The organism is Sulfitobacter sp. HGT1 (assembly GCF_013282155.1).
In the GTDB taxonomy this organism is placed as follows: domain Bacteria; phylum Pseudomonadota; class Alphaproteobacteria; order Rhodobacterales; family Rhodobacteraceae; genus Sulfitobacter.
This window is the reverse complement of the sequence record NZ_BLWI01000008.1, coordinates 168637-399322: the sequence shown is the minus strand read 5'-3', so window position 1 is coordinate 399322 and position 230686 is coordinate 168637. Positions and strand designations below refer to the sequence as shown.

220 protein-coding genes and 1 tRNA gene (2 of these 221 running past the window's edge) are annotated in these 230686 nt (G+C 58.7%); 129 read left to right on the top strand and 92 right to left on the bottom strand.

Translation table 11 applies throughout. From position 1 onward, the window contains the following. Positions 1 to 811: the 3' end of a chloride channel protein gene (locus HGT1_RS08170; protein WP_176249430.1), read on the top strand. Its footprint begins 875 nt before the window's first position; only the last 811 of its 1686 coding nucleotides appear in the window; the start codon falls outside the window, past its left edge; it ends in the stop codon at positions 809 to 811. A 150-nt stretch (positions 812 to 961) separates the two neighbouring features. Continuing rightward, on the top strand, positions 962 to 2719 hold the full coding sequence (locus tag HGT1_RS08165) for a calcium-binding protein (protein WP_176249429.1): 1758 nt from the start codon (positions 962 to 964) through the stop codon (positions 2717 to 2719). 4 nt (positions 2720 to 2723) lie between these two features. On the opposite strand, the gene HGT1_RS08160 is transcribed toward HGT1_RS08165, so the two are convergent. The 6 genes from HGT1_RS08160 to HGT1_RS08135 all read right to left on the bottom strand — a co-directional run bounded on the left by HGT1_RS08160 (position 2724) and on the right by HGT1_RS08135 (position 9037). Beyond that, positions 2724 to 3068 (bottom strand): DUF427 domain-containing protein, encoded by a 345-nt coding sequence (locus HGT1_RS08160; protein WP_176249428.1) that lies wholly within the window; start codon positions 3066 to 3068, stop codon positions 2724 to 2726. Between the two features lie 40 nt (positions 3069 to 3108). After that, complete coding sequence (locus HGT1_RS08155; protein WP_176249427.1) at positions 3109 to 4899, bottom strand: aminopeptidase P family protein; 1791 nt, start codon at positions 4897 to 4899, stop codon at positions 3109 to 3111. A 55-nt stretch (positions 4900 to 4954) separates the two neighbouring features. Beyond that, positions 4955 to 6832, bottom strand: coding sequence for a cobaltochelatase subunit CobT (gene cobT / locus HGT1_RS08150; protein WP_176249426.1), 1878 nt, complete (start codon positions 6830 to 6832; stop codon positions 4955 to 4957). After that, the gene (locus HGT1_RS08145) at positions 6829 to 7221 is read right to left on the bottom strand and encodes a hypothetical protein (protein WP_176249425.1); all 393 of its coding nucleotides are present in this window, start codon (positions 7219 to 7221) and stop codon (positions 6829 to 6831) included. The genes cobT and HGT1_RS08145 overlap by 4 nt, the downstream gene beginning before the upstream one ends. After that, positions 7214 to 8200, bottom strand: coding sequence for a cobaltochelatase subunit CobS (gene cobS, locus HGT1_RS08140; RefSeq protein WP_176249424.1), 987 nt, complete (start codon positions 8198 to 8200; stop codon positions 7214 to 7216). Before cobS ends, HGT1_RS08145 begins: the two co-directional genes overlap by 8 nt. A 207-nt stretch (positions 8201 to 8407) precedes the next feature. Further along, positions 8408 to 9037 carry a J domain-containing protein gene (locus HGT1_RS08135; protein ID WP_176249423.1) on the bottom strand — a complete coding sequence of 210 codons (630 nt, stop codon included), beginning with the start codon at positions 9035 to 9037 and terminating at the stop codon, positions 8408 to 8410. Positions 9038 to 9111: 74 nt separating this feature from the next. On the opposite strand from HGT1_RS08135, the gene HGT1_RS08130 reads away from it, so the two are divergent. Continuing rightward, the gene (locus tag HGT1_RS08130) at positions 9112 to 9369 is read left to right on the top strand and encodes a BolA family transcriptional regulator (protein WP_176249422.1); all 258 of its coding nucleotides are present in this window, start codon (positions 9112 to 9114) and stop codon (positions 9367 to 9369) included. On the opposite strand, the gene HGT1_RS18300 is transcribed toward HGT1_RS08130, so the two are convergent. From HGT1_RS18300 to HGT1_RS08110, 4 genes are all read right to left on the bottom strand, one after another. Then, entirely contained in the window at positions 9366 to 9887 is a 522-nt protein-coding gene (locus HGT1_RS18300; RefSeq protein WP_255200138.1) for a hypothetical protein, read from the bottom strand. The two genes, HGT1_RS08130 and HGT1_RS18300, sit on opposite strands and share 4 nt — an antisense overlap. A gap of 94 nt (positions 9888 to 9981) precedes the next feature. Then, a complete protein-coding gene (locus tag HGT1_RS08120; RefSeq protein ID WP_176249421.1) occupies positions 9982 to 10449 on the bottom strand; it encodes a thioesterase family protein in 468 nt (155 codons plus the stop codon). 93 nt (positions 10450 to 10542) lie between these two features. Then, positions 10543 to 12054: an Asp-tRNA(Asn)/Glu-tRNA(Gln) amidotransferase subunit GatB gene (gene gatB, locus HGT1_RS08115; protein ID WP_176249420.1), complete on the bottom strand. Its 1512-nt coding sequence runs from the start codon at positions 12052 to 12054 to the stop codon at positions 10543 to 10545. A gap of 186 nt (positions 12055 to 12240) precedes the next feature. Beyond that, positions 12241 to 13554: a hypothetical protein gene (locus HGT1_RS08110; RefSeq protein WP_255200137.1), complete on the bottom strand. Its 1314-nt coding sequence runs from the start codon at positions 13552 to 13554 to the stop codon at positions 12241 to 12243. Positions 13555 to 13979: 425 nt separating this feature from the next. Here HGT1_RS08110 and HGT1_RS08105 point away from each other — a divergent pair, with 425 nt between their 5' ends. Further along, entirely contained in the window at positions 13980 to 14579 is a 600-nt protein-coding gene (locus HGT1_RS08105; protein ID WP_373030198.1) for a transglycosylase SLT domain-containing protein, read from the top strand. Between the two features lie 83 nt (positions 14580 to 14662). On the opposite strand, the gene HGT1_RS08100 is transcribed toward HGT1_RS08105, so the two are convergent. The 3 genes from HGT1_RS08100 to pepN are packed head-to-tail and all read right to left on the bottom strand — an operon-like array spanning position 14663 to position 18387. Further along, complete coding sequence (locus tag HGT1_RS08100) at positions 14663 to 15097, bottom strand: hypothetical protein (protein ID WP_176249419.1); 435 nt, start codon at positions 15095 to 15097, stop codon at positions 14663 to 14665. Then, on the bottom strand, positions 15097 to 15831 hold the full coding sequence (locus tag HGT1_RS08095; protein WP_176249418.1) for an SDR family oxidoreductase: 735 nt from the start codon (positions 15829 to 15831) through the stop codon (positions 15097 to 15099). The genes HGT1_RS08100 and HGT1_RS08095 overlap by 1 nt, the downstream gene beginning before the upstream one ends. Before the next feature lie 3 nt (positions 15832 to 15834). Next, a complete protein-coding gene (gene pepN / locus HGT1_RS08090; RefSeq protein ID WP_176249417.1) occupies positions 15835 to 18387 on the bottom strand; it encodes an aminopeptidase N in 2553 nt (850 codons plus the stop codon). Between the two features lie 102 nt (positions 18388 to 18489). On the opposite strand from pepN, the gene HGT1_RS08085 reads away from it, so the two are divergent. From HGT1_RS08085 to HGT1_RS08065, 5 genes are all read left to right on the top strand, one after another. Next, entirely contained in the window at positions 18490 to 18729 is a 240-nt protein-coding gene (locus HGT1_RS08085; RefSeq protein WP_176249416.1) for a hypothetical protein, read from the top strand. Positions 18730 to 18794: 65 nt separating this feature from the next. Then, positions 18795 to 18968, top strand: a complete 174-nt coding sequence (locus tag HGT1_RS08080) for a DUF2256 domain-containing protein (RefSeq protein ID WP_375708107.1) — start codon at positions 18795 to 18797, stop codon at positions 18966 to 18968. Positions 18969 to 19071: 103 nt separating this feature from the next. Continuing rightward, entirely contained in the window at positions 19072 to 21225 is a 2154-nt protein-coding gene (locus tag HGT1_RS08075; RefSeq protein ID WP_176249414.1) for a malate synthase G, read from the top strand. Between the two features lie 70 nt (positions 21226 to 21295). Next, a complete protein-coding gene (locus HGT1_RS08070) occupies positions 21296 to 21721 on the top strand; it encodes a heme-binding protein (protein ID WP_176249413.1) in 426 nt (141 codons plus the stop codon). 78 nt (positions 21722 to 21799) lie between these two features. After that, the gene (locus HGT1_RS08065) at positions 21800 to 22576 is read left to right on the top strand and encodes a gamma-glutamyl-gamma-aminobutyrate hydrolase family protein (protein WP_176249412.1); all 777 of its coding nucleotides are present in this window, start codon (positions 21800 to 21802) and stop codon (positions 22574 to 22576) included. A gap of 327 nt (positions 22577 to 22903) precedes the next feature. Here the strand turns inward: HGT1_RS08065 and HGT1_RS08060 are convergent, their stop codons facing one another. Further along, entirely contained in the window at positions 22904 to 23656 is a 753-nt protein-coding gene (locus HGT1_RS08060) for an SDR family NAD(P)-dependent oxidoreductase (RefSeq protein WP_176249411.1), read from the bottom strand. A 235-nt stretch (positions 23657 to 23891) separates the two neighbouring features. On the opposite strand from HGT1_RS08060, the gene HGT1_RS08055 reads away from it, so the two are divergent. From HGT1_RS08055 to HGT1_RS08045, 3 genes are all read left to right on the top strand, one after another. Beyond that, on the top strand, positions 23892 to 25466 hold the full coding sequence (locus HGT1_RS08055) for a Re/Si-specific NAD(P)(+) transhydrogenase subunit alpha (protein ID WP_176249410.1): 1575 nt from the start codon (positions 23892 to 23894) through the stop codon (positions 25464 to 25466). Positions 25467 to 25479: 13 nt separating this feature from the next. Continuing rightward, the gene (locus HGT1_RS08050; protein ID WP_176249409.1) at positions 25480 to 26919 is read left to right on the top strand and encodes an NAD(P)(+) transhydrogenase (Re/Si-specific) subunit beta; all 1440 of its coding nucleotides are present in this window, start codon (positions 25480 to 25482) and stop codon (positions 26917 to 26919) included. 330 nt (positions 26920 to 27249) lie between these two features. Further along, a complete protein-coding gene (locus HGT1_RS08045) occupies positions 27250 to 28533 on the top strand; it encodes a DUF3422 family protein (RefSeq protein ID WP_176249408.1) in 1284 nt (427 codons plus the stop codon). Positions 28534 to 28537: 4 nt separating this feature from the next. On the opposite strand, the gene HGT1_RS08040 is transcribed toward HGT1_RS08045, so the two are convergent. The 4 genes from HGT1_RS08040 to HGT1_RS08025 all read right to left on the bottom strand — a co-directional run bounded on the left by HGT1_RS08040 (position 28538) and on the right by HGT1_RS08025 (position 33763). Next, entirely contained in the window at positions 28538 to 29584 is a 1047-nt protein-coding gene (locus tag HGT1_RS08040; RefSeq protein ID WP_176249407.1) for a YeeE/YedE family protein, read from the bottom strand. A 300-nt stretch (positions 29585 to 29884) separates the two neighbouring features. After that, positions 29885 to 30883 (bottom strand): ABC transporter permease, encoded by a 999-nt coding sequence (locus HGT1_RS08035; RefSeq protein WP_176249406.1) that lies wholly within the window; start codon positions 30881 to 30883, stop codon positions 29885 to 29887. After that, on the bottom strand, positions 30876 to 31943 hold the full coding sequence (locus HGT1_RS08030; protein ID WP_176249405.1) for an ABC transporter permease: 1068 nt from the start codon (positions 31941 to 31943) through the stop codon (positions 30876 to 30878). Before HGT1_RS08030 ends, HGT1_RS08035 begins: the two co-directional genes overlap by 8 nt. A gap of 98 nt (positions 31944 to 32041) precedes the next feature. Continuing rightward, positions 32042 to 33763 carry a peptide ABC transporter substrate-binding protein gene (locus HGT1_RS08025; protein WP_176249404.1) on the bottom strand — a complete coding sequence of 574 codons (1722 nt, stop codon included), beginning with the start codon at positions 33761 to 33763 and terminating at the stop codon, positions 32042 to 32044. Positions 33764 to 34086: 323 nt separating this feature from the next. On the opposite strand from HGT1_RS08025, the gene HGT1_RS08020 reads away from it, so the two are divergent. The 5 genes from HGT1_RS08020 (at position 34087) to HGT1_RS08000 (ending at position 40970) form a co-directional block, all read left to right on the top strand. Continuing rightward, positions 34087 to 35919, top strand: coding sequence for an ABC transporter ATP-binding protein (locus tag HGT1_RS08020; protein ID WP_176249403.1), 1833 nt, complete (start codon positions 34087 to 34089; stop codon positions 35917 to 35919). Between the two features lie 12 nt (positions 35920 to 35931). After that, positions 35932 to 37092, top strand: coding sequence for an acetylornithine deacetylase (argE, locus tag HGT1_RS08015; protein WP_176249402.1), 1161 nt, complete (start codon positions 35932 to 35934; stop codon positions 37090 to 37092). 135 nt (positions 37093 to 37227) lie between these two features. Continuing rightward, complete coding sequence (locus tag HGT1_RS08010; RefSeq protein WP_176249401.1) at positions 37228 to 38571, top strand: FAD-binding oxidoreductase; 1344 nt, start codon at positions 37228 to 37230, stop codon at positions 38569 to 38571. A gap of 20 nt (positions 38572 to 38591) precedes the next feature. Further along, positions 38592 to 39761, top strand: a complete 1170-nt coding sequence (locus HGT1_RS08005; RefSeq protein ID WP_176249400.1) for a M20 aminoacylase family protein — start codon at positions 38592 to 38594, stop codon at positions 39759 to 39761. Between the two features lie 45 nt (positions 39762 to 39806). Continuing rightward, a complete protein-coding gene (locus HGT1_RS08000; RefSeq protein WP_176249399.1) occupies positions 39807 to 40970 on the top strand; it encodes a M20 aminoacylase family protein in 1164 nt (387 codons plus the stop codon). Positions 40971 to 40991: 21 nt separating this feature from the next. Here HGT1_RS08000 and HGT1_RS07995 read toward each other — a convergent pair whose 3' ends face one another. The 3 genes from HGT1_RS07995 to moaA are packed head-to-tail and all read right to left on the bottom strand — an operon-like array spanning position 40992 to position 44306. Then, a complete protein-coding gene (locus HGT1_RS07995; protein ID WP_176249734.1) occupies positions 40992 to 42008 on the bottom strand; it encodes a glycosyltransferase family 4 protein in 1017 nt (338 codons plus the stop codon). Further along, on the bottom strand, positions 42008 to 43291 hold the full coding sequence (locus HGT1_RS07990; protein WP_176249398.1) for a 3-deoxy-D-manno-octulosonic acid transferase: 1284 nt from the start codon (positions 43289 to 43291) through the stop codon (positions 42008 to 42010). The genes HGT1_RS07995 and HGT1_RS07990 overlap by 1 nt, the downstream gene beginning before the upstream one ends. 7 nt (positions 43292 to 43298) lie before the next feature. Next, on the bottom strand, positions 43299 to 44306 hold the full coding sequence (gene moaA / locus HGT1_RS07985) for a GTP 3',8-cyclase MoaA (protein WP_176249397.1): 1008 nt from the start codon (positions 44304 to 44306) through the stop codon (positions 43299 to 43301). A gap of 125 nt (positions 44307 to 44431) precedes the next feature. Between moaA and HGT1_RS07980 the strand changes: the two genes are divergently transcribed. Further along, the gene (locus HGT1_RS07980) at positions 44432 to 44929 is read left to right on the top strand and encodes a hypothetical protein (RefSeq protein WP_255200136.1); all 498 of its coding nucleotides are present in this window, start codon (positions 44432 to 44434) and stop codon (positions 44927 to 44929) included. Positions 44930 to 45083: 154 nt separating this feature from the next. Here HGT1_RS07980 and HGT1_RS07975 read toward each other — a convergent pair whose 3' ends face one another. Genes HGT1_RS07975 through glmU form a run of 4 tightly spaced genes read right to left on the bottom strand, consistent with a single transcriptional unit; the run spans position 45084 to position 49522 of the window. Continuing rightward, positions 45084 to 45797, bottom strand: coding sequence for a DNA alkylation repair protein (locus HGT1_RS07975; RefSeq protein WP_176249395.1), 714 nt, complete (start codon positions 45795 to 45797; stop codon positions 45084 to 45086). Further along, a complete protein-coding gene (locus tag HGT1_RS07970; RefSeq protein ID WP_176249394.1) occupies positions 45790 to 46347 on the bottom strand; it encodes a pyridoxamine 5'-phosphate oxidase family protein in 558 nt (185 codons plus the stop codon). The genes HGT1_RS07975 and HGT1_RS07970 overlap by 8 nt, the downstream gene beginning before the upstream one ends. Next, positions 46347 to 48167, bottom strand: a complete 1821-nt coding sequence (gene glmS, locus HGT1_RS07965) for a glutamine--fructose-6-phosphate transaminase (isomerizing) (RefSeq protein WP_176249393.1) — start codon at positions 48165 to 48167, stop codon at positions 46347 to 46349. Before glmS ends, HGT1_RS07970 begins: the two co-directional genes overlap by 1 nt. 2 nt (positions 48168 to 48169) lie before the next feature. Further along, positions 48170 to 49522 (bottom strand): bifunctional UDP-N-acetylglucosamine diphosphorylase/glucosamine-1-phosphate N-acetyltransferase GlmU, encoded by a 1353-nt coding sequence (glmU, locus tag HGT1_RS07960; RefSeq protein ID WP_176249392.1) that lies wholly within the window; start codon positions 49520 to 49522, stop codon positions 48170 to 48172. 118 nt (positions 49523 to 49640) lie between these two features. Between glmU and HGT1_RS07955 the strand changes: the two genes are divergently transcribed. Both HGT1_RS07955 and HGT1_RS07950 read left to right on the top strand, forming a co-directional pair. Next, complete coding sequence (locus HGT1_RS07955) at positions 49641 to 50312, top strand: HAD-IA family hydrolase (protein ID WP_176249391.1); 672 nt, start codon at positions 49641 to 49643, stop codon at positions 50310 to 50312. Between the two features lie 4 nt (positions 50313 to 50316). Next, positions 50317 to 51507, top strand: coding sequence for a DegT/DnrJ/EryC1/StrS aminotransferase family protein (locus HGT1_RS07950; RefSeq protein ID WP_176249390.1), 1191 nt, complete (start codon positions 50317 to 50319; stop codon positions 51505 to 51507). 57 nt (positions 51508 to 51564) lie between these two features. Here HGT1_RS07950 and HGT1_RS07945 read toward each other — a convergent pair whose 3' ends face one another. Further along, positions 51565 to 52035: a pyridoxamine 5'-phosphate oxidase family protein gene (locus HGT1_RS07945; protein ID WP_176249389.1), complete on the bottom strand. Its 471-nt coding sequence runs from the start codon at positions 52033 to 52035 to the stop codon at positions 51565 to 51567. A gap of 142 nt (positions 52036 to 52177) precedes the next feature. Between HGT1_RS07945 and HGT1_RS07940 the strand changes: the two genes are divergently transcribed. From HGT1_RS07940 to HGT1_RS07760, 37 genes are all read left to right on the top strand, one after another. Then, a complete protein-coding gene (locus tag HGT1_RS07940) occupies positions 52178 to 53341 on the top strand; it encodes an isovaleryl-CoA dehydrogenase (RefSeq protein WP_176249388.1) in 1164 nt (387 codons plus the stop codon). Then, complete coding sequence (locus HGT1_RS07935) at positions 53338 to 53826, top strand: lysozyme inhibitor LprI family protein (RefSeq protein WP_176249387.1); 489 nt, start codon at positions 53338 to 53340, stop codon at positions 53824 to 53826. The genes HGT1_RS07940 and HGT1_RS07935 overlap by 4 nt, the downstream gene beginning before the upstream one ends. A 3-nt stretch (positions 53827 to 53829) precedes the next feature. Next, entirely contained in the window at positions 53830 to 55353 is a 1524-nt protein-coding gene (locus tag HGT1_RS07930; RefSeq protein WP_176249386.1) for an AMP-binding protein, read from the top strand. Between the two features lie 34 nt (positions 55354 to 55387). Beyond that, positions 55388 to 56992, top strand: a complete 1605-nt coding sequence (locus HGT1_RS07925; RefSeq protein ID WP_176249385.1) for a carboxyl transferase domain-containing protein — start codon at positions 55388 to 55390, stop codon at positions 56990 to 56992. 10 nt (positions 56993 to 57002) lie between these two features. Next, entirely contained in the window at positions 57003 to 57419 is a 417-nt protein-coding gene (locus tag HGT1_RS07920) for an ASCH domain-containing protein (RefSeq protein ID WP_176249384.1), read from the top strand. A gap of 131 nt (positions 57420 to 57550) precedes the next feature. Further along, a complete protein-coding gene (locus tag HGT1_RS07915) occupies positions 57551 to 59500 on the top strand; it encodes an acetyl/propionyl/methylcrotonyl-CoA carboxylase subunit alpha (protein WP_176249383.1) in 1950 nt (649 codons plus the stop codon). Continuing rightward, a complete protein-coding gene (locus tag HGT1_RS07910) occupies positions 59497 to 60150 on the top strand; it encodes a glutathione S-transferase family protein (RefSeq protein ID WP_176249382.1) in 654 nt (217 codons plus the stop codon). Before HGT1_RS07915 ends, HGT1_RS07910 begins: the two co-directional genes overlap by 4 nt. Before the next feature lie 53 nt (positions 60151 to 60203). Then, positions 60204 to 61061 carry a hydroxymethylglutaryl-CoA lyase gene (locus HGT1_RS07905; RefSeq protein WP_176249381.1) on the top strand — a complete coding sequence of 286 codons (858 nt, stop codon included), beginning with the start codon at positions 60204 to 60206 and terminating at the stop codon, positions 61059 to 61061. Then, positions 61061 to 61846, top strand: a complete 786-nt coding sequence (locus HGT1_RS07900; RefSeq protein WP_176249380.1) for a crotonase/enoyl-CoA hydratase family protein — start codon at positions 61061 to 61063, stop codon at positions 61844 to 61846. The genes HGT1_RS07905 and HGT1_RS07900 overlap by 1 nt, the downstream gene beginning before the upstream one ends. Positions 61847 to 61899: 53 nt before the next feature. Beyond that, on the top strand, positions 61900 to 62799 hold the full coding sequence (locus HGT1_RS07895; protein ID WP_176249379.1) for an NAD(P)-dependent oxidoreductase: 900 nt from the start codon (positions 61900 to 61902) through the stop codon (positions 62797 to 62799). 170 nt (positions 62800 to 62969) lie between these two features. Beyond that, on the top strand, positions 62970 to 63335 hold the full coding sequence (locus HGT1_RS07890; RefSeq protein WP_176249378.1) for an NADH-quinone oxidoreductase subunit A: 366 nt from the start codon (positions 62970 to 62972) through the stop codon (positions 63333 to 63335). Beyond that, positions 63326 to 63862 (top strand): NADH-quinone oxidoreductase subunit B family protein, encoded by a 537-nt coding sequence (locus HGT1_RS07885; RefSeq protein ID WP_176249377.1) that lies wholly within the window; start codon positions 63326 to 63328, stop codon positions 63860 to 63862. Before HGT1_RS07890 ends, HGT1_RS07885 begins: the two co-directional genes overlap by 10 nt. Positions 63863 to 63871: 9 nt before the next feature. Then, a complete protein-coding gene (locus HGT1_RS07880; RefSeq protein WP_176249376.1) occupies positions 63872 to 64477 on the top strand; it encodes an NADH-quinone oxidoreductase subunit C in 606 nt (201 codons plus the stop codon). Next, the gene (locus HGT1_RS07875) at positions 64474 to 64650 is read left to right on the top strand and encodes a hypothetical protein (RefSeq protein WP_176249072.1); all 177 of its coding nucleotides are present in this window, start codon (positions 64474 to 64476) and stop codon (positions 64648 to 64650) included. The genes HGT1_RS07880 and HGT1_RS07875 overlap by 4 nt, the downstream gene beginning before the upstream one ends. Beyond that, positions 64650 to 65873, top strand: a complete 1224-nt coding sequence (locus tag HGT1_RS07870; protein ID WP_176249733.1) for an NADH-quinone oxidoreductase subunit D — start codon at positions 64650 to 64652, stop codon at positions 65871 to 65873. The genes HGT1_RS07875 and HGT1_RS07870 overlap by 1 nt, the downstream gene beginning before the upstream one ends. An 81-nt stretch (positions 65874 to 65954) precedes the next feature. Continuing rightward, a complete protein-coding gene (locus HGT1_RS07865; protein WP_176249375.1) occupies positions 65955 to 67220 on the top strand; it encodes an NADH-quinone oxidoreductase subunit E in 1266 nt (421 codons plus the stop codon). 33 nt (positions 67221 to 67253) lie between these two features. After that, positions 67254 to 68225, top strand: coding sequence for an endonuclease (locus HGT1_RS07860; RefSeq protein WP_176249374.1), 972 nt, complete (start codon positions 67254 to 67256; stop codon positions 68223 to 68225). A gap of 22 nt (positions 68226 to 68247) precedes the next feature. Then, positions 68248 to 68475 carry a DUF5337 domain-containing protein gene (locus HGT1_RS07855; RefSeq protein WP_176249373.1) on the top strand — a complete coding sequence of 76 codons (228 nt, stop codon included), beginning with the start codon at positions 68248 to 68250 and terminating at the stop codon, positions 68473 to 68475. A gap of 73 nt (positions 68476 to 68548) precedes the next feature. Next, positions 68549 to 69844, top strand: coding sequence for an NADH-quinone oxidoreductase subunit NuoF (nuoF, locus tag HGT1_RS07850; RefSeq protein ID WP_176249372.1), 1296 nt, complete (start codon positions 68549 to 68551; stop codon positions 69842 to 69844). Between the two features lie 2 nt (positions 69845 to 69846). Continuing rightward, positions 69847 to 70254 carry an MAPEG family protein gene (locus HGT1_RS07845; protein WP_176249371.1) on the top strand — a complete coding sequence of 136 codons (408 nt, stop codon included), beginning with the start codon at positions 69847 to 69849 and terminating at the stop codon, positions 70252 to 70254. A gap of 40 nt (positions 70255 to 70294) precedes the next feature. Continuing rightward, complete coding sequence (locus HGT1_RS07840; protein WP_176249370.1) at positions 70295 to 70531, top strand: hypothetical protein; 237 nt, start codon at positions 70295 to 70297, stop codon at positions 70529 to 70531. Further along, a complete protein-coding gene (locus HGT1_RS07835; protein ID WP_176249369.1) occupies positions 70531 to 71025 on the top strand; it encodes a DUF3291 domain-containing protein in 495 nt (164 codons plus the stop codon). Before HGT1_RS07840 ends, HGT1_RS07835 begins: the two co-directional genes overlap by 1 nt. A 4-nt stretch (positions 71026 to 71029) precedes the next feature. Further along, positions 71030 to 71356 (top strand): hypothetical protein, encoded by a 327-nt coding sequence (locus HGT1_RS07830; protein ID WP_255200135.1) that lies wholly within the window; start codon positions 71030 to 71032, stop codon positions 71354 to 71356. A 115-nt stretch (positions 71357 to 71471) separates the two neighbouring features. Then, positions 71472 to 71873, top strand: a complete 402-nt coding sequence (locus tag HGT1_RS07825) for a DUF5333 domain-containing protein (RefSeq protein ID WP_176249368.1) — start codon at positions 71472 to 71474, stop codon at positions 71871 to 71873. 4 nt (positions 71874 to 71877) lie between these two features. Then, a complete protein-coding gene (gene nuoG, locus HGT1_RS07820) occupies positions 71878 to 73893 on the top strand; it encodes an NADH-quinone oxidoreductase subunit NuoG (RefSeq protein WP_176249367.1) in 2016 nt (671 codons plus the stop codon). Between the two features lie 14 nt (positions 73894 to 73907). Further along, the gene (locus HGT1_RS07815; RefSeq protein ID WP_176249731.1) at positions 73908 to 74276 is read left to right on the top strand and encodes a hypothetical protein; all 369 of its coding nucleotides are present in this window, start codon (positions 73908 to 73910) and stop codon (positions 74274 to 74276) included. Positions 74277 to 74282: 6 nt separating this feature from the next. Further along, entirely contained in the window at positions 74283 to 75323 is a 1041-nt protein-coding gene (nuoH, locus tag HGT1_RS07810) for an NADH-quinone oxidoreductase subunit NuoH (RefSeq protein ID WP_176249366.1), read from the top strand. Between the two features lie 4 nt (positions 75324 to 75327). Then, a complete protein-coding gene (nuoI, locus tag HGT1_RS07805; protein WP_176249365.1) occupies positions 75328 to 75816 on the top strand; it encodes an NADH-quinone oxidoreductase subunit NuoI in 489 nt (162 codons plus the stop codon). Continuing rightward, complete coding sequence (locus tag HGT1_RS07800; protein WP_176249364.1) at positions 75813 to 76214, top strand: carboxymuconolactone decarboxylase family protein; 402 nt, start codon at positions 75813 to 75815, stop codon at positions 76212 to 76214. Before nuoI ends, HGT1_RS07800 begins: the two co-directional genes overlap by 4 nt. Beyond that, positions 76211 to 76813, top strand: a complete 603-nt coding sequence (locus HGT1_RS07795) for an NADH-quinone oxidoreductase subunit J (RefSeq protein ID WP_176249363.1) — start codon at positions 76211 to 76213, stop codon at positions 76811 to 76813. Before HGT1_RS07800 ends, HGT1_RS07795 begins: the two co-directional genes overlap by 4 nt. Positions 76814 to 76991: 178 nt before the next feature. Continuing rightward, entirely contained in the window at positions 76992 to 77297 is a 306-nt protein-coding gene (gene nuoK, locus HGT1_RS07790; RefSeq protein ID WP_176249362.1) for an NADH-quinone oxidoreductase subunit NuoK, read from the top strand. Between the two features lie 4 nt (positions 77298 to 77301). Next, positions 77302 to 79404, top strand: coding sequence for an NADH-quinone oxidoreductase subunit L (gene nuoL, locus HGT1_RS07785; RefSeq protein ID WP_176249361.1), 2103 nt, complete (start codon positions 77302 to 77304; stop codon positions 79402 to 79404). After that, complete coding sequence (locus tag HGT1_RS07780; RefSeq protein WP_176249360.1) at positions 79404 to 80960, top strand: NADH-quinone oxidoreductase subunit M; 1557 nt, start codon at positions 79404 to 79406, stop codon at positions 80958 to 80960. The genes nuoL and HGT1_RS07780 overlap by 1 nt, the downstream gene beginning before the upstream one ends. Before the next feature lie 11 nt (positions 80961 to 80971). Next, positions 80972 to 82417, top strand: a complete 1446-nt coding sequence (gene nuoN / locus HGT1_RS07775) for an NADH-quinone oxidoreductase subunit NuoN (RefSeq protein ID WP_176249359.1) — start codon at positions 80972 to 80974, stop codon at positions 82415 to 82417. A 16-nt stretch (positions 82418 to 82433) separates the two neighbouring features. Further along, on the top strand, positions 82434 to 83216 hold the full coding sequence (locus HGT1_RS07770) for a biotin--[acetyl-CoA-carboxylase] ligase (protein WP_255200134.1): 783 nt from the start codon (positions 82434 to 82436) through the stop codon (positions 83214 to 83216). Between the two features lie 21 nt (positions 83217 to 83237). Further along, positions 83238 to 84011, top strand: coding sequence for a type III pantothenate kinase (locus tag HGT1_RS07765; protein ID WP_176249358.1), 774 nt, complete (start codon positions 83238 to 83240; stop codon positions 84009 to 84011). A gap of 4 nt (positions 84012 to 84015) precedes the next feature. Further along, positions 84016 to 85683 (top strand): ribonuclease J, encoded by a 1668-nt coding sequence (locus HGT1_RS07760; protein WP_176249357.1) that lies wholly within the window; start codon positions 84016 to 84018, stop codon positions 85681 to 85683. A gap of 170 nt (positions 85684 to 85853) precedes the next feature. On the opposite strand, the gene HGT1_RS07755 is transcribed toward HGT1_RS07760, so the two are convergent. The 3 genes from HGT1_RS07755 to HGT1_RS07745 all read right to left on the bottom strand — a co-directional run bounded on the left by HGT1_RS07755 (position 85854) and on the right by HGT1_RS07745 (position 90194). Beyond that, complete coding sequence (locus tag HGT1_RS07755; RefSeq protein WP_176249356.1) at positions 85854 to 87449, bottom strand: DEAD/DEAH box helicase; 1596 nt, start codon at positions 87447 to 87449, stop codon at positions 85854 to 85856. Between the two features lie 138 nt (positions 87450 to 87587). Further along, positions 87588 to 88532 carry a glycosyltransferase family 2 protein gene (locus HGT1_RS07750; RefSeq protein WP_176249355.1) on the bottom strand — a complete coding sequence of 315 codons (945 nt, stop codon included), beginning with the start codon at positions 88530 to 88532 and terminating at the stop codon, positions 87588 to 87590. A 42-nt stretch (positions 88533 to 88574) separates the two neighbouring features. Further along, positions 88575 to 90194 carry a peptide chain release factor 3 gene (locus HGT1_RS07745; RefSeq protein WP_176249354.1) on the bottom strand — a complete coding sequence of 540 codons (1620 nt, stop codon included), beginning with the start codon at positions 90192 to 90194 and terminating at the stop codon, positions 88575 to 88577. A gap of 128 nt (positions 90195 to 90322) precedes the next feature. Here HGT1_RS07745 and HGT1_RS07740 point away from each other — a divergent pair, with 128 nt between their 5' ends. After that, a complete protein-coding gene (locus HGT1_RS07740) occupies positions 90323 to 90682 on the top strand; it encodes a nuclear transport factor 2 family protein (RefSeq protein WP_176249353.1) in 360 nt (119 codons plus the stop codon). A gap of 14 nt (positions 90683 to 90696) precedes the next feature. Here HGT1_RS07740 and HGT1_RS07735 read toward each other — a convergent pair whose 3' ends face one another. Beyond that, positions 90697 to 91710, bottom strand: a complete 1014-nt coding sequence (locus tag HGT1_RS07735) for a Hint domain-containing protein (protein ID WP_176249352.1) — start codon at positions 91708 to 91710, stop codon at positions 90697 to 90699. A gap of 148 nt (positions 91711 to 91858) precedes the next feature. Between HGT1_RS07735 and HGT1_RS07730 the strand changes: the two genes are divergently transcribed. From HGT1_RS07730 to HGT1_RS07710, 5 genes are all read left to right on the top strand, one after another. Further along, entirely contained in the window at positions 91859 to 92638 is a 780-nt protein-coding gene (locus HGT1_RS07730) for an SDR family oxidoreductase (RefSeq protein WP_176249351.1), read from the top strand. Positions 92639 to 92802: 164 nt separating this feature from the next. Next, complete coding sequence (locus HGT1_RS07725; RefSeq protein ID WP_176249350.1) at positions 92803 to 94161, top strand: sodium:proline symporter; 1359 nt, start codon at positions 92803 to 92805, stop codon at positions 94159 to 94161. A 44-nt stretch (positions 94162 to 94205) separates the two neighbouring features. Beyond that, entirely contained in the window at positions 94206 to 95291 is a 1086-nt protein-coding gene (locus HGT1_RS07720) for an ABC transporter ATP-binding protein (RefSeq protein WP_176249349.1), read from the top strand. A gap of 11 nt (positions 95292 to 95302) precedes the next feature. Next, positions 95303 to 95653 (top strand): Lin0512 family protein, encoded by a 351-nt coding sequence (locus tag HGT1_RS07715; protein ID WP_176249348.1) that lies wholly within the window; start codon positions 95303 to 95305, stop codon positions 95651 to 95653. Beyond that, positions 95646 to 96008 carry a Lin0512 family protein gene (locus HGT1_RS07710; protein WP_176249347.1) on the top strand — a complete coding sequence of 121 codons (363 nt, stop codon included), beginning with the start codon at positions 95646 to 95648 and terminating at the stop codon, positions 96006 to 96008. Before HGT1_RS07715 ends, HGT1_RS07710 begins: the two co-directional genes overlap by 8 nt. Before the next feature lie 43 nt (positions 96009 to 96051). Here HGT1_RS07710 and HGT1_RS07705 read toward each other — a convergent pair whose 3' ends face one another. Continuing rightward, positions 96052 to 96690 carry a YafY family protein gene (locus HGT1_RS07705; protein ID WP_176249346.1) on the bottom strand — a complete coding sequence of 213 codons (639 nt, stop codon included), beginning with the start codon at positions 96688 to 96690 and terminating at the stop codon, positions 96052 to 96054. Between the two features lie 210 nt (positions 96691 to 96900). Between HGT1_RS07705 and tatA the strand changes: the two genes are divergently transcribed. From tatA to HGT1_RS07685, 4 genes are read left to right on the top strand one after another with little or no spacing between them, the layout of a single operon-like run. Next, entirely contained in the window at positions 96901 to 97137 is a 237-nt protein-coding gene (gene tatA / locus HGT1_RS07700; RefSeq protein WP_176249345.1) for a twin-arginine translocase TatA/TatE family subunit, read from the top strand. Positions 97138 to 97143: 6 nt separating this feature from the next. Then, complete coding sequence (tatB, locus tag HGT1_RS07695) at positions 97144 to 97737, top strand: Sec-independent protein translocase protein TatB (RefSeq protein ID WP_176249344.1); 594 nt, start codon at positions 97144 to 97146, stop codon at positions 97735 to 97737. Continuing rightward, the gene (gene tatC / locus HGT1_RS07690) at positions 97734 to 98612 is read left to right on the top strand and encodes a twin-arginine translocase subunit TatC (protein WP_176249343.1); all 879 of its coding nucleotides are present in this window, start codon (positions 97734 to 97736) and stop codon (positions 98610 to 98612) included. Before tatB ends, tatC begins: the two co-directional genes overlap by 4 nt. Continuing rightward, complete coding sequence (locus HGT1_RS07685; RefSeq protein WP_176249342.1) at positions 98609 to 99448, top strand: ATP-binding protein; 840 nt, start codon at positions 98609 to 98611, stop codon at positions 99446 to 99448. Before tatC ends, HGT1_RS07685 begins: the two co-directional genes overlap by 4 nt. A 98-nt stretch (positions 99449 to 99546) precedes the next feature. Here HGT1_RS07685 and HGT1_RS07680 read toward each other — a convergent pair whose 3' ends face one another. The 10 genes from HGT1_RS07680 to alr form a co-directional block, all read right to left on the bottom strand. Beyond that, positions 99547 to 100773 (bottom strand): LysM peptidoglycan-binding domain-containing protein, encoded by a 1227-nt coding sequence (locus HGT1_RS07680; RefSeq protein ID WP_255200133.1) that lies wholly within the window; start codon positions 100771 to 100773, stop codon positions 99547 to 99549. A gap of 89 nt (positions 100774 to 100862) precedes the next feature. Beyond that, positions 100863 to 101522, bottom strand: coding sequence for a protein-L-isoaspartate(D-aspartate) O-methyltransferase (locus HGT1_RS07675; protein WP_176249340.1), 660 nt, complete (start codon positions 101520 to 101522; stop codon positions 100863 to 100865). After that, entirely contained in the window at positions 101519 to 102304 is a 786-nt protein-coding gene (gene surE, locus HGT1_RS07670; RefSeq protein WP_176249339.1) for a 5'/3'-nucleotidase SurE, read from the bottom strand. The genes HGT1_RS07675 and surE overlap by 4 nt, the downstream gene beginning before the upstream one ends. 72 nt (positions 102305 to 102376) lie before the next feature. Further along, a complete protein-coding gene (locus tag HGT1_RS07665) occupies positions 102377 to 103030 on the bottom strand; it encodes an SDR family oxidoreductase (RefSeq protein ID WP_176249338.1) in 654 nt (217 codons plus the stop codon). A gap of 102 nt (positions 103031 to 103132) precedes the next feature. Next, positions 103133 to 103399, bottom strand: a complete 267-nt coding sequence (locus HGT1_RS07660) for a pilus assembly protein PilZ (RefSeq protein WP_176249337.1) — start codon at positions 103397 to 103399, stop codon at positions 103133 to 103135. 204 nt (positions 103400 to 103603) lie between these two features. Further along, a complete protein-coding gene (purF, locus tag HGT1_RS07655; RefSeq protein ID WP_176249729.1) occupies positions 103604 to 105088 on the bottom strand; it encodes an amidophosphoribosyltransferase in 1485 nt (494 codons plus the stop codon). Between the two features lie 182 nt (positions 105089 to 105270). Then, the gene (locus HGT1_RS07650; RefSeq protein ID WP_176249336.1) at positions 105271 to 105825 is read right to left on the bottom strand and encodes a CvpA family protein; all 555 of its coding nucleotides are present in this window, start codon (positions 105823 to 105825) and stop codon (positions 105271 to 105273) included. A gap of 28 nt (positions 105826 to 105853) precedes the next feature. After that, the gene (gene radA / locus HGT1_RS07645) at positions 105854 to 107221 is read right to left on the bottom strand and encodes a DNA repair protein RadA (RefSeq protein ID WP_176249335.1); all 1368 of its coding nucleotides are present in this window, start codon (positions 107219 to 107221) and stop codon (positions 105854 to 105856) included. Positions 107222 to 107346: 125 nt separating this feature from the next. Next, the gene (locus tag HGT1_RS07640) at positions 107347 to 107787 is read right to left on the bottom strand and encodes a paraquat-inducible protein A (RefSeq protein ID WP_176249334.1); all 441 of its coding nucleotides are present in this window, start codon (positions 107785 to 107787) and stop codon (positions 107347 to 107349) included. Between the two features lie 190 nt (positions 107788 to 107977). Next, positions 107978 to 109012 (bottom strand): alanine racemase, encoded by a 1035-nt coding sequence (gene alr / locus HGT1_RS07635; RefSeq protein WP_176249333.1) that lies wholly within the window; start codon positions 109010 to 109012, stop codon positions 107978 to 107980. A gap of 236 nt (positions 109013 to 109248) precedes the next feature. On the opposite strand from alr, the gene HGT1_RS07630 reads away from it, so the two are divergent. Then, positions 109249 to 110577: a dienelactone hydrolase gene (locus tag HGT1_RS07630; protein ID WP_176249332.1), complete on the top strand. Its 1329-nt coding sequence runs from the start codon at positions 109249 to 109251 to the stop codon at positions 110575 to 110577. A gap of 21 nt (positions 110578 to 110598) precedes the next feature. Beyond that, positions 110599 to 111324: a sterol desaturase family protein gene (locus HGT1_RS07625; protein ID WP_176249331.1), complete on the top strand. Its 726-nt coding sequence runs from the start codon at positions 110599 to 110601 to the stop codon at positions 111322 to 111324. 14 nt (positions 111325 to 111338) lie between these two features. On the opposite strand, the gene HGT1_RS07620 is transcribed toward HGT1_RS07625, so the two are convergent. From HGT1_RS07620 to HGT1_RS07605, 4 genes are all read right to left on the bottom strand, one after another. Further along, positions 111339 to 112838 carry a replicative DNA helicase gene (locus HGT1_RS07620; RefSeq protein WP_176249330.1) on the bottom strand — a complete coding sequence of 500 codons (1500 nt, stop codon included), beginning with the start codon at positions 112836 to 112838 and terminating at the stop codon, positions 111339 to 111341. Positions 112839 to 112997: 159 nt separating this feature from the next. Beyond that, on the bottom strand, positions 112998 to 113678 hold the full coding sequence (locus HGT1_RS07615) for an orotate phosphoribosyltransferase (RefSeq protein WP_176249329.1): 681 nt from the start codon (positions 113676 to 113678) through the stop codon (positions 112998 to 113000). An 87-nt stretch (positions 113679 to 113765) separates the two neighbouring features. Continuing rightward, a complete protein-coding gene (gene pyrC, locus HGT1_RS07610) occupies positions 113766 to 114806 on the bottom strand; it encodes a dihydroorotase (protein ID WP_176249328.1) in 1041 nt (346 codons plus the stop codon). A 72-nt stretch (positions 114807 to 114878) separates the two neighbouring features. Continuing rightward, on the bottom strand, positions 114879 to 115949 hold the full coding sequence (locus tag HGT1_RS07605; RefSeq protein ID WP_255200132.1) for a phosphoadenosine phosphosulfate reductase: 1071 nt from the start codon (positions 115947 to 115949) through the stop codon (positions 114879 to 114881). Positions 115950 to 116189: 240 nt separating this feature from the next. Here HGT1_RS07605 and HGT1_RS07600 point away from each other — a divergent pair, with 240 nt between their 5' ends. Further along, positions 116190 to 117101: a MoxR family ATPase gene (locus tag HGT1_RS07600; RefSeq protein WP_176249327.1), complete on the top strand. Its 912-nt coding sequence runs from the start codon at positions 116190 to 116192 to the stop codon at positions 117099 to 117101. A 74-nt stretch (positions 117102 to 117175) separates the two neighbouring features. Beyond that, positions 117176 to 118444, top strand: coding sequence for a VWA domain-containing protein (locus HGT1_RS07595; RefSeq protein ID WP_176249326.1), 1269 nt, complete (start codon positions 117176 to 117178; stop codon positions 118442 to 118444). A 92-nt stretch (positions 118445 to 118536) separates the two neighbouring features. On the opposite strand, the gene purL is transcribed toward HGT1_RS07595, so the two are convergent. Further along, positions 118537 to 120696 (bottom strand): phosphoribosylformylglycinamidine synthase subunit PurL, encoded by a 2160-nt coding sequence (gene purL, locus HGT1_RS07590; RefSeq protein ID WP_176249325.1) that lies wholly within the window; start codon positions 120694 to 120696, stop codon positions 118537 to 118539. Between the two features lie 265 nt (positions 120697 to 120961). Beyond that, positions 120962 to 121867: a LysR family transcriptional regulator gene (locus HGT1_RS07585; RefSeq protein ID WP_176249324.1), complete on the bottom strand. Its 906-nt coding sequence runs from the start codon at positions 121865 to 121867 to the stop codon at positions 120962 to 120964. Between the two features lie 246 nt (positions 121868 to 122113). On the opposite strand from HGT1_RS07585, the gene HGT1_RS07580 reads away from it, so the two are divergent. From HGT1_RS07580 to HGT1_RS07535, 10 genes are all read left to right on the top strand, one after another. Further along, positions 122114 to 125530, top strand: a complete 3417-nt coding sequence (locus HGT1_RS07580; RefSeq protein ID WP_176249323.1) for an indolepyruvate ferredoxin oxidoreductase family protein — start codon at positions 122114 to 122116, stop codon at positions 125528 to 125530. 69 nt (positions 125531 to 125599) lie between these two features. Then, on the top strand, positions 125600 to 126487 hold the full coding sequence (locus HGT1_RS07575) for a lysophospholipid acyltransferase family protein (protein ID WP_176249322.1): 888 nt from the start codon (positions 125600 to 125602) through the stop codon (positions 126485 to 126487). Positions 126488 to 126499: 12 nt separating this feature from the next. Continuing rightward, entirely contained in the window at positions 126500 to 127309 is an 810-nt protein-coding gene (locus HGT1_RS07570) for a glutamate racemase (RefSeq protein ID WP_176249321.1), read from the top strand. A gap of 37 nt (positions 127310 to 127346) precedes the next feature. Then, entirely contained in the window at positions 127347 to 128372 is a 1026-nt protein-coding gene (gene argC / locus HGT1_RS07565; protein ID WP_176249320.1) for an N-acetyl-gamma-glutamyl-phosphate reductase, read from the top strand. Between the two features lie 6 nt (positions 128373 to 128378). Further along, positions 128379 to 128822, top strand: a complete 444-nt coding sequence (gene ccmE, locus HGT1_RS07560) for a cytochrome c maturation protein CcmE (protein WP_176249319.1) — start codon at positions 128379 to 128381, stop codon at positions 128820 to 128822. A 79-nt stretch (positions 128823 to 128901) separates the two neighbouring features. Continuing rightward, positions 128902 to 129513 carry a holin-associated N-acetylmuramidase gene (locus HGT1_RS07555; RefSeq protein ID WP_176249318.1) on the top strand — a complete coding sequence of 204 codons (612 nt, stop codon included), beginning with the start codon at positions 128902 to 128904 and terminating at the stop codon, positions 129511 to 129513. Next, positions 129504 to 130079: a holin family protein gene (locus tag HGT1_RS07550; RefSeq protein WP_176249317.1), complete on the top strand. Its 576-nt coding sequence runs from the start codon at positions 129504 to 129506 to the stop codon at positions 130077 to 130079. Before HGT1_RS07555 ends, HGT1_RS07550 begins: the two co-directional genes overlap by 10 nt. Positions 130080 to 130151: 72 nt before the next feature. Further along, entirely contained in the window at positions 130152 to 132116 is a 1965-nt protein-coding gene (locus HGT1_RS07545; RefSeq protein ID WP_176249316.1) for a heme lyase CcmF/NrfE family subunit, read from the top strand. Further along, entirely contained in the window at positions 132113 to 132568 is a 456-nt protein-coding gene (locus tag HGT1_RS07540) for a cytochrome c-type biogenesis protein (RefSeq protein WP_176249315.1), read from the top strand. Before HGT1_RS07545 ends, HGT1_RS07540 begins: the two co-directional genes overlap by 4 nt. A gap of 71 nt (positions 132569 to 132639) precedes the next feature. After that, on the top strand, positions 132640 to 133416 hold the full coding sequence (locus tag HGT1_RS07535; protein WP_176249314.1) for an enoyl-CoA hydratase-related protein: 777 nt from the start codon (positions 132640 to 132642) through the stop codon (positions 133414 to 133416). A gap of 9 nt (positions 133417 to 133425) precedes the next feature. On the opposite strand, the gene HGT1_RS07530 is transcribed toward HGT1_RS07535, so the two are convergent. The 3 genes from HGT1_RS07530 to gltX all read right to left on the bottom strand — a co-directional run bounded on the left by HGT1_RS07530 (position 133426) and on the right by gltX (position 136934). Further along, on the bottom strand, positions 133426 to 133725 hold the full coding sequence (locus HGT1_RS07530) for a hypothetical protein (RefSeq protein WP_176249313.1): 300 nt from the start codon (positions 133723 to 133725) through the stop codon (positions 133426 to 133428). 399 nt (positions 133726 to 134124) lie between these two features. Beyond that, entirely contained in the window at positions 134125 to 135420 is a 1296-nt protein-coding gene (gene gltA / locus HGT1_RS07525) for a citrate synthase (protein ID WP_176249312.1), read from the bottom strand. Positions 135421 to 135533: 113 nt separating this feature from the next. Continuing rightward, on the bottom strand, positions 135534 to 136934 hold the full coding sequence (gltX, locus tag HGT1_RS07520) for a glutamate--tRNA ligase (RefSeq protein ID WP_176249311.1): 1401 nt from the start codon (positions 136932 to 136934) through the stop codon (positions 135534 to 135536). A gap of 125 nt (positions 136935 to 137059) precedes the next feature. On the opposite strand from gltX, the gene HGT1_RS07515 reads away from it, so the two are divergent. Next, the gene (locus HGT1_RS07515; RefSeq protein ID WP_176249310.1) at positions 137060 to 139093 is read left to right on the top strand and encodes a ComEC/Rec2 family competence protein; all 2034 of its coding nucleotides are present in this window, start codon (positions 137060 to 137062) and stop codon (positions 139091 to 139093) included. 17 nt (positions 139094 to 139110) lie between these two features. Here the strand turns inward: HGT1_RS07515 and lexA are convergent, their stop codons facing one another. From lexA to HGT1_RS07480, 7 genes are all read right to left on the bottom strand, one after another. Continuing rightward, complete coding sequence (gene lexA, locus HGT1_RS07510; RefSeq protein WP_176249309.1) at positions 139111 to 139809, bottom strand: transcriptional repressor LexA; 699 nt, start codon at positions 139807 to 139809, stop codon at positions 139111 to 139113. A 64-nt stretch (positions 139810 to 139873) separates the two neighbouring features. After that, positions 139874 to 141046, bottom strand: a complete 1173-nt coding sequence (gene glp, locus HGT1_RS07505; RefSeq protein ID WP_176249308.1) for a gephyrin-like molybdotransferase Glp — start codon at positions 141044 to 141046, stop codon at positions 139874 to 139876. Further along, the gene (gene moaC, locus HGT1_RS07500; protein WP_176249307.1) at positions 141043 to 141516 is read right to left on the bottom strand and encodes a cyclic pyranopterin monophosphate synthase MoaC; all 474 of its coding nucleotides are present in this window, start codon (positions 141514 to 141516) and stop codon (positions 141043 to 141045) included. The genes glp and moaC overlap by 4 nt, the downstream gene beginning before the upstream one ends. Then, entirely contained in the window at positions 141517 to 142329 is an 813-nt protein-coding gene (trpC, locus tag HGT1_RS07495) for an indole-3-glycerol phosphate synthase TrpC (protein ID WP_176249306.1), read from the bottom strand. After that, on the bottom strand, positions 142326 to 142988 hold the full coding sequence (locus HGT1_RS07490; RefSeq protein ID WP_176249305.1) for a uracil-DNA glycosylase: 663 nt from the start codon (positions 142986 to 142988) through the stop codon (positions 142326 to 142328). Before HGT1_RS07490 ends, trpC begins: the two co-directional genes overlap by 4 nt. Then, positions 142988 to 144007, bottom strand: a complete 1020-nt coding sequence (gene trpD / locus HGT1_RS07485; protein WP_176249304.1) for an anthranilate phosphoribosyltransferase — start codon at positions 144005 to 144007, stop codon at positions 142988 to 142990. The genes HGT1_RS07490 and trpD overlap by 1 nt, the downstream gene beginning before the upstream one ends. After that, positions 144004 to 144585 carry an aminodeoxychorismate/anthranilate synthase component II gene (locus HGT1_RS07480; protein ID WP_176249303.1) on the bottom strand — a complete coding sequence of 194 codons (582 nt, stop codon included), beginning with the start codon at positions 144583 to 144585 and terminating at the stop codon, positions 144004 to 144006. Before HGT1_RS07480 ends, trpD begins: the two co-directional genes overlap by 4 nt. Positions 144586 to 144747: 162 nt before the next feature. Here HGT1_RS07480 and HGT1_RS07475 point away from each other — a divergent pair, with 162 nt between their 5' ends. Then, positions 144748 to 146193, top strand: a complete 1446-nt coding sequence (locus HGT1_RS07475) for a divergent polysaccharide deacetylase family protein (RefSeq protein WP_176249302.1) — start codon at positions 144748 to 144750, stop codon at positions 146191 to 146193. A 2-nt stretch (positions 146194 to 146195) separates the two neighbouring features. Here the strand turns inward: HGT1_RS07475 and HGT1_RS07470 are convergent, their stop codons facing one another. The 6 genes from HGT1_RS07470 to fabI form a co-directional block, all read right to left on the bottom strand. Beyond that, complete coding sequence (locus HGT1_RS07470) at positions 146196 to 147236, bottom strand: succinylglutamate desuccinylase/aspartoacylase family protein (RefSeq protein WP_176249301.1); 1041 nt, start codon at positions 147234 to 147236, stop codon at positions 146196 to 146198. Positions 147237 to 147238: 2 nt separating this feature from the next. Next, a complete protein-coding gene (trpE, locus tag HGT1_RS07465) occupies positions 147239 to 148750 on the bottom strand; it encodes an anthranilate synthase component I (protein WP_176249300.1) in 1512 nt (503 codons plus the stop codon). Positions 148751 to 148762: 12 nt separating this feature from the next. Beyond that, positions 148763 to 150607 carry a peptidyl-prolyl cis-trans isomerase gene (locus HGT1_RS07460; RefSeq protein WP_176249299.1) on the bottom strand — a complete coding sequence of 615 codons (1845 nt, stop codon included), beginning with the start codon at positions 150605 to 150607 and terminating at the stop codon, positions 148763 to 148765. Between the two features lie 65 nt (positions 150608 to 150672). Next, positions 150673 to 151800, bottom strand: a complete 1128-nt coding sequence (locus tag HGT1_RS07455; RefSeq protein WP_373030022.1) for an aminotransferase — start codon at positions 151798 to 151800, stop codon at positions 150673 to 150675. A 172-nt stretch (positions 151801 to 151972) separates the two neighbouring features. Then, a complete protein-coding gene (gene gpt / locus HGT1_RS07450; RefSeq protein WP_176249297.1) occupies positions 151973 to 152485 on the bottom strand; it encodes a xanthine phosphoribosyltransferase in 513 nt (170 codons plus the stop codon). Positions 152486 to 152489: 4 nt separating this feature from the next. Then, positions 152490 to 153296: an enoyl-ACP reductase FabI gene (gene fabI, locus HGT1_RS07445; RefSeq protein WP_176249296.1), complete on the bottom strand. Its 807-nt coding sequence runs from the start codon at positions 153294 to 153296 to the stop codon at positions 152490 to 152492. A gap of 200 nt (positions 153297 to 153496) precedes the next feature. Here fabI and pdxH point away from each other — a divergent pair, with 200 nt between their 5' ends. The 10 genes from pdxH (at position 153497) to HGT1_RS07395 (ending at position 165678) form a co-directional block, all read left to right on the top strand. Beyond that, positions 153497 to 154111: a pyridoxamine 5'-phosphate oxidase gene (gene pdxH, locus HGT1_RS07440; protein WP_255200131.1), complete on the top strand. Its 615-nt coding sequence runs from the start codon at positions 153497 to 153499 to the stop codon at positions 154109 to 154111. 67 nt (positions 154112 to 154178) lie between these two features. Further along, positions 154179 to 154721: a cold-shock protein gene (locus HGT1_RS07435; protein WP_176249294.1), complete on the top strand. Its 543-nt coding sequence runs from the start codon at positions 154179 to 154181 to the stop codon at positions 154719 to 154721. Beyond that, positions 154682 to 155188 (top strand): DUF192 domain-containing protein, encoded by a 507-nt coding sequence (locus HGT1_RS07430; RefSeq protein ID WP_176249293.1) that lies wholly within the window; start codon positions 154682 to 154684, stop codon positions 155186 to 155188. Before HGT1_RS07435 ends, HGT1_RS07430 begins: the two co-directional genes overlap by 40 nt. A 65-nt stretch (positions 155189 to 155253) precedes the next feature. Then, a tRNA-Pro gene (locus HGT1_RS07425) sits at positions 155254 to 155330 on the top strand. A gap of 633 nt (positions 155331 to 155963) precedes the next feature. After that, positions 155964 to 159614 (top strand): vitamin B12-dependent ribonucleotide reductase, encoded by a 3651-nt coding sequence (locus tag HGT1_RS07420; RefSeq protein ID WP_176249292.1) that lies wholly within the window; start codon positions 155964 to 155966, stop codon positions 159612 to 159614. Positions 159615 to 160398: 784 nt separating this feature from the next. Then, positions 160399 to 162780: a TonB-dependent siderophore receptor gene (locus HGT1_RS07415; RefSeq protein ID WP_255200130.1), complete on the top strand. Its 2382-nt coding sequence runs from the start codon at positions 160399 to 160401 to the stop codon at positions 162778 to 162780. 59 nt (positions 162781 to 162839) lie between these two features. Next, a complete protein-coding gene (locus HGT1_RS07410) occupies positions 162840 to 163523 on the top strand; it encodes a Fe2+-dependent dioxygenase (protein ID WP_176249290.1) in 684 nt (227 codons plus the stop codon). A 3-nt stretch (positions 163524 to 163526) separates the two neighbouring features. Next, entirely contained in the window at positions 163527 to 164363 is an 837-nt protein-coding gene (exbB, locus tag HGT1_RS07405; RefSeq protein ID WP_176249289.1) for a tonB-system energizer ExbB, read from the top strand. Positions 164364 to 164368: 5 nt separating this feature from the next. Further along, on the top strand, positions 164369 to 164836 hold the full coding sequence (locus HGT1_RS07400) for a biopolymer transporter ExbD (protein ID WP_176249288.1): 468 nt from the start codon (positions 164369 to 164371) through the stop codon (positions 164834 to 164836). Further along, positions 164833 to 165678, top strand: coding sequence for an energy transducer TonB (locus HGT1_RS07395; protein ID WP_176249287.1), 846 nt, complete (start codon positions 164833 to 164835; stop codon positions 165676 to 165678). The genes HGT1_RS07400 and HGT1_RS07395 overlap by 4 nt, the downstream gene beginning before the upstream one ends. Here HGT1_RS07395 and HGT1_RS07390 read toward each other — a convergent pair. The 5 genes from HGT1_RS07390 to HGT1_RS07370 all read right to left on the bottom strand — a co-directional run bounded on the left by HGT1_RS07390 (position 165663) and on the right by HGT1_RS07370 (position 173518). Next, positions 165663 to 166751: an alpha-hydroxy acid oxidase gene (locus HGT1_RS07390; RefSeq protein WP_255200129.1), complete on the bottom strand. Its 1089-nt coding sequence runs from the start codon at positions 166749 to 166751 to the stop codon at positions 165663 to 165665. The genes HGT1_RS07395 and HGT1_RS07390 overlap by 16 nt on opposite strands. Positions 166752 to 167152: 401 nt before the next feature. Beyond that, positions 167153 to 168493 carry an HlyD family type I secretion periplasmic adaptor subunit gene (locus tag HGT1_RS07385; protein ID WP_176249286.1) on the bottom strand — a complete coding sequence of 447 codons (1341 nt, stop codon included), beginning with the start codon at positions 168491 to 168493 and terminating at the stop codon, positions 167153 to 167155. After that, on the bottom strand, positions 168490 to 170349 hold the full coding sequence (locus HGT1_RS07380) for a type I secretion system permease/ATPase (RefSeq protein WP_255200128.1): 1860 nt from the start codon (positions 170347 to 170349) through the stop codon (positions 168490 to 168492). Before HGT1_RS07380 ends, HGT1_RS07385 begins: the two co-directional genes overlap by 4 nt. A gap of 119 nt (positions 170350 to 170468) precedes the next feature. After that, a complete protein-coding gene (locus HGT1_RS07375) occupies positions 170469 to 172454 on the bottom strand; it encodes a hypothetical protein (protein WP_176249285.1) in 1986 nt (661 codons plus the stop codon). Positions 172455 to 172579: 125 nt separating this feature from the next. Continuing rightward, entirely contained in the window at positions 172580 to 173518 is a 939-nt protein-coding gene (locus HGT1_RS07370) for a hypothetical protein (RefSeq protein ID WP_176249284.1), read from the bottom strand. A gap of 509 nt (positions 173519 to 174027) precedes the next feature. Here HGT1_RS07370 and HGT1_RS07365 point away from each other — a divergent pair. Then, a complete protein-coding gene (locus tag HGT1_RS07365; protein ID WP_255200127.1) occupies positions 174028 to 174747 on the top strand; it encodes a response regulator transcription factor in 720 nt (239 codons plus the stop codon). 8 nt (positions 174748 to 174755) lie between these two features. Next, the gene (locus HGT1_RS07360) at positions 174756 to 175271 is read left to right on the top strand and encodes a hypothetical protein (RefSeq protein WP_176249283.1); all 516 of its coding nucleotides are present in this window, start codon (positions 174756 to 174758) and stop codon (positions 175269 to 175271) included. Positions 175272 to 175411: 140 nt separating this feature from the next. On the opposite strand, the gene HGT1_RS07355 is transcribed toward HGT1_RS07360, so the two are convergent. Then, positions 175412 to 175750 carry a hypothetical protein gene (locus HGT1_RS07355; protein ID WP_176249282.1) on the bottom strand — a complete coding sequence of 113 codons (339 nt, stop codon included), beginning with the start codon at positions 175748 to 175750 and terminating at the stop codon, positions 175412 to 175414. A 183-nt stretch (positions 175751 to 175933) separates the two neighbouring features. On the opposite strand from HGT1_RS07355, the gene HGT1_RS07350 reads away from it, so the two are divergent. From HGT1_RS07350 to HGT1_RS07340, 3 genes are all read left to right on the top strand, one after another. Further along, a complete protein-coding gene (locus tag HGT1_RS07350) occupies positions 175934 to 176920 on the top strand; it encodes an efflux RND transporter periplasmic adaptor subunit (RefSeq protein WP_176249281.1) in 987 nt (328 codons plus the stop codon). Continuing rightward, positions 176913 to 180140 carry an efflux RND transporter permease subunit gene (locus HGT1_RS07345; protein WP_176249280.1) on the top strand — a complete coding sequence of 1076 codons (3228 nt, stop codon included), beginning with the start codon at positions 176913 to 176915 and terminating at the stop codon, positions 180138 to 180140. The genes HGT1_RS07350 and HGT1_RS07345 overlap by 8 nt, the downstream gene beginning before the upstream one ends. A 108-nt stretch (positions 180141 to 180248) precedes the next feature. After that, positions 180249 to 180977, top strand: a complete 729-nt coding sequence (locus tag HGT1_RS07340) for an MgtC/SapB family protein (RefSeq protein WP_255200126.1) — start codon at positions 180249 to 180251, stop codon at positions 180975 to 180977. A gap of 43 nt (positions 180978 to 181020) precedes the next feature. On the opposite strand, the gene HGT1_RS07335 is transcribed toward HGT1_RS07340, so the two are convergent. The 9 genes from HGT1_RS07335 to HGT1_RS07295 all read right to left on the bottom strand — a co-directional run bounded on the left by HGT1_RS07335 (position 181021) and on the right by HGT1_RS07295 (position 188250). Next, on the bottom strand, positions 181021 to 181650 hold the full coding sequence (locus HGT1_RS07335) for a class I SAM-dependent methyltransferase (RefSeq protein WP_176249279.1): 630 nt from the start codon (positions 181648 to 181650) through the stop codon (positions 181021 to 181023). A gap of 142 nt (positions 181651 to 181792) precedes the next feature. Further along, positions 181793 to 182950 carry a trans-acting enoyl reductase family protein gene (locus HGT1_RS07330; protein WP_176249278.1) on the bottom strand — a complete coding sequence of 386 codons (1158 nt, stop codon included), beginning with the start codon at positions 182948 to 182950 and terminating at the stop codon, positions 181793 to 181795. Between the two features lie 122 nt (positions 182951 to 183072). After that, a complete protein-coding gene (locus HGT1_RS07325) occupies positions 183073 to 183330 on the bottom strand; it encodes a DUF6522 family protein (protein WP_176249277.1) in 258 nt (85 codons plus the stop codon). Continuing rightward, on the bottom strand, positions 183327 to 183488 hold the full coding sequence (locus tag HGT1_RS07320; RefSeq protein ID WP_176249724.1) for an NnrT protein: 162 nt from the start codon (positions 183486 to 183488) through the stop codon (positions 183327 to 183329). The genes HGT1_RS07325 and HGT1_RS07320 overlap by 4 nt, the downstream gene beginning before the upstream one ends. A 62-nt stretch (positions 183489 to 183550) precedes the next feature. Beyond that, positions 183551 to 183727, bottom strand: coding sequence for a hypothetical protein (locus tag HGT1_RS07315; protein ID WP_176249276.1), 177 nt, complete (start codon positions 183725 to 183727; stop codon positions 183551 to 183553). 1 nt (position 183728) lies between these two features. Next, on the bottom strand, positions 183729 to 185627 hold the full coding sequence (locus HGT1_RS07310; RefSeq protein ID WP_176249275.1) for a nitric oxide reductase activation protein NorD: 1899 nt from the start codon (positions 185625 to 185627) through the stop codon (positions 183729 to 183731). A 5-nt stretch (positions 185628 to 185632) separates the two neighbouring features. Further along, the gene (locus tag HGT1_RS07305) at positions 185633 to 186430 is read right to left on the bottom strand and encodes a CbbQ/NirQ/NorQ/GpvN family protein (protein WP_176249274.1); all 798 of its coding nucleotides are present in this window, start codon (positions 186428 to 186430) and stop codon (positions 185633 to 185635) included. 3 nt (positions 186431 to 186433) lie between these two features. Further along, positions 186434 to 187783, bottom strand: a complete 1350-nt coding sequence (locus HGT1_RS07300) for a cbb3-type cytochrome c oxidase subunit I (RefSeq protein ID WP_176249273.1) — start codon at positions 187781 to 187783, stop codon at positions 186434 to 186436. A 14-nt stretch (positions 187784 to 187797) separates the two neighbouring features. Then, a complete protein-coding gene (locus HGT1_RS07295; RefSeq protein ID WP_176249272.1) occupies positions 187798 to 188250 on the bottom strand; it encodes a cytochrome c in 453 nt (150 codons plus the stop codon). 128 nt (positions 188251 to 188378) lie between these two features. Between HGT1_RS07295 and HGT1_RS07290 the strand changes: the two genes are divergently transcribed. Then, on the top strand, positions 188379 to 188588 hold the full coding sequence (locus HGT1_RS07290) for a DUF1858 domain-containing protein (RefSeq protein ID WP_176249271.1): 210 nt from the start codon (positions 188379 to 188381) through the stop codon (positions 188586 to 188588). Here the strand turns inward: HGT1_RS07290 and HGT1_RS07285 are convergent, their stop codons facing one another. Further along, positions 188589 to 189278, bottom strand: a complete 690-nt coding sequence (locus HGT1_RS07285; RefSeq protein ID WP_176249270.1) for a Crp/Fnr family transcriptional regulator — start codon at positions 189276 to 189278, stop codon at positions 188589 to 188591. A 167-nt stretch (positions 189279 to 189445) separates the two neighbouring features. Between HGT1_RS07285 and HGT1_RS07280 the strand changes: the two genes are divergently transcribed. Genes HGT1_RS07280 through HGT1_RS07270 form a run of 3 tightly spaced genes read left to right on the top strand, consistent with a single transcriptional unit; the run spans position 189446 to position 191909 of the window. Then, a complete protein-coding gene (locus HGT1_RS07280) occupies positions 189446 to 189877 on the top strand; it encodes a pseudoazurin (protein WP_176249269.1) in 432 nt (143 codons plus the stop codon). Between the two features lie 56 nt (positions 189878 to 189933). Then, a complete protein-coding gene (nirK, locus tag HGT1_RS07275; RefSeq protein ID WP_176249268.1) occupies positions 189934 to 191151 on the top strand; it encodes a copper-containing nitrite reductase in 1218 nt (405 codons plus the stop codon). Between the two features lie 20 nt (positions 191152 to 191171). Then, positions 191172 to 191909, top strand: a complete 738-nt coding sequence (locus HGT1_RS07270; RefSeq protein WP_176249267.1) for an SUMF1/EgtB/PvdO family nonheme iron enzyme — start codon at positions 191172 to 191174, stop codon at positions 191907 to 191909. 22 nt (positions 191910 to 191931) lie between these two features. On the opposite strand, the gene HGT1_RS07265 is transcribed toward HGT1_RS07270, so the two are convergent. Together HGT1_RS07265 and HGT1_RS07260 are read right to left on the bottom strand one after the other, a co-directional pair. After that, positions 191932 to 192339 (bottom strand): group III truncated hemoglobin, encoded by a 408-nt coding sequence (locus tag HGT1_RS07265; RefSeq protein ID WP_176249266.1) that lies wholly within the window; start codon positions 192337 to 192339, stop codon positions 191932 to 191934. After that, on the bottom strand, positions 192336 to 192491 hold the full coding sequence (locus HGT1_RS07260; RefSeq protein ID WP_176249265.1) for a hypothetical protein: 156 nt from the start codon (positions 192489 to 192491) through the stop codon (positions 192336 to 192338). Before HGT1_RS07260 ends, HGT1_RS07265 begins: the two co-directional genes overlap by 4 nt. A gap of 81 nt (positions 192492 to 192572) precedes the next feature. Between HGT1_RS07260 and HGT1_RS07255 the strand changes: the two genes are divergently transcribed. Next, positions 192573 to 193001: an Rrf2 family transcriptional regulator gene (locus HGT1_RS07255; protein ID WP_176249264.1), complete on the top strand. Its 429-nt coding sequence runs from the start codon at positions 192573 to 192575 to the stop codon at positions 192999 to 193001. Positions 193002 to 193062: 61 nt separating this feature from the next. Here the strand turns inward: HGT1_RS07255 and HGT1_RS07250 are convergent, their stop codons facing one another. The 4 genes from HGT1_RS07250 to HGT1_RS07235 all read right to left on the bottom strand — a co-directional run bounded on the left by HGT1_RS07250 (position 193063) and on the right by HGT1_RS07235 (position 197525). Continuing rightward, the gene (locus HGT1_RS07250) at positions 193063 to 194136 is read right to left on the bottom strand and encodes an SMP-30/gluconolactonase/LRE family protein (RefSeq protein WP_255200125.1); all 1074 of its coding nucleotides are present in this window, start codon (positions 194134 to 194136) and stop codon (positions 193063 to 193065) included. Positions 194137 to 194308: 172 nt separating this feature from the next. Then, positions 194309 to 195814 (bottom strand): tripartite tricarboxylate transporter permease, encoded by a 1506-nt coding sequence (locus tag HGT1_RS07245; protein ID WP_176249262.1) that lies wholly within the window; start codon positions 195812 to 195814, stop codon positions 194309 to 194311. Continuing rightward, positions 195814 to 196389, bottom strand: coding sequence for a tripartite tricarboxylate transporter TctB family protein (locus HGT1_RS07240; protein ID WP_176249261.1), 576 nt, complete (start codon positions 196387 to 196389; stop codon positions 195814 to 195816). The genes HGT1_RS07245 and HGT1_RS07240 overlap by 1 nt, the downstream gene beginning before the upstream one ends. A gap of 137 nt (positions 196390 to 196526) precedes the next feature. Further along, positions 196527 to 197525, bottom strand: coding sequence for a tripartite tricarboxylate transporter substrate binding protein (locus HGT1_RS07235; RefSeq protein ID WP_176249260.1), 999 nt, complete (start codon positions 197523 to 197525; stop codon positions 196527 to 196529). 162 nt (positions 197526 to 197687) lie between these two features. Here HGT1_RS07235 and HGT1_RS07230 point away from each other — a divergent pair, with 162 nt between their 5' ends. After that, positions 197688 to 198377, top strand: a complete 690-nt coding sequence (locus tag HGT1_RS07230; protein ID WP_176249259.1) for a TetR family transcriptional regulator — start codon at positions 197688 to 197690, stop codon at positions 198375 to 198377. A 46-nt stretch (positions 198378 to 198423) separates the two neighbouring features. Here HGT1_RS07230 and HGT1_RS07225 read toward each other — a convergent pair whose 3' ends face one another. Next, positions 198424 to 198774 carry a hypothetical protein gene (locus HGT1_RS07225; RefSeq protein WP_176249258.1) on the bottom strand — a complete coding sequence of 117 codons (351 nt, stop codon included), beginning with the start codon at positions 198772 to 198774 and terminating at the stop codon, positions 198424 to 198426. A gap of 255 nt (positions 198775 to 199029) precedes the next feature. On the opposite strand from HGT1_RS07225, the gene panB reads away from it, so the two are divergent. After that, positions 199030 to 199857, top strand: coding sequence for a 3-methyl-2-oxobutanoate hydroxymethyltransferase (gene panB / locus HGT1_RS07220; protein ID WP_176249257.1), 828 nt, complete (start codon positions 199030 to 199032; stop codon positions 199855 to 199857). Then, complete coding sequence (panC, locus tag HGT1_RS07215; protein ID WP_176249256.1) at positions 199854 to 200699, top strand: pantoate--beta-alanine ligase; 846 nt, start codon at positions 199854 to 199856, stop codon at positions 200697 to 200699. The genes panB and panC overlap by 4 nt, the downstream gene beginning before the upstream one ends. A 35-nt stretch (positions 200700 to 200734) precedes the next feature. On the opposite strand, the gene HGT1_RS07210 is transcribed toward panC, so the two are convergent. Beyond that, complete coding sequence (locus HGT1_RS07210) at positions 200735 to 200971, bottom strand: hypothetical protein (RefSeq protein ID WP_176249255.1); 237 nt, start codon at positions 200969 to 200971, stop codon at positions 200735 to 200737. 350 nt (positions 200972 to 201321) lie between these two features. Here HGT1_RS07210 and HGT1_RS07205 point away from each other — a divergent pair, with 350 nt between their 5' ends. The 3 genes from HGT1_RS07205 to HGT1_RS07195 are packed head-to-tail and all read left to right on the top strand — an operon-like array spanning position 201322 to position 204272. Next, positions 201322 to 202308: a formate dehydrogenase subunit gamma gene (locus tag HGT1_RS07205; protein ID WP_176249254.1), complete on the top strand. Its 987-nt coding sequence runs from the start codon at positions 201322 to 201324 to the stop codon at positions 202306 to 202308. Continuing rightward, positions 202295 to 202945 carry a hypothetical protein gene (locus tag HGT1_RS07200; RefSeq protein WP_176249253.1) on the top strand — a complete coding sequence of 217 codons (651 nt, stop codon included), beginning with the start codon at positions 202295 to 202297 and terminating at the stop codon, positions 202943 to 202945. The genes HGT1_RS07205 and HGT1_RS07200 overlap by 14 nt, the downstream gene beginning before the upstream one ends. A 10-nt stretch (positions 202946 to 202955) precedes the next feature. Further along, the gene (locus HGT1_RS07195; protein WP_176249252.1) at positions 202956 to 204272 is read left to right on the top strand and encodes a (Fe-S)-binding protein; all 1317 of its coding nucleotides are present in this window, start codon (positions 202956 to 202958) and stop codon (positions 204270 to 204272) included. A 69-nt stretch (positions 204273 to 204341) separates the two neighbouring features. Here the strand turns inward: HGT1_RS07195 and HGT1_RS07190 are convergent, their stop codons facing one another. From HGT1_RS07190 to HGT1_RS07180, 3 genes are all read right to left on the bottom strand, one after another. Further along, the gene (locus tag HGT1_RS07190; protein WP_176249251.1) at positions 204342 to 204587 is read right to left on the bottom strand and encodes a thioredoxin family protein; all 246 of its coding nucleotides are present in this window, start codon (positions 204585 to 204587) and stop codon (positions 204342 to 204344) included. 13 nt (positions 204588 to 204600) lie between these two features. After that, on the bottom strand, positions 204601 to 205599 hold the full coding sequence (locus HGT1_RS07185) for a permease (protein ID WP_176249250.1): 999 nt from the start codon (positions 205597 to 205599) through the stop codon (positions 204601 to 204603). Positions 205600 to 205685: 86 nt separating this feature from the next. Beyond that, positions 205686 to 207569 (bottom strand): heavy metal translocating P-type ATPase, encoded by a 1884-nt coding sequence (locus HGT1_RS07180; protein ID WP_176249249.1) that lies wholly within the window; start codon positions 207567 to 207569, stop codon positions 205686 to 205688. 273 nt (positions 207570 to 207842) lie between these two features. Between HGT1_RS07180 and HGT1_RS07175 the strand changes: the two genes are divergently transcribed. From HGT1_RS07175 to HGT1_RS07090, 18 genes are all read left to right on the top strand, one after another. Further along, positions 207843 to 208421 (top strand): hypothetical protein, encoded by a 579-nt coding sequence (locus HGT1_RS07175; RefSeq protein ID WP_176249248.1) that lies wholly within the window; start codon positions 207843 to 207845, stop codon positions 208419 to 208421. A gap of 22 nt (positions 208422 to 208443) precedes the next feature. Then, on the top strand, positions 208444 to 210972 hold the full coding sequence (locus HGT1_RS07170; protein WP_176249247.1) for a methyl-accepting chemotaxis protein: 2529 nt from the start codon (positions 208444 to 208446) through the stop codon (positions 210970 to 210972). Positions 210973 to 211017: 45 nt separating this feature from the next. Next, positions 211018 to 211575, top strand: coding sequence for a chemotaxis protein CheD (locus HGT1_RS07165; RefSeq protein WP_176249246.1), 558 nt, complete (start codon positions 211018 to 211020; stop codon positions 211573 to 211575). 1 nt (position 211576) lies between these two features. Continuing rightward, on the top strand, positions 211577 to 211855 hold the full coding sequence (locus HGT1_RS07160) for a hypothetical protein (protein WP_176249245.1): 279 nt from the start codon (positions 211577 to 211579) through the stop codon (positions 211853 to 211855). Beyond that, entirely contained in the window at positions 211852 to 212220 is a 369-nt protein-coding gene (locus tag HGT1_RS07155) for a response regulator (RefSeq protein WP_176249244.1), read from the top strand. The genes HGT1_RS07160 and HGT1_RS07155 overlap by 4 nt, the downstream gene beginning before the upstream one ends. Before the next feature lie 3 nt (positions 212221 to 212223). Beyond that, positions 212224 to 214344 carry a chemotaxis protein CheA gene (locus tag HGT1_RS07150; RefSeq protein ID WP_176249243.1) on the top strand — a complete coding sequence of 707 codons (2121 nt, stop codon included), beginning with the start codon at positions 212224 to 212226 and terminating at the stop codon, positions 214342 to 214344. Continuing rightward, positions 214341 to 214814, top strand: a complete 474-nt coding sequence (locus HGT1_RS07145) for a chemotaxis protein CheW (protein ID WP_176249242.1) — start codon at positions 214341 to 214343, stop codon at positions 214812 to 214814. Before HGT1_RS07150 ends, HGT1_RS07145 begins: the two co-directional genes overlap by 4 nt. Then, positions 214811 to 215722, top strand: a complete 912-nt coding sequence (locus HGT1_RS07140) for a protein-glutamate O-methyltransferase CheR (RefSeq protein WP_176249241.1) — start codon at positions 214811 to 214813, stop codon at positions 215720 to 215722. Before HGT1_RS07145 ends, HGT1_RS07140 begins: the two co-directional genes overlap by 4 nt. Further along, positions 215709 to 216095 carry a response regulator gene (locus HGT1_RS07135; RefSeq protein ID WP_176249240.1) on the top strand — a complete coding sequence of 129 codons (387 nt, stop codon included), beginning with the start codon at positions 215709 to 215711 and terminating at the stop codon, positions 216093 to 216095. The genes HGT1_RS07140 and HGT1_RS07135 overlap by 14 nt, the downstream gene beginning before the upstream one ends. A 68-nt stretch (positions 216096 to 216163) precedes the next feature. Further along, positions 216164 to 216460: a hypothetical protein gene (locus tag HGT1_RS07130; protein WP_176249239.1), complete on the top strand. Its 297-nt coding sequence runs from the start codon at positions 216164 to 216166 to the stop codon at positions 216458 to 216460. 518 nt (positions 216461 to 216978) lie between these two features. After that, the gene (locus HGT1_RS07125; protein WP_176249238.1) at positions 216979 to 218667 is read left to right on the top strand and encodes a methyl-accepting chemotaxis protein; all 1689 of its coding nucleotides are present in this window, start codon (positions 216979 to 216981) and stop codon (positions 218665 to 218667) included. A gap of 998 nt (positions 218668 to 219665) precedes the next feature. Further along, positions 219666 to 220703 carry a LacI family DNA-binding transcriptional regulator gene (locus HGT1_RS07120; protein WP_255200124.1) on the top strand — a complete coding sequence of 346 codons (1038 nt, stop codon included), beginning with the start codon at positions 219666 to 219668 and terminating at the stop codon, positions 220701 to 220703. Positions 220704 to 220812: 109 nt separating this feature from the next. Continuing rightward, positions 220813 to 222126: a sugar ABC transporter substrate-binding protein gene (locus HGT1_RS07115; RefSeq protein WP_176249237.1), complete on the top strand. Its 1314-nt coding sequence runs from the start codon at positions 220813 to 220815 to the stop codon at positions 222124 to 222126. 144 nt (positions 222127 to 222270) lie between these two features. Then, positions 222271 to 223137 (top strand): carbohydrate ABC transporter permease, encoded by an 867-nt coding sequence (locus tag HGT1_RS07110; protein WP_176249236.1) that lies wholly within the window; start codon positions 222271 to 222273, stop codon positions 223135 to 223137. Positions 223138 to 223149: 12 nt separating this feature from the next. Then, positions 223150 to 223980: a carbohydrate ABC transporter permease gene (locus tag HGT1_RS07105; protein ID WP_176249235.1), complete on the top strand. Its 831-nt coding sequence runs from the start codon at positions 223150 to 223152 to the stop codon at positions 223978 to 223980. 13 nt (positions 223981 to 223993) lie between these two features. Continuing rightward, complete coding sequence (locus tag HGT1_RS07100; RefSeq protein ID WP_176249234.1) at positions 223994 to 224998, top strand: ABC transporter ATP-binding protein; 1005 nt, start codon at positions 223994 to 223996, stop codon at positions 224996 to 224998. Beyond that, entirely contained in the window at positions 224995 to 225768 is a 774-nt protein-coding gene (locus tag HGT1_RS07095) for an L-iditol 2-dehydrogenase (protein WP_176249233.1), read from the top strand. Before HGT1_RS07100 ends, HGT1_RS07095 begins: the two co-directional genes overlap by 4 nt. Positions 225769 to 225807: 39 nt before the next feature. Next, entirely contained in the window at positions 225808 to 227277 is a 1470-nt protein-coding gene (locus HGT1_RS07090; RefSeq protein ID WP_176249232.1) for a mannitol dehydrogenase family protein, read from the top strand. Between the two features lie 42 nt (positions 227278 to 227319). Here the strand turns inward: HGT1_RS07090 and HGT1_RS07085 are convergent, their stop codons facing one another. Together HGT1_RS07085 and hpaR are read right to left on the bottom strand one after the other, a co-directional pair. After that, complete coding sequence (locus tag HGT1_RS07085; RefSeq protein WP_176249231.1) at positions 227320 to 228939, bottom strand: thiamine pyrophosphate-dependent enzyme; 1620 nt, start codon at positions 228937 to 228939, stop codon at positions 227320 to 227322. Next, positions 228936 to 229418 carry a homoprotocatechuate degradation operon regulator HpaR gene (gene hpaR, locus HGT1_RS07080; protein ID WP_255200123.1) on the bottom strand — a complete coding sequence of 161 codons (483 nt, stop codon included), beginning with the start codon at positions 229416 to 229418 and terminating at the stop codon, positions 228936 to 228938. The genes HGT1_RS07085 and hpaR overlap by 4 nt, the downstream gene beginning before the upstream one ends. Positions 229419 to 229509: 91 nt before the next feature. On the opposite strand from hpaR, the gene HGT1_RS07075 reads away from it, so the two are divergent. After that, positions 229510 to 229902 (top strand): 5-carboxymethyl-2-hydroxymuconate Delta-isomerase, encoded by a 393-nt coding sequence (locus HGT1_RS07075; RefSeq protein WP_176249230.1) that lies wholly within the window; start codon positions 229510 to 229512, stop codon positions 229900 to 229902. Further along, positions 229899 to 230686 carry the 5' portion of a 5-carboxymethyl-2-hydroxymuconate semialdehyde dehydrogenase gene (gene hpaE / locus HGT1_RS07070; RefSeq protein ID WP_176249229.1) on the top strand. Its footprint extends 718 nt past the window's final position, so the window shows 788 of its 1506 coding nt (coding positions 1-788); the start codon lies at positions 229899 to 229901; its stop codon lies beyond the right edge, outside the window. The genes HGT1_RS07075 and hpaE overlap by 4 nt, the downstream gene beginning before the upstream one ends.

Below are 230686 nucleotides of genomic sequence, written 5' to 3'. Positions count from 1 at the left end.
GCCCCGCTATTTGCGCCCTGCGGTTGCGGGGGCCTTGCTGGGGTGTATCGCCTTGTGGTTCCCGCACATTATCGGTGTCGGATACGAGACAACGACCCGTGCGTTGGCCGGAAATATGGTGCTGAACGAAGCGATTGTTTTTGCCGCTCTCAAGATCGTTGCGGTGTCGATCACGCTGGGGGGCCGGATGGGCGGCGGGGTGTTTTCACCGTCCTTGATGCTGGGCGCGCTGACCGGGCTGGCCTTTGGGCTGATCGCCACCAGCGTGTTTCCCAATGTGTCCGGGGTCACGTCGCTTTATGCGCTGGCGGGGATGGGGGCCGTGGCCGCCGCCGTGCTGGGCGCGCCGATTTCGACGACCCTGATCGTGTTTGAACTGACAGGCGACTGGCAGACCGGCCTTGCGGTCATGGTGGCGGTCAGCATTTCCACCGCCGTTGCATCGCGGCTTGTCGATCGCAGTTTTTTCCTGACCCAGATGGAACGGCGCGGTGTACATCTGGCGGCGGGGCCGCAGGCTTATTTGCTGGCGATGTTCTTGGTGGGCCGGATCATGCGCCCCCGCGATGACCCGCGCGCCGCGAACGAGGAAACCTGCTGGGACCTGATCGCCGAGGGCACCTATATCGACGGGGCAGCCACGCTGGAGGCCGCGATGCCGATATTTGAACAGTCCGGTGCGGCCTTTATTCCGGTTGTGACCCTCAAGCCTGATTCTCCGCCCGAACTGCTTGGCGCGCTGTTCCATGTGGACGCCCTCAAGGCCTATAACCGCGCCCTGGCCGAGACTGCGGCAGAAGAACATTCCTGATTGTGTCACATTAAGACACAATGCGAATGCGCCCTTTTTATTGTCCGCCAATAGGCGTCAACCATTTGAAATGTGGCAAGATTAAGATTTAACAGCGGCAAAATTTCGAGTAAGATTTTATTAACTCATTTTCAAATAAGGATATTTTCAATGCTTGGTCTGGTTTTGCTGCCTGCGATTGCTCTTTTCGGATTGGCGGGGCTTCTTGACGGTGGCGACGACGACACCGATGCCCAAGACACCAATCCCGATGTGATCGATCCTGTTGTCGATCCCCAGATCATCGCCGCATCTGGCACCTCCGAGGGCGATCTGTTGAACGGCACTGGTGCCAAGGACGATCTGGACGGGCTTGAGGGCGACGACACACTCAACGGGTTTGGCAATGATGATACATTGCAGGGCGGCCCCGGTGCCGACAGCATTTCGGGCGGCGGTGGAGACAACATTTTGCTGGGCGACGACGGCAATGACACCTTGAACGGTGGGCCGCAGTCTGACGGCATGTCCGGCGGTGCCGGTGACGACGTTCTGACCGGTTTCGGTGACGATGATCTGCTGCTTGGCGGTGATGGTGCCGATCTGCTGCGCGGCGGCACGGGCAATGACATTCTGGCGGGCGAAAACGGCAATGATACGCTGGATGGCGGTGCAGGGGATGACTATCTCGAGGGTAACTTTGGCGATGACAGCATCGCGGGCTTTGGCGGTCAGGACACATTGGTTGGCGGCAACGGTGCCGATAATCTGGATGGCGGCGACGGCGCTGACACATTGTTTGGCAACGGCTTGGCCGACACGCTGTTTGGCGGCAAGGGCAATGACGTGCTGCGCGGCGGCACCAACAACGACCTGCTGAATGGCGGTTCGGGCAATGACGACATGCAAGGCAACTTTGGGGCCGATACCCTGTTTGGCGGTCGCGGGTTCGATACGCTGTCGGGCGGCGAAGGCTTTGACTATCTTGCGGGCAATGATGGCAATGACCTGCTGTCGGGCAACGAAGGCAACGATGGTCTGAACGGCGGCGCGGGCAATGACACCCTGTTGGGCGGCGTTGGCAATGACACGCTTAGCGGTCTGTCGGGTGATGACATGCTGGACGGCGAAGGCGGCAGTGACCTGATCAACGGCAATTCCGGCAACGATACCTTGCTGGGCGGCGGGTCGGATGACACGTTGAACGGCGGCGCAGGCGATGATGTGCTTGATGGCGGCACCCAAAGCGATTTGCTGAATGGCGGTGGCGGCAACGACAATATGTCGGGGGGCAGCGGCGCTGATACGCTCAACGCCGGTCCGGGCAATGACACGCTTGACGGTGGCGATGGCCCCGACCAACTGGCTGGCAACAAGGGCGACGACGTCATCTCGGGCGGGTTGGGCAATGACGCCATCTTTGGCGGGCCGGGCAATGACACGATGCTGGGCAACGAAGGCAATGATTTCCTGCTGGCAGGCACCGGGGTGGACAGCATTGATGGTGGCGCTGGAAACGACGTTATTCGCGCCTATGATTTCGACTTTGGCACGGATGTCACAGGCGCATCCGATACGCTGGCTGATACGGTTGTCGGGGGCGATGGCGATGACACCATCAGCGCCAATAACGGCGACAGCGTGACTGGCGGTGCCGGATCGGACATCATCAACGCCATCGGCTATGATCAGGTCGGCACGGCACCGGTGATCGTGACAGATTTCAATCTGGCCGAAGACGGTCTGTATTTGCAGGAAACCCAGACATCACCCGCGAAATTCGCACCCGGCGATGGTAATTTCGAGATCCGCACTGCTGCAAACGGCACGGATAGTGAAATCGTTGTCGGGGGGAATGTGGTTGTGATCTTGCAAAACACCGATGCCGCCGCCCTAAGCGCCGACACCAGCTGGTTGCTTAACGTCTAAACGTTCAAATCTGCTCGACGGTGACTTCGGGCAGATTGTAAAAGGCCAGATAGCCCTTGATCCCAGCGACAGCCTCGGTGGGATTTTCATAGGACCAGGCAACATTCTGCAACGTCCGGCTTTTGGTGACGACCGAGTAATAGGTCGCATCGCCCTTGTAGGGGCAATGGGTGGTCTTGTTGGTCTTGTCCAGAAATGCCATCGCGATGTCTTCGCGCGGGATATAGATCACCGCATCCATGTCACCTTCGCGCAGCTCAAGCGCATTTCTGGTCTCGGCCAGAACGGCCCCCCCTGCGCGGACTGTCCATGTGCCATCGGCATTCAAAATCTTTATATGGTCTGACATCTCGGACCGCCCTCCCTGAAACTCTTATGATAACCGACGCTCAAATAGGTGCCGTTGCGGCATCCAACCACAATTTTGCATCAGGCGATAGCCGGGGTCCAATTTTTTCCGCAACGTTATGGTGGTAGGCATTCAGCCAGTCGCGGGCATCCTCCCCCAGCATCTCCACAAGGACCAACCGCCGGTCGATGGGCGCAAAGCTCAGGGTTTCCCAATCCAGCATCTTGCGATGCGCGTCGCCCCCCGGCAGATCAGGGGCAGGGCGCACCACCAGCAGGTTCTCGATCCGGATGCCAAAGGCCCCCTCGCGGTAATATCCCGGCTCGTTGCTCAGGATCATCCCGGCCATCAAGGGCACCGTGCTGATCTTGCTCAGCCGTTGCGGGCCTTCATGCACGCTGAGATAGGCACCAACGCCGTGGCCCAGCCCGTGGTCGAAATCCTGTCCCGCCAGCCACAGCGGCACGCGGCCGATTGCCTCGATATCGCGGCCCGCAAGGCCCTGCGGCCAGCGCAGGCGGCTCATCGCGATCATGCCCATCAGGACACGGGTAAAGGCCTGCCTTGCCTCCAGCGGCGGGGTGCCAATGGCGATGGTGCGGGTGATGTCGGTTGTGCCATCCAGATATTGCCCGCCTGAATCCAGCACCAACAGGTGACCATCTTCAAGGGTGCTATCGGTTTCCTCGGTCACGCGGTAATGCATGATCGCGCCGTTGGGCCCCGTGCCTGCGATGGTCTCAAAGCTGATGTCCTGCAAGGCATTGTCGCGGCGGCGGCAAGTCTCAAGCTGGCGCACGACCTGAGCTTCGGTCACCGTGCCGGGGGGTTGGGCATCCAGCCAGGCCAGCAATTCGACCAGCGCCGCCCCGTCGCGCAAATGCGCCGCAGCCGATCCCGCAAGCTCGGCCTCGTTCTTGCAGGCCTTGGGCAGCGCACAGGGATCATCGCCCCAGGACACGCGGTCGCCCACAGCATCGGCCACAGCCACCGGAACCGTAGTTTTATCCAGCCGGATCGGGCCGGCAAGGGTGGCAAGATAGCCCAGCAGCGCATCAGGCGCATGGACGGTCACGCCGTCGGCCAGATGATCTGCCAGACCGGCAACCTTCTGGGGGGCGACAAACAGATCAACCGCCGCGGACCCGTGCAACACGACAAAGCCGTGCACGACCGGATTGCGCGCAATATCCGCACCGCGGATGTTCAGCAGCCAACACAGACTGTCGGGCAGGGTAATGACAGCCGCCGCTTCGCCTTTCTTGCGCAACTCCTCGCCCAGGCGGGCGCATTTGTCGGCATGGGGTTCTCCTGCGAACTCAAGCGGATGCACCTTGGCAGGAAACATCGGTGGCGCAGGCTGGTCCTGCCAGATCCGGTCCACCAGATTATCGCAGCGCCGCATCTTGATGCCGCTGCCCTTCAAGGCCTCTTCAAGCTGTTCGATCTGCCCCACGGCATGCAGCCACGGATCAAAGCCGACAATCCCGCCATTGGGCAATTGCTCTCGCAGCCAGTCGGCCAAAGACACCTCGGGCCAGGGCACTGGGCTATACACATCCGCCACCTGCGCCTTGACCTGCGTACGATACCGGCCGTCGATGAACACACCTGCAACGCCCGTCAGCGCCGCGCAAAAACCGGCGGACCCGGTAAAGCCTGTCAGCCAGCTCAACCGCTCGTCATGGGGGGAAACATATTCGCCCTGATGCGCATCCGCGCGCGGCACCAGAAAACCGTCCAGCCCTTCGGCTGCTAATTCGACCCGCAACGCCGCCAAACGCGGTGGCCCCTGTTCGGGCCTCGAAGTCACCTCAAACGATTGAAACATGACGCAAGTCCCTCTTCATTTTGCCAAATAAACTCCCCGCGGAGCGTCCGCCGTCTCAGCTCGCGCGGCGGATGCCCATGACCCGCGCCCGGGCGCGGGGATCGGTGTCAAACAATGCGGCCAGTTGTTCGGTCATCGCACCGGCCAGTTGATCGACATCGGTGATCGTGACCGCGCGGTCGTAATACCGCGTCACGTCATGGCCGATCCCGATTGCCAGCAATTCAACGGCTTTGCGTTTTTCGACCATGGCGATCACATCGCGCAGGTGCTTTTCCAGATAATTGGCGGGGTTCACCGACAGGGTGCTGTCATCGACCGGTGCCCCATCGCTGATCACCATCAAAATCTTGCGCGACTCGTGGCGGGCCATCATGCGGCGGTGCGCCCATTCCAGCGCCTCGCCGTCGATGTTTTCCTTCAGCAGGCCTTCCTTCATCATCAGCCCCAGATTGGGCCGCGTGCGGCGCCAGGGCGCGTCGGCGGATTTATAGATGATGTGGCGCAGGTCGTTCAGACGGCCGGGCTGCACGGGGCGGCCTTCGTTCAGCCACGCCTCGCGGGCCTGGCCACCTTTCCAGGCGCGGGTGGTAAAGCCGAGGATTTCGACTTTGACGTTGCAGCGTTCCAGCGTGCGCGCCAGAACATCCGCACAAATCGCCGCGATCGAGATCGGCCGTCCGCGCATGGAGCCGGAGTTATCCAGCAGCAGCGTTACGCAGGTGTCGCGGAATTCGGTGTCTTTTTCCATCTTGAACGACAGCGGTGTGGTCGGGTTCGCCACGATCCGCGCCAGACGGCCCGCGTCCAGCGTGCCTTCTTCCAGATCAAATTCCCACGACCGGTTTTGCTGGGCCTGCAAGCGGCGTTGCAGCTTGTTGGCAAGGCGACTTACGGCCCCCTTTAGTGGCTCCAACTGCTGGTCCAGATAGGCGCGCAGGCGTTCCAATTCGGCGGGTTCGGCCAGATCTTCTGCACCGATCACCTCGTCATTGTCGGTGCGGTAGACCAGATAATTGGGGTCCGCGTCTGAGGCTTGCGGCGGGGCAGGTGGCTCCATCGGGGCGTCGCCATCGGGCATCTCGGCTTCGTCGCCAAGTTCCTGATCGGCCATGTCGTCCATCGACACCTGCGCCTGGGATTCGTCCTGCTGCTGGTCCTGCGACTGCTCGGGCGAGGCTTCTGCCTGCTCGTCGTCGTCTTCGTCCTGACCGGTGCTATCTGGGTCTTGCTCTTCTTCGGTGCCTTCTTCTTCGGCGCTGTCCTGGTCGTCATCCGACTGGTCGGGGTCGTCGCCCAGCTGATCGCCATAGCCAAGATCGACGATCATCTTGCGGGCAAACCGCGCGAACGCGGCCTGATCGTCCAATGTGTCGTTCAAGGTTTCGAGCGTGCCACCGGCCTGATTTTCGATATAGCCGCGCCACAGTTCCAGCGCCTCGGATGCACCGGGGGGCAGATCGCGGCCCGTGGCCAGATGGCGCACAAGGTATCCGGCAGCGGTGGACAGGGGCACATCGCTGGGCTGTTTGGCCTGATCGTAGCCCTTGCGCAGCGCGTCGTGTTTGATTTTGGCGTCGATGTTGCCGGCGGTGCCGGGCATGTCGCGGGCCCCTACGGCCTCGCAACGGGCGGTTTCCATCGCCTCGTACAGCTCGCGGGCCATGTCGCCGTTGGGCAGGTATTTCGAATGGGTCTGGCCGTTGTGATAACGCCGGTTCAGCGCCAGCGCATCTGCCGTGCCACGGGCCAGCAACACCTCGTCGCGGGTCATGCGGCGGCTGACTTGCGGCAGGCGCATCGCGTCACCCGACAGGCCCGACGGATCGACCGAATAGCTGACCGTCAGATCGGGGTCATGCGACATCACCTTGGTCGCTTCGGCCAGCGCCTTTTTGAACGCGTCTGCGGGATTGTCTGATGGTTTGCTCATTTCAAATCTCGCGTCTCAGGATGGTTGCTGGCAAAACTCTCGCAGGTTTGTGTCAGTGTTTCAAACACCTTGCGAGACGGCTTGTCGTTGGCGTAAATCACGGCTTCGGCCAAAAGGGCCATTGCGCTGCGTTGGTCTTGGATCGTCCGGTCAATTTCGGTGACGCGGTCAGGGGCCAGTCTGACAGCAACAGCGCGAAATGCATCTGATCGTTTCACATGGTCGGGCGAACTGTCCAAGAAAGGCGACCGTTTGGCATAGTCATCGAACCCCAGCCAAAAGGCAGCGCATTGCGCGGCTGGATAAAGTGCAACATCATCATAGGCCTGCGCGCCGCTGCCTGTCAGCAGGGCGGCACAGATGCCGATGGTGGATGCGCCTTTACCCAAGGCTCACGCTGGCCGCTGATTCAGGCAGCTCTTCGTCGAACAGGCGCTGATAGAACTCGGCAACCGTCTGGCGCTCAAGCTCGTCACATTTGTTGAGGAAGGACAGGCGGAAGGCATAGCCGACGTTGCGGAAAATCTCGGCGTTTTGGGCCCATGCGATCACGGTGCGCGGCGACATCACGGTCGACAGATCACCGTTCATAAAGGCGGTGCGGGTCAGATCGGCAACGGTGACCATTTGTTTGATCGTCTTACGGCCCTTGTCGGTGTTGTAATGTGGGTTCTTGGACAGAACGATCTGGGTCTCGGCCTCGATGCCCAGATAGTTCAGCGTGGCCACCAGCGACCAACGGTCCATCTGACCTTGGTTGATCTGCTGGGTGCCGTGATACAAGCCCGTGGTATCGCCCAGACCAACGGTGTTGGCGGTCGCGAAAATGCGGAAATAGGGGTGCGGTTCGATCACCTTGTTCTGGTCCAGCAGCGTCAGCTTGCCGTCGACTTCCAGCACGCGCTGGATCACGAACATCACGTCGGCGCGGCCAGCATCGTATTCATCGAACACGATCGCAGTCGGGTTGCGCAGGGCCCAGGGCAAAATGCCTTCCTGGAAGGTGGTGACCTGTTTGCCATCCACCAGCTTGATCGCGTCCTTACCGATCAGGTCGATCCGGCTGATGTGGCTGTCAAGGTTGACGCGCACGCAAGGCCAGTTCAGCAGGCTTGCCACCTGTTCGATGTGGGTGGATTTACCCGTGCCGTGATAACCCTGAACCATCACGCGGCGGTTGTGGTTAAAGCCGGCAAGAATGGCCATCGTGGTGTCGGGATCGAACTTATAGGTGCTGTCTTGGTCCGGGACGCGGCTTGTGCGTTCCTCAAAACCATGCACGATCATGTCTGTGTCGATGCCAAAGACTTCGCGAACGGAGATCTCTTTGGTGGGTTTTGCGTTAAGATCCAATGAGGTCTCGGCCATTCTGTGCGTCCTTCATAATCATGCGCGCCTGCAAGTCAGGGCGGTTTCGTTAGGCAACATATCTTTCTTAAGCCTGAGGGAAAGGGCCAATTCGCATCTGCGGCAATGTCGCCCCGCGGTCTGTGCAAAAACGGTGCAACCGGCTGCACCCCCTGATATCGTCCGCGCGCTGCTGCTCATGCCAAGCGGGCGCGCGCGGAGCTTTGTTTATTTGTCTTTGAAGTTGCGGCTGGCCTTGATCTGGTCCCAGGCCCAGACGACTTCCTGCAGCTGTTCTTCCTGGCTGCGGTCGCCGCCGTTCATGTCGGGGTGCAGGACTTTGATCAGCGCCTTATACGCCTTGCGCACTTCGGGCTTGGTCCAGTTGTCCTTGGCCTCCAGAATCTCGATCGCGCGGCGTTCGGTGGGTGGCAAACGGCGCCCCGCTGCGGGGCCTTTGCCGGGGTTTTGGGTCGCGTTCTTGCCCAGCACCTGATGGGGGTCTTCGATGCCCAGACGGGCCCAGGCGCGTGCTTCTGGATCACCCAGCGGCTTGGTCGTGCGCTCCCAGACCTTGTCCTTGGACATTTGGGCATTCAATTCGGCCTCGGTGGTGCCGTCAAAGAAGTTCCACTTGAGATTATATTCGCGCACGTGCTGCTGGCAGAACCAAAAGTAGTCATCCAGCACGTCAGGAGCCTTGGGTGCGCGGTATTTACCGGGCTCCTGGCATCCCTCGTGGGAACACAGCCGTTGTGATGTCTCGGATGCACCGGACATACCCCTTCGGCCACGGGGGTTTTTCTTTTTGGAAGACGACACGGACATGTCGAATCCAAAGGGATCAGGCTTGGGCATGATATGGACCTTTCCGACTCAGGACGATCACTCTAAAGATTGCAGCGCCAGATTGAAGGGGGCTTTGCGAAAAAATGTCAGTAACTCAAGAAATTGCCGACCGTTTGGAAGCCGATTTTGCGCCAACCGAACTGAGCGTTGTGGATGATAGCGAAAGCCACCGAGGGCATTCGGGCTTTCAAGAGGGAGGCGAAAGCCACTTTAACGTAAAAATCAGGTCCGAAAAATTCAAGGGCATGAACCGGATTGCACGGCACCGCGCGGTGCACGGGGCCTTGGGACCCGAGTTGATTGGCCGCATCCACGCGCTGGCGCTGGACATCGACGTTTAGTCTTTGGCGGCGGGGGGCGTGTCGGCTGGGGCGGCCTCAGCAGCGTCACCTGCGGCCTCGTCACCCGCAGCGGGTTTTTTGCGCCGCTTGGCAAGCGAATTGAGCAAGGCAGGGGCCGCGTTCAAATCGTCGTGATCCTCGACGCCGTTTTCGCCTTGAAAGAACCCCTGATATCCTTGCGGGTTGCTGGAAATTTCGTTCTTTTTGGCTTCGATCGGGTCTGGATCGGGCGCAAAGGCCTGCGGGGCAGGCAGCAATTCGGGGTTAAACGCTTCCGCATCGCCCTCGCGGGGGCGGCGAAACACCAGCACATTGCGCCATTCGGTGGTGGACCCGGTAAGGCCTGCACGTTCAATCGAAGGCAGGGTTTCGGCGCGTTGATATTCCCAGCCATAGCCGGAAAGACCATTCATAAGCTCTTGTAATGCGTGGGAAAACCGGGCCTCGGCCCCTTTGACGTTCTTGCCTTTCAGGCCCTTGTTCGGGGCGGGTACGACTTTGTATTCGTAACGGGGCATGTGCGTCCTTCGGGGTTGCTTGCCCTGTCATACCCCATTGGAAAATGTCCTTCAACGGGATCGCGCCGCAGTTTCTACAACTTATCAGGCATTGCTACTTTTTTAGGCCGATCTTGCGCCCCGCCCGGTCGGGGAAAGGCAGGCTGCTGTGGGCCTGCTTCATCGCGTCAAGCTTGGACAGGATCGTGTCTGGCATGGGGGCAACACGGGGGCCGGATTGATCGACATGGAGGGTCAGCGCCTCTCCGGTGGCGGCAAGCCAGCCATCTGCGTGCCAAAGCTCCACAAAACTGTGAAAGCGCTTTTCGTCGTAATCCAGCAACTGGAAGGTGCAGTAGGTCTGCGCGCCCTCGTGCAATTCGCGCACATAGCAGATGTGGAATTCGGCGACATAGGTGGTGCAGCCCTGCTTTTGATACTCGGGGCCAAAGCCAAGCACATCGTAGGCATCATCGACCGCGTTATCCATCAGCACCGAATAATAGGCCATGTTCAGATGGCCGTTAAAGTCGATCCATTCGGGTCTGACAGCACGTAGCGATGATTTAAAGGGCGTTTCCAAGGGGCAACCTCTCGTTAGGGCGATAGACTTTGGGCGGGGGGCGTTTTCTTGAAAGAAAACGGGCCGGAATTTTTGAAAAATTCCGCGCCGCCCTCAGCCGTTCAGCTTTTTCGCCACGATTTCATTGACCGCCTTGGGGTTTGCCTTGCCGCCTGTGGCTTTCATGGTCTGACCCACGAACCAACCGGCCAGCTTGGGGTTCTCGCGGGCTTTGGCAACCTGATCGGGGTTGGCGGCGATGATCTCGTCCACGGCGGCCTCGATGGCTGCGGTGTCGGTGACCTGCTTCATGCCACGTTCTTCAACGATCACGGCAGGATCGCCGCCTTCGGTATAGACGATCTCGAAGAGGTCTTTGCCGATCTTGCCGGAAATGGCATCGGACGCGATCAGATCAACCACGCCGCCCAGCTGGGCGGGGGTGACGGGGCTTTCATTGATCGTTTTCTCGTCCTTCTTGAGACGACCGAAGAGTTCGTTGATCACCCAGTTTGCAGCCATCTTGCCGTCACGCCCTTGGGCGGTTTGCTCAAAATAGCTGGAGCTGTCGAGGTCTGCCGTCAGCACCGATGCATCATAGTCGCTGAGGCCGAAATCGTTGATAAAGCGTGCTTTCTTGGCGTCGGGAAGTTCGGGCAGGGTTGCGTTGATCTGGTCGACCCACGCCTGTTCAATCACCAGTGGCAGCAGATCGGGGTCGGGGAAATAGCGGTAATCATGGGCTTCTTCCTTGGACCGCATAGAACGGGTTTCCATTTTGTCCGGGTCAAACAGCCGCGTTTCTTGCACAACTTCGCCGCCACCTTCGACAATGGCGATCTGGCGTTTGGCTTCGACGTCGATGGCCTGCTGGATAAAGCGCATGGAGTTCATGTTCTTGATCTCGCAGCGGGTGCCGAGATGGCTGAAATCTTGCGTCGCCTGGTATTTTTCATACTGGCCGGGCAGGCAGATCGACACGTTCACGTCGGCGCGCATGGCACCGGACTGCATGTCGCCGTTGCAGGTGCCCAGGTACCGCAGGATCTGGCGCAGTTTGGTCAGATAGGCGGCGGCTTCTTCGGGGCCGCGGATGTCGGGTTTGCTGACGATCTCCATCAGGGCAACACCGGTGCGGTTCAAATCCACAAACGACATGTTCGGGTCCATATCGTGAATGGATTTGCCCGCGTCCTGTTCAAGGTGGATGCGTTCGACGCGCACCAGACGCGCGGTGTTGTCGCCCATTTCAACCAGCACTTCGCCTTCGCCCACGATGGGGTGGTACAGCTGGGAAATCTGATAGCCTTGCGGCAGATCGGGGTAAAAGTAGTTCTTGCGGTCGAACGCGCTTTCCAGATTGATCTGCGCCTTGAGGCCCAAACCGGTGCGCACCGCCTGTTCAACGCAGAATTCGTTCAGCGTGGGCAGCATCCCGGGCATTGCGGCATCGACGAATGACACGTTGCTGTTGGGTTCTGCGCCGAATTTGGTGGATGCCGCCGAGAAGAGTTTGGCGTTTGACAGCACCTGCGCGTGGACCTCCATCCCGATGACCAGTTCCCAGTCATGTTTGGCACCGGCAATTGTGCGGACTTTTGGGGTGTCATAGGTCAGGTCAAGCATTCGGGCACCTTTGGCATCTTAGGGATCTGTGTCGGTCATAAGACAGGGGGCGGGGTGCTGCAAGAGGGGGCTTGGCCCCTGTCGCCCAAAGCCATCGCGCCGGACCGGCGCAAGGGCCAGTCCGGCGCGATGGCGCGACGGTCATCGGACGGCATCCCGAACGGAGCGACCTGGAAACGGAATGCCCTAAAAGGCGTGGGCCTGCGGGCCGTTTTCCGTGAATACGATGCGTTTACCGGCTTCGATCTCTGCTTTGAACAGGCCTGCCATGATCCGCATGGCATCATCCTGACCCGCAGCCGCAAATTTATGCGGTGAACGGATGCGCAGGTTGTTGTCAAACCCGTGTGCCGCATGGGCCCAGATCATCGGGTGCAATTCGGTCAGATGTTCACGCACAATCCATTCCGTGCAAGCGGCAATCTGGGCGCGAACCTGGTCGGCTTCGTCATTGCCGGTAAAGCCCTGACCGATGGTGTTGGCACAATAGGCCGCAAGAAGGTTCACCGTATAGGCATCCGGGCTGCGCTCCAGAATGTCGCGCAGACCGTCGATAAAGAATTGCAGGTCCAGATGCGCGCAGGCTTCGTCATCGCAGGAAATCGCGTCGAACTGCACCCAGGTATAGCCGCCAGCCCCCCAGATATCTGCCGTGCGCGCCGCTGTGCGCCGGGCCTCGAGCTCAAGCTGGGCATAGCTGCCAAACCAGCGCGGCAGAAGATGGTTGCCCATCGCCCGCATTGGCCCGGGATTGCGGGGGTTGAGGTCAATCAGGTGTTCGTATCTGTCAGCCACGTGGCTTTTTGCCCCGACGGGTCCGCAGACCTGGGCGCAATGGGTTGCAGCCAGCAGGGGGCTGTCGGGGTGTTGGTCCAAAAACGGTTCGATGATCTCTTGGGCGCGGGCGAAATGCGCCTCAAAGGCATCGCGGTTGCGCTGCGGGATTTCCGCATCCCACCCGTTGCCACGCCACGCCCAGCCGACGTCGATATGGGCATGGGCCACGATGCAGGCCACGATATAGTCGTTGGGATATTCTTCGAGCACATGTTCAAAGTCTTCGATGCCGGTAAGGACTTCCTTGGCGACGCAGGTGTCGCTTTCGCGGATCGCGTGTTCGGCAGCCATGACCACATCGCCACGGGCACCAAAGGCGATCAAATCCGCCACCGGCATTGCGCCTTGGGTCAAGGTACTGGCGTCATCATGCTGGCGGATCACCTGGCTTAGGGCTGTCCAGTTTTCCTGACGCACCAGACGTTGACCTGTCTGTTGATAGCCATCGCGCGCGCGTTCTTCGGCAGTGGGGTCGGGACAGTTGATCTTCAGCATATCCCGATCGGGTTTTGCCAGCGGCTCGCGGGATTGCCGCTGGCACAGCTTGGCGTTCGTTAATTTTTCGGACAGATCAGCAAGGGACGGGATCGAAGACATGTTGACAGCGCCATGTGTAATAGATGACGTTTTCTTGCGTTTGAAAAAGTTCTTAATCTGCATCATGTTTTGTCCAGTCTTTCGTGTGAACGTCTTTTATCAGATTAAGATGGCCGCAGATTTGGGCGCGAACATGGCTGCGGCAAGGTTCATGTGCGATTTATCTACAGCCAAAGCGTGTGTTTCGGGCTAAATTCTGACGAATTGTATGAGGGTTGGAAACGGTAGCCGAAATGCGACAGCTTTGTTGAAACAGCTTGCGGGAATGGTGATTTGCCTGAATTTCAAGGGAGAACAGGGGGGATGAGGACGTGAGACGACTTTCAGTTCTGAGTTTGACCCTGATCGGGTGCGCAACCTATGCGGTTGCGCAGGCCGATGATTTGCTGCGCCCGATTGCGCGGGCGGATGGCTCTATCGGGTCAGATGCGGTGGTGCCGTTGCCATCGGTTGCCGTCGGGCAGACTGCGGATGCACCCGCCGCTGCGGGGCTGACGGATCTGACACCGCGCGCCCGGTTGAGCCGGGAAAACCTGTCGCCCCCGGCACGGCCCGCAAACCTGCCCCGCACGCGGTTCCAGCATCAGCCGGGGCATGCGCTTTGGACACGGGTGGCGCTGTCGGCGCTCAAGAGCCACGGCAAACCTCTGGTTGATATGGTGCCGGCAGATATCGGCGACTGGTGCCCCGCATACCCCACAGCAGATGAAAGGGGACGTCGCGCGTTTTGGGTCGGTTTCCTGTCAGCGCTGTCAAAACATGAAAGCACCTACAAGCCTTATGCTGTCGGCGGTGGGGGGCTGTGGTACGGGTTGTTGCAGATTTTGCCCGCCACTGCACGGGGGTACAAATGCAATGCGGGCAGCGGTGAGGCGCTGAAAAGCGGCGGCGCGAACCTGAGCTGTGGCATTCGGATCATGGCGGTGACGGTCCCGCGGGACGGGGTGATCTATGGCCCCAAGGGGCGCGGTGTCGCGGCGGATTGGGGGCCCATGCGCAGCGAGGCCAAGCGGGGAGATATGGCGCGGTGGCTGCGAGGGCAGAGCTATTGTACCCCTGTGGACCGGGTCCGGCCCAAGGCGCGGCCATAGCGCGCGTTTTTTCGATCTTGGGAATGGGCGCTGGGGGCGGGATGCCTTCGGCGAGGATATTTAAGAGCCAGAGAAGCGGGGGGTCATTGCCTGAGGCTGAAATGATGGCGTTCGGTTTTGATGTTTCGGGCGTTTAGCGCCTGTTCAAAGCTGTGATGGGGGGGTGTCGCCTCGAACGGAATCCGGATTTTGCGGCCGTTTTTCAGCATGACCGTTGCGCGGACTGAAAAGTCGAGCCGGGTGTCGAGGCGGAGGCGGTCGATTTCCGTGACCGGTATTTCGGCGGTACGGGGGCCGCTGTGCCAGTGGAGTTGCTCTTGGGTGAGGCTGAGGCCGGCTGCGGGGTTTTTGACCACATCATAGAGGGCGGGCAGGGTGCAGGCGGCGATGATCCCGAGGATCAGCGGAGCGGCGTCGATCAGAACCCAGGCGCAGGCCAGCGCCGTCCAGATCGCTGCCAGCAGCACCATCGCCCCGATGCTGCGCCCCTGTCGCTGGTAGGTGAACGGGGCGGGCATCAGCGCCCGCCGCTGACGTCCAATGTCGTGCCGGTGATGTAGCTGGCCGCATCCGACAGCAAGAACAACGTGGCGCTGGCGACTTCGTCGGCGGTGCCTGTGCGTTGCATGGGGATGTTTTTGGCAAGGTCTTGGGCGCGGGTTGGTGCGCCTGCTTTGGCGTGGATTTCGGTTTCGATCAGGCCGGGGCGGATCGCATTGACGCGGATGCCTTGGGGCGCAAGTTCATTGGCGAGGCCTTTGGTGAAGGCGTCAATGGCGGCTTTGGAGGCGGCATAGTCCACGAATTCATTTGCCGACCCGAGCCGCGCCGCGATCGACCCCATGTTGACGATCGCGCCGTTGCCTTGGGCTTGCATTCGGGCGGCGGCGGCCTGGGCCACCATCATCGCCCCGATCACATTCACATCGAACATGCGTTTCAGGCGGGCGTGGTCCATGTCGGCGACCGTGGCGATCTGGTCGACGATGCCCGCGTTGTTGATCAGCGCATCGAGGCGGCCAAAGTGTTGGTCGATCTGGTCAAAGATGCGCGCCACATCGGCAGGGTCGGCGACATCGCCCTGACACAGCAAAACGCGTGCGCCTTGGGCTTCGGCCTGTGCGGCGACCGCTTTGGCCGCTGTAGTATCGGAGCGGTAGTTCAGGGCCAGATCATAGCTGGGCGCGGCCAGACGGGCGCAGGCGGCACCAATGCCGGCAGAGGCACCGGTGATGAGAAGGATCGGACGCATGGCTTAGGCCCCCCTAATACGGGTTAGCATTTCGGTTGTATCGCGCGACAGGTCGGGCTGGGCGAGAATGCGGTCGAGTTCGGTTTTGATCAAGGCCTGCCGGTCCGCGTCATAGCGTTTCCATGTCTGGAAGGCGGAACACATCCGTGCCGTGGTTTGCGGGTTCAGCGGATCAAGCTTGATCAGCCAGTCGGCCAGCAGGCGATAGCCCGCGCCCGACGCGTGGTGGAACCCGGCATGATGGGCGGCAAAGGCCCCCAGAACCGAGCGGAAGCGGTTGGGGTTCTTCCAGTTGAAATCGGCGTGTTCGGTCAGGGTTTCGACGACCTCGTGGGCCTCTTCGGGGTCGGCTTCCATGACTTGCAGGCCGAACCATTTATCCATCACCAGACGGTCGTCTTTCCACTGTGCCTCGAACGCCTTTAACGCGCCGCTGCCTTTGCCCGCGCGGATCAGGTTCGCCAGGGCACCAAGCTGTTGGGTCATGTTATCGGCGGCACCGTATTGCTTTTGCGCCATGGCACCGTCGTCTGTGCGGGTAAGCAGCGACAAGGCCGCATTGGCAAGCGACCGTTTGCCCGATTGCGCGGCATTGGGTTCATAGGCATCCGTCACCGTGTGGCGCATATAGAGCGTCGGGACCAGATTGGCATAGGATTTCGCCATCGCATCGCGGGTGGCCTCGACCGCGGCATAGATGATGTCGGGGTCTGGGGTGTGGCCGTCTTCGGCCAAGGCGCGGGCCAGATCCGATTGCGAGGGCAAGCTGAGCATCAGCGCGCGGTAGGCCGGATCAAGATGTTCGTCGCTGATCACGGCGCGGATGCCTTTCAGCCAGTCCTTGTTCGGTTTCTTGCCCTCGAGGATCATTGCCAGCAGCGATTTGCGCGCAAGAATGCGGCCCTGTTCCCAACGGTTGAACGGGTCGGTATCATAGGCCAGCAAATGCGCGCGGTCGGCATCGCTTAAGTCTTGGGTCAGCACCACGGGGGCGGAAAAGCCGCGCAGGATCGACACAATGGGGCGGGTGCCGAGGTTGTCGAAGACAAAGCTTTGTTCGGCTTTAGTCATTTCGAGTATATTGGTTTCCTCGACCTCGTCGCCGTCCTGGTCGATCAGACCCACGGCGATGGGCAGCACCTGCGGTTGCGGATCAGGCGTGGCAGTGCTGGGCGGGGTGTGCTGTTTAAAGGTCAGTGTCAGTTTGCCGTGGTCCCAGTCTTCGGTCACTGACAGACGCGGGGTGCCGGCTTGTGAATACCAGCGTTTGAACTGGGTCAGGTCGCGGCCGGTGGTGTCCTCGAACACGCGCAGCCAGTCTTCGATCGTGCAGGCCTGACCGTCATGGCGGTCGAAATAGAGGTCGAGCGCATCCGCATAGGCCTTGTCGCCGACCAGCAGTTTTAACATCCCGATGACTTCGGCCCCTTTTTCATAGACCGTGGCGGTGTAGAAGTTGTTGATTTCCTGAAAGCTGTCGGGGCGCACGGGGTGGGCCAGCGGGCCTTGGTCTTCGGGGAACTGGCGGGCGCGCAGGTCGATCACATCGCTGATGCGTTTGACTGGGGCCGAGCGCATGTCGGAGGTGAACTGGCTGTCGCGGAACACGGTCAGCCCTTCCTTGAGGCACAGTTGGAACCAGTCGCGGCAGGTGATGCGGTTGCCGGTCCAATTGTGGAAATACTCGTGGGCGATGATCGCCTCGATCCGTTCAAAGTTCATATCGGTCGAGGTTTCGGGCGAGGCCAGAACGGCAGAGGAGTTGAAGACGTTCAGGCCCTTGTTCTCCATCGCGCCCATGTTGAAATCATCGACGGCGACGATGTTGAACAGATCAAGGTCGTATTCGCGGCCGTAAACGTCTTCGTCCCATTTCATCGAATCCTTCAGCGCCTGCATGCCAAAGGCGCATTTGCCCTCGTCGCCGGGGCGCACATAGAGGTTCAGGGTGACATCGCGGCCCGATTTGGTCGTGAAACTGCCGGGATGGGCGACCAGATCGCCTGCGACCAGCGCGAAGAGATAGGCGGGCTTGGGCCAGGGGTCGTGCCATTCGGCGCTGTGGGTGTCGTTGGACACAGGGTTGCCGTTGGACAGCAGCACCGGATGCGGGCCGTTGATGGTCACGGTGAACACGGCCATCACATCGGGGCGGTCGGGGTAATAGGTGATCTTGCGAAAGCCTTCGGCCTCGCATTGGGTGCAATACATGCCGTTCGACATATATAGCCCCTCAAGCGCGGTGTTGCCGGTCGGGTCAATCTCGACCTCGGATTCCCAAACAAAGGGGGCGTTTGGCACGTCGCAGGTCAGGCCCTCGGCGGTGACATCGGGCGTTACGGGTTTGCCGTCGATCTTGGCGCTGATCAGGTTCAGCTTTTCACCGTGCAAAAAGAACGTGGGGTCTGTGGCATCGGGGTTTGGCCGGAACGCGATGGTGCTTTTGACGCGGGTCTTGTGCGGGTCCAGATCAAAGTGAAGGGCAACGCTGTCGATAATAAAGCCGAAAGGCGTGTAATCGGCGAGGTATATCGTCTGTGGGGCAGCGTCGCGCATGGTATTTCCTTTATTTCGGAACTGAATGTCCTGTTCCAAAGTTAATCCCCCGAAGAAGCACCCGCAAGGCGGGAGCGAGAAACTATTGAACGGAGAATGATCATGTCAGCACCCGACACAAACATCGACACCCAGGAAAAGCAACATAAACCCGCCCTTTTGGGGATCATGGCCGCCATGGTCTTTGGCGTGATGATGGTGATGCTATTGCTGTTTTTCATCATCGATAACGGCCGCGATGACATTACGACAGATGGCGTGTTGATCGAACAGGACGCAGGTGCCGCATCGACGGCTGCGCCCGTTGATCCGGTGGCCACAGGCACCATGGACAGTAATTAAGTTTCCGATTTAACGAGTATTTCAGGGCAGGTTCTGGCGTTCAGGACCTGCCTGTTTTTTGTTTGATGATCCCTGCGAGGCCCCCGATGCCCAAAATGCGCAAGAAAGCCGATCTGCCCACGAAAATCTGCGCCGCATGCGGGTTGCCTTTCATGTGGCGCAAGAAATGGGCCAGAGACTGGGATGCGGTTCGCACCTGTTCTGACAGGTGCTGCGGGGCGCTGAAAAAGCGGGTTTGAGCCATATTGGTAATATAATTTTACCAATATGACTTGCTCAAGTGGATGTTACCTTTTAAGCATTTGCGAAAGCGATCGCAGACGTAACCCCTAGGAGCATTCAATGACCCAACGCACAGATAAGAACGGCTTGCAGGTCGCGGACGAATTGGTCCGCTTCATCGAAACCCAAGCGCTGCCCGGAACCGGTGTGAAACCCGATGTTTTCTGGAGTGGATTTTCTGATCTCGTGCATGATCTGGGGCAAAAGAACCGCGACCTGTTGCAGGTGCGCGAAGACCTGCAGTCGCAGATCGACGCATGGCACAAGGAACGTGCCGGTCAGGATCACGATGCGGCTGCCTATACCGCGTTTTTGCGCGAAATCGGCTATCTGGTGCCTGAAGGGCCGGCGTTTTCCATTGATACCGCTGGCGTTGACCCTGAAATCGCGTCGGTGCCCGGCCCGCAGCTGGTTGTGCCAATCACCAATGCCCGCTTTGCCCTGAACGCGGCCAATGCCCGCTGGGGCAGCCTGTATGATGCGTTTTATGGCACCGATGCGCTGGGCGACCTGCCGCAGGGCAAGGGCTATGACGCGGCGCGCGGCGCACGGGTTGTGGCCAAGGCCAAGGCGTTTCTGGACGAGGCGGCACCACTGGCGTCCGGCTCTTGGGCGGATGTGTCGGGGATCAAACTGTCTGACGGCGCTCTGTCCTTGGCCAGTGCGGGCGGCCTTGCCGATCCTGCGCAATTTGCGGGCTACCGCGGGGATGCAGACGCGCCGACGGCGATTTTGCTGAAACACAACGGGCTGCATATAGAAGTGCAAATCGACGCGGATCACCCGATTGGCAAAACCGACCCGGCGCATGTGTCGGATATGTTGATGGAATCCGCGCTGTCCACGATCATGGATTGCGAAGATAGCGTTGCCGCCGTTGATGCCGAAGATAAGGTTGTCGCCTATGGCAACTGGCTGGGCCTGATGAAGGGCGATCTGTCGGAGACATTCGAAAAAGGCGGCCAGCAGGTCACCCGCGCGATGAACCCCGACCGCGACTATACCGCGCCGGATGGTAGTGCGCTGACCGTCAAAGGCCGGTCACTGATGCTGATCCGCAATGTGGGCCACCTGATGACCAACCCCGCCGTGCTGGACCGTGACGGTCTGGAAGTGGGCGAGGGGCTGATGGATGCGATGATCACCACGCTGATTGCCATGCACGACCTGCAAAAGACCGGCGGGATGCGCAATTCGGTCGCGGGATCGGTCTATGTGGTCAAACCCAAGATGCACGGCCCTGCCGAAGTCGCCTTTGCCGATGAGATTTTCACCCATGTGGAAAACGTGCTGGCTCTGCCTGCCAACACGGTCAAGCTGGGCATCATGGACGAAGAGCGCCGCACCTCGGCCAATCTGGCCGAATGTATCCGCGCGGCAAAATCGCGGGTGGCCTTTATCAACACCGGTTTCCTTGACCGCACGGGTGATGAAATCCACACCTCGATGGAGGCGGGACCCATGGTGCCCAAAGGCGAGATGAAGAATTCAGCGTGGATCGCCGCCTATGAGGATCGCAACGTCGATATCGGTCTGGCCTGCGGTTTGCAGGGCAAGGCCCAGATCGGCAAGGGCATGTGGGCGATGCCCGACATGATGGCCGCCATGATGGAGGCCAAGATCGGCCACCCCAAAGCCGGTGCGAACTGCGCCTGGGTGCCATCGCCAACGGCGGCGACGCTGCACGCGATGCATTACCATCAGGTTGACGTGCTGGCGCGGCAGGAAGAGATCAAGGCCGGCGGTGCCCGTGGCACGCTGGACGCACTGTTGCACATTCCGGTTCTGACGGGTCGCAACCTGTCGGACGCGGAAATCGCGCAAGAGATCGAGAATAACGCCCAGGGTATCCTTGGCTATGTGGTGCGGTGGATCGATCAGGGCGTGGGCTGTTCCAAGGTGCCTGACATTCACAATGTGGGCCTGATGGAAGACCGCGCCACCTGCCGGATTTCTGCGCAGGCGCTGGCGAACTGGCTGCATCACGGGGTGATTTCCGAGGATCAGGTGATGGCCGGTTTGAAGAAAATGGCAGCCGTGGTTGACGGGCAGAACGCGGGTGATCCGCTGTACCGCCCCATGGCACCGGGTTTTGACGGGATCGCGTTCAAGGCGGCCTGTGATCTGGTGATGAAGGGGCGGGTGCAGCCTTCGGGCTATACCGAGCCTGTGTTGCACGCGCGGCGGCTGGAGTTGAAGGCCGCACAAGGGTGATGGTTCGGGAGCGAGGGGCCAGCCCCTCGCGCACCCCGGAGTTTTTTTGGCAAAATGAAAAAGGTTTAGAATGATGGTATCGTTAGAGCAGGCGCGGGTGATTATTGCAGAGACGCTGAAAAAAGGCCGCGAGATGGGGTTCAAGCCTTTGTCGGTCGTGGTTTTGGACGCGGGCGGACATCTGCAGGCGTTCGAGCGCGAAGACGGTGCTGCACCGGGGCGTTTCGGTATTGCGCATGGCAAGGCCTACGGGTCGGTGATGCTTGGGATGGCCGGTAAGGCGCAGATGGCGCGGGCCGAGGCGCAGGCCTATTTCATGGCGGCTGTGAACGGGGTTTACGGCGGGGCGGTTGTGCCTGTGCCCGGTGGTATCTTGTTGCGCGATGACAAGGGCGTTGTCATCGGTGCCGTGGGGGTCACGGGTGACACGTCTGACAATGATGTGGAGGCCGGAATGGCCGGCATCGCCGCTGCGGGGATCGCTGCCGAAGCGTGAAACCGTCGCTTTAAGAGGTGTTGAGGTCGCGCATGGGACGCGATAAGCTTTGATCTATTCGCAAGTTTGAGGCTGCATATGTCACGTCCTGTCGTCGGTATTATTGGCAACGCCGGCCTTTTGAATGACCAATACCCTATCCACGCTGCCGGTACGATGAACACGGTGGCGGTGGCGCAGGTTTCGGGCTGTATGCCCTTGATCATCCCCAGTGACCCGTCGCTTGTCTCCGTTCCGGAACTGTTGGACGCCTGCGACGGGTTTTTGTTCACGGGCGGCCGTCCGAATGTGCACCCCGAAGAATACGGCGAGGCCGAGACCGAAGCCCATGGTACCTTTGACCGGGCGCGGGATGCGGTTGCATTGGGTCTGATCCGCGCCTGTGTCGAGCGCGGGCAGCCGTTTTTCGGGGTCTGCCGTGGCTTTCAAGAGGTCAATGTCGCGATGGGCGGGTCGCTGTACCCCGAGATCCGCGATTTGCCGGGGCGGATGAACCACCGGATGCCCCCCGACGGCACGATCGAGGAAAAATTCGAGCTGCGCCATGATGTGACCTTTACGCAGGGCGGCGTTTTCCATCAAATTCTGGGATCGGCAAAGGTGCGGACCAATACCTTGCACGGGCAGGGCATCAAGGAACCCGGCCCGCGCGTGGTGATTGACGGCTTTGCCGATGATGGCACGCCAGAGGCGATTTATATCAGAGGCGCACCCGGTTTCACCCTTGCAGTGCAGTGGCATCCCGAATGGGACGCCGCCAATGATCCGGTGTCGCGCCCCTTGTTCGAACGGTTCGGCGAAGCCGCAAAAGCCTGGGTTGTGGGCAAGCGTCAGGGATTGTTGCAAACCGCCTAGGCTGGGTGTTTTTCCGCTTTGAAGTCAAAGGTATGGCGGGGCGGGGATGCAATTGCTTTGCGCCGTGACCGCCAGACATAGCCGGGCGGATTTCGCTGTATCTGCACCGGCAAGGGTGGTTCGGAACCGACCGGTGGCGGCGTGCCGGGCTTGCGACGGCTTTTAAAGGACAGCTTTATCATGCGGGCCCGCCATCATAGGGGCGGGCAGCGCGCAGTGCGTAATCGAGGATGACAAAGACATTAACCATGCACAGAGACTAGCGGCGCATGGTTAATGAATGTTGAAGCCAATTCTACTTTTGACCGATTGGACCTGACGCCCGGCCTACATGTGGCCGCCGGTGACCTGAATGCACTGGCCATTGATGCTTTGGGAACCGGGGCCGATCAACCAGCCGGCTGCCGCAGAGACTTCGGAGACGTCGATCAGACGTTTGTGGGGATTGGAATTTACCATGATCGCGCGGGCTTTTTCCTCGGAGATACCAGCGCGTTGCGAGATGGACGCGGTGTTGCGGGTGACAATCGGCGTGTCCACATAGCCGGGGCAAATGGCGTTGAACGTATAGGGCTGGCCCATGTAATCTTCGGCGAGGGAACGGACCAGCCCGATCATCCCGTGTTTGGAGGCGGAATATGCCGCGGCACCGGGCAGCCCGCGCAGACCCGCCATCGAGGAAATCGCGATCACGCGGCCCCAGTCGGTTTCGCGCATGGATTTCAACGATTCGCGGATCGTCAGAAACGCGCCGTCCAGATTGGTCGCCATCATGTTGCGCCAGAATTCCATATCGGTTTTATGCACGGCTTTGCCTTCGGCGATGCCTGCGTTGGGAATGCAAATCTGGATCGGACCATGGGCGGCAACGGCAGCGGCGATCTTGGCGACCACGTCATCCTCGTTGCGCACATCCATTGCCACGCCGGTCATGTTCGGGCCTGCGACCTCGTCCAGCACGTCTTGGCGGCGGCCGGTGATGGTGACATGCGCACCTTTGGCGGCCAGATCCTGCGCGATTGCCAGACCGATGCCGGTGCCGCCACCGGTGATGAATGCGTGTTTTCCGTTCAATTCCATGATCTTCTCCCTTTGAATTTAGACCATGCTGGCGACCGGGGCCGATGGGCGCAAGCCATGCGGCACTGTCACGCAACGTCGCATGCCCGGAAATCGAACTTTTAGCGCTAGCAGGGGGCAGAATTGGCCTTCAATCCCTGGCCACGACTTGTACTATAGGAACCCAAGCGGTACTGCTCAGAGCAATAATGTTGCGCCACGGTGGTCGCGACACGGCAACACGGGGGATTCTGGATTGAAGATCGGGACGCCAAAGGAAGTATTTGAGGGGGAACGCCGCGTTGCGATGACCCCCGAGTCAGCACTTGCGCTGCAAAAACTGGGTCATGAGTGCATGATCGAAACAGGCGCAGGGATTGCGTCGGGTTTTGACGATGCAGCCTATACCGCTGCTGGTGTTGAGGTCGTCAAGACGGCGGCGGCGCTTTGGAAAGCCGCTGATGTGGTTGCCAAGGTGCGCGCACCGGACGACGCCGAGATGAAAAGACTGCGCAGCGGTCAGACGTTGATCTCGTTCTTCAGCCCTGTCGCGGACGAGGCCAAGATGAAGGCCGCCGCTGACAAAGGGGCCACCGTTGTCGCGATGGAAATGATCCCCCGGATCAGCCGCGCGCAGAAAATGGATGCCTTGTCGTCGATGGCGAACATCGCAGGCTACCGTGCGGTGATCGAGGCGGGCAATAACTTTGGTCGTTTCTTTACCGGTCAGATCACGGCGGCGGGCAAGGTGCCCCCGGCCAAGGTTCTGGTTGTCGGTGCCGGTGTTGCCGGTCTTGCCGCGATTGGGACTGCGACCAGCCTGGGTGCGATTACTTACGCGTTTGACGTGCGTCCCGAAGTGGCCGAGCAGGTCGAATCGATGGGTGCCGAATTCGTCTACCTCGATTTCGAGGAAGAACAGAAAGACGGCTCCACCTCGGGTGGATATGCGTCGGTGTCTTCGCCGGAATTCCGCGAAGCGCAGCTGGCCAAGTTCCGCGAACTGGCCCCCGAAGTCGATATCGTCATCACCACGGCGTTGATCCCCAACCGCGAAGCGCCTGAGCTGTGGACCGAAGACATGGTCGCGGCGATGAAACCCGGTTCGGTGATCATCGATCTGGCGGCGGAAAAGGGCGGCAACTGCAAGCTGACCAAGATGGACGAAAAGATCGTCACCGATAATGGCGTGACCATTATTGGCTATACCGATTTCCCAAGCCGGATGGCGACGCAGGCGTCGACGCTTTATTCGACCAACATCCGTCACCTGTTGACCGATCTGACGCCGGAAAAAGACGGCGTGATCAACCACAACATGGAAGACGACGTGATCCGTGGCGCGACCATCGCCCACGCAAGCGCAGTGACCTTCCCGCCGCCGCCCCCCAAAGTGGCAGCGATTGCGGCTGCCCCGAAAAAGGCACCGGTCAAGGAACTGACACCGGAAGAAAAGCGCGCCGCTGAAACGGCCGCGTTCAAGGCGCAGACCAAGTCGCAGGTCACATTGCTGGCTGTTGGCGGCGCGTTGCTGCTGGCGGTTGGTTTGGTGGCTCCGGCCAGCTTCATGCAGCACTTTATCGTGTTTGTTCTGTCGGTGTTTATCGGTTTCCAAGTCATCTGGGGCGTGGCGCACAGCTTGCACACACCGTTGATGGCGGTGACCAATGCGATCTCGTCGATCATCATTCTGGGCGCGCTGATGCAAATCGGTTCCAGTTCCTTCTTGGTGATTGTTTTGGCGGCTTTGTCGGTCTTCATGTGTGGGATCAACATATTCGGCGGCTTCCTCGTGACACGGCGCATGCTCGCCATGTTCCAGAAATCTTAAGGGGGCGGGAATCATGGATTTTGGTTTCACAACAGCGGCTTATGTGGTCGCAGCAATCCTGTTTATCCTGTCGCTTGGCGGGTTGAGCGGGCAGGAAAGCGCGAAACGCGCGGTATGGTACGGTATTGTGGGTATGGCTTTGGCCGTGGCTGCAACGCTGATCGGGCCGGGTTCCGGCTATTGGCTTTTGTCGATCATCCTGATCGCCGGTGGCGGTGCCATCGGTTATCAGCTGGCGACCAAGGTGCAGATGACGCAGATGCCCGAACTGGTTGCCGCGATGCACAGCCTTGTCGGTCTGGCAGCGGTGTTCGTCGGTCTGATCGCACATTTCGAGATCGGCCGCGTGGGTGGTTTCATCGCTGACGGCGGTGACCCCTATGAACTGGGCACTTTCGCGGCGTTGATCGCCAAGAAATCCGGTGTCGAGCTGAGCATTCTGCGGGTCGAACTGTTCTTGGGCGTGTTCATCGGTGCGGTGACATTCACCGGCTCGGTGATTGCCTATGGCAAGCTGGCGGGTCGCGTGTCCTCCAAGGCGGAAAAACTGCCCGGCGGTCACATGCTGAACATCGCGGCGGCGGCTGTCGCTGTGCTGACGCTGATCTGGTACTTCAACACCGGTGGCTTCCTGCCGCTGTTGCTGATGACGCTGGCGGCCTTGTTCATTGGCTACCATCTGATCATGGGCATCGGTGGTGCCGACATGCCGGTGGTTGTGTCGATGCTCAACAGCTACTCCGGCTGGGCCGCGGCGGCGATCGGCTTTAGCCTTGGCAATGATCTGTTGATCGTTGTTGGCGCGCTGGTCGGTTCTTCGGGGGCGATCCTGTCTTACATCATGTGCAAGGCGATGAACCGGTCCTTTGTCAGCGTGATTCTGGGCGGCTTTGGTGGCCCTGCAGGCGAACAGATGGCGGTCGAAGGCGAACAGGTCGCAATCGAAGTCGACGGCGTTGCGACGATGCTGAACGAAGCGGATAGCGTCATCATCATTCCAGGTTACGGGATGGCGGTTGCCCAAGCACAGCAAGCGGTCAGCGAGCTGGTCAAAAAGCTGCGCGCCCAAGGCAAGAACGTGCGTTTCGCCATTCACCCCGTTGCGGGGCGTTTGCCGGGTCACATGAACGTGCTGCTGGCCGAGGCCAAGGTGCCCTATGACATCGTGATGGAGATGGACGAAATCAACGACGACTTCCCCAGCACGGATGTTGCCATTGTGATCGGGTCCAACGACATCGTAAACCCCGCCGCACAGGACGATCCAAACAGCCCCATCGCCGGTATGCCGGTTCTGGAATGCTGGAAGGCCAAGAACGTGATCGTGTCCAAGCGCGGGCAGGGCACAGGCTACTCCGGCATCGAAAACCCGCTGTTCTTCAAGGACAACACGCGGATGCTCTATGGCGATGCCAAGGCCAGCTTGGACAAGCTGCTGCCGTTGATCGACTGATAAGTCTGGCGGGGAACCATCCCGCTGCTACCGAACTGGAACGCCCCGTCAGAAATGACGGGGCGTTTCGCGTTTTGTCGCCCCCGAGGTTTACGCCAACCCGGTCGTTGGGCATCCAGATTTGGTGTTCTGCCTGCTCTCCCCTTGAGACGGTGAGGCCCCGGAAACCTTTGGCGGCGCTGCAACCTGACGACACAGAACAGCGCAAAGCCCCGCGTGGTATCCAATGGTACACCGTAAGGCTCTGGAAATATTCGATATTTTATATATCCTTTGCCGCCGATTGTTGTATCTTGGCGCAAATAACCGTTTTCACCGACGAGGACCCGAATGGCTTCGATCAAGGACCACCCCCTGCGTTACGCGCTCAATAGCGAATTGCACGCGCGCCCCTTTCCGTCGCTTGGTGCCCCGCATGTCGCGGCCTATCTCGCCGTGCGCCCCCCCGGCGATGCCGCCACCCGCGACAGATCTGTTGATCTTGAACACCTGTCGGCACTGCTGAAACACTACGGCGCGCCGCTCCCCGCTGAAAATGCCACGCATTATTACGGCCCGATGGGGAAGTTCGCGCTGAAATGGGAACAGCACACCGAATTCGTGACCTATACGGTGTTTTCAGACCAGATCAGCGACCGCCCCTTTGACCCCGCAGAATTCGACGTGTTTCCCGCAGATTGGCGGGCTGGCCTGAACGCGGAACGGATCACCTCGATCCTGCTGCGGTTGGTCCAACGGCCGGAAAACAATGGGCAGATCTCCGATGTCCTGCGCGACTGGTTTGTCCCCGAAAGCCTTGCGGTGGCGAATGTGCTGGATGATGCGGCCACAGTGGCCTGCGATTTCCGCATCGATTCCGCCGGTCACATGCGCGTGGCGATCTTTGCCGCCCCCCAGACAGGTGAACGTCGCCTTGGACGTATCGTCCAGCGGATGTGCGAGATCGAGACCTATAAATCCATGTCGATGCTGGGCTTTGCCAAGGTGCGTGATTTTGGCGGACAGCTGAACGATCTGGACAGGGAACTGACCAACCTGATGGCCGCCATGCGCGCCTCTGATGCAATGGCCGAAGACACGTTGCACAAGCTGTTGGACATCTCAGTGCAGCTTGAAACCCTGTCGGCTCAAACCTCCTATCGCCTTGGCGCGACCGAGGCCTATCAGGCGATTGTCACCCAACGGATATCGGCCCTGCGCGAAACGCGGTTCATGTCGCGGCAAGGGTTTGATGAATTCATGATGCGCCGCTACGAGCCCGCCATGCGCACGGTCAAATCCTCCGAGATGCGGTTGCAGTCCATGTCGGCCCGCGCCATTCGCGCCTCGGAACTGCTGCGCACACGGGTGGATGTGGAACGCTCTGCCCAGAACCAGGAAATTCTGGCCAGCATGGACAGGCGGTCGGATTTACAGCTGCGTCTGCAACACACCGTCGAAGGGCTGTCCGTGGTCGCGATCAGCTATTACGCCGTGTCGCTTGCCAGCTATGCGCTCTATCCGCTGGCCGAACCCTTCGGCATCAGCAAGGGCATTCTGACTGCCGTCGCTGTGCCGGTTGTGGTCTTGGTGGTGTGGTGGATGCTGCGGCGGCTACGCAGCAAGATCCACTAGGGCCTCAGCCATGTGCCACGCGGCCCTCAGGGGCAGCGCGCAGCAGGGCGTTCATGGTCAACACACCAACGCCGATCATCACGATGGCCAGGATCGCCGCCAGCGACAGGGTCGGGACACCGGACAGACCGGCACCCAAGGTGCAGCCGCCCGCCAGCACACCACCAACGCCCATCAGCGCGGCACCTGCCAAATAGCGACCGGTCTGGGCGGGGCTCTCAAAGCTCTGCCAGGCAAAGCCGCCAAAGGTCAGGCTTGCCAGCAACGCCCCGACGATGACGCCGCCCACAAGGCCAACACCGAAACCGGCAGGCACAGCACTGCTTGCGATGGCCCAGAACAGCGTTTCGGCGGCGGGGGAGGTGAACGACAGGCTTTCCATCGCAATGGGGTCGAATTCGTCAAACAGGATGAAACCGGTGCCGACCCAGGCCAGCGGGGCCAACAGGCCGATGACCGCCGCCATACCCAAGGTGCCAACCCCGTTGCCCGAGCGCAGCGCATAGACCAACGCAGGCACGGCAATCACTGCCGTCCACAGCCACGCGCCACCGGGCAGGGCGGCAAGGCTGATGGCGTCGCCCATATCAACGGTGACACTCCCCAAAGCGACCCGCAGGGGGGCCAACACCCCCTTCAGCGTGGCATGGGCAACAATCGCAAACACAACGACAACAAGTGCTGCCCGCAGATTGCCGGAGCCCGCCAGAATGGTCAGACGCGACACACAGCCACGGGTCAACACCATACCGGCCCCGAACAGCAACCCGCCAACCACAATCGCGGCAACCGGCAGATCAGATACCATATAGCGATGCTCGGCAAAGCTGATCCAACCCATCGACACGGCGGCCTGGGTCCCGACAACGGCAAAGGCAAGCGCCGTCAGCCACACACCCGCAGCCGAAACCCGATCCGCGCCGATCAGGGACCTGCGGAAACAGAACTTGGTAATCTGTCCAAAGACGCCGAACAGCAGGCCAATGATAATGGCAAGCAGAACAGATGCCTGCTGCGGGGTGGTGTTTTCAAAACCGAATGACTCAAACATCGCCTGATCCTCTGCGAAATGGAATTATTTCCCAATTGGCGCGAAAAAACGCTGATATCAAGCAATTCATATGTGTATTATAGGGTGTGAACCGGAACATTTTCCCGCGTTCCGCGTGCCCTACAGGAACCATTCCCCCGATTTTGCGCCCCATGGCAGCTATCGTTCCACGTCACCCGCCGCGCACCGGTGTCGCTTCCTTATTCACCCATAAAAAAAGGGAGGACCAATATCCCCCCTTCACCCTTTCTTAAATACTCAAATCCGTCAGCAGCCCGACAGACCCAAGCCCGCGTCCGGTCACCGCCCCCGCAACCGCGGGTCCAGGGCATCGCGCAATCCGTCGCCCAGATAGTTCACGCTCAACACCGTCAGCGAAATCGCGATTCCCGGCAACAACACCCGCTCGGGGAATTCCTGCATCCGGCTGACCGCGTCCGACAACAACTTGCCCCAGGTGGGGAAGTCCGACGGAAAACCGACCCCCAGAAAGCTCAATGCGCTTTCGGTGATGATCGCTGTGGCGAGACCCAGGGTCGCCGACACCATGATGGGCGAGATGACGTTGGGCAGCAGGTGCCGCCGGATAATCTTGCCCGACCGCGTCCCGATCGACCGCGCGGCCAGAATGAACTCGCGTTCTTTCAGCGCCAGAATGTCGCCGCGCACGATCCGCGCGGTTTGCATCCAGGATGTCAGGCCGATGATGCCCACGATCAGGATGAACATCCCGCCTTCGGGCCCAAAACGTGAATTCAGCGGCTGGCGGAACAGCGTCACGGCCAGCAGTGTCAGGGGCAGGATCGGCAGGGACAGCACCAGATCGGTGAAGCGCATCAGCCAGAAATCGAGCTTTTTGAAATAGCCCGAGATCACGCCAATCGCGGAGCCGATCACCAGTGCCAGCGCCATGGCCAGCCAGCCCACGGCCATCGACACCTGACCGCCTGCAATCATCTGCGCCATGATATCGCGGCCCAGCTGGTCTGTGCCGAACGGATGTGCCCAACCGGCCTTGGCCTCGCTGTCGAACAGCAACTGGTACACGGGGCGCCAGTTCTTGTTGCGGATGTCCAGCGCCTTGGGGTCAACGTCCCACAGGAAGGGGCCGAAAACCACCGCCAGCGTGATGAACAGCAAAAAGCCACCGCCGAACACGGCACCTTTGTGTTTGCGGAACTGCTGCCAGACGTCGATCCATTGGCTGCGCGGCGGCTTGGATGGTTCCTTGTCGACCAACGCGCCAAAGGTTTCGATGTCGGCCTCGATGGGGCTTGCTGGAATGGCTTGCTCAGTCATAGCGGATCCTCGGGTCAAGCAGGCCGTACAAAACATCGGCAATCAGGTTAAACAGAACAATCAGGATGGCAAAGATAAAGGTCAGCGTCATCACCATCGGCAGGTCATTGGCGAACAGGGCAGTCAGCAGCAGCTGGCCGATGCCGTTCACCTTGAACACGTTTTCGGTAATGATTGCGCCGCCAAAGATCGCGGGCATCCCAAGCGCAATCACCGTCACAACGGGGATCATCGAATTGCGCAGCACATGCACCAACACAACCGAGGATTCCTTGAGGCCCTTGGCCCGCGCAGTGCGCACGTAATCCTGATTGAGGTTGTCCAGCATCGCACCGCGCATATAGCGGCTGATCTGGGCCGTTGTTTGCAGCGCCAGCACCATGACGGGCATGATCATCTGCATGAACTGGATCTTAAAGCTGGCCCAGTCGGTGACCACATGGGTGGTGTCATAGATCGACGGCAACCAGCCCAGCGTGACCGAAAACACCACAATCAGCAGCGGGCCCGTAAAGAAGGGCGGGATCGAAAAGCCGACCATGGTGATGAAAGTACCGGCCTGATCGAACAGCGAATAGTGGCGATAGGCCGAATAGATACCGATCGGAAGCGCGATCAGGATGCCAACGACATAGCTTAGCCCCACCACCCAAAGGGTCTGCGGCATCCGCTGGATCACGATATCCATGATCGGGCTGCGGGTCTGCCAGCTGATGGTGCGCTGCACGGGGCGCACGGCACCGGTATCGGGGTCGATGAAGGTCGAGAAATGCGTGTCCGGCAGCCAGCCCAAAAGGAAGGAGTCCCGTGTCGCCCAATCCAGGAACACCTGCGGTTCAACCCAGAAGAACTGGATCAGCCATTTGTAATATTGCACATAGATCGGCTGGCCAAGGCCAAGCGCTTCGCGCATCTTTTGTTTGACTTCTGGGGGCACGGTCAGCGGAACCTGCGCCATCGGATCGCCGGGGGCGAGCTGGAGCAGCAGGAAAATAACCATACTGATGAACAAAAGCGTCGGGATCGACAATAGCAGTCGTCGAATGGTGAAAGTCAGCATGCGCGGCGCCTTTGCAGGTCAGTCTGTGGTGATGGTGATTCAGGTGGTCGGTCCGGAGAGGGGGAGCGTAGAACACGCTCCCCCAAAGAAGGAAAGTATTATTCCTTGATGCGGTACCAATCAGCGGCATTCCAAAGCTCGGAATCCCATGTGTTCAGCACAACGCCACCCAAAGTGGTGGAGGCAGCCGATACACGACCACGGTCAACCAGTGGAACGATTGTCATGGTTTCTTTGGTGATGATGTCGTTCAGACGCTTGGCGATTTCGCCACGCTTGGACAATTCACCTGTGCGGGACAATTCGTCCAGCAGTTCATCATATTCCGCGTTACAGAAGCGGTTGATGTTTTCACCCTGCCACTGGCTGGATGGCTTTGGTTCGTTGCCACAACGGTAGGCCGACAGATAGGACTGTGGGTCTGTGCCGTCAAAGTTGTTTGCGTACATTTCAACGTCTGCATAGAACTTCTGGAACGTGTCAGGCGAACCTGGGTCACCACCAAAGAAGACAGACGCGTCAAGGTTGCGCAGTTCGACTTCGACACCGATCTGGTTCCACCAGTCTTTGATCAACGCCTGGAAGTCCTGACGGACAGCGTTGGTCGAGGTCTGGTACAGAACCGACAGCTTTACGCCGTCTTTTTCACGGATACCGTCGCCATCGCTATCGGTATAACCGGCTTCTTCCAGCAGTGCCTTGGCACCTTCCAGATCCTGCGTCAGACATTCGGTGTTGTCGGATGCATAGAGTGCAGGGGCAGGAACAAGGTTACAGGTTGGACGACCGGCCTGACCATAACCGACTTCAACCAGAAGCGGGCGGTCGATTGCCATGGAAAGCGCCTTGCGGACGTTGAAATCCGACAGGAACGGATGCGGGTGCATCACGGTGGACCGCTCGCCCTCGGGCAGGTCTGCCGATGGGTTGGTCATGTTCATCTCGATACGTTCGACCAATGTGCCGAATGCCGAGATAGGAAGACCTTTGCCGCCTTCGGCCATTTTGGCCAGTACGTCAGGCGCCAGCTGCATGTTCCATGCATAGTCGTATTCGCCGGTTTCCATAACCGCACGACCCGCTGCTGTCGCGTCGCCGCCACCTTTAAAGGTCAGCGATGCAAAGGCTGGTTTGTTCGGGTCACGGAAGTTCGGGTTGGCAACCATCTGGATCACGTCGTTCGGACGGAAATCCGTAACCATGAACGGGCCGGTGCCGATCGGGTTAAAGTTGGCTTCGGTACATTCAGGTGCCTTAGCACCCAGACATTCCGCGAACTGAGCCGCCTGAATGATCGGTGCCTGAGCACCCATGAATGGGCCGTAAGGGTTTGGTTTTGCGTCAGAAAAATTGACCGTAACAGTCAAGTCGTCGACGATATCGACAGATGTAACACCGTCATATTTGGAACCCTGTGCGCAACCGCCTTCAGGGTGCATACAATATTCGGCTGTGAACTTGATGTCAGCCGATGTCACAGGCGTGCCGTCAGACCACATCAGGCCTTCTTTCAGCTTCCATGTGATGGATTTCAGGTCTTCGGCAACGCCGCCGTTTTCAACGGTCGGGATTTCCTGGGCCAGGAAAGGCACCAATGCGCCGGTTTCGTCATAACGGCCCAAAGGTTCGATCACGAGGCTGGAGGCTTCGAGATCCTTGGTGCCGCCGGACAGATAGGGGTTCAGGATCGATGGCGCTTGCCAATAGATGATCTTGACCTCGCCGTCGCGTCCGCGCTCTCCCTCGTGGGAGGCTGCGAATGCAGCGGGGGCAAGAGCCGTCAAGGCAATTGCACCCATCAAAAGGGTTTTCAACGTCATAACTTACTCCTTGTTGGGCACCGGTGATTTCTTTGGTGGTGCCGCATTTTTATTGTTGGATGCCAAATCATCGACATGGCCCCAACTTTCTTATCATCGCGTCAGAAAGGTCAATAGGATGAAATACAACTGTTCAATTAATTTGCAGTTGCCCTTCGCCATATTGCTTCCCCAAGCGCACGTAGCGCCATCGAAACAGAATTCGCGCAAAATGCAAGCGTCGTGAGAGCGGTAACGCCACGACGTCCCGTGTTGTTTGACACTGGGTGACGAATGGTCTTAGCGTTTGCGCAATACTTCACCTACCAGCGTTGGATTATCTCATGCTTGACGACAGCACATCGACACCAATTGCACAAATTCAAGGGCTTAGGGTCGAATTTCAAACCCAGGACGGCCCCGTTGTAGGGGTCGAGAATGTCAGTTTCGACATTAAATCCGGCGAAACCGTTTGTGTGGTCGGCGAATCCGGTTCGGGAAAATCCGTTTCGTCGCTGTCTTTGATGCGGTTGGTGGAATTCGGCGGTGGGAAAATCACCGGCGGGCGCCTATTATTTGAGCGCCAGAATAATGCTGCGGTGGATCTGGCACAGACCGACCAGGATCTGATGCGGGAAATTCGCGGCAATGAAATCGGCATGATCTTTCAGGAACCGATGACCGCGCTGAACCCGGTGTTCACCGTGGGCCGCCAGTTGACCGAAGGCTTGCGGCTGCACAAAGGCATGACCAAGGCCGAGGCCGAAGCCCGCGCGCTGGAATTGCTGACACAGGTGCGAATCCCCCAACCCGACCAACGGCTCAAGCAATATCCCCATGAATTGTCCGGCGGTATGCGCCAGCGTGTGGTGATCGCGATGGCCTTGGCCTGTTCGCCACGCCTGTTGATTGCAGATGAACCCACAACGGCGCTGGATGTGACCATTCAGGCCGAAATCCTTGCGCTGATCGACCGGCTGAAACGTGAAACCGGCACCGCCGTGATGTTCATCACCCATGACATGGCTGTCGTTGCGCAAATGGCGGACCGCGTTGTCGTCATGTTCCGCGGCAACAAGGTCGAAGAGGGCACGGTCGAGGAAATCTTCGAGAACCCACAGCACCCCTATACCAAGGCCTTGCTGGCCGCCGTGCCAAAGCTGGGCGAGATGACCGGCAAGCCCTTTCCCGAGCCGATGAAACTGTTGGGCAACAAGGACAAGGAAATCGTCCCGATCAAGGGCACGACCGAAACCTTGCTGACAGTGAAAAACCTGACTACGCGCTTTCCGGTCAAGGGCGGGTTCTTCCGCCGCACCATCGCCAATGTCCACGCCGTCGAAGACCTGTCGTTCACCATAAACAAGGGCCAGACCCTTAGCCTTGTTGGCGAATCCGGGTGCGGTAAATCGACTGCGGGCCGGTCGATTTTGCGTCTGGTTGAACCGCTCTCGGGCGAGATCGACATCGCGGGCAAGGACATCATGGCGCTCAATTCCCATGACCTGCGCGAAGCGCGCCTTGATATGCAGATGATCTTTCAAGACCCGTTTGCCTCGTTGAACCCGCAAATGCAGCTGTCCGATCAGGTCGCCGAACCGATCCACAACTACGGCACCCTCAAAGGAGAGGCCCTGACCAAGCGCATCGAGATGCTGTTTGACCGTGTGGAACTGCCCCGCAGCTTTATGCGCCGCTTTCCCCACGAACTGTCTGGCGGCCAGCGCCAGCGTGTCGCGATTGCCCGTGCTCTGGCCCTGAACCCCAAGCTGATCATCGCCGACGAAGCGGTATCGGCACTGGATGTATCGGTGCAGGCGCAGGTGGTGAACCTGATGCTGGAACTGCAACAAGAGCTCGAGCTGTCCTTCCTGTTCATCAGCCATGACATGGCTGTGGTCGAACGGGTTAGCCATCAGGTCGGCGTCATGTATCTGGGCCGCATCGTTGAGCTGGGATCGCGCCAGCAGGTGTTCGAAAACCCGCAGCACCCCTATACGCAGGCCCTGATGAAGGCGGTGCCCATCGCCGATCCGCGCAAACGCAAAAAGGAAAGCGAGCTGAATTTCAAACCGATTCCCTCGCCGATCCATTCGGTCAGCTACACGCCCGAACCCTCCGTCTATAAAACCGTATCCCCCGGCCATCAGGTGCTTTTGACCGACAGCGGATACTAAAGGATCGCCCCCATGGCAGAACGCATGACCCCCTTTGAACTCATGGAAAAGCTCATCAGCTTTCCCACAGTCTCGCGGGATACGAACATACCCCTGATCGACTGGGTCGCCGATTATCTGGCAAGCCACGGCATCGACAGCCACCGCTACATCGACCCCGACCAGCCCAAACATGCGCTGTTTGCCCATGTCGGCCCGTGGGTCGAAGGGGCTGTTGTCCTGTCGGGCCATACCGATGTGGTGCCCGTTGACGGCCAGCCGTGGGACACCGACCCCTTCACCGTGGTCGAACGCGATGGCCGCTACTACGGGCGCGGCACCTGCGACATGAAAGGGTTCGACGCCATGGCGATCTGGGCCATGGTCGAGGCGAAATACAGCGATATCAAACGGCCCTTGCAAATCGCCCTCAGCTTTGACGAGGAAGTCGGCTGCACCGGTGCGCCCCCGATGATCAAAGCCATGCAACCGGTGCTGCCCAAGGGCAATCTGGTGATCGTGGGCGAACCCTCGACGATGCAGGCGGTCACGGGGCACAAGGGCGGCTGCGGTTTCAACACCCATGTGGTCGGCTTCGAAGTTCATTCCTCCCTGATGCACACCGGCGTGAACGCGATCATGGCAGGGGCCAAGCTGGTCGAATGGGCCAACGAAATGAACACCGAAAACTTCGCGCGCAAGCCCTCTGATCTGGCCGCGATGTTCGATCCGCCCTTTACCACCTGCCACGTTGGCCAGATTTCAGGCGGCACCGCCCATAACATCACCGCCAAAGACTGCTATTTCGCAATGGATTTCCGCGTCGTGCCGGGCGAAGACAAAAACGCTTGGGGCACCGCCTATCTGAAAAAGGTGCGCGAAGTCGAAAAGCAGATGCAAGAAGTCGTGCCGGAAACCTATATCGAAGTCACCCCGCGTTTCGACGTGCCCGCCTTGCAACCGGAAAAGGACGGTCTTGCCGAATCCTTTGTACGCCAGATCACCGGTGACAACGCCAGTCACAAGGTCAGCTACGGCACCGAAGCCGGCCAGTTCCAGGACGCAGGCTATAGCGCTGTGATCTGCGGGCCGGGTGATATCGCGCAGGCGCATCAGCCCAATGAATATATCGAAATCTCCCAGTTCGAGGCCGGACACCAGTTCATGCGCGACCTGATCGAACGGTTGAAATGACACGGGTGAAATGACACTGGCAACCCTCCCCATTTCCTTAATTCCAAATGGAGCAAAATCCCGGGGGAGGGGCCGCAGCGCGGCACCGGGGGCTGGCCCCCAACCCGGCCAAACCCCGGACTGAACCCGCAGATCATGCAGTTTCCCATCAACACCACGACCCCCGTCACCTATCCCGGTCCGCACGACAATCAGGCCGATATGGTGGTCATCGGCGGCGGCATCATCGGCGTCTGTACCGCCCTGTTTCTGGCCCGCGACGGCCACCGCGTCATCCTGCTGGAAAAGGGCCGCATCGCGGGCGAACAATCCAGCCGCAACTGGGGCTGGATCCGCCAGCAGGGCCGCGACCCCGATGAAATGCCGATCATGGCCGAGGCGCAGCGCCTTTGGCATGAACTGGCAGGCCAGACCAATATCGACATCGGCCTGCGCCAGGGCGGCATTGCCTATCTCGCAGGCAAAGCCAGCCAGCTTGCGGGGTACGAGGCATGGTTGCCCCATGCGCGTGCCAATGGTGTCGACAGCCAGATTCTGTCCGCGGCCCAAACCGCCGCGATGTTTCCGGGCATGGCGACACCGGCGCTCGGGGCCTTGGTCACGGCATCGGATATGCGGGCCGAACCCTGGGTCGCGGTACCCGCCTTGGCCGCGATTGCAGCGCGCGAAGGGGTGCAGATCGTGGAGAACTGTGCCGTGCGCGCGTTGGATATTGCGGCGGGCCGTGTGGCAGGCGTGATCACCGAAAACGGTCGCATCATGGCATCGCAGGTGGTCCTGGCGGGCGGAGCCTGGTCGTCCCTGTTCTTGCGCAATCACGGGGTCAGCATCCCCCAGCTTTCCGTGCGTGAAACCGTGGCGGCGACCGAACCTTTGCCTGAAATTTATGCAGGGGCGGCTGCAAATCCCAAAGTGGCGTTCAGACGCCGCGAGGATGGCGGCTATACGCTGGCCCCTCCGGGTGCGCCGGAATTGTTCATCGGGCCTGATGCCTTTCGCAATTTTCCGCAGTACCTCACCCAGCTCAGGGCCGATCCCTTTGGGCAGGTGTTGCGCCCCTTTGCGCCAAAAGGGTTCCCCGATGCATGGGGCACCAGACGCAAGTGGCGCGGGGATGAGACATCGCCTTTCGAAGTGATGCGCATTCTGGATCCGGCCCCGAATATGGGCAAGGTCAACCGGCTTTTGCGCAATTTTGCAGCACTTTTCCCTGATCTGCCGCCAATCCGTCTCAAGGCGGCATGGGCAGGCATGATTGATACCATGCCCGATATTGTGCCCGTGGTGGATCACGTGCCCAGTTTGCCGGGGCTTACCATCGGCACAGGCATGTCGGGCCACGGGTTTGGCATCGGGCCGGGGATGGGGCGCGTGTTGGCTGCACTGGCAACTGGCGGCGATGTAGGGCATGATCTGACCAGATTTCGCCTGTCGCGCTTTAGCGACGGCAGCCCAATCGTCTTGGGCCCCAGTGTCTGAATTTAGTACCGGAGCATCCTATGCCGATCAAGAATCGCTTTGCCGAGACCCATGCCGATATCACCGCATGGCGTCGCCACCTGCACACGATCCCAGAACTGCAGTTCGACCTGCCCAAAACCGCCGCGTTCGTGGCTGAAAAACTGCGCAGCTTTGGCATCACGGACATCACCACGGGCATCGCCGAAACGGGAATCGTCGCGGTGATCGAAGGCAAAACCAACAATTCGGGCCGCACCATCGGGTTGCGCGCCGACATGGACGCGCTCCCCATCACCGAGGCAACGGGGCTGGACTATGCCTCGACCCATCCGGGCAAGATGCATGCCTGCGGTCATGACGGGCACACGGCGATCTTGCTGGGGGCGGCGCAATATCTGGCCGAGACACGCAATTTCGATGGCCGCGCGGTGCTGATCTTTCAACCTGCCGAAGAAGGCGGCGGCGGGGGCAATGTCATGGTCGAAGAGGGCCTGATGGAGCGTTGGTCCATCGATGAGGTTTACGGGCTGCATAACATGCCCGGCCATCCGGTGGGTGAATTTGCCATTCGCGCCGGTGCCTTGCTGGCCGCTGCCGATGAATTCGACATCACGATCACCGGGCAGGGTGGCCATGCCGCCGCCCCCCACGAGGCGATTGATACCAACCTTGCCGCCGCCCATGTGGTGATTGCCCTACAATCCATCGCCAGCCGCAATGTGGACCCAATCAAACAGGTTGTTGTGTCGGTCTGCACCCTGCGGTCTGACACGGACAGCCACAATGTCCTGCCGCAAACCGTGCGTCTGCGCGGCACGGTGCGCACGCTGGACGCGGGGATTCGTGATCTGGCCCAAGAACGCCTTGAGGCGATTGTGACCCATACCTGTGCGGCCTATCAATGCAGTGCGGATATAACCTATGACCGCGGCTATCCGGTGACCATCAACGCCGAGGACAACACCCATTTCGCGGCGCAAGTTGCGGAAAACGTGACCCCCGGCGTGGACCGCGACACGCCCCCGATCATGGCCGGCGAGGATTTTTCCTATATGCTGAACAAACGTCCCGGTGCCTATATCATGCTGGGCAACGGCGACGGTGCCACCGTTCACCACCCGATGTACAACTTCAACGACGACGCCATCCCCGCCGGCTGTAGCTGGTTCGCCGAGATGGTCGAAACACGATTGCCAAGCGCGGGGTAATCCAGCCCCACGCCCGGCCCCAATTCTCCCAACCGAGGACCTATCATGCCTGTTAAGAACCGCTTTGCCGAACTTCACCCCGAGATCACCGCATGGCGCCGCGATCTGCACGAACACCCTGAAATCCTGTTTGAAACCCACCGCACCTCTGCCACGGTCGCCGAAAAACTGCGCGCCTTTGGCTGTGACGAAGTCGTCGAGGGCATTGGTCGCACCGGCGTTGTGGGGGTGATCAAGGGCAACGCCACCACATCGGGCAAGGTCATCGGCCTGCGCGCCGACATGGACGCGCTGCCGATCCATGAGCAAACCGGCGTCGAATATGCGTCAAAGACACCGAACGCGATGCATGCCTGCGGCCATGACGGCCACACGGCGATGTTGCTGGGGGCGGCGCAATATCTGGCCGAAACCCGCAATTTTGACGGCACTGTTGTGGTGATCTTTCAGCCCGCCGAAGAAGGCGGCGGTGGTGGCCGCGAGATGTGCAAAGACGGCATGATGGACCGCTGGGGCATCCAAGAAGTGTACGGCATGCACAACTGGCCCGGCATGCCAGCAGGCAGCTTCGGCATCCGTCCGGGCCCGTTCTTTGCTGCGACCGATTTGCTTGAGATCGAAGTCGAAGGTCTGGGCGGTCACGCCGCCAAGCCGAACGAAACGATTGATACCATGGTTGTCACCGCGCAAATGATCACCGCGCTGCAAACCATCGTCAGCCGCAATGCCGACCCGATTGGCAATATCGTGGTGTCCATCACCTCGATTGAATCGTCCTCCAAGGCGTTCAATGTGATCCCGCAGCGGGTCAATCTGCTGGGCACCGTGCGCACCTTGTCGAACGACCTGCGCGATCTGGCCGAAAAACGCGTGACCGAGATTTGCGAAGGTATCGCTGCGACATTCGGGGCCACGGCCAAGGTGAACTACATCCGCAACTATCCGGTGATGGTAAACCACGACGAACAGACCGAATTCGCCGCTGATGTGGCGCGCAGCATTTCAGGTCAATGCGACGAGGCCCCGCTGGTAATGGGTGGCGAAGACTTTGCCTTTATGCTCGAAGAGCGCCCCGGTGCCTATATTCTGGTGGGCAATGGCGACACGGCGATGGTGCATCACCCGATGTACAACTTCAACGATGACGTGATTCCGGCAGGGTGCAGCTGGTGGGCAGGGCTTGCCGAACAGCGGATGCCAATGGGCTAGGTCAAGCTTTGGGCGCGGGGGTTAACCCTGCGCCCAAATCATCTGATACACGGCGTCGATCCCGTCGGCCTCGGCCTTGGCGCTGAAATTTTGCGATACATGGGCGCGGGCGATATCGCCCATCGCGTCAACCTTGCCAGCAAGGATCTGCCCTGCGGCCATTGCGGCGGCCGATGGTGTGTCAACGATCACACCTGCGCGACCCTGCGCGCTAAAGGCACGGTAATATCCGGCCTCATAGCCCACAAACGGCACGGCCGATGCCATCGCTTCAAGCGGCACCATGCCATAGCCTTCGTATTGCGGAAGCTGCACGACCAGCGACAGGCCGCGCACCACGGCGGGCAGGTCCTGGGCAGGGATTTCGCCGGGAAACAGGATGCGGTCGGTCAGGCCGGCGGTTTTGATCCGGTCTTTCAGGCTGGCAAGAAATGCCCGATGATCGCGGGTCGCTTTGCCCAGAACCAAGGCGACCGTATCGGGGTGGTCCGGCAACAGATCAATCATCGCGTTTACAAAGTGATCCGTGCCCTTCTCGGGGCGAATGCGGCCGATGGTGGCGATGCCGATCTTGCCGCCGTATCCCAACGCGGCCCACGCCTTTGCGCGGTCGGGGGCAGGGTGAAACAGGGCAGTATCCACGCCATGAGGCACCACCGCGCGGACATGGGGCACAAAACTGGCGGCCTTGTCGGTCGTGGCAATCACGGCGTCCATGCGGCTGATCAGCCAGCGCGGATAGGCCGAATGCCGGCGTTGAGCCGCTGAGGTAAAGACGATTTTAATCGGCAGGCGCAGGATGTCGCGGGCCCAAAGGGCGGCGCGCATTTCCGTGTTGCGCCGCACATGCCAGATCGCCCCGCGGGCGGATGCTGCACGGGCCTGCCTGACGGTGACGGGATCGGGGCAACCGGGTAGGGGGCGGCCCACAAGCGTCAGATCATAACGGCCCATCTGGGCGCGGATCACATTGGCAGCCGTGGCCGATACGCCGGTGAAATTCTTGTTGAAATTGGTGACGAACAGCTTTGGTTTCATCACTCTTTCAGCCCCAAGGCAGACAGAATTCGTGTGGCGATCCCGTCCAGCTGGTCCTCTTGCCCCGCGACAAAGCGTTTTGCGGCATCGGTCATGGTGGCCCGCTCTTTGGGCTGCGACAGCAAGATGCCAACCTGCGCTGCCAGATCAGCGCCATCCGTCACAATCCGCGCCGCCCCTTCGGTTTCAAGCTGGGCATAGGTTTCGGCAAAGGCCGACACATGGCTGCCCGACAAGACGGCTGCACCGGATTGGGCCACCTCAAAAGGATTATGCCCGCCGATCGGCAAAAGCGATCCGCCCAGAAACACAATATCCGTTACCGCATACCACAGCCCCAGCTCGCCCAGCGTATCGGCCAGATAGACCTGAGCATCGGGTTTTTCGCCACGGCTGCGCCGGGTGCAGGTCAGGCCCGCGTCGGTGATCAACGCTTCGACACTGTCCCCGCGTTCAGGATGGCGCGGGGCAAGGATCAGACACAGGTCGGGGACTTGCTTTAACAGCGCCCGATGGGCGTGCAAGACTGCGTTTTCTTCGCCCTCGTGGGTCGAGGACGCGACCCAGACAGGGCGGTGCAAAAGTGCCGCGCGCGCCTCGAACAGCGCGTCCTCGTCAACGGGCAGGGGGCCTGCCATGGATTTGAGGTTAATCCCCCGCGCCACCCGATCCGACGGGGCGTGCATGCTGACCATATTATGGGCCATCGCATCGTTCTGGGTCAGGATCAGATCGAAGACCCCAAACAGATAGCGGGCCAACTTCGGATGTTTGCGCCATGTCGCGACGGATTTTTCGGACAAACGCGCATTGACCAAAGCCATTTTCGCGCCCGTGGCATGGGTCCGGCGCAGCATCTGCGGCCATAATTCGCTTTCGACAAAGATCGCGGCATCGGGACGCCAGTGTCGCAAGAACCGCTTGAGCGGGCCGGGGGCATCCAGCGGGGCGAATTGATGGACCGTGCGCGGCGGCATGCGTTGCGCCACCAGCTTGGCCGATGTGGCAGTGCCCGATGTGATCAAAAACTGCGCGCGCGGCAACAGCAGCCCCATGCGGGTGATCAGCGCCAGCACCGACAGGCTTTCCCCGACCGATGCGGCATGCAGCCAGATCAGCGGGCCCGAGGTCTGGCGGTCTTGGGTGGCATGGCCCAGCTTTTCATGGGCGCGCCTGACGGACACACCTTGTTCGCGCAGCTTGGCGGTTTGGGAACGCGCAAAGAACGGGACCAATCCCATGCTTGCGACGACCCACGCGCGATACAGAAAAGGGGCGGACATGACTGGGTCAGCCGCCTGTGTGGCTCATGTGGCGGGGCATCTGCCCGTCGAGCTTTTGGCGGGAGTAATCGAAATCATGGCCCTTGGGCTTGAGGTTGATCGCCGCGCGAATGGCGTCTTTCAACGGCGCGTCGTCATCGGGGTGGTTGCGCAGGGGCGCGCGCAGGTCCGCGACGTCTTCCTGACCCAGACACATAAAGATTTCACCGGTGCAGGTGATCCGCACACGGTTGCAGCTTTCGCAGAAATTATGGGACAGCGGCGTGATGAAACCGATCTTCTGGCCGGTTTCTTCCAGCCGCACATAGCGGGCAGGGCCACCGGAACTTTCCGCCAGATCGGTGACGGTGTAATGATCCTCGTAGGATTTGCGCACATCCTTGAGGGACCAATATTGGCCAAGGCGGTCCTCGTTGCCCAGATCGCCCATCGGCATGACTTCGATCCAGGTCAGGTCAATATCACGATCAGCACACCATGCGGTCATGCTGGGCAGTTCGGATTCGTTGAACCCCTTGAGGGCAACGGCATTGATCTTGACCCGCAACCCCGCAGCCTGCGCCGCATCAATGCCGCGCAACACCTGGGGCAGGCGACCCCAGCGGGTGATATCGGCGAATTTCTGGTCGTCCAGCGTATCAAGCGACACATTCACACGCCGCACGCCCGCGGCATAAAGGTCAGCGGCAAAGCGTTCCAGCTGGCTGCCGTTTGTCGTGAGCGTCAGTTCCTTGAGCGTGCCTGCATCCAGATGGCGGGTCATGCTGTCAAAGAAGGTCATGATGCCCTTGCGCACCAAAGGCTCGCCCCCGGTGATGCGCAATTTCTGCACCCCGAGGTCAACGAAATTGCTACACAGCCGGTCCAGTTCCTCGAGCGTGAGAAGTTCCTTTTTGGGTAGGAAATTCATGTTCTCGGACATGCAATAGACGCAGCGGAAATCGCAGCGGTCTGTGACAGAGACACGCAGATAGGTGATGGCGCGGGCGAAAGGGTCAATCAATGGTGCATTCATACCCTATAGGTAAACATCGGCCCATCGCGGGGCAAGGGAGAATAAGGTTATTGAAGCAGCAGGTGGGGAGGGGTATTCATTGGGTCATGAAACAATATGTACTTCTTTGCGCTATGGGGGTGGGAGTGTCCGCGTGCGGCACGGTGACCGAACGGTTGGGCCTTGCATGGCCCGGTGCGCGTGACGCGACAGCCACACCCGCCGAAACCGCAGTCGCCGCTGTGCCTGAGGCTGCCCAAGTCGCGCAGACCGTGCTGGACCCTGTGACATCGGCCCCCCCGCCGCCGCCCGCGGCCCGCACGGTCGAGGCATTGGATACCACCACCGCCGCGCAGCGCGCAGCGGCCGTGGCACCGGTGGCCGCAGGCGCGCGGCTGTTGGGCACGACGGTGGCATCGCTGGGCAGTGCGACAGAGCCCGGTCTTTGGATGAAAACGCCGCTGGTGAAAACTGAAATGCAGGGCCGTGTCACCAACCCCGCCACGGGCAAGTCATCCACGGTGATGTTGATCCCGATTGACGGGCCACCCACGGCGGGCAGCCGCATGTCCTTGTCAGCATTGCGCTTGATCGGGGCCTCGCTGACGGATCTGACCAGCGTTGAAGTGTCAACGACGGGGTAGTCTCGGGGTCTGTAGTATCGGGGGGCGCTGAGCCCGAGACCTTAGAGACATGACGGGGCTTTCGCCCCGATTTTTTTAGCCCGATCACTATTTGAAAGAGCGGGGGGCCAGCCCCCCGCGCCCCCCGGGATATTTTCGAGCCAGAGAAGACGGATCAGGCGCTTGGGGCGTCTGGGGTGGTTTGCTCGGCTGCGGGAAGGTGGCGTGAGGCTTCCTTGATGGCGTAGGGTTTCATGTGGTGGCTGTTTTCGTCGATGAAAGCTTGGGCGCGGGCCGGATCATGGCGGCTGAGGTCGCGGACCCACCAGGCGATGGCTTTTTGCATGATGCCGTTTTTGACCGGTAAATACCCTGCCGCCCAGCCGAGAATGCGTTCACGCGCGGCGAGTTCTTCGGGTTTGGGGTTGTTTTGTTTGGTCCAGGGCAAGGTTGCCACAAGGGCGGCGCGTTTTGTCCAGAGTTGATCCGAGGTTGTCCAGCTTTCGACGGTGTCGAGGCGGGAGGGATCGGCGATCAGGCGCTTCTGGATCGCCATACAGACGTGGTCGGCGATGGCCCAGCTGTCGAAGTCGGGCACCCAGCTTTGCAACATCTGCCAGGCGGCTTCGTCGTCGGGGCGCAGGCGGGCCTGGGTCAGCAGTTTGGCGGCGGCGACGCGGGCCTCGAAAATGTCGGTCTGCCATAGCGCATCGGCGACGGTGATGCGCTCTGCCAGATCCAGTTCGGCCCGCCAGATTTTGGTCAGGTCGTTTATTTCGGGGTTGGTCACCCCCAGATAGGGCCGGTCGATCTTGTGATAGGCCAGCATCTGGGCCGCGCGTTCCGGATCGGCAAGCGCTGTCAGTTGCGCCAAATAGGGCTCATGCATTGGGGGGATCCTGAGTGATAAAGGTGGGCAGGCCGTCGATCGTGGTGCTGTTGCGGTCGTCCCAATAGGTTTCAATCGCAGCTGCGCCTTTGTCCTCGGCCCATTTCTTGAGAACGTCGCGGTCGGCCTTGTGTTCGTAAAACGGGACTGCATAGCCGCAGCTTGTCTGGAGCATGTCGACGCTCATATCATAGATTTGCCGGACACCAAGGGCCTGCGGGAACATCGCTTGCAGGGGGGCGAAATCGGCATCGCGGGGGTGCACGGCCCGTGCGGTGCCATAGGCGCGCATGATCATCGGGCGCGCGCCAAAGCTGCACCACATCAGCGTCATCCGGTTGATCCGCGCCAGATGGCCGGCGGTTTCATTGCCGGACCCTGTCATGTTGCGCCAGATGATACGGTTCGGCCCCAGGACCCGCAGGCTGTCCATCCCTTTGGGAGAGATGTTGACCCGCCCTTCATCCGCCGCTGTCCCGCAAAAGAACATGTGCTGCGCCTGAATGAAGTCGCGGTGGTCGTCGCTGATCTGGTCGAACTGCTTGGCCATTATTCGACCGTGACAGACTTGGCCAGATTGCGGGGCTGGTCGACATCCGTGCCCTTTGCAATCGCGGTGTGATAGGCCAGCAACTGCGCAGGGATCGCATAGAGGATCGGGGCAAGCGCATCGGCCACGGGGGGCATTTCGATCTGGCCCCAGGTGCCTTCGGCGGCTTCGTCGAGGCCCGAGCGGTCAGAGATCAGGATGACCTTGCCCTTGCGTGCCATGACTTCCTGCATGTTGCTGACGGTTTTATCGAACAGGTTGTCCTTGGGGGCCATTACGACCACTGGAACGTTTTCATCTATGAGGGCGATAGGGCCATGTTTCAGCTCACCTGATGCATAAGCTTCGGCATGTATATAGCTGATTTCTTTTAGTTTTAGCGCACCTTCAAGGGCGAGGGGGAACATCGCGCCACGGCCCAGAAACAGCACGTCGCGGGCCGAGGACAGCTTGTAGGCGGCATCGCGGATGGCCGAGTTCTGTTCGAGCGCGGTGTTGATCAGCGAGGGCATGGCCCGCAGGCCTGACACGTGATCGGCCAGTTGTTCTTGGGTGATGGTGCCCCGTTCATAGGCGGCCTTGAGGACCAACAGGAACAGCACGGTCAACTGACAGGTGAACGCTTTGGTCGAGGCAACGCCGACTTCGACGCCTGCATGAATGGGCAGCGCCAGATCGCTTTCGCGGGCGATCGAGGATTCAGTGACGTTGACGACGGACGCGATTTTATCGGCCTTGCCCTCGCAATAGCGCAGGGCAGCAAGGGTATCGGCGGTTTCACCGGACTGGCTGACGAATAGCGCAAGGGTGCGGCCGGGGATCGGCGGTTCGCGATAGCGGAATTCGGAGGCGAAATCGACCTCGACCGGCAGCCGCGCGATTTGTTCGAACCAGTATTTTGCGGTCAGGCAGGCGTAATAGGCGGTGCCACAGGCAACCATGGTGATGCGGTCGAAGGCGTTGAAATCAAGCCCGGGGTCGGGCAGGGAAATCTCGCCCTTGGCGTTGATGTAATGGCCCAGGGCTTCGCCGATCACGCCGGGTTGTTCGGCGATTTCCTTGGCCATGAAATGTTTGTGGCCGGCTTTGTCGACGCGGGTGGTATCAAGGCTGATGGTTTTGATCGCACGATTGGCGCGCGCGCCATTGGCGTCAAAGATCTCGACCGAACCGCGCGTCAGGACCGCGCGGTCGCCTTCTTCGAGATAGGTAATGCGGTTGGTCATCGGCGACAGGGCGATCGCATCGCTGCCCAGATACATTTCGTTATCGCCATAGCCCACGGCCAGCGGCGCACCTTTGCGGGCACCGATCATCAGGTCTTCTTCGCCGTCGAACAGGAACGCCAAGGCAAAGGCACCGTGCAGGCGCGTGAGGGTCTTGGTGGCCGCATCGACCGGACCCATGCCTTGGGACATATAGTGCTGTGTCAGCAGGGCGACGGTTTCGGTATCGGTTTCCGTGACGAATTCGGCACCAAGCGCCGCCAGTTCGGCACGCAATTCGCGAAAGTTTTCGATGATGCCGTTATGCACGACAGCGACAGGGCCGGCCTGATGCGGATGCGCGTTGGTCACCGAAGGCGCGCCATGGGTGGCCCAGCGGGTGTGGCCGATACCGGACTTGCCAGCCAGCGGTTCATGAACCAGCAGATCCGACAGGTTCACCAGCTTGCCCACTGCGCGGCGGCGGTCAAGACGGCCATTGTTGATCGTGGCAATCCCGGCGCTGTCATAGCCGCGATATTCCAGACGTTTCAATGCTTCAACAAGGATGGGCGCTGCTTCGTGTTGCCCGAGGACCCCTACAATACCGCACATAATTAGCTGCCTCTCTGCTGTTTTGCCTTTTTGGCCTTTAACATTTCGAACAATTTGCGCGCCATCCCCGGTTTCTCAACCTGGGGCGCACGCGCCAGTGCCAAAGCGTCGGCTTCTACGTCGGATGTAATAACAGACCCCGACCCGGTCATTGCCCCGTTGCCAATATGGACGGGGGCCACAAGCATGGTGTTGGACCCGATAAAGGCATTCGCGCCGATATGGGTGTGGTGCTTCATCACGCCGTCATAATTACAGGTGATTGTCCCTGCGCCGATGTTGGCGCGCGCGCCGATCGTTGCATCGCCGATATAGCTCAGGTGGTTGACCTTTGCCCCTTCGTCGATCTGGGCATTCTTGATTTCGACAAAATTGCCGATCCGCACGTCTTCGGCCAGTTCGGCACCGGGGCGCAGGCGGGCATAGGGCCCGATGACGCCGCCACGCGACACATGGCAGCCCTCAAGATGGCTGAAGGCGCGGATCGTGGCACCGGATTCAATGGTGACACCGGGGCCAAAAACCACATTGGGTTCGATCACCGTGTCGCGGCCGATATAGGTGTCGCGTGCGAAATAGACGGTATCGGGGGCCATCAGGGTAATGCCGTCTTCCAGCATTGCAGCCCGGGCGCGCGCCTGAAACGCGGCATCGGCGGCGGCCAGATCCGCGCGGGAATTCACGCCCATCGTCTCGGCCTCGGGGCAGGTCACGGCCGTGGCTTTCAGGCCCCGTGCCCGTGCGATGCCGATGATGTCGGTCAGGTAGTATTCTTTGGACGCGTTGTCGTTGCCAACCGCATCGATCAGATCAAAAAGCAGGTCTGAATTGCAAGCAACAACGCCGCTATTACAAAGGGTTATGGTGCGCTCTTCATCTGTTGCATCCTTGAATTCGACGATGCGGTCCAGGCTGTCGCCCTGCATCACCAAACGGCCATAGCGCGCGGGATCGGCGGCGTTGAACCCCAGCACGACAACGTCATTCTCGCGCAAGGCATCGCACATCGCCTCGAGGGTTTCTGTCTGTACAAAAGGCGTGTCGCCATAAAGGACAATCGCCGTGCCCTCAAAGCCGGCCAGCGCTTCGCGGGCCTGACCGACGGCATGTGCGGTGCCCAGCTGTTCCTCTTGGACAACGACCTGAGCTTCATCATCAAAGGCTTCGGCGGCGGCGCGCACCAGATCGGCACCGTGGCCTGCAACGACGACTGTTCGGGCAGGTGACAGGGCCGCACCGGATGCCATCGCATGCTCCAGCAAAGGGGCATGCGCGACGGGGTGCAGAACCTTGGGCAAATCCGATTGCATTCGCGTGCCTTTGCCTGCGGCCAATAGGATCAGTGCGACTTCCATATAAAATCTCTTTAATAAATTGACTTGGGCTCTCTTTACCTTGTTGGCGTTTATGCGCAAGTCTGGCGGGCATCAAAGAAGATTTCGGCCTGCAACATCTCTAAGCAAAGGAACGCCGATGAAAACGGTTGTATTCGATCTGGACGGCACATTGGCAGACACCAGCGGTGATTTGATTGCAGCGGCCAACGCCTGTTTTCGCGATATGGGCGCGGGCGATCTGCTGGATGCGCGCCATGACGCGGGCACAGCCTTGAAAGGCGGGCGCGCGATGCTGCGACTGGGGATGGAACGGTTGGGCCGCGCCGAGGACGAGGCGACGATTGACCGGTATTACCCTGTCTTACTCAAGGCTTATGCTCAAGACATTGATACACATACAGTTTTGTATCCCGGTGCGATGGATGCGGTCGAGGCGTTGAAAATTGCAGGCTACCGCGTGGCGATCTGCACCAACAAGCCCGAAGGGCTGGCGCATAGCTTGCTGACGCGGCTTGGCATTCGTGATGCCTTCGGGGCGATGTTGGGGGCCGACAGTCTGGCCGTGCGCAAACCCGACCCTGAACATCTGTACGAAACCGCGCGGCGGGCGGGGGGCGACCCTGCGCAATGCTGTCTGGTGGGCGATACGAATACCGACCGCAAAACCGCCGCCGCCGCCGGTGTGCCGTGCATTCTCGTGACTTTCGGCCCCTCGGGCGAGGATATGGCCGCCCTCAACCCCGAGGCGTTGCTGCATGACTATGCGCATTTGCCCGCCTTGGTACCGACCTTGATCGGGGGCATCTAAGGGCATGGAGGTGTTCAAGGGCAGCTTTACCCAGCAAGAGCCCATACCCGACGATGCGATTGACGCCGCCGTTGCGGTGATGCGCCACGGGCGGTTGCACCGCTATAACACTGCGGGTGATGAAATCGCGGAAACTGCGTTGCTTGAACAGGAATTCGCGGCATTGGTCGGTGCGAAATATTGTCTGGCCGTGGCATCAGGTGGCTATGCGATGGCAACGGCATTGCGCGCCGTGGGGGTAAAGCCGGGCGACAAGGTCTTGTCGAACGCCTTTACGCTGGCCCCTGTGCCCGGCGCGATTGCGGCCGTCGGGGCCGAGCCGGTGTTTGTTGATGTGACCGACGGGCTGGTCATTGATCTGGACGATCTGGCGGGCAAGCTGGATCAGGCCAAAGTTTTGCTGCTGAGCCATATGCGGGGCCATATCTGCGACATGGATGCGCTGATGGCCATGTGCGATGCCGCCGGCGTCACCGTGATCGAGGATTGCGCCCACACCATGGGGGCCGCGTGGAATGGCGTGGCTTCGGGACGGCAGGGGGCGATCGGGTGTTATTCCTGCCAGACCTACAAACATGTCAATGCGGGCGAGGGCGGTCTGCTGGTCACCGATGACGCCGAAATGGCCGCGCGTGCGATCATGTTGTCGGGGTCTTACATGCTGTACGAAAAGCATCTGGCAGGTCCGCCGCCAGAAACCTTTGACCGGATCAAATACGAGACCCCCAACATATCAGGCCGCATGGACAATCTGCGCGCGGCGCTGTTGCGGCCCCAGTTGCGCAAGCTTGAGGCGCAGGTGGCACGCTGGAACGAGCGGTATTTCACTCTGGAGGCCGGAATGCGCCACACCCCCGGATTGACCGTGATCGAACGGGCGGCGGGGGAAAGCATCGTGGGATCGTCGATCCAGTTTCTCTTGCAAGGCTGGGCCGCTGACAAGGTGCGGGATGCCTTGCGCCGCTGTCTGGCCCGCGGAGTAGAGCTGAAATGGTTCGGCGCGGCAGAGCCGTTGGGCTTTACCAGCCGCTATGACAGTTGGCGTTATGCACCGTCTGACCCGCTGCCCAAAAGCGATGCGGTGCTGGCCGGGTTGATCGACATGCGGGTGCCGCTGACGTTCAGCATTGACGATTGCACCCTGATCGCCCGCATCATCCGCGAGGAAGTCAGCGCAGTTTACCAGCAGGCCTAGCGCATGAAAAAAGGGCGCATGAAAGCGCCCTGATTTCATTTGATTTGCATAAACGGATTAGAACCCGAGGGTGCCATGCTGGCCCATGTCGGGTTTTTCGTCTGTGATATGGGCCTTGGCGATTTCATAGAGGAAGGACAGGCTGCCACCGGTCGCCCAGACCTCGGCCTCTGTCAGGTCCATGCGCAGCAGTTGGACGTCTTCATCCTGACGGCCATCCTCGAACCACGCGCCTGCGATTGCCGACCACAGTTCGTCCAGCTTGGCAGGGTCTGTCACCGCCTGCACCTTGCCATCAATGCGCGCATACAGATGTTCGTCCTTGCTGATGACGACATATTCAGCCGCTACACCCGACTGTGCGGTTTTCGCCAGATCGGTGCCCTTGGCCGTGATAAACCACAGCGCGTTCGCATCCTCATCGACATAATGGCTCATCGGGACGGAACGTGCCGTGTTTGTGCCCAACATGCCTGTGCGGATATCTTCGATCCGGTCCCAGAATTCTTCCTTCAATGACGTACCCATATTCAACGCGTCCTTTCACACTTGTTCACTGTGACAACAGCGGCGCGGGGGATCGGGTTCCATACGACTTGGATTTGCTTGACCGAATCCTCTGAGGGTGTAAAGTAATGAACAACTGTTCAATAAACTCTGGGAGGGGTCCATGTTCAACGCCAGCATGAAATTCGATTTGGGCGACGATGTGAATGATCTGCGCGATATGGTTCACCGTTGGGCGCAAGAGCGGGTCAAACCGATGGCCGCCGGCATTGATCTGAAAAACGAATTCCCCGCCGAGCTTTGGGAAGAGATGGGCAGCCTTGGTTTGCTGGGCATGACCGTGAGCGAAGAATACGGCGGCACCGGCATGGGCTATCTGGCGCATACCGTCGCGGTCGAGGAAATCGCGCGGGCCTCTGCCTCGGTTTCGCTGTCTTACGGGGCGCATTCCAACCTGTGCGTCAACCAGATCAGCCTGAATGGCACACCTGAACAACGGGCGAAATTCTTGCCGGGCCTGTGTGCGGGCACCCATGTCGGCGCGCTGGCCATGTCTGAACCATCGGCGGGCAGCGACGTGGTGTCGATGAAACTGCGCGCCGAAAAGCGCAACGATCACTATCGTTTGTCCGGCAATAAATACTGGATCACCAACGGCCCCGATGCCGATACGCTGGTGGTTTACGCCAAGACAGACCCCGATGCGGGGTCCAAGGGGATCACCGCCTTTCTGATCGAGAAATCGATGAAGGGTTTCACCACCAGCCCGCATTTCGACAAGCTGGGCATGCGCGGGTCAAACACCGCCGAGCTGATATTTGACGATGTCGAAGTCCCGTTCGAAAACGTCTTGGGCGAAGAGGGGCGCGGCGTGCGTGTTCTGATGTCGGGGCTTGATTACGAACGTGTCGTTCTGGCGGGCATCGGTCTGGGGATCATGGCCGCCTGTCTGGACGAGATCATGCCCTACATGGCCGAGCGCAAACAATTCGGCCAGCCGATTGGCAGCTTCCAACTGATGCAGGGCAAGATGGCCGATATGTACACTGCGATGAATTCCGCCCGTGCCTATGTCTACGAGGTCGCAAAGGCCTGTGATCGCGGCGAGGTGACCCGCGCGGATGCGGCGGCTTGCTGCCTTTATGCCAGCGAAGAGGCGATGAAACAGGCGCACCAGGCGGTGCAGGCCATGGGCGGCGCGGGCTATCTGTCCGACAACCCTGTGGGGCGCATCTTCCGCGATGCTAAGCTGATGGAGATCGGGGCAGGCACGTCGGAAATCCGGCGCATGCTGGTGGGCCGCGAGATGATGGGAGCAATGGCATGATCCGGTTCGCTGCAGTGCTGACGCTGCTGGCCGCACCCGCGATGGCGCAGGATTTGCAATATACCGACAGGGTTACGCAAACCTGTCTGGAAGAGGCCGACAGCTATGGCGCAAAGATCAATTGCGTTGGCGCATCGGCGGGGCAATGCATGGAAGATACACCCGGCGGCAACAGCACCTATGGCATGGGCGGCTGTCTTAACCGGGAGTACACCTATTGGGATGGTTTGTTGAACAGCCATTACAAGGCGGCGATGGAACAGGCAAAACGGCTTGATGGCGAGCGCCCGGCGTCGATGAAAGACCTGCCGGGGGCGGCAACAGCCCTGCGCGACATGCAACGTGCGTGGATTCCGTTTCGGGACAAGGCCTGCGCCTATGAGGCGTCGCTTTGGGGCGGTGGTTCGGGGCAGGGACCCGCGACAGTCAGCTGTCTTATGCAGCAAACCGCCAAACAGGCCCTGATCCTCGAGCCTTGGGACTAGGCGATGGCTGGCCCCTTGCCCGGTCTGGATATGTCGGGGGCGTGGGACATTCCTGCGCGGCTGAACATGGCCGCGCAATGTCTGGCGCAGGATGCAGGCCGCACGGCGATTATTGATCTGACGGGCGATGTCCGCAGGGATGTCAGCTATGGCGATCTGTCCGGGATGGCCGATGGTCTGGCGCGCAGCTTGCTGGCCCGCGTGCGGGCGGGCGACCGCGTCGGGGTCTTGCTTAGCCAAAGCCCGTGGTGTGCGGCGGCCCATCTGGCGATCTGGAAAATTGGTGCGATTTCAGTGCCTTTGTTCAAGCTCTTCAAGTATGACGCGTTGAAATCCCGCGTGCAGGACGCCGGCATCACGCTGGTGCTGACCGACGCCGAAGGGCGCGATCTTCTGGATGATCTGGCCGAGGCATGGATGGCGCAAACCGTGGGCATCGCGGGCGATCCGGTACCCTTTGCCGATACCGGCCCGGACGATCCGGCGGTGCTGATTTACACATCGGGCACCACGGGCAGCCCCAAGGGCGCGCTGCACGGCCACCGCGTTCTGACCGGGCATTTGCCCGGCGTATCGCTGAGCCATGATGTGTTGGGCGCGCAAGGCGATTGCCTGTGGACCCCTGCGGATTGGGCATGGATCGGCGGGCTGTTTGACGTGTTGATGCCCGCGCTGGCCTTGGGTGTGCCCGTGGTCGCGGCGCGGTTGCCCAAATTTTCGCCCGAAGACTGCGCGCGCATCATCGCGGATGGCGGCGTGCGCAACGTGTTCTTTCCACCAACGGCGCTGCGGATGCTCAAGGCGGCGGGGGCCGAAATATCAGGTTTGCGCTCGGTCGCGTCGGGCGGTGAACCGCTGGGCGCGGAGATGCTGGCATGGGGCCAAAGCGCCTTCGGCCTGACGATCAACGAATTTTATGGTCAGACCGAATGCAACATGGTCGCGTCCAGTTGCGCCGCGCGGTTTGCGGCCCGTGCGGGCTGTATCGGCAAGGCCGTGCCGGGCCATGACGTGGCGGTGATCGACAGTGATGGCACCCCCACATTGGCCGAAGGCGATGTCGCGATCCGGCGTGGGTCTGCGGCGATGATGCTGGGCTATTGGCAGCGCCCCGAAGCCACGGCCGAAAAATTCCGCGGCGACTGGATGATCACCGGCGATCGCGGCATCTGGGAAGGCGAGTATCTGCGCTTTGTCGGCCGCGAGGATGACGTGATCACCTCGTCGGGCTACCGCATTGGCCCCGCCGAGATCGAGGACTGCCTGCTGACCCATCCGGATGTCGCGACCTGCGGTGTGGTGGGCAAACCGGACGCCCTGCGCACCGAAATCGTCAAGGCCTATGTGGTGCGCAAAACCGGCAGCAGCGTTGACGCGGCAACCCTGCAAGACTGGTGCAAAACCCGTCTGGCCAGCTATTCCTACCCGCGCGAAATCACCTTTCTGGATGCGCTGCCGATGACCGTGACGGGCAAGGTGATCCGCAAAGACCTCAAAGCGCTTGCCACAAGCGAGCAGACCCCGTGACCGCTGTCCAATTGATACACCCAAGGAGACCCACATGAAGCTGATCTCGCAGGCGCTGCCCTCATCCGAAGGCTTCAAAGCCAACGAAGCCGCCCATCTTGAAGCGTTGCAAACCGTGCGCGAAGCGTCCGAGGCGGCTGCATTCGGGGGCGGTGAAAAATCACGTGCCCGCCACGAGAGCCGGGGCAAGATGCTGCCGCGTGAACGGGTGGCGAACCTGCTGGACCCCGGATCGCCTTTCCTCGAGGTTGGCGGGCTGGCGGCGCACGGCCTTTATGGCGGGGCGGCCCCTTGTGCGGGCGTGATCGCGGGCGTGGGGCAGGTGCATGGCATCGACTGCATGATCGTGTGCAATGACGCGACGGTTAAGGGCGGCACCTATTTCCCGATGAGCGTCAAGAAACACCTGCGCGCCCAGGAAATCGCCGAGGAAAACCATCTGCCCTGCATCTATCTGGTCGACAGTGGTGGCGCGAACCTGCCCAATCAGGACGAGGTCTTTCCCGACCGCGACCACTTTGGCCGGATTTTCTATAATCAGGCTCGGATGAGCGGCAAGGGCATCCCGCAGATCGCGGTTGTGATGGGGTCGTGTACCGCCGGTGGGGCCTATGTGCCGGCGATGTCCGATGTGTCGATCATCGTCAAGGAACAGGGCACGATCTTTCTGGCCGGCCCGCCGCTGGTCAAGGCCGCGACAGGCGAAGTCGTGACCGCCGAAGACCTTGGCGGCGGCGACGTGCACACCCGTCTGTCCGGTGTTGCCGATTATCTGGCCGAGGATGACGCCCATGCGCTGGCGCTGGCGCGCCGTGCCGTGGCGGGGCTGAACCGTGCCAAACCCGCCACCGTGCAATGGCAGCCCAGCGAGGAACCCGCCTATGACCCCGCCGAGATGCTGGGCGTTGTCCCCGCCGATCTGCGCACGCCCTACGACATCCGCGAGGTGATCATGCGGCTGGTAGATGGCAGCCGCTTTGACGAATTCAAATCGCGCTATGGTGAAACGCTGGTCTGCGGCTTTGCCCATGTCAAAGGCTGCCCTGTGGGCATCATCGCCAATAACGGGGTCCTGTTTTCGGAATCTGCGCAAAAAGGCGCGCATTTCGTCGAGTTGTGTTCGCAGCGCAAGATCCCGCTGGTGTTCTTGCAAAACATCACCGGTTTCATGGTGGGGCGCAAATACGAGAACGAAGGCATCGCCCGGCACGGGGCCAAGATGGTGACTGCCGTAGCATCCACCAACGTGCCGAAAATCACCATGCTGGTGGGCGGGTCATTCGGTGCGGGCAACTATGGCATGGCCGGGCGGGCCTATTCCCCGCGCTTTATGTGGACATGGCCCAATTCGCGGATTTCCGTCATGGGGGGCGCGCAGGCGGCAGGGGTTCTGGCCACGGTCAAGCGCGATGCGATTGAACGGGCTGGCGAAAGCTGGAGCGCGGAAGACGAGGCCAAGTTCAAGCAGCCCACGATCGATATGTTCGAGGAACAGTCGCATCCGCTTTATGCCTCGGCGCGGCTGTGGGATGACGGCGTGATCGACCCGCGCAAAAGCCGTGATGTGCTGTCGCTGTCGCTGCGGGCCAGTTTGAATGCACCGATCGAGGACACACGCTTTGGCGTGTTCCGGATGTGAGGGGATCGCCATGACAAAGACATTACAACAGATCGTCGATGCCAATCCGGAGGCGGAAACATTCCGCTTTGGCGACAACCCGAAACTATGTGCCGAGATCATCGCCTTGGTGCGGGCCGGCAAAAAGACCGCCACCTGCGAGGCCGCATCGGCCTATGGCGCGGGCGGGGATGCATACCCCGAGATTGGCCGCCGCGACATCGCGCTGAACTGGGATGGCACGCCTGCCTTTATGATCGAAACGGTCGAGGTATCGACCCGTCGTTTCAACGAGATGGACGCCGAATTTGTCGCCGCGCAGGGCGAGTTTCGCGATCTGGCCGACTGGCGCGAAAAATACGAGGCGTATTTCCATCGTAGCGGCGGGTTCAAGCCAGACATGAAGCTGATGTGTGAACGGTTCAAGCTGATTGAGGATTTCGCCTGATGGGAGCTTTTTCGGTGATCGCGAGGGATTGCTGGGGGCCGGCCCCCAGACGCAGGGTTTGCTGGGGGCCAGCCCCCAGACCCCCGGAGTTTATCTGGCAAAATGAAGATAAGGTTTAAGGGGATTGGGTGATGTTTGATACAATTTTGATTGCGAACCGGGGCGAGATTGCCTGCCGTGTGATGGAAACGGCTCAAGCCATGGGCGTGCGCTGTGTCGCGGTTTATTCGGATGCGGATAGGTCGGCCAAGCATGTGGCGATGGCAGATACCGCGGTGCATATCGGCGGGTCTGCCCCGGCGCAGAGTTATCTGCGTGGTGAGGTGATCATTCAGGCGGCCCTGGACACGGGCGCGCAGGCGATCCATCCGGGCTATGGGTTTTTGTCAGAGAACCCCGATTTTGTGGATGCTGTCGAGGCGGCGGGGTTGGTGTTTATCGGACCATCGGCCAAGGCGATCCGTGCGATGGGATTAAAAGACGCCGCTAAGGCCTTGATGATAAAGGCAGGTGTACCGGTTGTGCCGGGCTATCACGGGGCCGATCAGGGCGATGCCCTGCTGGCGGCCGAGGCGGGCAAGATCGGCTATCCGGTGTTGATCAAGGCCGTTGCGGGTGGCGGTGGCAAAGGCATGCGGCTGGTCGAGGCGGCGGACGGGTTTCAGGCCGCGCTGGACAGTGCGCGCTCCGAGGCGAAAACCGCCTTTGGCAATGCCGATGTGCTGGTCGAGAAATTCGTGACCAAGCCGCGTCATATCGAGGTGCAGGTGTTCGGGGACGGCACCCGTGCGGTGCATCTGTTCGAGCGCGATTGTTCGCTGCAACGGCGCCACCAGAAGGTGATCGAGGAAGCGCCGGCCCCCGGCATGACCGCTGAAATGCGCGAGGCCATGGGGCAGGCGGCGGTGACGGCGGCCGAGGCGATCGGCTATGCCGGTGCGGGCACCATCGAATTTATTGTGGACGGGTCGGACGGGCTGCGCCCTGACGGGTTCTTTTTCATGGAGATGAACACGCGGTTGCAGGTGGAGCACCCCGTGACCGAGGCGATCACCGGCGTTGATCTGGTCGAATGGCAATTGCGCGTGGCGGCGGGGGAAAGCCTGCCGATGCGCCAGGATGCGTTGGGCATTCAGGGCCACGCGTTCGAGGCGCGGCTTTATGCCGAGGATGTGCCGAAAGGCTTCTTGCCTGCGACAGGCACGCTGACCCATCTGGCGTTCCAGAACGGAGCCCGTGCCGATAGCGGTGTGCGGGCGGGGGATACGATCAGCCCGTTTTACGACCCGATGATTGCCAAGATCATCGTGCATGGGCCGACGCGGGAAATTGCCCTGTCCAAGCTGCGCTCGGCTTTGAAGAATTGCGAAGTGGGCGGCACTGTTACCAACCTTGCGTTTCTGGGCGCGCTGGCCGGGCATGACGGCTTTGGTGCGGGGGATGTGGATACCGGGTTGATTGGCCGCGAGATCGACAGCCTGACTGTCGCGCCCGACGTGCAGCCGCGTCATGCGGCGCTGGCAGGCATGGCGGCTTTGGGTCTGCTGCACGCGGGCAGCGATACGGGGTTCACCTTGTGGCAGCCGTTGGTGCGTCAGGTCGGTCTGACCTGGGGCGGGGAGGATCACCTGTTGAAGGTGCAGGTGCTGTCGCCAAGCGAACAGCTTTGGCAGGTCGACGGGACCGAGGTTGTGGCCCGGCGTGCGGGCAGCGGCTGGCAGGTCGGCGGGCACAGTGCAGCGGCTGTTGCGGTGAAGGACGGTCAGGTCACGGTCTTTGACGGTTACGGATTGGTGTTCGAGGTGATCGACCCGCTGGCCCGTGCGGCCGGGGGCCACGGCGATGGCAATCTGGTCGAGGCACCGATGCCGGGGCTGGTGCGCAGTGTCGATGCTGTTGTGGGGCAAGCGGTTGCCAAGGGCGACCGTCTGGCGGTGCTGGAGGCGATGAAGATGGAACACAGCCTGCTGGCCGCGCGGGATGGGATTGTGGCCGAGGTCTTGGCCGTGGCCGGCGATCAGGTCGAAGCGGGGGCGGCGCTGGTGCGGCTGGAGCCCGAAGCCGAGGCGGACGCGGCATGATCACCCTGCACCACGTTCCGCAGAGCCGGTCGATGCGCAGCCTGTGGTTGCTCCATGAACTGGATGTGCCGTTTGAAGTCGTGGTGCATCCTTTTGACAAATCCCTGCGCGATCCGGCCTATCTGGCGATTTCGCCAGCGGGTCGTGTGCCGTCGCTTGAGATCGACGGCGAGGCGATGTTCGAGACCGGCGCGATTGGCGAATATTTGTGCGAGCGGTTCAGCCCCGAGGGGCTGGGCCGGATGCCCGGCACGCCGGAGCGCCAGCAGTGGCTGGTCTGGATGCATTTTGCGGAAACCGTCAGCCAGCATTGCGCAGCCCTGACCCAGCAACATGTGGCCTTGCGCGATGATGCCATGCGCAGCCCGATTGTGATGAAATTGGAAGCCGCACGGGTGAAGAAATGCTATGATGCCATTGAGGCGCGTCTGGAGGGGCGGGATTATCTGCTGTCCAGCGGGTTTACGGCTGCCGATATCGGGGTCGGGCAGGCCGTTTACATGGGGCAGTTTTTCGCCAGGACCGACGACCATCCAAGGGTGGCTGCGTGGTTTGGCCGGCTTTCGGAGCGGGCGGGGTTCGTTAAATCCCTGCCTACGGAAGGGGCCTTGTTTGAACAGGGGTTTTTCGAACCTTGGCCGGTCGTGTGAGGCCAATGGCGTTATTTTGAGTTTATTTGGCAAAATGAAGGGGAGGGACGGAAATGGACAAGGGCGTTTGTGAAATATTCGAGGTGGGGCCTCGGGACGGGCTTCAGAACGAGGCGCGCGAAATTCCGGTGGCCGAAAAGATTGCCTTGGTCGATTTGCTAAGCCGGGCCGGGTTTTCACGGATCGAGGTGGCGAGTTTTGTCAGCCCCAAATGGGTGCCGCAAATGGCGGGATCGGGTGAGGTTCTGGCCGGGATCAAACGTGCCGAGGGGGTGCGCTATGCAGCGTTGACGCCGAACATGCGCGGCTATGAGGATGCGGTGGCGGCCAAGGCCGATGAAATCGCGATCTTTGCCTCGGCCAGTGAGGGGTTCAGCCAGAAGAACATCAACGCCAGCATTGACGAGGCGTTCGAGCGTTTCGCCCCCATTCTGGAAGAGGCGCGGCATGTGGACATGCCTGTAAGAGGCTATGTGTCTTGCGTCATCAAATGCCCCTATGACGGGGTGGTATCGCCTGCGCAGGTTGCTGCGGTGGCCGACCGGCTGTTTGCCATGGGATGTTACGAGGTGTCTTTGGGCGATACCATCGGCGCAGGGACGCCTGACAGCATTGCCAAGATGCTGCTGGCGGTGCGTGATGTTGTCCCTGTGGGGCGGCTTGCGGGGCATTTTCACGATACCAACGGGCGGGCGATTGATAATATTGATGCGTCGCTGTCCATGGGGGTGCGGGTGTTTGATGCGGCTGTTGGCGGTCTTGGCGGGTGCCCCTATGCGCCCGGTGCGGCGGGCAATGTAGCGACCGAGGCGGTGAATGCGCATCTGACCGCGCTCGGGTATAAAACGGGGCTGGATCAAGCCTTGATCGAGGAAGCCGCCGCCATGGCGCGGCAGATGAGGACCGGCTGATGTACGAGACGATAAGGGTCGAGACAGACCCGCGCGGGGTCGCCACGCTGACGCTGGCGCGTGAAGACAAGCACAACGCCATGTCGGCGCAGATGATCGCGGAGCTGAGCCAGGCGGCGGCGCAGCTGGGTGCGGATGACAGCGTGCGGGTTGTCATTCTGACCGGTGCGGGCAAGTCGTTTTGCGCGGGCGGCGATCTGGGCTGGATGCAGGCGCAGCGCGATATGGATGCGGCCACACGGTCGGCCGAGGCTGGCAAGCTGGCCGCGATGCTGGGCGCGTTGAATGCGCTGCCCAAGCCGTTGATCGGGCGGGTGCAGGGCAACGCCTTTGGCGGCGGGGTCGGGATGGCGTCGGTCTGCGATGTGGCGGTCGGTGTAGATACCCTCAAGATGGGGTTCACCGAGACGCGGCTGGGCATCATCCCGGCGACCATCGGCCCCTATGTGCTGGCCCGCATGGGCGAGGGGCGCGCGCGGCGTGTGTTCATGTCGGCGCGGTTGTTCGGGGCGGATGAAGCCGTTGATCTGGGCCTGCTGGCGCGGATCGTTCCGGCTCAGGACCTTGATGCCGCAATCGAGGCCGAAGTCCTGCCCTATCTGTCTTGCGCACCCGGTGCGGTCGCCGCGGCAAAGCAATTGGCCCGCGATCTGGGGCCGCGGATTGACGCCGAGGTCGTGGGGCACACCATCGCGGCGCTGGCCGCAAGATGGGAGACCGACGAAGCCGCCGAGGGAATCGGTGCGTTTTTCGACAAGCGCAAACCGGCATGGATAAAGGCTTGACCGCGACCCGTGTTGCGTTACCTCGGACGTAGAAGACACACCGGGAGGGCATGATGCGGATTTTGTTTACAGGCGGCAGCGGCAAGGCGGGGCGGCATGTGGTGCCCTATCTGATGGATCAGGGGCATCAGGTGTTGAATGTCGACCTTGTGCCGCTGGACTATCCCGGTGTCGACAACCGCATTGCCGATATGACCGATGCCGGGCAGATGTTCGACGTCATGCAAAGCTATGCCAATCTGGGAGAGCTGGAACCGGGCCACGGTATGCCGCGCTTTGATGCGGTGGTGCATTTTGCAGCGATCCCGCGCATTCTGATCCGCTCTGACAACGAGGTGTTTCGGGTGAACACCCTTGGCACCTATAATGTCATCGATGCCGCGCTCAAGGCCGGGGTGCGCAAGGTGATCTTTGCGTCCTCCGAGACGGCATATGGCATCTGCTTTGCCGATGGAGAGGTCAAACCGCAGTATATCCCGATGGACGAGGACCACCCGACCGTCCCGCAAGACAGTTATGCCATGTCCAAGGTCTGTAACGAGGCGACGGCGCGCAGTTTTCAGGCGCGCACGGGGGCCGATATTTACGGGCTTCGAATCAACAACGTGATCGAGCCTGATGAATATGCGCGGATTTTTCCGAATTTCATCGACGACCCCGACCAGCGCCGCCGCAATATCTTTGCCTATATTGATGCGCGCGATCTGGGGCAGATGGTGGCCCGCTGCCTAAAGACGGACGGGCTGGGTTATGAGGTGTTCAATGTCGCCAATGACGACCATTCGGTGGACCGCACAACGTCGGAATTGATCGCACAGTATTATAAAGACGTCCCGCAAACCCGCGAGATGGGCGAAAACGAGACATTTTTTACCAACGCAAAGGCCCGCGCGCTGCTTGGCTTTGCGCCCGAACACAGCTGGCGGGATTATGTCGATGCGCGCAGGAAATAGGCACCCCCAGAGCCACTGATCTGCCCGCTCATCCATGGTGAAACGGAAACCCTCAAAAATGGCGGGTTCGGTTGACCCTGACGAGGCGGCGGAGTAAACCCCATTCAGTCAGGTTCGCAGCCTGACAGGTAAGGCGCATAGCCGCGCCAGATACGCAAAGGAGCTTCCCCTTGGACGAGATGATGCGGGAATACCTGCCGATCCTTATTTTCTTGGCTGTTGCCATTGGCCTTGGCCTTGTTTTGATATTGGCCGCCGTGGTCATTGCGGTGCGTAATCCGGACCCTGAAAAAGTGTCGGCCTACGAATGTGGCTTTAACGCATTTGACGATGCACGGATGAAATTCGACGTACGGTTCTATCTTGTGTCGATTCTTTTCATTATTTTTGACCTCGAAATTGCATTTCTCTTTCCCTGGGCCGTCGCCTTTCAGGATGTGAGCATGGCCGGTTTCTGGTCGATGATGGTTTTCTTGGCCGTGCTGACCGCCGGTTTTGCGTATGAATGGAAAAAGGGAGCTTTGGAATGGCAGTAGCAGCCGCCGGGGCCTATTCGGCCGGGATGGACCGCGATGTGGCCACCCAAAACCTGAACAAGGAACTGCAGGACAAAGGGTTCTTGCTGACCTCGACCGAAGACCTGATCAACTGGGCGCGCACCGGTTCGCTGCACTGGATGACCTTTGGTCTGGCCTGTTGCGCGGTCGAAATGATGCACACCTCGATGCCGCGCTATGACCTTGAACGGTTCGGCACAGCCCCGCGCGCATCCCCGCGCCAGTCCGATCTGATGATCGTGGCCGGTACGCTGACCAACAAGATGGCACCCGCCCTGCGCAAGGTCTATGACCAGATGCCCGAGCCACGCTATGTGATCTCGATGGGGTCTTGTGCCAATGGCGGCGGGTATTACCACTACAGCTATTCCGTGGTGCGCGGCTGTGACCGGATCGTGCCCGTTGACGTTTATGTACCCGGCTGCCCGCCCACGGCAGAGGCGCTGTTGTACGGTATCATGCAATTGCAGCGCAAAATGCGCCGCACCGGCACAATTGTTCGCTAAGGGGCTGATATGTCAGAACAACTGAACGAACTTGGCGCTTACATCGAAGCGAAACGCCCTGACTGCATCCTGGGTTGGGACATCTCCTTTGGCGAGCTGAACATGGACGTGACCCAGGCGAATTTGCCGGGTCTCGTGGAATTCATCAAAGGTGACGCAACCTGCCGCTTTACCTCGCTGGTTGATATCACGGCTGTGGATTACCCCGGGCGGGCCAAGCGGTTCGACGTGATCTACCACTTTTTGTCGATGTTCCAGAACCAGCGCATCCGCCTGCGGGTCGCCGCCCGCGAGGAAGACATGGTGCCGTCGATCGTCGACATCCACCCCTCCGCCAACTGGTTCGAGCGTGAAGTGTTCGACATGTTCGGCATCCTGTTCGCAGGCCACCCGGATTTGCGCCGCTTGCTGACCGACTATGGTTTCCGCGGCCACCCGCTGCGCAAGGATTTCCCGACCACCGGCTATACCGAAGTCCGCTATGACGAGGTCGAAAAGCGCGTTGTTTATGAACCCGTGTCGCTGGTTCAGGAATACCGCCAGTTCGATTTCATGTCGCCCTGGGAAGGTGCCGAATACATTCTTCCCGGCGACGAAAAGCCGGAGGCGAAGTGATGGGAGGCATCTGGTGGTTTGTTCTTTCAGCCCTCACAATCATCCCGATGGTGCGGCTTTTGCCGTTCTTCGGGATCAACAAATACTGGGCTGCGGCCTGCGTCGTCCCCTTTGGCGTGATCGCCTTGCTGTGGTGGATGGGCGTCAAACTGGCCGAGTTGGAGCGTAAATGATGGACGGTACCAAAGGTTTCGAAGACGCCCTGACAGGCGAACAGAAAATCCGCAATTTCAACATCAACTTTGGCCCGCAGCACCCTGCGGCCCACGGCGTTTTGCGTCTGGTGCTTGAACTGGACGGCGAGATCGTCGAACGGTGCGACCCGCATATCGGCCTGCTGCACCGTGGCACCGAAAAGCTGATGGAAAGCCGCACCTATCTGCAAAACCTCCCGTATTTCGACCGGCTCGATTACGTGGCCCCGATGAACCAGGAACATGCCTGGTGTCTGGCGATTGAAAAGCTGACCGGCGTTGTCGTGCCGCGCCGCGCTTCGCTGATCCGCGTGCTTTATTCCGAAATCGGCCGCATCCTGTCGCACCTGCTGAACGTCACGACGCAGGCGATGGACGTCGGTGCGTTGACCCCGCCGCTTTGGGGCTTTGAGGAACGCGAAGATCTGATGATCTTTTATGAACGCGCTTGCGGTGCCCGTCTGCACGCGGCCTATTTCCGCCCCGGCGGTGTGCATCAGGATCTGCCACCGGCCTTGCTGGACGATATCGAAACCTGGTCGCATAAATTCCTGTCCGGCTTCATGGTCGACATCGACGAATTGCTGACTGAAAACCGCATTTTCAAACAGCGCAATGTCGATATCGGTGTTGTCAGCACCCAAGACATCCAGGATTGGGGTTTTTCGGGCGTGATGGTGCGCGGGTCTGGCATGGCCTGGGATTTGCGCCGCGCGCAGCCCTATGAATGCTATGACGAATTCGACTTCCAGATCCCGACGGGCGTGAATGGCGACTGCTATGACCGCTACCTTGTCCGCATGGAAGAAATGCGCCAGTCGACCTACATCATCCAGCAGGCCATCGCGAAACTGCGCGCACCCGAAGGGCAGGGCGATGTGCTGGCACGTGGCAAGATCACACCGCCCAGCCGCTCCGCGATGAAGACCGACATGGAAAGCCTGATCCACCACTTCAAGCTGTACACCGAAGGGTTCCACGTTCCCGCCGGCGAAGTCTATTGCGCGGTCGAAGCGCCCAAGGGCGAATTCGGCGTGTATCTTGTCGCTGACGGTACCAATAAACCCTACCGCGCCAAATTGCGCGCGCCGGGCTATCTGCATCTGCAAGCCATGGATTATCTGGCCAAAGGCCACCAGCTGGCGGATGTCGCGGCCATCATCGGTACCATGGACATCGTCTTTGGCGAGGTCGACCGTTGAGCCTGCCCGCCGTTTTCATTTTGCAAAATAAACTCCCGCCGGAGGCACCTGCCGTCTCTGCCAGAACGAAAGCCTGATCTGATGCTGCGCCGTCTACACCCTGACCAACCGACAAGCTTTGCCTTTACCCCCGACAACCAGGTATGGGCCGAAGCGCAGATCACCAAATACCCCGAAGGCCGTCAGGCCAGCGCGATCATCCCGCTGTTGTGGCGTGCGCAGGAACAGGAGGGCTGGCTCAGCCGCCCTGCAATCGAACATGTGTCCGACATGCTGGGGCTGGCCTATATCCGTGGTCTCGAAGTTGCGACATTCTATTTCATGTTCCAGCTTCAGCCCGTGGGCGAAGTCGCGCATTTCCAGATTTGTGGCACCACATCCTGCATGATCTGCGGTGCCGAAGACCTGATCGCGGTCTGCAAGGAAAAGATCGCTGCCAAGCCCCATGAAATCAGCGCTGATGGCAAGTTTTCGTGGGAAGAGGTCGAATGTCTCGGAGCCTGTTCCAACGCACCCATGGCCCAGATCGGCAAGGATTATTACGAGGATCTGACCACCGAGGGTTTCTCGGCGATGATCGACGATATGGCAGCGGGCAAAGTGCCGGTTCCCGGTCCCCAGAACGGCCGCTATGCGTCCGAGCCTTTGTCCGGTTTGACCAGCCTCACGGATCACGACAGCGGCAAGACGCAATATAACGCCAGCGTCCAGTTGGCGGTTGATATTGGCGATACGTTGAAACGGATCGACGGGACAGAAGTGCCGTTTTCCGCCCCTTGGCAGGGCAAGGATGCCGGCAAGACATCCGGCAAACCCGCGAAATACGACGACCTGATGCCGCCGGCTGGGCCCGATGGTGCCCAAGGCGGGCGCACCGCAGCAGAGCAAGCCGCGCCGCGCAATGTCGGTGACAGTTCCGACAAAAAATCCGAAGCCCCCGGCGAAGCCAAAGGTGTCAAAGCCGTCGGCAAACCGGCACAGGGCAGCGTTGCCCCGGCGCCGAAAACACCCAAAGCCAAGCCTGCCGTGGCCGAAAATAACGCCCAAGCAGGGGGTACGAAACCTGCGATGCTTGATGCGCCACGGGGTGGGGCTGCGGATGATCTGAAGCTGATCAAGGGCATCGGACCAAAGCTTGAAAAGATGGTTAACTCATTGGGTTTCTTCCATTTTGACCAGGTCGCCAACTGGACAGCAGATGAACTGGCTTGGGTCGATCAGAACCTTGCCGGCTTCAAGGGCCGCGCGACCCGCGACGCTTGGGTTGATCAGGCCAAAAAGCTGGCCGCAGGCGAGGAAACAGAATTCTCGTCCCGCGCCAAAAAAGATGATATCTATAAGGCATAATAGATCATCTTGAATGGCAACAAAGGGACGGACATGACAAATTTGACAGAAAAAGAACAGTGTAAACGTGGGTGCACCTGGTGGGGGGCCGGTATCGGCCTTGGTGCCGCTCTTTTGTTTTGGGCGATCTTTGGCTGGGGTTTTTTCCTGTCCGTTATCCTTGGTATCGTTTTCGGTGTGGTGGCTTTTTTCGTTCTGTCAAACATCTGGTGTGACAAGATTTCCGATGCGCCTGTTGCGTCTGCCGCAGCGCCATCTTCCGCCGCATCTTCTGGCGCTGCTGCGACCGCTTCGGCGACAGCGGCCCCCGAAGCGCCTGTTGCGTCTGCCGCACCTGCCGCGCAGGCTTCTGCCGATGTTGCGCCCGCCCCATCCGAGGCCGCTGCAAGCGCCCTCGATGCTTCTGCCGCCGCACCTGAAAAGGCGGCATTTTCCGGGATGAAGCCCAGCACGCCTTTGAAGGGCCAGCAAGAACTGGCCGCGCGCAAGGGTACCTATAAATACGAAGCGCCCAAGGCCGAAAAAGCCCCGGCGAAAAAGACCGCAGCCCCCAAGAAGGCCGTGGCCTCTGGGAAAGCCGTAGCTGCTGCGCCCGAAAAGGCGGCTCCGGTCAAGAAAACCGCAGCCCCCAAGAAAGCCGCAGCACCCAAGCAAAAAACCGCGCCGAAGAAAACAGCCGCCGCGCCAGTTGCGCCTGCGGCGTTTGTGGATGTCCCTGCCGACACGGTTCAAAGCCAGCCCGAAACCCTGACCCAGGCGCGGGCAGGTGGGGCGGATGACCTCAAGCGTATCAGCGGTGTGGGCCCCAAGCTGGAACAGACCCTGAACGAGTTGGGGTTCTATCACTTTGACCAGATCGCCAATTGGGGCGCGCAGGAAATTGCATGGGTTGACGCGCGGGTTCGCTTTAAGGGCCGCATCGCGCGTGACAACTGGATGGAGCAGGCAAAAATTCTGGCTGCTGGCGGCGAGACCGAATTCTCTGCCCGCACCAAGAAAACCTGAAGCCTGACGTGGTGCCTGACAGATGACCGAAGAAGAAAACATCGCACTCGCCCGCAAGGGCCGGATGGTGGCGTTGGTCATCGCAGGCACCATGTTGCTTTGGATTGCCCTGCAGTGGCTTGCGCCGCAGTTCGGGTTGCCGGGGCGCTATGCCTTGTTGTTTGACTTTGCTGCCTTGGGTGCCTTGATCTGGGCGATGGTTAATATCTATCAGATGCGCAAGGCCCGCGCGGCAAGCCGCAACGACTAAAAGAAAACGCGGTACGCCGCACAGGAATAGAACAGTAAGCGCAGCACTGCTGCGAGACATAAAGGGAAGCGACATGCTCCAGGATCAAGACCGCATCTTTACCAATATCTACGGTATGCACGACCGGACGCTGAAGGGCGCGCAGGCGCGTGGCCATTGGGATGGCACGGCGAATATCCTGAAGAACGGCCGCGAATGGATTATCGACCAGATGAAGGCGTCAGGCCTGCGCGGTCGGGGTGGTGCGGGTTTCCCGACCGGTCTGAAATGGTCTTTCATGCCCAAGGAAAGCGACGGCCGCCCCAGCTATCTGGTGGTGAACGCCGATGAATCCGAGCCCGGCACCTGTAAAGACCGCGAAATCATGCGCCACGATCCGCATACGCTGGTCGAAGGCTGTCTGATCGCCAGCTTCGCCATGCAGGCCAACGCCTGCTATATCTACATCCGCGGCGAATATATCCGCGAAAAAGAGGCGCTTCAGGCCGCGATTGACGAGGCCTATGATGCGGGTCTGGTGGGCAAGAACGCCTGCAAATCCGGCTATGATTTCGATATCTATCTGCACCACGGAGCAGGGGCCTATATCTGCGGCGAAGAAACCGCATTGCTGGAAAGCCTTGAGGGCAAAAAAGGCATGCCGCGCATGAAGCCGCCATTCCCTGCGGGTGCCGGTCTGTATGGCTGCCCGACCACGGTGAACAATGTGGAATCGATCGCCGTTGTGCCAACGATCCTGCGCCGCGGGCCCGAGTGGTTCTCGAGCTTTGGCCGCCCCAACAATGCGGGCACCAAGCTGTTTGCGATTTCCGGTCACGTCAACAACCCTTGCGTCGTCGAAGAAGCGATGAGCATCGGCTTTGAAGAACTGATCGAAAAGCATTGCGGCGGTATTCGCGGTGGCTGGGACAACCTCAAGGCCGTTATTCCGGGCGGGTCGTCTGTTCCGATGATCCCCGGCGCACAGATGCGCGACGCGATCATGGATTTCGATTACCTGCGCGAGCAGCGGTCGGGTCTGGGTACGGCTGCGGTTATCGTCATGGATAACTCTACCGACGTGATCAAGGCGATCTGGCGTTTGGCCAAATTCTACAAGCACGAAAGCTGTGGCCAGTGCACGCCGTGCCGTGAAGGCACCGGCTGGATGATGCGCGTGATGGACCGTCTGGTGACCGGCGATGCCGAACCCGAAGAAATCGACATGCTGCTGGACGTGACCAAGCAAGTTGAAGGCCACACGATCTGTGCCCTTGGCGATGCGGCAGCCTGGCCGATCCAAGGTCTGATCCGTCACTTCCGTGACGAAATCGAAGACCGTATCAAGCACAAGCGCACCGGCCGCGTCAGTGCCGTGGCGGCGGAATGATCATGGAAGCATTTGCCGCCTATAGCCATGCCATCGCATCCCTTGCCCTTTGGGCGCTGTTGATCAGCGTTTTGGGTGCCGCATCGACCCGTGGGCGTACCCCCGAAAACCGGTGCGACTGTGGCAAGCCCAAGCGGAATTACGACGATCCGTGGTACCGCAGTGAACGTGCGTTCATGAATGCCGTTGAAACCTCCGGCCCGTTTATCGCGACCACAGTTGCGGCAATTCTGATCGGTGCTTCGCCGTTCTGGGTCAACCTGTTTGCGTCGGTGTTTATTGTGGCACGTGCTGTAATGGCGTTTGTTCACATCCGCACAACCAATCAGGCGGCGCGGTCGCTGTGCTTTGGCATCGGATTGTTCTGCATTCTGGCACTGGTGATCATGACAGTGGTCGCGGCCTTTTAAAGGGGCTGCTGCCAGCGCTTGGCCGCAACAAGGAACGCGCATGGGATTTTTCCGCAATATCTGGGACGGTCTGCTAAGCCTTGCTGCGGCTTTGGTAACCCTCGCGGTTTTTGCGACACCCGTTTGGGCGACGCATCTGGCGATATCGGCCAAGGTCGTGCCGGTGTGGACCTATGCGGCGCTGGTGGGGTTGATCTATATCGGCGGCAATCTGGCCATCGCCTTTCTGCGCAAAGCGCTGGATGGCGTGGCCCCCTTGCGTGATCGGAGACGGTGATGGACGACATGCATCTGGCCGAGCTGAACGTCGGGCGGCTTTTGGCCCCAACAGGTGACCCGCGTGTCGCCGAATTTATGGACAACCTTGACCGGATCAATGGCATGGGCAAGCGGATGCCCGGCTTTGTCTGGATGATGGAAGGGTCGGGCGAACCGGGGACGGGCAACACCGATGCCAAGATCGACGGCGACCCGCAGCATGTTTCAAACCTGACGGTCTGGGAAGACGTTGAAACCCTTGAACAATTCGTCTGGGGGACCATTCACAAACAGTTCTATGCGCGGCGTCGTGAATGGTTTGAAGTCTTGGATAAAATGCATTTTGTGATGTGGTGGGTCCCAAAAGGCCATCGCCCCACTTTGGAAGAAGCACTGGCGCGACTGGACCATTTGCGCGAAAACGGCGACAGTGACCATGCGTTTGGCTGGGCGCATCTGAAACAGGCAACGCGCTGGCGCAGCGACGGGTGCCAAGCCACAGCGGCGGAGTAAAACTATGAAGTTTATTGTTTGTGCATTTATGGCCACGGTGGCCTTGGCGGGCTGCACGTCCCAAGAGGACCGGATCGCCTTTGATGGCAAGTTTTTCAAGACCAAGATCAGCAAGGTTGATGGCCAACGTGACGTGTTCACGCTGGTGGTCAAGAACGCGTCGCAGTCGATTGACGGTGCCCGCGAGGCCGCGCGTTACGAGGCGACGGTATATTGCGTGAACACCTATGGCAGTTCCGATATCATGTGGGTTGTGGGGCCTGATACGCCTTCGGAAAATTTGCAGCTCGTTGGGGATAGTTTGACCTTTTCTGGGTCTTGCCCTTCGTGATGGTTTGCGCGACACACGGCATGCAAATGGCTGATTTCGGGATGTTATTGCATAACAACCATGTCGGTTCCCATATGCAGACGGGGCATTCCGCCCCCTGCATGAGGAGAGTAAGATGCGTAACGTATTGATTGCTGTGGTGTCTGTGGCGCTGCTGGCCAGCCCTGTCGCTGCGAAGTCACCGCTGCGTGATGTGGCGGCTGTAGATGGCGCGTTGCTGGATTTGGGACTGGCCGACAAGATTCGCAAGGAATGCCCCGATATTTCCGCCCGCATGATCCGCGCCATCAGTTATTTGAACAATATCCAGCAAACCGCGCGGTCTTTGGGGTATACAGATGCCGAAATTGACGCCTACCGCAAAAGCCCCGAAGAAAAAGCGCGCATGAAAGCCCGTGGTGCTGCATATTTAGAGGCAAATGGGGTCGATACTTCCGATCCACAAAGCTATTGTACGTTAGGCCGCGCAGAAATCCAAAAATCGAGCCGTATAGGTTCGTTACTGAGAGCGAAGTAAGCATATGAGCGATATCCGCAAGATCATCATTGACGGTAAAGAAGTCGAAGTCGAAGGGGCAATGACGCTTATTCAGGCGTGCGAGGAAGCGGGCGTGGAAATTCCACGTTTCTGCTACCACGAACGTCTGTCGATTGCGGGCAATTGCCGGATGTGTCTTGTCGAAGTTGTCGGCGGTCCGCCCAAGCCAGCCGCGTCTTGCGCGATGCAGGTGCGCGATTTGCGCCCCGGCCCCGAAGGCCAGGCACCGGTTGTCAAAACCAATTCGCCCATGGTTAAAAAGGCCCGCGAGGGCGTGATGGAATTCCTGCTGATCAACCACCCGCTGGATTGCCCGATTTGCGATCAGGGCGGCGAGTGTGACTTGCAGGATCAGGCGATGGCATATGGCGTTGATTTCAGCCGTTACCGTGAGCCCAAGCGCGCGACCGAAGATCTTGATCTGGGGCCACTGGTTGAAACCCACATGACGCGCTGCATTTCCTGCACCCGTTGCGTTCGTTTCACCACAGAAGTTGCCGGCATTCACCAGATGGGCCAGACGGGCCGTGGGGAAGACGCCGAGATCACAGCCTATCTGGGGCAGACGCTTGATTCGAACCTTCAGGGCAACATCATCGATCTGTGCCCTGTTGGTGCATTGGTGTCGAAGCCATATGCCTTTACCGCGCGCCCTTGGGAATTGTCCAAAACCGAATCCATTGACGTGATGGATGCGCTTGGGTCCAACATCCGTGTTGATACCAAAGGCCGCGAAGTCATGCGCATGTTGCCACGCAACCATGACGGCGTGAACGAAGAATGGATTTCCGACAAAACCCGTTTCGTCTGGGACGGCCTGCGCCGCCAGCGTCTGGATACACCTTACATCCGTGAAAACGGCAAGCTGCGCAAAGCCGAATGGCCCGAAGCGCTGGCCGCTGTCGCCACCGCGATGAAGGGCAAGAAAGTTGCCGGTCTGATCGGTGATCTGGTTCCGGTCGAGGCTGCATTCGCCTTGAAGCAGATGATCGAAGGGCAGGGCGGCGTCGTTGAATGCCGCACCGATGGTGCAAAGCTGCCAGCGGGCAACCGGTCCGGCTATGTCGGGACGGCGGCGGTCGAGGATATCGACACGGCCCAAGCGATCATGCTGATCGGTACGAACCCCGCGATCGAAGCACCTGTTCTGAACGCGCGCATTCGCAAGGCGTGGTCACGCGGTGCCAATATCGGTCACGTCGGCCCTGCTGCCGATCTGACCTATGAACATGCGCATTTGGGCGATGGCCCATCGGTTCTGGCCGATCTGCTCAAGCGCGACCACACCGAGGTGGCGGACAAGCCGTCCTTGGTCATTGTCGGCATGGGCGCATTGGCCCGCGAAGACGGTGCCGCGGTTCTGGCCGCAGCGATGGCCTTGGCCGAAGCAACGAAATCGGGCTTTATGGTGCTGCACACTGCGGCGTCCCGTGTGGGCGCAATGGATATCGGCGCTGTCACCGACGGTGGCGTTGGTGATGTCGTGGCTGCCGATGTTGTCTATAATCTTGGCGCGGACGAGGGTGACATCCCTGCCGGACCATTCGTGATTTACCAAGGCTCGCACGGGGATCGCGGCGCACATCGTGCCGATATCATCCTGCCCGGTGCCGCCTATACCGAAGAAGCAGGCCTGTTTGTGAACACGGAAGGACGGCCCCAACTGGCGGCTCGTGCCAGCTTTGCACCCGGTCAGGCCAAGGAAAACTGGGCCATCCTGCGTGCGCTAAGCGCCGAATTGGGGGCCACGCTTCCGTTCGATTCGCTGGCCGCCTTGCGCAAGGCATTGGTTGCCGAGGTTCCGCATCTGGGGAACGTCGATCAGGTTGCTGAAAACGACTGGCAAGCTGTGGCACAGGGCAAAATGGCGGATGCGGCGTTCCAGCCTGCGATCGCTGATTTCTACCTGTCCAACCCCATCGCGCGGGCCAGCCAGTTGATGGCAGAGCTTTCGGCAAATGCCAAAGCCCGCCGCGAAGCGCCTTTGGCGGCAGAGTGAGGGTTTTGGGGATGATGATACTCCCTGCATTTATGGCCGCCTGCGAAGCGCAGGTGCCCATGGCAGAGGATTTTATCCCTGATTATCAAGGCGTGGAGACCAAGTTGCTTGACGGCGATCTGGTTCAGTTCAACGTGGCAATGACCAAGGCGCGGTCAGCTGATAACGTGGCAGAATACGCGGAATGTGCGGCGGCGCGGTATACTTTGATCCGGGGCTTTGGATTTGCCCGTCACGTGCGCACAAATGTTGAGATCGTGGGTGGCGTCTGGCACGCAGATGCTGTTTACACCATCTCGCCAAGCCTGCCACGGGGCTTGAAGACAATTGATGCCGAAGTAACCGTGCAAAATTGCATGGAACGCGGCATACCGACGGTGTGAGGACCTATGGCTGACTTCTTTTTTAACACCACGCTGGGCATGATCCTGCTGATTATCGGGCAGATCCTTTTGATCGTCGTGCCTTTGCTTCTGGCGCTTGCCTTCCTTATGTATGCAGACCGCAAGATCTGGGCGAGCGTTCAGCTTCGTCGGGGTCCGAACGTGGTTGGTATATATGGTTTGCTGCAATCCTTTGCGGATTTCGGCAAATACATCGTCAAAGAGATCGTCGTGCCTGCGGGTGCGGACCGGCCCGTGTTCTTCCTGGCCCCGATGGTCAGTCTGGTCATGGCGCTGGTTGCCTGGGCGGTGATCCCGTTCAATGACGGTTGGGTGTTGTCCGACATCAACGTCGCGATCCTGTTCGTCTTCGCGGTTTCCTCTCTCGAGGTGTATGGCGTGATCATGGGCGGGTGGGCCTCGAACTCCAAATACCCCTTCTTGGGCAGCTTGCGCTCTGCCGCGCAGATGATCTCTTACGAGGTGTCGATCGGCTTGATCATCATCGGTGTGATCATTTCCACCGGATCGATGAACTTTAGCGGCATCGTTGCAGCACAAGACAGCGACTATGGCTTGCTAAGCTGGTACTGGTTGCCGCACTTCCCGATGTTGATCCTGTTCTTTATCAGTGCCTTGGCTGAAACAAACCGCCCTCCATTCGATCTGCCCGAAGCGGAATCGGAATTGGTTGCCGGCTATCAGGTTGAATATTCATCCACCCCGTTCCTGCTGTTCATGATCGGCGAACTGGTTGCCGTCGTGTTGATGTGCGCGCTGATCTCGCTGATGTTCTTTGGCGGTTGGTTGTCCCCGATCCCGGGCCTGCCTGATGGCATCTTCTGGATGGTCGCCAAAATGGGTCTGGTGTTCTTCTTCTTCTCCTTGGTCAAGGCGATCACACCACGCTACCGCTATGACCAGTTGATGCGCTTGGGCTGGAAAGTCTTCCTTCCGTTCTCGTTGTTCTGGGTGGTTTTCGTTGCCTTTGCCGCAAAATTCGAATGGTTCTGGGGTGTTTACGCACGCTGGACAGTAGGGGGCTGATCCGATGACAGACTATACCCGTCACGCCAAATATTTCCTGTTGCAGGATTTCTATCACGGTCTGAAGCTGGGCATTAAGTATATGTTCAAGCCCAAGGCGACGATCAACTACCCGCATGAAAAGGGGCCTTTGTCCCCGCGTTTCCGCGGTGAACATGCCTTGCGCCGCTATGCAAACGGCGAAGAACGCTGCATCGCGTGTAAACTGTGCGAGGCCGTGTGCCCTGCGCAAGCGATCACGATCGACGCCGAACCCCGTGATGACGGCAGCCGCCGCACCACGCGCTATGACATCGACATGACGAAATGCATCTACTGCGGTTTCTGTCAGGAAGCCTGCCCGGTGGATGCGATTGTCGAGGGGCCGAATTTCGAATTCTCGACCGAGACCCGCGAAGAGCTGTATTACGACAAGGCCAAGTTGCTGGAAAACGGCGACCGTTGGGAAGCCGAAATTGCCCGCAACCTCGAGATGGATGCACCTTACAGATGACCAATCCCTCCAACCCTTTTGAAGAAATGATGCGTCAGATGCAGGATATGGCCAAGGCCTTTCCGGCGATGGATGCGTTTTCGCCAAAGGGGTTCGAGGCGATGATGGGCAAGATGCCCAAGGACATGATGGAAACGTTTTTTGGCAACACGCTGAATCCCGACGGGTTGGATGCCAAAACGCGGATGCTGCTGACGATTGCAGGTTTGACCATGCAAGGTGCCCAAAACGATATCGCGCTGAAACAGTCCGTGATCCACGCGATCGAGGCGGGCGCGCACAAGCAGCAAGTGATTGAGACGATTGGACAGATGGCGGTTTTTGCCGGTATCCCTGCCATGACCCGTGCAATGCAGATTGCGCAGGGCGTGTTGGATGACAAGGAAGGTGACGCATGAGCGTTTTTGCATTTTATCTTTTTGCGATCAGCGTGATTGCAGGCGGGCTTTTTACCGTCATCAGCCGTAACCCGGTGCATTCGGTGTTGTGGCTGATCCTGGCATTCCTGAGTGCCGCCGGTCTGTTCGTGATGCTGAACGCCGAATTCGTGGCGATGCTGCTGATCATCGTCTATGTGGGCGCGGTTGCGGTGTTGTTCTTGTTCGTTGTGATGATGCTGGACGTCGATTTCACCGAGCTGAAGGCCGAGATGGCGCGCTATATGCCGTTGGGGCTGCTGATCGGATTGATCGTTTTGATGCAATTCGTGATGGCTTTTGGCGCATGGGATGCAAATGCCGCTGCCGAAGGGCTGCGCACGCAGGTGGTCACGGACGAGGTGCAGAACACGGCTGCCTTGGGCCTGATCCTGTATGACGAATATTTCCTGCTGTTCCAGCTTGCGGGTCTGATCCTGCTGGTTGCGATGATCGGGGCGATTGTCCTAACGCTGCGCCATCGTGGCGATGTGAAACGCCAGGACGTGGTGGCTCAGATGATGCGCGATCCGGCCAAGGCCATGAAATTGAATGATGTGAAACCGGGGCAGGGTCTGTAAAGACCTGCCCGAACAAGGATGTGAGCCATGTCGCGAAATACCATTGTGGTACTGGTTTTCGTGCTGATCGTTGTCTTTGGCGGCTATAACATCATCGGATAACGACGGGATCGGGGTGGAAACCTTGACCGCCAAGAACTAAAGAACGCCCGAAACGGGCAAAGAACCGAGGGACGACATGATCGGAATTGAACATTACCTGACAGTGGCGGCGACGCTTTTTGTCATTGGCATTTTCGGGCTATTCCTGAACCGCAAGAACATCATCATCATGTTGATGTCGATCGAGCTTATGCTCTTGGCGGTGAATATTAACTTCGTCGCTTTCTCGCATTTCCTGGGCGATATGGTGGGGCAGGTCTTTACCTTGTTCGTTCTGACTGTTGCTGCTGCGGAAGCGGCGATCGGTCTGGCCATTCTGGTCTGCTTTAACCGCAACCGAGGTTCGATTGCTGTTGAAGATGTCAACGTGATGAAGGGCTAAGATCATGGAAAGCATCATTCTTTTCGCACCACTTGTGGGTGCATTGATCACGGGTTTTGGCTGGAAACTGATCGGCGAAAAGCCGGCACAGTGGTTCGCTACGGCGATGTTGTTTCTGGCGGCTTTCCTAAGCTGGGTCGTCTTCCTGACCTTTGACGGTGTGACAGAGCATATCCAGCTGTTGCGCTGGATCGAAAGCGGCAGCCTGTCGACAGACTGGGCGATCCGCATGGACCGTTTGACGGCGATCATGCTGATCGTCATCACCACCGTGTCCAGCCTCGTGCACCTGTATTCCTTTGGCTACATGGCCCATGACGAGAATTTCAAAGACAACGAGCCCTACCGTGCCCGTTTCTTTGCCTATCTGTCGTTCTTCACCTTTGCGATGTTGATGCTGGTTACAGCCGATAACCTTGTTCAGATGTTCTTTGGCTGGGAAGGTGTGGGCGTTGCGTCATATCTGTTGATCGGTTTTTACTACAAAAAACCGTCGGCCAATGCCGCGGCGATCAAGGCTTTCGTGGTCAACCGTGTCGGTGACTTCGGGTTTGCGCTTGGGATCTTTGGCCTGTTCTACCTGACCGACAGCATCAAGTTCGACGATGTTTTCGCGGCGGCACCTGAACTGGCAAACACCACCTTGCATTTCTTGTGGGCTGACTGGAACGCGGCGAACCTGCTTGCCTTCCTTCTGTTTGTCGGTGCCATGGGTAAATCGGCGCAGCTGTTCTTGCACACATGGTTGCCGGACGCGATGGAAGGCCCGACCCCTGTGTCCGCCCTGATCCACGCCGCGACGATGGTGACTGCGGGTGTTTTCCTTGTCTGCCGTATGTCGCCCCTGATGGAATTCGCGCCCGAAGCGATGATGTTCGTGACCTTTATCGGTGCAACGACTGCGTTTTTCGCCGCGACTGTGGGTCTGGTTCAGACCGACATCAAACGCGTCATCGCCTATTCGACCTGTTCACAGCTTGGCTATATGTTCGTGGCTGCGGGCGTTGGCATGTATTCCGCCGCGATGTTCCACCTGCTGACCCACGCGTTCTTTAAGGCGATGCTGTTCCTTGGGGCAGGGTCCGTCATTCACGCGATGCATCACGAGCAGGACATGAACAACTATGGCGGTCTGCGCAAAAAGATCCCTTATACGTTCTGGGCGATGATGATCGGCACGCTGGCCATCACCGGTGTCGGCATTCCGTTGACCCATTTCGGTTTCGCCGGCTTCCTGTCCAAGGATGCGATCATTGAAAGCGCTTGGGCCGGTGGCACATCCTATGCTTTCTGGATGTTGGTGATTGCTGCGGCGATGACCAGCTTCTACAGCTGGCGCCTGATGTTCCTGACCTTCTTTGGCAAGCCGCGCGGTGACAAACATACCCATGACCATGCGCATGAAAGCCCGATGGTCATGTTGATCCCGCTGGGTGTTCTTAGCCTTGGTGCGATCTTCTCGGGGATGGTGTTTTACAACAGCTTCTTTGGTCATGCCGAAGATATCGGCGAATTCTATGGTATCCCGATGGCCGAAATGGCTGCTGGTGGCGATGCCAAGGTTGAAGGTGCCGAAGACAGCCATGGTGCGGCCGCAACGGATGCAGGCCATGGCGATGACGCACACCACGGGCCCAGCTTTGCTGGTGCACCGGGCGAAGGTGCCTTGTTCTTTGGTCCCGATAACACCGTGCTTGACGATGCGCATGCAGCGCCTGCCTGGGTCAAGGTCAGCCCGTTCATCGCAATGTCGCTGGGTCTGATCATGGCGCTGTGGTTCTACATCTGGAACCCGACGCTGCCGGGCCGTTTGGCGGCAAACCAGCGTCCGCTTTACCTGTTCTTCCTGAACAAGTGGTATTTCGACGAGATTTATAACGTGATCTTCGTCAAACCGGCTTCTGCCATCGGTCGTTTCTTTTGGAAGCGCGGCGACGGGAATGTCATCGACGGGACGCTGAATGGCATCGCCATGGGCATTATTCCCTTCCTCACGCGGCTCGCGGGTCGTGCGCAATCTGGCTACATCTTTACCTACGCCTTCGCCATGGTGATCGGGATCGCGATCCTTGTGACATGGATGACGATGAGCGGGGGGGCAAACTAATGGATCATCACTTGCTTTCCATCATTACTTTCATGCCAAGCTTTGCGGCGCTGATCTTGGCCGTCTTCCTGCGCGGCGACGACGAAGCAGCGGCACGCAATGCAAAATGGCTGGCGTTGATTACAACAACTGTCACTTTCCTGATTTCACTGTTCATCCTGTTCGACTTTGACCCGTCCAACACCGGCTTCCAGTTTGTGGACGAAGCGACCTGGATCATGGGTCTGAAATACCGCATGGGCGTCGACGGGATTTCGATCCTGTTTGTGATGCTGACCACCTTCATGATGCCACTGGTGATCGCCGCCAGCTGGAACGTGACCACGCGGGTCAAGGAATACATGATCGCCTTCCTGCTGCTGGAAACGCTGATGCTGGGCGTGTTCATGGCGCTGGATATGGTGCTGTTCTATCTGTTCTTCGAAGCAGGCCTGATCCCGATGTTCCTGATCATCGGTATCTGGGGTGGCGCGAACCGGATTTACGCCAGCTTCAAGTTCTTCCTTTATACCTTCCTTGGCTCGGTTTTGATGCTGGTGGCCATGGTTGCGATGTATGCCGATGCGGGCACCACCTGTATTGGCGGCTGCGAAGTCAGCCTGCTGACCCATACCTTTGCCTCCGAGACATTCTCGATTGCCGGAATTACAGTGGTTGGCGGTTTGCAAACCATGCTGTTTTTGGCCTTCTTTGCCAGCTTTGCTGTCAAAATGCCGATGTGGCCCGTCCACACCTGGTTGCCTGATGCGCACGTTCAGGCCCCGACTGCGGGTTCTGTCGTCCTGGCGGCGATCCTGTTGAAAATGGGCGGCTACGGCTTCTTGCGGTTCTCGCTGCCGATGTTCCCTGTCGGGTCCGATGTGCTGGCACCGCTGGTGCTGTGGATGTCCGCCATTGCGATTGTCTATACCTCGCTGGTGGCGCTGGTGCAGGAAGACATGAAAAAGCTGATCGCCTATTCATCGGTGGCCCACATGGGTTTCGTGACAATGGGTATCTTTGCCTTCAACCAGCAAGGTCTGGACGGGGCGATTTTCCAGATGGTCAGCCACGGCTTTATCTCGGCTGCCTTGTTCCTCTGCGTTGGCGTGATCTATGACCGTATGCACACCCGCGAGATCGACGCCTATGGCGGTCTGGTCAACCGGATGCCTGCCTATGCGCTGGTGTTCATGTTCTTTACCATGGCGAACGTCGGCCTGCCGGGGACATCCGGTTTCGTGGGTGAATTCCTGACATTGATGGGGATTTTCCAGGTCAACACATGGGTGGCTGCGGTTGCGACGACCGGCGTTATCTTCTCGGCGGCCTATGCGCTGTGGCTGTACCGCCGCGTTGTGATGGGTGACCTGATCAAGGAAAGCCTGCGCACAATCACCGATATGACGACCCGTGAGCGTTGGATTTTCGCGCCGCTGATCGTCATGACTCTTCTTTTGGGTGTCTATCCGGCACTGGTCCTTGATATCATCGGACCATCGGTTTCCGCCCTTGTTGCTAGCTATGATACGGCCCTGGAGGCGGCAGGTGCCGCTGTCCAGATGGCCTCAGAATAAAGGACCGCGCGATGATTTCCGCTGATCTGAATGTCATCCTGCCCGAAATCGTGCTGTCGCTTTTTGCGATCCTGGCACTGCTGGGGGCGGTCTATACGTCTAAAGACAAGACGGGGTCCTTGCTGGTCTGGCTGACGGCGGGGCTGATGGTGCTGCTGGCGATCTGGATCGGGATGACCGGCACGGGCGAGACACGCATCGCCTTTAACGGGTTGTTCATCGAAGACGGCTTCGCCCGCTTTGCCAAGGTGACGATCCTGCTGAGCGCTGCTGCCGTTCTGGCGATGTCGGAGGCCTATATGAAAAGCCGTGGCCTACTGCGGTTCGAATATCCGGTTCTGGTCGCCCTGAGCGTTGTGGGCATGATGATGATGGTCAGTGCAGGCGACCTGATGTCGCTTTACATGGGCCTCGAGCTGCAATCGCTGGCCTTGTATGTGGTCGCGTCCCTGCGCCGTGACAGCCTGAAATCAACAGAAGCGGGCCTGAAGTATTTCGTACTTGGTGCCTTGTCCTCGGGGATGTTGCTGTATGGCGCGTCGCTTGTGTACGGCTATGCGGGCACCACGCAATTCGCAGGCATCATGACCGTTGCGCAGACGGGTGAGACCTCCCTCGGATTGCTGTTCGGGATCGTATTCCTGATGTCCGGTCTGGCGTTCAAAGTCTCGGCTGTGCCCTTCCACATGTGGACCCCCGACGTTTACGAAGGGTCGCCGACCCCTGTCACCGCGTTTTTCGCGACAGCCCCCAAGGTTGCTGCAATGGCGCTGTTCGCCCGCGTGATGCATGACGCCTTTGGCAATGCTGTCGCCGAATGGAGCCAGATCATCGCGTTGCTGTCGGTTCTGTCGATGTTCCTTGGTGCGATTGCTGCCATTGGCCAGACCAACATCAAACGTCTGATGGCGTATTCGTCGATTGCCCACATGGGATATGCATTGATCGGTCTGGCGGCTGGCACCCAACTGGGCGTCAAGGCGATGCTGGTCTATATGGCGATCTATGTGACGATGAATATCGGTACATTTGCCTTTATCCTGAGCATGGAGAAAGACGGCCAGCCGGTCACGGATATTGCGGCGCTGAACATGTACTCCAAACGCGCGCCCGGTAAGGCATTGGCGCTGCTGGTGTTGCTGTTCTCGCTGGCCGGTGTGCCGCCGATGCTGGGTTTCTTTGCCAAGTTCGGCGTGTGGCAAGCCGGCGTTGACGCGGGGCTGATCTGGCTGGTGGCCGCAAGTGCTGTCGCCTCGGCGATTGGTGCCTATTACTACCTGCGCATCGTCTTTTTGATGTATTTCGGCGAAGAGGGTGACGACAGGCTGGATGGCGGGAAAAGCGGTTTGCTGACAGGCTTCCTCATTGCGTCGGCTGTGATCATGGTGGTCGGTATTGCCAATATGTTCGGTGTCGAGGGTGCTGCCATCACGGCGGCGGCGACACTGGTCAACTGATCGGTTGGTGGGCCCCGTGCGTGAGGGAGCCTCCGGCGGGGATATTTTCAAGCCAGAGAAGCAGGGCGCGTCGTGGCCGGATGGTTACGGGCGTCTTGTGTTTGAGAGCATCGATTCCACGTTGAGCGAGGCGGCACGGCGTGCGCCAGAGTTGACCGGGCCGCTTTGGATTCTGGCCGAGGAACAAACGGCGGCGCGCGGGCGTCGCGGGCGGTCATGGGCCACACCGAAGGGTAATTTTGCAGGGACATTGATGATGCGCCGCGTCGAGGCCCCCGGGATCGCGGCGCTGCGCAGCTTTGTCGCATCGCTGGCCTTGCGCCGTGCCTTTGTCCGGGTGACCGGGGACGAGGGGGCCTTTGCCTTGAAGTGGCCCAATGATGTGTTGCTGAATGGTGGGAAGGTTGCGGGCATCTTGCTTGAGAATATCGGCGATCATCTGGCGATCGGGATCGGGGTGAACCTGGCCCATGCGCCCGGTGCCGATCAGGTGGAGGCGGGGGCCCTGCGCCCCGTGTCGGTGATCGGTGAAACGGGCATATCTGTTTCCCCCGCTGCGTTTCTGGATGCGCTGGCTGGCGAATATGCCGTGCTTGAAACCCAGTTTCAGACCTTTGGCTTTGCGCCGATCCGCACCGCCTGGCTGGCCCATGCGGCCCGTCTGGGCGAAGTGATCGTGGCGCGGACCATGCGCGACGAGACACGCGGGATATTTGAGGATGTGGATGAACACGGTAGTCTGATCTTGCGCACCCCCAAGGGGCGGGTGCCGATCACGGCGGCGGATGTATTTTTCTAGGATGTGAGGGAGGGCCGTTCGATGCTTTTGGCGATTGATTGCGGCAATACGAATACGGTTTTTTCCATTTGGGACGGAACGCAGTTTATTGGCACCTGGCGGACCTCGACCGAATGGCAGCGCACGGCGGATCAGTATTACGTCTGGCTGAGCACGCTGATGAAATTTCAAAAGGTCGAGGCGGATATCACCGATGTGATCATCAGTTCGACCGTGCCACGGGTGGTGTTCAACCTGCGGGTTCTGGCCGACAGATATTTCAACACGCGCCCCATCGTGGTGGGCAAGCCCGAATGCAAGCTGCCCGTTGATGTGCGCGTTGATGCGGGCACTGCCGTGGGGCCGGACCGGTTGGTCAACACCGTTGCGGGGTTTGATCTGTTCGGCGGCGATCTGATTGTGGTGGATTTCGGCACTGCGACCACCTTTGATGTGGTGGCCAGTGACGGGGCCTATATCGGCGGGGTGATTGCGCCGGGGGTAAATCTTAGTCTTGAGGCATTGCATAATGCCGCGGCGGCCTTACCTCATGTGGATATCTCTAAACCGCAGGCGGTGATCGGTACAAATACCGTAGCCTGCATCCAATCAGGTATTTTTTGGGGTTATGTCGGGCTCGTTCGTGAGATATGTGCGCGGATAAAGGCGGAGCGTGAGCGCGAAATGCGTGTGATCGCCACCGGCGGGCTGGCCCCGTTGTTTCAGCAGGCAGTGGACCTGTTCGATTCCTACCAAGATGATCTGACAATGCACGGTTTGACCGTGATTTATAATTATAACAAGGACACCGCTTAATCATATGAGCAGCGAAAGATTGATCTATCTGCCCCTCGGTGGGGCAGGTGAAATTGGCATGAATGCCTATGTTTATGGCTATGGGAAACCTGGCAAGGAACGACTGATTGTGGTCGACCTTGGCGTTGCGTTCCCGGACATGGACACCAGCCCCGGCGTGGATTTGATCATCCCCGATATCGCCTGGCTGGAAGAACGCCGCAACCAGATTGAGGCCATTTTCATCACCCACGCGCACGAAGACCACGTGGGCGCGGTTGCGCATACCTATGACCGTTTGCGTGCGCCGATCTATACGCGGAAATTTACCGCCAACATCGCCAAGCGCAAGATGAGCGAATACAACCATCCTGATAACGCGATCACCACTGTGGCACCCTGGCCTGCAACGACCACCGTTGGTCCGTTCAAGGTCGGCTTTTTGCCGATGTCCCACTCGATCCCTGAATCGTCATCCCTTGTGATCGACGTGGCAGGCGACCGTTTGATCCACTCGGGCGATTTCAAGATCGACATGACTCCGGGTGTGGGCGAAGCCTATGATCCCGAGGTTTGGGCCGATGTGTCCAAGGGTGGCGTCAAGGCGTTGATCTGTGACAGTACCAACGTGTTTTCGCAGAACGCCGGCCGGTCCGAAGCGACTGTCGGGCCAGAGATTGAAAAGCTGCTTGGCTCTGCCCAGGGTATGGTTGTTGCAACGACATTTGCGTCGAACGTGGCGCGGGTGAAGACCCTTGCGGATGCGGGCGAGCGGGCAGGGCGGTCTGTCGTTCTGCTGGGTCGTGCGATGAAGCGGATGGTCGAGGCCTCGCTTGAGACCGGCGTGATGAAGGACTTTCCGGCGGTGATCAGCCCCGAGGATGCGCGCGGCGTGCCACGCGAGAACCTGATGCTGCTGGTGACCGGATCACAGGGCGAACGCCGTGCGGCGTCGGCGCAGCTGGCACGTGGCAAATACATGGGTCTTGAGATGAAGGAAGGGGATATGTTCTTGTTCTCGTCCAAGACCATTCCGGGCAACGAGCGCGGCGTGATCAAGGTGATTAACGCATTCTCCGAGATGGGCGTTGATATCGTCGATGACAGTTCGGGCCTGTACCACGTGTCGGGCCACGCCAACCGTCCCGACCTTGAGATTTTGCATGATGTGGTCAAGCCGCAGATCCTGATCCCGATGCACGGCGAACACCGTCACCTGCGCGAGCATGTGAAGATCGCCAATGCCAAGGGCATGAAGGGCGTTCTGGCTGTGAACGGCATGATGATCGACCTGTCTGGCAATGAACCCAAAGTCGCGGAATATGTCGACAGCGGGCGCACTTATCTGGACGGATCGACCCAGATCGGCGCGATGGACGGGGTCGTGCGCGACCGTATCCGTATGGCGCTGAACGGGCATGTGACCGTGACCGTGATCATGGATGAAAACGACGAAGCCTTGGGCGACCCTTGGGTTGATGCCATGGGCCTGCCCGAACAGGGCCGGTCGAAATCGTCGCTTGTTGAAATCCTCGAGGCTGACCTGGCTCAGTTCCTTGGCCGTGCCAATGCAAAGACGTTGCGCGATGATGACAAGCTGCATGACGGTCTGAAACGTGTCGTGCGTCAGTCGGCCAACGACGAGATCGGCAAGAAGCCCGAAGTCACGATTGTGGTCAGCCGTCTAAGCTGATCGCCTGAAAATACTGCATTTACGCCGCGTGGATCAAAGGATCTGCGCGGCGTTTTTGTTTGTGGTGGGCGGTGAGTTTGCAGGGGGCGGTGAGATTTTCAGGGGGCGGTGAAACGAAAACGGGCGCAAGGTTTCCCCTGCGCCCGTTTCCTTGAAATACGATCCGGTATTTATTCGCGGCGCTCGGCAAAGCTGAGGCCGATAAATTCGGGGGTATGTTCGCCCAGACCGACGATTTTATTATCGTTGCGGTTGTTCTGGTTGCGGTTTTCATTGCGGTTGTTTCCGCGGCCACCACGACGGTTTTGCTGTTGCTTGTCGTCTTGCGGTTTATCGTCAGCGGCTGCTGCCTTGGGTTCGGGCTGCTTTTCAGCCTTAACCTCTGGCGTTGCCTCTGGTGTTGGCTGCTCTGGCTTTGGCTCGGGTTGCGGGGCGTCAGCTGCGACGGTATCGGTTTCAGCCTTTGCCGTTTCGGGCTTTTTACGGCTGCGGGTCCGGGTGCGCTTGGGCTTTTCTGACTTTGGTGCCTCGTCTTGTGCGGCATCCTTGGCAACGGGCTTGTCGGCCTTGGGGGCGTCCTGGGCCGCTTCTTTGGCAGGCTTTGCCGCAGGGGTGTCACCCAGCGGGTTCTCGATCCGGGGGATCTCGCGCTGGACCAGACGTTCGACATCGGCGAGGTTCTTTTCGTCGCGCGGAACGCAGATCATGATCGCTTTGCCATCGCGCCCGGCGCGGCCGGTACGGCCAATGCGGTGCACATAGTCTTCGGCATGGGAGGGCACGTCAAAGTTATAAACGTGGCTCACCGACGGGACATCAAGGCCGCGTGCGGCAACGTCAGACGCCACAAGGAAGCGCAATTCGCCGTTGCGGAACCCGTCAAGGGTCTTGGTGCGCTGGCTTTGGTCCAGATCGCCATGGATCGGTGCCGCGTCATAACCGTGCTTTTTCAACGACTTGGCAACGGTGTCCACATCCATCTTGCGGTTGCAAAAGATGATGGCGTTGGTGCATTTGTCGCCTTCGGCATCGATCAGCGCACGCAAGACCTTGCGTTTTTCCGTTGCTTCGCGGTCCTTGCGGGACGCGGTCAGCATCAGCACGCCTTGTTCGATGTTCTCGCCTGTGGTGGCCTGACGCGCGACTTCGACACGTGTGGGGTTCGACAGGAAGGTGTTGGTAATCCGCTCGATCTCTGGGGCCATGGTGGCCGAGAAGAACAGCGTCTGACGGGTGAACGGCGTCATCTGGAAGATGCGTTCGATGTCAGGGATGAAACCCATGTCGAGCATACGGTCGGCTTCGTCGACGACCATGATTTTTACGTCGGACAAGATCAGTTTGCCACGCTCGAAATGGTCGATCAACCGGCCGGGGGTGGCAATCAAGACGTCGACGCCCTTGTCGATCAGCTTGTCCTGCTCACCAAAAGACACGCCACCGATCAGCAGCGCTTTGGTCAGTTTCAGGTGCTTTGTATAGGTGTCAAAGTTCTCGGCGACCTGAGCGGCCAGTTCGCGTGTGGGGCACAAAACCAGACTGCGCGGCATACGTGCACGGGCACGGCCACGGGCCAGCATGGTGATCATGGGCAGGGTAAAGCTGGCGGTTTTGCCAGTACCGGTCTGGGCGATGCCCAAAACGTCTTTGCCTTCAAGGGCAGGGGGAATGGCACCCGCTTGAATTGGGGTGGGAGTTTCGTACCCGGCCTCTTCGATGGCTTTCAGTACTTTCGGGTTCAGATTTAGATCAGAAAATTTTGTCATGTGTGTCCGATGATAGCGGACATAAATTTTGGCCCGCGGCAGCATTCATGTCGGCCCGCATGGCCCAAGCGGCGGAGGGTCTCCGCGACATGTTCAGCACCCATTAACAAAGACTCTGCATCAGGTCAAATGGATGCGCTAAACGCCTGTGAAATCGGGAAAATGAGTGCCAAGATGTGACATTAGATCAAGGTCTGCCTCGCGCAGGAGCCCGTGACCGGTCAGACGGGCGCGCAAGGCAGGGGTATCGGCGCAGACTTCGTCAAAAAATGCGCGCAATCCTTGCTCGCCAGATTCGCCCTCGATCATCCGGAACAGGTCGTTCATCGACAATCCGCCTTTTTCATAAGGCTTGTTGGGGCCAAGTTCGGGGCGGTAGCTGCCCTTGGCCACGCGATACCGGTAGGCGGCAATCCAGTCGTCCCATGATTTTGCGTGGAGATGGGCCAGATCAATTTCGTCCTGCCGGTCGTGGCAGGGCAGCATTTTGCCGTCCTGAAACACGTTGTGAATACGCAGATGGATATTCGGCAGATTTGTGCGCACGAACACCTTGCCTGCCAGATGGCTTAGAAACCCGCCCTTAAGATATGCGCCGTATGTGGGATAAAGATCGGCAATGATGCGGGCGCGGTCGGGGCCGTTGGGCACAAAAACCTTAAAGGCTGATGGCGCGCCGGAAAGCTGCTCCATCGGGCGGATGCGGGTGGCGGGCGGATCGGCGGGGCGTTCGGCCAGAATATCGGCGATGGGGCGGTCGGCGACCAGAAACTCGTCGGCGTCCATGTGGATCAGCCAGTCCACCTCGGTCCGGCGGTTATAGGCGTGGGTGGCATTGGCGGTTTGGCGCACCTGATGGGTATCGGGGCGGTCGCGCTTGCGCTGCTTCCAGTATTTGTCGTCACAGGTGGTGACACGGATTTTCGGATGCGCATCCAGAAGGGCGTGGGCTTCGGCATTTGGCGCATCCAGATAGATGTAGATGCGATGCGCGCCCGCCGCCAGATGATAGGCGGCGAACTGCAAGATGTCGCGCGTCGGCGCAAGTATGGTCGAGGCGATGCCCCATGTCACATCAGTCATGGGGCAAGTTTGCGGTGTTCAAAGGCCGCTGGCAAGCCAAAGCTAGACCATCATTTCCTTGGTCGCGGTCAGGCGCACATCGGGATAGTCACGGTCGACGCGGTCGATATCCCACTGCAAACGCGTCAGATAGACGATGTCGCCATCATGGTCATGCGCGATGTGCTGTTTGTTGGCTTCGGTAAATTTATCAACGGCTTGGCGGTCACCGTTCACCCAACGCGCCGAAGTGAACTGCGATTGTTCGAACCGCACGGGCAGGCCGTATTCCAGTTCGATCCGGCTGGCCAGAACCTCGAATTGCAATTGCCCGACGACGCCTACAACAAAGCCAGACCCGATGGCGGGTTTGAATACCTTGGCGGCCCCTTCTTCGGCGAATTGCATCAGCGCCTTTTCCAGATGTTTTGACTTCATCGGGTCACCTGCGCGCACGCCTTGCAGCAATTCGGGTGCAAAAGACGGGATGCCGGTCACGCGGAGCGCTTCGCCTTCGGTCAACGTATCGCCGATGCGCAGTTGGCCGTGGTTGGGAATACCGATAATATCGCCGGCCCATGCTTCCTCGGCCAGTTCGCGGTCGGCGGCCAGAAACATTACCGGGTTGGTGACGGACATGACTTTTTTCGACCGCACATGGGTCAGTTTCATGCCGCGGGTAAAATGCCCCGAGGCAAGCCGGACAAAGGCAACGCGGTCGCGGTGCTTGGGGTCCATGTTGGCTTGAACCTTGAAAACAAAGCCCGACACGTTCTTTTCTTCGGGCAGAATGTTGCGGGGTTCGGCCCTTTGGATCTGTGGTTCTGGGCCATAGGTGGCAATGCCGTTCATCAATTCCTTGACGCCGAACGAATTGATTGCCGATCCGAACCAGATCGGGGTCAGTGACCCTTCGGCCATCAGGGCGGCGTCCAGCGGTGGCATCAATTCGCGCACCATCTCAAGGTCTTCGCGCAGCTTTTCCAGCAGGTTCGCGGGCACATGTTCGGCCAGTTTAGGGTCGTCCAACCCTTCGATGGCGATGCTTTCGGACACTTTGTTACGGTCGGCACGGTCCATCAGTTCCAGACGGTCGCGCAGGATGTCATAGCAGCCGATGAAATCGCGGCCCACGCCGATAGGCCAGCTGGCCGGGGTCACGTCGATGGCAAGATTTTGCTGAATTTCGTCGATGATTTCAAAGACATCGCGGCTTTCGCGGTCCATCTTGTTACAAAAGGTCAGGATCGGCAGGTCGCGCATACGGCAGACTTCGAACAGCTTTTGCGTCTGGCTTTCCACGCCTTTCGCGCCGTCAATCACCATCACGGCGGCATCAACGGCCGTGAGCGTGCGGTAGGTATCTTCCGAGAAGTCGGAGTGGCCGGGGGTGTCGACCAGATTGAACCGGTAATTGGTGTCTTTGGTCGCGAAATCGAAGGACATGGCCGACGCAGAGACCGAAATGCCCCGGTCTTTTTCCATCGCCATGAAGTCCGACCGCGTCCGGCGTGCTTCGCCCTTGGCACGGACCTGACCCGCCATCTGGATCGCCCCGCCGAACAGCAGGAATTTTTCCGTCAGCGTGGTTTTGCCCGCATCGGGGTGCGAGATGATCGCAAAAGTGCGGCGCCGGGCGATTTCGGCGGGCAATGCGGGGCGGTTTGAGGGGGTATCTAACATGGATTGGCATATATCCATGCCCATTGACACGCGCAAGTGTGGGCAAAGCTGTGGCCGTGCAAATTGTCTGCGGGTTTGCGGCCAAGCGGTGTAGAATGTGGATGACTTAGCAAGGAAGGGGAAGGAAAATGGAACTGAAAGACATTGCACAGGCCCTGGTCGAAGGGTGCCGCGAAGGCCGCGAGGGGGAGAATCTGGACAGGCTTTACGCGGCAGATGCGGTTTCAGTCGAAGGGGCCGATTACGGAAAAGGTCGCGAGACCAGAGGTTTGGATGGCATCAAAGGCAAGCACGCCTGGTGGGCCGACACGATGGAGGTCACCCGCCAGGAGGTCAGCGACCCGATGCTGCATGGCGATGACCGGTTTGCGGTGATCTTTGACGTGGCGGCGCGCGAAAAGGCGAGCGGCAAGGAAATGGTGATGAAAGAGGTCGCGATTTACCACGTTGCAGACGGCAAAATCGTACGCGAGGAATTCTTTGGCTGAAAACTGCGCCGAGGTCAGCGCATGCTGGCCTTGCGCAACAGTTCCGCCGCATCTGGACGGTCGAGCAGGGGTTTGCCGACATCCAGCCCGGCATGGCGGCGGTCGGAATGGCCGGGGATCACATCGCCCATCGCGTCAGACAGCTCTTGGGGCAGCACGGCTTTGGTGCGGCTGTCGATGAGCATGGATTCAGCAGCGATGCCTTCGGCATAGATGATCTGGTGGCCGTCAAAAAGCAGCTGGAAATAATCGACGAAGCCGCCATCCTGAACGCGCACGCTGTCACCGTTCACCAGATGGCGCGCCTTGACCAGCAGTTCCGAGCGGCCCGCGCCAAGGTGGTCTTCGCGTTGGTAGATGAACAACCGGTGATCGGGGCTGACAATCAGGTCATTGGCGTTGTTAAGCGTGCCGGCAGAAATGCAGATCGGGGCAAATTCACCCACGGCGCGCACGGTGCTTTGGCTGATCCAGCGCACCGCCTTGATCCCGTCATCGCGGGTCAACACGCGGTCCCCGACTTTCAGGTCTTCGATCGGGCGCTGTTCGCCGGATGCCATGGTGATATGGGTGCCACGGGTAAAAGACACGCAGGCGACCTGCGCAAATTTCTGCTGTGCCGTCTTTGTATCGATGCCGACCAGCCGGTATTCCAGTGCCGATGAAAGTGCGCTCAGCGGCACGACATAGATGTCTTCGGCGTTGTTTTTTTCGTCCACTTCGACCAGAATAATCAGGTCTGTGGTCTGGCCGTCCGGGGTCATGAAGGTCAGCGCGCTGTCCAGATGCAGCTGTGCGCCGATGGTACCCACCTCGGAATCGGGGGCAATTTCGAACCCGTTCGTGCCCAAGGCCAGCATCGACAGGCGGTGCGGGTCCGACCCGTAGGTCAGCTCGTAGACGTCATCCAGCAGCAGTTCCGAGGCAAAGGAAATCGCATCCCCCATATTTGCCCCATCCGTCGCCACCAGCTGCGCTGCGCGGTAGACAGGCACGCTTTGGGGGGGGGCTGGCCGGTTGGAGGTCATTTTGGGGACGTGCCTTTGTATCAAGCGATGTGTCGCATGTTTTCAATGAGATATGATTGTGGCTACAGCGGGTCAAGCCTTGGGTCTTTTGCTGGCAATGGACCGATCATGAATGATACGAACAATTTGAAATCAGGAGGGAATTATTATGGATCTGGGAATCAAGGGCAAACGCGCATTGGTTTGTGCGTCATCCAAGGGGTTGGGGCTGGGCTGCGCCGAAGCATTGGCCGACGCGGGTGTTCATCTGGTGATGAATGCACGCGGGGCCGACGCGCTTGAGGCCGCAGCCGAGCGGATCAGGCAGGATTATGGCGTCAGTGTCATCACCATCGCTGCCGATATCGCGACCGAGGACGGCCAGAAACAGGTGCTGGATGCGGCGGGCCAGATCGACATTCTGGTCAATAACGCAGGTGGTCCGCCCCCCGGCATGTGGCATGATTGGGAGCGCGACGATTTCATCAAGGCGCTGGACGCGAACATGCTGGCCCCGATCGCGATGATCAAAGCGCTGGTGCCGTCGATGATGGAGCGCGGCTGGGGTCGCGTGGTCAATATCACCTCGCAATCCGTGCGCGCGCCGATCGGCGTTCTGGGTCTGAGCAATTCCGCCCGTGCCGGATTGACCGGCTATGTCGCGGGCACATCGCGTCAGGTGGCGGGCCAGGGCGTGACCATCAACAACCTGCTGCCCGGCATCCACGCCACAGACCGCGCCGATGCGCTGGACGGCACCGTGGTCAAGCAAAAGGGCATCACACTGGACGAGGCGCGCAAAGCGCGCGCGGCCACCATCCCGGCGGGGCGCTATGGCACGCGGCAGGAATTCGGTGCTGCCTGCGCTTTTCTATGCTCGCAACATGCGGGGTTCATCGTCGGTCAGAACCTGTTGCTGGATGGCGGTGCCGCCAATTTGACCCTTTAAACAACCACAAGTCGGCACGGGGGCCAATCCAAAGCCTCGTGCCGCCTTGATGCCGTGGATTGCTACAGAAAATCACAATCGCGATATGCATCCGCTGCCCAGATGGCGCAGGATTGCTGTCTCGGCTAGGTCTGGTTTAACGATTTAACAAAGGTAGCCCCCGAATGAACCCCACAATCCTGATCGCCGTTTTCGGTGCCATTGTCGTGGCCAGCCTGCTGGTCGCACCGCGTCGCGCCTCCATCGAAGGGTTCTTTGGCGGCGTGACATCTTCGGGCCGCGCCCCCGGTCTTTGGACGCTGGTGCTAAGCCAGGTCACCACATGGATTTTCGCCCGTTCCCTGATGAACGCGGCGATCCTGGGCTATTACTACGGCATCGCGGGCACCTTGGCCTATGCGGCCTATTACGGGTCGTTCCTGACGGGGGGCTTTATCGTGGGCCGCCTGCGCGAAAGCGGGTCGATGTCGGTCCAGGACTGGCTGGGCGCGCGGTTCGGGGCGGCGGGCAATGGCTGTTACAATCTGGTCATCGCACTGCGCCTTTTGTCCGAAGTGTTTGCCAACCTGCTGGTTGTCGGGCTGATTTTCAACGCCGTACTGGCAGGCAGCGGCACGACCGCGATCTTGATCGTCGCGTTTATGGGGCTGGTCTATTCCGCTTGGGGCGGATTGAGCGCGGCCCTGCGCACGGATGTCCTGCAAATGCTGGTGTTTCTGGTCGTCTTCGGCATGGCGCTGGTGTTTCTGGTCGCCAGCCCCGGTTTCGATCTGGGCGCGGTTGTCACGGCACCGGGCACAGCGGGCAGCTATAACGGCTGGGTCTTGTTGGTGGTGGCGCTGTTGCAGGTGTTTTCCTACCCCGCCCATGATCCGGTGATGATGGACCGCGGGTTTATCGCAGACAAAGACACGACGCGGCGGTCGTTCATCCACGCATTCTGGATTTCAACACTGTGCATCATCGGTTTCGGCTTTTTCGGCATTCAGGCCAGCCTGACAGGGGCCGAATACGAGGGTGAATTGATCGGCACTTGGGCCAAGATGTTTCCCGCATGGGTCTTTGGCGCGCTGATGATTTCGTTGCTGGTATCGGCGCTCAGCACACTGGATTCCGCCTTGGCATCCGCCGCACGGCTGGTGGTCGAGGAATTGAAACTGGCCCCGCGCAGTCTGAACGGCGGGCGCGTTGTGATGGTGGTCTTTATGGTCGCAGGGGCGGCGCTGACCTTGTGGGGCAATGCGACGCTGTTTGACGCGGTGGCGGTGTCCGGCACGGCGTCGATGTTCCTTACACCTGTGTTGATTATGGGGCTGGTGATGGGGCGTCAGATTGCACAATGGTCCTATTTCGTTTCCTTTGGCGCGGCGATTCTGGGGGCGGTTGCCTATTTCGGGCGCTCTTGGGCGGTCTTCGCTGCGATCCTGCCCGAGGGGCATAAATACGAACAGCTCTTGGTGATCTGTGTGGTTGTTTTGACCGCAGGCTTTGCGGCGGTGCTTGCGGGCGCGCGGCGGGGCTGATAGCGGTCGTACCCGAGCGAATTGATCGGATAAGACTGTAGCCCATGACGCAAATCCAGCCTCGGCTTGAAATCAAACACCTCAAGCGCAGCTATGGCGGCCGCGCTGTTGTTGACGACGTCAGCCTCAAGATCATGCCGGGGCAGGTGACCTGTCTGCTGGGGCCGTCGGGCTGCGGCAAATCCACCACCTTGCGGATGATCGCGGGCGTCGAGATGCAAGACAGCGGCACGATCCATGTGGATGGCAAGCTGATCTGCGACACGGTTTTCCGCATCCCGCCAGAACGGCGCGAGATTGGCCTGATGTTTCAGGACTTTGCCCTGTTTCCCCACCTGAGCGTTGCCGGCAATGTCGGGTTTGGCCTGAAAACCGGCACCAAGGCAGAGCGCCGCGCGCGGGTCGAGGAACTGCTGGAGCGGGTTGACCTGCTGCGGTTTATCGACGGCTATCCGCATCAATTGTCGGGCGGCGAACAGCAGCGTGTGGCACTGGCCCGCGCCCTTGCCCCGCGCCCCAAGATCATGCTGATGGACGAGCCGTTTTCGGGGCTTGATAACCGTTTGCGTGATGACATCCGCGATGAAACGCTGGGTATCCTCAAGGAAGAGGGCACCGCGGTTTTGCTGGTCACCCACGAGCCCGAAGAGGCCATGCGCATGGCCGACGAGATCGCGCTGATGCGCAACGGCAAGATCGTGCAGCAAGGCGCACCCTATAACGTCTATACCCGGCCCATCGACCGCGCGGCGGTCTCGTTCTTTTCCGATGCGAATGTGTTGCGGGCCGAAGTGTCGGGTGCGCTGGCGCAAACGCCTTTCGGGCGGTTTCTGGCCCCCGGTGTGCCGGATGGCACGCAGGTGGATATCGTGTTTCGCCCCCAGCACGTGCGGATCGATTTTGACCGTGCGGGCAAGGGGCCATTGCCCACCGCAACAGATGGCACGGCAGCCCGTGCCGTTGTTTCGCGGGCGCGGTTTATGGGCAATGAAAGCCTTGTTGAATTCGTGATGGACCATGACGGCAGCAGCCTGCGCGCCACGGTGCCTAATGTGTTTTTGCCGCAACCCGGCGCGGTGATGTGGCTGACGATCCGGCGCGACCGCTGTTTCGTGTTTCCGGCAAGCTGAAGGGGCAAGGGATGCAGACGTTGATGGTTGAATTCGGCATGGGGTCGTCCTTGCGCCGCGCCGATTATACCCAAGCCGCCGAACGCGCGGTGCGCGATGCGCTGTGGCATAATTCGATCAATCTGGCAGAGCTGTTCGGCTTTGATAAATCCGCGATGAAAATCACGCTGGATGTGGGCGTGCAGCAGCCCGATCAGGTCGATGTCGATGTGCTGCGGGCGGTGTTTCCCTACGGTGATGTCACGGTGAACGTGCAACGCGGCGGCTTGGATGTGCCGCGCCCCGAGGGCGAGGGCAACCCGACGATCATGGCGAATGTGGCGCTGTCCGTGGCCTTTGATATGGAGCGCGCCGATGGTTGAGCAGCGGATCATCATCGAGATGGGCATGGGCAATGACCTGCACGGCATGGATTACACCAAGGCCTGCGCCCGCGCGATCGAAGACGCCTTGCGGCATTCATCCTTGCCGTTGTTTGGCGTGCTGGATTTGCCTCATGATGCGATGCGCGTGCAGGTCACTGTGGCGGTGCAGGACCCTGACAAGGTGAATATTGACGCGCTGGTCGCCAAACTGCCGCGTGGCCGGGCGCAGGTACGCGCGGTGTTCGGCGGGCTGAATGTGCCAAGCGGGGATGAGGTGATTGTCGTCGCGCAGGCCAGTGTCGAGGCGTTTTTGCCCAAGCAGGATGGCTGGCGCTTGCGCGGCGCGTCATAAAAGAGATTCAATGCCTTCGGCGAGGATTTTTTTCCATTTGGAATTAGACCTTTGGGGTGAAAAGCTCGGGTAGGGGCTCTGCGTTTTCGATCAGATCAAGACGCAAGGAGACCTGTGCGTTTCGGGTTTCGTCCCAACCTTTCAGAATCCAGCTGCGGGCCTGATGCTGGAGCGACGCGGGGTGCAGGATCAGGCTGCGCAGGGTCGCGTCGGGGGCGTTATAGACCAGCTTGAGTTTCTGGCGGGCGCGGATTGCGGCGCGCAGAATGGGCAGATGCCCCATGCCACGGGCGGCATTGGCAAACGGGTGTTCGATCTGTTGCCAGTCTGTATCGGTGGCGGATGTCTCGAGCGGCAGGCTTGCGTCGATCTTGGCTGCCAATGCGGTCGCGGCGGATTTCAGGGCGGGGTCCGTGGTTTCCAGCACGATGGCGAGGGCGAGTTGCAGTGCTTCGATTTCGGGATCGGTCAGGGTCAACGGTGGCAATGTGGTGGCCGGTTCCAGCCGGTAGCCTGCGCCGCGTGTGCCTGTCACGGGCACGCCTGAGGATTGCAGCCGGCCGATGTCGCGGTACAGCGTGCGCAGCGACACATTCTGTGCCGCAGCCAGATCTTCGGCCCGGTGCAGGCTGTAATCGCCGAGCGTATCGAGCAAGGCAAAGAGGCGGTCAGAGCGGTTCATGGGGTTATGTGCCACAAAAGCCGGGGATTGCCAAGGCAACTGCCAAAAAACTGTCAGCTGTTGATCGCGGATCGAAGCTGTTGCGGAAAACTGGTGGAATTGGCCGGGCCTTGGGGTGTTTCCCCCTTCAAGCCCGGGTCGGTCAGACATAGACAGAAACGGAACCGGACGCGGGAACTGCGTTCGCCTGCTTTGGATGTGGAGAAAACTATGTTTAATAATATCGGCCTTCCCGGCCTTCTGTTGATCGCTGTTGTTGTGCTGGTCCTGTTTGGACGTGGCAAGATTTCAAGCCTGATGGGTGAAGTCGGCAAAGGCATCACCAGCTTTAAAAAGGGCATCAACGAGGGCGAAGAAGACATCAAGAATGCCAGCGATGACAAAGCTGAATTGTCTGACGAGTCTGCCGTTGTGACCGAAATCAAGACCGACAAGGACAAGGTGTAACCCGCCATGTTTGATATGGGGTGGTCGGAGTTATTGGTCGTTGGCGTCGTTGCCTTGATCGTGGTGGGCCCCAAGGACCTGCCTGTCTTGTTTCGCAAGGTGGGGCAGTTCGTGGGTAAGGCCAAAGGCATGGCGCGCGAGTTTAGCAGCGCAATGAATGACGCGGCGGATGACACCGGCATGCGCGAAATATCATCGGGGTTGAACAAGTCGCTCAAGGCGGCGACCAATCCGCTGGGCACTGCAATGGACGGGGTCAAATCGGCGACCAAGTCCCTGGCCGACATCAACCCGGATAGCGAGACCGGCAAACTGGCGGCCAAGCGGGCGGAGGATGCCAAAAAGATGCAGGCCGTGCGCGACCGCACAATTGCCGAGCGCAAGCAGCGCGAAGCGAAAGAGGCGTTGGCGGCGGCGGATGCCGAGGTGGCACATCTGGCCAAGCCTGCGACACCGGCAGCCAAACCGGCAGCTGCAAAAAAGACGCCTGCGAAAAAGCCTGCTGCGCCGAAAGCGGCGGCCGCGAAAAAGCCGGCTGCAAAGCCCGCAGCCAAGAAACCTGCGGCTAAAAAGCCAGCGGCAAAAAAGAGTGAAACATGAGTGCTTCGGACGATATTGACGACAGCGCCGCCCCGCTGATCGAACATCTGGCAGAGCTGCGCACGCGGCTGATCCATTCCGTGATCGCGTTTATCATCGGGATGGTGATTTGCTTTACTGTTTGGAATCCGATCTTTAACTTTCTGACCCACCCGTTGTGTTCGGCCATGGCCGAGCGGGGCCAGGAGGATTGCGGGTTGATCCTGATCAAGCTGCAAGAAGGTTTCTTTGTCGCGATTTCGATCTCGCTTTTGGGCGGTTTGGTGTTGGGTTTCCCCTATATCAGCTACCAGCTGTGGCGGTTTGTGGCACCGGGGCTGTATAAAAACGAAAAGGGCGCGTTCCTGCCGTTTCTGATTTCCAGCCCTTTGATGTTCTTTTTGGGCGCTGCTTTTGCCTTTTATGTGGTCACGCCGCTGGCTTTCGATTTCTTCCTTGGGTTCCAGCAAGCGGGCACATTGGTGGGCGACGGGGGCAAAGACGGGCAGGGTATTGCCGCGATCGCCTTTCAGGGGTCTGCACAGGAATACCTGAGCCTGACGATCAAATTCATCGTGGCGTTCGGTCTGTGTTTCCAGCTTCCTGTGTTGTTGACCTTGATGGGCAAGGCCGGGTTGGTCAGTGCCGAGGGGCTTGGCAACGTGCGTAAATACGCGGTTGTCGGCATTCTGGTTCTGGCCGCTTTGGTGACGCCACCGGATGTGATTACGCAAATCATTCTGTTCGTGGTGGTCTATGGCCTTTACGAGATTTCGATCATGCTGGTGCGCCGTGTTGAACGCCAGCGCGAAGAGAAATTGCGCGCCGAAGGGTATTACGACGACGAAGACGAAGACCCCCTGATGGCGGAATTCGACGAGGATGACGGCAAGTGATCGACGATCCCTTAGACCGCATCGCGGCGGCGCTCGAGAGGATATCTCCGGCGCCGCTGAAAGCTCCTGATTTCGACGCTGCCGGGGCCTTTGTCTGGCACACGGGGCCGGACCAGCTGGTGCCCGTGCCCAAGGTCAGCAAAATTGATCTGGGGTTGCTGGTGGGCGTTGACCGGGCGCGTGATACGTTGCTGGCGAACACCACCCAGTTTGCCGCAGGTCTGCCTGCCAACAACGCCCTGCTTTGGGGCGCGCGGGGGATGGGAAAATCCAGCCTTGTCAAAGCGGTACATGCCCATGTTCAGGCAACGCATAGCGCCTTGCGCATCGTTGAATTGCAACGCGAAGACCTGCCGTCGGTCGGCCGTTTGCTGGCCCATCTTCGCCATGCACCTTACCGGTTTATCCTGTTTTGCGACGATCTGAGCTTTGGCAATGATGATGCGCAATACAAGTCGTTGAAGGCTGTGCTGGATGGCGGCATTGAAGGGCGGCCGGATAATGTCGTTTTATATGCAACGTCGAACCGGCGTCACCTGATGCCGCGCGACATGATCGAAAACGAACGTGGATCGGCGATCAACCCTGCCGAAGCGGTCGAGGAAAAGGTATCCCTGTCGGACCGTTTCGGTTTGTGGCTTGGCTTTCACGCCTGTGACCAGCAGCAGTTTCTTGAGATGATCCGTGGCTATTGTGATGCGCACGGGATCGAGATCGATCAGCCGACGCTCCATGCCGAGGCGATTGAATGGCAGGCGACGCGCGGATCACGGTCGGGCCGGGTGGCGTGGCAGTATTTCGTTGATCTGGCGGGCCGTCGGGGCGTTACGCTTTAAGCGCGGCTTGCGTCGGGGCCCAAACATCACTCACAGGTGATTTATGCAAGCGCGCCGCAAGATTGGCGCGCCTGCGAAACCGCTTATTCAAAGCTGGATCAGTTCAGGTAGGGGGTCGGGTCGACGCTGTCAAAACCGTTGCGCACTTCGAAATGCACAAATGAATCGTCGCCGCCGCGCAGCTTGGCGATGGTGGCACCTTTTGCCACGTTATCGCCTTTTGCCACGCTGACATTCGCGACATTGGCATAGACGGTCAACAGGTTGTCAGGGTGACGGATCACGACAATCGGCACACCTTCGGCGCTTTTTGTGATGGCTGCGACTGTGCCGCTATCCGCTGCTTTGACCGCGCCGCCGGGGGTTCCCTTGATGTTGATCCCCTCGTTCTTGCCTTTGGAATATGCGCGGATAATGCTGCCCTGAACGGGCGGTGTCATGCGACCTGCCGAAACGGGTTTTGTGGTTCTGCCGACATCTGCCACAGGTTTTGCCGCTGCCGGTTCCACTGTGGCGGGTTTCACCGCGGGCTCTACCGGTGGCAGGGGTTTGGCGGCACTGGGCGGGGTAGGTGTCGGAGATCCGACACCGGGCATTGTCGTGGCGGCTGTGGCCGTTGCAGGGACCGCGGCACTGCGTTGGGGTGCGGCTTGCTGTGGAACAGGAATCAACAGGAACTGACCCTCGCGGATCGAGAAATCCGCCCCCAGGCCGTTCCATTCCGCCAAGGTGGCGACGGGTACGCTGTAAAGCCGCGCGATCGTATAGGCGGTTTCGCCCCGCTCGACCTTGTGACGCACGGGTTCGCTGCCTGTCTGTTTCTTCGGGTTTTCGCGGGTCTGCGTGGCGGGCAGGGCTGCGGTCTGAACCGTGGGCGACGCTGGCGCGCGGTTGATGGCACCATCCGCAAGTGTTTGAATATCAATGGCTTGCGTGGTGATCGGGCCGGTGCCCGAGGCCCCTGTCGCGGGCGATGGTTCGGCCACACGGTTCTGAAGGGCGATGATCTCGCCTTCGCGCAAAAGGGCAGTGGGATCAATGCCGTTGTAGCGTGACAAGCTGCCAACATCCGCACCAATACGGTTGGCCACATCCGTCAATGTATCGCCACGGCGCGCGACAACCACCTGATAATTCGGATAGGAAATAACCCCCCGATTATCCGGTGCGGGCCGGGGGGCCAGCGGGCCTGTCGCTGCATCGGCTGTGGTGAAACCATCGCCAAAGCCGCCGCGCATATCGAAATCAAGGGGGCGATCACATGCAGCCAGCAAAAGTGCGCTGCTGCCTGCCAACACCGCCAACCTAAGGGGTCGGATAGCCATCGGGTAGATCATCTGCTTGTCCTCATGTCTTTCGCGGCATTCGGTCCTCGGCCTCCATGTGATCCGGAGTTACCTTGCCTATACAGCATTTAGCTGTCTTTGCCCAATCCTTCAAGCAAGGGTACAAAACGGACCTTGCGCAGTTCGTCATATTCAAGACCGGTTTCGGTTTTGCGCACCCGGATCAGGTGCTGAACCGCGTCGGACTGGCCCACAGGCACGACCATGATCCCGCCCACTTTGAGCTGGGCAACCAAGGGGCCGGGGGGGTCTTCGGCGGCGGCTGTCACAATGATGCGGTCGAACGGGGCCTGTTCGGGCAAGCCAAAGCTGCCGTCGCCTGTGATCGCCGTGATATTGGCCAGATCGAGCGCGTCAAAGATTTCGCGCGCTTCTTGGACCAACCTGCGGTGGCGGTCGATGGTATAGACCCGCCGCGCCAGCTTGCTGAGGATCGCCGCCTGATAGCCCGATCCTGTGCCCACCTCGAGCACCTTGTCGCGGGGGGTCACCTCGAGCGCCTGGGTCATCAGCGCCACCACCGAGGGCTGGCTGATGGTCTGGCCGCAGGCAATCGGCAGGGGCATGTCCTCGTAGGCGCGGGACGCGAACAAGCCGCGGATGAACGGGCCACGGTCGATCTGCTCCATCGCGTTCAGGATGCGCGTTTCGGTGACGCCCTTTGAACGCAAGGCGTAAAGAAACTGCATCTTGCGTTCCGCGCTCGAGATGTCTTCCTCGTCGGTCATGTATTGATCGCTTTGAGGGCCGCAAAACTGTCATGCGCGGTGAAATCGGCGCGCATGGGCGTTACGGAAATATAGCCTTGCAGGTTCAGCGCTGCATCGGTGTCGGCGGCGGTGGGGATTTGCTGGTCGGCCCCTTGAATCCACAAGAACCGCCGCCCCGCAGGCGAGACATGGGGCGTGGTGGAAAAGCTGGTATCGCTGCGGATGCCTTGGGGGGCAAGGCGGATTCCCTGCACATCAGCGGCAGCTGTCGGGGGGAAATTCACGTTATAAAACAAACGGTAGCCATCCGTATGCGCGGGCGTCGCATCAAGGATACGGCGGATCACGTCGACACCATGTTCGGCGGCGGCCTCGAAGGCATCGTCCAGAACGCGGTTGGCGGGACCGAAATACTGCGACAGGGCGACCGCCGGAATGCCTTGAAGCGCGGCTTCCATCGCACCGCCGATGGTGCCGGAATACATCGCGTTTTCAGCCGCGTTATTGCCCCGGTTCACGCCCGACAGGACCAGATCGGGGGGCGCGTCCTTCATGGAATCGTGCAGCGCGGCCAGAATGCAATCTGCGGGGCTGCCTTCGACGGAAAATGCGTGTTTTCCGATCCGTTCAACCATCATCGGGCGGGTATAGCTGATGCAATGGGCAACGCCCGATTGTTCATAGGCCGGGGCGACGGTCCAGACCTCGCCCGTGGGGCCCGCAAGGGTGGTTGCGATGGCGTGAAGCGTCTTGAGGCCCGGTGCGTGGATGCCGTCATCGTTGGTAATCAGAATGCGCATAATATCCCCTTTGCGCCTTGATATGCGAGGGACGTGGGCGCGGCAAGGCAGGAGCCTTCGGCGAGGATATTTTTAAGCCAGAGAAGACCCAAGGGCGGTCAAGATCGCGGCGGCCTGAGACTGGGGGCTGGCCAGACCATCGCGGGATTCACCGGGATGGAACCGTGCGCGGGTCGCCGTGGGCATCGGCGCGGGGGTCAGGATATGCACCTTTGGCCCGATTTTGGCGGCCTCGGCCTGCCAAGACTTGGCCAGCGCGATTTGCGCGGCTTTGGTGGCACCATAGGCCCCGTAAAACTTGGACCCCACGACCGGATCGTCGAAAAACACTGCCTGGCCCGCGTGGCCGAGCAAAGGCGACACATAGGTGATCAGGGTCGAGGTCGCGGTGATGTTGCAGGCCACCGATTTGGCCATGTCTTTGGTATCGACGTGATTGGTGGGGGCCAGCGGTGCCGCGTGGATGGCGGTGTGGAGCCACAGATCAAGGCTGCCCCAGCGGTCATAGATGCCTCGGCACAAGGTCGCCATCGCATCGGCGTTGGTGACGTCCATCGGGGCCAGGGTCGCACTGCCGCCACGGGCCTGGATGCGGTCATCCAGTTCCTCGAGCGCTCCCGTGGTCTTGGCCACAGCGATGATGTGATGGGTATCGCAAAGCGCTTCGGCCAAGGCAGCGCCCAAGCCGCGCGAGGCGCCGGTGATCAATGCAGTTTTCTGTGTCATGGGAGGGATATGCGCGGGGGAATGCGCGGCGTCAAGGGGGCGCTTGGCCGCGCGGGCGGGCAAGGCGTGCCAGTTGTCCGGTTGCTGTCCGGTGTGGCGTGATCAGGATTTGGGAAGTTGCAAAACCTTGGCCTTTGAACCGATCCCGATGACGATGGCATTGTCACTGATTGCAGCGACTGTGCCCCCTGCAATGGCATCGCCCAGCTTGACCCGTCTGATCCGGCCATTGCGGTCGCGCACCAAGGCACCCGGATCTTCGAGACTGCCAAAAATACCAATCAAGGTTACAGCAGGCAGGGCGACTTGCTCGGTCGCAAGATCAATCACTTTGGCAGGGGTCGGGGTGCCGTTTTCGTTGGTGGTCATGTCAGCCTTTCTTGTCCCTGTGGGTCAGGGGAGGGGTACGACATGTCAGTTAACAAAGGCTTTGCGCGGCCGAAAGATGCGGAGGAACAGGCAAGCAAAGACCGGCTGAGACATCGGCAAAGCTTTGCCACGGGGGCCAAATGCAAAGCAGCGCAGGGGGTTGTACCTCTGCGCTGCATTTGTCTAGTGGTGTTTCGGGTGCGCTTATTCAGCGGCAGATTTCATCTGGAAGCCTGCGGTGATTTGATCTGTCGGTTTCACGGGATAGTCACCGGTAAAACAGGCGTCGCAATATTGCGGGCATTTGGCGTTGCGGCCTTCGGCTTCGCCCACGGCGCGGTACAGACCATCAATCGAAATGAACTTGAGGCTATCTACCTGCAAGTGCTCGCGCATTTCTTCTTCGGACATGGTCGCGGCCAGCAGCTTTTCACGCTGCGGTGTGTCGACGCCGTAAAAACACGGCCACGCGGTCGGGGGCGACGCGATGCGGAAGTGGACTTCCTTGGCACCGGCATCAAGGATCATTTCCTTGATCTTGCGGCTGGTTGTGCCGCGCACCACCGAATCGTCCACCAGGATCACCCGTTTGCCTTTGATCAGCGCGCGGTTGACGTTGAGTTTCAGACGCACGCCCATGTTGCGGATCTGCTCCGTCGGCTCGATGAACGTGCGGCCCATATATTGGTTGCGGATGATTCCCATCGCATAGGGAATGCCCGATTGGAGGCTGAACCCGATGGCCGCAGGGGTACCGCTGTCAGGGACGGGGCAGACCAGATCGGCATCGACGGGGCTTTCCTTGGCCAGTTCGCGGCCGATCGCCTCGCGGGTTTCATAGACGGAGCGACCGCCAAGAATGCTGTCGGGGCGGCTGAAATAGACATGTTCAAAGATACAGAACCGCGATGCAACGCGGCGGAAGGGGAAGTGGCTTTCCACGCCCTTGGCGGTGATGACGACCATTTCGCCCGGCTCGATTTCGCGCACGAAATCGGCACCGATGATATCAAGCGCACAGGTTTCCGAGCTGAGCGCCCAGCCGTCGCCGACCTTGCCCAGAACCAAGGGGCGCACGCCCAAGGGATCGCGCACGCCGATCAGTTTGGTGCGGGTCATGGCGACCACGGAAAACGCGCCCTCGACCCGGCGCAGGGCGTCTTCCATGCGTTCGGGGATGGTGCGTTGCAAGGACCGCGCCATCAGGTGGATGATGCATTCACTGTCCGAGGAAGACTGGAAAATCGAGCCGCGTTCAATCAGTTCGCGGCGCAGGGAATTGGCGTTGGTGATGTTGCCGTTATGGGCAATCGCCGCACCGCCCATGGCGAATTCACCAAAGAACGGCTGCACATCGCGGATCGCGGTCTGGCCTTTGTTGCCGGAGGTGGAATAGCGCACGTGACCGATGGCCAATTCGCCGGGCAGGGTTTCCATGACCTTTTGCGATGTGAAGTTGTCGCGCACATAGCCAAAGCGGCGGGCCGACTGGAACCCGTCTGTGGGGTCGTAGCTGACGATGCCGCCGGCTTCTTGTCCGCGGTGTTGCAGCGCGTGCAGGCCAAGGGCCACAAAGTTCGATGCGTCGGCGACACCGACAACGCCGAATACCCCGCATTCTTCTTTCAGTTTATCGCCGTCATCGGCGTCTCGCAGGTACGAGGTGTCAAAAGGATGTGCGGGGGGCATGATCTTGGACAACGGGGAGCTCCGATTCCGGGGAAGAAGACACGCACTATGTAGGCGGTTGCGCGGGGCTTGTCACCCCGCTGTCACATTTAGAAAGGGTTAATGCGTCAACAGGGCTCGTGAAAGGCAAAAGGGCCGCCCGTTGTTGGGGCAGCCCTTTGAAATAATTTGTTATTTAGGCGTTATTCGCCGCAAGCACCCACAAGAGCCTCGTAGCGCGAGGTGATCCAGCCAAGGGCTTCTTCGGGGTTCTGGTCTTCGATCTGGCCGGTAAAGCGCCCAAATACCTGCGCAGAGCGGCTTTCGTCGACGATTGTGAAGGTCTGGCCGGTGATCACCGTATCATAAACAAAGAACGCAATCGCCACCAACAAGATGCCGCGCGCCACGCCGAACAGGAAACCGAGGCCCTGATCCAGACCGCCCAGCACAGACCGTTGCACCAGCGATGAAAACAGCGGTGTGAACAGCGACACCACGATCAAGGCGATGGCAAAGACGATCGCGAAAGCACCGATAATGGACAATTCGCAGCTGTCGGCCAGAAATTCGCCAACAACGGGCAGTTCGGTCACAAGCGGTTCAACCTGTGGGGCAAATAGAAACGCCAGAACAGCGGCGGCAATCCAGCCGACGATGGCCATCAATTCGCGTACAAACCCGCGCCCGTATGCCAAAAGCGCAGATAGAACGATGACAAGCGCCACAACCCCGTCAATGATGGTAAAGCCTTCCATGATCGTCTTGCCTTCCTTGGGGGGGCTGTCAGCCAGCCCCGAAAATTTCGCCTACAAATCCGGTTAGATCGCTCATGGTATTAAGCGTTATGCCGTTTTTGCCCACCGGTTTTCCCCCGGCAGGCGCAATGGCGCTGGTAAAACCAAGTTTTTGCGCTTCTTTCAACCTATTTTCGGTCTGCGTTGCCGGTCTGAGGGCACCTGACAGGCTTATTTCGCCGAAAACAACAGTCTCTGCGGGCAGGGCCACGTCTTCGCGCGCGCTCAGCAGGGCGGCGGCCACGGCCAGATCGGCGGCGGGTTCGGAAATCTTCATGCCGCCTGCGACGTTCAGATAGACATCAAGCCCGGCAAAGGGGATGCCGCAGCGCGCCTCGAGCACCGCAAGAATCATCGCCAGACGCCCGCCATCCCAGCCGACAACCGTGCGCCGCGCCTGCGAATGCGGCGACGGGGCAACAAGCGCCTGCAATTCACACAACACAGGCCGCGTGCCTTCGATGCCTGCGAAAACCACCGATCCGGCAGCCGGTTCGCCACGTTCGGACAGAAAATGCGCCGACGGGTTGGTGACTTCGGCCAGCCCCTGGCCGGTCATCTCGAAGACGCCGATCTCATCCGCGGGGCCAAAGCGGTTTTTCACAGCCCGCAGGATGCGGAACTGGTGGCCGCGTTCACCTTCGAAATAGAGCACCGTATCGACCATATGTTCGACAACACGGGGGCCGGCGATCTGGCCGTCTTTGGTGACATGGCCCACAAGGATCACCGACACGCCGGTGCGTTTGGCAAAACTGGTCAGTTCATGGGCCGAGGCGCGGACCTGGGACACCGACCCCGGCGCGCTTTCGACATTATCGGCCCACATGGTCTGGATCGAATCGATGATTGCCAGATCGGGGCGTTCGGCCTCGAGGGTGGTCAGGATATCGCGCAGGTTGGTTTCGGCGGCCAGTTTGACCGGCGCATCGGCCAGCCCAAGGCGCTGCGCGCGCATCCGGACCTGTGCAGAGGCTTCTTCGCCGCTGACATAGATGGTTTTCAACCCGCTGCGGGCAAAATGGGCGGCGGCTTGCAACAGCAACGTGGATTTGCCGATGCCAGGATCACCGCCCACCAGAATGGCCGATGCCGCCACCAGACCACCACCCAGAACGCGGTCGAGTTCGGCAATGCCGGACTGGCTGCGCGGCGGGGGGGATTCCTTGGTGCTCAGATCGGTCAGTACCATGGCCGACCCGCGCTTGGCCCCGAGCGATTTGCTGGGCGGCCCCGCGGAAATGCCTTTGTCTTGCTGGATCGTGTTCCATTCGCCGCAGCCATCACAGCGGCCGGACCACTTGTTATAGCTGGCACCGCAGGACGTGCATGAAAATGTGACGGGAGTTTTTGCCATATGCCTTTTTGGCTGAGAGCGCAGGCGAGGTCAAAGCAAAAGAACGGATTACCATGCGGCTTTCGCAGGCAATTCGAAAACGCGTTGTTTGGGGCATCGCGTGGCTTGGTCGCAGGGGGGGCAGATCAGCCTGATCTGCGCATGGATGCCTGTGTTTTCCAGCCGATCCAAAGGGACATCAGAATGCAGGCCGTGAACAGATACAGGCCCCATGCGACCTCGATCCGGCCGATGCCCACGCCTTTGGCGAGGGTGATGTAAAGCGCGATCAAAAAGACATCGGCCATGGCGAGTTTGCCGATGAAGTTCAACGCGGGCAGGGCGCGCGGGCTGAGCAGGTCGAATTGCACCAGCGCCAGACCAAGGGTTTTCAGATAGGGGGCAAAGAGCGCGAACACCGTGACGACCAGCGCGAGGGAGATGTCGGAGGCCCAGAGCGCTTGCAGCCCGCTGAGCACTGAAATCTCGGTCAGGCCGAACAGCGGAAGCAGCCCTGCGCGCAAAAGCGGTGCGGCCCAGGCGATGGGATAAAGGAGGAGCAAAGACAGGTTCAGGGCGCGCAGCATGGGGTTTCCAAGACATAAGGCGCATCTGCGCCATTTGATTTTGCGATCTGCGGGGCGCAGATCGGTGCCTTCGGCGAGGATATTTAAGAGCCAGAGAAGAGGCCAGAGAAGAGGCCAGAGATGAGGGTAGTCAGACCCACAGGGGGCTTCGATCCGGATCAGAGTGGCGCGCAGCGATGCTGCGAGGACGTTACTTTAGATAGACCCGGTCATAGCGTGCGCCCAGCGAGGTCAGGATCTCATAGCCGATCGTGCCGGCAAAGCCTGCAACTGTATCAACGGATTGATGCGGTCCGATCAGTTGCAGATGTCCGGGGATTTCGGCCAGGTCGGTCACATCGACCGTGATCAGATCCATTGAGACGCGACCGACCACCGGCAGCTTGCGCCCCTCGTGGGTGAGTGTGGCACCGTTGCCCAAGGCGCGGATCAGCCCGTCGGCATAGCCGCCTGATACGGTTGCGATTTTGGAGTCCCGCGCTGCTGTCCAGCCGCAGGCGTAACCGACAGATGCGCCTTGGATCACGTCGCGGGTTTGGACGACCGGCAGGTCGAGTGTCACGACGGGACGCGCATCCACAAAGGGCAAACCGCCGTAGAGGCCGATGCCCGGGCGCGTCAGGTCAAAGTGGTAGTCATCGCCCAACAGGATGCCACCCGTGGCCCCCAGCGACAAAGGCACATCGACGCCGGCGGTCATTTCGCGAAAGACCTCGAGCTGGGCGGGGTTCATCGGGTGGTCGGGTTCATCGGCGCAGGCCAGATGCGAAATGATCATTGTCGGGTTTTGCGACAGGGCGATGTCGCGCAGGGCGCTCCATTCTGCGGGGTCCATGCCCAAGCGGTTCATGCCAGAGTTCAGCTGGATGCCAAAGGGATGGCCGGGCAGGGTTTCGACATGGCCGATCAACTGGTCGACGGAATTGATCATCGGGGTCAGGTTGGCCTGACCGATCATATCTGCATCGCCGGGCATGTGACCTGCGAACACATTGATCCGGGGGCCGTCGCCCAGCACACGGCGCAGGGCGAGGCCTTCCTCGGCGACGGCGACAAAGAATTCGCGCGCCCCTTCGGCCGCCAGCACGGGGGCCACGCGGTCGATGCCCAGACCGTAGGCATTGGCCTTGACCACTGCGCCGGTTTCGCTTTCGGACAGGCGGTTGAGCGCGTGCCAATTGGCCGCCAGTGCAGTGAGGTCGATGGTAAGTGTGGCTGTTGTCATGGGTTTTGTTTTGACCGGATGGGCGGCGGCGTCAAGCGTCTGAACGTGCGTGACCCGGATAAAGCGTTTCAATTTCCGGTTTAGGGGCGGTGGCAAAGCGCAAGTTAAGCTGCGCCAAGGGATGTGCCGCTGCGGCAGTTTCGCGTTTTGCTTGCAAGGTGGGCGGAACTCGGTAGCCTATGCCTAACAAATGTCAGGCTGCACAAGGTACTGGCAAGAAGCGGGAGGAGAACCCAATGTTGACCCAGAGATATAAATTCGCGCCGGTGCTGGCTGTGGTGGCGGGGTTTGCCGCACCGATGGCCTTGGCGGAAAACCGGATTGATACGCAGCTGCCCAATGCGCCAGAGCTGGCGGCCTATGGGGAGATGAAGGTTGGCGTGCGCCAGATCGAGCTGGTTCATGGGGGCCAGGTCGACATTTTGTCCATCGATCCGGCAGCGGCCAAGCCCGAGACCCTTCCGACCTATGACCGGCCCCTGACCGTCGAGGTCTGGTATCCTGCCGCCGACGGGGCCACGGGTGACACCGCGTTCAGGGCATTCCTGCGCGATGCGACCACCGAAGTCACCTTGAACGGCCAGGCCATGCGCGATGCAGAGCCTGCGGCAGGCACGGCCTATCCGCTGGTCATCGTATCGCATGGCTATCCGGGCAACCGTTTCCTGATGTCGCATCTGGCGGAAAACATCGCGTCCAAGGGATATGTCGTTGCCTCCATCGATCACACGGATTCGACCTACCGCACCCAGGCGGCTTTCGGGTCGACGTTGGTGAACCGGTCCTTGGATCAGCTGTTTGTGCTGGATGAAATGGCGCGACTGTCGGGCGAGGGGGACTCGTTTCTGAACGGGTTGGTCAATGCCGATACGGCGGGCATCGTCGGCTATTCGATGGGCGGCTATGGTGCGGTGATCACCGCAGGCGGTGGCGTGACCGAAACATCGGTGGGCTATGGCTGGGGCGGGCCGCATGGCACGCTGGCAATCCATCAGGCAGGGTCAGATACCCATAACGCGCTGCCCGATCCGCGTATCAAAACCGCCGTGGCCATCGGCCCCTGGGGCATGAACACCGGCTTTTGGGATGCCGAAGGGTTGAAGGGCATCAAGATACCGATGCTGTTCATGGCCGGTTCGCAAGACATGACATCGCTCTATGAAAAAGGGGTGCGTGCGATCTGGGAAAACGCCAGCGCGACGAACCGCAGTCTTTTGACCTTTGAAAATGCGGGTCACAATGCGGCGGCCCCCATGCCTGCACCGGCAGAATCCTACCGCGATGACGAACGGTTGGGCTTTAACGTCTCGGGGCATTACACTGATCCGGTCTGGGATCAGGCGCGCATGAACAACATCGCGCAGCATTTCGTCAGCGCCTGGATGGATCTGCACCTCAAGGGGAACGAGACGGCCGGCGATTACCTTGATCTGCTCGAGAATTCCAATGACGGTGTCTGGTCAATGAACGAAGACGGTACCCCCAAGGACGATCACAGCTATTGGAAAGGGTTCGACAAGGACACCGCCAAAGGACTGCGCTATGAGGTCAAAGCGCCTGATTAAGTCAAAGCAAAAGGATCCGTGATGACGCGTTTACGCATCATGTTCTCGCACGCTGCCGTGACCGTTATGGCGGTGGCCTGCGGTGCCGGGGTGATCGCATTGGCGATGTTTGCCCCGGTCTGGATCTGGGCGCTGGTCCCCTTGGGGATCGGCGCGCAGATGTTGAATGAATACAACCTGCACCGCTATGTGTTCCACCTGCCGCCGCCGCGCCGGCAATGGGCGTTTGATCTGCTTTATATGGCGCATTACGGGCATCATGATTTCCCCACCCATACCAAGCTGTTTTTCGTCCCGATCTGGGTCGCTTTGCCGATCTTGCTGGTTAACAGTCTGGCGGTATGGGCGGTGCTGACGCTGTTTGGCAGCGCCAATGCCCTTTGGATCGCAATTGCCATAGTGCCTGTGGGCGGGGTGCTGACCTTTCTGGTGTATGAATGGTTTCACATGACCGCGCATTTGAACCTGCCCAAAACGCGGGTTGAACGCTATGTGACCACGCTGCACAACCAGCACCATTTCCGCGATTTCAGCAAATGGTTCCACGTCAGCCCCGGCGGCGCGGTGATCGACCGCGCGATGGGCACAGCAATTGACCGCGAGGCGTTGAAACACCAGCAACGGATTGAATTCATTCGAACTTTGGGGATGCGTCCCGATGACCCGCGCCTTGTGGCAGCGCGGGGCCGGTTTGCCGGAAAATACGATCTGTCAGAGGCGGAAATCGCCCGTGCTGCCAGCGTTTGAGGTGAGGGTAGCGATCAGAACTCCTGATCGCCGTCATCATTGCTTTGCCACGGCTTCACAAGGTTGCCAAAGCGGGTAAATCTGCCCTCAAAGCTCAGGTCCACGGTGCCGATCGGCCCGTGCCGCTGCTTGCCGATCACGACTTCGGCGCGGCCATGCAGGCGCTCCATCTCTTCTTGCCAGATCGCCATCTTGTCCAGCTCGTGATCGCCGGGCTTTTCACGCTCTTTGTAATATTCCTCGCGGAACACGAACATGACCACGTCGGCATCCTGTTCGATCGACCCTGATTCACGCAAATCCGACAGCTGCGGGCGTTTATCTTCGCGATTTTCCACCTGACGCGACAGCTGCGACAGGGCGATGACCGGGATATGAAGCTCTTTGGCGATGGCCTTGAGACCCATGGTGATTTCTGAAATCTCGTTCACGCGGTTTTCGTTTTTGCCGGTGCCGCGCACCAGCTGGAGATAGTCGATGATCAACACATCCAACCCATGCGTCCGCTTCAGACGCCGCGCACGCGCGGATAGCTGGCTGATCGGCAGGGCAGGCGTGTCGTCGATATAAAGCGGGCAGGCTTCAAGCGCTTTTGCAGCATCCACAAAACGCCGGAATTCGGCCTCGGTCATGTCACCCGACCGGATCTGCTGCGACGGGATTTCCGACGCTTCCGACAGGATCCGCGCGGCCAGCTGTTCGGCGCTCATCTCGAGGCTGTAAAAGCCCACAACGCCGCCTTCAACCGCGCCTTCGGTGCCATCATGCAATATGCCACGACGATAGGCTTTGGCGACGTTGAACGCGATGTTTGTGGCAAGCGAGGTTTTCCCCATTGACGGACGACCCGCGAGGATCAAAAGGTCTGACGGGTGCAGCCCGCCGAGTTTTTTATCCATATCAATCAGACCGGTGGAGACGCCCGACAGGCCCCCGTCACGCTGGTAGGCCGCGTTGGCCACGTTAACAGCATCCGTTACCGCCTTGAGAAAGCTTTGAAATCCGCTTTCGGTCTGGCCTTGCTCTGCCAGTTTGTAAAGCTGCTGTTCGGCTTCGACGATCTGCTCGCGCGGTTCCGACATCACGTTAACCTGCGCGGCCTTGGCGGAGATATCGCGCCCCAGCTGGATCAGATCGCGGCGCACGGCCAGATCATAGATCATCTGCGCATAGTCGCGCACAGCAAAGGCGCTGATCGCGGCACCGGCAAGGCGTACCAGATAGGCGGGGCCGCCCAATTCTTTCAGACCTTCGTCATCCTCCATAAATGCCTTAAGCGTGACCGGCGACGCAAGGTTGTTCTTGGCGATCCGCGCGCTGGCGATTTCGAAGATACGGGCGTGTACAGGATCATAGAAATGCTTGGGGCCGATGATCGACGCCACACGGTCGTAAATATCGTTATTGGTCAGGATCGCACCCAGCAGTTGCTGTTCTGCCTCGATCGAATGGGGGATGGTTTCGGGTGCCTGAACCGTCAGATCGTTGGTGTTGATGCTGGAAATCTCATTCATTTGCCTTGTACCCCTACTGCGCAACTGCCCCGGTCTTGGACTTAGCCGAGACAGAGGGGCACCTGCAAATTGTATAACTTGTGGATAACCCTGCTGTTTGTGGATACTACAGGATTTTGTGGAAAAATATAGACCAACTACCAGATAGGGGGTGTGGTTTTAGAGTTTTTTCCGCGCGTCCTGCCATTCTTTCGGCGCGTTCAAAAACGCCTCAACCTCGCTCAGGGTCTCGGCGTCAAAGGCGTTTTGCGCTTTCGCTTCGGCCAGGACATCCCACCATGTGCACAGGCTGTGCAAGCTAACCCCATGGTCACCCAAGGTCTTTTCGGTCTGCGGGAAAATCCCGTAGTAAAAGATCACTGCCGTATGCGCGCAGGTGGCCCCGGTTTCGCGAATCGCGTCGACAAAGCTGATCTTGGACCCGCCATCGGTGGTCAGATCCTCGACCAGCAACACACGCTGGCCTTCGGTCATTTCGCCCTCGATCCGCGCGTTGCGCCCGTAGCCTTTGGGCTTCTTGCGCACATAGGTCATCGGCAGCGCCATACGTTCCGCGACCATCGCGGCAAAAGGGATACCTGCGGTTTCACCGCCCGCGATGTTGTCAAACGCCTCGAACCCCGCCTCGCGCATCACGGTGACGGTCAGAAAATCCATCAAGGTGGCACGAATGCGCGGATAGCTGATCAGCTTGCGACAATCGATATAGGTGGGGCTTGGCAGACCCGACGCCAGGGTAAACGGCTCGGCGGCGTTGAAATGCACCGCCTTGATCTCAAGCAGCATCCGCGCCGTCAAACGCGCCATTTCGGTCGAATCGGGAAAGCTGGTCGGGATCATCTGGGTATCTTCCTTCTGGGGTGGCCTAAGGCTTCTCTGGCTTTCAAATATCCTCGCCGAAGGCATAAAGTCTATGCCAATGGCGGATCAATCTAGCGCGACGCTCCAATTGAGCGGCATCATCGGGTCAAACACGGTCACAGGCCCTTCGGCTGTGTCAATGTGGTCTGGATAGGTGGCTGGCGTACGGGTCAGGGTCATGGTCTGCGTATTTGCAGCCAGCCCGTAAAACGCGGGGCCGTTCAGCGATGTGAACCGCTCAAGCTGGTCCAGCGCGCCGTCCTGTTCGAACACTTCGGCCAGGATCGACATGGTATTGGGCGCGGTGAAACAGCCCGCACATCCGCAGGGCAGCAATTTGTTGGCATCCGTATGGGGGGCCGAATCTGTCCCTAGAAAGAACCGTGCATCGCCGGATGTCGCGGCCTTGCGCAGTGCCAGCCGGTGGGTTTCGCGCTTGGCGACAGGCAGGCAATAGTAATGCGGCTTGATCCCCCCGGCGAGGATATGATTGCGGTTGATCACCAGGTGATGGGTGGTGATTGTCGCCCCAAGGTTTTCATCAGCCGACATGACATAGTCGGCGGCATCGGCTGTGGTGATATGTTCCATCACCACCTTCAACCCTTGATGGCGTTTGCGGATCGGGTCCATCACGCGCTCGATGAACACGGCTTCGCGGTCAAAGATATCAACGGCAGGGTCGGTCACTTCGCCATGTGTACACAAGGGCAGACCGATTTCAGCCATGCGTTCCAGCACAGGGGCCACCTTGTCGAAATCCGACACACCGCTGGCAGAATTGGTCGTCGCACCGGCGGGGTAGAGCTTTACGGCAGTGACCAGTCCGCTGGCATGGGCCGCGGCCACATCATCCGGATCGGTATCTTCGGTCAGATACAGCGTCATCAGGGGCGTGAAATCCGCGCCTTCGGGCAGGGCGGCCAATATCCGGTCGCGATAGGCGGCGGCATCTGCACCGCGCACCACAGGGGGTACAAGGTTCGGCATGATGATCGCGCGGGCGAAATGGGCGGCGGTATGGGGCAGCACAGCGCGCAGCATATCGCCGTCACGCAGGTGCAGGTGCCAATCATCGGGGCGTCGAAGCGTCAGTGTTTGTGTCATGGCCGATCAGCTAGCACAGGGTCATGATCCGCACCAGAGGGCGCGGCGATTTCCCCCGCCGTGATCGGGCGATTACGAGGCCTCGGAAGATCTGTTGAGCGTCTGGGGTGCCTCCGGGGCGTTTTGCACCTCGGCTTGTGGTTCGGTCACGTCCGCCACCGGTTTGATCTCTCCGGTCTCGGCCTCCAGTTCCTTTTGCTTTTTCATCCCTTCGATCAGGCTCAGCTCCGCCTCGATCAGCTTTTGCTTGCGGGCAAAGCGGGGGGCCTGCATGCGCGCGTTCACATAGCGGCACAGGTGCAGAATCAGCTTTTTGCGGTCGTCCGCCTCCAGCGTGACCAGCAGGGATTTGAAATAGCTGCGGTGATCGCGGCGCGCGCGATAAAGCCGCGCAAAACTGACGGTGTTCAGTTTCTCTTCGGCGGCAAGGGTCAGCAGTGATTCCAGCTGGTCGATTTGCAGCAGTTCGCTTTGCAGGGCCAGCCCCATATGCCGCATGCGCAGTTTGGTGACATTGGGACGGGTGAACAGGCTGGCGTGCATGGCGTCCAGAACAACCTTGGGGTCATATAGAATAAAGGCTTCATGTGCGGCATCCAGCATATCGGGCGCATAGCCAAAGCGTGACGTGAAATCGGTGCGGCGCATCTCGGTAAAGCGGTCGTCCCATTCGGTGACCCGCGGGTCCAGCGTTGCCTGGGGCTGGATGCAAACCACCTGCGCCCCGGGCGATGCCACAGAATAGGCTGCCGCCGCATAGCCACCCGGGCCTGCGCCGTAAAAAACAACCCGCTCGAATTCATCAAAAAACCCGTCGTCAATCAGGCGGTCAAAACAGGCATAGACGGCGGGGTCGCGAAACCAGGTATCGCCTTCGCTTGCGATGCACAAATGCGACCAGTCATAGTTGCGCACCATCTCCCAGCCCAGAGGTTGCGAGAGCGCCGACAGGGCACGCATGCCGTTGATCGTCTCGAATGTGACCAGCAAGGTGGGCTTGCGCTCCACAAACATCGCGTAATGTTTCGCGCCCAGATTTTGAAAAAACCCTTCTTCCTCAGCCACTTCCGACACGGCTTGCAGCCAGTCGTCCTTTTGAAGGTCGGCCAGCGACGTTTCGATCGTGAATGGTGCATCGATCATTGTTGCGTCCTCAATCGTGGTTTTTTCGCGCATTTCGCAGGCGCCGTTAAGGAAAGTTAGCCTTCCAATGCGGCAGAATTGCGGAGAATGATTGCGCATTTCAAGCCCAAGGCAGCGCAGTTTTCCGTAAGACGCATCATTTGTAGGGGCAATATCCGCCATGCGCGCCGCCAAAACAGGCTTGGCCCTTGACCGCAAGCCGACAGGATGCACCTTTGGGTGATCAAAAGAGAGGACACCATGACAGATATATCGTCAATTGACGCCGTGCAGACCATGCTCGAAAGCCAGGGCTACATTTGTGGCCGCGCCTTGGGGACGGTGGTGTTTCTCAGCCTGAAACTCGGCCGCCCGCTGTTTCTTGAGGGCGAGGCAGGGGTCGGTAAAACCGAAATCGCCAAAGCACTGGCCGCAGGGTTGGACCGCAAACTGATCCGCCTGCAATGCTACGAGGGGCTTGATGCGTCCTCTGCCGTGTATGAATGGAACTTTCCCGCGCAAATGGTCGCGATCCGCACCGCCGAAGCCGCAGGGGATACATCCCGCAAGGCGCTGACAACCGAATTGTTCAGCGATGAATTCCTCATTGAACGCCCGCTGCTCGAGGCAATGCGCCCGGACGAACGCGGCGCACCGATCCTTTTGATCGACGAACTTGACCGCACCGATGCCCCGTTCGAGGCCTTCCTGCTCGAAGCGCTCAGCGATTTTCAGGTCACGATCCCCGAACTTGGCACGATCAAAGCCCCCGAACCGCCCATCGTGATCCTGACCTCCAACCGCACCCGCGAGGTCCATGACGCGCTGAAACGCCGTTGTCTGTATCATTGGGTGGATTATCCGGATTTCGACCGCGAGATGGAAATTCTCAGGGCCCGCGCGCCCGAAGCCTCCGAAGCCCTCAGCCGTGAGGTGGTGGCCTTTGTCCAGCAGTTGCGCACCGAAGACCTGTTCAAGAAACCCGGCGTTGCCGAAACAATCGACTGGGCGAAATGCCTTCTGGCGCTTGATGTCATCACCCTCAGCCCTCAAGTCATCGCCGACACGCTTGGCGCGATCTTGAAATACCAAGACGACATTGCCAAACTCCACGGCTCCGAGGCGAAGCGCATCCTCGATCAGGCCAAGGCAAGTCTGGACCCGGCCAAATGACCGCCTTTTTCATTCCAAATGGAAAAAAATCCTCGGGGGGGCCGGGGGGCAGACAGCCCCCCGGGGTCTAAGTCATGGCCGAACTTCCCGATCTTGAACTCCCCGATAACCCGAAACTTGCCGGCAATATCACCCATTTCGCCCGCGCCTTGCGCCGTGCGGGCTTGCCGATCGGGCCGGGGCGGGTCATCGACGCCATTCGTGCGGTCGAGGCGGCGGGCTTTACCGACAAGGTCGATTTCTACTGGACGCTGCATGCCTGTTTCGTGAACCGCCCCGAACACCGCCCGGTTTTTGCACAGCTTTTCCGCCTCTACTGGCGCGATCCGCGCTATCTGGAACATATGATGGCGGCGATGTTGCCCGCCATTCGCGGGGTGCAGGAAGACCGCCCCGCCCAAGCCGCCGAAAAACGCGCGGCCGAAGCATTATTGGACGGTGCCGAGGCCCCCCAGCAGGAAGACGGTGCGGAGAAAGAGCCCGAGGAAACATTGATCGAGGTCGATGCAAGCCTGACCATGTCGTCGCAGGAACGTCTGCGCAGTCTTGATTTCGAACAAATGAGCCTTGCCGAGATGGCGCAAGCCAAGCGGATGCTGGCGCGGCTGACTCTGCCGGTGAAACCCATGCCCTCGCGGCGCAGCATGACATCGCCGAACGGGCGCATTGATGTTCAAAAATCCATGCGCGCGGCCCTGCGGCGCGGTGGTGAAATGCATAAACTTACGCTCAAAAAGCCGCGCCCGCGGTACCCCAATCTGGTTGTGCTTTGCGACATCTCGGGCTCGATGAGCCAGTATTCCCGCGTTGTGCTGCATTTCCTGCATGCGGTGAGCAATGCCAAGGGGGCGGGGTGGGCACGCGTCCACGCCTTTACCTTTGGCACCCAGTTGACCAACATTACCCGCCATCTGGCGACCCGCGATGTGGATGCGGCGCTCAAGGCTGCTGGCGCGCAGGCGCAGGACTGGGAAGGCGGCACGCGCATCGGGGCCTGTATCGAGGCGTTCAACCGTGACTGGTCGCGGCGGGTCATGGGGCAGGGCGCTGTTGTATTGCTGATCACCGACGGGCTGGACCGCGACAATCCCGACGATCTGGCGCGTCAGATGCAGCGGCTGCACCTGACGGCGCGGCGGTTGATCTGGCTTAATCCACTGTTGCGGTGGGACGGTTTCGCGCCCAAGGCCGCAGGCATCCGCGCGATGTTGCCCCATGTGGACAGCTTTCGCGCCGGTCATTCAATCGCGTCTTTGGAAGAACTGGCGCAGGTGATTTCCCGCCCCGATGATATGGGCGAAAAAGCACGGCTGATGGGGATGCTGGAACCCCCGAAGTCCTGACGCCATCACTCATGAAAAATCACCCATGAAAAAGCCCCGCCAAACAGATGTCTGACGGGGCTTTGGCGTTTTAAAATACTTGGCTATCTGAATTAGGCAAAGGTCTCGGCAAAGGTGTTGCGATACGTCGCGCTCAGTTCGGCCAGCGGTGCGGTGACGCCCCCAAGGGTGACCTGATCGCCGCCGAATTTGCCGACACTTTCCAGATGCAGCCCGGCTTGGGAGGCTGCAATCATCAACGCTTCGGCTTGATCAAAGTTGCACGCAATCAGATAGCGCGCCTGATCTTCGCCAAACAAGGTTTGCGTGTCGGCCGAGTCGAGCGAAACGCCAACACCCGCTGCATCCGCCATTTCGAAGGCGGCCAGGGCAAGGCCCCCGTCGGACAGATCGGTACAGGCTTTGATCATCGCGCGGTTGTTGCGGATAAATTCGCCATGGGCTTTTTCGGCTGCCAGATCGACGCTTGGCGCATCGCCATCGCGGCGGTTGAACACTTCAAGCAGCAGGGCAGATTGACCCAGATGGCCCTCTGTCGCGCCCAGAACCAGCGCCACATGGCCTTCCCGGACGTCTTTGCCGATGATGTCGTCGATATGGTTCAGCAGACCCACAGCGCCGATGGTGGGGGTGGGCAGAATGCCTTTGCCGTCGGTTTCGTTATACAGCGACACGTTGCCCGACACGATGGGCATGTCCAGCGCCGATACTGCTTCGCTGATGCCTTTGATCGCGCAGACGAACTGGCCCATGATCTCGGGCTTTTCGGGGTTGCCAAAGTTCATGTTGTCGGTTGTCGCCAAGGGCAGGGCACCAACGGCGCACAGGTTGCGATAGGCTTCGGCGACGGCCTGTTTGCCCCCCTCGAAGGGGTTGGCTTTGACATAGCGCGGCGTCACATCCGAGGTAAAGGCGATGGCCTTGTCGGTGCCATGCACCCGCACAATGCCTGAGCCCAGACCGGGGGTACGGGCGCTGTCGCCCATGACCATGGTGTCGTATTGTTCGTAAACCCACGCTTTGGAAGCATAGTTCGGGCTGGCCACCAACGCGCGCAAGCCGTCGATCGGGTCAACACCGGGCACATCCGACAGGGGTTCGGCGGCAGGGGTTTCGACCCAGGGGCGGTCATATTCGGGGGCATTGCCTGACAGCGCTTTCAGCGGCAGGTCGGCTTTGACCTCGCCGTTGTGCACGATCAAGAAGCGGTCCTCGGCGATTGTTTCACCGACGATGGCGAAATCAAGGTCCCATTTGTCGAACACGGCTTTGGCTTCGGCCTCAAGCTCGGGGCGCAGAACCATCAGCATGCGTTCTTGGGATTCGGACAGCATCATTTCGTAGGCGGTCATGTTGAGTTCGCGGGTTGGCACCTTTTCAAGGTCCAGACGCACACCAAGGTTGCCCTTGTCGCCCATTTCCACGGCGGAACAGGTCAGGCCCGCAGCCCCCATATCCTGGATAGAGATCACGGCACCGGTGGCCATGAGTTCAAGCGTGGCTTCCATCAGGCGCTTTTCGGTGAAGGGGTCACCGACCTGCACTGTGGGGCGTTTGTCTTCGATTGTGTCGTCAAATTCGGCCGATGCCATTGTGGCACCGCCAACACCGTCGCGGCCGGTTTTCGCACCAAGATACACAACAGGCATCCCGACGCCCGAGGCTGCGGAGTAGAAAATCTTGTCTGTGTCGGCCAGACCGGCGGCGAATGCGTTCACAAGGCAGTTGCCGTCATAGGCCGTGTCAAAGCGGACTTCGCCGCCGACGGTCGGCACGCCAAAGCAGTTGCCGTAGCCGCCAACGCCCGCGACCACACCGTGCACCAGCTGGCGCGTCTTGTGGTGATCGGGCGACCCGAAGCTGAGCGAGTTCATGGCTGCGATGGGACGGGCACCCATTGTAAAGACATCGCGCAAAATGCCGCCAACGCCGGTCGCCGCACCCTGATAGGGTTCGATATACGACGGGTGGTTGTGGCTTTCCATCTTGAAGACCAGCGCCTGGCCGTCACCGATATCAACGATGCCCGCGTTTTCGCCGGGGCCGCAAATGACCTGCGGTCCTTCGGTGGGCAAGGTGCGCAGCCATTTCTTGGACGACTTATAGGAACAATGTTCGTTCCACATGGCCGAGAAGATCCCAAGCTCGGTAAAGGTGGGTTCGCGCCCGATGATATCAAGAAGACGTTTGTATTCGTCGTCATTGATCCCGTGGCTGGCGATAAGGTCTGGCGTGATGGCTGGTTCGGTCATGGTGCGGATATCCCCCTGGCAGATATGGCGGTACTCTTAGAGTAAGGCTGGCGCGGGGAAAAGGCCAAAGGCAGCACGTAAAGGCGCAGTTGGCGGGCTGGCAAAAAAAAGGCCGAGCATAAAGCTCGGCCAAGTCCAACAGGGAGGTATGAAGTGACAGCCCGAAGGCGTCTGTCTCCATACCGCCCAATTAGGCGGCGGTTGTGCTCGGATCAAGGCTGAACTTGAATTATTTCGGCATGACCGCTATGCGAAAAATGCATGGCTAGGCGTTTTTGCGGTGCCGCAGGTGTTTGCGGTGGGTGATAATCTCGTCCTGGACAAAGTCCTTGAAGGCGGCAACCCGCTTGGAGGCGCGCAATTCTTCGGGGTAGGCGAGGAACACCGGCACGTCAGCCGACTCAATATCAGGCAGCACCTGAACAAGGTCGGGGAAGTCTTCGATCAGGTAATCGGGCAAGACGCCGATGCCCAAATTGTGGATCACGCCCTGCAACACGCCGAAATAGTTGTTTACGGTCAGCATCGAACGCACATCATACATCATCAACTGCTGGACCAGCTGCAAACCGGCATTCACCTGATCGCTGTCGGTGTTCTGGCAGATCAGCCGGTGGTCGGACATATCCTCCAGCCGCTGGGGCGTGCCGTGTTCGGCCAGATAGGCGGGCGACGCATAAAGGCACATCTTGATCATCATCAGCTTCTTGCGAACCAGATCGGCCTGCGACGGTTCCTTCATGCGAATGGCGACATCTGCCTCGCGCATGGGCAGGTCCAGAACCCGTTCTTCCAACATCAGGTCCACCTTGAGGTCGGGATATTTCTCGTAAAGCTTTGGCAGGCGCGGGGCGAGCCATAGGGTGCCAAAGCCGGTGGTGGTGGTGACACGCAATTCGCCAAACACTTCTTCTTCGCTGTCGCGAATCCGTGCGGCGGCGGTATCGAGCCGTTTGCTCATCGCGGCGGTGGCATCAAAAAGCAATTCGCCCTGTTCGGTCAGAATCAGCCCGCGCGCATGTCGGTGGAAAAGATTGGTGTTCAGCTGTTCCTCAAGCCCGCGAATCTGCCGGCTGACGGCGGATTGGGACAGGTTCAGCTTTTCGCCGGCATGGGTCAGGCTGCCGGCATCCGCGACAGCATGAAAAATTCTAAGCTTGTCCCAATCCATGAGGACTTCCTTTATAAGGATGATCTTTTCCTGAAGATCACTGTGTTTGCGCTAAATGCATACTAAAAACAACCCTACGCCATGCTGCGCTGCAACATTATATCCAAAGGATAAACATCCTGTGACGTATGTCTATTTTTTCGTCAGGTTGCCCGGTTGGTGGACGGAAACACAACGCTAGACAGGTCAGCGTTTATGACCTAGATTGATCCTTATGCATCAATCGCACGTAGGGGAGGACGCGCCATGGGTACGCAAAAGATTTCTTTGAATGATCGGTTTGACTTGGAAAAGTCCCCCGTTTTGCTGAACGGTACGCAAGCGTTGGTGCGTATGATGATGATGCAAAAGGCGCGCGACCGCGCCGCCGGGCTGAACACCGCGGGCTATGTGACCGGCTATCGCGGATCGCCGCTGGGTGCCGTTGATTTGCAGATGGAACGCGCGGCCAAGCCTTTGGCGGAATATGACGTGTTGTTCGAAGCCGGGTTGAACGAAGATCTGGCCGCGACCGCCCTGTGGGGCACGCAACAGGCCGAATTGCGCGGCGAGGGAAAATACGACGGTGTCTTTGGCCTGTGGTACGGCAAGGGGCCGGGGGTTGACCGGTCGGGCGATGTGATGCGCCACGCCAATATGGCGGGGTCGTCCAAGCATGGCGGCGTGCTAATGGCGATGGGGGATGACCACACCGGCGAATCCTCGACCGTGCTGCACCAGTCCGAATGGGCGATGATGGATGCCTATATGCCCATCGTCAGCCCTGCCGGTGTGCAAGAGATTATGGATTACGGCATCTATGGCTGGGCGTTGTCGCGGTTTTCAGGGCTTTGGGTTGGCCTGAAGACGATGAAAGACACGGTCGAGGCGACATCGGTCGTGAATGGTGATCCGCACCGGATGCAGTTGGTCACGCCTGATTTTGACATGCCCGAGGGTGGGTTGAACATCCGGCTGGTTGATACGCCGCATCTGCAGGAATCGCGGATGATCGACCACAAACGCTTTGCCGCCGAGGCGTTTTCACATGCCAACAAGATCGACAAGCGCATGTGGGGCAAGCCCGGTGCCAAGATCGGCTTTGTGGCGGCGGGCAAGAACTGGCTGGACCTGCTGCACGCCATGAGCCTGCTGAACATCGACGAGAACGAGGCCGAACGGCTGGGCATCACGTTGTACAAGGTCGGGCAGACCTTTCCGCTGGATATGAAGGGCTTTCACAAATGGGCCGAGGGGCTGGATCTGGTTGTTGTGGTCGAAGAAAAGCGCAAGCTGATCGAGATCCAGATCAAAGAGGCCCTGTTCTCGGACACGCACCGCCGGGTCTATGGCTGGCACAAGGGGGGTGGTGCCGGGATGGAGCATGGCGAAGAGCTGTTCCCGACCCGTGCGGCCCTTGACCCGATCTGGATCGCCGAAAAGCTGGGCAATATCCTGATCGAGGAAGGCCGCAACACTGATGGTATCAAGGCCGGGATGGAAGCGCTGGACACGGCGCGCCGTGCCGACAATGCCGAAGATATCGCCGCGCGTATCCCGTATTTCTGTTCGGGTTGTCCGCATAATTCGTCGACCAAACTGCCCGAAGGCAGCCGCGCCTATGCGGGGATCGGGTGCCATTACATGGTGCAGTGGATGGACCGCGAGACCACCGGTTACACGCACATGGGGGGCGAGGGCGCGAACTGGATCGGTGAATCGCATTTCTCGACCCGTGACCATGTGTTCCAGAACCTCGGGGATGGGACCTATAACCACTCGGGCATTCAGGCGATCCGCGCTGCCGTCGCGGCCAAGACCAACATTACCTATAAAATCCTGTATAATGATGCAGTTGCCATGACCGGCGGCCAGCATAACGAAGGCGATCTGGATGCACCGCGCATCGTGGCAGAGCTGGGCGCGATGGGGGTCAAGAACATCGCTGTGGTTTACGACGAGAAAGAAGACGTGGACCCGGCGGCCTTTAAGGGTGTGCCAATGTTCGAGCGTGCCGAGCTGCAAACGGTTCAGCAGAATTTCACCAAGCACAAAGGCGTCAGTGCCATCGTCTATATCCAGACCTGTGCTGCCGAAAAACGCCGCCGTCGCAAGCGCGGGCTGTTTCCCGACCCCGACAAGCGCGTGTTCATCAACACCGATGTCTGCGAAGGCTGTGGTGATTGCGGGGTGCAATCCAACTGCGTATCCATCGTTCCGGCAGAGACGGAACTGGGGCGCAAGCGGATGATTGATCAATCGTCCTGCAACAAGGATTTTTCCTGCGTCAAAGGGTTTTGCCCGTCTTTCGTAACGCTTGAAGGCGCTAAAATCCGCAAAGACCCGACAACCGAAGTCAAAATACCCGATCTCCCGATGCCTGCGCTGCCTGCCATTGATGGCACGTTCAACGTGGTGATCACGGGCGTTGGCGGCACGGGCGTTGTGACCATCGGTGCCGTGCTGGCGCAGGCCGCGCAGATTGACGGCAAAGGCGCTGGGATGATGGAAATGGCGGGGCTGGCGCAAAAGGGCGGTGCGGTGCACATCCATTGCCGTCTGGCCAACCGCCCCGAAGATATCAGCGCCATTCGCGTGGCGACCGGCGAAGCGGATGCGCTGATCGGGGGCGATCTGGTGGTGTCTGCGGGCACCAAAACGCTGGGTCTGACCCGCACGGGGCGCACAGGCGCTGTGGTGAACTCGCATCAGATCATCACGGGCGATTTCACCCGTGATACGGAATTCAAGATGCCCTACGACCGCCTGACCCTCGCGCTTGAGGCGCGGTTGAAAGACGATGTGGCGCTGTTTGATGCGTCGGATCTGGCCAAGGCGACGCTGGGGGATTCGATCTATTCCAACATGATGATCTTTGGTGCGGCGTGGCAAAAGGGGCTTATCCCTCTGTCGCTTGAGGCGCTTCAAGACGCGATCCGGCTGAATGGGGCGGCGGTTGAACGCAACCTCAAAGCGTTCGAGCTGGGCCGTTGGGCCGTGCTTTATCCTGCCGAGGCCGCGCAGGTCATCACGCCCAATGTGGTGCAAATGCCAAAAACGCTGGACGAGAAAATCGCCTTCCGGATGAACCACCTGACAGATTATCAGGGCAAGGGGCTGGCCAAACGCTATGGCAGAATGCTGGAGCCGATCACCGACAAGGCGCTCAAGGAAGCGGTGGCCTTGGGCTATCACAAGCTGTTGTCTTACAAGGATGAATACGAGGTTGCGCGGTTGCTCAAATCGACGCGGGCCAAGGTGGATGCCGAATTTGACGGTGCCCCGAAGATCACCTTTAACCTTGCCCCGCCGATGCTGTCGAAAACCGGCGCGGATGGACGCCCGATGAAACGCGCCTTTGGCGAATGGCTGGAAACGCCGTTGTCGGTGCTCAAACGGCTCAAGGTTTTGCGCGGCACACCGTTTGATCCCTTTGGCCGGACCGAGGAACGCCGGATGGAGCGGGCGCTGATCAAGCAGTACGAGGCCGACATGAAAGACGTGTTGCCCAAACTGACCGACCAGACCCGCGAGGCGATCATTGCGCTGGCCGAGCTTCCCTTGCAAATTCGCGGCTTTGGCCCCGTCAAGCAGGCGAACGAGGCAAAAGCAGCCAAACGTCGCGAGGAACTGCTGGCCGTGATCCGCGCAGGAGGCACAACGACGTCAAAAGCCGCAGAATAGGGGCTGGCTGTCATGCGCTTGTCATGAAAACGGCAAATGGCAAGACCGTCATCCAAGAGGGATCCTGAAATGGGCCAGCCAAAACCGTTTTTTGCCCGCGAAATCAGCTATGCCCATTCGGTGCGCAGCAAGCCGGGCCGTGCCTTCATCCGGTTGATCGAGAATTCGACGGGCCGGTTGGGGCTGATCAAGCGGGCGTCGGGGTACGAGCAGGACATGGCCGCCGGCGGGTGCTTTTTTGACGTGATGGTGCAGCGCTATGGGCTGAGCCTTGACGTGGTGGGTGGCAGTCTGGACAGCATTCCCGCCACGGGGCCTGTGATATTCTTGGCAAACCACCCGTATGGTATTCTGGACGGGCTGATGCTGGGCCATATCATGTCACGCACGCGGGGTGACTTTAAAATCATGGCGCATTCGGTGTTTAACCGTGCGCCTGATTTAAACCGGCACCTGTTGCCGATCAGCTTTGACGCGGACAAGGCGGCGCTGGCGCTGAACCTGCACACACGCAAGACCGCGCTTGATTATCTGGGGCAGGGCGGCGCAATCGGCGTCTTTCCCGGTGGCACGGTCAGCACCGGCGCGCGGCCGTTTTCCAAGCCGATGGACCCCGGTTGGCGCAGTTTTACCGCGCGGATGATCGGCAAGTCGCAAGCCACTGTTGTGCCGATCTATTTCGACGGTCACACCAGCCGTCTGTTCCAGATTGCCAGCCATTTGCACAGCAGTTTGCGCTTGGGTCTGCTGATCAAGGAATTCCGCAAACGTGTCGATACGCCGGTGCGCGTGGTGATCGGGGAGCCGATCGGCAGGAATGTGCTGAACCCTTTGGCAAAAGACGCAAAAGCGATGATGGATTTCCTGCGCAAAGCCACGTATGAGTTGTCACCAGACCCGGCCAAGACCTTTGATCTGGGCTTTGAATTTGAAGATCGGCATCGCGCCGACAGGTGACGGCAAAAGAATATGGCAGTTGGTATTTTCGATTCGGGCCTTGGCGGGTTGACCGTCTGGGATGCAGTGCAAAAGCAGTTGCCTGACGTTGATTTCGTCTATTTGGCCGACAGCGCCCATGCGCCCTATGGCGTGCGCACTGCCGATGACATTTACAATCTGACCGTCGCCGCGACCCAACGGCTGTTTGACGCGGGTTGCGATCTGGTGATCTTGGCCTGCAACACGGCATCGGCGGCCGCATTGCGGCGCATGCAGGAATCCTGGGTGCCAGCCGACAAGCGCGTTTTGGGGGTGTTCGTGCCCTTGATCGAGGCGATGACCGAACGCGAGTGGGGCGATAATTCACCCCCGCGCGAAGTCGATCTGAAACATGTGGCGTTGTTTGCGACGCCTGCCACCGTGGCCAGCCGCGCGTTTCAACGTGAACTTGCGTTCCGCGCGATTGGCGTCGATGTGGAGGCGCAGGCCTGCGGGGGTGTGGTGGACGCGATCGAGGACGGTGATTTCATCCTTGCCGAAGCGCTGGTGCGCAGCCACGTGGACGCCTTGCAGCGCAAAATGCCAAAGCCGCAGGCCGCGATCCTGGGCTGCACCCACTATCCGTTGATGCTGGAAACCTTTCAGGATGCGCTTGGACCGGATGTAAAAGTGTTCAGTCAGGCCAATCTGGTGGCGCGCAGTCTGGGTGATTATCTGAAACGCCATCCCAATATGATGGGCACCGGCGAGGCGGCATTTCTGACCACGGGCGACCCCAAGAAAGTCAGCAGCAGGGCGACGCAGTTCTTGCGACGACCGTTGACTTTTCAAGCCGCCTAACGACCCTTTGATATTTTTCCGAACGGAACCCGACACAATGTATAACATCGCTATTCTTGGTGCCTCCGGCTATACCGGCGCTGAACTGATCCGGTTGATCGCCAACCATTCTTCGATGCAAATCAAGGCCTTGGGCGCGAACTCTAAGGCGGGTCAGACCATGGCCGAGGTGTTTCCACATCTGCGCCATCTGGATCTTCCGGCGCTTGTTTTGATCGAGGATATTGATTTCTCGGACATCGATCTGTGCTTTTGCGCGCTGCCGCACAAGACCAGTCAGGAAGTGATCGCGGCGCTGCCCAAGGACCTGAAAATCGTGGACCTGTCTGCCGATTTCCGGCTCCGCGACCCCGAAGAATATACCAAGTGGTACGGCAACCCCCATGCCGCATTGGAACAGCAGAAAGAGGCGGTTTACGGGCTGACCGAATTCTACCGCGACGAGATCAAGACCGCGCGTTTGGTCGCGGGTACGGGCTGTAATGCGGCGACAGGGCAGTTTGCGCTGCGTCCCCTGATCGAAAAGGGTGTGATTGATCTGGATGATATCATCCTTGATCTGAAATGCGCCGTTTCCGGTGCGGGTCGGTCGCTCAAGGAAAACCTGCTGCATGCCGAATTGTCCGAAGGGTACCACGCCTATTCCGTCGGCGGTACGCACCGGCATCTGGGCGAGTTTGATCAGGAGTTTTCGGCCATCGCGGGCCGCCCGGTCAAAGTGCAGTTCACCCCGCATTTGATTCCCGCCAACCGCGGCATTCTGGCGACCGTGTATGTCAAAGGCGATGCGCAGGTCATTCACGATACGTTCATGGCTTCCTATGCAGACGAGCCGTTCATCGAGGTATTGCCGATGGGCGAGGCCCCCAGCACGCGCCACATTCGCGGATCGAACTTTTGCCACATCGGTGTTGTTGCAGACCGGATCGAAGGGCGCACGATTGTGATTGCAGCACTTGATAACCTGACCAAAGGGTCAAGCGGGCAGGCGTTGCAAAATGCCAATCTCATGTTAGGTATTGAAGAGACAGAGGGGCTGATGATGGCTCCGCTATTCCCTTGAGGTCCGATGAAAAGTCTTAAAAAGCAGCGTCGAATTCAGGTGATCGCAGTGGCGGTGGTGGCATTGGTGCTGTCCACCGCATTGATCGGTTACGCGATGCGCGACGGGATCAACTTTTTCCGCGCCCCCAGTCAGGTGATCGCGGAACCGCCCGGCCCGAACGAGGTGTTTCGCATTGGCGGGCTGGTGGCCGAAGGGTCGCTTGTGCGCGGTGACGGAGAGACAATCCGCTTTTCCGTGACCGATGGCGGGGCGGTTATTCCGGCCACCTATACCGGTGTTTTGCCCGACTTGTTCGAGGAAAACCAAGGGATGGTCGGCACAGGGCGCTACATCAACGGCGTGTTCGAAGCGACTGAAATCCTTGCCAAACATGACGAGACATACATGCCAAAAGAGGTCGTTGACGCCCTCAAGGCGCAAGGTGTTTACGTCGAGCCTGAAAGCTAGGACCGAACGGGCCGCTTTCCCTAAGTTAACGAATGACCCAGCACCCTTGTCGCAGTGAAATGTGCAAGGGGGCCGTTCAATGTATTCTGTCAAAGACATCGCGAGGGACATCGTGGCCCGTGAAGGCGGGTTTGTGAATGATCCCGATGATCCGGGCGGGGCGACAAATTTTGGCGTTACGATCCACACGATGCGGCGATTGGGGATCGACCTGAACCACGACGGTGTGGTCGATCAACGCGATCTGCGCAGCCTGAGCCAATCCGACGCGGTTAATATATTCATCCGGCATTATTTCCACGCGCCTTTGATCGGAGGGCTGCCCGATGCGCTGCACCCAAGCGTTTTCGATATGTATGTTAACGCAGGCAGCAATGCGGTGAAGATCTTGCAGCGGCTTTTGCGCAGCATGGGGTACGATATCGCCGTCGACGGCGTGCTGGGGGCGCAAAGCCATGCGGTAGCCCAGGACGCCTATGCCAAAGCCCCGCAGGAATTGGTGGATGCTTACGGCATTGCCCGGCGGAATTACTATTTCACACTGGCGGATCGGCGACCTGCAAGCCGCAAATATGCGCGCACGCGGGCAGGCGGCAAAGGCGGCTGGATCACGCGCGCGGAGGCATTTATCGCCCCGAAATACCACCTAAGCCAATCGGCATTCAGCGAAAGGACAGCATCATGGGGTTGATCGACAAGGTCGTTGGGTTGGTGTTTGGCAATGGCGGGGCGATGGTGCGCGACACGGTCGAAGTTTTTCGCGAAAACGCCGAAAAAGGCGCGCAACGCTCTGCCGAGGCGCAAGATCAGGCGATGGCGCAATATGCCGCCGAATTCGCGATTGAACGCAAAGGCGGGTTTGACCGGTTTATGGACGGGTTGAACCGGGTACCACGCCCTGCGCTTGCGCTTGGCACGCTTGGGTTATTCGTGGCGGCCATGGTCGACCCGATCTGGTTTGCGGCCCGTATGCAGGGGATCGCATTGGTGCCAGAGCCGCTTTGGTGGTTGTTGGGGGTGATCGTATCGTTCTATTTCGGGGCGCGGCATCAGGTGAAAACCCAGGAATTCCAACGCTCTATCGTGCGAACCATTGCGCAGGTGCCGCAGGTGGTGGGCAATATCCGGTCGATCAACGCGCTGCGCCACGATTCGGTGCAGGTGGCTGCTACGGGGGGCGATGCGGCCCTGTCTTTGGCGGTGATCGAGGCCGCAGATAACCCTGCACTTGAGGATTGGCGCAAAGCGGCGGCCTAGCTGCGACGCTTTGCGCGCCAAGAGGGCGTTAATCGGCATGGCATGGGGCGCGTTTGCGGCCTATAATGCACCATGATTACAGAACTCGGACATTTCGCCCTTATCCTCGCCTTTGGTGTGGCCATCTTTCAGATGGTCGTGCCCCTGATTGGTGCCTACAAACGCTGGCCCGGGTGGATGGCCGTTGCCGAACCCGCCGCGGGTGCGCAATTTGCCCTGACGGCAATGGCCTTTGGCGCATTGATGTGGGCGTTTATCACCTCTGATTTCTCGCTTCGACTGGTGGTGTTGAACAGCCATTCGATGAAGCCGATGCTGTATAAAATCAGCGGCACATGGGGCAACCACGAAGGGTCGATGCTGCTTTGGGTGCTGATTGTATCGCTGTTTGGTGCCATGGCAGCCTGGTTCGGGGGCAACCTGCCTCAAAGCCTGCGGGCCCGTGTGCTGGGGGTTCAGGCCGCGATTGGCGTCGCTTTCTATGGCTTTATCCTGTTCACATCGAACCCGTTCTTGCGTCTGGCGACACCGCCCTTTGACGGGCAGGATTTGAACCCGCTGTTGCAAGACCCCGGTTTGGCCTTTCACCCGCCGTTCCTCTATTTGGGCTATGTCGGCCTGTCGATGACCTTCAGCTTTGCCGTTGCAGCGCTGATCGAAGGGCGCATTGATGCCGCTTGGGGCCGTTGGGTGCGCCCTTGGACATTGGCGGCCTGGATTTTCCTGACAATCGGCATCGCGCTTGGGTCCTGGTGGGCCTATTACGAATTGGGCTGGGGCGGCTTCTGGTTCTGGGATCCTGTTGAAAACGCTTCGTTTATGCCGTGGCTGCTGGCGGTGGCACTGTTACATTCCGCCATCGTGGTGGAAAAACGCGAGAGCCTGAAAAGCTGGACAATCCTGCTGGCGATCCTTGCTTTTGGCTTTTCGCTGATCGGCACATTTATCGTGCGCTCGGGCTTGCTGACCTCTGTGCATGCCTTTGCCAACGACCCCGAACGCGGTGTGTTTATCCTGATGATCATGGCGTTCTTCATGGGCGGCGCTTTGGTGCTGTTTGCCATGCGTGCCTCCGCGCTTGAGGCAAAGGGCGTGTTCGGCATTGTCAGCCGTGAATCCGCCTTGTTGGTGAATAACGTGTTGCTGGCGGTTGCGTGTTTTGTCGTCTTTATCGGGACGATGTGGCCGCTGCTGGCCGAGATGTTCTTTGACCGCAAGCTAAGCGTGGGGCCGCCGTTCTTTAACGCGGCATTCACGCCCTTTATGGTAGTGCTGGGCTTGGTCCTGCCGATCGGATCGGCCTTGCCGTGGAAACGTGCGCAGATCGGGCGCGCGCTAAAGCCGCTGCGCTATGTGTTTGTGCTGGCGATTGCGGTTGGCGGCCTGGCCTTTGCGATGCAGAGCGGGCGCAGCCTGTTGGGGCCGGTCGGCTTGTTTCTTGGCGCGTGGATCGTGATGGGGACGGTTGTTGACCTGCTGGGGCGTACCGGACGCGGGCAGGGGCGCTTGCGCCGTCTGACACGGTTGCCACGGGCCGATTGGGGCAAGATGCTTGCCCATGCCGGGCTCGGGATCACCATGGCCGGCATTGCCGGCATCACCGCGTGGAGCGTGGATGACATTCGTGCCGTTCCTATCGGCGGCTCGGTCGAGGTGGGCAGCTATACCGTTCAGCTCGATAACGTCGAACGGTTGCAAGGCCCGAACTATATGGCGACCACCGGCTATGTGACCTTGTTCCAGAACGGTGTTGAAATCGCGCAATTGCGGCCCGAAAAGCGGTTTTATCCCGTCGCTGAAATGCCCACGACCGAAGCGGCAATCGACTATAACCTCGCGCGCGACGTGTATGTGGTGATTGGCGATGAACAGGACGACGGCGGCTGGGTGGTGCGGACATATATCAAGCCGTTGACCAACTGGATCTGGATCGGCTGTGCGCTGATGGCCTTGGGCGGTTTGCTAAGCTTGTCGGACAGGCGGTTTCGTATCGCAGCCGGTGCGGCCAAACGACCAACACAAGTGCCCGCAGAATGAGGGCGCTTTTGATCGCATTTATGCTGCTGGTGGTCACCCCCGCCTGGGCCGTGCAACCGGACGAGATCCTGTCGGATCCGGTGCTTGAGGAACGGGCTCGCGACCTGTCAAAGGGCTTGCGCTGCCTTGTTTGTCGCAACGAAAGCATCGACGAGAGCAACGCCAGCCTTGCACGCGATCTGCGGATTTTGCTGCGCGAACGGCTGGTTGCGGGGGATAGTGACCAGGAAGCGGTGGATTTCATCGTCAACCGCTATGGCGAATATGTTCTGCTTAATCCGCCTGCGTCGGGGTCGACCTGGCTGCTTTGGGCGGCAGGGCCGTTGATGCTGCTGCTTGCCGCAGGGCTGGGCTATGGCTATCTGCGCGGGCGGTCTACGGCACCCGCCGCGGATCAAACCCCACTTAGCGCTGAAGAACAGGCCCGTTTGGATGATATTCTGAACAAATAACGCTTGGTTTCGCTGGCCCTGAGGGCGGCATTGGGTACACTGCGTGCAAACATGCAGATTGGACCTGATTGATGGACTACCAGACCCTAAATTTTGACGTGACCGATGGCCTTGCGGTGATCACCCTGAACCGCGCTGACAAGATGAACGCGCTGACCACCCAGATGCGTGCCGAGATCGAACATGCCTTCGTTCAGGGCGGCAAACAGGCGCGCTGCGTGGTCGTAACAGGGGCGGGGCGGGCGTTCTGTTCGGGCCAGGATTTGGGCGACAGCAACGGCGGTGCGTCTATGGATCTGGAACGGACCCTGCGCGATGAATACGCCCCCATGCTGCGCGCGATTACCAATTGCCCGGTGCCGACCATTGCCGCGGTAAACGGTGCCGCAGCCGGTGCGGGTGCAAATCTGGCGCTGGCGACCGACATCGTTATTGCAACGGAATCGGCTTATTTTCTTCAGGCTTTTACCCGCATCGGGCTGATCCCCGACGCAGGCGGCACTTATACGCTGCCGCGTCAGATGGGCATGGCCAAGGCAATGGGCGCGGCCCTGTTCGCAGACAAGATCAGCGCCCGTCAGGCGGATGACTGGGGGATGATCTGGGAAGCGGTGCCGGATGCGGGCTTTGACGCCCATTGGCGTGCAAAAGCAGCGCAACTGGCAAGCGGTCCGACGCTGGCCTATGCCTCGGCCAAAAAGGCCATTCGTGAAAGCTGGGACAATTCCTTTGAGGGCCAACTGGCACTAGAAGCCCGCGAGCAAGGCAAATGCGGCCAATCGCGGGATTTCAAAGAGGGTGTGATCGCGTTTTTGCAAAAGCGGATTGCGAAGTTCGAAGGGCGGTAAGCGGATCGGTCAGACCGACCGTTCGATCAGCAATACGTCGTCGGGGTTCAAGGTGGGGCGTGTTGCGCTGGCAACCACAGCCACGGCAATCCCGTCCGCCAGAACCGTATGAACCGAGCCAGATACCTGCTTGACCGTAATTCGGGGGGGTGTCTGGCCTTTGTTATAGACGACCGCGATCTGATCACAATTCTGGTCGCTGTCGTGCACCAAAGACCCTTGCGGTGAATGCTGTTTCAAGGCGTTTTTGGATGTCAGGCTGGTCGCAGTGTCCCATTCTAGACCGGCATAAGAAGCTGGAACTGCCATCACTGCATCCTTTGTTTTTTTAAGCGAGATGCCAGCCAGCCTGCCAAACCCTGCGTTATTTTACGGCAAGGACAGATGCTAAACCTCAGCAATTATCGTTAATCTATTGACGATCGGGGGTGTGGGTCAATCAAGTTCGCTGATTGTCCAACAGGCGGAAACAAAAACACAGAAATGTCGTAATTCTGCGGTTTGGTTTCGATATACCGGAAAATAGGCCGAAACAATTTGGGCGAATTGGCGGCTTTGATCAGCCGGCCGGTTTGACCGTGATTCTAATTCCAGTGGGTGCTGTGATTTACCGGCGCAATTGTCATTGATTTTGATCAATCACAGGATGGCCCCAACGAAAAACGCCCCGCCAGATGGCAGGGCGTTTTCGTCATTTCTACGCTGCGATTAGCGTTTTTCGATGTCGACGTAATCGCGTTTGCCTTCGCCCAGATACAGCTGGCGCGGACGGCCGATTTTCATCTGTGGATCGCTAATTTGTTCTTTCCACTGGGAAATCCAACCAACGGTGCGGGCCAATGCAAAGATAGGCGTGAACATCGACGTCGGGAAGCCCATGGCCTCAAGAATGATGCCGGAATAGAAATCAACGTTGGGGAACAGCTTCTTATCCGCGAAATACGGATCTTCCAGTGCCTGTTTTTCCAGTTCCTTGGCGACCTGCAGGATCGGGTTGTTTTCAACGCCGAGCAGTTCGAGAACTTCGTCCGCGCTTTCCTTCATCACGGTCGCGCGCGGGTCAAAGTTTTTGTAAACCCGGTGGCCAAAGCCCATCAGACGGAACGGATCATTCTTGTCCTTGGCGCGGGCGATGAATTCTGGAATCCGGTCCGGCGTGCCGATTTCCTTGAGCATTTCAAGACATGCCTGGTTCGCACCCCCGTGGGCAGGGCCCCAAAGACAGGCGATGCCCGCCGCGATACAGGCGAACGGGTTCGCGCCCGAGGAGGACGCCAGACGCACGGTCGAGGTCGAGGCGTTTTGCTCGTGGTCGGCATGCAAGGTAAAGATCCGGTCCATCGCGCGGGCCAGGATCGGGTCAACAACGTAATCTTCGGCAGGGACGGCAAAGCACATGCGCAGGAAGTTACCGGCATAATCGACGTCATTGCGTGGATAGATAAAGGGTTGGCCGATGGTATATTTATACGCCATCGCCGCAATCGTCGGCATCTTGGCAATCAAACGGATCGTCGCGACTTCGCGCTGGTGCGCGTCGTTCACGTCGGTGCTGTCATGATAGAATGCAGACATTGCGCCCACAACGCCAACCATGATCGCCATTGGATGCGCATCACGGCGGAAACCACGGAAGAAATTAATCATCTGTTCGTGGATCATGGTGTGGTTGGTGACCAGTTCCTCGAACTCTTCCAGCTGTGTTGGCGACGGCAGTTCGCCGTTCAGCAGCAAATAGCACACCTCGAGGTAATGCGACTCGCTGGCGAGCTGATCAATCGGATAGCCACGGTGCAGCAACACACCTTCGTCGCCATCAATAAAGGTGATCGTGCTGTCGCAAGCGGCAGTAGACGTAAAACCCGGGTCATAGGTAAAGACATTCGCCTGCGCGTAAAGCTTGCGGATATCCATGACATCCGGCCCTACAGTCGGGGAATAAATAGGTAATTCAAAGCTTTTACCGTCGATGGTCAACGTTGCTGATTTTGTACTCTCGGCCATGAAGTCCCTTTCTACCGTTGGCGATGTGCGTTCTGCCCACCGTCCGGCACCGGCCTGGAGTGGCCCGTGCGTTGTGTTATCTCGCTTTAAGTTGAGATTTGCTTAAGCATCTCTCAATTTGCTGCATCCTGCAATCTGGCAAGGCTTTCGTCACGCCCCAAAATCAGCATCATATCGAATACCGACGGGGTCGCTGTCCGACCTGCAAGGGCAGAGCGCAAAGGCCCGGCCAACTTGCCAAATTTAGTATCATGTGCGGCTGCAAAGCCGTTTAACGCCTCTTCTAGCGTTTCTCTGTCCCAGTTAACATTCTGCAACTGCGGCGTCAATTCGCTCAGTATACCACGGGATACATCATCCAGGTTCTTGGCTGCTTTCTCGTCCGGTACAATGGGGCGGCTGGCCAGAACAAACTCTGCTTTTTCAAGTAGTTCGGGGAAGGTTTTGGCGCGTTCCTTGAGGCAATACATGGCCCGTTCCAAACCATCACCTTGTTGCGACGTGAGGGCAGGCAGGCCAGCGGCGGCCAAATATCCCTCGATCTCGTGCCGCAATGCGGCATCATCGGCGACGGCAATATGCTGGCCGCAGATATTTTCCAGCTTTTTCAAATCAAACTGTGCGGGGCTTTTGCGAATGCCGTCCAGATCGAACCATTCTTTTGCCTGCTCGTCGGTGAAAAACTCGTCGTCGCCATGGCTCCAGCCCAGACGGGCCAGATAGTTGCGCATACCGGCGGCAGGATAGCCCATCGCCTGATATTCCTGCGCGCCCAAAGCCCCGTGGCGTTTCGACAATTTCTTGCCGTCGGGTCCGTGAATCAGCGGGATATGCGCCCAAACCGGCACGTCCCAGCCCATCGCGTGATAGATCATCATCTGGCGTGCGGCATTGTTCAGGTGGTCGTCGCCACGGATCACATGGGTCACGCCCATATCATGGTCGTCAACGACAACGGCCAGCATATAAACCGGGGTACCATCAGAGCGGAGCAGAACCATATCATCCAGCTGGTCATTGCCGATTTTCACATCGCCCTGCACGCGGTCGTGGATGATCGTCTCGCCGGTTTGGGGGGCCTTGATGCGCACAACATAAGGCGCGTCAGGGTGGGTCGATGGGTCAGCATCGCGCCAAGGCGAATGATACAGCGTGCTGCGACCTTCGGCCTTTGCCGTATCGCGGAATTCAGCGATTTCTTCCTGGCTGGCAAAGCATTTATAGGCCTTGCCGGCAGCCAGAAGTTCAAGGGCGACCTCGGCGTGACGCGCGGCATTTTCAAACTGGCTGACAACATCACCGTCATGATCCAGCCCCAGCCACGCAAGGCCCTGCAAGATCGCATCGGTGGCTTCGGGGGTATAGCGCACACGGTCGGTGTCTTCGATGCGCAGCAAGAATTTGCCGCCACGGCCGCGCGCATAAAGCCAGCTGAAAAGGGCCGTCCGCGCCCCGCCAATATGCAGATAGCCGGTCGGAGAAGGGGCAAAGCGGGTGACGACAGGCTGTGTCATATGGGGTGTCCTTTCAGTGAAATGGTACGGTTTCCCCGCTCTGGCAGGGGGCCGTTTATCTTTTGCTAACCACGCAGCGGGTAGCGTCAGGGTCTATCTAGCCAGTGCGGGGATCGGGGGCAAGTATGGGCCTGATGCAAGGTCTGTCGCAGATGATGTTACAGCAGCGTGGCCATCTGTTCGGCTGGGTGCCCGTCTGTCTGGCGATCGGGATCGGCGGCTATTTCATGGTCAGGGCCGAACCCGCGCTGCCCGTCTTGCTGGGGCTGATGGCGGGCGCGGGGGTGTTGCTGTTGCTCTCGCGGCACCTGCCCGATGCGGCGGCCCCTGTTGCGGTGGCCGTTGCGTTGGGGATGATCGGCTTTGATCTGGCCGCCTTGCGCGCCCATGCGGTTGGCGGGCCGGTGTTGGGCTGGCGCTATTACGGTGCAATCGAGGGGCGGATCGTCGGGATTGACCGCAGCCAGTCCGACGCGCTGCGCCTGACCCTTGACCGCGTGGTGCTGGAAAGGGTGTCTGCCGAGCGGACACCGATGCGGGTGCGGGTGTCGCTGCACGGCGATCAAAGCCACAGCATCGCCGCCGAACCGGGGTTGCGCGTGATGACAACGGGGCATTTGTCGCCCCCCAGCGGTCCGGTTGAACCGGGCGGCTTTGATTTCCAGCGCCATGCGTGGTTCGCGCGTTTGGGGGCTGTCGGCTATACCCGAAATCCGGTGCTGGGGGCAGCACCCGCAGCGCAGGGCCGCGCCGGTCTGATGGTGCTGCGGGTGCGCATGGCGGCGTCCGCCCGCGTGCAAGCGGCGCTCGGGGGCGATATCGGCGGCTTTGCAACCGCGATCACAACGGGGGATCGCAGTGCCATCAGCCAAACCGCCCTGTTTGACCTGCGGGCCAGCAATCTGGCGCATCTGCTGGCGATTTCGGGTCTGCATATGGGGTTGCTGAGCGCGGTCGTGTTCGGGGCATTGCGTCTGGTCCTCAGCCTGGTCCCTTGGGTCGCGCTCCGCTGGCCGACGCGCAGTATTGCGGCGGCGGGCGCGCTGGTTGCCGCGACCGGATATCTGGCGCTGTCGGGGGGCAATGTGGCGACCGAACGGGCGTTTGTGATGGTTGCGGTGGCCTTGGGGGCGCTGATGCTGGGGCGGCGCGCGCTTAGCCTGCGGGCCGTGGCGATAGCCGCGACGCTGGTGTTGATCCTGCGGCCAGAGGCGTTGATGGGGCCGGGGTTCCAGATGTCATTCGCGGCGACGACGGCGTTGGTGGCGGTGTTCGGCTGGCTGCGCGACGGGCAGTTGTCGCTGGGCCCCAAATGGCTGGCCCCGGCGGTGGCGACCTTTATTTCCTCTGCGGTGGCAGGGCTGTTCACGGCCCCTGTGGGGGCGGCGCATTTCAATACAATTGCCCATTTCGGGCTGATCGCGAACCTGCTGTCTGTGCCCTTGATGGGGCTGCTGGTGATGCCTGCGGCGGTCGGGGCGCTGGTGCTGGCCCCCTTGGGGCTGGACCATCTTGCGCTGTGGATCATGGGGCTGGGCCTGCGCTGGATCTTGGCTGTGGCGGCGTTTGTGGCGGATATCGAAGGTGCGCAGGGTCATGTAAAAGGGCCGGGGGTCTGGGTGCTGCCCTTGCTGGCGCTCGGGTTTTTATGGGTGCTGTTGTGGCAGGGGCGGCTGCGGTCTGCGGGTATTGCGGCTGTGATCGCGGGATTCGCCCTGTGGTATCAGGCAGAGCGGCCCATGGTGTTGATCGCGGATACAGGAAATCTGGTTGGCATCATCACCCCGCAAGGACGGGCCCTGAGCAAGGCCAAAGGGGCAGGGTTTATCGCCCGAAACTGGCTGGAGAATGACGGGGACGGGACCATGCAGGCGGATGCCGCTGACCGGTGGCGGCCGGATATGCGGGTCGCGGGCCAGCAAATCATCCACCTGTCAGGCAAACGCGCCGTTGCGGCATTCGGGCGCTGCACGTCAGGGCAGATCATCGTGACCTCGGTGGTGCTTGAAAAGAGCTTGGGCGATTGCCTGATCCTTGACCCGAAATATCTGCGTCAGACCGGTGCGATTTCGATGCGTCTGGAAAACGGGCAGATCAAAATGCAAACGGCCCGCCAAAGGGCGGGCTCGCGGTTGTGGACGCACTGGCCAGATGATTGATCCGGCCAGTTCCCAGATCAATAGGTGCGGATCAAACCGACCAAACGCCCCTGAACCTTGACCATATCCGACGGGAACACCCGCGTTTCATAGGCTGGGTTCGCCGCCTCCAGCGCGATTGAGCTGCCGTGGCGTTTGAAGGTCTTGAGCGTCGCCTCGTGATCGTCGACCAGTGCCACCACGATATCGCCGTCATCCGCGACAGAGGTCTCGCGGATCACCACAACGTCACCGTCGTTAATGCCCGCGTCGATCATCGAATCGCCTTTGACTTCAAGGGCATAGTGTTCGCCGCTGCCGCTGATCATGTTGCCCGGAACAGCCACGGAATGGGTCATTGTGGTAATTGCCTCGATCGGGACACCGGCGGCGATGCGGCCCATCATCGGAATATCCGTCGCGGACCCCGATACAGACTGGGCGGCGCGCGGCGGCGGGGCGTCGGGGCGATCCCCGTCAATCACGCGGGGGGTAAAGCCGGAACCGGGCAATCCACCCATGCTGTCGGGCAGTTTCACAACCTCGATCGCGCGCGCACGGTGGGCCAGACGGCGGATAAATCCGCGTTCCTCAAGCGCTGTAATCAGACGGTGGATGCCGGATTTCGACCGCAGGTCCAATGCTTCTTTCATCTCGTCAAAGCTGGGCGGCACCCCGTCGCGCTGAACGCGCTTGTGAATGAAAGCCAGCAGGTCGAGTTGTTTTTTGGTCAGCATCCGAACATCCCCTGAGATTATTGGTTTGGGTTTGTTCTAGTGATGTTCTTGTTTTGTGTCAACGCTACAGCGGGATACACTCCATCATTTCGCCCGATTGGCGCGCCGGATCATCGGCGGGGCGTATCATCAGCACATCCGCCTGGGCCAGAACGCTTAGCAACGAACTGTCCTGATTGCTTTCCGGATGCACCGCACCATCGCGCACCAAGGCCCGCATGAAATGGGTGCGCGGCCCGCCTTTGGGCAGATCCAAGGCCAGCGGCATCGGGGTACGGGGGGCAGCTTTGCCAGCCAGCCCAAGCATCTTGCGTAGCACGGGGGCCACAAACACCACGCCGCAGACCATGGCAGACACGGGGTTTCCCGGCAGGCCGATCATCGGCGTCTTGCCCAGTTTTCCGGCCATCAACGGTTTTCCGGGGCGCATCGCGACCTTATAAAACGCCTGTTCCATGCCCAGTTCGGCAGCAACGGGGGCAACCAGATCGTGATCTCCGACCGAGGCCCCGCCAATGGTAATGATCAGATCGGCCCCTTGGGCGAGTTTGAACGACTGGGTCAGCGATGCGGCGGTGTCCCGCGCAATGGGGATCAACCGGCAGCGCGCCCCGATCTGTTCAAGCATCGCAGCCAGACCATAGGTGTTTGACGCGATAATCTGGTCGGGTCCGGGTGTTTCACCCGGCTGCACCAATTCATCCCCCGTGGCGATGATCGCGATCTGCGGGGCAATGTGAACGGGGACTTTGGCAATGTTCATCGCGGCAAGCAGGGCGATATCGGCGGGCCGCAAGACGCGCGGGGCGGTCATCACATCGCCGGCTTTGAAATCACCACCGGCGGGGCGGATATTGTCTTTGCCGTCAATGTCATGGCCCAGCATCAACAGATCGCCACGGCGGCTTGTGTCTTCCTGGATCACGACGAAATCAGCGCCTTCGGGGATCGGGGCACCGGTGAAAATCCGCACGGCCTGTCCGGCTTTCACGACCCCGTCAAAGCGGTGGCCAGCGGCGGCTTCGCCGATCACCTTGAACATCGCATCGGGCTCAACCTCGGCGCGGTGCAGGGCATAGCCATCCATCGATGAGGCCGCAAAGGGCGGTTGGGTCAGGGGTGTCGTGACGTCTTCGGCCAATACCCGTCCTGCGGCGTGGCGCAGGGGGACGGTTTCAACACCCATGGGGGCGACAAGATCAAACAGGTGCGACAGGGCGGTTTCGACTGAAATCATGATGCTTCGTAGCGGCCCGATTTGCCGCCGTCCTTGAGCATGACGCGCAGCCCGCCGATTTCCATGCCCTTGTCCACGGCTTTGGCCATGTCATAGACGGTAAGTGCGGTGACGGATGCGGCGGTCAATGCCTCCATCTCGACGCCGGTCTGGCCGGTGGTTTTCACTGTCGCCTCGATGCGCAGGCCGGGCAGGTCGGCGTCTGGGGTCAATTCAACCGATACTTTGGTGATCGGCAGCGGATGACACAGCGGGATCAGATCGGAGGTGCGTTTGGCGGCCATGATGCCAGCCAGACGGGCAACGCCCATGACGTCACCCTTTTTTGCGCGACCTTCTGTAATGATATCAAAGGTTTCGCGCCGCATCTTGATGTAGGTCTCAGCGACAGCGATCCGCGACGTCACCGGCTTGTCCGAGACATCGACCATATGGGCATCGCCCTTGCCATCAAAATGCGTCAGGCTCATTTACATCCCTCCGGGGCGAAACGGATTGGCAAGAAGCGTGCGTGTGGCGGCCTCTACGTCGTCTTGACGCATCAGGCTTTCGCCGATCAGGAACACGCGCGCCCCGTATTTCGCCATATCTGCCAGATCATCAGGGGTGTTCAGCCCCGATTCAGACACGATCATCTTGTCCATCTCGACATATTTGGACAGGCTGCGCGTGGTATCAAGCGAGGTTTCAAAGGTCTTGAGATTGCGGTTGTTGATGCCGATCATCCGGCTTTTCAGCTGGGCGGCGCGGTCAAGTTCGGCCTTGTCATGTACTTCGATCAGGGCATCCATGCCCCATTCGGCGGCGGCGTCCTCAAGCTCGAGGGCCTGTGCGTCACTGACCGAGGCCATGATGATCAGGATGCAATCAGCCCCCAAAGCGCGGGCTTCGGCCACCTGATAGGTGTCGTACATGAAATCTTTACGCAAGACGGGCAGGGTGCAGGCCTCGCGGGCGGCGACAAGGTAGTCTTTGGCACCCTGAAAACTGGGCGTGTCGGTCAGGATTGAAAGGCATGTCGCACCGCTTGCCGCATAGGCGGCTGCCAATGCTGCGGGGTCGAAATCGGCGCGGATCAACCCTTTGGACGGGCTGGCTTTCTTGACCTCGGCGATCAGGCCGTACCCTTCGCGGGCGGCATCGAACAGGGCATCGGCAAAGGGGCGCACGGGTGATGCGGCGCGGGCGTCTGCCTCCACGGCCTCAAGGGGTTTTGCGGCTTTGTCGGCCGCGACCTCTTCGAGCTTGTAGGCTTTGATCTTGTCTAGGATGGTGTCTGTCATGATGTCTCCGGGGTTGCCCAGTTTATGGCGGTTTGGCCTTGTGCCTGCAACCAGTCATTGCTGCGTGAAAAGGGCTGCGAGCCGAAAAAGCCGCGCCGCGCAGACAGGGGCGATGGATGCGCTGTTTCGATCTTGAGGTTCGCGCGCGGGTCCACGTCTTTGGCGACCTTGTGGGCATGGGCCCCCCACAGCAGATAGACGCGAGGGCGGTCGGACAGGCGGTGCAGGATTTGCGCGGTCAGGATGTGCCAGCCCAGTTTCGCATGATCACCCGCCGCACCCGCAGGCACGGTGAGGGTGGTATTCAGCAACAAGACACCCTGTGCGGCCCAGAAATGCAGGTCGGCATCTTCGGGTGATGCGTCAATGTCGGCCTGCATCTCTTTGAATATGTTTGATAAAGACCGTGGCAGGGGGTGTGTGTCAGCGGCAGCCGAAAACGCCAGCCCGTGGGCGTGGCCCGGCGTGGGGTATGGATCCTGACCAAGGATGACCACCCGCACGTCATCGGGCTGGGTCCGTTCAAGGGCGGCAAATACCTGATCCCGTGGCGGCAGGATCAGTCGATCGTCCTGCGCCAAGGCAGCTTCGATCCCCGGCAGGGTTTCGTCGAAAAACGGCAGATCGCGCCACGCGCCAAGGGTGGACGGATCGAACATCAACTGGCTTGCGTGATGCGGGCCACTTGGGTGATCTTGTCGCGCGCGGCCCCGCTGTCGATGCTGGCGCGGGCCATTTCAACGCCGGTTTTCAGATCGGGCGCGGCATCGGCGACAACCAAAGCAGCGGCGGCGTTCAACAACACCGCATCGCGATAGGCAGAGGGCGCGCCATCCAGCAACGCGTTGAACGCAATCGCGTTTTCTTCGGGGGTGCCGCCGACGATATCCTCGAACGGATGCACGGGCAGGCCGGCGTCCTCGGGGGTGATCTCGAATTCGGTAATGGTGCCGTCGGGGTTCAACGCGGCAACCCAGCTGACCCCGGTGATGGTCAATTCATCGGTGCCGTCGGACCCGTGCACCAGCCACGCCTTTTCAGACCCCAATGCGCCAAGGGTTTCTGCCATGGGCCGGATCAGATCGCGGCGATAGGCACCGGTCAGTTGCCGTTTCACGCTGGCCGGGTTGGTCAGCGGGCCGAGGATGTTGAAAATCGTGCGGGTTCCCAGTTCGGACCGGGTCGGCATCACATGGGCGATGGCGGGATGGTGCATGGGGGCCATCATGAAACCGATTCCGGCCTCTTTCAGGCAGGCCTCGACCACTTTGGGGCCGACCATGACCTTCAGACCCATCTGGGTCAGCGCATCGGCGGCACCGGATTTGGACGACAGGTTGCGGTTGCCGTGTTTGGCCACGACCACGCCAGCGCCCGCCACCACAAAGGCGGTTGCCGTTGAAATGTTCAACGTGCCTTTGCCGTCGCCACCGGTGCCGACAATGTCGATCGCGCCTTCGGGCGCAGTCACCGGATGGCATTTGGCGCGCATGACATAGGCGGCAGCGGCATATTCATCCACGGTTTCGCCGCGCGTGCGCAGCGCCATCAAAAACCCGCCGATCTGGCTGGGCGTTGCTTCGCCATCGAACAGGATTTCAAAGGCCTCTTCGGCCTGATCGCGGGTCAGCGGGCCAGTCGCAGCCGCATCAATCAGCGGTTTCAGACGTTCGCTCATGCGGGCACCTTTATGACGTTGAGAAAGTTTTGCAGCATCTGGTGGCCATGTTCCGACCGGATGGATTCGGGGTGAAACTGCACACCGTGCAAGGGCAACTCGCGGTGTTGAAGTCCCATGATCGTGCCGTCCTCAAGTTCTGCGGTGATCTCGAGGCAATCGGGCAGGCTGGCGCGTTCGACCACCAACGAATGATACCGTGTCGCGGCAAAGGGCGAGGGCAGGCCGGCAAAGACACCTTTGCCCGTGTGGTGCATCTGGCCCATCTTGCCATGCACAATCTCGCCGGCGCGCACGACCTTGCCGCCGAATGCCTGACCCAAGGTCTGATGACCCAAACACACCCCCAGCAGCGGCACACCCGCATCGGCGGCCGCTTTGGTCAAGGGCAGGCAAATGCCCGCCTGATCGGGGTCGCACGGACCCGGGGACAGGATGATGCCCGCAGGGTTCATCGCGATGGCATCCTCAACGGAAATGGCATCATTTCGCCGAATATCGACCTCGGCTCCTAAATCGCCTAGATAATGCACCAAATTGTAAGTGAAACTGTCGTAATTATCTATCAGCAGTAGCATAGGGCAATTCTTTGTGTTCAGGCGGGGGTTTAGGGCTAGAGGATTGGCACCAAACCACGGTATAATGTTCGCCATTACATGTTCAGGCTTAAGACCTATCGTCAAGGGCACCAGGTCCGCAGAGCGGCCAATGCAGGAACAAAAAGCAGGAGTATTTCAATCATGGCACGCGGTTTTCTTGGAGGCATCATCATTGGTGGTGTGTTCAGCATTTTGGTGGCTGGTATCGTGTCTTTCATGGTGCCGATCAGCACGCCACCCAAAATTGCGGATACCGGACCGGCCAAGATCGATACGGGAGAGCCCGCAAGCGTTCCTGCAATCATCCCCGAGATGGATGAAACCCAACCCGTGACAGAGCCGGTTGCGGTGGTCGAAGCTCCGCTGCAAGACAGCGTTGAAGACGTCAAGATCGAGGCCATGATTGCCCCGCTTGCACAACCCGAGGCGATTCAGGATATCGAAGCGCCAGCGCAAATGACCGAAAGCACAGCACCCGATATTTCCGCGGATGAACCGGTGCTGCAAAACCCGCTGGCGCTTGCCCCGATGGAGCCGCCGGCCCCTGATACCGTCGACATCGTGACCCAGCCAGCCCCCCCCGTGTCAACGGCCCCGTCTGTACCGCCGGTCGAGAAAGTGGTTGTGGAGGAGGCCCCCGTCGCAGAGCCTGTCGAGGCACCGGTAGCAGAGCCCCCAGCCGAGGTTCCCGCGATCAAGACAGTCACTGTCGAGCCAAAAGAAACGCCGGTGCCAACCATCCAAACCCGCCGCGCCTTTGAAACAACAGGCACAGCGATACCGACAGGTGATACCCCGACTGCGGATGACGGCGGCGCACGCGTCACGATCAACCGCTTGCCAACGGCAAGCAGCGGCGGTCAGACCGATGCCGAAGCCGCGCCGTCCATCGGCGCGCGGGCAATTACGCGCTATTCACAACCCTTTGCAAATACTCAGGAAAAACCGTTGATGAGCATTTTGCTGATCGACCAAGGCAGTGATCTTGATGGCGGCGAAGTGGGCATTGCCGCCCTGCGCAGTTTTCCCTATCCGATCAGCTTTGCCGTGGACATGACCCTTGCCGACGCTGCCGAACGTATGGCGATTTACCGCAACGAAGGTTTTGAAGTGATGGCCATGGTTGACCTGCCGGAAGGTGCCATAGCCTCTGATGCAGAAACCACCTTGGCGGTCGCGTTCAGCCGGATGCCCGAAGTTGTGGGCGTGTTGGAAGGGACGGGGGCAGGCTTGCAGCCCAACCGCGACGTCGCGGATCAGGTCACCGCAATTCTTGCGCAAGGCGGCTATGGTTTGGTCAGTCAGGACAAGGGTTTGAACACCATGCCAAAGCTGGCGGTCAAGGAAGGCGTGCCCGCGGCCCCGATCTTCCGCGACTTTGACAGCAAAGACCAGACGCCCACCGTGATCCGCCGTTTTCTGGATCAGGCGGCGTTCAAAGCAGGGATCGAAGGATCGGTGATCATGCTGGGCCGGATGCGCCCCGAGACGATTTCGGCCTTGCTGGTCTGGGGTTTGCAGGACCGCGCGAGCCAGGTCGCGCTGGCCCCGATTTCAGCCGTGCTGTTGAATGCAAAAGGCGAATAACGCTAGATAATTTCGTCTTCGTCGAACAGTGGATCGCTTTCGAGCTGCGTGATCATGTCCTCGACCGTGTCGGCCACGGCGCGCGGCAGCAGCTTGGCCAGATGGAACACGGCATCGCCTTCGTTCACCACCGGCAGGATCGCACGGCCGATCAGGATACCGTCAGCAGGGGCGATAATATCTTCTTCGGTTTTGCCGAACGGGTCGGATACCGTGGCCAGCGCGTCGCCTTCCTTGACCGTTTCACCTTCGGCGCGGAAGGTGCGCAGCAGCCCGCCGACGGGGGCGCGCAACCAGGTTGAACTGGAACAGACATGGGACTGACGGCGCGAGGGCGCGATGCCTTTGGCGGGCAGCATGTCTTCGGCATGCATGACCCGCAAGATACCGGCAACGCCCGCCCGCACAGCCATTTCGTCAAAACGCAACCCTTCGCCCGCCTCGTACAGCAGCACGGGCGTGCCCTTGGCCGATGCAACGGCCCGCAATGATCCGTCGCGCAGCGGCGAGGTCAGAACGACCGGGGCGGCAAAGTTGATCGCCATGCGCCGCGTGACCGGATCGGAGGGCGAAATCCGCACCTGCGGCAGGTTGGTCCGGTGGATCGCGGCTGAGTGCAGGTCGATGCCGAAATCGCAGCGCAAAACCACATCATTGAGGAAAATATGCGCGAGCCGAGACCCCAAAGACCCCGAGGGATGCCCCGGAAAGCAGCGGTTCAGATCGCGGCGGTCGGGCAGGTAGCGTGAGCGGTTGATAAACCCGAAAGAGTTCACCACAGGCACCACCAGCAAGGTGCCGCGCAGGGATTTCAGCTGCGGGGTGCGCAGCAAGCGGCGCACGATCTCGACCCCGATCAGTTCATCGCCATGCACAGCGGCGCTGACGAACATCGTGGGGCCCTCGCGCTTGCCGTGGATCACTTCAAGCGACAGGCCCACAGGCGTGTGATCGGGCAAGATCGAAATCGGCAGGTCGAACTGTGCGCGGGTGCCGGGAGCCACCTTTTGACCCGCGATTTCAAAAGGCACCTGATTGGGCATATTTAGATGTTACCTCGTCCCGAGAACCGCGCCGCATCGGCAGCCGCACGGCGGATGGCGTCGGATTTATGCACGGTTTCCATATATTCCGCCTCGGCATCGCTGTCATAGACAACCCCGCCACCCGCTTGAATATACAGGGTTTTATCCTTGATCACGGCAGTACGCAGGGCGATGCACATGTCCATATCACCGCCCGCACTGAAATAGCCGACACCGCCGCCATAAAGCCCGCGTTTTTCCGGCTCCAGCTCGTCGATGATCTCCATCGCGCGGACCTTGGGGGCACCTGACACGGTGCCCGCAGGCATCCCGGCAAAGAACGCATCCAGCGCGTCCCGGTCGTCGCGCAATTCGCCCACCACGTTGGACACGATGTGCATCACGTGGCTATAGCGTTCGACGATAAATTCTTCGGTGGGGCGCACGGTGCCGATCTTGGCCACACGGCCCACATCGTTGCGGCCCAGATCCAGCAGCATCAAATGCTCGGCCAGTTCTTTTTGGTCGGCCAGCAGATCTGCCTCAAGGGCGCGGTCTTCCTCGGGGGTGGCCCCGCGACGGCGGGTGCCTGCAACGGGGCGAATGGTGATTTCCTTGCCAAAGACGCGGACAAGGATTTCAGGGCTGGCCCCCACAACATGGAAATCGCCAAAATTGAAGTAGAACATGAACGGCGACGGGTTGGTGCGGCGCAGGCTGCGGTACAACGAGAACGGCGGCTGCGAGAAACCCTGCGCCCAGCGTTGCGACGGCACCACCTGAAAGATATCGCCCGCAACGATATATTCGCGGGCCTTTTCGATCGCGGATTTATAGCCCTCGCGGGTGAAATTGCTGACGGGTGCGGATTCTTCATGCGCCTCGCCCAGATCGCGGCTGGTGCCGGGCATGGACCGTTCCAGATCGCGCACGGCATCCATCACACGTTCGCCTGCCTGCGCATAGGCGGCCTTGGCGGATTGGCCGTCGGACACCCAAGCGGGGGACACGATTGTCACCTCACCTTTGACACCGTCCAGCACCGCAATCACCGACGGGCGCAGCATCATCGCATCCGGGAGACCCAGCGTATCGGGGTTCACATTGGGCAGATGTTCAACCAGCCGGATCATGTCATAGCCCAGATAGCCGAACAGACCGGCGGCGGCTTGGGGCAGGTCGGCAGGCAGGTCGATCTTTGATTCAGCGATCAGCCCGCGCAGGGTATCCAGCGGGTTGCCGGCAACATCTTCAAACGCATCCGCATCATAGCGCGCGGCGCGGTTCACGGCCGATGTCGTGCCCTTGCAGCGCCAGATCAGATCAGGTTTCATCCCGATAATCGAATAGCGCCCGCGCACTTCGCCGCCCGTGACAGATTCCAGCACAAAAGCGTTCTGCGCATCCCCCGTCAGCTTGAGCATCAAGGACACAGGCGTATCAAGGTCAGCGGCCAGACGGGTATAGACGATCTGGTTTTTACCCGCCGCATATCCTGCGGCAAAGCTGTCGAAATCAGGGGTCAGGGACATGGGGGGCCTTCTTTAGGGGAAGTTCACATGGACGGCATTCACCGCCTGTTGATCGACCAGCGGAACCGCACGGCGCACCACATCGTCAGAATAGATCGCAAAGATATCCTGACTAAGCTGCTGGCTGAGCTGACCGGCCAATTGCGCCAGAAGTTGCTGGTTTTGCGCGCTTTCCTGCGCGTCTGTCACGCCATCAACCCGCAGGACAATGACAGTATCATCGCCTTGAACCACGCGGATATCACCGGGGGCGGCGTCGAATACGACCTTCAACATGTCGGACGGGGTGCCGTTGATCACCGCATCGCGGGTCAGGTCGGTCTGTGCTGTTGGGGTCAGCCCCAGGCTTTCGAAATCAGACCCGGCCTCAAGCGCGGTTTTAGCGGTTTCCGCCTGCGCGACAAGCGCCTGGCTGACCTGATCGGCTGTCCAGGCGGCCACAACATCAGCGCGCGCGTCGTCAAACGGATTGGCGCGTTCATCCAATGTGCCGTCCAGACGCATCGCATAAACGCTGCCGTCTTCCAACTGGTCGATCTTGGGGAAATCATCTGCGGTCAGACCCGCGGCGGCCTCGCGGAAACCGGCGTAACCGGCGATGTCTTCGTCACTGTCTTGGGTCCATTCGATCTTGCCAAGGGTCATCTTGGTTTCTTCGGCCAGTTGCTCAAGCGTGGCACCACCGGCAAGCTGATCGTCCAGATCGCGGGCGCGGACTTCGACCTGGCGGATCGCACGGTCGCCTGCAAGATCTTGCTGCAAGGCGGGGCGGGCTTCTTCGAAGGTGGTGTTCAGCGACGGCAAAACACCGTTGATGCGGAACAATGCAGGGCCCAGATTGGTGGGCAGCGGCCCCACGACATCCTCGACTTCGGCGGCAAAGACCGCATCACCAGCGGCCCCCAGATCCTGCTGGGCCACATCGCCCATATCCACATCCTCAAGGGCCAGACCCCGGTCCAGAACCAGTGCTTCAAAGGTTGTGCCATTGACTTCAAGCGCTGCTGCGGCCTGATCGGCGCTTGTCTCGTCGGCAAAAACCAAACGTTCCACCAGGCGGCGTTCGGGCTGGATATATTCGGCGGAACGCTCTTCATAGGCTTGCTGCAAATCAGCGTCGGATACTTCGACTTCGTCCAGCACGTCGCCGGGGGTCAGCAGAATATAGGTGATCGATTTGCTGGCAGGCAGCATAAACTGATCGGTGTTTTCATCATAATAGGTCTGCAATTGCGCATCCGTCGGGGCAGGAACGGGTGCGGCCAGATCGACCTCGTTCAGGGCCGCCCAGGTAAAGCTGCGTTTCGCGCCGACATAATCGACCAACGTCTTGGCAAAAGCATCGGGCATGGCAACGCCGCTGGTGATCGCGTCTTGCAACAAGGTGCGGCCCGCTTCTTCGCGCAACGACACTTCGAACTCGCTCTCGCTCAGCCCGGCCTGCTGAAGCGCAAAGCGGTACCCCTCGCGGTCAAAATCGCCGCTCACACCCTGAAACGCAGGGATTTCGACGATCCGCTGGCGCAGGTTCTCGTCGCCGATGGACAGGCCCATCTGCTCGGCTTCGTTATCCAGCGCGCGCAGGCGGACAAGGCGCTGCAAAACGGCGCGATCCAGACCGATGGCCTGAGCTTGCTGAAAGGGCAGCGTTTCGCCGGTCTGGCTTTCAATACTGCGGATCTGCTGTTGCAGCTCGCGGGCATAGTTATCGACCGAGATTTCCTTGTCCCCGACCTTGCCAACCGTGCGTATATTGCCCGACAGGTTGACCGCGCCAAAGCCGCCAAGGCCAAGGATCAGCAGGCCCATCAATACCCAGACTGCGGTTTTCGTGAGGCTATTGCCTTTGGCTTTCATGATCTTACCCTTTTAGCGCGTTTGAACCTATCTATGCGGTGCGCGGCAGGGGGGCAAGAGGTCCGTTAAAGCCGGGCCATCCTGTCAAACAGCACGGCAATTCCATCCGCATCCAGATTCGCAAAGGCGATCCGCACCTGACGCGCGCCACTGGGGTCATCCTGAGGGCAGAACATCGTGCCGGGCAGACACAGAATACTCTGCTCGCGCACCATCCGCTGGGCCAGCTGGTCCGATCTCTCTTCGAAAGGATGCGCAAGATAGGCGAAATACCCGCCAAGCCCCAACAGCGTCCAGCCTTTGGCGTCCAGCTTGGGCATGTTGTCGGTGATCGCCTTGCGCCGCGCGAGGATTTCATCGCGTTCACCCGCCAGCCATTGCGACAGATTTTGCATCCCCCACAAGGCTGCATGCTGGCCGATCTGGCCGGGACAGATGGCGACGGTGTCCAGAAATTTTTCAACCTCGGCCAGCCGTGCAGGGGATGCGATCATCGCGCCGACGCGGTGGCCGGTCAGGCGGTATGCCTTGGAAAAGGAATAAAGATGTATCAGCGTATCTTGCCAGTCCGGATCCTGGAACAGCGCATGAGGCGGGCCTGACCGGCTGTCAAAATCGCGGTAGGTTTCATCCACGATCAGGGCGATGCCATGGGCGCGCGCCAGATCAAAGAACGCCTGAACCAGTTCGGCAGGATATTCGACACCGCCGGGGTTGTTCGGCGTGACAATCGCAATTGCACGGGTCCGGTCCGTAATCAGCGCCGCCGCCTGTTTGGGGTCCGGCAAGAGGTCAGGCCCGGTCTTCAAAGCAACCGCAGTCGCCCCTGACATGTCCAGCCACATTTTATGGTTGAAATACCAAGGGGTTGGCAGGATTACTTCGTCCCCCTCGCTGCACAAGGTTGCGATGGCCGCGGCAAAAGCCTGATTGCATCCGGAGGTGATTGCAGTCTGCGCGGCGTCAATTCGACCCGCGTAATGCGCCGAACTCTGCAACGCCAGCTCGGCCCGCAACTCGGGCAACCCCAGCACAGGACCGTAAAGATGTGCGTCATCATTTGTCAAAGCGACCTGCGCCATTGCTTCGCGCATCGCTTGCGGGGGCGGATCGACAGGGGCGGCCTGGCTGACATTGATCAACGGGCGGTCTGCCGGGAATTCAACGCCTGCCAACCAGCGGCGGGCCTCCATCACGGGCGGGGCAAAGGTGGAAGCGGTGCGCGTCAACATCGGATGCATGTTCCTGTGGTCAAGGGCGGATGCCTTCGGCGAGGATATTTAGGAGCCAGAGAAGCGGGACGCAGTGCGCGTCTTCATTCCAAATGGTCTAAAATCCTCGCCGAAGGCATAGAATCTTTCTGGCTCAGTCCTTGCCGCGGTACGGCTCGACATATTGCAGGGCCATGTCCCATGGAAAGAATATCCATGTGTCCTGGCTGACCTCGGTGATGAAAGTATCAACCTGCGGGCGGCCCTTGGGTTTTGCATAGACTGTGGCCAGATGTGCATTTGGATAAAGTTTGCGCACGATTTCAAGGGTTTTACCGGAATCCACCAGATCGTCGATGATCAGGATACCGGTGCCGTCGCCCATCAGCTCGGCATCCGGTGCCTTGAGCACGACGGCTTCGGACTGGTCCTGATGGTCGTAGGATTTGATCGAGATCGTATCAACGGTGCGTATGTCGAGTTCGCGGGCTGCGATCATCGCGGGGGCCATGCCGCCGCGTGTGATCGCCACGACGGCGCGCCATGCGCCATCATCGGGGCCCAACCCGTCCAGACGCCAGGCCAATGCGCGGCTGTCGCGGTGGATCTGGTCCCAGCTGATGTGAAAGCCCTTTTCATGGGGCAGGCGCGAGGGGTCTTTGCTCATCCGTTTATTCCTTTGCCATATCGGGTGCATCGACGGCCTTCATGCCGACCACATGATATCCTGCATCCACATGGAGGTTTTCGCCCGTGGTCCCGGACCCCAGATCGCTGAGCAGGAACAAGGCGGATTTGCCGACGTCATCAATCGTGACATTGCGGCGCAGGGGCGAGTTGTATTCGTTCCATTTCATGATGTAGCGGAAATCGCCGATGCCCGAGGCCGCGAGTGTTTTGATAGGGCCCGCGCTGATGGCATTGACGCGGATGCCGTCCTTGCCAAGGTCTTCGGCCAGATATTTGACCGATGCTTCGAGGGCGGCCTTGGCCACGCCCATGACATTATAATGGGGCATGACTTTTTCAGCGCCATAATAGGTGAGGGTGACGGCGCTGCCGCCTTTGGTCATCATTTTTTCCGCGCGTTGCATCACGGCGGTAAAGGAGTAGACCGAGATGTCCATCGACATTGCGAAATTGCCGCGGCTGGTATCGACATAGCGGCCGCGCAATTCGTTCTTGTCGGAAAAGCCGATGGCATGGACGACAAAGTCGATGCTGTTCCAGCGTTCCTTGATGCCGTCGAACAGCGCGTCGATCGACTCTTCCGAGCCGACATCGCAGGGCAGCACCATATCGCTGCCCAATTGGGCGGCCAAAGGATCAACGCGTTTTTTCAGGGCGTCACCTTGATAGGAAAATGCCAGCTCGGCACCTGCATCTGCAAGGGCGCGCGCGATGCCCCAGGCAATCGACTTGTCATTCGCAAGACCCATGATGAGCCCACGTTTGCCTGCCATCAGGTCATTTGCCATTCTTTTTCCTTCGACTATCTTGTTATGTTGACACTGGTTTATGCGATTGATTGTTTTTCAGCAAGGCTGGGCAAACCGAGACATGCGAGAGCAACCAATACGCGCATTTCATTCTGAGTGCGCGACTTTTCGTTGTTTGGCCGTGTCAAATGTTATACGGGCTTGCTAAGATGCGCTTTGGGGCAGGGGGAGTAGGTTCAGTGGGAGATAGTGACGCGCGTAAAGGCAAGTTTGCGGGGGATAATCCGTTTGAAATTGCACAGCGCTGGTTGGCCGAGGCCACGCAGGCCGAGGTGAACGACCCAAATGCGATTGCTTTGTCGACGGTAGACGCCCAAGGCATGCCAAATGCACGGATGGTCCTGCTCAAGGACATCGAAGACGATGCTTTTGTTTTTTATACGAATTACACCAGCGCCAAGGCGCAAGAGCTTGATCACGCGGGCAAGGCCGCCTTTGTGATGCATTGGAAATCACTGCGCCGTCAGGTGCGGGCGCGGGGACTGATTACCAAGGAAAACGGGCCGAAAGCGGATGAATATTACAAGTCCCGCTCGCTCAAGAGCCGGTTGGGTGCATGGGCGTCGGACCAGTCCAGCCCGCTGAGCAGCCGCGCCGCGTTGATGGCCGAGGTTGCCAAGGTCACCCTGAGGCAGGGCACAGACCCTGACCGCCCGCCGTTCTGGGGGGGCTATCGTTTGGCACCGCTAGAGATCGAATTTTGGGCAGATGGCGAATTTCGGCTGCATGACCGGTTCGTGTGGCGTCGGGCGGATGTTTCATCAGACTGGACTGTAACAAGGTTAAACCCATAATATCATATGGAACAAAGCGCCGGATTATTATGAAGGCGAGCTACACTTAGAATACCAAAGGTTATTTGTGTCAGATTTAGAGCATACCCCAGATATTATTTCGGGAACCGTAAAATGGTTTGATCCTTCCAAGGGGTTCGGATTCGTCATTTCCGATCAGGGCGGGGCAGATATATTGCTGCATGTAAACGTTTTGCGCAATTACGGTCAAAGCTCGATCGCGGATGGTGCGCGGGTTGAATTGAGCGCACATGAAACAAGCCGCGGTGTCCAGGCGACGCAAATTCACGCAATACGCCCTCCGGAAACCAGCCAATCCGCTGCCTTGGACGAAATCGTCGGGGTTGATCCCGCGATTGTGGCTGCGGCACCGATTGAACCTGCGCGGGTAAAGTGGTTCGATAAATCCAAAGGGTTCGGCTTTGCCAATGTGTTTGGCAAAAGTGATGATATCTTTTTGCATATCGAAGTGTTGCGCCAGTCTGGTCTGTCCGATCTGCAACCGGGCGAGGCTTTGGCGTTGCGGGTGATCAATGGCGAGCGCGGCAAGATGGCCGCTGAGGTACGTGCATGGGAAACCGTTATTCTAAATTGCGAAAAAGCTATTTAGCACCGCTTTTTGCGGCGCTTTTTGCGCTGAACGCCTGCACAACGGGGCAGGCGGCGGCAGCGGGCTGTTCTGACACGTCTGTCGCGTTACGTGGCGAATGGGGGCAGGCCCGATTCTCGGTCGAGGTTGCCGATGACGCGGCCGAGCGTGCCCAGGGTTTGATGTTTCGAAAATCGATGCCCATGGGTGTGGGGATGTTGTTTGTCTATGACCGCCCGCAAGCGATGAACTTCTGGATGCGCAACACGCTGATTCCTTTGGATCTGTTGTTCATTGATTCCCGTGGTGTCGTGCAGCACATCCATGAAAATGCGGTGCCTTTGGATGAGACCGTAATCTCGGGTGGCGAGAACCTGTTGTCGGTGCTGGAAATAAATGGCGGGCTGGCACGGCGAATGGGCATTAAAACAGGCTCTGAACTGCGCCATCCGGCCTTTAGTGCGCACAACCCGGCATGGCCCTGCTAATTCGGTCGATTTCTGTGAAGTTAGGGCTTTTCAATCAGATCACCTTTGGCTAAGTAAGCCTCAGTCGGGGCGTGGCGCAGCCTGGTAGCGCACCTGTTTTGGGTACAGGGGGTCGGAAGTTCGAATCTTCTCGCCCCGACCACTTTAAGAACCACCACATATAGTGTTCCTGATCTGCTTTATGCAGATCAGAACGCTGTATTTGTGTTTCAGCACTGTCTACATCTTGTCGGGTTACCCAATAATCGGACTTCATCTTGTGTGGTGCAATTTTTTTTCTACTTCATGCTGATTTGCGAATTATCCCCAGAGGGCTGTGAAGCACTGTGTGGATATCTCAAGTGATGGATGAGGGGTTGCCGCTAAACCTTGGGGTTTATTGACTTATCCACACGCGGGCTCGAGGGGCGGCAAAACGGGCAGCTTGTGTATATCGTTGGGTTGAATCACCGCGGGTCCGGTCGCCTCAAGAAATGCCGGTTCGGTCAACCCTGAACTTCGCGAAATTCCAGAATATTTTCGTTGACCCGATAGGCCTCTATACGTCAGTTTGTGTAAATCGACGGTCACGCCACTACATCTAGTGGTAAACGCTAGGCGGCGGACCAATGAGGCAGGACAGGCAAACGCAGCTTCAACGCACGTTTGAACGCTTGGTGCGGGGCAGCTTGGTCACGCGCGGGTGCAGTCTCTTTCTCAAGTCGGTGCAGTTGGGGCGGTCTGCAATGTCAGGACCTGTCATTTGAAATTGAGCTGAGCACATGGGGCGACAGATATGAAGATCGAAAGAAAATTCACCACATCCGGGCAAGATGCATACGCAAAGCTGGATTTCGTGAGCACGGTTTCCGAAATTCGCAACCCGGACGGATCGGTTGTTTTTCACCTCGATAACGTCGAAGTCCCCTCGAGCTGGAGCCAGGTCGCCTCTGATGTGATCGCCCAGAAATATTTCCGCAAAGCCGGCGTGCCTTCTGCGACCAAAAAGGTCAAAGAAAAGGGCGTGCCAGAATTCCTGTGGCGCTCGGTTCCTGCCGATGACGCGACCATGGGCGGCGAGACGTCTTCAAAGCAGGTTTTCGACCGTCTGGCAGGCGCATGGGCCTATTGGGGTTGGAAGGGTGGCTATTTCACCACCGAAGAAGACGCCCAAGCCTATTACGACGAAATGCGCCACATTCTGGCGTCCCAGTCCGGTGCCCCGAACAGCCCGCAGTGGTTCAATACCGGTCTGCACTGGGCTTACGGCATCGATGGTCCGGCGCAGGGTCACTATTATGTGGACTACAAAACCGGCAAGCTGACCCGCTCGACATCCTCCTACGAGCACCCGCAGCCCCACGCCTGTTTCATTCAGTCTGTCGCGGATGATCTGGTCGGCGATGGCGGCATCATGGATCTGTGGGTCCGCGAGGCACGCCTGTTCAAATACGGGTCCGGCACAGGCACCAACTTCTCAAGCTTGCGCGGTGCAGGCGAGGGGCTGTCGGGCGGTGGCAAATCGTCTGGCCTGATGGGTTTCCTGAAAATCGGTGACCGCGCTGCCGGTGCGATCAAATCCGGTGGCACCACGCGCCGTGCTGCGAAAATGGTGATCGTCGATGCGGATCACCCCGATATCGAAGACTTCATCAACTGGAAGGTCATCGAAGAGCAAAAAGTGGCGTCCATCGTTGCCGGATCGAAGATGCACGAACGCGAGCTGAACAAGCTGTTCGCGGCGATCAAAGCATGGGACGGCATTCAGGCCGACGCCTATGACCCCGCCAAGAACGAGCAGTTGAAAGCCGCGATCAAGGACGCAAAGAAATGCGCGATCCCCGAGACATACGTCAAGCGCGTGCTGGATTATGCCAAGCAGGGCCACACCTCGATCGAATTCCCGACCTATGACACCGACTGGGATTCCGAAGCCTATTCGTCGGTTTCCGGCCAGAACTCCAACAACTCGATCCGCGTGACCAACGCCTTCCTGCATGCCGTTGAAAAAGACGCCGATTGGGAATTGCTGGACCGCACCACAGGCCGCGTGTCGAAAACCATCCGTGCCCGCGATTTGTGGGAACAGGTTGGCCACGCCGCATGGGCCTGTGCCGATCCGGGCATCCAGTACCACGACACCGTCAACGAATGGCACACATGCCCCGAAGACGGCGCGATCCGTGGGTCAAACCCTTGTTCCGAATACATGTTCCTTGACGACACGGCCTGTAACCTTGCGTCGATGAACCTTCTGACCTTCCTCAAGGACGGCGAATTCCAGGTCGAAGACTACATGCACGCCTCGCGTTTGTGGACTGTGACACTCGAAATCTCGGTGATGATGGCGCAGTTCCCCTCCAAGGAAATCGCGCAGCGGTCCTATGACTTCCGCACCTTGGGTCTGGGTTATGCGAACATCGGCGGCTTGCTGATGAACATGGGCTATTCCTATGACAGCGACGAAGGCCGCGCCTTGTGTGGTGCCCTGACCGCGATCATGACCGGCGTTTCCTATGCCACATCCGCCGAAATGGCGGGCGAATTGGGGGCCTTCCCGGGCTACAAGAAAAACGCGGCCCACATGCTGCGCGTCATCCGCAACCACCGCAACGCGTCGATGGGTAATGCCGATGGCTACGAAGCGCTGGCGGTCAAGCCGGTGCCTTTGGATCACGCAAACTGCCCGCAGCAAAACCTGCTGGCCATCGCGACATCCACATGGGACGAAGCGCTGCGCCTTGGTGAAAAGCACGGCTATCGCAACGCACAAGTGTCGGTGATTGCCCCCACAGGCACCATCGGTCTGGTGATGGATTGTGACACGACAGGGATCGAACCCGACTTTGCGCTGGTGAAGTTCAAGAAGCTTGCCGGTGGCGGGTATTTCAAGATCATCAACCAGTCGGTTCCGGCGGCCTTGGAAAAGCTGGGCTACGGTTCGGCCCAGATCGAAGAGATCGTCGCCTATGCCGTCGGTCACGGCAGCATCGGCAACGCACCGGGCATCAACCACACCACACTTGTGGGCCATGGCTTTGGCGCGAACGAACTGGCCAAGGTTGACGCGGCGCTGGCGCAGGCCTTTGATATCCGCTTTGTGTTCAACCAGTGGACCTTGGGCGAGGAATTCTGCACCCAAGTCCTTGGTATCCCGGCGGAAATGCTGAATGATCCAACATTCGACCTGCTGAAATCCCTTGGGTTCTCCAAGAAAGATGTGGATGCGGCCAACGACCATGTTTGCGGCACCATGACATTGGAAGGTGCACCGCACCTCAAGGAAGAGCACTACAATATCTTCGATTGCGCCAACCCCTGCGGTAAAAGAGGCAAGCGTTATCTGTCGGTTAACAGCCACATCTACATGATGGCAGCGGCACAGTCGTTCATCTCGGGTGCGATCTCCAAGACGATCAACATGCCGAATGACGCAACAATCGAAGACTGCCAAAAGGCCTATGAACTGTCCTGGTCGCTGGGTGTCAAAGCCAACGCCCTGTACCGTGACGGATCGAAACTGTCGCAGCCTTTGGCATCGGCGCTGGTCGAGGATGATGACGAAGCAGCAGAAACGCTGGAATCGGGCAGCATGCACGAAAAAGCCGTGGTTCTGGCCGAAAAGATCGTCGAAAAGGTCATCGTCAAAGAGATCATCAAATCGCACCGCGAAAAGATGCCTCAGCGTCGCAAGGGCTATACCCAAAAGGCCATCGTCGGCGGCCACAAGGTTTATCTGCGCACCGGCGAATATGGCGACGGCAAGCTGGGCGAAATCTTTATCGACATGCACAAGGAAGGTGCGGGTTTCCGCGCGATGATGAACAACTTTGCCATCGCCGTGTCGGTTGGTCTGCAATATGGCGTGCCGCTCGAGGAATTCGTCGATGCCTTCACCTTTACCAAGTTCGAACCCGCAGGCATGGTTCAGGGCAACGACAGCATCAAGAATGCAACGTCGATCCTTGACTATATCTTCCGCGAACTGGCTGTGTCCTATCTGGACCGCACCGATCTGGCGCATGTGAAACCCGAAGGCGCGTCCTTCGACACCATCGGACGCGGCGAAGAAGAAGGCGTGCGCAACGTGTCCGAGATTTCCGAGAGCGCCGCGACGCGGTCGTTGGAAGTGCTGAAACAGATCAGCTCCACCGGATATCTGCGCAACCGGATGCCGCAGGAACTGGTCTTGATGCAAGGCGGGCACGGCATGGCCGATCTTGCGGTGCTGGACGCCGGAACCACCGCGGTTGCGCAATCGGTGTCCACGTCGATGTCATCGACCACCGCAGTTTCCAGCGGTGCTGTCGGGATCGACGCGCGCACCAAGGCGAAAATGCAGGGCTATGAGGGTGAAGCCTGCGGCGAATGCGGCAATTACACGCTGGTCCGCAACGGCACCTGCATGAAGTGCAACACCTGCGGCGGGACATCCGGCTGTAGCTAAGAAATAGTGACGGTCGGGCGGTTGGTGCCGCTTGTCAGGGGCAAAACCAACCCCGACCGCCACGCCGAATTGAAATTGAATCCGGGGCGGGTGCGCTCGCCCCTGACGCTGACCAAGCCGCAGGCATAAGACAAAACGAGCGGTAAACTAATGAGCATGGTCATGTGAACCTTGGGGTGTCTTTGTGGCACCCCTTTTTCTGTGGCGCATCCAAGAGAGCCCCCGCAGGGCAGCTTTTGCGAAGGGCAGAACGGGGGCCTGCGCGGCTTGGGCAAGTTTGGATCGTGCCAGAGCAGGGACGGCTGGCATTGAATCGGGCCGTGATGGCGTGTTGCTTAACACGTCGGGGTATAGCATCTGATCCTAAATCCCAAATCCCATGGCCGATAAAAGCAATCAGGCCGATGCCAATCTGACAGGTGGCATGAAGCTTTGCATCAGGTGCAGGGGATAGGCACGCTGGACATCGGCCGAGAACTTTATCGGGTACCAAGCTTCCACTGGAATCTCCAACCTTTGATCTGCATTCTGCGGTCTGGGCGGGGTGAGTGCCCGTAAACCATCAAAAAATCAAAGAAAAAGCCTTTACTTACTAAAACAGTCGGATTAAGCGTTCCCGCCTAAAGCAAGCGAACCTCTCTATGAGCAGCCAGCGTAAAAGTTGAACATTCATAGCGAGGGACCAATGCGTCGAATTCCTGAAAATAGCGTTTGCTCGGGCAAACCCCAAAGAAACTCTGCCCTTATTGTCGGGGGCTTTGGGGCTTCCTTGGCAATGGCCTGTATGACGACAGGTGCGTCCGCGCAGGACACCGATCTGATCATTCTGCCCACGGTCGAGGTGGAAACCACCGAAGAAGCGCGCCCGGTACGCAAACCTGCAAAATCCAAGCCTGCACCGCGCCGCGCTGCGAAACCGCGCGTGGCGGCACCTGCGGTCTGCACGCCAGTATTGGCCGGAACGGCGGTATGCGCCCCGCAAGAAGCGGCAGAGCGCGAAGCACAGGAACTGGCAGCAGCCACAGCCCTTGCCGCGGCAAAAGCGGCGGCGGGTGGAAGTAGCTATGCAGATCCGAATTCCCCGTTCAAAGCCAATAGCCTTGCAAACAGCCGGATGCCCGGCCCGCTGAAAGACACCCCTCGGACTGTGACGGCCATCACCCAGGACGTTCTGGAAACCACCGGTACGACCAGCGTCCGAGAGATCGCCCGTTCGACGCCGGGGATATCGCTTGGGTTCGGCGAAGGCGGCAATTCTTTCGGGGACAACATTTATATCCGCGGGTTCAAGGCCAATAACGACGTCTATACCGATGGCGTTCGTAGCCCGGGCACCGGCGTCGCCGAGACATTCAACACCGAACAGGTCGAAGTCACCAAAGGGCCGGCGGGGACTGTCGGTGGGCGGGGGACCACAGGTGGTGCGCTCGATATCATTTCCAAAAGCTCTCAGGACATTGATTTCACACGCATCGTCACGACCGTCACCGACGCATCGACCGTGCGCCAAACCATCGACACCAACAAGGTGATCAATGACCGCGTTCAGCTGCGGTTCAACGGGCTGTTGCAAGACGGTGCCGTGGCGGGGCGTGATGTTGTGACCGACGACCGCGAAGGTGCTGCAATGGCGGTGCGTTTCAAGGCGACCGAGGCGCTGATACTGGAAGGGAACCTGAGCTACACCAAGATCGAGCAAACACCCGATTGGGGGGTGCCGTTTGTGAACAATGCCGATCTGGGTGTGGTGGGTCCGGTGACGGAATACGGGGTCGACCGTACCACATTCTATGGTGTTCCGGGGCGCGATTTCCAGACCGTCGAAGAAACGGTGGGTACGGCAAAGGCGCAATATTCCTTTGGCAACGGTTTGACGCTTACCAACACCTTGCGGCTGTCGAAATCCACGAATGATTATGTCCTGACCGCACCCAGCCGTTTGATCGACAACGATTCCGCCAATCCGGAGGACTGGCAGGTCGGGCTGAGCTTCAAAAGCTGGAATCAGGAAACCGATGTGATCGCCAATGTGCTTGAGCTGGCAGGCGAAAGGCATTTAGGCGGGGCAAATCACAAGTTTGTCTTTGGTCTGGCCGCATCGCGCGAAGAGATCGAAAAACGGAGCTATTCAAACCTGAGCAGTGAAGACTATCTGCCGCCCTCAGGTCAGAACGGCTGCACCGTCGACGCAATTAACCCTGACCCCATCGCAGAGGGCTGCTGGAGCGGCGAGCAACCGCAACTGGGCACGGATGTCACAGCGACCACGGTCAAAACCACCTCGCTTTATGCGCTCGACACGGTCGCCTTGTCGGACCGGCTGAAGGTAAACAGCGGCGTGCGGGTGGATATCTATGATATCGAACGGTCGGGCATCAGCGGCGGGACAGCTTATACCCTTGCCCGCGACGACGTCATGTTCAACTGGAACCTTGGCACGACATACGCCCTCAGCGACCGGCTGAATGTCTATGGGGCGGCGGCAACCTCGACCAATCCGGCCGGACAAGAGCTGGAAGCGGGCGGTGGTTTTTACGGCGGCCTTGATACCAACGGCTCGGGGTTGGCACCGGAAAAAAACACCTCGCTCGAACTGGGGGCCAAGTTCAGCTTCTCGCCTGATCTGTTGCTGACGGCGGCGCTTTATCAAACGACCAAGGACAATGCCCGCGAAGATATCGGACCGCGCGGGGCGACTGTAACCTCTGATACGTTGAAATACCGTATCCGCGGCCTCGAACTGGGGGTTGCTGGCAAAGTGAATGACCGGCTTAGCCTGTTTGGCGGTGCGAATTTCATGAACAGCAAAATTCTGGAGAGCGCAGACAGTGGCAATGTCGGTCTGTCGGTGGCGAATGTTGCCCATGAACAGATCAACATTCTTGCGACGTATCAGGTCACCGACAAGCTGATGCTGGGCGGGCGTGTCAACTATCAGGGCGCGATTGATCTGGGCAGCACGGCTGCAAATGGCCGGTCCCTGCCGGATGCCTGGACCTTCGATCTTTTGGGTGAATACGAAGTTGCCGATAATGCCACGCTCAAGATGGGCATCACCAATGTCGCAGACACGATCGTCTATGACGCTGCCTACCGTTCGGGAACACCCTTCACCTATGTCGCACCTGGCCGTGAAATTTCGGTCTCGTACGAAATGAAATTCTAATCCGAAAACCATCACTGCGGGCAGCTTTCGGGTTGCCCGCACCGACCAGAGGTTCTGCCATGCTAATCACGATCCCCTCCGTCCTGAGCAAAGATGAGGTCAATCAGGTGCGCGCGCATCTGGATGCCGCCGATTGGGAAGACGGATCAACCACCGCCGGCCCGCAATCCATCGAGGTGAAGCGGAACCAGCAGTTGCCAGCCGCATCGGATGCCGCCCAGACCCTGGGCAAGTTCATTCTGCAAAAACTGACGGCAGACCCGCTGTTTATTTCTGCCGCACTGCCGGCCCGCATTTTGCCGCCCATGTTCAACAAATACGAGCAGGCGGAAACCTTTGGGTCGCACATCGACAACGCGATCCGGGTCAACCCGCTGACCCAGGAACGTCTGCGCACCGATCTGTCGATGACCCTGTTTCTAAGCGCGCCCGAGGACTATGACGGCGGCGAGCTTGTGATCGAGGACCATTACGGCACGCAAACGGTGAAACTGCCCGCCGGGGATATGATCCTGTATCCGGCGACAAGCCTGCATGAGGTGACACCCGTTACCCGTGGCGCGCGGGTTTCGTCGTTTTTTTGGCTGCAAAGCATGATCAGGTCCGACGCGCATCGCCGGATCTTGTTCGATCTGGATCAATCCATTCAGTCGCTCAGCACAACAATCGGATCAAACGCCACCGAAACGGTCCGGCTGACCGGCATTTATCACAACCTTATTCGCACATGGGCAGAGACCTGAGACATGAAATATTCCCCGATTTCCGCCGTTATTTTCATTGGGATCGCCGCCGCTGGTCCGGCAGCCGCGTTTGATCTTGAAACCTTCACAACGATGCTTGAGAACGCGGGCCACAACGAGATGTCGCCCCTTGGCATGTTCATGGCGGCTGACTGGATGGTGAAAGGCGTCATGCTGTCGCTGCTTTTCGCCTCTGCCTTGGTTTGGGTGATCTTTGCGGCCAAAATCATGGTCCTGCGGTGGGAACGTGGCGTGCTGCGCCGCCGCTACCGTGACTTGGACCGGTCAGGAACGTTGCTTGCCGCGCAAGAAAAATTTGCGCGCAAACAGGGGGTTGTCGGGCAGATGGTGCGCGCCGCACAACGCGAGCGGGCCTGTTCGGGCGAGGGGGCCGCGATGAAAGCGGGCATCAAGGAAAGGGTCGGTTCCGAGATTTCGCGGATCGAGGCAGGAGCCGCACGACGCATGAGCCTTGGCGCGGGCGTTTTGGCGAACGTTGGGTCGACCGCGCCGTTTGTCGGATTGTTCGGCACGGTCTGGGGGATCATGAACAGCTTTATCTCCATTTCAGAAAGCAACACGACCAATCTGGCCATCGTCGCACCGGGTATCGCCGAGGCATTGCTGGCCACCGCCATCGGGCTTGTTGCCGCTATTCCCGCCGTGATTTTTTACAACATTCTGGCGCGTGGCATGGGGGGCTACAAGGTCATGCTGGCGGATGCCGGTGCGCTTGTTGAACGCACCCTGTCGCGCGATCTTGATCTGGCCACCAAGGACGAAAGCGCAAAGCCGCGTCAGCCCCGGCTGGCATCAGTTTCAGTACCAGCGGCGGAGTAATCGACATGGCTTCCCGGCTTCGCGCTGACGATGATGGTGATCTGAGCGAAAACAGCGAGATCAACGTCACACCCTTTATCGACGTCATGCTGGTTCTGCTGATTATCTTCATGATCGCAGCGCCGCTTTCCACGGTCGATATTCCGGTTGAATTGCCCGTGGCGGTTGCCGATGCCCCGGTGCGGTCGGCGGATCCGGTGTTTATCACCATCACCGAAGATCTGGCCCTGTCGGTCGGAGAGACCAGCACCACCCATGACAGGCTGTTTATCGACGTTGGCATTGCAACGCTGCAAAAACGTGACACGCGCATTTACATTCGCGCCGACAAATCAGTGCCTTACGGCGAATTTATCCGGGTCATGAATGTCCTTCGGGCCGATGGTTTTCTGAAAGTCGGTCTGGTCGGGCTGGATGAAAACGTCGCCCAAGCCCCCGATGCGGACGGGGCGCTAGCGGCAGATCAACCATGAGCCTGACCTATACGACGCGCAGCACAAAGCCGGTCTTCTGGCTGGGTGCCATCGCATTCAGCGCCGCTTTGCACATCGGATTTCCGGCGCAAATCCTGAGCAAGACACCCGAGCCCGAGCTGGATGAAACCCAGCCCGAAGGCATCACGGGTGCGATCATGTTTGATCTGTCGGATATCATCGCGGCCCCGTCCGCCTTGGAGGAGGACAGCCTCGCCCAAGAGGAAAGCCAGCAGGCCCCGACCGTGACCGAAAGCCCCGAGGTGGTTGAGGCAGCGCAGGCCGCCGAACAGCCTATTCTGAGCCAAATCCCCTATGATGTCGAAGATGAAAGCCTGAAATTCGGCGTTGCCGCGCCGGAGCCCGAAGCCGAAACGGAAAATCTTGCCGAAGAGATCGCCACCGAGCATGACCCCGACCAGATCGACGCGGAAAGTCAGGTCGGGGCCGAGGACCGCGCAGCCTCCGAGCAGTCGGTCGCAGGGGTGCAGGCCGAAACCGAGGCAGACAGTGCCGAAGCGGCGAGCGAAGGCTTGACCGCCAAGCAGACCGAGGCAATTCGCGACTGGCAAAAGAGCATTGTGTTGTTGATCAGCGGGGCCAAGACCTATCCGGCAAAAGCACGCAGTGCCCGCATCGAAGGGGAGGTCCAGATCCGTTTTACCCTTGATCGCTATGGGGTGCTGGTGTCGACGGAAGTGGCGCAATCTTCGGGGTCGCCGATCCTTGATGGCGCAGCGGTCAGGACGGTCGAGCAGTTGGAAAAGATGCCGACACCGCCCAATTACCTAGTTGGTGATCAATTCACCCTGATGATCCCGCTGCGTTACAGCTTTAGGTGAACCATATCCGGCGTGATGTCGTCGATGCTGGCGCATCCGCACAGCAGCATGGCAACCTCCAATTCGTCGCGCAGCAGGCGCAACACATGGCTGACGCCCAGTTCACCTGCAACGGCAAGACCGCACACCACAGGGCGGCCGATCAAAACGGCCTTTGCCCCCAAGGCAAGAGCGACGAAAATATCGACACCGCGGCGGATGCCGCCATCCATAAGCACAGGATAGTCCGGCCCGACCCGTTCGACGATTGCCGGCAGCACGTCGAGGGTCGCAGGGGCCCTGTCCAGGACACGCCCGCCGTGGTTCGATACAATCACGCCAGCGGCCCCGATGGAGACCGCGCGGGCGGCATCCTCGGGGTGCAGGATGCCTTTCAATAGAACCGGCACCTGCACCGTTTCAACAAGCCAGGCGACATCGTCCCAATTTGGCAAATGATGCGCGATGCGGTCGAAAATAAACGATTGCCCTTCGTCTGGTGCGGTGAAACGGGGCGGGGCGAACCGCGCTAAATTCACCGCGCTCACGTCAGGCGGCAATTGAAAACCGGCCTCTATCTCGCGGTCCCGAACGCCTTGCACTGGTGCATCGATGGTCAAGACAAGCGTGCCGAACCCCGCCGCCAAGGCCATTTCCGCCAGCTCAAGCGTGGCCTGCCGGCTGCCCATCCAGTAAAGCTGGAACCAGTCGCAGCCTTGCGCAGCCGCTTGCACATTGGTCAACTCCACACTGCTTTGCGCGCTGAGGATCATCTTGATCGACTGTGCCCCGGCACCCTGGGCCGTTGCGATCTCACCCGAAGGGTGCAGCAACCGGTGATAGGCAAAGGGCGCAATCAGCAGGGGTGCCGCAAGCCGTTGGCCTAACACTGAGGTCGCCGTTGATCCGCCGCCCATTTCGCGCAGCGGCCGTGGCGTGATGCGTGCGCGAACAAAGGCCTCTTCATTCGCCAACAACGTTTCTTCGCCGCCGGCACCGGACAGGAAATATGCGCGGTTTTCCGAACTCATGCTGTCACGGGCACGGTTATAATAGTCGTTCAACGTGCGAGGGAGCTGGTCAGGTTCAAGCATATTACAGTTCATTGTGTTATTTCGAGTGCATCCGCCGAACCAGCTTTGCAAGCTTGCAAAGCTGACGCCGCATCATTCGGTTTGACTGTACCTACCGCATACAATGGAAGGATCAAAGCCGCCGTGGGGCGTTAGGGGCTACCCGCTGCGTGATCCTTGCAACTGCGGTTGGGGGGGCTGGTGAACGCTTTGTGTGATTGGCGGCGAGGCGGCCTTCAATCCGGTGCTGTTTCGGACCCATCGCGAGGGGGCGCGCCTTGCACGCGCGCCTGCATGGGGTCGAACCAAGGGGGCGTTCCGATAGAAGAGTTCTACATATCAATAGCTTGATCGACGTCGCACCGCGCGCGACACACGACCACCCGATCTGGCGCTCTATGCCTGTCGCGCGCGACGGATCGCTACCTTTCGCGGAAAGCGCGCGACATGCTGTCGAGGATCGGTTTCATGAGATATTGCACGAAGGTCCGTTCGTCGGTCTGGATCATGATCTCTGCCGGCATCCCGGGGGTGGGGGAAAAACCGGGCACTCTCAGCAATTCTTCGGGTTCGATCGAAATGCGGGTCAGGTATACCTCTTGCTGGGCGGTTGAATTCTGGTCGGTAATCGTATCCGCAGAGACATAGAAAACCTTGCCCTCAAGCACCGGCGTGGTGCGTTGGTTCAGGGCAGAAAGCCGGATCGTTGCGTGCAAGCCGATTTTGACACTGTCGATATTCGTACGCGGGACTTGGGCTTCGATGATCAGGGGTTCGGCCGATGGCAAAATCTCGACGATGGCTTTGCCGCTTTCAACCACACCGCCCGCCGTATGGTAATACAGCCGTACGATCGTGCCTGAAACAGGGGCCGTGATATCGACCCTGTTGAGCACTTCTTGCGCCGTGCGCACCTGTTCGCGAATGCCGTCCAGTTCCGCCTCTACGACCTGCAATTCATCAAGCGCCTTATCGCGGTGTTCCCCCAACGTCTGTTCAATCTGCGCGGTATAGCGATCGCGGACTTCGGAAATCTCGTTTATCTCGGCGGTGAGGCGACCAACCTGACCTTCGGCTTCGGCAATGGCGCGTCGAACGGTGTTTACGTCGGTCCGGCGCACAAGACCGCGGTCTAGCAACGTCTGTTTATCGGCCAGTTCCTCTGCCAGAATGGCGACCTGGATCTGCGTTGCTTCAAGCTGGCTTTGATAGCCGCTTGACCTGATCCCAAGCGCCTCGATGCTGCGCTCCAGCAGGCCGATGTCGTTTTTCAGGCCCTGCATCGACACGGTGAACCCCAAAGACTGGTTCTCCATCATTGTGGCGACTTCCAGATCGGCGCGCAGTTTTTCCAGATGCGGCGGAAACCTGAGCGTGTTCTCTTGTTTGTATTCGGAATTGAACCGCGCCTGAGCGACTTCCAGTCGAACCTGCCTGAGGAAAAGTTCCCGTTCCTTGCCAAGCGCGGATGTCTCGTCGAGCCGGACCAGAACTTGCCCCGCTTCGACCATATCACCTTCGGCGACATAGATCTGTTCGATGATGCCGCCCTCCAGATGCTGGACAATCTTGTTGCGTCCGGTGGCGATAAAGCTGCCTTGCGACACAACCGCCGCGGCAAGCGGCGCTTGGGTGGCCCAATATCCGAAACCCCCAAATGCGGAGATGATCAGGAAAGTGCCGAATATCACGTGACCCCTGATCGACCGGGGCACATCGTCATACCATGTGGCGTCAATAATCGCGGTTGGGGCATGTCTCATGACGAAATCTCCTGTGGGGTGGCGTTCGCGCTTGCGCTGCGTTCGGCGAGTTTTTGCAACACCGGATCACGATAGCCGAACAGCGCAACATTCCCGTCCGCGACCATCATGATCTTGTCGACAACCTTCAAAAGCGACGGCTTTTGGGTGATGACAACAACGGTGATCTTGTTGTCTTTGGCGTGCTGGATGGCCCGCGCTAGGGCCAGATCGCCTGCCGCATCAAGGTTGGAGTTCGGTTCGTCAAGCACCAGCAAGCGGGTCTTGCCAAAGAAGGCGCGCGCCAGGGCGACACGCTGCTTTTGCCCGCCCGACAGCGGTGATCCGTCAGCGGCGACCATGGTTTCATAGCCGTGGGGCAGGGCTGCAATCATGTCGTTGACGTCTGCCAGCACAGCGGCGCGGTGGATGTCTGCGTCAGTGGCGTCGTCGCGCATTCGGGCGATGTTGTCTTTGATCGTTCCGGGGAACAGCTGCACATCCTGCGGTACATATCCGATACTTTCGCCCAGTTGGCGCGGGTCCCAGTTGCGGATATCCATCAGGTCCAGACGCACACTGCCCGAGGTTGGCAGAATGGAGCCGACCAGCATTTTCCCCAAGGTGGTTTTGCCCGCGCCAGAGTTGCCAATGACAGCAAGGGTTTCGCCGGGATCAAGGTGGAAGCTGAGCCCGTTCAGAATGACCTGTTTGGTGCCGCCGGGCACATATAGCAGGCGTTCAACATCAAGACGGCCCTGTGGATCAGGCAGAACCAGCCGTTCGAACCGCACCCGCGAGCGGCGCATCAGATCGTTGATCCGCCCATACGCCGCGCGCGACAACAGAAACGAATTCCACCCCTCGATCGACCCTTCGATGGGGGCCAGCGCGCGCCCCGCGATGATAGAGGCCGCAATCACCATGCCGCCGGTGATCTCGCCTTGCAGTGCCAGATTGGCCCCCCAACCCAACATGCCGATCTGCGTCAACAGCCGCGCGCCCCGGCTGATGGAGGCAAAAATGATGTTGCGGTCCTGGGCACGCACCTGCGCGGTAAGAGAGCCGGCAGTGTCCTTGCCCCAGATGCGCACGGCTTCGGGCACCATGGCCATCGCGTTGATAATCTGGCTGTTACGGGCCATTGAATCGAGATGCATGTTCGCGCGGCTTTGGGCCATGTTCGCCTCGGCAAAGGGTTTGGCGGTCATTTTCTGGTTCACGATTGCGATGACAAGCAACAGCAACGAACTGCTGACCACGATCATGCCAAGATGCGGGTGGACAAGGAAAATCACCGATAGAAACAGCGGGGCAAAGGGGACATCCAGAAAGGAGATCAGCGTCCCTGACACAAGGAACCCGCGCACCTGCTGCAGGTCGGACAGGGTCTGGTATTCCTTGCCGTTGCCCTGCAACGAGGCATGGGCGGCGGCGCTCAGGATCGGGGCCCCCAGACGCGCGGCCACTTCAACGGCGCTTCGCATCAGGATGAACCGTCGCAGGGAATCCAGTATCGTTTGCACCAAAATCGCGCCAACGATCACGATTGTCAGCATAACCAGCGTATCAACGGACCTGCTTGTCAAAACCCGGTCCGAAATCTGGAAAAGATAGATCGGGATCGCGAGGATCAGGATATTGGTCCCAAGGGTCAGGATCATGACGAACATGAGATTGCGCCGGACCGCCCGCACGCCTTTTTTCAGGGCATCGGCAAAACCGTCAGGCCCGATCCGCTTGTGAAAGGGTACCGTATCCGCGCCTTTGCCGCCACCACCGCCCGCCGCTGCAAGGGTCGCTTCCTTTTGCCGGTCTGCGTTGCTGGGTTGGTCGATGACGGGGCCGGAATGGGGGCCATCAGACAGCTTGTCCATTACCTCGGCCCCCATTTCGGGTTTCAATTTAAAAGGTTCCGACTTCGTTGCCTCGTGCGGGGACGGTTCACTGGTGTGGTCAGAGTCTTTCAAGGCGCTTCTCCGGTAATTCAAATGCTTCAGGTTACGATGGAGCCCATCATGTCGACGTCAGAGCTGGTGATATCCGGAGATTGCGAAACCATTCCGGTGTCGCCGAGATCGGGGTCGATCATATCCTCGGCAAGAAAGACGACCGCCTCTGAGGCGAGGGGGGTCGCGCCAAGGGGCTGGGCATCTGTGTCGATCAGTTCTGCCTGATAGAGCAGTAGGTCGTCATAGACCTCGCCGCCCACCATGATCGTTGAATCAGCCCCGTAGTTCTGGATCGTCGCCATATTGACTGCGGCGTTTGACCCGGTCGTGGTGGTTGGAATTGAATCCGACCCGGCCAAAAGCGCTTCGACTTCGAACGCGACCTGATCTGCATCGCCGATGATATTGGTCTGTTCGATTGCAGAGACGTTGATGAGGTCGCCGGAAATATACAGGATGTTCAAAGGGGCATGGCCGTCGAACACCTCGTGGTTTTGAACGTCATCCGACAACACGCGCGCCCCTGCTGCCAGATCGGCCCCTGCTTGGGCGAAAACGCTGTCCATCTCGATGTAGCTGTCGATGGAGTTCGACTGGATCAAGGCCATGTTATAGGCAAGATTGTCGCCCATGGAGGCAGAGTAGGGACCGGCCCCCGCCACATGCACCGCATCGTCATCAAACAGAATATTTGTCTGGAAAATCAGCGACATATCGTACATGTTTCCGCCGACAATGATCAGGTCATAGCCCTGCGCAAATTCCAAAAGGCTGACCTGATTGAACAGCACGTTGTCGCCGAAATCGAGAAAGCTGTCTTCGCCCGAGAAGGTGATCTGGGCCGTGTCATGGTCGGACATGTAGTTGTATTGATGGATCCAGTTGACCGAAATCAGATCCGCATCGACGCGCGTGACAATCGCTGTGACATTCACCGGAAAGGCAGCAGTTGGTGCCGCATCTGACGTTACACTGTGCTGTGAGGCGAACATTGCGGCATTGATGGATGTATTCATCGGCGAGATGTTCGTCGCGCCGGAATTGTAGTCATGGATGACGTTGACCTGTGCAATCGCCGAAATCGCCACCATATCGCCCATAACTGCAATGACAGGCGCATCTACATGTTGGGCAACGATCACGGTTTCGTTGATCTCCATATTGCCGCCTGCAATGACGCTGTGGCCGGCTTCGACGTCGAAAAACGCGGCGGCAGTGCCCGCATTACCCGTCGGGGTGAGAAAGCTGTCGGCGGCCATGGCATCCTCTGCCTGGGCCGCGTCGTTTTTGGCTTGCAGATATGTGGGAAGAAGATTGTCGAGATCGGGCATGGCGTCTTGGTCGGCCCCGTTGACGGTGATTTCACCGATGGCCGGACCCGACAGAAATGACACCTGTCCGCCCATTGCTTCTGCGGCCGAGGCACTTTCCAAGTAGTTCTCAGCGAATGTTTCACCCATCGTTGACCCCTCAAGGATCAGGGTAAGCGGGTTGCCACTTGTGCCCGGCATCATCGGCTGGGCCGCTTGCCACAGGGTCTCAAGCTGCTGGTCCAGTATGTCGGGGGCAATGAAGCTTCCTGCGTCGATATCGCCGAAAAAGTCGTGATCGATCAGATAGTTGGTTTGCTGAGAGACGAATGCAACCGAGCCGGGCATCGGGGATGACACCGTGAAACCGCCAGCACTCTGCTTGGCCGGTTCAAAAAACGGGAAGTCCTGGGCATCGTCGACGACCAGTTCCGCCTTTGCCTTGAGGAAGGGCAATTGAAGGGGATGGTGACCTGACACCGCAAGGGGTGCGGGGGCATCGGGTGTGAGCCATAAGGGCGACAGACCCGCTGCATATCCATCCAGCGCATATGGAGCGCGCGCAGCTACCGTCTGTGAGGATTGATCGTCAAAGGAGGGGTCTTGAGTTTGGCGATGACGAAAACCATCAATTTCGCTTCTAAACCTCGAACCGTCCAAGGCCGTTTCAAATGCACCAATAAAATGGGCAACGATTTCGGATGTTCTATCGATAAGCATTTTGACCACCAGTTATTATTATTATCTGCTCGGTGGTGCCTCGGAATTTTATGCGCCCCGCGCGAGTTGTTCTCGCGCGAGGTGTTGTTATTGGCGACCGGTAGGGCCGGTCACGGTCAAACGGTTTATGCGCCGTCTGAGCTGTCGTCACCGATGTAGGTGGAGTTCATGTTGCCACCGACCACGGACATATCGACTGTGTTGCCGAGGATGTTGGCACCCATCACAATGCTCTGGTTGAACGCTGTGGTATCAACGGTTGCAGATGCCGAAGACAGGGATTCACCGGCGACATAACCGTCATCACCGTTTCCGCTGCCCCATGTACCGGCAACAGCACCATCGGCGTCATCGTCGTGAGGACCATTTTTCCAAGGGTGGCCACCAAAGTCGGGTTCTGCAGCAGCAGCGCCAGTGCCGATGCCGTCACCTGAGGATGCGGTGCCACCATGCGCGCTGCCGTTGTTGGTCAGCGACCCGCCCACGGTTGCATTGTGAAGAACATCACTGTCGATCAGGTTGTTCGACTGTGCATTCACAAGGCCAACATCATTTCCGGCACCGGTCAGCGCGTCGGTCAGGATGTCATCGAGGTTCATCTCGTTACCGGGGTCGAAGTTCACATCGCCCTTGGCCATCAGGATATTGTCGACAGACGCACCGCCGCTCAGGTCGATGTCTGCAAAGTCATCGTCCGATGGCACATAGTCCGTCATATCGAAGGCACCGGTGACCCCGACATCGACTGTCACAGTCGTGGTCGACGTGTTGGTGGCCTCGTTTGTGGCGGTGTTGGAGGCGTTGTTTTCGTTTCCGTTCAGGTTCAGGTTACCGTTCAGGTTACCGTTGCCGTTCAGGTTACCGTTACCATTCAGGTTACCGTTGCCGTTCAGGTTCTCGCTTTCGCTGGTTTGCGATTGGCCCTGACCCTGAAGCTGGCCCTGACCCTGCAATTGCGCCTGAAGCTGTGCTTCGGCCTGCGCCTGATCTTGTTCCTGGCTTTGGTTGCCCATTGGTACGTAGTTGTTGCCACCGTGGTGGTGTCCGTGTCTACCATTTGACATGATAAATGCTTTCTTTGGGGGCATCCGCCAGATCCACCGCTCATCTAAAAGGTGGAATTTCTATTCGAATGCCGATTCTTGTTGAACGTCACATCATTGCGACCAGATCAGATTGGCGTGAATAGAAGTGGTGCGATATCTAGCAATTCAGACTGTAGATTCTAATCAATGGGATGGGGTGAATGTTAGTATCTACGCCAAAAAGATAGGCCCTTTGATTTAGATCGAAGGCATAAAATGCGGAATATTTTTCCCGATTCTTATATTAAGGTTCTGACTTTCTTGTAGAAATCTGTTTTTCTGGTTTCCCGGAAGTATTTTTAACCGATGTGTTAGGTTCTGGTCAGGAAGGGGCTCCGCCAGGGGTGAAATTTTCCACCACAACCTTGGCGAAAACCTGCCAGGCCCTGCCTTGATAAGTCAGTCCCCATTGAGATTTATCAATTACCCGCCAAAATTTTTTGGTAGTGATATTTGGTCTGGTCGCTCCAATATTTGGAACAAATTCAATGCCTAAAGCTATTAACCAAGTGAGATATAACAGCACAGAACGTCAGGCCATTTTGTTTGTCGGCGGTCGGACATCATTTCCTGACGTCTACCTACGCCTTATTATGAGCGAGTTCGATAATTTGGACGTCTCAATTGTACCTACTTTTGCAGCGGTGAAAGACCGATTGAATACAAGCCCCTATTGCAGAGTGACGTTAATTTTCTCGCCTCGGTCTGTGGAGGCAGAGATGGAAACTCTTTTTGAATTGTCAAAACAGTTCCCCAATTTCGACCTGGCTTTGGCGTTTCATGATATAAAAGACATCAAGAATTTTATCGACGCGATTGGAGATACGGCGTTGATGGCGAAATTGAGTTTTCTGCCGCTTCGCACGCGTATTGATTCAGCGATAAATATCTTCCGTTTGCTGGTTTCGGGCGAACGGCACATTTGCGGGGAAGTCATGGACTATCTCTTGTCGGGAAGCTTCCCTGCCGGACTCGAAATCAAGGCCAATATGTGGGACCAGATCAGATCGCTGACGGCCCGCGAAAAAGATGTCTTGGGCTATTTGTCAAAAGGCGAGCCAAACAAGGTCATCGCCCATCATCTGCAACTGTCGGAAAGCACGGTCAAGCTGCACATCCACCATATCATCGGCAAAATGGGTGTCACAAACAGAACAGAGGCCGCGATTGCCTATGTTGCCGCAACCGGAAATTTCAGGGTTGAATAGGCAAGCAGATGGCAAGATCGCAAGAGCCGGACCTGACAAGTTTTGACAAGTTCCTATTGCTGGTGGGGCGGCTCAACTATGCCTGGACAAACACCGAAAGCCTGTTGATCCATTTCATCGCCGGATTGGCAAAGGTCGATCTGGAAACGGCGACGGTTATTTTCATGACCCTGAATACATCACGGGCGCGGATTGATCTGGTGCAACGCCTGTCAAAGCTGGGCCGTGTCCAAAGCGAGGAGCGCAAACAGGTTATTGCCTTGACCACGCGCATGCAAAAAATCGGCCACATCCGCAACCGCTACAACCATTGTATCTATGCGTTCGATTCACAATCGGCGGCCACGCATACGATCCTGATGCGGATCGCAGATCGGAAAGACGCGATCAAGATGGGGCAGGTTGAGCAGTTGGACCAAGGCACGCGAGACGGCATTTACAAGGCAATCGACGATCTGGGGGATCTGAACCGCGAGATTTGGGCGTTCTTGAATAAACACGACTATCCCAGAACCGCGACCTGATCCGTTGGGCTTAACCACTTTGGCAGCACAACTTTGGCAGGGTGCGCTTCGCCAAACACACGCGGGGGTCTTCGCTTTGTTGGAAAGCACCCTGCAAAAGGTGCTTTCCGTCAGTGTCATGCCGGTCATCGGCAAGTTGATCAACGGCACACAACTGTGAACACATTTACCGTAAGCGGTGCGCGGCGACCACGGCGGACCATCTGTCGGCGTGTCGGGCCGGGGCCTCTGACCGCGATCAGACCCAGCTCGGTGCAGCGCGGCGCGAAGCTGGCGATGATCGCGGCCTCGGATACCATGCCGGGCACATATTGTACCGAATAGCTGGTGGCGCTTAGGGGTGTCACAAGGTGAACATGCGGTTCAACATCTGTGCTGAGCACGATCATATCATGATGGTGGCGCGGATATACGTACGTCTCGCAGCCGGCGACTGCGGTCAAAAGCAGTCCGGCCAAGGTTAGGTTTAGAATTTTCATAGCGATCTCCTGTAATTAAAAGCACGCTACGCCGTTACGGCGACGGAAAATTGATATACCGCAATTCAGCTTTGCCGCGACGACGCCGCGCTTGATCGAAATCAAGGCAGGCTGCCCCGCAAGCCGGTATTGCGGGGTGTCAGACTGACCCTTGAAACGAATTGAACGGAAATGGCGGGAAATATGCGACTATTTGGATCGATCATTGCCACGCTCCTTTTGCTCGGCCCGGCAGGTGCCGAAACATTGGTGCTAGAACCCAGTCCCATCGCGGAATGGAAGGCTGTTTACGGCCAGATAGAAACCCGTGACCGGGTGCCCGCGCGCGCCCGCATCGGTGGCACGGTGACCGCACTTGATGTGACCGAAGGCGATCTGGTGGTCGCCGGGCAGCGGGTCGCGATGGTCGAGGATGACAAATTCGCCTTTCAACTGGGGTCCATCGACGCGCAGCTTGCATCGCTGAACGCGCAGATCACAACCGCGCGCGCCGATCTTGAACGCGGTCTTCAGCTGATTGAACGCGGGGTTATCACCAAGCAGCGGCTTGACCAATTGCAGACAACCGTTGACGTTCTTGAGGGTCAGGTCCGCAGCCTCGGGTCGGAGCGGCTGGTTATCCAGCAGCGCATCGCCGAGGGCGAAATACTGGCACCTGGGGCAGGGGTTGTCCTGTCGGTGCCGCTGTCGCTGGGGTCTGTCGTGACGCCGGGCGATACGGCTGCAGTTGTTGGCGGTGGGGGGATATTCCTGCGTCTGTCGGTACCCGAACGTCATGCCACGACATTGTCCGAAGGCGACGAGATCGAGCTTGGCACTGCATCGGAGGGTGACGGCGCGGGGCGCAAGGGGCGGCTTGCCAAGCTGTACCCCCAGATCGAAGGCGGCCGTGTTCAGGCCGATGTGGAGGTCGAAGGGCTGGACGGGCGCTTTGTCGGACGCCGGTTGCCGGTGCGGCTTGCCGTGGGCACGCGCATGGCGATCCTTGTGCCCGAAGCCGCGCTAAGCCGTCATGGCGGGCTGGATTTTGTATCGGTAGAAACCGACGGGGCGGGCGCGCAGCGGCGCACCGTGGTGCCGGGTGGCACTGTGCAAGTTGACGGCGCGATCTGGCGCGAAATCCTGAGCGGTCTGGCTGCGGGAGATCGGGTTGTGGTGTCTCATGAATAATAACACCCCTGAAAACGGCGGCCGGGTCGGGCTTGTCGGGCAGTTGACGCGGGCGTTTATCGCCTCGCCGCTGACACCGCTTATCATGATGGCGGCCCTTGCAATGGGTCTGATCGCGCTGGTCAGTCTCCCCCGCGAGGAAGAACCGCAGATTTCCGTGCCTTTGGTCGATATCCACGTTCGGGCCGACGGGTTGAAAGCCGAAGATGCGGTCAAGCTGATTACTCAACCGCTTGAGAATATCGTCAAGGGACTGGACGAGGTCGAGCATGTCTATTCCGACACCCGCGACGACCGCGTGATGGTGACGGCACGGTTTCTTGTTGGTGTCTCGGCGGATACCGCGATCCTGCGGGTTCGGGACAAGATCATGGCCAACCTTGATCGCATCCCGGTGGGCATCTCCGAACCGCTGGTCGTGGGGCGGGGTATCAATGATGTTGCCATCGTTACGCTGACTTTTGCACCGGCTCAGGATGCCGACGGCATTACGGCGGGCGATCTGACCCGTGTGGCCCGCGAAGTCGAAGTCGAACTGGCCAAGATCGACAATGTCGGGCTGACCTATCTGGTCGGAGCCACCCAAGAAGCGCTGCGCATCGCGCCGGACCCCGAGCGGCTTGCCATCCATGGTGTCACCTTGCAGCAGCTGGTGGCCAAGGTCGAGGGGGCCAACAGTGCCACCCCCGCCGGGCAGCTGCGCAATCAGGGCGAACAGATCGGTCTGGTGATCGGCAAAACCCTTTCGACACCCGAAGAGATCGGAAATCTTGAACTGACCACCCGCGACGGGCGCACGGTCTATGTCCGCGATGTTGCCGATGTGGCGTTCGTATCCGACCTTGACGAATTTCACGTGGCCAGTCTGGGGCGCGCCGGAGAAGACGGGGGCGCGGTGTCGCGCCGTCCGGCGGTGACCTTGGCGGTGGCAAAACGTGCCGGGGCCAATGCCGTGATCGTCGCAGAAGAGATATTGCACCGCGTTCACGCGATGGAAGGCGGGATCATCCCCGACAGCCTGGAGGTCGAGGTCACGCGCGACTACGGCGAAACGGCGGATGAGAAAGCAAACGAGCTGCTGTACCACCTTGGCCTTGCGACAGTGTCGATCGTGGCGCTGGTGCTGCTGGCCATCGGCTGGCGCGAGGCGCTGGTCGTGGCAATTGTCATTCCGGTCACGATCCTGCTGACGTTATTTGCCTCGTGGATCATGGGCTATACGCTGAACCGGGTTTCGCTGTTCGCGTTGATCTTTTCGATTGGTATCTTGGTCGATGACGCCATCGTCGTGATTGAAAATATCGCGCGTCACTGGGCCATGAAACACAACGGGAAAAGCCGGCTCGAGACGGCGGTTGCCGCCGTTGCCGAAGTGGGCAACCCCACAATCGTCGCCACGCTGACGGTGGTTGTGGCGCTGCTGCCGATGTTGTTCGTGTCCGGGCTGATGGGCCCCTACATGAGCCCGATTCCGGCGAATGCCTCGGCTGCGATGATCTTTTCCTTCTTTGTGGCTGTGGTGATCACGCCTTGGTTGATGCTCAAGATCGCTGGCAAGGCGGATGCGGGCCATCATGCCGAAGGCGGGGCGCATCCGGGGGGGCGATTGGGTCGGGTTTACGCCGCAGTCGCGCGCCCGCTGTTGCGCAGCAAGGGCCGCAGTGCCGTGTTTTTGCTGGTCGTTGTGGTGCTGTCTTTCGGGTCGCTGGCGACGCTTTATACCCGTGATGTCACGGTGAAACTGCTGCCTTTCGACAATAAATCCGAACTGGCCATTGTCGTCGATCTGCCCGAAGGGTCTTCGGTCGAGGCCACGGATGCCATCGTGCAGGCCGCGGCGCGCATCGGGATGGATTTACCCGAAGTCGTGTCGGCCCAGACCTATTCGGGCACCGCTGCGCCCTTTAATTTCAACGGGTTGGTGCGCCATTACTATCTGCGTCAGAACCCCGAGATGGGCGAGGTGCAATTGAACCTCGCGGCAAAGGATCACCGCGACCGCCCAAGCCACGCCATCGCACTGGAGCTTCGCGACAGGTTGCAGGCGATTGCAGTGCCCGCTGGCACGGTGCTCAAGGTGGTTGAACCGCCCCCCGGACCCCCCGTGATTTCAACGCTTCTGGCCGAAATCTATGGCCCCGATGCACCGACCCGTCGCGCTGTCGCGGCCAAGGTCCGCACGGCGTTCGAGGCGGTCCCCTATGTGGTTGATGTGGATGACAGTGTCGGCGTTCAGGCCCGTCGTTTGCGGGCGGAACTATCGGTCAGCGACATGGATTTCTTCAAGGTTCAGGAACGCGACGCGCTTGATACGCTGCGCTTGCTGAACAGTTCGACGACCGTGGGCTATTCGCACCGTGGCGAAGGCCGCCGCCCGATCCCCATTGTCGTTGCCCGCGCAAGGGCCGATCAGGTGATGGATGAACGCGCGCTTTCCACTCCGGTGCCGGCCAATGCCATCCCCGGCGGGCGCGGTGTGGTCGAATTGGGCGATGTGATCCGCCTGACCCAAGAACCCGCGTCCTTTCCGGTTTTCCGGCATAACGGCTATGATGCGATCATGGTCACCGGAGAACTGGCCGGTGCCTTCGAAGCGCCGCTTTACGGGATGCTTGCTGTGGTCGACCAGCTTGACGGCATGGACTGGACCGATCTGGAAAAACCCGAAATCCGGCTGAACGGCCAACCCGAAAGCACGGACAAGCCGGTTTTGCTGTGGGACGGTGAATGGGAGGTAACCTGGGTGACCTTCCGCGACATGGGGGCGGCTTTCGCTGTGGCGCTCTTGGGCATCTATGTGCTGGTCGTGGCACAGTTCGGGTCGTTCCGCCTGCCTTTGGTCATCCTGACGCCGGTGCCACTGACCTTTCTTGGCATCATTGGCGGGCATTGGCTGTTTCAGGCACCGTTTTCAGCGACCTCGATGATCGGTTTCATCGCGCTTGCGGGGATCATCGTGCGCAATTCGATCCTTTTGGTGGATTTTATCCGGCACGCGGACCCCGAACAAAAGGTCACCACCGAGATTCTGATCGAAGCAGGTGCGACGCGGTTCAAACCGATCTTGCTGACCGCAATTGCGGCAATGATCGGAGCGACCGTGATCCTTGTCGATCCGATCTTTCAGGGTTTGGCGATTTCGCTGCTGTTCGGGTTGTTGTCTTCGACGGCACTGACGGTGCTGGTGATCCCCGCGATCTATCGGTTGTTCAAAACCTAGACCTCGGGGGCCGCCAAATGTCGTGAACGGGGCGCAATGCGGTGCTGAAAGGGCTGATAACGCGCGATTAGATGCTATGGTTGGGGACCAGCCAAGGAGACCCGAGCGTTGAACCATATTTTTTCAGACCTCGATATGCCGTTGCTTCTTGCGACTGTGAACATGGGCTTTGCATTGGTGTTGGGGGCTGTCATCGGGTCCGAACGGCAGTTTCGCGGCAGAATGGCGGGGCTGCGGACCAATGCGCTTGTGTCGCTGGGGGCCGCCGGTTTCGTTACTTTTGCAGCACTTTTCCCAACGGATATCAACCCGACACGCGTGGCTGCGCAGGTCGTTTCGGGGATCGGTTTTCTGGGGGCGGGCATCATTTTCCGCGACGGGTTCAACATCCAAGGGATAAACACAGCGGCGACTTTATGGTGCGCTGCGGCGGTTGGATTGATCTCGGGGACGGGGCATGTGCTTTATGCCATCGCTTTGACTTTGTTGATCGTTTTCTCGAATCTAGGTCTGCGCCCGATTGTGCGAAAGCTGAAAACACTGTCCGATCAGAACTCAGGGGCGGGATCGCATTTCGATCTGACCTTTGAATGCAGGGTTGAGGATGAGAAACAGGTGCGGGCCGCGATCATTGGCTGTTTGGGCGATGAGGCGTTGGAAATTTGCCAGATCGTCAGCCGCACGGATATTAAAATCGTCGAAATCGTTGTTCAGGTCACGGGCGCGGAAGACGCTGCTGCAAAGGTAGAGCGGACCATTTCCAAACTGTCACTGTCGCCCGGCCTGCTTAGGGCGGGCTGGTGCGTCGCAGAGGCGGGGGAGATCGGCTTTAAATAACGCAGGGGGCCGACCTGAGCTTGGACCAAAGCCCGACGACCGCTTAGTCAGGTTGGTTCTGCGGTGATGCCGTCGCTGTCATGAAAACATCATAGCGCGTTGATTTTCCACAGATTTGATGGGTGCAGGGTTTGATCCCTGCAATCGGGTCCGCTTTGGCGGGCCACTTCAGCACCACACGGTTGAGCGCATGTTCCAGTGCGACACGCAGCAGATCAGCGGCGTCGTCATCACTGCCTACGATCGCGCGGACCTGACGCAATTCCTGCTTTACCAGCGCTGAGCTTTTCCGTGGGGGGTGCATCGGATCAATCAATATTGCCTCGCCCGCCAATTCAGGGATCAGATCCTTGGCATCGCCCTTTAGCAGGGTCATGCGGCCGATAATTTCGGCTAGTGCGCCACCTTCCTGGGCGGCGCGTTTCATGCCCTGATCCAGCAGATCATGCATTTTTTCGGACCGTTCGATCATAAAGACCTGCGCACCAAGTGAGGCCAAAAGAAAGGAATCCCGCCCCAATCCGGCTGTGGCATCGACAATCAGTGGCGTTTTGCCGCCGCGCAATCCCATTGCTTTTGCAATGTCCTGCCCGCGTCCGCCACCAAACCGCAGCCGGTGCGCAACCGGACCGTTCACAAAATCTACGCGCAATTCTGCGGGAACTTTTTTCAAACGCCGCTCGCTTTCATCGCCATAAGGGCTCCGATGCCCCTATTACCCAGTCTGTATCTGTTTTCCTATACCGAGCGGGACTTCAATAGCTAGCGCAATGCAACCCGCAGCGCCCGCATAGGGGCGCTGCGGGGCAGGGGTTTTACCCTTCGACCTCGAATGTCAGGCCGGCATTTGCTGTCAATCGGTCGATGATCGCCGCGCCAAAGACCGGGGCCGCTGTCAGGACACCGCCGGGGGCGTCGGCGGCTTCCTCGATCAGGCAGATCGCCGCTTCGGTCAGCATTTTCGACGTTGATCCGTAGCCGGGGTCGCGGTCGCCTTTGACGCCCACGGTCAAACGCTGCCCGTCCGCCGAGGTGCCGGTGAACATCAGGTCATAGCTGCCGTTGTCGCGTTCCTCTTTCGAGGGACCTTCGCCCGGTTTGATGTCATTGTCGCCCATCGGATTGGACTTGGCGATGCCGTTGGCGATGGCTTCGCCTTTTTCGCCTTTGCCGGTGAACATCATTTCCTCATAGGTGAAATCGGTGCCGTAGGGGTGGCCCATCAACAAGTTTGAGCGATGCACGTTCTTGGTGTTGATCGATGCCATCACAAAAGGGGCGACCCACATGCCGAAATCCGCATCCTCATAGGGTTTGTTGCCATAGGGTTGCTTTGGCCCCTCGAACCCTTCGGTCAGCGCAAAGGAGGATACGAGCCGTTTCATGGTCTCGGGATCGCCCATCGCCAGTTTCATGGTTTCCTTGCCAGAGGCGGCGGTCCCGCCCGAGAAAGTGCCCTTCATGCCGCGCACACGGCCTTTTACGTCTTTGATCGGCGCGCCGAAGCGTTTGATCGCCTCTTGTTGCAGGAAATAGACACCCATGTCGAAGGGGATGCTGTCAAAGCCGCAGGAATGCACAATCCGTGCGCCGCTTGCCTTGGCGGTGTCGTTGTATTTCTCGATCATGTCCCACATGAAGGGCGGCTCGCCCGACAGATCAACGTAATCGGTGCCGGATTTCGCGCAGGCCGCAACCAGCGGTTCGCCATACAGCAGATACGGCCCGACGGTGGTGATGATCACACGGGCGCGGGCAACCATCGCGTCAAGCGAGGCAGGGTCGGAGGCATCAGCCTCGATCAGGGGGGTATCGGCAGGCAGGCCCATTTCGTCGCGCACAGCGGCAAGTTTCGCGGCGCTGCGTCCGGCCATGGCCCAAGGGCGGTCGGGATATGTGGCTTGGATATATTCCGCGACAAGCCGGCCTGTAAAACCTGTGGCACCGTAAATGATGATATCGAATTCGGCCATAATGCCGTCCCCCCTATTGGTTGCGTATAATCGCGCAAACTATGGGGCGAAGCAGGCGGCGATTGCCATCGTTGAATTTTGAAACGCTACGTCGGGTCTGCTCAGTTAGGACGGGCCGTGCGTCAAAGGCTGCGCTTGGCCGTGTTGCGAGAGGTCTTGAGAACCGCGCCGCTGTCATCGCAGGTAAACCGCACGCGCATGTCTCCATACCAGAAGGTCAAACGGTGGGTGCCTGCATCTGCGTCGACCCCAGTCTCGAACCGGCTGGTGATCGCCCCTTCGCGCATCAGGGTGATCACCTGCGGTGCGGGGATGTCCAACAGCTTGGCCAGATCAGCGGCATCAATGGTGGGGTTCGGGTTGCTCAGGTCGATGTTCACGTCTGTGCCTTGTCCATGAGGCGGCGGATGTGGCGTGCAAAGGCAATCGTTGCCGGCACGCCGATCACAGCGCCAATCCCGATGGACCATAAAAGCGATAACACAGGCAAGCCAACCCAGCTTCCGATCAGCGAGGCGAAAAACACGTTGACCGCCATCGCGCCTGCCCCGAACGGGTACAGCACCAAGGCAATGGCGCGTGTGGACCAGCCGTTGTCTGTCACCGCCGCGCCACCATTCGCGCCACCACGACAAGCGCCACGATCAGCGCGACGGATGCGGCAGCAAACCAGTATTCGGCCGTGGCAGATTGGGCCTGCGGGACGGGGCGGTCAAAGCTGCTGGCGAGGGCGGGCAAGGGCAGGGCCGCTGCGCAAAAAAGGGCGAGATGTTTCATGTCATGTCTCCTGGGTAAGATGTCGGTAAATATCGGGCAGGGCACGGGTCAGCCGTGCAGGGTTGGGCAGCAATGAAAACCCGCCGCGCCCGAAGATGCGCGCGAACCAGTCCTGCCCGTCTTCGTCGATGATGACCCCGTGCAGGCTTTGCCCCGCGCGGCGCGCTTCGCGCACGGCCATGTGGCTGTCTTCGATGCCGTGCTGGCCTTCGTAATGGTCCAGATCGTTAGGCTTGCCGTCGGTCAGCACGATCAGCAGTTTGCGCGCGGCAGTTTCCTTGGCCAGATGCGCGCTGACATGGCGGATGGCCGTGCCAAGGCGGGTGTAATGGCTGGGCCGCAACGCGCCGATGTTGCGGATCACCTCGGGTGACATCGGCGTGTCAAAACCCTTGCAGCGGGTCACGAACACGCGGTCGCGTTTCAGCGATGAAAACCCCCAGATGCCAAACCGGTCGCCTGCTGCATCAATGCCGCCCGCCAGTGCCGCCAGCGTTTCGCGTGCCACCCCGATTACGGATGTATCGCCCACTGCGGCTTCGGTGGATCGCGAGGTGTCGATCAGAAAGGCAACGGCCAGATCACGTTCAACCTGCCGCGAGGCCTGCCAGATGCGGTCGCTACCCTGACCTGTGGCGGCAATTTCGGCGCGGCTGGCGATCAGCGCATCAAGATCCAGTTCCGGCCCGTCAATCTGGCGCGGGCGCAAGATACGCCGCGGATGCAACGCCGCAAACTGACGCCGTACCTCGCGGATGCGCTGCGGGTCAGGCGCAAAGGGTTCACCTGTGTCCATAGGTGGCGCCTCGAGCACGCGGCAGTGGTCTTGCATATAGCTGCGGGCTTGGTGGTTCCATTCGGGATAGGTGAATTCCCCTGCCAGCGCCTCGTGATCGGCATCGGCTGGCGACAGGTCCAGATGCAGGCGCAGGCGGGTGGCGGCGCGTTTATCCACCTTGGACAGGGTGATTTCGTCCTGATCATCCGCCGCTTTTTGCGCGTTCTCGTCGTCGTCATCATCGACGGAGCGGTTCAGGTTCATCGATTCAACCCATGACAGGATCGATTCAAACCGATGCAGGATAAAGCTGTCCTTGCGGTTCGCCTCGCCTCGGTCCTTGCGCAGACCCAGCTTGCGTTTGGTCAGGGTGGCGGTGGGCGGCGGGGCGTCCGTCTCGGTCGCCTCGGTCGCGGCATCGCCTGTGGTGGGGGCGGTAAAGCGCAGCCAGATCGGGACGGGTTGAAAGGGGGTGTAATTGCGCGGACGGGCGTCGGGGGCTGCGGGCACAGTGAAGGTGCCGTGCAGCTGGTCGCGGATGGCAGTTTCCATCGCGGCCTCAGCCTTGGGCTGGGTCTGCGCCCTGCGCGCTGCAAGGATAAACGCCGCCATTTCGCCATGCGCGGCCCGAAGCCCCGCACACCGCGCATAGGCACGGTCACCGGCCTGCGCATTGGCGGCAATCTGTGCCACATCAAAATCGTGCGGGTCGCCGTGAGCGTCGGGCAGGGGCATGGCATCCAGATCGGCGCAGGCGGCAAGGGCGGTCAGCCAGAAATAGGCCGCGCGGTTCAGCGCCGGATCGGGGAAACAGTCCATCACGGGGGGCAGGCGCAGGCCGTTGCCGTCATAGCTGGCACTGTGGGTTTTATCGCGTTCCACGGCAATGCGGCGGCGCAGGGTACGACGATGCTGGACCAGTTGCGCAGGGGCCTGAGATAGTTCAACCCCCGCCGCACCGCCCAAGGCCCGAAACAGCACGGCCAGACTGGGGCGGACCTGCGCAAGGGCGACAGCGGCGTCGGGATAGCACTGATCAGCGCCGATCCCTTCGGCCATGTCGTGCCACAGCTTGCCGACCGTTTCCTCGGGCTCCATCAGATCAAGAGGGTGCAGGTCCATTGTCGTTATCCGAACGTCACGGCGACAAGATCGCGCAGCGCCTGTTGGATATCCGCATCATCGCTGAGCGGTTCGATAATCGCGGCCTCGATCGCTTGGTCAAAGGGCATGCCGGCGTTGATCAGCGTCGCGGCATAGATCAACAGGCGGGTAGAGACACCTTCCTCCAGGTCCATGCCGGACAGCCGCCGGATCGCGCCGCCCAACCGGACAAGCCCTGCGGCACGCTCAAGGCTGATTCCGCTTTCCTGCGCGACGACTTTGGTTTCGATATCGGCTTGCGGGAAATCAAAGCTGATCGACAGGAACCGCTGGCGGGTCGAGGGTTTCAAGCGTTTCAGGACATTCTGATAGCCGGGGTTATAGGATGCGACCAGCATAAAGCCGGGCGGTGCCTGAAGCTCTTCTCCCGTGCGGTCAATCATCAGGGTACGGCGGTTGTCGGTCAGCGGATGCAGCACCACGGTCACATCCTTGCGGGCCTCGACCACTTCATCAAGGTAACAAATCGCGCCTTCGCGCACGGCACGGGTGAGGGGGCCATCGACCCATTCCGTCTCGCCGCCTTTAAGCAGATAGCGCCCGATCAGATCGGCTGCTGACAGATCGTCATGGCAGGCGACGGTATAGAGTTTGCGACCGGTTTTGGCGGCCATGTGTTCGATAAAACGCGTTTTGCCGCAGCCCGTCGGCCCCTTCAAAAGAAGGGGCAAACGGTTGGCTTGGGCCATCTCGAACAGGGTACATTCCTGTCCGGTCTGGTGGTAGTTTAGCACAGGTGCAGGGGGGGTCATGTCATTCATGACCTATTCCCCTGCGACCGGTTGGGCCGGACCCGGCTCGATGATCTCGCGGTTGCGGATCACAAGCTGGGAGTAGACGAACAGCAGCGCACCCAGCACCACAGCAATACCCGCCCCAAAGCGCATCATATAGAAGATCGACAGGCTGTCCTGTACCTCCATGAAGTAGTCACCGATCACCCGCTGCATGTGGGTTTGAATGGTGCCTGCAAAGGTCAGCACAAAGGTCATGAACGCCATCCCGCCGGTCATCAGCCAGAAGCTCGCCATGTTGAGCACCTGATTATAGGGCTGGCGCTGGCGCAGGATCGGCATCGCATAGGTAAAGATCGCGAGGTTTAGAGCCACATAAGCGCCATAGAACGACAGGTGCCCGTGTGCGGCGGTGATCTGCGTGCCGTGGGAATAGAAGTTCACCCCGTGCAGCGTGTGCAAGAACCCCCAGACACCCGCGCCAAAGAAGGCGACCGTGCTGGACCCGAGCGACCACAAAAGGGCGGCCTTGTTGGGGTGGTTGCGGCGACCTTTCCAGACCATCACAAAGGCAAAGGACATCATCAGGAAGAACGGGATCACCTCGAACGTCGAGAAGATGGACCCGATCCACTGCCAGTATCCGGGCAAGCCGATCCAGTAGAAGTGGTGACCGGTACCAAGGATGCCGGAAAACAGCGCGGTGGCGACGATGACATAGAGCCATTTTTCCACAACTTCGCGGTCCACACCTGTCAGCTTGAGCAGCAAAAAGGCAAGGATTGCGGCCATGACCAGTTCCCAGGTGGCTTCGACCCACAGGTGAACCACGAACCACCAGTACATTTTATCCAGTGACAGGTTGTCAGGGTTGATAAAGGCGAAGATCCACAGCAGCGACAGCAGCCACAGCCCCATCAACAGCACGTTGGTGATCGCGGTTTTCTTGCCCGCAAGAACGGTCATCGAGATGTTGAACAAAAAGATCAACGCGGCAACGAGAATGCCGAATTTCACCCATAGAGGTTGCTCCAGAAATTCGCGACCCCCGTGGATGCCGACAAGATAGCTGCCAACGGCCCCCAGCGTGCCGACGACAAGGATCGCCAGTTGCAGATAGGCCAGCTTGACCGAATAGATCTCGCGCTCGGATTCTTCGGGGACCAGAAAATAGGCGGCACCGAAAAAGCCCAACAGCAGCCAGACGATCAGCGCATTGGTGTGGATCATGCGGATGATGTTGAAGGGCAGCAGTTCCGACAGGAAGTTGGGAGAGACGTAAATCCACCCTGCAAGCAGCCCGCCAAGGACCTGAATGGCAAACAGTGCCATTGCGCATACGAAATAGGCGTAGGCGACTTTTTGTGTTTCATATTTCATGAGTATTTCCCTCCTCAACCCGCGTCATTGGGCGGCCAGCCCTGCGTGTCGGTTTGATCGGCCCACCGCAAAAACTCCGCCAAGGCGCGGATTTCTTCGTCAGTGAGGTTGAAGTTTGGCATCTGGCGGCGGCCTTCGACGCCGCTGGGTTGGGAATTCATCCAACTTTGCAAGGTCTCGAACGCCGCTTCGGGGTCGTCCTGCACGCCCCAACGGGTCATGACGTTGCCAACCTCGGGCGCGAAATACGCGCCTTCGCCGTGCAACGTGTGACAGTTGATGCAGGAATGCCGCTCCCAGACATGTTTGCCCAGAACGACCTCTTCGGTCAGGGGCATGCCTGCGGTTGATGTGTTCACCACATACCGATGAGAGTTCACAGTAAGCACGACAAAGATGACCACAAAGAACAGTGATCCTGCGTAGAAAATATTGCGCGCGCGGGTTTTCGTCAGGATTTCGGCCATCCCTTAGCCCTCCAATTGTTATGTCGGAAAAGCGATAGCAGCCCTGTTGCACCCGAAGTTTGCGCTGGGACAACGTTTGGAATGATTAAAGAGGTTAGGCTGGCAATAGGAGAGGAGGGGCAAGCGCTATGAAACAGCAAAGCTTAGACGATCCTGATCTGTCGCTGGACAAGTTGATGTCGCTTTGGCCACAGACCATCGGAGTTTTCCTGCGCTACAAGATGCTGTGCATCGGCTGTATGGTCAGTTCGTTTCACACGGTCATAGACGCCTGCATTGCCTATGATCTGGATGAACTGGCCTTTCGTGCAGAATTGCACGCTGCGGTTGGTCTGTAGCTATGCGCCGCCCAACGCCACAAGGCGGTGCGGGTCGCATACGACGATCTTTTTGCGTTTGCTGCTGACCAGACCGTCTTTTTCCCATGCGCTCAACAGCCGGCTGACGGTGTGCAAGGTGGTGCCTGTCATCTCTGACACATCCTGCCGCGTGATGGGAAAGCTGATTTCGATGCCTTCTGCGGTTTGCTTGCCCGACTGGTTCACCAGCCGCAACAGCGCACGTGCGACGCGCTGTTCGACGTGCTGTGTCGACATTTCGATGATGCGGTTGTTCATCTCGGCAACGCGGTCACCGATCGTTTTGTAGGTTTCAGTGCCAAATCCCGGATAATCCGCCACAAACGGTTCCCACAGCGATACCGGCCAGCACAGCGTCAACAGTTCCGACGCGGCAATGGCGGTGGCGGGGTAGGCGTCGCGCCTGAAGGCGGGGGCAATGCCAAACAACTGCCCCGCGGGGATGTGCAAGGCCGTGACCTGTTCGCCGTCCGGTGTGGTTTTGACCACGCGGATTGTCCCGTCCAGCAACAGATAGAAACTGCGCGCCGGTGCGCCTTCGTCGAACACCGCAGCGCCCGCGTCAAAGCGGCGGCTGGTGGCGCGGTCCAGAATGGATCTGATCTGCGGCCGGTCCAGCATGGAAAACGGCGGCAGCGGCGATAGCAGGCTTTCGTCTAATCTGTGCACATTGATGTCCCGATACCGCGATGCTTTGTGTTTAAAGGCAACCGGCTTGAATTGCCAGCATTCAAGAAATTTCCCCCGTCCGATCAGAAGTTTGATCTTGCGCAACGTTCGCGCCCTGCGGGGCCGCTACGCTGGTGCCAACACTGAACCATTTGAGAGGAAATGAAATGTTTCGCAAAGCACTGACAACCGCCGCCATCATCGTCGCCCTTGGCGGTATGGCCTCGGCCGAGACCTTTGAGGTCAAGATGCTGAACAAGGGTGACGGGGGCCGGATGATATTCGAGCCCGCCGCCCTGCGCATCGCTGCTGGCGACACGGTCAAGTTTCTGGCCACCGACAAGGGTCACAATGCCGAAAGTATCGACGACATGATGCCCGAAGGCGCTGCCAGCTTTGTGGGCAAGATCAACGAAGAGATCGAAGTGACCCTGACCGAGCCGGGCTTTTACGGCGTAAAGTGTAAGCCGCATTACGCCATGGGCATGGTGATGGTCATCGCCGTTGGTGATGACGCCGCCGCCCCAGACAGCTTTCTGGAAGGGCGCTTGCCCAAGAAAGCCAAACAGAAATTTGAGGAGGCCCTCGGCGGTCTCTGAAATCCCAACTGCGGGACCGGAATGGCCCTGCGATCCTAATGAAAGGAACTCATGTCATGAAAAAGTTTATCAACCCAGGCCTTATGAAAACCAACCGTCGCAACGTTTTGCGCGGCTCTGTCCTTGCGGGTGCTGCGGCGCTGACCGGGGCCGGCGCAATGGCGCGTACCCGCGCGCCAAAGCTTGATATCGCCAACGCGACTTCGGCAAAACTGTACAAGGCAGCAGCGCAGCAAACCGCTGACAGCACTGCAAAACCTGCGGACCTGTCGGGCTATACCCGCGTCAAGCAAGAGCTGGTCGCACCCCCCTATGCGCCTGTCCATGAACAGGTCGCGACCGGTGGGCCCAAAATCGTCGAAGTCACCCTCGAAACCACCGAACGTCTGATGGTCGTGGACGAGGATACAGGCGCGTCGGTCTGGGCGCTGACCTACAACGGTTCGGTCCCCGGCCCGCTGATCATCGTCCATGAGGGCGACATGGTCGAGCTGACATTGCGCAACCCTGCCGACAGCGTGATGGAGCATAACATCGACTTTCACGCCTCGACCGGTGCCTTGGGCGGCGGTGGTTTGACCCACGTGTTCCCCGGCGAAGAAACCGTGCTGCGCTGGAAGGCGACCAAGCCGGGCTGCTTTACCTATCACTGTGCCCCCGGTGGCGCGATGATCCCGTATCACGTGACCCACGGCATGAACGGCGCGGTCATGGTGCTGCCGCGTGACGGTCTGAAAGACGGTGATGGCAACCTGCTGACCTATGACAAGATCGCCTATATCGGTGAACAGGATTACTATCTGCCCAAAGACGCGGATGGCGAATATATGACCTATGAAGCTGCGGGCGACGACTATTCCGACAGCATCGAAGCGATGCGGACCCTGACCCCGACCCACTGTGTCTTTAACGGGGCTGTGGGCGCGATCACCGGCGAAAATGCGATGAAGTTCAACGTCGGTGAAACCGTGTTGATGATCCATAATCAGGCCAACCGCGACAGCCGTCCGCACCTGATCGGCGGGCATGGCAACTATGTCTGGGAAACTTCGTTCAGCGATGCGCCTTTGACCGGTCTTGAGACCTGGTTCGTGCGGGGCGGTACTGCGATGGCGGCGATGTACACCTTTGAGCAGCCCGGCGTTTACGCCTATGTGAACCACAACCTGATCGAGGCCGCTTTGCTGGGCGCAACCGCGCATTTCGTGGTCGAGGGCGAGTGGGACAATTCGCTGATGGAGCAGGTGGTAGCACCGCATGAATTCGCGACCTGAACCCTTTGAGGGATAAAAAAATGACCAATGCACTGTCCAAAAAGAGCCTGTTGATCCTGCTCGGGGGTGTTGCCTTGGTCGCTTTGGCGATCGGGGCCGTGCAGGTAATGCGCGGCCCCGATCCCGCATTTGCCCCTGATCGTCTCAGCGCAAAAGTGGTCTTGCGCAGCGGGCAGACCTTGCGCGTGCAAACCCGCGAAGTCACCGTGGAGCAGTGGCAGGCGTGCCATGAGGCAGGGCACTGTACCTTGGATATGAAACGCAAGACGTCCGCCGCAGATTACCCCGCAACGGGCCTGAGCTATCCTGATGCGATGGAATATTTACGCTGGATAAATGCCAGCAGTGACACGGTGTGGCGCTTGCCCACCGCCACCGAATGGACCGAGCTTGCCGAAGACGTGATGCCCCGAAAGCCCGACCCGATCTTTACCGACCCGTCCCTGACCTGGGCTTCGGCCTATTTGACGAAAGCCGATACAACCGGCCGCGCCTTGCGTCCCAGCGGTGCGTTTAGCACGACAGCGGCGGGCATTGAGGATATGGATGGCAATGTATGGGAATGGACCCAAGACTGCTATGCCGGTGCCAGCGGGCAGGGCGGCAAGACCGACCCATCACGCTGCCCCGCCTATGTCATGGGAGGAGAACACGAAGCCGTCATGTCATACCTTGTCCGTGACCCTGCCAGAGGCGGCTGCGCGGTTGGCGCACCCCCTGCACATTTGGGGATGCGGCTGGTGTCGGACGTGGGCTAGCGGGCAACGCGCAACGCCTGACCTAAAACGCGCCTAGATCAGGCACCGACTGTTTCCCACAAGACGAAGGAAGACCGTAGCTGAGCCCGCGTCCGATGCGATGGGCCAGTGTCGACCATGCCTGGGCAAGGGGCTGGGGGAGTTCTTGTTCAAGCACCGCATCGAACAGCGCAAGCCAGATCGCAAAGTGGTCGCTTTTGACGTTGCCCGCAGCGGCGTGAACCTGCATCGGGTTGCCGTTGTAACACCGCTCCAGCAAAAGCGCGTTGCGCCAGAACAGCGTGATCTTTGCCTCGTGCGGGGGCCAGTCGGTCACATGGGCGGCAAAAACCGGCCCAAGCACGGGATGGGCGCGGACGCGGGCATAGAATTGCGCCACGACTGTCTGGATTTGGTCCACAGTGACCGGAATGCGTGGCGGGATGGTCAAACCACGAAAATCCAGACAAAAATCAGGCTGAGCACCAGATAGACAAGGGTGTTGACCATCCAGCGCAGCAATCCTGCCTCGCCCTCCGGATCGACGCCCAGTTTTTCGCAGACTTTGGTACCAGGCCACAGGAAAGCTTCGGAAAGTGTCATGGGGTGTCCCTTTAATCAGTATTTCTGATGCGTATTATCTACCGCTTTTAATTGCGCAGTTCAAATGCTAAATATAGCGCCATGCAACTGGACAAATTCACCGACTTCGCCTTGCGGATATTGATCACATTGGCCGTCCGGGCACCTGCGCGGGTGCCGACATCACAGATCGCCTTGCTGTACGACTTGTCCGAACATCACCTGTCCAAGGTCGCAACGCAGCTGGTTGCCGAAGGATTCGCGATCTCCGAACGGGGGCGCAATGGCGGGCTGACCCTTGGGCGCAGCGCCGATCTGATCAGCATTGGTGCTGTGGTGCGGGCGATGAAGCGTAATGATCCGGTGGTTGAATGTTTCGGAACCAATAAATCCTGCCTGATCCTGCCAGCCTGCGGATTGCGCGGCCCGCTTGCCCAGGCGCAAGAGGCGTTCTTTGCCACGCTTGACAGCTATACACTGGCCGATGTGGTGCAGCCGCGCAGCGCGCTTGCCGCACTGCTTGAGGTGTGAACGCTGCGATAGCTGGACGGTTAAAGGGTGGAATGACGGGCAGGGCATCCCGCCAAATGCGTCAATTGCCCAGCACACCCAAACGCGGTTCGGTCAGGGATGTCACTGCAATACGCCCGTCTGGCAGGGTGACGGCCCCGGTCGTTAGCGCGTAATTTCCTGCCGGATCCTGAAGCGTTTCGATCACGCGGCCCTCGGCATCCATGCGCAGGATAAAGCCATAGCGCGTCGGCGCGGGTTTCATCGCATCGGGCAGGCGCATGATGACGCGCCGCAGGGGGGGATTGCCCGACAGCTTGTCCATGATGGCATTGCGCGGACTGACAAGGCCCACCCAGAATGTGCCATCCGGCGCGTTATTGATGTTGTCTGGAAAGCCCGGCAGGTTGTCCAAAACCACCTGTCCGGGGCCGCCATTTATGGGAAAGCGCCAGACGCGATAGGCACCTGTTTCGACCACAAACACGGCTTTGCTTGCCTCGTCCACAGCGACACCATTGGCGAAATTCAATCCGTCTGCGAAAACCGTCGTCTTGCCAGTGGCAGGGTCGAATTTCAGGATACGCCCATTGGCAGAGTGTTCAACAAGATCGAGGACCGACGCCGCCAACGTGCCGCCATTTGCTTCGGCACCGAACCGGGTCGAGGCATCTGAAAAATAGACGGCCCCGTCTGCGGCGATATCAAGGTCGTCGGCATACAGGACCGGGCGGCCATCCTCGGCTTGGTTGGTCAGCAAGCTGACCTGACCCGCGCGGTCAACGGCCAGCAATCCGCGATAGGCATCGGCCACATAGAGCGTGCCATCCGCGGCAAATTCGATCCCGAGGGGGCGGCCGTTCGTCTGGGCAAAGGATGTGACCGCACCGTCGTTTTCGATGCGCAAGATCTCTCCGTCATGGGTGGCGACATAGATCAGGCCATCTGGCCCGATATCGGCGTCTTCAGGGCCGGTGCGCCCGTCCAGCCCGATCAGATCAAGCGCAGTCAGGCGGTCATTGGCGGCAAAATCGCCGGTATATCCCGCATTTTCAGGCGCCTCCCAAGCGGCGGGACGCACGGCTACTGGCCACAAGGCGAGGTAGGCCAGCAAACCGACGATCACCAGTCCCAAAAACCAAAGGATGTTTCTCACGTCCATGTCTCCTTGTGTGCGACAGCGCTGCGTTGATCACAAGGTTGCCGATATGCCCGCGCAGATCAAGCGCCGCATTGCCAAGAGCAGGCAGGCCGAACCGGTGTTACCGGCCATCAGGCCGATAACTTTGCGCGGTGTGAGACTGGAAACGAGGGTCCGGACGCGGGGCTCAGGATGTCTTTGCGAAGACGCGTTTCTTGATTGCCGTCCAAAGCGGTGTCTGGCTGACGAAAATCAGGATCACCGCGACAAACAGCACACAAGACAGCGGGCTGGTGAATACGCCGTGGAAAAACCGGCCCAGATCCTCGCGCTCAGAGATGATTGCCCGGCGCCAGTTGTCATCCAGCAGACGCGACAGGATCACGCCAAGAATCACCGGACCAAGAGGGTAGCCGTAATGGCGCATGAAATACCCGAAGACGCCAAAGCCAAGCATCCAGTAAACATCGGTGATGGAGTTGTTAACCGCATAGGCCCCGACAATCGACAACAGCAGGATCAGCGGAATAATAACGGAGCGCGGCATCTCGACGATCTTGGTGAAGATCTTGATACCTGTCAGGCCAAAGATCAGCATAAAGATGTTCGCGGTGAACAATGCGCCGATAATAAACCAGAACATATCGGGCTGATCAATCATCAGCATCGGGCCGGGGTTCAAACCGTGGATGAACAGGGCACCGATCATGATCGCAGTCACCGCATCGCCGGGAATACCAAGCGTCATCATCGGGATGAATGCGCCACCGACAGCTGCGTTATTGGCTGTTTCGGGGGCCACCAGCCCTTCCATCGCGCCCTTGCCGAAAGGTATCTTGGGGTTCTTGGTGACCCGTTTTGCATGGTCATAGGCCATCAGCGCGGCGATATCGCCGCCGGTTCCGGGTAAAGCGCCGATAATGACCCCGATGGTCGAGGTTTGCAGCGACAGCGGCAGATAGGTCTTGATGGTGCTGAAAGACGGGACGATCTTGTCGATCTTCTGGCGCACGGCCTTCATGCCGACGTTTTGCAACTGTATCAGCGCCTCGGACACACCGAACATGCCGATCATAACGGCGATGAATGAAATCCCGCCTTCCATGATCTGGAAATCAAAGGTGAACCGCTCGGTGAAGGTCAGCGGGTCGCGCCCGACGGCACCGATGGCGATGCCAAGCGCACCGGCAAAGATGCCTTTCACCATGGACCCGCTGGACAGCGAGCCGACCAGAAGAATGCCCAAAACCGCCAGCAGCATATAGTCGCGCGGCTGGAACGTCAGGGCAAATTCGGACACGAACGGGGCGGCAAGGGCCAAGACTAAGATGCCAATTAGGCCGCCAAAGAACGACATAACCGTGGTCACGCCAATGGCTTGCCCCGCTTCGCCGCGTTGCGCCATGGGATAGCCGTCCATCGCCGTTGCAATGGCCGATGGTGCGCCGGGGATGTTCAGCAAGATCGCAGTGCGCGACCCGCCATAGACGCCGCCCATGTAAATGCCGACCATCAGCGAAATCGCGGGGTAAACGTCCCATGAAAAGGTAAAGGAAATCAGGATGGATACGGCCATGGTGACCGAAAGGCCGGGGATGGCACCAATATAGATGCCCGCAAAAGTGCCTATGCCGACAAGGGCAAGCAGTTCAGGTTGGGTGAAGACCGTGAGAATGGCGAGAAACGTTTCCATCAGAAGGCACCTTTTGAGATAAGGGTTCGGAAAAACTGGATAAATTCAGCCTCGGGCAGAATGCCAGCGGGCAAGAGCACGGTGAAAACCACGCGAAAGACGATCCAGATCACGACCAGCGACCCCAGCGAGACCGCCAGCGTGTAGCCCCAGCCCCGTTTCGCAAGCACCTTGATCGCGACGATCAAAAACAGGGCAGCGGTGAGGACGAAACCCAAGGGCTGCAAAGCCAGACCAAACACAATCAGGAAACCGATAAACACGATCACCGTTACGGGCAGGATATCTTTTGAGAGTGTCTCGGTGGTGACGCGCTGCAAGCGGGCCGTGCGCAAGGCCACGATACCGGCCGAAACGGCCATCACCAGCGTTGTCGCCATTGGAATAGCGCCCGGCGCTGACAGGGCTTCGAACCCGGAAATCCCGTAGGCGCTGTACAGCAAGAACAAGCTGGCCAGCGTCAGGAACAGGGCAAAGGCCAATTCCCCGGGCCGGCGCTTTTCACGGTATCCGCCCGGCGTTGCGTCGGATGTTCCGTCGTGGTGATCTATGTCACCTCTAAATTCTGGATCCATGATCCTCTCCTCCCTGAGATTTTGTCCGGTCTTCTCCCACCCGAACGCTTAGCGCCGCCCGGCATTTAAAGGCGCGGGCGGTGCCAGGTTTGTGGCAGGCCCGAAGGCCAGCCATCCGGTTTTGTCGGGATCACGCCTTAGGGACGGGCGATGCCGAACTCTTCTGGGGATGCTTTGGCCAGACCTGCGTCCTGCAGCAGCCATGCGGTGCCTTGCTGCCATTTCGACAGAAAGTCGTTCGCCTCGGCCCCGCTGATGCCCATCATGGTAAAGCCACGGTCGTCCATCAGCTTTACGAAATCAGGATGTGCGGCACCTTCGGCATAGGCTGCGCTGAGCTTTGCAACAACATCATCAGGTGTGCTTTTGGGCGTGAAGACGCCAAAAAACGGACCCCAGGGCAGATATTTGCTGTAGCCTTCATTGGCCGACGTCACGAGCGGCACGTCAGGCAGCTTTGCATTCTGTGCGACATCGAAAATCGCGATCGGCTTCATTGCGCCGGCACGGATGCTTTCGATCGAAGCGCCCAAAACCGCAGGCATCACATCAATCGCACCCCCTTGCAGGGCGGTAAGGGCAGGGCCGTCACCATCATAAGGTACGGAAATCACGTCCATTTCACCTTCGACCGTGTTCATCATGGCCGTGATCACCGACGGCAAGCCGCCCGGTCCTGTGGCACCCATCTTGAGCTCACCTGGATGTGCGCGGATGTACGCCATCATGCCCGCGTAATCATCAAAAGGCGCGTCGTTATTGGCCACCAGAATTGGCGTGCCGCGTGCCAGAATATTGATCGGGGTGAATTCGCTGTAATCTTTGTCGCCAAGGCCCATGATCTTGTAGAGCATCGGGTTTTCAGCCCCCATCAGCAGCGTGTAGCCGTCTGCTTTGGAATCTGCGACATAGTTCAACGCGATCGCACCGACAGCGCCGGTCATGTTCTGCATGACAACTGTCCCACCAAGTGCTGCTTCGGCATGTGGTGTCACGGACCGCATCACGGTGTCGGTCGACCCGCCTGCACCCCATTGGATGATTCCCTGGATTTCTTTTGTTGGGTATTCTTGAGCCGTCGCAACGGACGCGCTCAGTCCGAAGGCGACGAGTGCGCCAATCAGTTTACGAGACATTTCTATCCTCCCTTGGTGTTTTTTCTCGACGATTCGCTCCCCGCACCGCCGATTACAGCTTCACTTATGTACCTTCCGGTTAATTTGTCAAATAAAATGTACCACCGAGTTAATTCTGTGCTACTCCACTCTCAGGGTCACAAGATTTCGAGGGCAATTGAAATGGATAAAGAAACGGTAAAGGCGGATCCGAAGCGGAAAACCACCTGGAAGAAAGACCCCGCCGCCGTCAAAGAAAACATCCTCACAATCGCCACAGAGGAATTTGCCGCACGGGGGCTTTCGGGGGCGAATATCAACGAAATCGCGCAGAAGACGGCGACCTCAAAGCGCATGATCTACTATTATTTCGGGGACAAGGAAGGTCTTTACCAGCATGTTCTGGAACGGGTCTATTCCTCCTTGCGCGACACCGAGAAAACATTGGATGTTGAAGGGCTTGACCCTGTTGCGGCCCTGCGCCGGCTGACCGAAGCGACCTTTGATTCACATGTGAACAACCCGCAGTTCATCCGCCTTGTGATGATCGAAAACATCCATAACGCAGAGTATGTGAAGCGGTCCGAGATCATTCCTAAGCTGAACAAGGCTATCATCGACAAACTGACCGACATCTGTGATCGGGGCAAAGCCAGCGGTGTCTTGCGCAAGGATGCCGACCCGCTTGAACTGCACTGGATGACCAGCTCGGCAAGTTTTTACAACGTCTCCAACATGGAGACTTTCGCGTTTTCGTTTGGCAACAGTCTTTATTCAGAAAACGGCCAAAAAAGGTTGCGCAGCCGCGTTGTGGATATGGTGTTGGGGGCGGTGGTTATCGGGTATCAGCCCGGCGACCCGACGGCAGGGTAGCGGCGACGCAATTCAAACCACCCGCATCTAAAGAAAACACGCAGGATCAACCGGTTGCCTCGGCTGCGCGCCAGAATTCGACCGCTTTTTGAAACTCGGTTGCATAAAATGCCGGGGCTTCGGGGCCGGACGGGTCGCCCTGAAAGCGCCCGACGCGCTGTGCGCAGTCGAAAAATCCGGGCGCGGGCAATCCGCCACGGGCCTTGCTGATCACAAGGGCGGCGATCAGCGGTCGGTCGGCGGCGGCATCCTCAAGGATCAAGGTTTCAAGTGCGACGGTAATCTGGTGGATCGTATTTGGCGGCACCAGACCAAGGGCGCTGGCAAGGGCCTGATACGTAACAGGAAACCCGTCTTTGGCGATGGCGCACAGATGTGCCCTCAGGTGTGAAATCATATCTGCGATGCCTTTCGCGGGGCGTATGAATATCGGCAAGGCTATAGTTGCGCCAAACATAAACCACAAATGCAACGGGCGACAGATAGGCCCGCCAGGGGCACCAGCCCGGGGGTCAAAAAGGGCACGGAAAAAGGCGCTGCAGGGTTATCCTTCGCAGCGTTATTGCGAAATTTGCAGGGTCGAGGGTTGTTCGACAACAATTGACCCAATATTAGAGCCTGACTGCAATCAATCCCGGTGAGGACCGCCAAAATGAGTGCCACTGCCCAAAAGACTGCTCCGATGCCGACGGATATTCTGGCGCGAAAAGGCGGGACGCCTTTGGTCAGCCTGACCGCCTATACAACGCCGATGGCGGAACTGATGGACGGGATTTGCGACTTTGTTCTGGTGGGCGATTCAGTGGGGATGGTCCTGCATGGTTTGACGTCCACATTGGAAGTGACCATGGACATGATGATCTTGCACGGGCAGGCGGTCCGGCGTGGGTTGAAGCAATCCATGCTGGTGATCGACATGCCCTTTGGCAGCTACGAGCAATCCCCCCAGCAGGCATTTGCCAGCGCCGCGCGGTTGATGCGCGAAACCGGCGCGGGTGCCGTCAAGCTGGAAGGCGGCGAGGTTATGGCCGAAACAATCGCCTTTCTGACCAGGCGCGGCATTCCGGTGATGGCGCATATCGGGCTGACCCCGCAATCCATTCACACGTTGGGCGGCTACAAGGTGCAGGGGCGCGGCGATGCGGGTGCCCAGATGCTGGCCGATGCGAAAGCCGTGGCCGCCGCAGGTGCCTTTGCCGTCGTCCTTGAGAAAGTGCCTGAAACGCTGGCGGACCAGATCACGCGCGATGTGGCCATTCCGACCATCGGGATCGGTGCATCGGCAAAATGCGACGGGCAGATTTTGGTTGTGGACGACATGCTGGGGCTTTTCACGGCCTTCAAGGCGAAATTTGTGAAACGCTATGCCACCTTGGGCGAGGGGGCCAAACTGGCCGTGCAAGCCTATGCGGACGAGGTCCAGACGCGGGTCTTTCCCGGACCGGAGCATGTATTCTCGGATGAAAGCCCAAAGAAATGAGCCCCACAATCATTCGCACCCTGGCCGAATTGCGCGGCATTGTTGGCGGTTGGAAATCTGCCGGTGAAACCGTGGGCGTTGTGCCGACGATGGGCGCTTTGCATGCAGGCCATCTGAGCCTTGTTCGGGCGGCCAGCCAGCAATGTGACCGGGTGATTGTCACGCTGTTCATCAACCCCAAGCAATTCGACAACCCCACCGATTACGCGAACTATCCGCGTACCGAAGAGGAAGACGCGCGCAAGTTGAAGTCGTTCAAGGTGGATGTGCTTTATGTGCCGGACGGCGACCAGATGTACCCCGACGGCTTTGCCACGACAGTGTCGGTGGCGGGGCTGACCAAGGGGCTGTGCGGGGCGCATCGGGTGGGGCATTTCGATGGCATGGCAACGGTCGTTACCAAGCTGTTCACGCAAACCCAGGCAGACAAAGCGTTTTTCGGTGAAAAGGATTACCAGCAATTGCAGGTGGTGACACGGCTTGCGCGGGATCTGGATCTGCCGATCGAGGTGATCGGATGCCCGACCATCCGCGAGGAAGACGGGCTGGCGATGTCTTCGCGTAATTTGCTGCTTTCTGACCGCGCACGGACACGCGCCCCCGAACTGCATCTGGCGATGGAAGACGTCGCCGAGGGGCTGCTGGCGGGGGGCGATCTTGAAGCTTTGAAGGAAAAGGCTTTTGCGCGGCTGGAACGGGCCGGTTTCGGAGAGGTCGAATATATGGATTTGCGCGCCGCTGACGATTTGGAACTGCTGACCAAACCGGACCGCCCCGCACGGCTGTTGGCCGCGGTCTGGCTGGCCGGTGTGCGGTTGATCGACAACATCGCGGTCGGGTAGCAAGCGCTGATATCTCGCAACGGACGGGTCCGGCCTTAGGGCGTTCTGCGCACCAAGCGCCATGAATGATAGAGGGCACCCCCGAACGACAGCGCCGCCAAAAGCAGCCAGACCTCGCCCGACTGTTCCAACCGGACAATGCCGCTTGCAGCGTCAAAACAGCGGCCCAGTTCGTTAAAGCAATCTTTCCACCTGAAATAGCTGTCGTAGTACAGATAGGAAAAGAGCGCGGATGCGCCTAGAAGTAAGAGAACAGCAAGTTTCCTGATCATTGGCGACATGGCTCCGTGGTCTTGCGCATTTACCCTGCCAGCACCGGCACGCAATGACAAGTTTGACCGCCTGACCCTGTGCAACAGCGTGAACAAAAGGCTGGTCGGCCAAAGCCGCGCTGCGCCGGTGAGCGCGGGGGTAGGGCCTGCGTTGGAAGTTGATCTGCGTCAAAGCCGCCCACAGGCCCGATCGCTAGTGTTCAAAGAGTGATGATGACGCAGTGAGGTTTGAACGCAATGTTGACGGCTTCAGGAAATAACGGCTGTGCGCTTGGCCTGACTGATGCAGTCATGTCGGGGTTTTCCTGATGTGTGTCGCCTTCGCAGGGCTGGTTAGAAAAGCGTCATTGATGCTGCTTGTTACAATGATGTTTCTGGTCGTCGCTGTCGAACACGGGGCGGCCCAAGGGACGGTGCCGCCTTTTCCATCGCAGTCCGGCCCTGAAAATACGCTGGGAGACCAAAGCGACAGTGATATCTGGCGTGCGATCCGGCAAGGCGGGGGCGGGCTTCCTGGCAGTAGCGAGGTCACGGATGGTGTCTTGATCAATGCCGATGGGGTCTGGTGGTCGCAGTTGCGCCGCCCCGCGGGGCCGCTGGTCCGGTTTGGCAGTATTGGTATTGCAACGGTCCTGGCGGCGATCATGGTGTTTTTCGTGGCTCGTGGACGGCTGCGCATCGACGGTGGCCGGTCAGGGCGGAGGGTCGCGCGGTTTTCGCTGGCGCAGCGTGTCGTGCATTGGGTCATGGCGGTGGTGTTTCTTTTGCTGGGTTTTACCGGGCTGCTGCTGCTGTTCGGCCGCGCCTTTTTGATCCCGATTGTCGGAAAAACCGCATTCAGCATCATCGCGACCGCCTCTATGCAGGCCCACAACCTGTTCGGGCCGATTTTCATCGTCTCGCTGGTCGCGCTGTTCATCACGTTTCTGCGGGGTAACAGCCCGTCGTTCAGCGACCTCAAATGGGTTGTTCGGGGTGGCGGTATGTTTGGCGGTCATGTCAGTTCGGGCCGGTACAACGCTGGCGAAAAGGCGTGGTTCTGGACGGCGACGATTGCCGGTATCGCCTTATCGGTCTCGGGCCTTGTTCTGAGTTTTCCAGATGTTCTGGGCACACACGACCTGTTGCACCGGGCCGAGCTGTTGCATGCAATTGCGGCCTTGGTCTTTGTCGGGTTTGGCATCGGGCACATCTATCTGGGTACCATCGGCACCGAAGGCGCGATCGACGGTATGATCAGTGGCGATGTCGATGAAAACTGGGCCCGCACGCATCACGATCTTTGGCTGGACGACATGAAAGCGACGAAAGGGGGGGCCGCAGATGGGCGTGATTGAGCTTTTGGAGGGTTCGTTATGGACCCTATCGGTGTGCATCTTTGTGGTGTTCGGTCTGTGGCGTATCTTTGTGATCCTCACGGCGGGGCGGTCGCCAACCCAGGCGCGGCCTGTCGGTTCACCTCGTGGCGGTGCGGTTCGGGCGATTTTTGGCCATTTCCTGCCCAGACGGGCGTTTTTGGGGCAGGGCAGGGTCTGGTTTGTAACCATCGCGGGCTATGCCTTTCATATCGGCCTGTTTGCGCTGCTGTTTTTCGCGGCCCCGCATGTGGCGTTTTTGCGCGACCATATACTGGGGTTTGACTGGCCTGCGCTGCCCAGATGGGGCTTTATCATTGCAGCGCAATTTGCCTTTACCGGATTGCTGGCGCTTTGGGTGCGGCGGTTTGTCGATCCGGTTGTGCGGCTGATCTCACGGCCCGACGATCACATCGCGGCGGGGCTGACCTTTCTGGTGATGCTGACCGGATGCATGGCGTTGGGCGAACAAAGCGTCACGTTGCGGGGCATCCATCTGGGCTTTGTCGAGGCTTGGCTGATCTATTTCCCGTTTAGCAGCCTGATGCACACATTCACCTGGCCTTTGTCGCGCGGCTTTACCGGTGCTTTGGCGGGCCGTCGCGGCACCCGCATGTAGGAGACCTGCAATGACAGCCCATACCAAGCCACTGCCGCCGAAGTCCTTTGACCAGCAAGGCGACGTGCCGGATGCCGTTCGCGTGGCAAGCGCGATGGAGGGGTTCCTGTCGGAATTCGGGCCACGGGCGTCAAGCTATTTGAACGCCTGCGTGCGGTGTGGGCTTTGTGCCGAGGCCTGTCATTTCCATCTGGCAACGGGGGAAGCGAAATATACCCCCATCCACAAGATCAAACCCTTCGAGAAAGCTTACGGCCAACTGCAGGGGCCGTTCAGCTGGATCAAACGGGCATTTGGCATCGCACCGACCGTCAGCATTGCCGAGTTGCGGGAATGGGAAGAACTGATCTTTGATTCCTGCACATTATGCGGGCGCTGCACGATGGTTTGCCCGATGGGCATCGACATTGCCGAACTGGTCAAGGAAGCGCGCCACGGGATGTTTCAGGCGGGGCTGCTGCCCGACCGTCTGGCGCAGATCGCGGGGAATGCGAAAACCAAACACAGCCCCTTTGGTGCGCCTGCGGATTTTGTCGAAGCGATCCAGGCCATTGAGGCGGAGTTCTCGATCCGCTTGCCGCTGGACAAACCCAAAGCCGATTTGCTGCTGACACTGGCACCGGGCGATCTTGACGAGCATCATCAGTCGGTCGTCGGGCTTGCACGCATTCTGGACAGTCTCGGCATCGACTGGACCTTGTCTTCGGTCGCGTTCGAGGCCACGAATTTCGGGTATTTATCCGGTGATACGCAACTTCAGGGGGAACTGACCTGCCGGCTGATCGACAAGGCCCGCGAGATCGGGGCCGCGACGATCCTGCTGCCTGAATGTGGTCATGCCTGGGGTGCGTTGCGATGGGAAGCCGCCCGTTGGTATGGTGCGCCGATCGACGATATCCGGATCATGCACACGCTCGAGCTTTTGGCGGAACGCATCCAGGCGGGCGACATCCGCCTGCGCCCCGTGGGCGAAAGCGCTACGTTCCACGACCCTTGCCAGCAAATCCGCCGCGGGGGGCTGGGCTGGGCCCCGCGCGTCGTTTTGAAAACCTTGGGGATGGAGTTACGCGAGCTTGAGAATACCCAAGAGACGTCCTTTTGCTGCGGCGGAGGGGGCGGCGTTCTGGCCAATACCCGTGCCGCACCGCTGCGTCTGCAAGCCTTCGAGATCAAGCGCAAGGAAGTCGAAGCCACCGGTGCCACGCATTTTGTCACCAGTTGCGGGCAATGCCGTTTGCAATTTGACCGCAGTCGCAAGGAAACCGATTGGGACAAAGAGGTGGAAAGCCTGCTTGAACTGGTCGCTGCCAATATGATCACGGATTGACGGGGCCGCGTTACGAAAAAACCGCATGCTGCATTTGGCCCCGAGAGAGCTTGTCTTAGCCTACGGGTTTTACGGCAGCGAACCGCTCCACAGCCAGACACCGATGTCATCCGCGCTCAGGACCTTGCCTGCGGAAACCAGCTTGTCGTCGACAACAAGGGCCGGCGTGGACATCACGCCATAGCTGGCGATCTCGGCCATATCTGTCACCTTGGAGATTTCTGCATCACGCCCCGCCTTTGCGACGGCGGCTTTTACATTTTCCTCAAGTGCCAGACACTTTTTGCAGCCCGAGCCGAGTATTTTGATGATCATGACAATGTTCCTTTCAGATGAACCAATGTGTTATTGCGTTAAAAAGAACGCCGATGCCCAGAATGCCGCCCGTGACGACCACAAGGAACAGCGCCAATAGCGGCAGCTTTACCACCCGCTTGAGCATGATGATCGACGGGAGCGACAGCGCGGTTACGGCCATCATGAAGGCAAGCACCGTGCCAAGGCCGACGCCTTTGCCGATCAGGGCTTCTGCGATGGGCAGCGTCCCGAAGATGTCGGCGTACATGGGCACACCGATGATTGTGGCAACGGGAACCGACCACCATTTATCCTGACCCAAAAGGCCGCTGATCACGGATTCAGGCACCCAGTTATGGATGGCGGCACCGATGCCCACGCCGATCAGCACATAAAGCCAGACCCGGTGGATGATCTCTGACAGCTGGTCGCGGGCGTAGTTCAGGCGCTTTGGCCAGGTCATGGTTTCGCTCATATCGTGCACGGGTGCGGTGCGCACAAATTCGGCCACCTGATCCTCCATGCCTGCGCGTCCGATCAACGTGCCGCCGACCACCGCAACCACAAGCCCCACGAACACATAGACCAGTGCGACGGACCAGTTGAAGATCGACGCCAGCAGGATCACCGAGGCCAGATCCACCAGCGGTGACGAGATCAGGAATGAAAACGTAATTGCCAAGGGCAGCCCCGCCGCCGTAAAGCCGATGAACAGCGGGATCGACGAGCACGAGCAAAACGGCGTGATGGTGCCAAGCAGTGCGGCAAGGATATTGGCCCCGATCCCAGAACGCCCCCCTAGAATGCGGCGCGTGCGTTCGGGTGGGAAATAGCTTTGGACCAGTGAGATCGAGAAGATCAGGACCGAAAGCAGGATGAAAATCTTGATGACGTCATAGACAAAGAAATGGACCGACCCGCCGATGCGCGATGCCGGATCAAGCCCGGTGGCCGACACGGCCGCCGAGACCAGATCGGCCAGCCATTGCATCCGAAGCAGTTGGTCATTTATCCAGCCAAAGACGTTCATGCATAATTCCCTCACTGGGGTCTTTGCACATGCGGGCGTCAAACTTATTGATCTGGATCATAATCCGTTGATCAGCATCACCTTTATTACGCTATGGCGTCGATGTCCGAAGCGGTGTCTTGGGGCGATAGGTCGCTTGGTGAGATGCGCAAAGCCCGCAGCGCGTTCAAAATTACGGCCAGGTCGATCACCTCTTGCAGCAAGGCCCCCTGCACGGGCGACAGATACCCAAAAGACGCCGCGATCATACCCGCAACCGAGAGGCTGATGCCAACGACCACGCTTTGCAGGGCGATCGTGCGCGCGGCCTTTGCGATCTGAATGCCGGGGCCAAGCCGGTCAATGCGGTCCACCAGCAACACGACATCGGCTGCCTCTGCCGAGGCGGCAGCCCCGCGGGCCCCCATCGCCACGCCTACGTTTGCCGCCGCAAGTGCGGGTGCGTCATTGACGCCGTCCCCGACCATCATGACCATGCCATTTGCACGCTCGGCCAGCACCAGCGCCACCTTTTGATCCGGGGTCAAATTCGCCTGAATGCGGTCAAGGCCAAGCCCCTTGGTGATGGTCTGCGCCACTGCGTTCCGGTCGCCTGTGGCCAGCACAATCCGCGCAACACCCTGACGGCGCAGCGCTGCGAGCATGGCAGCCGTTTCTTTTCTCAGCGGATCGGCCATCACCAGATGGCCCGCCAACTGCCCGTCAACCGACACGGCCACAAGAACGGACCCCGCAACAAGTGCCGAATGATTGCCTGCGCGCTGCCCGATCCGGGTCGCGACAAAATCATCACCGCCAACGATGACCCTTCGGCCCTCGACCGTGCCAATCACGCCTTCGCCAGCCGCTTCGATCATGTCGGAGGGCACGGGCAAATCAATGCCGCGTTCCCTTGCGGCCAGCACGACGGCCTGTGCGACGGGGTGTTTGGAAGCCTGATCAAGCGATGCAGCAAGCCGAAGAACGTCGTTTTCCTCGAACCCCGGGCAGCAGTTGATTGATACGATCTGCGGACGGCCATCGGTCAGCGTACCGGTTTTGTCCACGATCAGCGTTTGGATGCGCGCCATCGTCTCGAGCGGGCCTGCGCCTTTGATCAGGATGCCGAAATGCGCTGCGCGCGACAGCCCGGCGACCAAAGCAACGGGCACGGCCAGAATGAGCGGGCAGGGCGTTGCAACGACCAACACCGCGACGGCGCGAATAGGGTCACCTGTGAACCACCATGCCGCAAAGGCGATTGTCACGGTCACCGCCAGAAACCCGAGCGACCAGCGGTCTGCCAGCCGCGCCATCGGTGCCTTGGACCGCTGCGCCTCTTCGACCAGACGGACGATGCCGGCATAGGTGCTGTGTTCTGCGCTGCGGATCGCGACCAGATCAAAGGGCTCTCCGGCGTTGGTCGCCCCGCTCATGATCTCTGCGCCGCGGGATAGTTTTGCCGGCAGGGATTCACCGGTCAGGGCCGAAGTGTCGAGAAACGCGGTACCTGAGGCAAGCGTTCCATCCACCGGCACGATGTCGCCCTGGCGTATCAACAACAGGTCATTGGGCCTGATCTCGTCAAGGGGGACGTCCTCGAGGCCACCGTTGCGGTGCAGCATGGCGGTGCGCGGCACGCGTGACAACAGGTTATGCATCTCGCGGCGGGCGCGGCCTTCGGCAAAGCTTTCCAGAAATGTGCCGCCGGCATACATGACCGCGACCACCGCTGCCGCCAGTGTTTCCCCGAACACCAACGCAGCCGTCATCGACAGCGCCGCGACAACATCAAGGCCGACCTCGCCGCGCGACAGGCTGCGGAATATGTCGATAACAAGCGCCAGCAGGACCGGAAGCACCCCCGCGAACCACAGCGCGTCCGCAACATCTCCCATCTGTGCCAGATAGAATGCCAGCCCCGAAAACAGGCCCGCTGTGGCCAGTCCCAAGAGCATGGTCTTGCGCCGATCTTCAAACTTTAGGCGCATCGGTTTCATGTCCTTTTTCTCATCCTATCAGGCATTATTCCAAATGCGAAATCGCCACAACTCTTGCCACCACTGTGCCGCTATTTTGGTGCTCCAGATAGACTGGTCATTGCTCGGCAGTTTCGGGCAGGTGCTGCGGGATCGGGTAATAGATGGGGGGTTCGATTAAAATCCGCCGGAATTTCCGGCTGGGATTAAGAGCTTGCAAACACTTTTCCTATTAAAGGGGCTGGCCAGCAATCGGATTGGCAGTTTCAATAGGGATCTTACAAAATGAATAATGTGACGTACGCGTTAGCTCTTGCCTTGGGATGTGCGGGTATGCCGGCCTTTGCCGCCAACGCGGCAGAGGAAAATGCCGTCGCATATGTTCAAGTCAAGCTCGAAATCCTTGCGAATGAAAGTTTGATTTGGGGTGCGCTCGCGCTCAGCAACCACCTCAACATGAACCTGAAGGAGTCAGAAATTCTGGCTAAAGACGAGGTCTGGCGTTCTGAAATCGGCACGAAAGACCCAAGTTTGATCAACGCGATCGCCAATTCCGCGGCGTCGGATTACCTGCGCATGATGGTTGATGAATCGGGCGGTCGCATCACTGAAATCATTGTTATGGATGCCACTGGTCTGAATGCGGCCGTCAGCAACATCACGTCGGATTACTGGCAAGGGGATGAGGAAAAGTTTTCCGAAACCTTCCCGAAAGGGCCCGGGGCCGTTCACGAAGGTGAAATCGAATTTGATGAATCTGCAAATATTTATCAGCAACAGATTTCTTTGACGCTCGTTGACCCGGCCACCAGGTTCCCTGTCGGGGCGGTTACTTTCGGCGTCGATGCCGCAGCATTTAATTAATCCCCCAGATTTGGAGAACCAGATGTCGTCGATGCCAAAGCGCGTGAGCATTTTCAGGTCAGTCGCAACAAAGTTTGCCTTTGCTGTGGTTCTATCGATCTCGGTCGTGGTCCTGCCACTGCTGATGTTGCAGAACAGTTCGCTTGGGCATCTGGCAAGTGAATCCTTGGCCAAACAAGCCGAAGGCCAGGGAAAATTGCTTGCCAGCGCGTTGCCTGCCCCTGTCGCATTCGAAAAATATGGGGATATTGATGGGCTATTGGGTCAATTCGAAGAAGGGGTTGAAACCTCTTATATCAGCTTTGTCGTTGTGGGGGCCGAAGGGGCAATCATTGCAAAGCACGGCCCCAACCCTGATGAAACATTGGCCAACTTCGCACGCAGTGCTCTTGGTGCGGACAGTCACATAAACTTACCAAACGAAAAGGTACTCGCATTTCCGCTCATGTATGGAAAAGCGCGAAATGTCGGCGCATTTGGAATGCGCTGGTCGTTGGGGCCCCTTGCCGATTTTCTGGAAGCCACACAGATAAAGTCATTGATTGCCGCTGCCGTTGCCGGGTTTCTGGCGGTTGGCGCAACAATCCTAGCATTCCATGGCATAATACTAAAACCGATGTCGGCGCTCACCAAAACAGTGGAAGCGTTACGGCTTGGCGAGTTTACAACAGAAGTTGCCAGTGCCTCGCGGTCCGATGAATTCGGTATAACGGGAAAGGCGGTCGACCATCTTCGCGCAGAGCTGGAAGCCGCTGCCGCAGGTGCCCGCGATGCAAGCTTTAAGCGTGAGGCTTTCAATAGTTCTTCGGCGGCTTTGGTGCTCGCGGACCAAAATGGCGTGATCTTTGCGGTCAACCCGGCATTCGAAGACATGTGCAAAATCCGGAACGAGCAATTTCAAAACTGTTTCCCACATTTTGACGCAAGAAATCTGGTCGGAAAGCCGCTAGATTTCTTTGGCTCGAACCCTGCGGAAAAGATGGATCACATTGGTTCAAATGGCGAGGCGTTTGAGACCATAATCTCTATGGACGATGTCCGTATATCGATGAAAATCAAAGCGATACACGGTAGTGACAATCAGAAAATCGGATTTGTTCTAGAATGGCAGGACGTAACGAATGTCTGGAAAAATACGGCACTCATTAACGAACTGAACACAACGCAACTGCGCGCCGAGTTTTCACCGGATGGCAATCTGCTCGACGCCAATGAAATTTTCAGTGCTACGATCAAAAGGACTGAGCCGACAGGCGTCACTACATTGACCTCCCTGATCTCGAGCGACCTCGAAGAACTGAATGAGACACTCAAAAAAGACCGTTCCTTCGTTGGGAAAATGCGTTTTCAGGGTGCCGATGGGTGTGACGTTATTGTTGAAGGCAGCATTACTTCGGTCATTGGGACCGACCAGAAGCCCTACCGTCTGATCTTGCTTGGTCGCGATATCACCGAAGTCGAACATGCCGCCGAAAAAGCCCAGTGGGAACGTGCGGAGCTGAACGAGGAGCGGGCGAAAGTCGTCAATGCCCTGCGTGTTGCATTCAAACGTCTGCGCGATGGCCACCTGCATGTCGACCTGTCTGAACCATTTGCCGACCGTTACGAGGAACTGAGGCAGGACTATAACAGCGCAATCGGTCAAATGTGCCAGGCGTTAAGGGGAATTGCCGATCGCGCTGAAACAATCCGAAATGAATCCCAAGATATTAGCGGCACAACTGAGGTCCTTTCGCGTCGATCTGAGGGGACGGCAGCTACCTTGGAACAGGCCGCTGCCGCGCTGGACGAATTGACAGCCGCTGTTCGAGGAACCGCAGAAGGTGCTCAAAAAGCCAATGCAATCGTTTCAGAGGCGCAAAACAATGCCGAAAAAAGCGGTGTAGTTGTCTTGAAGACTGTGACCGCAATGGATGAAATCTCAACGTCCTCCAAAAAAGTAGCATCCATAATCAAGGTAATCGATGATATCGCATTTCAAACAAACCTATTGGCATTGAACGCAGGGGTCGAGGCCGCGAGGGCTGGTGAAGCAGGTAGAGGTTTCGCCGTTGTTGCATCTGAAGTGAGAGCCCTTGCACAGCGATCTTCCGAAGCGGCGACTGAAATAAACGGACTTATTGCGAAGTCAGTTGCTCAAGTGAAAATTGGTGTGGATCTCGTTGGTGAAACAGGCAGTTCTCTTCAAGAGATCGCAAATTCAGTTCATGATATATCGATGCAAGTTTCAGAAATAGCGACTTCCGCCCAGCAACAATCGCTGAACCTGGAAGAGATCAATAGTTCCGTTACAAAACTTGATCAGTCTACGCAGCAAAATGCAGCAAGATTAGAAGAAACGACCGCTGCAAGCGAAGCTCTAAAAAGAGAAGCAGTTGCCTTGGTCGAGACCCTAAACCACTTTCAATTGGCTGAAAAATCCGTCGCCTATGGCACTAAAAGTGCCAAGGTCGTGAAGATCGAAAAGCCGAAAGAAAGTGAAAAAAGGCCAAATACGCCAATATCAAATCAACTTGTGAACTCTGTGTCAGGTACATGGACAGACTTTTAAATTCAAAATTATCACGCCGTTTGGGCCATGGGGAGGAAACGTTCAGTGTCGCTAAGTTTGCCAGACTCTCCAATGCGAGATGTAAAGTCAGACGAAATTATTGTCGCACAGGGGGAGTTTCACGTAAGTAATTCCCCTAATGTAATTGTGAAGACATTATTGGGCTCTTGTGTGGCGACCTGTCTATATGATCCAGTTTTAAAAGTAGGTGGAATGAACCATTTTCTGCTCGCAACAGGGTCAGATCGCGACACAAATTCGGAAAGATACGGGGCATATGCAATGGAAGTATTAATTAATGGTCTATTAAAGCTTGGCGCGAGAAAATCACAATTGCAAGCGAAAGTCTTTGGTGGAGCCACCATGTCCGGAATAATGGGGCATATTGGGATAAAGAATTGTGAATTTGCAACAAAATTTCTAGATATGGAAGGTTTTCCGATCATTGCGTGCAGCTTGGGCGGTGAGCATGCCCGAGCAATACGATTCAACCCTTCCACCGGGCAGGTTAGTCAACGGCTAATTTATGATTGCGAAGCCGAAGCTAATATATCTTCCACTCCGCTAGAAACTAAAGAAGAAATTATGTTTTTTGGTGAATAATGTGAATAAAAGAACCATAGATCTTCCAGATAAAATACAATCAGGAATGGCTGTAGAATTCGCAAAACTACTATCTGAAAGCGCGGGCTCTGATATCACTATTGATGCTCGGAGGGTTGTTTCTATTGGGGCTTTTCCTGCGGAAATTCTCCTAAGGTTTAAGTTGTTTTGCGAGGATTCCGGATGCGAATTTCAGATCGAGGTGTCCTCAAGTCTCGAAGATGATCTTAGAATGCTCGGGATGACCCAGGAGCTTCTTGAAAAGGGAAAAAAAACATGAGCTTGAGTATTTTAGCAGTTGATGACTCCCGCACAATGCGTGATCTCTTGCGCCTGACATTGGAAGAGGCCGGATTTCTAGTGACAACTGCAGAAGATGGCGCTGACGGTGTAGATAAGGTAATTGAAAACAAGCCTGATGTAATAATTACAGATATTAACATGCCGGTTATGGATGGCTTTGGATTGATTGAAGCCGTCCGGAACGGAGTGTGCGGAACATCTGTCCCCATTTTGGTGCTAAGTACAGAAAGCAGCCCGGAACTTAAGGATCGCGCCCGAAATATTGGCGCAACAGGCTGGATTGTAAAACCATTCAATGACACGACACTTATTTCAGCAATACGACGCGTTGCGAGGGTCTGAGGAATGGCATCACTTATTGAGCTTCGCCAGGTGTTCTTTCAGGAGTGTGAGGAGCAATTAGAAGATCTGACTGATGGATTGACCGCCCTTGAAGGCTCTGAGGACTTTTCCAATCTTGATCCAGAAATAATTAATAGAATGTTTCGTGCGGTTCATTCAGTAAAAGGGGGTGCTGCATCATTTTCATTAGATGCAATCACGCAATTTGCCCACGCGTATGAGTCGATTTTGGACGAGCTACGCAGCGGTAAACTAACTCTAAACCAAAAAATTATAAATACTTTCTTCACGTCTGCAGACTATTTGACAGATCTGGTTTCGCTTGGTGCTGAGAATGTGGAGCCTATAGCCGCAGAGTTAGAATCAAAGATAAAAGACCTATCAGCACTATCGGGGTCAATGAAATTTGGAGCGGGTGTTTCTGAAGAGGATGACTGTATCGCCGCATTTACTCCGCTCGCATTAAGCGGTGAGATGCAATTCCCGCCAGTTGAAGATGTCAACGGAAGTGTTTTCGAGATATACTTCAAACCAACACTGGATCTCTATGCTAATGGGCATGAACCGGTGCAAATCTTTCGGGAACTTTCAACCTTGGGCGTCTTGGAAGTCCAGTGTAAATTTGATCGTGATTTCAAATGGGATCAAGCTGAGCCAGCTATAGAGTGGCACCTGGTTCTCTCGACCAATCAATCTGAGAGTGAAATTCTTGAGATATTCGAGTTTTCGGAACCATATGCAAAGATTGAAATTTCGAGCAAAGTTGCCGATATAACCGTTTCCGCACCGATAGAAAGCGTTTCAAAGCATCCTGCTAGCACTCCTACTATGGAAAAACCAAACGCTGCTCCTGACCCAGCCGGGGAGGTTCATTCTGCGGAGCCATCTGCAATTAGAAGTGCAATAAGTGCTGCGCCGAAAGCGACTGTTCGTGTTGATCTGGATTTGGTTGACGAGTTGATCAATTTAGTCGGAGAGCTGGTCATAACCCAATCCGTCATGACGCAGTCGATTACAGAACAAGATGGTATTGGAGGGCGGCAACTTTCGACGACGCTTGAAGACTTCAAGTCCCTTACGAGAACCATTCAAGAAGGCGTTATGGCCATCCGCGCCCAATCTGTGAAGCCACTATTTCAGCGTATGGCCAGGATAGTGCGAGAGACGGCCCAAATCGCTGGAAAGGAAGTTCGATTTGCGACTGAGGGTGAGGATACAGAGGTCGACCGAACCGTGATTGAACGTTTGGTCGATCCCCTTACTCATATCCTCAGGAATGCTGTGGACCATGGCTTGGAGGATGCCGCACTACGATCGCAAGCAGGGAAGGACAGGATTGGGACTGTCACGCTTTCTGCAGCCCACCGGTCGGGGCGCGTTGTTATTGAAGTTATCGACGATGGCGGTGGCGTTCAAAGAGAAAAGGTTCTCTCGTCGGCAATTGAAAAGGGCCTGGTCCCGCAAACTGCACAGCTCTCTGATTCTGACATTGATAGATTGCTGTTCTTACCGGGCTTTTCGACTGCAGCGTCTGTCACGAACCTTTCAGGCCGTGGTGTCGGGATGGATGTCGTAAACAGTGAAATCCGCCGCCTTGGTGGGAGGGTTGCGATCATTTCGCATCCGGGATCGGGGACGACCATCTCAATCAGTCTACCGCTTACTCTGGCGGTTCTGGACGGAATGGTTGTCGATGTCGCTGATGAGACTATGGTGGTGCCCATTTCCGCAATCGTTGAGACTATTCGGCCTGATACATCACAAATTCATCAGATCGGCCCAGCAGCACGGATGATCGCCGTGCGCGAAAAGATGGTGCCAATTATTGAATTAGGGGCAGTATTTGGCTGTGCGCCAATAAAGAATCACACCAATGACGGAATTTTGGTTATAGTAGAAGACGATAAAGGTGAGCATTTCGCGCTCGCGGTTGATAAGATTCGAGACCAAAGGCAAGTCGTCATTAAAAGTCTAGAGTCTAATTATGGGCATGTTCCTTTTGTTGCGGCAGCAACAATCCTTGGTGACGGGCAAATCGCTCTTATTGTTGATCTAGATGAAATAACCCACCAGGTTTCCGTGGATCAATCAAGGTCTATTCAATCCATTGAGGCAATCGCATGAAAATTGAAGACGATAGCAGTAATTCAGAAAAATTTGAATTAATTACATTTTCTATTGGTTCGCAGGACTTTTGTATGGATATCATACTGGTTCGGGAGATACGCGGATGGACAAATGTCACCATGTTACCCCACGCTCCCAAAGACGTGCTGGGTGTTATGAACTTACGCGGTGCGGTCGTTCCAATTGTAGACTTATCGGCACGCTTGGGCTTGGGTGTTTGCGAATCCAAAGAGAGAGATGTGATAATAATTACATTAATCGAAAAGAAGATTGTCGGTTTCTTGGTAACGGCTGTATCCGACATCATTGAGCTTTCCCAAACTGACATCCAGCCTATGCCCCAAATGGGCGGGAAAAAGGAAAATCAGTTCGTAAAAGGGATATATATCTCGGATAATAAAACGCTTCGCGTACTTGATATAGCGTCCCTCGCAGCATCAATGACGACCGCACAGGAAAGCGTATGACTATGATGAGCGGATCAAGTCTGGAAAAACGACAAGAGTTGACCTTGTCAGTAAGTGCTATTGATAAAATCAGGACCCTGCTAGGAGAAAAAATTGGGGTTCTCTTAGATGAGAGTGCTGGGAGCTTGATAACTTCAAGGCTTTCTTTACATGTGCGGCGACTGGGACTATCAAGTTTTGATAGCTATATTCAGCATATAATAGATGATCCGGGGGGGCATGAGATGTCCCTGATGATCAATGCGCTGACGACAAATACGACACGGTTCTTTCGCGAACTTAGGCATTTCGAAATATTTGAAAATGAGATACTTCCTTCGCTTATTAAACAAGCCAAAAATGGAGCACGCGTGAGGTTATGGTCCGCAGCTTGTTCGAGTGGTGAGGAAGCATATAGTATCGCAGCGGTTCTGTTGAATAATTTCCCCGACGCCCACAATTTTGATATACGTATTTTGGCGACGGATGTTGACACTCAAACGTTGAAACATGCAGAGGCTGGCGTTTATTCAAGAGCATCTATTTCCAGTGTCCCTCAGCGCTATGTCGAAGATATTTTTGAGCCAGAACAGGACAGTGATAACCTGTGCGTTCAGGAAAAATTAAAGGCACTTACAACATTTAGGTATCTTAATTTTATCGAGCCTTGGCCAGTTTCTGGCCCATTCCAAGTAATTTTTTGCAGAAATGTTGCAATCTATATGCCGCCAGAAACGCAGTCGAAAATTTGGACAGGTTTGGAAGCTGTTTTGGACCCAGATGGCGCTTTGTTCATTGGGCATTCGGAACGCATCGGCCCTGAGTTGATGGATAGGCTGGAGCTATTTGGACCGACGTCCTTCCGCCGCCCTCAAGCGCTGAGAAGTCAGAATATTGAGCACATGGAGAGTCTTAATGTTATTACGTGATTCAGTAAAAATTTTGGTTGCGGATGATACCAGTGTGAGCAGGGGTCTAATTTGTAATGCACTGGATGAAATTGGAATTGCAAATGTTGATGTATGTAACTCTGGGGATATTGCCTTCGACAAGGCTACTCGGGAAGGGTTCCACCTGGTGATATCAGATCAGCATATGCCTGGAATGACTGGATTGCAATTGCTTGCAAATTTAAGGGCTCAAAAATTGACATCAAGAATCGGATTTATATTGGTAAGTGGTTCGATGACTAAAGAAATCTTAGCGGAAGCTCAAAAGTGGGGTCTGAATAACTTTCTACCGAAACCATTTGACACTGCAAAGATGAGGGCGTGCCTCGAAACCGTCACAGGGCGTTTATGACAAGGGTGCTTCTTAACTTGGGTGAGATTGTAAAGAACCTGGAAGGCGAAATCTTTAGGATAGAGACAATGGCGCGCGAAGTCGAAATCGCATTTATGAAAATATCAAAGACTGATGGTAATATTGGAAAAGACGATGTGATTTCACTACAGAATGTGGACTTGCTTATTCAAACCGCAGAAGACATTCAAAGATTTTTAAAAGGTCTGTGTGAGAGCGAGAGCCTTGAAGTGAAAGTCAATATATCCGATTGTCTAGATCTTCTCCATCTGGGGCAAACAAGAAGGAATTTATCTGGTGCGGTTTTCGGTAAACCTACTGAAGAAGAGGATGTAACATTCTTTCAAGACGCGACGAGTTGCTAGTCTGTCCGCCGCTATTACGTTTATGGTTTCACCCCAATGTGCTAGCAGTTGATCTTCATATATCGCGGTCCAAATTGCCCTGTTTAACTGAATTTGGTGTTATATTGGTTTCACGTCTTAAGGTTTCATTTTTTATATTCTGCATATAACTGCTTATCGTGTAATTTTGGACTTGCGATGTTTGGAAATTTGTCTTGGTCTTTCGTAACAATTCTATTTTCCCTGGGGGTTGGGCCTTTGGCAGCAATTGGACCAACCGTGGGCGATTTGGATAAAAATGGTATTTACCTAGTCATCTCTCTCGAACCTATTAGGCCGTTGTTTCAATCAGTTTCCTCTGTTGGTGGCCGTGAGCTGGGTCCGCGAAGTTCGCGATTTTCAACTATGGTTATGTTGCCGCCAAGTGGGCATGCCAACCTCAAATCTGCTGGATACCGAATGCTTCCCGCTAGTGTGTTAGCGGGAATTTGCGGATTTTCAGTCAATCCAAAGTCTCTGCCTTCAAGGAGTTAACCGTTGTGACAATAAGTTCACTTTCAACATCTGCTAAACTGATCTTTGGAGGAGCAATATTGCTTTTCCCGTGCGTTGTCCTTGCTGCATTTGCTATTGGCAGTAACATCGTTTGGGCGAGCGCAGTCTCAATCAGCTTTTTGATATTGGGAGCATCGATGGCACTCAGCAAGCCATTGCTGGTGCCAGTCGGGGCGGCGATTGCACTTACTGGCCAGGCAATTGCGTTAAACGGGGCTTTTCAAGGTCATCCTTGGCAGATTGACAGTCACATGCTGTATTTTGCATTGCTCGCATCGTTGGTTGTTTTGCGGAGTGTTCCATCGCTCATTGTGGCCGCTGGGGTTATCGCAATCCATCACGCGTCGCTCTCTGTACTGATGCCCTCTTTGATTTACCCCTCTGGCGGGGTTTGGGAGAATATCGAGCGCACCTCGTTTCATGCTGTCATAGTTGTGCTTGAGACGGCGGCGTTGGTGATTACTGTGCTTCAGTTGAAGGGCCTTGAAGTGGAAATGAGTTTGAAAGCTGATGAACTTTCTGAGAGTTTGGCAATTTCAGATACGGCACGCACGCTTGCTCAAACAGCGCAGAAACAAGCCGAGACAGCCAAACAGGAGGCGCAGTCAGCGCAAGAGCGCGCTGAAGCCACCATCGTTCAACTTGAAAATGCCGAAACGACGCGGCAAGCGAGTGAGGCCGAGACGCTCAAATTACAGAACGATCATATGGAGCGTGATCGCGCAAAGTCTGAGGAGCAGGCCTCTGTGGTTGATGCCCTGCGTGTTGCTTTGGGGCGTTTGCAATCGGGTGATTTGACTGCGCGCATCTCGGGATCGCTTCCGGAAGAGTATGATGAATTGAGGAATGGCTTCAACGCTGCGGTACAAGCGTTGGAAGAAATGGTGTCCGAAGTTGCCAGCCGATCGTTGCAAATGGATGCAGAAATTCATGAGATTTCGATTTCCACCAATGATTTAGCGCTCCAAACTGAACAACAGGCCATGACCCTTGGGAAGACTTCCAATGCGTTGGATGCGCTTACTCGGATAGTTAAAGAAAATGCGGCGAATGTTGACGAGGTAAACGGGTCTTCGCAAACTGCGCAAACCAGTGCAAAACGAAGCGGTGAAATTGTGTCAGATGCTTCTGTTGCGATGCAGTCGATCAAGACGGAAGCTGAAGAAATTGCCAAAATTGTTGAGGTTATTGACGCGATTTCCTTTCAGACAAACCTTTTGGCGCTGAATGCTGGTGTTGAAGCTGCACGGGCAGGTGATGCCGGAAGAGGATTTGCGGTTGTCGCATCAGAAGTGAGAGCTCTTGCGCAGCGGTCGGCGGAAAGTGCGACAGACATCCGGACAATCATCACCCGATCAGAGGAGCAGGTGGCGAATGGATCAAATAAGATCGCGGATAGCGTTTCTGCCCTGGAAAAGGTTGTTGCCGGCGTTCTGGCGATAACTTCGAAAATGGAAAAAATCGCGGAAAGCACGCAAAGGCAAAGTGTAGAGATATCATCTGTAAACGCTTCTGTAGGTGATTTGGGATCCGCTACGCAGCGTAACGCCGCACGGTTTGAGCAAACCAACGCCGCCTGTCTTAGCCTGGCCCAGAACGCCAGTACGCTGCGTGAATTGACCGAGCGGTTTCAAACGACCGGCGCAAATTCGATGGCCCGAAAAACGGCATAGACATCGAAACCTACGCGACTAGGGGCGGGCAGCTCTATCATACCCGTGCGGCTGGTCTGGATGGCCTTTCTTCCTTGCAGGTGTTGGCGGGCCTTCCTGCCAGCTTTCGGATTTCCAGGCGGGGGTCAACGCTCGGTTTAATATTGCATCAATTAAGCAATGAAAGTGGACGGCGTTGAATATCCGTGCTGGTCATTCAACGCGAAGCCTTTGGTTGGGACCGGTTTCCTCAGTGGCGTTTTCTGACGCGCGGGTTGTAACCCGGATTATTAAGGGGTGTAGAGCGGCATCAGCGAAAATGGTCGGCAGCAATTTTAAATCCATGAGATTTTGAAGGGGCGATGGTGCTCTGTAACCGGTAGCGGGAGATCCCCTTGGGGATAACGGCGGGTGTCCATGGACGGCGAAGCGGTGGGCCGCGCAATCCGAGTAGTTTCTTTACAAAATGGATCTTGCGGCCCGCGAAAGGCGAAAGGCAAGGAGGCGGGGGCACCAAGGTTGGGCGGAGCGCAGGTTATTAATCGATTTGAAAGCGAGACCAGAAGCCCCGGATGAGTGAATTGAACCGGGGCGCGCTGCTTGATTTCGATCTTCCATGCCAAAGACACCATATCAGTGTGGTCGCCGAACAAATGCTGCGAAGCAGTTTGACTTAGAAACTTGTAGCCCAGATCGAGTATTGCAGCCCCCGGGCGTTTGTCACGACCCTGATGGCGGTGTTGTCGACAAACACAAGCCGATGTCCAGAAACTCACAGCTTGCTATGACGCGGCTCGGGATCATGTCTGGGTCCTGGGTCCTGGGTCCTGGGTCCTGGGTCCTGGGTCCTGGGTCTTGGGCGCTGCGCGATGCTTTGGACGTGGTTCTGAATGACATCTGCTTGGGAAATGGCAATATTTTGTCGGGTATTTTACCGCATGTGAAAATCTCCGTGGCGACATTTCCATTTTTTTACCTTACTGTTCATTTCAGCAATGGTAGTGAAGGAAATTTTACACATGTCAAAGCCTGAGATCCATACGATGGAGGAGCTGTCAGCCGCGATCGGTGTGTCGCGACCGACTTTGTCACGTTATTTTCAGGATCCTTCAAAGGTCAGCAAGTCCTCGGTCGAGCGTATTCGCAGCGGGTTGGAGCAGGTGGATTACACGCCGAACTTCTTTGCCACGCGGATGAATCGGAAGTCGACCGGGATGATCGGCGTGATTATCCCCTATCTGAATGACCTTTTTTTTACACGTCTGCTTGAGGCGATTGAGCGTGCTGCCATGCGGGCAGGCTATACCGTTATCACGCAATGTTCGCATGCGGACCCCGATATCGAAGCCCGCGCTGCCGAGACGTTTCTGTCTATGAATGTGGATGGGGCGGTCGTTGCCCCACTGGGCAATCACAGTGACCTGAAGGTCTATGAAAGGCTGAATTCAAGGCTGCCTTTTGTGCTGATGGATTCACGTCCTGCCCGCTTGTCCCAGGTGGATTTTGTTGGGACCGACCATGTTCAAAGCACTGGAATAATTACAGAATACCTGAACCGTGTCGGTGGTCCGCCGGTGTTTCTGGCGATGCCGCGTGTGAACTTTAACGCCCTTGAGCGTGAGGCGGCATATATCGCCAAGATGGAGGAGCTGGGGCATGAGCCCGTCATTATCGGCACCGAGGAGGTTGATGCGGGCGGGTATTTCGAGGCGCATGGGCTGGCGGTCCTGAATGCGTATTTTTCGAAGGGTGAGTTTATCAATTCATCGATCCTGTGCGCGAATGACCGTGTGGCAATCGGGGCGCTACGGGCCGCGGCGCATCACGGGCTTGAGCCGGGGGCGCTGCGTCAGGGCGGTTTGCGAATCGCGGGGCATGATGATTACCCGCTTTGCCCCTTCCTGATCCCGACACTGACGACCGTGGCCCAGAATGTTGAGGCGATAGGGCAGGCGGCCATCGATCGGCTGATCGAAAAGTTGCGCGCGGAAAATTCTCAAGACAATCAGACGGTTCAGCTTATGGATGGCGTGCTGAAGATCCGGGAATCCGCCTGAATTCTTTCCGTTTGCTGCGTTGCGGCGTTAATATTTGAAATATTAAGTTGACGGTTGTGCGATCTTGGACCTAGTGTTGACACGTGTAAAAGTCTTTGGGAGGACAACCATGAACATGAAGCAACTCTTGCTGACCTCTGCGGTCGGCTTCGGTCTGTCTGCTGGCATCGCAGCCGCGGATGGTACGACAATCACAATCGCAACTGTCAATAACGGTGACATGATCCGCATGCAGGGTCTGACCGAGGACTTCAACGCGAAGCACCCCGACATCACAGTCGAATGGGTCACGCTGGAAGAAAACGTTCTGCGTCAAAACCTGACAACAGACATCTCCACCGGTGGCGGTGCCTATGATGTTATGACAATCGGCACATACGAAGTGCCAATCTGGGCCAACAACGGCTGGCTGGTGTCCTTGAACGAAGGCATGGCCGATGATTTCAACAAGGACGACCTGTTGCCTGCGATCGCTGGCGGTCTGACTGTTGACGGCGAACTGTACGCATCGCCGTTCTATGGTGAATCCTCGATGGTTATGTATCGCACAGACCTGATGGAAAAAGCCGGGCTTGAAATGCCGGACGCGCCAACATGGACATTCATCCGTGAAGCCGCAGCCGCAATGACCGACCGTGAAAACGACATCAACGGCATCTGTGCGCGCGGCAAAGCAGGCTGGGGCGAAAACGGTGCCTTCCTGACAGCGATGTCCAACTCCTTTGGCGCACGTTGGTTCGACGAAGAATGGAACGCACAGTTCGACAGCCCTGAATGGGCCGATACCCTGAACTTCTATCTGGGTATGATGAATGAATCCGGTCCAGCTGGTGCCGCCAACAACGGTTTCAACGAAAACCTGACACTGTTCCAGCAAGGAAAATGTGGCATGTGGATCGACGCAACCGTTGCGGCATCCTTTGTGACAGGCGCAGATTCAACTGTCGCAGACAAAGTCGGTTTTGCATTGGCACCTGACAACGGTCTGGGCAAGCGCGGCAACTGGCTGTGGGCATGGTCCTTGGCGATCCCGTCTTCTTCTGAAAAGCAGGACGCCGCGAAAACCTTTATCTCTTGGGCAACCGGCCCGGCCTATGCAGAACTTGTTGCGGGTAACGAAGGTTGGGCAAACGTACCTCCGGGCACACGTACATCCTTGTACGAAAACGCCGACTACCTTGCTGCTGCACCATTTGCGCAAATGACGCTTGATAGCATTCTGTCCGCAGACCCGACAAACCCAACTGTAAAGCCAGTGCCTTACACAGGTGTCCAGTTTGTTGCGATCCCTGAATTTGCGGGCATTGCCAACCAGGTCGGTCAGCAGTTCTCGGATGCACTTGCCGGCAACCAGACTGCTGAAGAAGCCCTTGCAAAAGCGCAAGCGCTGACCACCGAAGAAATGGAAGCAGCGGGCTACTAAGCCGACGCTTATCTTCCAGTCCGGGGCAGGGCGTACCTGCCCCGGATTTCCCTGAACCACCCCACAGTTGTATGCTAGGTGTTTTCGCAGGTCGCGTACGCGGTCTTCGTAAGGTCCTGCTTATCTTGTCGGAAGGAGCCTGACATGGCGACAGAACATTCCAAATCAGCCGCGCGCATCATGATCGCCCCAGCCGTTTTTCTGCTGTTGGTGTGGATGCTGATCCCCTTGTGCATGACGCTGTATTTTTCCTTTGCAGATTATCGCCCGATGCGCGGTGTGTTCGATGCGTGGATCGGGTTTGATAACTACGTCCGGTTTGTGTCGTCCTCATCGTTCCTGTCATCGGTCGGGACGACCCTTTGGATGGTGGGCGGCATTCTGGCCATCACGATCACGGGCGGTATTCTTCTGGCGCTGCTGCTGGATCAGCCGATGTTCGGTCAGGGCATTGTCCGCATTCTGGTGATCGCACCGTTTTTCGTCATGCCCACCGTGTCGGCGCTGGTCTGGAAGAACATGTTCTTCAATGTGGATAACGGGCTGTTTTCATACTTCTACAAGTTCTTTGGTATGCAACCCTATGATTTCCTGAGCCAATCCCCGTTGCTGTCGATCGTGATCATCGTGGCATGGCAATGGCTGCCCTTTGCGACATTGATCATGCTGACGGCGGTGCAATCGCTGTCCAGCGAACAGCTTGAGGCCGCCGAAATTGATGGCGCACCGCCGCTGGCGCGGTTCTGGTACATCATCCTGCCGCATCTTTCGCGCGCCATTACCGTGGTGATCCTGATCCAGACAATCTTTTTGCTGTCGATCTTCGCCGAGATTTTCGTGACCACCAACGGGGCCTTTGGCACACGCACATTGACCTATCTGGTCTACCAGCGCGTCCTTGAAAGCCAGAACATCGGTCTGGGCTCAGCGGGCGGGATCGTCGCCGTCATCCTTGCCAATATCATTGCCATCTTCCTGATGCGCATTGTCGGCAAAAACATCGATAACTGAAGGGTACAGATCATGGCACGCGCAATATCTCCCCGCAAAAAACTGATGTGGACAGCCCTGGCATGGGGTTTCGGTCTGCTGATCTTTTTTCCGATCCTGTGGACATTCCTGACCAGCTTCAAGGCGGAAAGCACCGCGATTTCCGACCCGCCGGTCTGGTTCTTCTTTGACTGGACGGTTCAGAACTATCACGACGTGCTGGAACGGTCGAATTATCCGCTGGCCTTGATGAACTCGATCATCATCGCAGTTGGATCGACGCTTTTGGGGATCGTGATCGCGGTTCCGGCGGCTTGGGCGATGGCCTTTGTGCCGGGCGATCGGACCAAGGATGTCTTGTTGTGGATGTTGTCGACCAAGATGTTGCCCGCCGTCGGGGTTTTGTATCCGCTTGTGCTGATTGCGAAATACTTTGGCGTGATGGACAGCCGTCTGTTGCTGGTCGTCGTGCTGATGTTGATCAACCTGCCGATCATTGTCTGGATGCTGTACACCTATTTCCGCGAAATTCCCGGTGAGATCCTCGAAGCGTCGCGGATGGACGGGGCGAGCCTGAAAAACGAAATCCTGTATGTGCTGACGCCAATGGCATTGCCGGGGATTGCATCGACCATTCTGCTGAATGTCATTCTGGCCTGGAACGAAGCATTCTGGACCATCCTGCTGACCACCGTTGACGCAGCACCCTTGACCAAGTTCATTGCCAGCTTTTCGGCACCCGAGGGTTTGTTCTACGCCAAGCTCAGTGCGGCTTCGATTATGGCCATCGCGCCGATCCTGATCATGGGCTGGTTCAGCCAGAAACAACTCGTCCGGGGCCTGACCTTCGGCGCCGTCAAATAAGGAAGGATTTCTCATGGGACGCATCACGCTCGAGAAAGTGCAAAAGAAATTCGGCGAAGTGGAGGTTATTCCACCGCTGGACCTGACCATCGAAGACGGTGAGTTCGTGGTTTTCGTCGGCCCGTCGGGCTGCGGTAAATCCACCTTGCTGCGTCTGATTGCGGGGCTTGAGGATGTCACGGGCGGCGAAATCCGCATTGACGGTCAGCCAGCCACAAACCTGCCACCGGCCAAGCGCGGGCTGGCGATGGTTTTCCAATCCTACGCCCTGTATCCGCATATGTCGGTGCGCAAGAACATCGCCTTTCCGCTGAAAATGGCGAATATGCCGGTCGAGGAACAGAACCGCCGCATCGAAACCGCAGCCAAGGCGTTGAACCTGACTGATTATCTGGACCGCCGTCCGGGGCAATTGTCGGGCGGTCAGCGTCAGCGCGTGGCGATCGGCCGTGCGATTGTGCGCGAACCTTCGGCCTTCCTGTTTGACGAACCTTTGTCCAACCTTGATGCGGCCCTGCGCGTGGGGATGCGTCTGGAAATTTCCGAGCTGCATAAAAAGCTTGAAACAACAATGATCTACGTGACCCACGATCAGGTCGAAGCCATGACAATGGCAGACAAGATCGTGGTGCTGCGCGCGGGCCATATCGAACAGGTCGGCACGCCGCTCGAATTGTATCACACGCCGCGCAACCTGTTTGTTGCGGGCTTTATCGGCAGCCCCAAGATGAACATCATCGGCGGGGAAACCGCAGCCAGACATGACGCGATGCATATTGGTATCCGTCCTGAACACATGGACATCGTCGAAAGCGGCGGCAGCTTTGTGGGCAAGGTCGGCGTGGCCGAACACCTTGGCTCTGACACGTTCTTCCATGTGCATCTGGCCGAAATGGACGAACCCATGACCGTGCGGGCCACGGGCGAGGTCGGGTTGCGCTATGGCGACACGATCCACCTGACACCGCAGGCAGACAAGATTCACCGCTTTGATAAAAAAGGGCTGCGGATCGCATGAAACGGCTTGAGGGAAAATCGGCCCTGATTACGGGCGCTGCCCGTGGCATCGGTCTGGGCTTTGCCGAGGCCTATATCGCCGAAGGGGCGCGCGTGGCGATTGCGGATATCAACCTTGAAGCAGCACAGGCAGCGGCCGCCGGCCTGGGCGATGCGGCCTATGCGGTTCAGATTGATGTCAGCGATCAGGCCAGCATTGATGCGGCCATTGCATCGGTCGTGGATCACGCGGGCAAGCTCGACATCCTGATCAACAACGCGGCTTTGTTCGACGCCTCTGAGACCGTCGACATCACCCGCGCCAGCTATGACAAGCTTTATGCCGTGAACGTGGCGGGCACGTTGTTCACCATGCAGGCGGCAGCAAAGCAGATGATCCGGCAGGGCCACGGCGGCAAGATCATCAATATGGCGTCCCAAGCGGGCCGTCGCGGAGAGGCGGTTGTGCTGGTCTATTGTTCGACGAAGGCGGCGGTGATTTCGATGACGCAATCGGCGGGCCTTGATCTGATCCGCCACGGCATCAACGTCAACGCCATCGCCCCCGGTGTGGTGGACGGCGCGCATTGGGATCATGTCGATGCGATGTTTGCCAAGCTGGAAAACAAGAAACCCGGTCAGAAAAAGGCCGAAGTCGCAGCAGGGGTGCCTGCCGGGCGCTTTGCTGTTCCTGCGGATTTGACGGGCATGGCGATCTTCCTTGCCTCGGCTGAATCTGACTACATCGTGTCGCAGACGTATAACGTCGACGGCGGTCAATGGATGAGCTAGGCGCGTCCGTCATCCTATCCCCCCGAACCGGAGAAATTGATGGCCCAGCCGTTGACTCTTAAGACCCTCAAAGACCTTCCTTCAGACATTCGCGTGCCGTCCTACAAGCGCGCAGACCTGTCTCCGGGGATCGTGCACATCGGCCTTGGCAACTTTCACCGCGGCCATCAGGCATGGTATCTGCACCGTTTGATGGACATGGGGCTTGCCCATGACTGGGCCATTATCGGCGCGGGTGTGCGTGCCGCCGATACCGCGCAGCGCGAACGCCTGAAGGCGCAGGATTACCTGTCGACCCTGATCGAACTGGACCCCAAGGGGAAATCGGCGGAAATCACCGGATCAATGATCGGTTTCGTTCCGGTCGAGGATGACAATGCCGCGCTGATCGCGCAAATGGCCGACCCTGCAATCCGCATTGTGTCGCTGACCGTGACCGAAGGCGGGTATTACCAGAACGGGGCAGGCGGGTTTGATGCCGCCCATCCCGATATGGTTCATGATGCGGCGCAGCCTGCCACACCCAAGACCGCATTCGGGGCGATGATCGCAGCGTTGAAGCTGCGCCGCGCGGCGGGCCATGGGCCCTTTACCTGCCAATCCTGCGACAACCTGCAAGGCAACGGCGCGATCCTGCGTCAGACCGTGGTGGGCTTGGCGCAACTGTCCGACCCTGATCTCGCGGCTTGGATCGACGCGCAATGCACTTTCCCGAATGCGATGGTCGATTGCATCGTGCCCGCGACGGGGCCTGCCGAACTGGCCCTTGCCCGCGAATTTGGCGTGATTGATAGCGCCCCTGTCACCCATGAAAATTTCCGCCAATGGGTGATCGAAGACACGTTCTGCGCAGGCCGCCCCGACTGGGACCGTGCAGGTGCCACCTTTACCGATGATGTCCACGCCTTCGAGGCGATGAAACTGCGTTTGTTGAATGCGGGCCATCAGATCATCGCCAATCCGGGCGAGATTTTGAACATCGAAACCATTTCGGGCTGCATGGCGCATCCGACCATCCGTGCCTTCCTGCTCAAGGTCAGCACCGTTGAAAGCGCGCCGCATGTGGATGCCGTGCCGGGGATGACCGCGCTGGCCTATATCGATCTGATCGACGGGCGTTTTTCCAACCCTGAAATCCGCGACACGGTGCGCCGCGTGGCCTTTGACGGCAGTTCGCGCCACCCCGGTTTCGTCCTGCCCATCATCCGTGATGCGCTGGCCGCTGGCACTGCAATCGAAGGCCTGGCGCTGGTCGAAGCCTTGTGGGCGCGTATGTGCGCAGGCACCCGCGAGGACGGGACCGAAATCGCCCCGAATGACCCCTATTGGGCGGACCTGAAAGCCGCAGCACAGGCGGCAAAAACCAATCCGCAGGCGTGGCTGGACCAAAGCCGGCTTTACGGCGATCTGGGCTGCAATGCGGCCTTTTCCGCTGCTTTTGATCATTGGCTCAGGATGATCTGGTCAGACGGCGCAACCGCCGCGATGCAGCACTATATCGACAGCTGAAAGAAAGGCCGCCCGTTCAATCAGGCGGCCTTTTTGTTAGGATCAGCTTGCGTGGGGCGCGGGGTGCAGGAACGACCACGGCGACGTCTCTGATCCGGTCTCGACGGGTACTTCGATCAAGGCAGGTACATTGGCCTTGAGCGCCTCGGTAATCGCCGTCTCAAGCGCTTGGGGTGTCTCGGCGCGTTCGGCCCGCATGCCAAAGCTGTGGGCCATCGCCACAAAATCGGGGTTGTGCAGTTCAGAGCCCAGCACGCGCCCGTTAAACACATTCATCTGGTCGCGGCGCACATTGCCATAGGCGTTGTTGTTGAAGACGACCGCGACGACCGCGATGCCTTGTTGCACGGCGGTGGCCATTTCCTGCATCCCGAACATGAACCCGCCATCGCCATTGACCGACACAACCGCCTTGTCAGGGTTGGCGATCTTGACCCCAAGGGCGGTGTTATACCCAAAACCCAGATTGTCCTGATAGGCGCAGGTCACATATTGGCGGGGCTTGTAGACGGGAAACCCGAACCGTGCGGTAAAGCCCATCTGGCTGACTTCCTCGACAAAGAAACCGTCACGGGGCAGGGCGCGGCGGATCGCGTCGAGATAGCTCATTTGCGGTTGCACCGTTTGAGCGGCTTCGTGGGCGCGGGTGGTGTAGTCGGCGAATTCAGCCGCGCGGTCAGGCGCGCTATGCCCGTCCAGTGCCGCCACGAGGGCAGCGGTCGCGTCGGCGGCATCGGCCACGACGCCCAGATCGGGTTTCAGGCGCACCATCTCGGTCGGGTCGATGTCGATGCGCAGCACCTTCAACCCTTCGGGCCGCCATTGCCAGCGCATGAATTGCAGCTCAAGCCGGCTGCCGATCCCGATCAGCAAATCGCATTTCTGGAAATAATCATAGGATGCGATCAGGTTCATCGACAGCGGGTGATCCTCAGCGACGATTCCCTTGCCACTGCGATGGGCCGTGACCGGAGCCTGAATTTTATCCACCAAAGCAAGCACTTGGTCCGCTGCATCCAGCGCACCGCCCCCCACCATGATCAGCGGATTTTCGGCCTGTGCAATCATCCTAGCGGCTGCGGCGATGGCATCAGGGTCCATCACGACCTGCCGGATCGGGGCGGCGCATTGGTCAGGCGCGGGCAGTTTTTGCCCGAACACATCCCACGGGACTTCGACCGCGACAGGGCGCTGGCGGCCCGACAGCATCTGGGTAAAGGCCTGCGCCATTGTATCGGCGGTTTGCGAGGGGTGATCGATGCGGTCGGACCATTTGGTCAGCCCGCGCAAGGTGGCTAGCTGGTCGGGCAATTCATGCAACTGCCCGCGCCCCTGACCAATCAGGTGCGACATGATATTGCCGGTCAGACACATCACAGGGGCATTGCCGCCGTAAGCCGTGCACAACGCCGCCCCCGCATTCAGAACACCGGGGCCGGGCACGACCGTAAACACCCCCGGCTTGCCAGTGGATTTCGCATAGCCATAGGCCATATATCCGGCACCTTGTTCGTGGCGTGTATGAATGAAACGCACGTCATTGCCGCGCCGGGCAAGCGCATCGGACAGCTCGTAAGAATGCGCCCCCGGAATGCCAAAAACCGTATCGACACCATTTGCGACGAGCGCATCGACCATCATATCGGCGGTTGTCTTGTTCATGGGGTATGTCCTTTTGTGGTGATATCAGGTGTCGCTGTCAGATCAGCGTCTTTCAGATCTTCAAGCAGGTCCAGCAGTTGAGATATGCGATCACTGCCAAAGCGGGCATGAAGCTGCTGTGTGATTTCAGCAGAGCGGGCGGCATGATCGTTGATCAGGGTTTGCCCCTTTGTGCTGATCGTGACGATGGATTTGCGCCTGTCCTTGGTGCCCGGGTGGCGGGTCAGCAGGCCGTCTTTCTCCATCGCGCTCAGGATGCGGGTCAGGCTGGGCAACATCAGGCAGGCGGCGCTGGCGATGGCGGTCTGTTCCATCGGGCCGGATTCAGATACCACCCGCAAGACCCGCCATTTCTGTTCGCTGATGCCGGTCTCGCTCAGCATTTCGCGGTAAGGACCCATCACGGTTTCGCGGGCGCGCAGCAGCGCAATCGGCAAGGATCGTGCGGTTTGCGTCAGTTTTGAGCGATCGTTGGTCAAGGTGGGGCTTTCGGGTTAGCTAAATTTGATTGACATGTTAATTAATATACTTAACTTGTCAACTAAATCCATGCGGCTCCGGGGAGGGTTCATGCCACATCTTCACATTGATTATTCACCCAACCTTGCGGCGCGTCTGGACGTTGCCGCGCTGTGTCAGGTGGTCGCCGATGCCGCAGCCAAGACGGGCGTTTTTCCTGTGGCGGGCATTCGGGTCCGCGCCACCGCCTGCACCCATGTGGTGATGGCCGATGGCAACCCCGATCACGCGTTTCTGGATCTGTCGGTGCGGCTGGCGGCAGGGCGCGCGGATTCTGCCAAGCAGGCCGCCGCGAAAGCGATCTTTCAAGCGATGGAAGCGTTCTGCGCCCCCGTGATGGCAAGCTCTTCATTCATGCTGTCGATGGAGATGCGCGAGATCGACCCTGCGCTGAGCTTCAAATCCAGTTCAATCCGCCAATACCTGCCAAAGGAATTACAATGACCGATCTTGCCACGCATCTTGCCAAGCTTGACGCCCATCTGGCGCGGTTTCGCGACAAGGGGATTTTGAACCTGATCGACGGTCAGGATATCGCCGGTCAGCAAAGCTTTGAAACCTGTTCGCCGGTGGATGAAACCTTGATATGTACTGTCGCCAAAGGCACGGCAGAGGATATCGACCGCGCCGCCAAAGCCGCCAAAGCCGCGTTTCCGGCATGGGCCGCACTGGACGGGGCCGCCCGCAAAAAGATATTGCACAAGATCGCCGACGGGATCGTGGCACGCGCCGAAGAAATCGCGCTATGCGAATGCTGGGACACCGGGCAGGCGTTCCGCTTCATGTCCAAGGCCGCCCTGCGCGGGGCTGAAAACTTTCGCTATTACGCCGACATGGCCCCGACGGCACGCGACGGGCAATCGCTGCCCACCAACAGCCACATGAACATCACCAGCCGCAGCCCCATCGGCCCCGTGGGGGTGATCACGCCGTGGAATACGCCGTTTATGCTGTCCACCTGGAAGATCGCGCCCGCCTTGGCCGCGGGCTGCACCATCGTGCATAAACCCGCCGAATTCAGCCCGCTGACCGCCCGTATTCTGGCCGAGATCGCCCACGAGGCGGGTCTGCCCGCCGGTGTCTGGAACCTGGTCAACGGCATGGGCGAAGACGCAGGACGCGCGTTGACCGAACACCCCGATATCAAGGCAATTGCCTTTGTCGGAGAGAGCAAAACCGGATCGATGATCATGAAACAGGGGGCCGATACCCTGAAGCGCTGCCATTT

Bases quoted from the DNA above. Each gene is read 5' to 3' on its own strand.
- HGT1_RS07200 (WP_176249253.1), top strand. From the start codon at position 202,295: ATGGGCGTGATTGAGCTTTTGGAGGGTTCGTTATGGACCCTATCGGTG.
- HGT1_RS18300 (WP_255200138.1), bottom strand. From the start codon at position 9,887: ATGCCCCGTTACGAATACAAAGTCGTACCCGCCCCGAACAAGGGCCTG.
- trpE (WP_176249300.1), bottom strand. From the start codon at position 148,750: ATGTCCCTGACCCCTGATTTCGACAGCTTTGCCGCAGGATATGCGGCG.
- alr (WP_176249333.1), bottom strand. From the start codon at position 109,012: ATGACAACAGCCACACTTACCATCGACCTCACTGCACTGGCGGCCAAT.
- HGT1_RS07675 (WP_176249340.1), bottom strand. From the start codon at position 101,522: ATGACCGACGAGGAAGACATCTCGAGCGCGGAACGCAAGATGCAGTTT.
- HGT1_RS07235 (WP_176249260.1), bottom strand. From the start codon at position 197,525: ATGTCTCGTAAACTGATTGGCGCACTCGTCGCCTTCGGACTGAGCGCG.
- HGT1_RS07680 (WP_255200133.1), bottom strand. From the start codon at position 100,773: ATGGCTATCCGACCCCTTAGGTTGGCGGTGTTGGCAGGCAGCAGCGCA.
- surE (WP_176249339.1), bottom strand. From the start codon at position 102,304: ATGCGCATTCTGATTACCAACGATGACGGCATCCACGCACCGGGCCTC.
- HGT1_RS07760 (WP_176249357.1), top strand. From the start codon at position 84,016: ATGAGCAGCGAAAGATTGATCTATCTGCCCCTCGGTGGGGCAGGTGAA.
- HGT1_RS07840 (WP_176249370.1), top strand. From the start codon at position 70,295: ATGGGATTTTTCCGCAATATCTGGGACGGTCTGCTAAGCCTTGCTGCG.
- HGT1_RS07615 (WP_176249329.1), bottom strand. From the start codon at position 113,678: ATGATCCCGACCAGCTTTCCCGATTCGACCGAAATGGCGCGTTTGACG.
- lexA (WP_176249309.1), bottom strand. From the start codon at position 139,809: ATGCTGACCAAAAAACAACTCGACCTGCTGGCTTTCATTCACAAGCGC.
- HGT1_RS07095 (WP_176249233.1), top strand. From the start codon at position 224,995: ATGAAACGGCTTGAGGGAAAATCGGCCCTGATTACGGGCGCTGCCCGT.
- HGT1_RS07515 (WP_176249310.1), top strand. From the start codon at position 137,060: ATGGGCCTGATGCAAGGTCTGTCGCAGATGATGTTACAGCAGCGTGGC.
- glmS (WP_176249393.1), bottom strand. From the start codon at position 48,167: ATGTGCGGTATTGTAGGGGTCCTCGGGCAACACGAAGCAGCGCCCATC.
- HGT1_RS08045 (WP_176249408.1), top strand. From the start codon at position 27,250: ATGGCTTCGATCAAGGACCACCCCCTGCGTTACGCGCTCAATAGCGAA.
- HGT1_RS07365 (WP_255200127.1), top strand. From the start codon at position 174,028: ATGCCTAAAGCTATTAACCAAGTGAGATATAACAGCACAGAACGTCAG.
- HGT1_RS08095 (WP_176249418.1), bottom strand. From the start codon at position 15,831: ATGCGTCCGATCCTTCTCATCACCGGTGCCTCTGCCGGCATTGGTGCC.
- HGT1_RS07370 (WP_176249284.1), bottom strand. From the start codon at position 173,518: ATGTCAAATGGTAGACACGGACACCACCACGGTGGCAACAACTACGTA.
- HGT1_RS07105 (WP_176249235.1), top strand. From the start codon at position 223,150: ATGGCACGCGCAATATCTCCCCGCAAAAAACTGATGTGGACAGCCCTG.
- HGT1_RS07375 (WP_176249285.1), bottom strand. From the start codon at position 172,454: ATGCTTATCGATAGAACATCCGAAATCGTTGCCCATTTTATTGGTGCA.
- HGT1_RS07990 (WP_176249398.1), bottom strand. From the start codon at position 43,291: ATGTCCGCCCCTTTTCTGTATCGCGCGTGGGTCGTCGCAAGCATGGGA.
- HGT1_RS07910 (WP_176249382.1), top strand. From the start codon at position 59,497: ATGATCACCCTGCACCACGTTCCGCAGAGCCGGTCGATGCGCAGCCTG.
- HGT1_RS07210 (WP_176249255.1), bottom strand. From the start codon at position 200,971: ATGATCAGGAAACTTGCTGTTCTCTTACTTCTAGGCGCATCCGCGCTC.
- HGT1_RS07835 (WP_176249369.1), top strand. From the start codon at position 70,531: ATGGACGACATGCATCTGGCCGAGCTGAACGTCGGGCGGCTTTTGGCC.
- gltA (WP_176249312.1), bottom strand. From the start codon at position 135,420: ATGGCCGAGAGTACAAAATCAGCAACGTTGACCATCGACGGTAAAAGC.
- HGT1_RS07940 (WP_176249388.1), top strand. From the start codon at position 52,178: ATGTTCAACGCCAGCATGAAATTCGATTTGGGCGACGATGTGAATGAT.
- HGT1_RS07780 (WP_176249360.1), top strand. From the start codon at position 79,404: ATGGATCATCACTTGCTTTCCATCATTACTTTCATGCCAAGCTTTGCG.
- HGT1_RS07320 (WP_176249724.1), bottom strand. From the start codon at position 183,488: ATGGCGGTCAACGTGTTTTTCGCCTCGCTGATCGGAAGCTGGGTTGGC.
- HGT1_RS07345 (WP_176249280.1), top strand. From the start codon at position 176,913: ATGAATAATAACACCCCTGAAAACGGCGGCCGGGTCGGGCTTGTCGGG.
- glmU (WP_176249392.1), bottom strand. From the start codon at position 49,522: ATGGAAGTCGCACTGATCCTATTGGCCGCAGGCAAAGGCACGCGAATG.
- HGT1_RS07825 (WP_176249368.1), top strand. From the start codon at position 71,472: ATGCGTAACGTATTGATTGCTGTGGTGTCTGTGGCGCTGCTGGCCAGC.
- HGT1_RS07145 (WP_176249242.1), top strand. From the start codon at position 214,341: ATGAAAATTGAAGACGATAGCAGTAATTCAGAAAAATTTGAATTAATT.
- HGT1_RS07745 (WP_176249354.1), bottom strand. From the start codon at position 90,194: ATGTTAGATACCCCCTCAAACCGCCCCGCATTGCCCGCCGAAATCGCC.
- glp (WP_176249308.1), bottom strand. From the start codon at position 141,046: ATGATTTCAGTCGAAACCGCCCTGTCGCACCTGTTTGATCTTGTCGCC.
- HGT1_RS07855 (WP_176249373.1), top strand. From the start codon at position 68,248: ATGACCGAAGAAGAAAACATCGCACTCGCCCGCAAGGGCCGGATGGTG.
- HGT1_RS07705 (WP_176249346.1), bottom strand. From the start codon at position 96,690: ATGAACCGCTCTGACCGCCTCTTTGCCTTGCTCGATACGCTCGGCGAT.
- tatB (WP_176249344.1), top strand. From the start codon at position 97,144: ATGTTTGATATGGGGTGGTCGGAGTTATTGGTCGTTGGCGTCGTTGCC.
- HGT1_RS07290 (WP_176249271.1), top strand. From the start codon at position 188,379: ATGAAACAGCAAAGCTTAGACGATCCTGATCTGTCGCTGGACAAGTTG.
- exbB (WP_176249289.1), top strand. From the start codon at position 163,527: ATGAAATATTCCCCGATTTCCGCCGTTATTTTCATTGGGATCGCCGCC.
- HGT1_RS08160 (WP_176249428.1), bottom strand. From the start codon at position 3,068: ATGTCAGACCATATAAAGATTTTGAATGCCGATGGCACATGGACAGTC.
- HGT1_RS07330 (WP_176249278.1), bottom strand. From the start codon at position 182,950: ATGGCCGAATTCGATATCATCATTTACGGTGCCACAGGTTTTACAGGC.
- argE (WP_176249402.1), top strand. From the start codon at position 35,932: ATGGCAGAACGCATGACCCCCTTTGAACTCATGGAAAAGCTCATCAGC.
- HGT1_RS08030 (WP_176249405.1), bottom strand. From the start codon at position 31,943: ATGCTGACTTTCACCATTCGACGACTGCTATTGTCGATCCCGACGCTT.
- HGT1_RS08135 (WP_176249423.1), bottom strand. From the start codon at position 9,037: ATGCCCAAGCCTGATCCCTTTGGATTCGACATGTCCGTGTCGTCTTCC.
- nuoF (WP_176249372.1), top strand. From the start codon at position 68,549: ATGCTCCAGGATCAAGACCGCATCTTTACCAATATCTACGGTATGCAC.
- HGT1_RS07470 (WP_176249301.1), bottom strand. From the start codon at position 147,236: ATGCCCAATCAGGTGCCTTTTGAAATCGCGGGTCAAAAGGTGGCTCCC.
- HGT1_RS07860 (WP_176249374.1), top strand. From the start codon at position 67,254: ATGACAAATTTGACAGAAAAAGAACAGTGTAAACGTGGGTGCACCTGG.
- HGT1_RS08155 (WP_176249427.1), bottom strand. From the start codon at position 4,899: ATGTTTCAATCGTTTGAGGTGACTTCGAGGCCCGAACAGGGGCCACCG.
- HGT1_RS07815 (WP_176249731.1), top strand. From the start codon at position 73,908: ATGATACTCCCTGCATTTATGGCCGCCTGCGAAGCGCAGGTGCCCATG.
- HGT1_RS07605 (WP_255200132.1), bottom strand. From the start codon at position 115,949: ATGATCGATGCACCATTCACGATCGAAACGTCGCTGGCCGACCTTCAA.
- HGT1_RS07430 (WP_176249293.1), top strand. From the start codon at position 154,682: ATGGGAAACCGTTATTCTAAATTGCGAAAAAGCTATTTAGCACCGCTT.
- HGT1_RS07255 (WP_176249264.1), top strand. From the start codon at position 192,573: ATGCAACTGGACAAATTCACCGACTTCGCCTTGCGGATATTGATCACA.
- panB (WP_176249257.1), top strand. From the start codon at position 199,030: ATGAGTGCCACTGCCCAAAAGACTGCTCCGATGCCGACGGATATTCTG.
- nuoK (WP_176249362.1), top strand. From the start codon at position 76,992: ATGATCGGAATTGAACATTACCTGACAGTGGCGGCGACGCTTTTTGTC.
- HGT1_RS07555 (WP_176249318.1), top strand. From the start codon at position 128,902: ATGTATTCTGTCAAAGACATCGCGAGGGACATCGTGGCCCGTGAAGGC.
- HGT1_RS07190 (WP_176249251.1), bottom strand. From the start codon at position 204,587: ATGATCATCAAAATACTCGGCTCGGGCTGCAAAAAGTGTCTGGCACTT.
- HGT1_RS07075 (WP_176249230.1), top strand. From the start codon at position 229,510: ATGCCACATCTTCACATTGATTATTCACCCAACCTTGCGGCGCGTCTG.
- nirK (WP_176249268.1), top strand. From the start codon at position 189,934: ATGAAAAAGTTTATCAACCCAGGCCTTATGAAAACCAACCGTCGCAAC.
- HGT1_RS07550 (WP_176249317.1), top strand. From the start codon at position 129,504: ATGGGGTTGATCGACAAGGTCGTTGGGTTGGTGTTTGGCAATGGCGGG.
- HGT1_RS07720 (WP_176249349.1), top strand. From the start codon at position 94,206: ATGACGCAAATCCAGCCTCGGCTTGAAATCAAACACCTCAAGCGCAGC.
- HGT1_RS07570 (WP_176249321.1), top strand. From the start codon at position 126,500: ATGGCAGTTGGTATTTTCGATTCGGGCCTTGGCGGGTTGACCGTCTGG.
- nuoN (WP_176249359.1), top strand. From the start codon at position 80,972: ATGATTTCCGCTGATCTGAATGTCATCCTGCCCGAAATCGTGCTGTCG.
- HGT1_RS07725 (WP_176249350.1), top strand. From the start codon at position 92,803: ATGAACCCCACAATCCTGATCGCCGTTTTCGGTGCCATTGTCGTGGCC.
- HGT1_RS08080 (WP_375708107.1), top strand. From the start codon at position 18,795: ATGATCCCTGCGAGGCCCCCGATGCCCAAAATGCGCAAGAAAGCCGAT.
- trpD (WP_176249304.1), bottom strand. From the start codon at position 144,007: ATGAGCGAACGTCTGAAACCGCTGATTGATGCGGCTGCGACTGGCCCG.
- HGT1_RS07600 (WP_176249327.1), top strand. From the start codon at position 116,190: ATGACAGATATATCGTCAATTGACGCCGTGCAGACCATGCTCGAAAGC.
- HGT1_RS07150 (WP_176249243.1), top strand. From the start codon at position 212,224: ATGGCATCACTTATTGAGCTTCGCCAGGTGTTCTTTCAGGAGTGTGAG.
- HGT1_RS08130 (WP_176249422.1), top strand. From the start codon at position 9,112: ATGTCAGTAACTCAAGAAATTGCCGACCGTTTGGAAGCCGATTTTGCG.
- HGT1_RS07575 (WP_176249322.1), top strand. From the start codon at position 125,600: ATGGGCCAGCCAAAACCGTTTTTTGCCCGCGAAATCAGCTATGCCCAT.
- HGT1_RS07975 (WP_176249395.1), bottom strand. From the start codon at position 45,797: ATGCATGAGCCCTATTTGGCGCAACTGACAGCGCTTGCCGATCCGGAA.
- HGT1_RS07395 (WP_176249287.1), top strand. From the start codon at position 164,833: ATGAGCCTGACCTATACGACGCGCAGCACAAAGCCGGTCTTCTGGCTG.
- HGT1_RS07895 (WP_176249379.1), top strand. From the start codon at position 61,900: ATGCGGATTTTGTTTACAGGCGGCAGCGGCAAGGCGGGGCGGCATGTG.
- HGT1_RS07140 (WP_176249241.1), top strand. From the start codon at position 214,811: ATGACTATGATGAGCGGATCAAGTCTGGAAAAACGACAAGAGTTGACC.
- purF (WP_176249729.1), bottom strand. From the start codon at position 105,088: ATGCCCCCCGCACATCCTTTTGACACCTCGTACCTGCGAGACGCCGAT.
- HGT1_RS08070 (WP_176249413.1), top strand. From the start codon at position 21,296: ATGATGGTATCGTTAGAGCAGGCGCGGGTGATTATTGCAGAGACGCTG.
- HGT1_RS08075 (WP_176249414.1), top strand. From the start codon at position 19,072: ATGACCCAACGCACAGATAAGAACGGCTTGCAGGTCGCGGACGAATTG.
- tatC (WP_176249343.1), top strand. From the start codon at position 97,734: ATGAGTGCTTCGGACGATATTGACGACAGCGCCGCCCCGCTGATCGAA.
- HGT1_RS07765 (WP_176249358.1), top strand. From the start codon at position 83,238: ATGCTTTTGGCGATTGATTGCGGCAATACGAATACGGTTTTTTCCATT.
- HGT1_RS07230 (WP_176249259.1), top strand. From the start codon at position 197,688: ATGGATAAAGAAACGGTAAAGGCGGATCCGAAGCGGAAAACCACCTGG.
- HGT1_RS08040 (WP_176249407.1), bottom strand. From the start codon at position 29,584: ATGTTTGAGTCATTCGGTTTTGAAAACACCACCCCGCAGCAGGCATCT.
- HGT1_RS07740 (WP_176249353.1), top strand. From the start codon at position 90,323: ATGGAACTGAAAGACATTGCACAGGCCCTGGTCGAAGGGTGCCGCGAA.
- HGT1_RS07460 (WP_176249299.1), bottom strand. From the start codon at position 150,607: ATGAAAGCCAAAGGCAATAGCCTCACGAAAACCGCAGTCTGGGTATTG.
- HGT1_RS07915 (WP_176249383.1), top strand. From the start codon at position 57,551: ATGTTTGATACAATTTTGATTGCGAACCGGGGCGAGATTGCCTGCCGT.
- HGT1_RS07270 (WP_176249267.1), top strand. From the start codon at position 191,172: ATGACCAATGCACTGTCCAAAAAGAGCCTGTTGATCCTGCTCGGGGGT.
- HGT1_RS07480 (WP_176249303.1), bottom strand. From the start codon at position 144,585: ATGCTACTGCTGATAGATAATTACGACAGTTTCACTTACAATTTGGTG.
- HGT1_RS07865 (WP_176249375.1), top strand. From the start codon at position 65,955: ATGCTGCGCCGTCTACACCCTGACCAACCGACAAGCTTTGCCTTTACC.
- HGT1_RS07900 (WP_176249380.1), top strand. From the start codon at position 61,061: ATGTACGAGACGATAAGGGTCGAGACAGACCCGCGCGGGGTCGCCACG.
- HGT1_RS07225 (WP_176249258.1), bottom strand. From the start codon at position 198,774: ATGATTTCACACCTGAGGGCACATCTGTGCGCCATCGCCAAAGACGGG.
- HGT1_RS07795 (WP_176249363.1), top strand. From the start codon at position 76,211: ATGAGCGTTTTTGCATTTTATCTTTTTGCGATCAGCGTGATTGCAGGC.
- HGT1_RS07620 (WP_176249330.1), bottom strand. From the start codon at position 112,838: ATGAATGAGATTTCCAGCATCAACACCAACGATCTGACGGTTCAGGCA.
- cobT (WP_176249426.1), bottom strand. From the start codon at position 6,832: ATGAGCAAACCATCAGACAATCCCGCAGACGCGTTCAAAAAGGCGCTG.
- HGT1_RS07970 (WP_176249394.1), bottom strand. From the start codon at position 46,347: ATGGCCAAGCAGTTCGACCAGATCAGCGACGACCACCGCGACTTCATT.
- HGT1_RS07360 (WP_176249283.1), top strand. From the start codon at position 174,756: ATGGCAAGATCGCAAGAGCCGGACCTGACAAGTTTTGACAAGTTCCTA.
- HGT1_RS07475 (WP_176249302.1), top strand. From the start codon at position 144,748: ATGGCACGCGGTTTTCTTGGAGGCATCATCATTGGTGGTGTGTTCAGC.
- HGT1_RS08005 (WP_176249400.1), top strand. From the start codon at position 38,592: ATGCCGATCAAGAATCGCTTTGCCGAGACCCATGCCGATATCACCGCA.
- HGT1_RS07195 (WP_176249252.1), top strand. From the start codon at position 202,956: ATGACAGCCCATACCAAGCCACTGCCGCCGAAGTCCTTTGACCAGCAA.
- HGT1_RS07870 (WP_176249733.1), top strand. From the start codon at position 64,650: ATGGACGGTACCAAAGGTTTCGAAGACGCCCTGACAGGCGAACAGAAA.
- HGT1_RS07625 (WP_176249331.1), top strand. From the start codon at position 110,599: ATGACGCGTTTACGCATCATGTTCTCGCACGCTGCCGTGACCGTTATG.
- gatB (WP_176249420.1), bottom strand. From the start codon at position 12,054: ATGCTTGACCTGACCTATGACACCCCAAAAGTCCGCACAATTGCCGGT.
- HGT1_RS08060 (WP_176249411.1), bottom strand. From the start codon at position 23,656: ATGGAATTGAACGGAAAACACGCATTCATCACCGGTGGCGGCACCGGC.
- HGT1_RS07660 (WP_176249337.1), bottom strand. From the start codon at position 103,399: ATGACCACCAACGAAAACGGCACCCCGACCCCTGCCAAAGTGATTGAT.
- HGT1_RS07880 (WP_176249376.1), top strand. From the start codon at position 63,872: ATGTCAGAACAACTGAACGAACTTGGCGCTTACATCGAAGCGAAACGC.
- HGT1_RS07245 (WP_176249262.1), bottom strand. From the start codon at position 195,814: ATGGAAACGTTTCTCGCCATTCTCACGGTCTTCACCCAACCTGAACTG.
- HGT1_RS07185 (WP_176249250.1), bottom strand. From the start codon at position 205,599: ATGAACGTCTTTGGCTGGATAAATGACCAACTGCTTCGGATGCAATGG.
- HGT1_RS07455 (WP_373030022.1), bottom strand. From the start codon at position 151,800: ATGGAGGCCCGCCGCTGGTTGGCAGGCGTTGAATTCCCGGCAGACCGC.
- HGT1_RS08025 (WP_176249404.1), bottom strand. From the start codon at position 33,763: ATGACGTTGAAAACCCTTTTGATGGGTGCAATTGCCTTGACGGCTCTT.
- HGT1_RS07640 (WP_176249334.1), bottom strand. From the start codon at position 107,787: ATGCTGCGCGCCCTGAACCTGTCTTTGCTCCTCCTTTATCCCATCGCC.
- HGT1_RS07830 (WP_255200135.1), top strand. From the start codon at position 71,030: ATGAAGTTTATTGTTTGTGCATTTATGGCCACGGTGGCCTTGGCGGGC.
- HGT1_RS07800 (WP_176249364.1), top strand. From the start codon at position 75,813: ATGACCAATCCCTCCAACCCTTTTGAAGAAATGATGCGTCAGATGCAG.
- moaC (WP_176249307.1), bottom strand. From the start codon at position 141,516: ATGAGCCTGACGCATTTTGATGGCAAGGGCGATGCCCATATGGTCGAT.
- HGT1_RS07955 (WP_176249391.1), top strand. From the start codon at position 49,641: ATGAAAACGGTTGTATTCGATCTGGACGGCACATTGGCAGACACCAGC.
- HGT1_RS07755 (WP_176249356.1), bottom strand. From the start codon at position 87,449: ATGACAAAATTTTCTGATCTAAATCTGAACCCGAAAGTACTGAAAGCC.
- HGT1_RS07545 (WP_176249316.1), top strand. From the start codon at position 130,152: ATGATTACAGAACTCGGACATTTCGCCCTTATCCTCGCCTTTGGTGTG.
- ccmE (WP_176249319.1), top strand. From the start codon at position 128,379: ATGAAAAGTCTTAAAAAGCAGCGTCGAATTCAGGTGATCGCAGTGGCG.
- HGT1_RS07180 (WP_176249249.1), bottom strand. From the start codon at position 207,569: ATGCGCCTAAAGTTTGAAGATCGGCGCAAGACCATGCTCTTGGGACTG.
- HGT1_RS07085 (WP_176249231.1), bottom strand. From the start codon at position 228,939: ATGAACAAGACAACCGCCGATATGATGGTCGATGCGCTCGTCGCAAAT.
- nuoI (WP_176249365.1), top strand. From the start codon at position 75,328: ATGACAGACTATACCCGTCACGCCAAATATTTCCTGTTGCAGGATTTC.
- HGT1_RS07130 (WP_176249239.1), top strand. From the start codon at position 216,164: ATGGCGCGCGAAGTCGAAATCGCATTTATGAAAATATCAAAGACTGAT.
- HGT1_RS07540 (WP_176249315.1), top strand. From the start codon at position 132,113: ATGAGGGCGCTTTTGATCGCATTTATGCTGCTGGTGGTCACCCCCGCC.
- argC (WP_176249320.1), top strand. From the start codon at position 127,347: ATGTATAACATCGCTATTCTTGGTGCCTCCGGCTATACCGGCGCTGAA.
- HGT1_RS07715 (WP_176249348.1), top strand. From the start codon at position 95,303: ATGCAGACGTTGATGGTTGAATTCGGCATGGGGTCGTCCTTGCGCCGC.
- HGT1_RS07845 (WP_176249371.1), top strand. From the start codon at position 69,847: ATGGAAGCATTTGCCGCCTATAGCCATGCCATCGCATCCCTTGCCCTT.
- HGT1_RS07305 (WP_176249274.1), bottom strand. From the start codon at position 186,430: ATGAATGACATGACCCCCCCTGCACCTGTGCTAAACTACCACCAGACC.
- radA (WP_176249335.1), bottom strand. From the start codon at position 107,221: ATGGCAAAAACTCCCGTCACATTTTCATGCACGTCCTGCGGTGCCAGC.
- HGT1_RS07930 (WP_176249386.1), top strand. From the start codon at position 53,830: ATGGCTGGCCCCTTGCCCGGTCTGGATATGTCGGGGGCGTGGGACATT.
- panC (WP_176249256.1), top strand. From the start codon at position 199,854: ATGAGCCCCACAATCATTCGCACCCTGGCCGAATTGCGCGGCATTGTT.
- HGT1_RS07100 (WP_176249234.1), top strand. From the start codon at position 223,994: ATGGGACGCATCACGCTCGAGAAAGTGCAAAAGAAATTCGGCGAAGTG.
- tatA (WP_176249345.1), top strand. From the start codon at position 96,901: ATGTTTAATAATATCGGCCTTCCCGGCCTTCTGTTGATCGCTGTTGTT.
- HGT1_RS08165 (WP_176249429.1), top strand. From the start codon at position 962: ATGCTTGGTCTGGTTTTGCTGCCTGCGATTGCTCTTTTCGGATTGGCG.
- HGT1_RS07595 (WP_176249326.1), top strand. From the start codon at position 117,176: ATGGCCGAACTTCCCGATCTTGAACTCCCCGATAACCCGAAACTTGCC.
- HGT1_RS07315 (WP_176249276.1), bottom strand. From the start codon at position 183,727: ATGAAACATCTCGCCCTTTTTTGCGCAGCGGCCCTGCCCTTGCCCGCC.
- HGT1_RS07420 (WP_176249292.1), top strand. From the start codon at position 155,964: ATGAAGATCGAAAGAAAATTCACCACATCCGGGCAAGATGCATACGCA.
- nuoL (WP_176249361.1), top strand. From the start codon at position 77,302: ATGGAAAGCATCATTCTTTTCGCACCACTTGTGGGTGCATTGATCACG.
- HGT1_RS07295 (WP_176249272.1), bottom strand. From the start codon at position 188,250: ATGGCCGAAATCCTGACGAAAACCCGCGCGCGCAATATTTTCTACGCA.
- HGT1_RS08035 (WP_176249406.1), bottom strand. From the start codon at position 30,883: ATGACTGAGCAAGCCATTCCAGCAAGCCCCATCGAGGCCGACATCGAA.
- HGT1_RS07170 (WP_176249247.1), top strand. From the start codon at position 208,444: ATGTCGTCGATGCCAAAGCGCGTGAGCATTTTCAGGTCAGTCGCAACA.
- HGT1_RS07240 (WP_176249261.1), bottom strand. From the start codon at position 196,389: ATGGATCCAGAATTTAGAGGTGACATAGATCACCACGACGGAACATCC.
- HGT1_RS07350 (WP_176249281.1), top strand. From the start codon at position 175,934: ATGCGACTATTTGGATCGATCATTGCCACGCTCCTTTTGCTCGGCCCG.
- HGT1_RS07385 (WP_176249286.1), bottom strand. From the start codon at position 168,493: ATGAGACATGCCCCAACCGCGATTATTGACGCCACATGGTATGACGAT.
- HGT1_RS07935 (WP_176249387.1), top strand. From the start codon at position 53,338: ATGATCCGGTTCGCTGCAGTGCTGACGCTGCTGGCCGCACCCGCGATG.
- HGT1_RS07155 (WP_176249244.1), top strand. From the start codon at position 211,852: ATGAGCTTGAGTATTTTAGCAGTTGATGACTCCCGCACAATGCGTGAT.
- HGT1_RS07905 (WP_176249381.1), top strand. From the start codon at position 60,204: ATGGACAAGGGCGTTTGTGAAATATTCGAGGTGGGGCCTCGGGACGGG.
- HGT1_RS07995 (WP_176249734.1), bottom strand. From the start codon at position 42,008: ATGAAACCAAAGCTGTTCGTCACCAATTTCAACAAGAATTTCACCGGC.
- HGT1_RS07735 (WP_176249352.1), bottom strand. From the start codon at position 91,710: ATGACCTCCAACCGGCCAGCCCCCCCCCAAAGCGTGCCTGTCTACCGC.
- HGT1_RS07110 (WP_176249236.1), top strand. From the start codon at position 222,271: ATGGCGACAGAACATTCCAAATCAGCCGCGCGCATCATGATCGCCCCA.
- fabI (WP_176249296.1), bottom strand. From the start codon at position 153,296: ATGGCAAATGACCTGATGGCAGGCAAACGTGGGCTCATCATGGGTCTT.
- HGT1_RS08110 (WP_255200137.1), bottom strand. From the start codon at position 13,554: ATGATGCAGATTAAGAACTTTTTCAAACGCAAGAAAACGTCATCTATT.
- HGT1_RS07300 (WP_176249273.1), bottom strand. From the start codon at position 187,783: ATGAAATATGAAACACAAAAAGTCGCCTACGCCTATTTCGTATGCGCA.
- nuoG (WP_176249367.1), top strand. From the start codon at position 71,878: ATGAGCGATATCCGCAAGATCATCATTGACGGTAAAGAAGTCGAAGTC.
- HGT1_RS07260 (WP_176249265.1), bottom strand. From the start codon at position 192,491: ATGACACTTTCCGAAGCTTTCCTGTGGCCTGGTACCAAAGTCTGCGAA.
- HGT1_RS07950 (WP_176249390.1), top strand. From the start codon at position 50,317: ATGGAGGTGTTCAAGGGCAGCTTTACCCAGCAAGAGCCCATACCCGAC.
- HGT1_RS07415 (WP_255200130.1), top strand. From the start codon at position 160,399: ATGACGACAGGTGCGTCCGCGCAGGACACCGATCTGATCATTCTGCCC.
- HGT1_RS08100 (WP_176249419.1), bottom strand. From the start codon at position 15,097: ATGCCCGCCCCGTTCACCTACCAGCGACAGGGGCGCAGCATCGGGGCG.
- HGT1_RS08000 (WP_176249399.1), top strand. From the start codon at position 39,807: ATGCCTGTTAAGAACCGCTTTGCCGAACTTCACCCCGAGATCACCGCA.
- HGT1_RS08050 (WP_176249409.1), top strand. From the start codon at position 25,480: ATGGATTTTGGTTTCACAACAGCGGCTTATGTGGTCGCAGCAATCCTG.
- HGT1_RS07280 (WP_176249269.1), top strand. From the start codon at position 189,446: ATGTTTCGCAAAGCACTGACAACCGCCGCCATCATCGTCGCCCTTGGC.
- HGT1_RS07530 (WP_176249313.1), bottom strand. From the start codon at position 133,725: ATGGCAGTTCCAGCTTCTTATGCCGGTCTAGAATGGGACACTGCGACC.
- HGT1_RS07355 (WP_176249282.1), bottom strand. From the start codon at position 175,750: ATGAAAATTCTAAACCTAACCTTGGCCGGACTGCTTTTGACCGCAGTC.
- HGT1_RS07665 (WP_176249338.1), bottom strand. From the start codon at position 103,030: ATGACACAGAAAACTGCATTGATCACCGGCGCCTCGCGCGGCTTGGGC.
- HGT1_RS08020 (WP_176249403.1), top strand. From the start codon at position 34,087: ATGCTTGACGACAGCACATCGACACCAATTGCACAAATTCAAGGGCTT.
- gltX (WP_176249311.1), bottom strand. From the start codon at position 136,934: ATGACACAGCCTGTCGTCACCCGCTTTGCCCCTTCTCCGACCGGCTAT.
- nuoH (WP_176249366.1), top strand. From the start codon at position 74,283: ATGGCTGACTTCTTTTTTAACACCACGCTGGGCATGATCCTGCTGATT.
- HGT1_RS07945 (WP_176249389.1), bottom strand. From the start codon at position 52,035: ATGGGTACGTCATTGAAGGAAGAATTCTGGGACCGGATCGAAGATATC.
- HGT1_RS07585 (WP_176249324.1), bottom strand. From the start codon at position 121,867: ATGGATTGGGACAAGCTTAGAATTTTTCATGCTGTCGCGGATGCCGGC.
- HGT1_RS08085 (WP_176249416.1), top strand. From the start codon at position 18,490: ATGTCAGCACCCGACACAAACATCGACACCCAGGAAAAGCAACATAAA.
- pyrC (WP_176249328.1), bottom strand. From the start codon at position 114,806: ATGACACAAACACTGACGCTTCGACGCCCCGATGATTGGCACCTGCAC.
- HGT1_RS07380 (WP_255200128.1), bottom strand. From the start codon at position 170,349: ATGGACAAGCTGTCTGATGGCCCCCATTCCGGCCCCGTCATCGACCAA.
- HGT1_RS07090 (WP_176249232.1), top strand. From the start codon at position 225,808: ATGGCCCAGCCGTTGACTCTTAAGACCCTCAAAGACCTTCCTTCAGAC.
- HGT1_RS07650 (WP_176249336.1), bottom strand. From the start codon at position 105,825: ATGGAAGGCTTTACCATCATTGACGGGGTTGTGGCGCTTGTCATCGTT.
- HGT1_RS07920 (WP_176249384.1), top strand. From the start codon at position 57,003: ATGACAAAGACATTACAACAGATCGTCGATGCCAATCCGGAGGCGGAA.
- HGT1_RS07410 (WP_176249290.1), top strand. From the start codon at position 162,840: ATGCTAATCACGATCCCCTCCGTCCTGAGCAAAGATGAGGTCAATCAG.
- gpt (WP_176249297.1), bottom strand. From the start codon at position 152,485: ATGAGCAAAGACCCCTCGCGCCTGCCCCATGAAAAGGGCTTTCACATC.
- HGT1_RS07885 (WP_176249377.1), top strand. From the start codon at position 63,326: ATGGCAGTAGCAGCCGCCGGGGCCTATTCGGCCGGGATGGACCGCGAT.
- trpC (WP_176249306.1), bottom strand. From the start codon at position 142,329: ATGACAGACACCATCCTAGACAAGATCAAAGCCTACAAGCTCGAAGAG.
- HGT1_RS07205 (WP_176249254.1), top strand. From the start codon at position 201,322: ATGCTGCTTGTTACAATGATGTTTCTGGTCGTCGCTGTCGAACACGGG.
- HGT1_RS07490 (WP_176249305.1), bottom strand. From the start codon at position 142,988: ATGTTCGATCCGTCCACCCTTGGCGCGTGGCGCGATCTGCCGTTTTTC.
- pepN (WP_176249417.1), bottom strand. From the start codon at position 18,387: ATGCGCGACGCTGCCCCACAGACGATATACCTCGCCGATTACACGCCT.
- HGT1_RS07175 (WP_176249248.1), top strand. From the start codon at position 207,843: ATGAATAATGTGACGTACGCGTTAGCTCTTGCCTTGGGATGTGCGGGT.
- HGT1_RS07535 (WP_176249314.1), top strand. From the start codon at position 132,640: ATGGACTACCAGACCCTAAATTTTGACGTGACCGATGGCCTTGCGGTG.
- HGT1_RS07135 (WP_176249240.1), top strand. From the start codon at position 215,709: ATGTTATTACGTGATTCAGTAAAAATTTTGGTTGCGGATGATACCAGT.
- purL (WP_176249325.1), bottom strand. From the start codon at position 120,696: ATGACCGAACCAGCCATCACGCCAGACCTTATCGCCAGCCACGGGATC.
- cobS (WP_176249424.1), bottom strand. From the start codon at position 8,200: ATGGCCGAGACCTCATTGGATCTTAACGCAAAACCCACCAAAGAGATC.
- HGT1_RS07120 (WP_255200124.1), top strand. From the start codon at position 219,666: ATGTCAAAGCCTGAGATCCATACGATGGAGGAGCTGTCAGCCGCGATC.
- HGT1_RS07730 (WP_176249351.1), top strand. From the start codon at position 91,859: ATGGATCTGGGAATCAAGGGCAAACGCGCATTGGTTTGTGCGTCATCC.
- HGT1_RS07580 (WP_176249323.1), top strand. From the start codon at position 122,114: ATGGGTACGCAAAAGATTTCTTTGAATGATCGGTTTGACTTGGAAAAG.
- HGT1_RS07390 (WP_255200129.1), bottom strand. From the start codon at position 166,751: ATGCTTGAACCTGACCAGCTCCCTCGCACGTTGAACGACTATTATAAC.
- HGT1_RS07310 (WP_176249275.1), bottom strand. From the start codon at position 185,627: ATGGACCTGCACCCTCTTGATCTGATGGAGCCCGAGGAAACGGTCGGC.
- HGT1_RS08065 (WP_176249412.1), top strand. From the start codon at position 21,800: ATGTCACGTCCTGTCGTCGGTATTATTGGCAACGCCGGCCTTTTGAAT.
- HGT1_RS07630 (WP_176249332.1), top strand. From the start codon at position 109,249: ATGTTGACCCAGAGATATAAATTCGCGCCGGTGCTGGCTGTGGTGGCG.
- HGT1_RS07400 (WP_176249288.1), top strand. From the start codon at position 164,369: ATGGCTTCCCGGCTTCGCGCTGACGATGATGGTGATCTGAGCGAAAAC.
- HGT1_RS07750 (WP_176249355.1), bottom strand. From the start codon at position 88,532: ATGACTGATGTGACATGGGGCATCGCCTCGACCATACTTGCGCCGACG.
- HGT1_RS07925 (WP_176249385.1), top strand. From the start codon at position 55,388: ATGAAGCTGATCTCGCAGGCGCTGCCCTCATCCGAAGGCTTCAAAGCC.
- HGT1_RS07710 (WP_176249347.1), top strand. From the start codon at position 95,646: ATGGTTGAGCAGCGGATCATCATCGAGATGGGCATGGGCAATGACCTG.
- HGT1_RS07115 (WP_176249237.1), top strand. From the start codon at position 220,813: ATGAACATGAAGCAACTCTTGCTGACCTCTGCGGTCGGCTTCGGTCTG.
- HGT1_RS08010 (WP_176249401.1), top strand. From the start codon at position 37,228: ATGCAGTTTCCCATCAACACCACGACCCCCGTCACCTATCCCGGTCCG.
- moaA (WP_176249397.1), bottom strand. From the start codon at position 44,306: ATGAATGCACCATTGATTGACCCTTTCGCCCGCGCCATCACCTATCTG.